Raw genomic sequence first — 230686 nt, forward strand, 5'->3', positions numbered from 1 at the left:
TGACTTTTTATGAAAATCCTTGAACCACTGGGCAAATTTCATAACCCCATCCTCAAGCGAGACGCTCGGAGTCCAGCCACATAATGCTTTCACATCCTCCAGGCTCGCCCAAGTTTTCTCCATATCCGCCACGGGGCGAGCTTGATGTTCTATGCATGCAGATCGCCCGAGATGTTTTTCCAGCAGAGCAATCAGTGTCGTCACTTTTTCCGGGCGATCTCCACCCAGATTCAAGATGCGCGCCTCACCCACTTGAGGAGGAACGTCCATGATCGAAAGAACACCCGATGTGATGTCATCTATATAGGTGAAATCCCGAGACAGTCCTTTTCCCTCGTAAAGGGTGACCGGACGGCCCTCGCAGATAGCTTTCGCGAAACCGTAATAAGCCATATCTGGCCGACCCCACGGCCCATAGACGGTAAAGAACCTCAAGCCTGTCTGTGGAATGCCGTGAAGATAAGCATATGCGGAGGCCGTGAGCTCACCCGCACGCTTTGTAACCGCATAAAGTGAGCCCGGCTCATCCACGCGATCACTCTCTTTAAAGGGCAACGACTGGTTGCGACCATAGACCGAGGAAGAAGACGCATAGACAAAATGCTTCAACCTTTTCAGGCTTCTGGATACCTCCAGCAAAACAACCTGCCCCATGACATTCGCTTGTACATACGAATATGGGTCTATGAGTGAGTATCGAACTCCCGCCTGAGCTGCCAGGTGAATGATGACTTCAATATCAGAATGGCCATCCATGACTGATCGCATAGCCTCGCGGTCAGACACGTCCTTCTGCTCGAACACAAACCCTTTTTGACACGTCAGTCTGTTCAGGCGCGCCGTTTTCAAGAGCGGGTCATAATAATCATTCAGCGTATCAACGCCGACTACCTCCATGCCTCGCGCCAGCAAGGCATGCGAGACGTGAAAACCGATAAATCCCGCTGCTCCGGTAACTAAAACCTTCACGTATCAGTGCTTCAGTGCCGGGCTACTTACGGTATCCCCTACGCGGATACCCAACTCTTCCGTAACCCCTCCAGCAAGCTCAAGCGTGTTGGCCACAACCCCGTCACTACTCAGGATTGCCTCACTCAGCGGAACCGCCTTCTCCGCAATGGCATGAACATGATTGGTGGAATCAATGAAAACGATATCGAGGGATACCAGTGTGTTTCTCATCCACATGTCCGAAACCTGCGGCTGCGGCCAAAGGAAAAGCATTCCCTTGTTTTTGGGCAGCTCCTTACGGAACATTTCGCCTACTTCCTGTTCCCTGTATGTTTTGGCCAACTCCACCGTAAACGAGTGCTTAACCCCGTCTTGCGTCGTGATTGTCAAAGGTGCTGTCGGGAGAACAGGCTGCGCCTGACGAATAGGTTCTTCTGCCGCGTAGGCGGAAGCCGTCATACCGCTCGCGAGAACACCTATCGCACCTAATATGGAACAAGCCATCACACGCATGGGAAATCCTCTTTGAAATTTATCGTTCAGAAACAAGAAATGGATTGGACCGGCGTTCTTCCCCAATGGTCGTAGGCATTCCATGCCCACACAGCACCACAGTCTCATCCGGCAAACTCATGAGATGTTGGCGAATACCTGCAATCAACGCAGGAGCATCCCCATAAGCAAAATCGGTTCGCCCTATCGTCCGGCGGAACAATGTATCGCCAACAATGGCACGACGACTGCCATGATCCACAAACACGATATGCCCTGGCGTATGTCCGGGAATATGACGCACCTCGATATCATGGCCCAGAAGTTGGAGTGTCTCACCACTTTCCAGAAAGCGGTCCGGAACAACACTCACCATCCCTGTCATACCAAAATGCGCAGCCTGTTTCTCAATACTACTCAGCAGGAACGCATCACGCCGATCTGGCCCGAGAACAGGCACAGGATCTGATTGAATCTTATTTAGGCGTTCCCGCAGTTCATCAGCGCCACCAGCATGATCAAGATGTCCATGCGTAAGAAGAATAGCCTCAACCGTCAGTCCACGGAGCTGGGAGAGCAGTTCATCCACATCCCCCCCTGGATCGACCACCACGGCATGGTTCCGTTCGTCCCAGAGGATCGTGCAATTCTGCCGGATCGGCGTCACAGGCACTCTTTTGACATTCAAAGGGACCACGGTTTTTTCTCCCGCACGGCCAGTTTAGCGATACCTCCCGGCGATACCGCGTCCCACCCCCTACGACAAGGGAGCCAAGAGGTGATTGACCGCTTCTTAAAGCCGCCTCACTCTGGGGCTTTCCAATCTCGGGATCAGGATACCCCCCATGAGCCGCATCATTCGCACAGAACCCAACGCCATTCTTTCCAAGGCTGTGGAATATCATGGCTTTGTTTTCACCCAAGGCGTTGTTGCCTCAGACCTGTCACAAGATATCGATGGCCAGACCAAAGACGTCCTGGCTCAACTCGACGCCATTCTTGAAGAACACGGCACAGACAATACCCGCATTCTTCAGGCACAGATCTGGCTTAAAGACATCGCAGACCGCAATGCTCTCAACACGCACTGGTCCGCATGGCTCCCGGAAGGACTAGCTCCTGCACGCGCCTGCGTTCAGGCTGTCATGGCTGACCCACGCATCCTCGTGGAAATCATGCTGACAACCACGAAATAAGCCACCCAACCAAATACGGCACAATTAAGGCAGAATGCGACACGAGAAAGATTTTCATTAGAAATGAAAATTTAACCCTCAGTGATGCATTCTGCCCTTGTCAGGGTTGCATGAAGATTGTTAGCTCCCTGTAACCCGAACGACACAAGCCTATTCAGGATCAAAAAGATCGTGACGCATAAAAGTTGCCGGAAAACATTTTTCTCTGCCCTGGCGCTCTCCGCTGTCATGTTCTTTGCGAGTCATGCACAGGCCAAACACCTCCGTAGTTCACACGGTGGTCATGGTGTCTTCCGCTCCCATCGCGCATCTCATGCGTACCATCATCACACCTTTTCAACTGCGCACGTCATTCAGTGCGTAGCTTATGCAAAAGAAGCATCTGCCGTCGTGTTGCACGGCAATGCACGGGATTGGTGGTACAACGCTGCAGGCCGATACGCCCGTGGTAACGCTCCGGAAGCTGGATCGGTTCTAAATTTCCGTGGCATCCGTCGTATGCCTCTGGGCCACGTCGCTGTGGTACGGGCTGTCGAGAACAACCGTACGATCTACATTGACCAGTCTCACTGGGCATCCAATGGCATTGCGCACAACGTGCGCGTCGTTGACGTATCACCCAACAATGACTGGAGCGCCGTTCGCGTTGCCCTTAACGACCGTAGCGGCCGTCTTGGTAGCATCTACCCGACATACGGCTTCATCTATGGCCGCGCAGACGATGGTCGCCAGGCTCCTCAGGTCATGGTCGCTCGCGAAAGCCATGCAACCACCTTCCGTCATCGTGCGATCTTCAGAGGATCGAATGCTCTGAGCCATCCGATGAGCAACACGGAAGTTGCAGAAGCCCCAGACGATGCATTCACATCTGATGCTCCGAACCGGTCTATCCGATAAGAAGACTTCAGATTCAAAAAGCGGGGCTTAAAGCCCCGCTTTTTTTATGCCCAATCGCTCAGAAACGGCTTAATCCGGCCTACTGTCTTTATGATAAGGATGGTTCGAATTGATAGCCTGAGCCCGAAAAACCTGCTCGGCAATCATCACACGCACAAGCATATGGGGCCAGGTCATCGCCCCTAGAGCAATAACGGCATCAGCTCTCTGGATCACTGATCCATCCAGCCCTTCTGCTCCACCAATCAAAAAATATAACGGACGGCCAGTTTCCTGCCAACGAGCAAACGTGGCTGCAAACTGCAGGCTGCTAAACGTCTTGCCCCCCTCATCAAGGGCAATGACAAAAGCATTCTCAGGACAGGCTCCCAAAAGCCCCGCAGCATCCTTGCGCTTCTGCTCCATAACGGAGCCTTTGGACGGCGCAATCTCTGTCACTGTTAGCACAGGACGAATCCGGGCAGCGTAACGGTCAAACAGTTCCCGTTCAGGCCCGGACTTCAACCGCCCAATAGCAACGAGCTTCATTCAGCCCTGCTCTTCGTCCTTACCGACAGTCACTTCGGATTCGATCGAATCCAGATCAGAGCCCCACATTTTCTCAAGAGCATAGAGCTCACGGCTCTCTGGCTTGAAGAGATGAACAACAACATCCCCTGCATCCAGAAGGACCCAGTCACTGCCATTCGCGCCTTCAACCAGAACCCGGTTGAAGCCATCTTCGCCCAGCTTTTTCTCAATATGATGCGCCATGGCTGCGATCTGACGATCTGCCAGACCCGTTGCCACAACCATACGGTCTGCAAAGTTGGCGCGGCCAACCAGATCCAGAACCACGATGTCCTCTGCCTTGTCTTCCTCAAGGCTGGCCGTGATGATGGACAGCATTTTTGTCAGAACATCAGGCTTCACAGGCTCGCGCTTGACGGCAGTCTTCTTGGGGCCAGCAGCAGCAGCCTTCTTGCGAGGGGTTCCAGGCACCTTGGCAGCCTCGGCCAGTGCCGCATCAGGGGTGCTGGTTTTCCGACGCGTGGTCTTGGCCTTCGGGTCGGTTGAGGTCGTCTTGGTGATGGCTTTTACTCCTGATCCGGTTCCAGACAGATTTGCCCGGACTCTCGCAACGCTGTAGCCGATATATCGTTCTGCGGCGCAGAAAGGAACGTCCATGCGCATCCTTTTCTTTGCGCCAGTATAGCAGCCTCCCTCGAAGGCCGTCGATTTCGCCGTAAAGCAGACGCCGCAGCGCCGTGCAAAGCAGGCGTTACACTCCCTGGCCGAGGCAGAATCGCTATAGGCACCATACGGGCCAGCATCCTCCAGTTTTTCCAGCGAGAGAATTGCGCCAGCCCATCTGCTCCCATCAACCAGACAAACTGAACATGAGGAAAGCGCTTCTGAAGCAATGCCACAGTCTTCACTGTAAAACGCTGTTTCAGCCTTGCTTCGATATCCGTAGCACAGATTCGACGGCCATCAGCGATCTTCCGGGCTGACGCAAGGCGCGCCCTGAACGATCCCATGCCCTTTCGAGGCTTGAGAGGATTCCCAGGTGAGACCATCAGCCACACCTGATCCAATCGCAGAGAGCGCAACGCCTGCTGAGCCACCTTCAGATGACCATAATGCGCCGGATTGAAAGAGCCACCCAGCAGCCCAATCCGCATACGTCGGCCATCGCCAAACGTCGGGATCGTATTCAGCCCCGCACCTGTCCGTTGCCAAGCACTTCGTAGCGATAACACGTCAACTGTTCGAGCCCCACCGGGCCTCGCGCATGCATCCGTCCCGTGGCAATGCCGATTTCAGCCCCAAAGCCAAATTCACCACCATCACAGAACTGAGTCGATGCATTCCACAGCACAACTGCACTATCGGTCCCATTCATGAACGCCGCAGCAATCTCAGGATCTTCAGCGATAATCGCTTCCGTATGAGCACTGCCATGGCGCGCGATATGGTCGAGAGCCTCTTCAACGCCATCAACAACAGCGATGGAGAGAATCGAATCCAGCCACTCCGTATCGAAATCGGCGGCACTGGCAGGAGGCAAGGTTGAAACTATAGATCTGGCAGTTTCATCCGCCCGGAATGTGCAGCCCTTGGCAGCCAGATCATCCACAATGTGCGGCAGGAGCGACGGAGCAATCGCCCGATCAATCAGAAGCGTTTCTGTGGCCCCACAGATTCCCGTACGGCGCATCTTGGCATCCAGTAGAACCCGACGCGCCATTTCAGGATCAGCACTGGCATGAACATAGGTGTGATTCAGTCCATCGGCATGGGCCAGAACAGGCACCCGCGCCTCACGCTGAACGCGTTCCACCAAAGTTTTTCCACCACGTGGAATAATGAGGTCCACGCCCTCAGCAGCCTGAAGGAGCGCACCCACAAGAGTACGATCGGCAGACGGCAAAATCTGTACACAAGCCGGATCAAGACCCGCAGCCGTCAGCCCTTCAACCATCGCCGCATGAATTGCGCGCGCCGAATTCAGGCTTTCGCCTCCACCACGTAAAATGACAGCATTGCCAGACTTGATGCAAAGAGCCGCAGCATCAGCCCCAACATTCGGCCGGCTTTCGTAAATCATGCCGATGACACCGAGCGGCACAGCAACACGACGGAACAGCAACCCGTTAGGGCGCTCCCATTCTGCGAGAATGCGTCCAAGCGGATCAGGGAGCTTTGCGACGTCTTCCAGACCCTTTGCCATGGCCTCAACGCGCCCAGGCGTTAAAGTTAGGCGGTCCCGGAATGCAGCCGTCCGATCAGCAGAAAGCCCGGCCAGATCCTGCTCGTTTGCCGCAACGATTGCTGCGCTGTTGGCACGAAGTGCCTGAGCCGCAGCATTCAGTGCCAGATTACGCGTCGCCTCATCTGCTCGCGCCAATACACGAGCAGCCTGACGGGCCTTGTCCGTCAGCCCTTTCAGAATAGCCGCAGCGTCAGACATTGAATCGGAACAGGAGAATATCTCCGTCCTGCACAACATATTCCTTGCCTTCGATCCGCAACTTCCCGGCCTCCTTAGCACCTGCTTCACCATTGCAGGCCACATAGTCGTCAAAAGCAACAGTTTCGCAGGCAATGAAGCCACGCTCGAAATCATTGTGAATGACAGCAGCAGCCTGAGGCGCCTTCACACCTGCCGTAATGGTCCAGGCACGCGCTTCCTTCGGGCCGACCGTGAAGTATGTCCGCAGACCCAGCAGGCGATAGCCCGCTGCAATCACGCGATCCAGACCACTGTCGCTCAGACCAAGCCCCTCAAGGAACTCCGTGCGATCTTCCTGCGGCAACTGGCTAACCTCAGCCTCAATCGCAGCAGACACGATCACAACGCCAGCGCCCTCTTCCTCAGCCCGCTTCCGAACTGCCTCAGAGTGAGCATTGCCGGTCGCCGCAGCAGCCTCCTCAACGTTACAAACATACAGAACCGGCTTCGTTGTCAGAAGCTGAAGACGCGCAGCCTCACCTTCCTGCCCCTTCGGCACGGCGGTGCGGGCAGGCTTGCCATCACGCAGTGCCACAATCAGCGGCTCCATAAGCTCAAGCTGCGCCTGTGCTTCGCGATCATTCCCACGCGCACGCTTCTGAAGATTGATCTGGCGCTTCTCAAGGCTTTCCAGATCCGAAAGCATCAGCTCGGTCTCAATGATGTCCGCATCCCGAACCGGATCGACCCCACCTTCAACGTGGGTGATGTCATCGTCTTCAAAGCAGCGCAGAACATGAATGATCGCATCCGTCTCGCGGATATTCGCCAGAAACTGGTTTCCCAGCCCTTCACCCTTGGACGCGCCACGGACCAGACCCGCAATATCAACAAACTCAAGGCTGGTCGGAATCTCTTTCTGGGACTTGCCAATCTTCACCAGAATATCCAGCCGAGGGTCCGGCACGGCAACACGGCCCGTATTCGGTTCAATGGTGCAGAATGGGTAGTTCGCTGCCTGCGCTGCGGCTGTTTCCGTCAGAGCATTGAACAACGTGGACTTGCCAACATTGGGCAGACCAACGATGCCGCAATTGAAACCCATTGTGCTCTCCATCTTTCAGGCCGCCACATCGGTCAGCCCAGTCTCAGAATTCAGTTGCCCTGTGTTCGCAGAATCCACGCCCACGGACAACACCTGCACCCTGCAAAACAGGCAGCAGAGTACGATTCCCGCCCGAGAACTCTCTCTGGCAACGATACCCACACGTTATAACAGTGAAAAAAGCTGACCATAAGAGACCTGAAGTCTCTTAGCACTCAGGCCGTAAGCAGCACCACTTTTGTCATGAACGCTTCGTTCTCGCCCTTGGCAAGAATAGGCGCAGCATCCGCAACCGCCTCAAGCCACCGCTCAAGCTCCGGCTCTTCCGCCTTGGCGAAATTCCCCAGAACATGCCCGTGCACCCGGTCCTTATGACCCGGATGACCAATGCCCATCCGCACACGCCAGTAATCCGGTCCGGGAAGACAGCGATCCATTGAGCGAAGGCCATTATGCCCAGCCGCTCCGCCGCCACGCTTGATACGCAGCTTGCCGAAAGCAAGATCGAGTTCATCATGGAAAACGGTGATGTCAGCCTGCGCGATTTTAAAGAACTGCGCGGCCTGCTGAACGCTGTCACCCGACAGGTTCATATAAGTCATCGGCTTGAGGAGTAGAATTTTCTGCCCCCCAAGCGTTCCTTCAGAGGTTTCCCCCCGAAAGCGCTTGCGCCACGGGGAAAACCCGTGACGCCTGGCGATTTCATCAACCGCCATGAAGCCGATGTTATGTCGATGACGGCTCATCCCCGGCTCGGGATTGCCGAGACCGGTCCAGAGCCTCATGACTTACTTCTTCTTTGCGCCCGGCTTTGCGGTAGCAGCTGCGGCAGCGGCAGCAGCCTTGGCAGCAGCTTCAGCTTCCATTTCCGCATCAATGGTCGGCGGAGCGATGGAAGCGATCACGAGATCAGAAGCCTGATGACCCGTCAGCTTTACGCCTTCCGTGCCCTTCAGGTCGGACCAGCGAACGCTGTCATGAATGTCGAGGACACTCAGATCAACAGTGAAGCTTTCCGGAATGCTGGCTGCATCAGCAGCAACGTCCACGGAATGACGGACAACGTTCAGAACGCCACCGCGCTTGATGCCAGGAGCCTTCTCTTCGCCAACGAAGATGATGGAAACCTGAACGTGCACCTTCGTGCCCGCTGCAACGCGCTGGAAGTCGATGTGAATCGGAGCATCCGTCACCGGGTGCAGCTGCACGTCACGGATCAGGGCTGCAACCGGCTCTGCGCCTTCTGCTGCCAGGTTGTACACGCGGGAGGACCAGCCACCACGGTGCAGTTCCTTCATGATCACGCGCGGATCAAGAGCAATGATGGAAGGCTCCTGCTTGCCACCATAGATTACTGCCGGAACCAGCCCGGCACGTCTCGTTGCGCGCGCTGCCCCCTTACCAGCCTTCGCGCGCGTCGAGACAGCAAGTGTCGTCAAATTAGCCACTGTTACGCTCCTGCGTATTGAATTTTGTCATCACACAGACCTCCAGGGGTGCCTGTGCGAGCGGCGAAATAGCGGAAAACTGCGCCACACACAACCTTTTTCCCAGATTTTACCTTCCTGATGGCCTACCCCAACCATGGCTGGACCCACGGCCAAACCGCCAGATAGTCTGTCACACCCCCATAGTTGCCTGCGTTACAGAGAATCCATGAGCATCGCCCAGCGCCTCGAACATCTGCCCTTCACCCCCTTCCACCGTCGGCTCCTGATCCTTGGCGGCTGTGGATACATGTTCGACGGCTTGGACTCCGCCATCGTTGCCTTCACACTTCCGGTTCTGAAAACGGAATGGCACCTGTCCGGCCCGTCTCTCGGTATTTTGGGAAGCGCCACTTATCTGGGATACGGTCTCGGCTCTCTGCTGGCAGGCTGGTGGGCCGACAGGTCTGGCCGCCGTTCCGTCATGATGAGCGCCCTCGCGCTCTACGCGATCGGCTCTCTTCTCTCGGCAGTCTCCCACACATTCGGCAGTTTCTTCAGCGCCCGTCTTCTCGCAGGACTGGGCGCCGGCGCAGAAGCCACGATCATCGCCCCCTATCTGAGCGAGTTCGTCTCATCCCGTTATCGCGGCGCGTTCACGGCCAGCCTCACGGGCTTCTATTCTTTCGGTTACGTCGCAGCAGCCATCCTCGGATTCATGATTGTCCCCTCATCACCGGATGGCTGGCGATGGGCATTGGTTGCCACAGCCCTACCCGTCCTGATGCTCCTCTGGTGGCGGCGTACCCTTCCCGAGTCCCCCAGATGGCTCGATCAGCAGGGGCGAACGCACGAAGCCTGTCGAATTGTCGGAGCCATCGAACAAAGCGCCGGACTGGCCGCCGGTCTTTCGACAACCCCCGATACAGCCGGACGAACAAACCGCCCCCTGAGCGACCTTTTCGCCCCCAGCCTCAGACGTTCCACTTTCATGAGCTGGGCCATGTGGCTGAGCATCACCTTCTGCTTCTACGCGTTCTTCACATGGATCCCGACCCTCATGATCGAGCGCGGCATGACCGTGACCCGCAGCTTCGCCTACGCCATCTCGATTTACGCCGCACAGCTCCCCGGATACCTGGCCTCAGCCTTCTGCACGGAACGTCTTGGCCGACGCGCCACAGTCGCCACCTTCATGATCGGCGGCGGGATCAGTGCCATCGGCATGGCCGCAAGCCAGACACCCACACAGGTCCTGCTTTTCGGAATCCTGCTGTCCATGTTCATGAACGGAACCTACGGCGGCATCTACGCCTACACCCCCGAACTCTTCCCGACGTCCCTGCGCGGAAGAGGCATGGGACTGGCCTCCGCAATCGCTCGTCTGGGCGCCATCTCGTCGCCCGTCCTGATTGGCTGGATCTACCCGAAAGCCGGTTTCCCCGGCGTCTTCGGCCTCACAACCTGCGTCCTCCTCATAGGGGCTAGCATCACCCTTCTCTTCGGCCCCAAAACAGAAAAACGCCCGCTCGATCAGGAGTAGGCGTTCCACTGAGATCCAGAATATCCGGCCCGATCAGAGCATCGGCATGCCACCATTAACAGGCAACAGAGCACCCGTCGTGTAACTGTTCAGCGGGTCCGCAAAATACACATAAGCCCCAGCCAGTTCCGCTGGCTGACCTGGGCGGCCCAGCGGAACATCAGACCCAATACTCTTCTGCGCTTCTTCCGGCATTCCCGTCGCAATAAACGGCGTCCAGATCGGGCCCGGCATAACTCCGTTCACCCGAATACCTCGTGACGCAAGCTGCTGCGCCATACTCACCGTAAAGTTCGCAATGGCTGCTTTCGTCATGGAATACGGTACGAGAATCTGAGGTGGCGTCTTCAGATTGACTGAAGATGTATTAATGATGGACGCTCCCGGCTTCAGATGGGGCAAAGCTGCCTTCGTGAGATAGAAAAGCGCATGCGTGTTCGTATCAAAATGACGCCGCCACTCGTCGTCACCGATATCCTCCAGATGCTCCGCCCAGTTCTGAAACGCAGCATTGTTCACAAGAATATCGAGACGACCGAATTTTTCCAGAACGCGCCCAACCAGCAACTTGCAATGCGTCGCCTCACGAATATCCCCTGGCAGCAGAAGGCAACGACGCCCCTCTGACTCGATTTGCCCGGCAATATCCTTTGCATCCTGACTTTCGGTTTCGAGATAGGAAATCGCAACCTCCGCCCCCTCCCGGGCAAAAGCCAGCGCCACAGCGCGCCCGATCCCGGAATCACCACCGGTAATCAGAGCCACCTGCCCCTTGAGTTTTCCAGAGCCCTGATAGGTCTTTTCTCCATAATCAGGCTGCGGCGTCATTTTTGATGATAGCCCCGGAAAAGGCTGACTTTGCCCTTCAAAAGGAGGCTGAGGATAACGATTGCGAGGATCAACAGGCATTCAAGCCTCCTAAACTGCATGGAAGATGCAAGTAAGGAGCCCTAACGGCCCACTCTTTCCCTCAGTTCAGAACATTTCACCAAATTATTTTCCGGAACATTTACCGGGGACTCAGACTTCTAAAGTGAAGGATTTCCCAAACCGGAAATCGACTTACCGAATTCGAAACGACGTGCCCGGCATTATTCAGTCCGGACAGTCGCGACGACAGCAGATCGGACCGGACCATGAGCGACACGGCAGACAAACGCACCACCGTGACCATCGGTGACCAGACCTTCGAGCGCGGCCCTCAGGGCGCAACACATCAGACCGCAGATGGCGACACACCGACCCTGACAACCCAGCAGGGCGTTCCCGTCGCCGATGACCAGAACTCCCTGAAGGCTGGCCCACGCGGCGGCACTCTTCTGGAAGACTTCCATTTCCGGGAAAAAATCTTCCACTTCGATCACGAACGCATTCCAGAACGCGTTGTTCATGCCCGTGGCTACGGCGCGCATGGCTTCTTCGAACTCACAGACTCATTGTCTGACTACACAACCGCAAGCGTCCTCGGAAAAACCGGCACCCGCGTCCCGGCATTCGTCCGCTTCTCAACCGTCGCAGGTGGCAAAGGATCATTCGATCTCGCCCGCGACGTCCGCGGTTTCGCCGTGAAGCTCTACACCGAGGAGGGCAACTGGGATCTCGTGGGCAACAACATGCCCGTGTTCTTTATCCAGGACGCCATCAAGTTCCCGGACATGGTACACGCCGTAAAGGAAGAGCCCGATCGCGGCTTCCCGCAGGCGCAGTCCGCCCATGACAACTTCTGGGATTTCGCATCCCTTTCGCCCGAAACCGTCCACATGCTCCTCTGGATCATGTCAGACCGGGCCATCCCCCGCTCCTTCCGCTTCATGGAAGGCTTCGGCGTGCACACCTTCCGACTCATAAACGCCGAAGGAAAATCCACCTACGTGAAGTTCCACTGGAAGCCGAAGCAGGGCCTTCAGTCAGTTGTCTGGAACGAGGCCGTCAAGATCAATGGCGCCGACCCTGACTTCCACCGCCGTGACCTCTGGCAGGCCATCGAATCCGGGGACTATCCGGAATGGGAACTGGGCGTACAGCTCTTTGACGACGCTTTCGCCGACCAATTCGACTTTGATATTCTGGATGCGACCAAACTCATCCCGGAAGAACTCATCCCCGTTCGACGGATCGGTCGCCTCGTGCTGGACCGTATGGTGGACAACTTCTTCGCCGAAACCGAACAGGTCGCCTTCTGTACCCAGAACGTCGTCCCCGGTATCGGCTTCACCAACGATCCACTCCTGCAAGGCCGGAACTTCTCGTATCTGGATACGCAGACAAAGCGTCTTGGTGGCCCGAACTTCACGCATATCCCCATTAACGCGCCCAAATGCCCGTTCCACAACTTCCAGCAGGACGGCCACGCCGCCATGCACAACCCGAAGGGTCGCGTAAACTACGAACCCAACTTCTGGGGTGCAGGTCCGCGTGAAAACCCCAAGACCGGCTACAGGCACTTCCCCGATGACAACGGTCGCACGACCCGCGAACGCGGTGAACTCTTCGCCGATCACTACAGCCAGGCACGCCAGTTCTACATCAGCCAGACAAAGCCCGAACAAACGCACATCAAGAACGCGTTTGTCTTCGAGCTTAGCAAGGTTGAAACTCCAAACATCCGGTCCCGCGTCGTCGCCCATCTTCTGAATGTGGATGAAACGCTGGCCAAGGGCGTGGCCGAAGGTCTGGGCCTGAAAGAGCTCCCCGCCCCAGCTCCAGCCGCCCGTACACCCATCACGGATCTGGCCGCCTCAACAGCGCTCAGCATCCTCAAGAACGGCCCTGACTCTTTCGCAGGCCGTAAACTGGGCGTCGTGATTACAGACGGTACGGATGCGGCCTTGCTGGATGCTCTCCAGAAAGCCGCAAAGGCGGAAGGCACACTGATTGAACTGGTCGCCCCTGTTGTCGGCGGCGTAACACTGACAGACGGCAAAACCGTCCCGGCAGGCCAGAAAATCGTTGGTGCGCCATCCGTACTCTACGACGCCGTCGTGCTGCTCTCTTCTGCGGAAGGGACAAAGCTTCTGAGCAGGGAAGCAACAGCCCGTGACTTCGTGGCAGATGCCTTCGCCCACGCCAAATTCATCGCCTACGGCCCGGACGCTGCCCCGCTTCTAGCAAAAGGCGGCATCACGCCCGACGAGATGGACGATGGTATAATCGCCATCAAAAACGATGGCGATTTTAAACCCTTCATCGCAACCTGCCGGAAGCTACGCTTCTGGGACCGTGAAGCCAAAACCCACAGCGTCTGACACAAAAAAAGCCGGGGATCACACCCCGGCTTTTTTTAATGCTGAACAGAGGCGGCAACCCGCCGATCAGCCTCCTGCCGAACATGTGCAAAATCCTGCTTCAACGGCTTGCCATGCTCAACCATCAGCACGCCCCCCACATACACCTGCTCCAGATTTTCCTGAGCCGCAGCAAAAACCAACGTGGCATACGGATCAAACACATACCCAAGATTGGTCGGATCAATCACAAGAAAATCCGCAAATTTCCCAGCTTCCAGGCTTCCAAGCCGATCCCCGACTTCCAGAACATCCGCACTCCCGCGCGTATGCAGTCGCACCACATCATAGGGACTCATGATCGCAGCACTCTGATACTTGTCCCGGATGGCATAAAGCCCGGTCCGCATGTTCTCAAACGGGTCTGCCAGATCCGCACTGGCTTCCCCATCCTCTCCCATACCAACCCGCAAACCAGCTTTCAGATAGGCCGGAATATCCGCCGTCCCTGACGCCAGACGACCATTTGAAAGCGGATTCCAGACCATGGACGCCCCAGCCTTTACGGATCGGGCAATGATCTCAGGCGTCGTATGGATGAAATGCCCGAAAATCAGATGCGGCCCGAGAATGCCTTCATCCTCAAACCAGTGGAACCGGGCCTGCTGAGCTGAAACGTTCTCAGGTGGCTCCAGATAATGACTCTGGTTGGACAGATGATACTCCCGCATCAACGTGCCTTCGATCTTCGCAACGTCTCCGGTGTCGTGAAATCCCGTCCCACCATTGATCATCACGGACAGGAATGTAGACCCCACATGCTGCCCGGCAGACCACGCCAGAAAATCCCCAACATGCTGGCGAGCCTTTGCCAGTGACACATCGGCTTTACCCGGCAATGGCTCAAGACCATGTACAAATCGAATGCCGGAAGCAGTTTCAGCCTGAAACTGCAAACGATCCGTTTGCACGACCATCTTCGGGCTCGCCCCGCCATAATTGAAATTATAGGCAGCCGTGACGCCATGAGCGAGATGATCCAGCGCGCCATCGAGAGTGAACCAATAAATATCCTCAGGTCGCGCCACACTCGCCTTCCCGGAATACAAAGCCGTAATCCATCCCATCAAAGTCTGATCCGCCGCAAGGCCACGATAGGCAGCCTGCCAGAGATGACTATGAGCGGAAATGAACCCTGGCATGACCCAATGCCCGTGCAGATCCATGTCCTGATCCGCTTGAAGATCCTTGGGAGGAGCACCGGGGCCAATATGATCGATCACGCCATCTGAACGGACAGAAAAATACCCTTTAAAAGGCGCTTTCTGCCCATCGGCCATTGAAAAGATCAGGGCGTTACGAACGAGAAGATGAGACGGTTCGGCGTAGGCTACGCCCCCGGCACAGGCGGCCACCAGCATGGAACAGAGAATCTGAGCAGGACGAAGCATTTTCATACCGGAACGATAACAGTCCCAGCGATCCGCACAAGCGCTGCGGCACTCTGCAATACTATGATGAAACGCGAGTCCGGATTGCTGAGATCTGGTGACCAATATGGCCACCGCCTGCGAGTGTCCGTCGGCGATGGCTGAAGAACCTCTGGTCCGTCAATGTATCCACACCCAGTACTTCAACCTGCTGAACACCAGCAGCTTTCAAACGCGTCGAGCAGTATTCTGGCAAATCGAACATGAAATGCCCTGCCCGTTCCGCCACGCGGAAAAACACGCCTGCGTTCCCGTCCTGAGCCAGAACGGCATCCCGCATATCCGGACCAACCTCATAACTCTCAGGCCCAATGCAAGGGCCGACTACTGCCCGGATATTCGTGGCGCCCAGAGCTTTCATTTGCGTCACAGCAGATTCGAGAACGCCGCCTACCGCTCCACGCCATCCAGCATGCGCGGCTCCCACAATCCGTCCATCCTCGGAAGCCAGAAGAACAGGCCCGCAGTCTGCCGTAATCACCCCAACACCGACGTCAGGGCGATCCGTCACCAGCGCATCGCCATCCTGCCCACGCCCCATAGCCCAGAGAACCGTCTCTCTGGTCACTGGAACCGTAATGTCACTATGCGTCTGCTTCAGACCCAGAAGCTTTTCTGGCTCAACCCCGATCTGCCGCGCAACACGCGCACGATTTTCGCTCACATTCGCCAGATCATCAGGAGACGACAGAGAGCAGTTCAGGCTGTCATAAGGTTTCGGGGACACGCCGCCGAGGCGCGTAAAAAAGCCATGTGGCACGCCAAGACCATCACTTCTGAAAACAGCCTCAGACATGTGCGCTCTCCTGCGCCGGGCGACGAAGGGCATACGTCATCAGACCCAGCCCGGCGAGCGCCATCGGAATACACAGGATCTGCCCCATCGTGACCCCACCGGCCAGAAAGCCGATATTCGCATCCGGCTCCCGAAAAAACTCACAGAAGCTCCGCGCGCAGGCATATCCAAAGAGGAACAACCCTGACAGAAATCCGAAATGTGCCCGCAATCTTGGACGGGTTGCCGCAAACAGCATGACGCATAACAGGAGAACACCTTCCGTCAACGCCTCATAAAGCTCGGAAGGATGCCGTGCCACGGGCCCACCTGTGGGGAATACCATGGCCCAAGGCAGATCAGGCGATGCTGGACGCCCCCACAGTTCCCCGTTCACAAAGTTGGCGCAACGACCTAACGCCAACCCAATCGGAACCACCGGCACGATCCGATCCGCAAAAGCCAGAAAGCTCAGACGGTTCTTCCAAGAGAAGAACGCCAGAGCCAGAATGACGCCCAAGGCCCCACCGTGAAACGACATCCCGCCGTCCCATGTCTTGATGATGTCCACGGGGTGCGCGAGATAATCCAGAGGTCGGTAGAACAACACGTACCCAAGACGACCACCCAAAAGAACACCCAAAATAGCGTAAAACAGGAAGTCATCGACCTGTTCACTGGTCGCTACTTCCGGTGCCAGCCTGTTCAATCGTCTCGCAATTGGCAGCGCGATGATGAACGAGACCATATATGCCAAGGCATACCAGCGCACCGGCAGCGGGCCGACATGAAACGCAACGGGGTCAAACCCAGGGAACATCAAGGGCTGGCTCAAAGGTTTGACTCCGCTCGGGAAAGATAATCACGCACATACTGCCGTATTCCGTCTTCAAGAGACGTAAACGGCGCATCATATCCTGCCTGACGCAAACGGCTCATATCCGCACAGGTGAAGGACTGATACTGCCCACGAAGCTTCTCAGGCATCTCGACGAATTCTACATCCCGCGCCCGATGCGCAGCGTCACAGACTGCATGCGCCAGATCCAGATAGCTCCGCGCCACACCGGTTCCGCAGTTGAAAAGACCACTGACATCCGGATGGTCGAAAAGCCATAGCATGACGTTCACAACATCCCCGACCCAGATGAAATCACGCTTCTGCTGGCCATCGGCCATTCCTGGAACGTCAGATTTGAACAGTCGTGCCGCAGCCCCACGCTGAAGATCATCATACTTGACCTTCACGACGGAGATCATGGACCCTTTGTGATACTCATTCGGGCCATAAACATTGAAAAATTTCAGTCCAGCCCACTGCGGCGGGGCCGGATGCTCAGCTTCCAGCTCACGCTTTACCCACAGATCAAAAACCTGCTTTGACCATCCGTAAAGGTTCAACGGTTTGAGATGATCAATCGCGTCCAGCCCGTCACGGAACATCTCAGACTGGTCCGCAGCGCCATATGTCGCCGCAGACGAAGCGTAAATCATCCGGACATCGTTCTTCGCGCACCAGCGCCAGAGAAACTGCGACAACGCCACGTTAGTTGACCAGACAAGGTCTCCGTCTCGTGCAGTCGTTGCGCTGATCGCGCCCATATGAAAGACCGCTTCGATCTTTGGCGCTGTCTCGAGGAAACTCGGGAGCGCCTCAGGCGTGATGATCTGATCCGGCGCATGAGACGCGAGGTTGCGCCATTTTACGCCCTCACGAAGCCGGTCCACAACAACCGTCCGCAGCCCGCGCTGACGCAGGGCGGCATGAAGGCACGATCCAATGAATCCGGCTCCGCCGGTGACGATAATCATCCTTCCTGTATAGTCTGCCCCCGAAAACGATCCAAGCGACGCGCCACACACGACACGCCGCCTCTCTGCAGGAGTTTCTCCCATGTCTGACAGACCCCGCTTCTTTGATGACCTCGCAGGTCTTGCCGGCAATGCTTTTTCGGCTGTTACCGGCGCACGCGAAGAACTTCACTCCATCATCCGCACCCGCGTTGACGAAGTCCTGAATTCGCTGGAACTGGTTCGTCGTGATGAGTTCGATGCCGTTCAGGAAATGGCGACGCGTGCGCGCATGGCACAGGACGAGGCAGAAGCACGCCTTGCTGCCATCGAATCGCGCCTCACAGCACTCGAAGACCTCGCAACTGAAGAAAAGGGTGGCCCTCAGGGCTGAAACGATCGCTTTCGTTGCGATCCGGATGCAACACATCTTCGTACGAACTGATTGAAGCTGTTCGTGATACTTGCACACATCACCAAGGCCACATAACGTGATCAACGTCAGGAGAGGTCATTCCCCTCCTGGCCGCAGACATCTGGAGCGCCGTACCGGTGCATGACCGGTTCCGGCCTCCACGGCCTTGGGAGATCCGACATGCCTGCCCTGAGCACCTCACTCACCACAGAAACAGAATCCCATCCGCTTGACCTCATGGAACAGGTCATGGGCCTCTACGAATGGGAATTCGAGCGCCTTGGCCAGTCCGAAATGGCGGCTCAGGCCCCAGGTCAATGGTGTGACTACTCTCTCTATTTCACCTGGTCAGACGAGCTTTCAGCCCTGCATCTGAACTGCACGCTGGATCTACGGTCCCCCACAGCACGTCGATCAGACGTGCATGAACTGGTCTCCCTCGCCAACAACAAGCTGTGGGTTGGTCATTTTATTATTGATCCGGAAACCGGTGTTCCATCCTTTCGCCATACGCTCCTGATGCGTGGTGTCTCAACCCCTCCAGGTGAAAGCATGGAAGACCTGATCGATATCGCAATGTCAGAATGTGAGCGCTTTTACCCCGCCTTCCAGTTCACTCTCTGGGGAGGAAAATCTCCTCAGGATGCACTGGACGCTGCCATGCTTGATTGTGTCGGAGACGCATGACCTTGCCATCAACACCTTCAATTCTGCTGGTTGGTTGTGGAAAACTGGGAGGCGCGCTTCTCGACGGGTGGCTCGCCTCTCCCACACCTCCCCATATCATTGTCGTTGATCGACACAGATCCAGTTCGGACGATACCTTTTCAGTCGTTCGAGCCGCGTCTGACATTCCATCGACCTTTACGCCGGATATTATCGTTCTGGCCGTAAAACCTGCGACAGCGGAAGACGCGATCAGCGCCCTAGGAGAGTCCTTGGGCTCTCGCATGAAGAAGGCTGCTCTGCTTTCTGTCATGGCCGGCCGAACCTGTGCCGCCCTGTCAGATGCGACATCTAAAAGCGGCGCCACTCTCCCCATTCTTCGCGCCATGCCGAACACCCCTTCAGCAATCGGCGCAGGTATCAGCGGTTTTTATGCGTCTCCTCAGGCGACAGAAGAACAGACAAGCCTCTGCCACGAACTGCTATTCGCCGTTGGCGATGTTGTCCGGGTCGATAGTGAGGAAGATCTTTTGGCAGTAACAGCCGTCTCCGGCTCGGGCCCTGCTTATGTGTTTCTTCTTGCTGAACTGCTCGAAAAAGCTGGAGAGGCACACGGCCTATCCCAAACGACAGCACGCCGTCTGGCACGGGGAACAATTTACGGCGCCGGGCGGATGTTGGATGACATGCCCGACGATGCTGCCGACCTGCGCAAAGCTGTCACCAGCCCAAACGGAACAACCGCTGCTGCCCTGAATGTTCTCATGGCACCAGACGCATGGCCGTCAAATATTTCAAAAGCCATTGACGCGGCCACAAAACGGGCCGACGAACTCGCCGGTTGATCGTTTCTCTCTGGTGGGAACTTGCTGACACTGGCAAACGCTCCCACCATTAAGAAACAAGTTTTCTACAGGAGACCGGCATGGAAGAGCGGCAGGACCCATTTGATACCGATGAGCTGGCATCAGACAGCACACCGGAACTGGACAGGGAAGCCTTCGATATTGCTCTCCTCCAGTCTGCCCTGAGCCTCGCCGGTTCAGACGGCTGGCACCGGTTTTCTCTAGTTGATGCAGCGCGCGAGGCAGGCCTGCCTGTTGATGCTGTGCGTTCCCGCTATCCAGTCAAAGCACTGTTGCTGCTGCGTCTGGGGCGTCTGGCCGATGAAAGCGCACTTCGTGACGAAGGAAATGGCGGCACACTTCGCGAATATCTTTTCGACCTGATGATGCGCCGATTCGATATTTTCGAAGAATATCGCACAGGCGTCAGGGCTGTCCTTCACGCCGTTCCCTATGACCCCGCCCTGGCCGCGCTTTTAGCCGGAGCAACTGTGGACTCCATGCGCTGGCTCGCTGATGCAGCAGGCATGGACTGTTCCGGTCTCGGCGGCCTCTGGCGCATTAATGCCCTGACCGCCGTTTGGGGACACGCGCTCCGGGCTTGGGAAAAAGACGAAAGCCAAGACCTTGGAAGCACCATGGCAGCCCTGGATCAGGCGCTCAACAAAGCTGAACGTCTCGGTATTCTGAAGGCCTCAGCCCGCCGCAAAATGGACGAAGCCATGCGCACTACAGGGCTGCCAGATCACGAACTGGAACTTGAATTCTGATATTGGGCTTTACGAGACGCATTGGTTCGGATTAAAAGCCGATCCATCGCGTTCGTAAACGCGACCTACTGGGGCGTAGCCAAGCGGTAAGGCAGCGGATTTTGATTCCGCCATGCGGAGGTTCGAATCCTCCCGCCCCAGCCAAATCTTTATAAATTCTGCTTCAGTCCAGGGCTTGCCTTGAACCGGACTGTCCGTCCCGGGGGAACTTCCACCGGTTCTCCTGTCCGCGGGTTGATCGCTTGGCGCGCTTTTGTTTCGCACACGGTAAACGTACCAAAGGAAGAGATAGTAAACCCTCCTTCACGTCTCAGTTCATCAATAATAGCATCTACAAGATCGTTAGCTGCTCGCTGTGCAGCCACGCCTGTACAGTCTATGGAGTCCTGAAGAACAGCTGCGAGAAATGCCTTACTCATAGATGCATTTTTCTCCTCTTGTGCGTCCCTGTCTCAGGATGCAGCTCCAACACCTGAACATTCATCATCTTTTACAGCATTCCTAAGTATTTCTTACAATACCATTAGGCAACGATGATATAATCGCTTCAGCAGCCCAAGCGTTCCATCGTCAGGAATTTCATGTCGCGTTCCATCTGCCTTTTCGCCTATCACGCGCCTGCACCAACACTGGCCCCACACACCCGCCATCTCCTCGATCAGATTTCGGGATGCGGGTTTGAACTGCATGTCGCCGTCTCCGGCCTGGACCCAAACGATGCGGAAGGATTAACAGTCCTTCAGAACAGTTTTACTTCTGGCCCCACACCAATCGCAGCGACCCTTTATCCCAGAGAAAACTCCGGTCTTGATTTTGGTGCCTGGCAGGACCTGCTCACCAGGAACTGCGATGCAGAAGCGACTGAAATTCTCTTTGCGAATGACAGCATTTTTGGGCCTATGACGCCCTTGCAGCCCATTGTGGACAACATGCGAGCCCATCATTCCCCTGTCTGGGGCATGGTGCGGTCAGAGGCTATTACAGCCCATCTCCAGTCATGGTTTCTCGTCATGACACGGGAAACCCTCGATCATCCCGCCATAAGGCGCGTGTTTGAGCAGCCATTCAACAGCATGAGCAAGCCGGAAATTGTCTTGCATGGTGAGTTAGGCCTTGGCTTGGCGATACAGGCAGCCGAACTGGAGATGACAGCCTCCTGGAGCAGCAAACGGGGGCTGGCACGCCTTCTTTCGTTGAACCCAATGCATACAGACTGGCGCACCGTGCTTCACTCAGGGCAAGCACCATTCATCAAGACAGAGCTTCTCCGCGACAACCCAAGTGGAGTAGCGTCAGTCCATCTCTGGCGAAGCGAAATTCCTGACAAAACCTTTTTCGACCCCGACTGGATCGCACTCTACCTGGCCAACAACCCGCCGCGCGTTCAGCACAAAAAGGCCGGTTTCCGAGCGCGACTGGTTCAGGCCTTGGCCAGTGAAGACAGACTACGTGCTTTACCAGCGCTTTTAATGGGCCACTAAATTGACTTTACGCTTCGCCACGCGCTCCAGAAAGCCAAGAAGCTCTTCTGTTTGCGCTTCGTACGTGGCCAGACTGCTCTTGAATGGATTGACGTATCCATCGAATTTTTCGGCCTGACCCAGCAAGGATTCGACGGCCGCAGCCAGTGTCTCAGGACGTCCATCAAGAGGGAGATGCGTTCCATTCACCCCGTCCACAACGTCCTCTGATTGTCCGCCGGGAGCAGTCGCAACAACCCAAACGTCACGCGCCAAAGCTTCACGAACTGTCAGGCCGTAACTCTCTTTCCACTGGGACGGAAACAGCAAGACATCAATCTGGTCATAGAAATCATCGAGTCCGGCCTGTGTGAAGGCAGGAACAATTTTCAACTCCCCTTTCACTGACCAGTCTTCAGCATGAATGGACCTGAAACCAAGATTAATCTTGTTATCGACCAGAACCAGTTCCCAGTCAGATCGCTCCAGAGACTCCATACATTTTTTGAGTTGTGGATATCCCTTTACGGCCTCTGTCCCACCGACGAATCCAAAACGGATGCGAGAACCAGGCGTTCGCTGACGACGAGATCGTTCAGGCCACCGAAAGCCATTCCGGTTCACAACAATCCGCTCAGGCTCAACACCATTGGCAAGATAAAGCTGACGATGTGCCTCAGACGGGCTTATCAATAAAGCCGCTTCAGCCAGAGCCTGATGCATGATCGTCACACGATCTCGCAAATGTCGGGCATGAGGTTGGCACATCTGGCAAACCTGCTGGTCAATACGGGTCTGGAAGCAGTAACGCCCATCCTCCCGAACCATGAACTGCCTGTCGCATAGCCACCACGCATCATGCAGTGTCAGAACATAAGGAACTCCCCGTTCCTGACAAACCCGCAGCATGGCAGTACCAAGCCCCTGAGCGGCATGCACATGCACCACATCAGGCTGGTAAGCATCGAGCCAACCGGCAAACACCTCAGCCATCTGCGGGTTGTCCAGGGCACCAATAAGGTCCGTTCCCTCCGGGATAACCGCAGACAACACGTCCGTGCCGTTGATGACGTAGCGAATACTTCCCGACAAATTCTCGTCCAGACGTGGACGGGATGTCATGATTCCGACTTCAACACCGCGCTGCGTGAGCCGGGTTGCCAGTTCCTCTGCGACGATCGTCGCGCCCCCGAATGAGCGGGGAGCGTAATAGACATTCGCCATTAGGACTCGCAGAGCTTTCCGCTCCGGTATCACGGGCGTACCAAAAACAGCCTGCCCCTGCGTGACAGCCATTGCTTCAGGCGCGTATCGCTCCATCACATCCTGACGGGCCTGAATCGCAAGACGCTGACGCAATGGCACATCTCGTGCCAAGGTCAGAAAACTCCGCTTCCAGTCATCATCGGTAACGGCCAGCAGCCCATTTTCGCCATGTCGCATGACTGAAAGAAAAGCATTCCGAGGAGAACAGATGGCCGTAACCCCAACGACTGCCGCCTCCAGAAATTTGATATTGCTCTTGCAGTCATTGAAAAGCGTGGGCTCAAGAGGCGCAATCGCAATATCCGTTCGGGAGAGTGCCGCGAGATAGTCGCGATAAGAGAGTTCTGTCAGGCGCTCCACACGGTCTCCGAACCTGTGAAAGTCATCCGAAAGTTTAAGCTGACCAATGACACGCAGACATAACCGCGGCTCATCTTCCATCGCAGCAATCAGTCCGGCCTGAGCCTGCCGAAAATCTTCATCATGCGTATTGGTTCCTGATCCATACGAAACCCACACACGCTCCACGTCCGTACCTTCATGGGTCGGAAGCGACGCCGCGATCTCAAGCGTCTCATGATCAAGAGCATTTTCCAGCACTGAAACATCAGTCAGGCCTGCATCCAACATGGCCTGCGCCAATGCCTGTGTCGAAGCGATACCTCGGCCACAGGCCAGCATGCAGCGCCGGAATAAGGTAACACCCGACATGAGCAGATCCTGCTCTGCCTGCGGCAAACTGCTGATGTTCCCATTCTGAAGATACTCTTCAGCATCAAAAATAAGATCATCCACTTCCCACCACGGCTCAAGACGCAGGCGGTGGGCCTCGGCGACCAGCTTCATGACAGTCTCGAAGCCAGGAACCCTGTAGAAAATCACACGCGTACAAAGCTGTAACCCGGACATCGCAACACCAATGTCCCGCCAGTCCACAACCTGAACAGACCATCCAAGGCGTTCCAGCAGATCCCGCTTTTGCCACACACGATACTTCGCGCACTGCCGCAAGGAGACTTCTGCGATAATCAGAATTTTTGGTGCAAGGGATGCTGCGGCCTCATCAAGCACATCACTGTAAACGGAGTGGCCAGCCACAGCTTCTTCAGACGCAACTTGCTGGGTAGCCTTTGAAAGAACGGTGTTTCTCTTCTTGCCAGAGCGAGGAAGAGCCTGGCGCGCCAGTGCACCTCCTACTGCCCGAAGACCGCCTTTGCTCCAAAGCTCAATAACGCGATCAGGAAGTTCTTTAAGGGGCCGGCCCGAGGGAAGCCGCCCAAGAGACAAGCCTCTCACCAGCCGCAGTGGAGCGGTGACCCGCCACGACAGAGAACTCTGAACAAGCGCCATCTGATCCCGCAGATGCGTGTTTTCAATTTGTAGCCCATCGGCTCTCATTCCGTTCAAACGTGCTGAGCTGCGGTAACTCTCAAGCAAAACCTTCTGCGAATCTTCTTCAGCTGTACCTGGAAGGAGGGTCACGTTGGAGCCGGGCTGCACTGTCATCAGAGAAAAGGCCAAAGTCTATGAAGGGGTGGGCACAAACAAAAAAAGCTGGGTTCTTTCGAACCCAGCTTTCTTCATGAATGCTGGCAAGCCAGCAAACAGGGTAGATTAGCTCAGATTGAAGCTGGAAGCCTTCAGATCTGTAACGCCGAGGAACGTGATCTTGGAACCGTCGGAGAGTGCAATGGTCGTGTTGCCACCGGCAACAGTTGCATTGGACAGAACGTTCTCAAGCCCACCGTTGTTCTGAAGGCCGTACTGATACAGAGCCATCAGGTTACCAGCTGCGCTGCCAAAGTCACTGATGGTGTAGTTGCCACCAGCAGCACCCTTGTTCAGAGCAAACAGGTTAGCAGAGCCGGAACCACCCTCAAGGGTAGCATTGCCCGTTCCACCAACCAGCGTATCGGCACCGGTTCCGCCAATGACGGTCGTGTTGCCGGTACCTGCGAAAGCCTGCAGGACACCATGGGAAGACGCAGCAGAAATTGCTTCGTCACCATCGTTACCTACGAACAGGCTGTAACCGGACACACCATCGAACTGAGCGTTCAGGCCGGATGCACCGAACATGGTAGCATTGCCAGCCGTGATGGTGGTGTTGCCCGTACCGTTCAGGAAGGACAGGGAACCATCGACACTGATGCTGTTGCCCGTACCACGGATCTGCTGGAAGTCACCTGCAGCAGAAATGGTATCGTTCAGACCACCAGCGACCGTAGCAGTCGTTCCAGTCGCGAAGTACGTGCTGGAGCTACCACCCGTGATGAAGCCGTTGCTACCAACCGATACGGTGTTTGCGTACGTCGTGTCATAAACCGTGGCGTTGGCGCCAAGAGTTACGACCGAGCTGCCACCCAGCAGGGTAACAGTGTCGGTGCCAGCGGAACCATCGATCGTGTCCTGACCCTCGGAACGAACAACGTTCGTACCTGAACCCAGGGTGATCAGGTTGTTGCCTGTTCCGCCATCGATGGTGTTGTTGCCATCGGTGCCAGAAATCGTGTCGTTACCGGAACCGGTAGCGATGTTCCAGTTACCAGTCTTGCCCGTGCCCGCGAAGGTGTTGTTGCCAACGCCACCGATGAACACGCCGTTCTGGTTTCCAGCCTGAACCGAAACGCCGACCCAGCTGCCTGTCAGCAGCTTGATGTTGGAAGCGGTATCATTTGAAAGATCAATTGAAACAGCGCCATTAAGCGTATCGGTCGGTGCGTATGAACCCGCAGCAACATAAGCTACATCACCGGTGATGCTGTAGCTGCCGCCTTGGGTGATAACGCCTTGGGAAACGCTTGCGTTGCTTGGGCTGCTGTTTCCGCCTGGTACCAGATCATAGCTCGTCAGACCGCTGACACCAGCGATAGCAGACGAATATTGACTGGCCAGAGCGTGGGCCTGCGCACCGTCGACCGTGACCGCAAGGATCTGGCCGGAGGCGCCAACCACGGTAGTGATTGCCATTACCATGCACTCCTAAAAAAGGTTGCCTCGCACTGGCGGCCCTCAGACCACCCAAATGATCGAGTGACGAGTCTTGCATATATCAAAGCCTCATCACCAAAAGCAATAAGGATCTGACGCACCTACACAAGAACCACCCCAACATCGGAGCAATATAAAGGTCCACTCACAGTGCAATACCCAACTGTGCTTAAAAAGACACAGACAGGCAGGGGCAGGAATGCCCCATCACAGAAGGGAGCATTTTACGAAGAGTTGCAATGACAGGTTAAACTTTACAGCAGGCAATCAATAAAAAATTAAAATACTTCACAAAAAACAAACAGAAGGAGGGATTGTGTCTCTACAATGCCTTAAGATGCTTTTCACACCATAATCCTATACGAATCTGTAAATTGCACCTGTGACAAACATATTCCCAACCTCCCTCTCCCACGCTCTGCAGGATCAGTATCTGGCTGACTTAGCCATTTTGCTTACCCAGAGGCCAACAACCGAGGCAATCTTCTGCCAGCAGGAAGATTGGGGTGACCACGCCGTCAGAACAATTACGTGGCTGGTGAACGGCTTGCAGGATAAATCTCAGCAAGCAGCCACGATCCTGCTTTCCCCAACTCTTGACGATAAGCTTGGCTCCCAGCTCAGGACCCACCTGGAGCTTGAAGGCAATCTTCCGGAAACAAGATTCACTAGCGTCTTCCAGAACACTGACGCAGGGCTAATCCTCTGTCGGCAGGCACATGAAAAACAGAATACAGTCTCCAGCATTCCAGTTGTTGTAGTCGGAAGGAATTCTCGGCCGCATTCAGAAGAAATACGCCTTTCGGATTATATTTCGCTCTGCCCAGCAGGTAATCACCCCCTTATAGAACTCCTTAAGGGTCAGTCAGACACTTCTCGCAACTTCCGTCACAGGGTTCGTCAACTCCTAGCCCATGACCTGACCATGCGTCGGGCTAACACAGAGCTTCAGCGATATAGAAAATCCGCCGAGCAAGCCGAGCGCGCGGTCCATACTCTTCGGATTGAAAGCCGATCCCTTTCGAGAGATCTTCGCAGTCGGAACGAGAAGATCACATCCCTAACGCACATTCTTGACCCCATCCGTCAGGAACGTGACGTGTTCCGCACAAAAATGATGGAAGAGAGCCAGAAGCGGGCAGAGCTTGAACATCACTACACGGAAAATCGTGCTGGTCTGGAGTCTCTGGAAGCTTTTCTCTCGCAACCTGCCCCTCTGTGGCGCCGGGTCCTACGGTCATTTCGAAAGCCGTTCATTCCCTACATTCCGACGCTTCCAGAGTTACAGCCTCAGTCGGACAAGGAAGATTTTTCATCCAGTAGTGCCGCTTCCGCCCCGAGTGAGACCACCGACAGCCCCGACACTCACGGGTCTTCACCTGATGGCATACAGCGCGTTCTTTTCATCGCAGGAGAACCCAACACTCCAGGTGTGGCTTATCGATGCACCCGGAACGCTGAAGCTGCCCAAAATGCCGGATATGAAGCGCGCATCCAGCCGTGCGCCGCAGTAGGCTACGAGGATATCCACTGGGCCGACGTTCTGATCTTCTGGCGCGTAGAATACAGCGGTCATGTCAGCACTATCCTTGATCTTGCCCAGCAGGAGGGCGTCAAAACCATTTTTGATGCTGATGATATTGTCTTCGTTCCACATTACGCCCGCGTCGATTTCATCGACGGCATTCGCTCTGTCGGGGCGACAGAAGAGCGTATCGAGCGTTGCTTTGCAGACATGCGCCGAACTCTTGTCCGCTGTGATCAGGGATCGACGACGACACGCGAACTGGCTCTTGCGATGCATGAGCTACGACCCGTCGTTCACCTTCTTCCTAATGTCTATGATCATGAAACACTGCGTCGATCGCGTCTCGGCTGTCGTCTTCGCGGAGAGCCTGGCCGTGCGACGTCCGAAGACGGACTGATCCGCATTGGATATGCTACAGGCTCGCGGACGCACCAGCGTGACTTTGCAATTGCCTATCCCGCTTTGACACATGTGCTGAAGACCCACCCCAATGCACGGCTGGTTCTATTCAGAGAGAAGGACAATCATCGACCCGTTCTCCTGATGGAAGAGTTTCCCGCACTTAAAGGCGTGGAAAACCAGATCGAATGGCGAGATATGGTCCCGCTGTCCGAACTTGGAGAAGAGTTCGCCAGATTTGATATTTCCATTGCTCCCCTGGAAGTTGGAAACGTCTTCTGCGAAGCCAAAAGCGAAATCAAATTCCTTGAAGCGTCCTTGGCAGGAAATGCCTCGATTGTTTCCCCAACAGGCCCCTTCCGGCGCATTGTAAGAGATAACGAAACCGGCCTGCTCGCTGAAACGCCCGAAGACTGGACCCGCGCCCTTCTGAAACTGGTCGACAACCCCGATCTACGCCGTACGCTGGCTCGCAACGCCTACCATGACGTTCTCTGGCCCTTCAGCCCGGAAGCTCAGGCCCGGCGCATGTCACTCGCACTCTCTTCTCTCAATGGTGATGTGGAAGCAGCTCAAGCCGCAGAGACACTTCTCGCCCGGAGCCGCCTGAAGTCCCCGGCGCTCCCGGTCATTCCGGAAAGTGAGACCCTCTTCCACCATGATATTCTGGGGGAAGCGGAGGTCACCGTCATTGTGACATCCTACAATTACGCCAATCATGTTCTGGATGCTCTGGACTCCGTTGCAGCCCAGACACTTCCCATTCTGGACCTTATCGTGGTGGACGATGGATCAACGGATGAGTCTCTTGACCTCATCAGGATCTGGATGGAACGGCACACCAGTCGTTTCAACCGCCTGATCTTCAGGCGGTCTATTCGCAATGCGGGGCTGGGTGGCGCACGAAACATCGGCATGGACGCAGCAGAAACCCCCCACACCCTGCAACTGGACGCGGATAACATCCTGCGTCCGGATGCCTGCGAAACCCTGCTGGCTGCCATGACATTTGGCATCGCCTACGCCTATCCGCTGATCCAGTGCTTCGACGAAAACGGGCCAATCGTTACGAAGAAGACCCCTGATCTAACGACACCGCCCGGCGCACCCGTTCTACTGGGGGATCTACCCTCTAATCCCCTGACACTGGTTTCAGGCAATCGCATTGATGCCATGGCCATGGTCGCCAAATGGGCGTGGGCAGCAGCCGGCGGCTACTATGTTTCACGTGAAGCAATGGGCTGGGAAGACTATGATCTCTGGTGCACTTTTGCTGAACTCGGACTACCAGGACGACAGGTTCCAGCCGTTCTGGCGGATTACAGGCAGCACAGCAGTTCCATGACCAACGCATCGACAGAGCGTGCTGCCCATAAAGCGCGCGTCGTCGCATATGTGCAGGACAGACACCCCTGGATTAATCTGACAGCAGAGAAGGCCCATCAGAGAGTCTAACCTCTCCGAGATACACCTCTCAGACGAAAAAAACCCCGGACAGTTTCCTGTCCGGGGTTTTTCATGAAAAGGCCGGATCGCAAGATCCAGCCAACTCATAATCAGAACGGTGCGTCGATATCCACGACATCAATCAGCTTGTGATTCACAAACTCCTTGATGCCCAGACCAATCAGCTCACGGCCATAACCGGAACGAGCCACACCACCGAACGGCAGATCAGCCTTCACCATCGTCGGATGGTTCACATAGACCATGCCCGTGTGGATCTTCTCGGCAACCTTCACGCCACGCGCCGTATCCTTGGTAAAGACGGAACCGCCCAGACCAAACGGCGAGTCATTGGCAACACGAATTGCCTCAGCCTCGTCCTTCACACGATAAAGCTGCGTGACGGGACCAAAGAACTCCCAGTGACGGGCTTCGTTGTCACCATGCAGGTTTGTCATCAGAAGCGGCTGGAAGAATGCGCCCTTCTCTGGAACCGGGGCGCCGATCACTTCAACAACAGCGCCATGCTTCTTGGCTTCTTCAACCTGAGCCTTCAGATCATCAGCAGCCTTCTGTGAAGACAGCGGCGCAAGCGTCGTAGCCGGATCCATCGGGTCACCAGCCTTGAACTTGAGAACCTCAGCCTTATAGATCTCAAGGAACTTGTCGTAGATGGCGTCTACAACGATCAGGCGCTTGGAAGACACGCAGACCTGGCCGGCATTCCAGTGACGCCCGAAAGCAGCCCACTTGGCAGCCTTTTCAACATCGGCATCTTCAAGCACGACAAATGCATCGGCACCGCCGAGTTCCATCGTTGCCTTCTTGAGCGCCTGACCAGCCGTGCTGGCCACAATGGCGCCCGCACCTTCAGAGCCGGTCAGCGCCACACCACAGACGCGCGGATCATTCAGGATCACGGCCGTATGATGACGGGCAGCATAAAGATTGTGGAATGCGCCCTTTGGCAGGCCGGCCTCGATCATCAGATCATCGAAGATAGCAGCACACTGCGGCACATTGGATGCATGCTTCAGCAGAACCGTATTACCGGCAGAGAGCTGCGGCGCGATGATACGAGCGATCTGGTAGTACGGGAAATTCCAAGGCTCAATCGCAAAGACAATACCTTGCGGCTGATGGATCAGGATGGCTTCGCCTTCCTTCGGATCAGCAACCGGAAGCTTTTCCGGCTTCAGAAGCTCTTCTGCGTTCTTGGCGTAATATTCAAAGATCTCAGCGGAGAGAATGGTCTCCAGCTTTGCTTCTTCATAAAGCTTGCCCATCTCAAGGGTGAGAAGCTTCGCATATTTATCGATGTCACGGCGAAGGATTGCGCCTGCCGCAGCCATAACCTTGGCGCGGTCTGCAAAGGAAACGTCGCGCCAGCTCTTAAATGCCTCATACGCGTCCGTGATCGCCTGCTGAACTTCCTGGTCAGTTGCTTCCGGGAAGGTTTTAAGCGTTTCACCCGTATATGGATTGGTCGTAGCGTAAGCCATGACGGAAAATCTCCGTTGAATAAAATGGTACCCTGCATATTGGCATGAAAGCCATGGTACGGAACCCCCAACCCCTCAAAAGTTTGAAAGTTCACATAGCCGTGTTCTGTTTAAGCTCTTCCAGCCATGCTCGTGCGTTACCATCGGACGGTGCCCTCCAGTCTCCGCGCGGAGAAAGAGAGCCGCCAGCAACGATTTTTGGCCCATTTGGCATGGCAGAGCGCTTGAACTGACTGGTGGCAAAAAACCTGTGGATAAAAATCCTTAACCAGTGACAAATTTCTTCCAGATCATAGGATTTTCGCCGGTCTTCAGGGAAATGCCTCGGCCACGAACCGGTTGTAACACGTCCCCATGCCTTTTCAGCCAAAAAGGCGATACGTGACGGGCGAAATCCATACCTGAGCACATAGAAAAGCGTGAAATCCTGCAAGGCATACGGGCCAATCATCTGCTCCGTACTCTGAATTCCCTGCCCTACATCCGGAACGAGCTCAGGAGAGATTTCAGCATTGACGATCTTTTCCAGAACGTCTGGTGCACCACCTTCCAGCCCCCCTTCCCGGACCAACCAGCGAATGACATGCTGAATCAACGTCTTCGGCATTCCAGCGTTCACATTGTAGTGAGACATCTGATCCCCGACGCCATAGGTGCACCACCCCAGCGCCAACTCGGAAAGGTCACCCGTCCCGATGACAATGCCGTTTCGATGATTGGCCAGACGGAAGAGAAAGTCCGTTCTCAGTCCTGCCTGCACATTCTCGAAGGTAATGTCATGAACCGGCTTGCCCTCTGCATAAGGATGACCAATGCCCGCCAGCATCGTCTCGGCCGCAGGCCGAATATCGAGTTCATTGGTTTCTACACCCAGCGCTGACATGAGCGCATGAGCAAGCCCACGGCTTTCACTCCCAGTGGCAAATCCGGGCATCGTGTAGGCAAGGACATGCGTCCGGGGCCAGCCAAGCTCATCAGCAGCTCTGACAGCGACCAGCAGCGCCAGCGTACTATCAAGGCCGCCGGAAACCCCAATGACAGCACGCTGCGCACCACTCGCCTGCAACCGCTGACGCAGCGCGCTCACCTGAATGGTCCAGGCTTCGTAGCAATCCCGGGCCAGTGTTTTCGGATCAGAAGGAACAAACGGGAATCTTGCAACGTCGCGCTTTAACCCCAAGTCTTCCAGTGGGGCAGACAACGCGAACTCAATGGTTCTGAAACGGTCACGCCCGACACCAAACTGACCCGTCCGCAAACGCTCCTGCCGGAGAAGATCAAGATCCACATCCGCCACCACCAGCCGCTCTCCCTGAGGAAAGCGATCTGACTGCGCGAGAAGGCGGCCATTCTCGTGAATAGAAACCTGACCATCCCATGCCAGATCAGTGGTGGATTCCCCTTCCCCAGCCGCTGCATAAGCATACGCTGTCAAAGTCCGCATAGATTGAGCCTGGCACAGCAGAGAACGGTCATCTGTACGGCCAATTGTAACTGGCGACGCAGAAGGATTGAGAACAACACTCGCCCCCGCCTGAGCCAGCATTCCGCTCGGAGGGTTGGCCACCCACAAATCCTCACAGATCTCGACGCCCAGCGTCAGACCCGGCAGATCATGCGCTTCAAACAGAAGGTCCGCGCCAAACGGAACCTCAGCGCTACCAATCCGCACCAGTCCGGACGTTCCCAAGCCAGACGTAAACTGTCTGGGCTCATAAAACTCCCGGTATCGTGGAAGATAGGATTTGGGAACGACACCCAGAATACGCCCGCGATGAATGACTGCTGCACAATTATAGAGCAGTTCCCCCCGACAAAGCGGCAGCCCGACCACAGCAACACTCATCAGGTCAGCCGTCTGCCTGGCGAGCCATTCAAGGGCAGTTCGGGCACCATCCAGCACCACATCCTGGAACCGCAAATCATCAAGCGTGTAGCCGGTCAGTCCCAGTTCCGGAAAAACAACCGTAGCAACACGCTGGCGGTCGCATTCTTTCAGGACCTCAAGAACCCTTTCCGCATTGGCGTGCGGTTCAGCCAGCGAAACGGGAAGCGTGCAGGCTGCAATCCGGGCAAAACCCTGATGATAAAGTGAGCGGAATCTGGTCATGGTGCCTCTCTCAGACCCAGGCGACGCAGAAGCGGGCGCCACGTTTCAATGTGTTCAGCGATACAGCCATTACGAAATTGAACCGGAGAGGCTCTGTGCCGTTCTGGCTTGCTCACCCCGTTTCTCCAACCGGAGGAACATTATGACCCAGGAGACTTACCAATGGATCTGCTTCGCTGGACGGTTGTCTTCCTCATCCTTGCCCTGTGCGCCGCCGTGCTCGGGTTCGGTGGGATTTCGGCAGATTTCGCCTATATCGGCAAGATCCTGTTCTTCATCTTCCTCGTACTGCTGATCATCAGCCTGATCTTCGGTCGCGGTCGCCCGAGACTCTGACAGGTCTCAGCCTCGGGAGCGCAGCATGCGCACGCTTCCGAGGCTGGCCACCACAAAAACGACTACAGCATACAAACCGCCCATTTCCGTCATGGAAATCGGAAGGCCGAATAGATAATCGGGCGAATCACAGGGCTTGTTCGGCCGGGCCGGCATCGCTGCCATCCAGTCCTTGAAGCTACCGCCATGAAAAACCGGCGCACGGCACTCGGGAGCAGGGCTTGGCCAAAACTTGTGTTCGACGCCAGCGTGCAGAACTGCCAACCCGATACTGACCGCCAGACACAGCAGACCCGCAAAGACGGGATATCGTGCGTAACGTCGCGGCAAAAGCAACGTCAAAGCGCCAATCCCGATCAGAACCCGCCAGGGCCTCCGCTCCCACAGACACAGTTCACACGGCGCCAGCAGAAGCCGGTGCTCCGCAAACCATGCCGTCCCGAGCGCCAAAACCCCGGCCAGAACGAACAGCCCTCCCAGTATCCTGGTCATATCGGGCTGCTTCGTTCCGGTCAGTGTCATGTGCGAGAGGCCTCCAGGCTGTCTAGAAACTGCTTGGCCCAGCTTCCCGCTGTGTTGCGAGAGACTTCGCCGTAAAGTGCGGACCATGCCTCATGACGGGTCTGCACGTCCATGGTGAGTGCCGCATGAAGTGCATCGGCCATCCCTTCAGCATCCAGCGGATTGACCTGAAGCGCTTCTGGCATCTCAGGTGCCGCACCAGCGAACCGTGACAGAACCAACACGCCCGGATCCTTGGAATCCTGAGCCGCGATGAACTCTTTGGCGACAAGATTCATACCATCGCGCAACGGTGTGATGTAGCCGACATCGGATACCCGATAGAGCCCTGCCAGAACATTCCGGGAAATTGGCCAAGTCGTATAACGGATCGGCACCCAGTCCGGCGTGCCATATGCCCCGTTGATCGTTCCCACCAGGCCATCAAGCTCTTCTTTCAGAAGCCGATAGCTTTCCACGCCCGTCCGGGAGACAGGCGTGATCTGTAAGAACGTCACCTTGCCGCGATATTCCGGATAGTTTTTCAGGAGCATTTCATACCCCCGCATCCGCTCCGGCAGACCTTTGGAATAATCCAGCCGATCCACACCGATGATCAGGCGCTTTCCAACCAGACTGTCCACAATCTGCTCCACGTCTTCCGTGGATGCACTTTCAATGGCCTGCTGCCTGAAACGGATCGGGTCTATCCCGATCGGAACTGCCTCTACTTCTGCCTTGAGGCCATACTCCGCGAAACATCCCCGAAGGTTCTGGGCATCTTCAGGTGTCTGCACGCCAATTCGGTCACAACCTGCAAGCCCTTTCAGAAGGCGCTGCAATTGCGGCAGGAGACGCGCCACACTCCAGGGTGGAAAAGGAATATGCAGGAAAAAGCCAATCCGGCCCTTGACCCCTCTGTCCCGCAGCATCTCAGCCAGCGGGAACAGATGATAATCATGAATCCAGATCGTATCGTCCTCTTTCAGAAGAGGAACCAGACGATCGGCAAAGACGGCATTGGCTTCGTAGTAAGCCTCGCAATCTTCACGCGTGTAACGGATCAGCTGCGTTCTGTAGTGGCATAACGGCCAGAGAACGCCATTGGAAAAGTTCAGATAGAACCTGTCATATTGCCGGGGCGTCATATCAAATGTGGCATACGTCACATTCCCAGCACGGTCCTCCATGACAGGCCGGTCCAGTGCGTCTTCGCACTGTTCCCCGGACCAGCCGAACCAGAGGCTGTCCCGTGTCTGAACAGCATCATACAACCCAACAGTCAGACCACCCGCAGGCTGCGTCCGTTCTCCGGGCGCTGGTGTACGATTGGAAACAACTATCAGGCGCCCCATCCATGCCCCTCCGATAAATCGTGCAGCCACCGGCGGAACGTGACTGCATCAGGAAAATCATCTGGAATGAGCCAGCCAGCACCGCCCATCTGGCGCGCAGCCCTCACTCCGTCCATGTCTGTAACGTCATCCCCGACAAAGAGTGGCAAGCGACCGCGAAAAGGATTTTCAGACATCAACTCCCGCACGGCTCCCCCCTTGTCCACGCCCAACGGACGAAGCTCGATAGCCATGTGAGCGTCCTGCAAACGGAAACCGCCAGCTTCTGGTGACCATTGCTCCGTCAACGCCCGAAATGCCGTTTCCGCCTCCGGCGCCTGACGATAGTGCAGGACCATTCCAGCCTTCTTGCGTTCCACGCTCGCACCGGGATGCAAAGAGACAATATCTTCCGCCTTCTGCAGCCAGTCAGCCGGCACGGACGGTAAAGTGGGGTGAGTAATGTCTTTTTCAGGTGAGGTCCGCACGGCCACTCCATGCTCCCCCGCTACGGCATGAGGAATGCCGGGCAAAAAATGGTCGATCTGGGCGATCGGTCGGCCAGTCACGATAGCCAGCGCTCCGCCGAGCATATCTTTTAGGCGGAGGAGATCGTCTGCCAGCCCCGGGGGAACAACCACACTTTCAGGAGTAGGAGCGATATCGACCAGTGTTCCGTCGAAATCCAGTAGAATTGCAGCTTTTGAAGGCGGAAAAGGAATCTGGATCATGAGTAGGCTTCTCTTTCCAGTTTCAGGGGTACCCCCGCTCCGCCCACTCCTTATTCCAGGCCGGGGTCGGCTGCGGGAGGAGGCAAGGACGGTCCGGCTGATGCCGGTGGTGCGGGAGGCACAAGAGACTGCGCACCACCAGAAGGTGGCGCGAGAGGAATCGGTGCGTGGCTGTCTGGCGCCAGCGGAACCGCTCCTCCTTCAGATGATGATGAAGAACCGGACTGGTCGGTCCCCCCTTCATCTTCCGTTGCTGTCGTACCGGCCAGTTGAGGCGCTTTTATGACGGGCAGCGGTCCAGCGTCCGGCGCAACACGATCTCCCGTGCACGCCACAACACGCACATCATAAAGCGAACTGCCATAAGTCCCGAGAGATGGCTCATTCTGCAACATCCATCCGTCGAAGGGTGGTCGAGCCGAATCTCCCGAATCACGCAGGTGCAGCAACGCACCAGAGTCAGCCGGCAATGTTTCCGGACGACTGACACACGCCTCAACAGCAACCGAAAGCGTTCGGTAGGAGGCATTTGCACCCACCGGGATCGTCAGCGTTTCAATATGGGCATCCAGCCGATCCAGAACACGAATGACAGCCTGTGTCCGCCCCTGCCAGGTATTAGCCGGGTACATCGCCGGGGGGGCAACCCCTACAGCGGCAGACGCCGATGACGTTACAGACAGAGCCAGAAGAGCCGCACCGGCAAACAGGAACCGATTGGTCATGATCAGGCGTTTCCTTGGGATTTCGGGTCCACGAGATCGGCAAGCATGGCGATGAAGGACTGGCGCATGGCATCTGGGGAAACACCCATCAGAATACCGTCCTCAAACGCATCCTGCAGGGTCTGACGCAATTCGGCATCATTTTCTCTCAGCACGCGCACTTTCTCGACGCAGGCCACTGGCTGCCCATCACGATCCAGCCAGGGAAAGTCCTCGGAACTCACGGCTCGTCTGACAGGCCACCAGCAGGCTTCTGGGGCTTTTGAGCCTTCTGAAGCGTATCCGTGACCGAAAAGATGAATTTACTCAGAAGCTGCTCAAGACTGATAGATCCCTGCGTCTCCGTCAGCGCCCCGCCAGCCTTGATAAGAGCGTCAGCGCCACCCGGTGACAGCGCAATGTACTTTCCGCCCAACAGACTGTCAGACGTGACAATAGCGGCAGAATCCGTTGGCAGCTTCACGTCCGGCGACAGTGTGAACGTCACCTGCGCCTGAAAAGTCTTCGGATCCACGACCTCAGACATCACATGGCCGACGGTAATTCCGGCCAGACGCACATCTGATCCGACATTCAGACCATCAATCTGGCTGAAAGACGCATGAACCTGGTAGCCACCATCATCATGCCGATGATGACCCAGCATCGCCAGAACCAGCATTCCGACCAGAAAGACCAGCACCAGAAACCCAGCCAGAAGCTCAAGCCGATCGTGGCGAGCTGCGGCAGGCGCTGTTCCCGTGGCTGCGCTCATGACATCACCTTCGAAAAAATCATTTTCCTGCACTAGCGGACTCCATCGCCGCAGTCCAACCCTCCCTTTGGAAACAGAGATTATCAGCCTGGGAAAATGTTATCCCCCATATCCCCATGTTCCCACCCATTAACCCGGCCAAAAGGCACGTTTTCCCGCTTCCGGGCCACCGGAACGCAGCGTAGATTCGCAGCATGACAGCCCGTCTTCATTGGACCGGCGTTCGCATGAGAACGCTTCGGGTCACCACCGATCCGGACGACAGCGCCACGCGCTCCGTCACCCTTCCGGCCGCCTGGGAGGATGATGCCGCGCAGGCGCTGGCCCAGATCACGCAAAATGGTGGCCCCATCCGCCTTTCGACGGAAGCGGCGCGTTGGGTTGACACAATTGATGCGTGTCCGCCTCTCCCCGGGACGCCAGCCAATGCACCCTCTCCTGCCCGGAGCCTGTCTTATCTTCTGCTGATGCGTCAGCTCGCCCCCAACATTGCCCTGTGGGAACGTCACCCTGACGAAATTCCAGGTTTTGTTGTGCGACTGTCTGGCTTTGTTCAGGAGGACGGTTTCGCACCAGAGCATTTCGTGGCCTGCCTGAAGCTGGCCTGCGATTCCCTGCGTCGACTTCACGCAGCAACACGCGTGGAGCGAACAGGTGAGCTGCCACTCTTTGATCTGCCCGCTGATCCGTCAGAAGAACCCGCAGGCATTATCCTGCTAACGGACCTGGACGCTTGCCTCGCATCCATGGGGCTCGACTACGACAGTGATGCAGGACGAGAAGCCGCCAGAGCCATTGCAGCACTGGCCACAAGCATAGCGCATGCAGGCACAAATCTCTCGCTCCCGACCATTCCAGCCTGCGCATCCCTACCGGGGCTACGCGCTCTCGCGGCAGAGGCCTGCGCGGCCATGGAAGGCCAGCATCTTTCCCCTGTGGAAACGGGGTTTTCCGGACCCGGGCCTGTCGACGCACTTCTAGGTGTTGAATCCTGCGGGTTGGCGCCGGTCTTTTCGCCTCTACGAAGCGATGGACATCTCCGCGCCTCGACCCTTGCCCGATTGGCTTACAGAGGCCTGACGCCCGAATCCGCCCTTGCAATGGCGCTTGCTGGTGAAGCTCCCCTTCCTCCGACAAGGCCGGAAGCCCATGCCGCCATGCATAAGGCCATGGAACGCTCCGTCGATTTTCTTCCGGAGTTGCCAGAACCCGAACTGGCGAATCTGCGGGCCAGACTGGAACGGGGCGCTCGGCGTCAGCTTCCAATGCGTCAAACCGGCTTCACTCAACGTACTGCTGTCGGCGGTCACAGTCTCTTCATGCGCACGAGCGAGTTTGAAGATGGCACCCTGGGTGAAGTCAGCATCATCCCGACCCGAGAAACGCCAATGGCCCGGGGTTTAATGGATTGTCTCGGGCAGGCTGTCAGCATTGGTCTTCAATTTGGCGCGCCGCTGGACGCTTTTGTCGAACGATTCGCTTATACCCGCTTCGGGCCTGCGGGTACGGTCGAAGGTGATCCGGGCGCAGCCTATGCATCGTCGATGCTCGATTACGCCTTCCGAACACTTTCGGAGGCTTATCTCGGGCAGCACATGCCAGACGCACCACAGATTGAACCCAACGCGGAAGATACATCTCCTATGTTGCCGTTCGATCATTCGTCGGGCGATACACCCCGCGGTCGACGCCTCAGACTGGTGAGTTGATGAAAATATGGCGTCTTCCGACGTCTACGCTGCTGGAATACATTGACAGCCTGCGGACACGTCGGTAGCTAGCGCCTGCGCTGAGAAGGAATCCGGTCATTGTGCCCGGTGGACAGGATGCGCACAGGGTAAGGGATCAGACAGCGTGGGACACGCCCCTTCCGACGAGGATGACAGCTTTGATGTGCGCCTGAAGCGCGCAAGCAAAAAGCTTGATCCCCACTCGGAAGAGTTTTCCACAAAGTCCTCCGATGAAGATGCGGGTTCTATCGCATCTTTCGGGGTTGCGATCCGGGTCGGAACGGAGCTCGTAGCCGGTCTGGCGGTTGGTGTGGCATTAGGCTACGCTCTTGACCGCTGGCTAGGTTACAGGGTTCTTTTCCTTCTGATTTTTGCCCTGCTAGGTTTTGGTGCCGGCATGATGAATGTCTGGCGGGTTTTGAATGGGCCGGGCATGGTGCCCGAGCTGAAAGATGACGGGAGAAGCCAGCGTGGCAGCCGGATCGACGATTGACGCGCTCGGACAGTTCGAGCTCCATCCGGTTCTCGGATCTCTGGGCGAAGCTCTGCGGTTCTCACAGTCTCCACTGTTCATGCTGATCGCCGTTGTGTTGGTGCTCGCATTCCTCTTCATCGGAATGCGCCCAGCCTCCGTCGTTCCTGGCCGTCTTCAGGCCGCAGCCGAAATTGGTTACGACTTCATTCATGACCTTGCCATCGGCACGATGGGTGAAGAAGGCGCTGCTTTCTTCCCGTTCGTGTTCGCTCTGTTCTTCTTCATTCTCGCCGGCAACTACCTCGGCCTGCTTCCCTTCTCCTTCACCTATACAAGCCATATCGCAGTGACACTTGCGCTGGCCGTAACGGTGTTCGTGATCTCGATCCTGGCTTCCCTGCGCTTTCAGGGTCTGGGTTTCTTCAAGCACTTCATGCCAGCCGGCGCCCCTGTGTGGCTGTCGCCGCTGCTCGTGCCGATCGAGATCCTTTCTTTTCTTTCTCGCCCCGTCAGCCTGTCGATCCGTCTGTTCGCCAACATGGTGGCCGGTCACGTTCTGCTCGAGGTGTTTGCCGGCTTCACAATCATGCTCGCCGGTCTGGGCTTCTTCGGTCATATCCTGGCCGTTGCCCCGATCGCGATCAACATTGCGCTGACGGCTCTGGAATTGCTGGTGGGTGTGCTTCAGGCATACGTTTTCGCCATTCTCACCTGCATCTATCTGCGCGAGGCCGTCGCTCACTGAGCGCGGTTTTGCACAACCCCTGTATCGACCCTAAAGGAACCTGACCATGGACGTTCAAGCCGCTCGTGACATCGGCGCCGGTATTGCAGTAATCGCCCTCGCAGGCGTCGGCATCGGCCTCGGAAACATCTTCTCGACGCTCGTGAGCTCCATCGCTCGCAACCCGGCTTCCCGCCCGCACGTTTTCGGCCTCGGCATGCTCGGCTTTGCGCTGACGGAAGCCGTTGCTCTGTTCGCGCTGCTGATCGCCTTCCTGATCCTGTTCGCCTGAGGTCGAACATGCACCGCACGCCACGTCTTTTCCTGTTCGCCGCTCCGCTGGCGGCTGTGCCGGGCCGAGCTGTGGCTGCGGGCATGCCGCAGCTGAACGTCCATGATCCGCTGCTGATCGGACAGGTCGCTTGGGGAGCCGTCATTTTTGCCGGCTTCTATGTCGTCCTCAGCCGTTCCGCTCTGCCGCGGATCGAGCGCGTGCTGTCGAACCGACGCACCCGCATCCAGAACGACCTCGATATTGCCCGCCGTGCGAAAGCCGAGTCCGACCGCGCAAGCGCCGAACTCCTGAGCACCCGCCATGAAGCGGCCGCACAGGCCCGGGCCAATGTAGAGCGCATCCAGAATGAGGCTCGCCTCAGCGCTGAAACGCATGCACGGGAAACCGCAAAGCGTCTCGAAGCTGAAGTTGCAAACGCCGAAGCCCGGATTGCCCAGTCCCGCGAGCAGGCTCTTTCCAGCCTCCCCGCGATTGCAACTGGTACCGCTCAGAACCTGGTCTCCCGTCTGATCGGGGAACAGGATGAACAGACTGTCGCCAGCGCCGTGAAACGCGTCAGCGCCTAAGGAGACGACGATGTTCCAAGAACCCCGTTTCTGGACTGCCCTGGCATTTGTCCTCTTCTTCGTGATCTTTGGTCGCAAGCTCTGGGCCGTCATCACGAGCCATCTTGATGCCCGTGCAGAAGGCGTTCGCCGCGATCTGGACGAGGCAGCCCGTCTCCGCCGTGAGGCAGAGCAGATGCTCGAAGATGCGACCCGCGAGCGTGAGAAGACGCTGGCAGAAACGCAGGCCATGATTGCCCGCTCAGAGACGGAAGCTGCTGCTCTGGCAGAACGCGCCCGTCACGAAGCAGAAGCAGCAGCCGGCCGTTACGAGAAGATGGCGCACGACCGGATTGAAGCCGCAGAGCGCGCTGCAATCCGTGAAGTTCAAGAGCGCGCAACAGCCATTGCCATCTCAGCAGCTCGCGATGTTGTGGCCTCCCGTCTTTCCGAAAGCCCGGACGTTGCTGCTCAGCTGATTGAGCAGAGCATTCAGAATCTTCCTGAAGCGCTGCGCCGTTCTGCGGCCTGAGTTTATGACATCCGTCCGCCCATCCCAGACTCCTGTGACGCTTTCCATTGTCATGGCAGTCCTGAATGAGGCGGACAATATTCTACCTGTCTGTCAGGAACTCGCTGGAGTTCTTGATGGCTTCCCGGAAAATACTGAAATTCTCGCCATCGACGATGGCAGTACAGATGCCACTGTCGAAAAGCTTCTTGAAGCACGACGTCAGTATCTTCCAAATCTCAGAATTCTTAGTCACCCACAGCGCCTTGGCAAATCTGCTGCTCTGAGAACCGGAGCAACAGCCGCTCATGGCGAATGGATGGCGACCATTGATGGCGATGGTCAAGACGATCCTTCTTCCATCATCCGCATGCTTGAGCTGGCACGTTCAGCCAATTCCAAGCCGCCGCTGGTGGTTGGTGTCCGTCGAAAAAGGAATGACCGTCTCTCCCGGCGCGTTGCGACGAAGCTGGCCAACGGCTTGCGCCGTCGCCTTCTGAATGATGGTTGCCCGGACACCGGGGCGCCTCTCAAGCTTTTCTCTCGTGAGATGTTCCTGCGTATTCCGCAGTTTGAGGGTGTACACCGCTTTCTACCGGCCCTCCTTGGACACTATGGCGCCCCGCTGATCTGCCATGAAGTTCAGCACCGTGCTCGTCTGCACGGCTCATCAAAATACACCAACTTCAATCGGGCTCTTGTTGGCATCCGTGATCTTCTGGGTGTCATGTGGCTGCAAAACCGAACCCACCTGCCCGATCGTCTGACCGAACACTGATCCATCCTTTAACAGGATGGCCTTTCAGACACTTTCCGGCCACCATTCTCTGATGGACCGGAACGGAGCCTCTGCATGAAACTGACATTCCGGCATTATGCCCTCCTCGGGCTAGTGACCTTTCTGCTTGCCTTGCCGGGACGCATGACATTGCCCCCGCTGGATCGTGACGAACCACGTTATATGGAAGCGTCAGAGCAGATGCTCACGTCCGGAAATTTCGTAGACGTCCGCTTTCAGGACAAACCACGCTATTTGCAGCCGGCTGGCATCTACTGGCTTGAAGCCTCTTCAGCAAAAATTGCGGAAGAACTCTTTGGCTCAGACGTTCTTCGAAAAACCTGGCCCTATCGCATTCCAAGCCTCATAGCCGCCGCCCTTATCATCCCCCTGACAGCCTGGATGGGAAGCGCACTTTTCGGAGCCGTTACCGGTCTGATGGCTGCGGGCCTCCTGATGGTTTCGACGCTCTTTGTTGCCGAAAGCCATATGGCAACAATCGATACAGTCCTACTCCTAGATATCCTGTGCTTTGAAGCAATGCTTCTGAGGGCATTTCTCGATCGTCAGAAGAACAGTCCGACATCCGTCTGGGTTGCCTGTGGTTACTGGCTGGCGTTGGGCGTCGGCCTAATGCTCAAGGGCCCTGTTGTTCTCATTCCAGGCTTTTGTACCCCACTGGCCCTATGGGCTGTCGAACGTGATCGAGAATGGTGGTCCAGACTGCGTCCACGCTGGGGTTGGCTGCTCATGCTTGCCGTAGTCGTTCCGTGGTGTGTCGCGATTGATGTTGTCAGTCATGGGGACTTCTTTTCACGCGCCATTGGCCGTAACTTTCTGGGGAAAGTGGCACATGGCCAGGAAGCTCACGGCCTACCACCAGGATTCCATCTTATTGTTTTTGCGCTGGCATTCTGGCCTGGATCTTTTTTTGCTGCTTTGGCAATTCCGTCAGTCTGGAAAAATCGCAAACTGCCTCAGGTCCGGTTTTTGCTGAGCTGGATTATCCCGCACTGGCTGGTCTTTGAACTAATCGCCACGAAGCTTCCGCATTACGTGCTCCCCACATATCCGGCCATTGCAATCCTGACTGCCGCGGCTCTAACGATTTGGGGTCGTCCAGCTCTTTCCAAATGGAGCAAAATCGCTCTCGGATTCTACGGCGTAATATGGGCCGCAGTTGGCTTGGCCTTCTGTTTCGCTGGCACGGTCGTGCTGTACAAAATGCAGCATATGCTTTCGATCCGCGAATGCCTGGCGCTCTGCGGAGCCCTCCCTCTCATGGGAGGAGCAATTCTTCTTTTAATCCGCAATCATCGGCAGCAGGCAGCGTTTTGCGCGATGGGTGCCGCTGTCATTGCACAAGCCGGCCTCTTCCTGGCTGTAATCCCCAACCTGCAAACCATTCGCCTGGCTCCCCGAGTGGCTGCACTCTTTGAAGACGTGAAGCCATGCGCTCAAACTGTGCTGGTTTCGACATCCTATTCAGAGCCAAGCCTGGTTTTCCTGGTGGGTGAACACACGCAGTTGATTGGCCCAGAAGCCGCGGCAGCTTATCTCTACCAGAATCCTCGCTGCACACTCGCTCTGGTAGACCGAAAGGATGAAAAGACCTTTCGGGATGCATTGAACCGAACCAACCTCAGCATCGTAGAATATGGCCGTATTCAAGGCCTGAACTACTCAAACGGTCATCGTCTTGACCTGGGCATGTTCGCCCCAGACTAAATTCCCGGAAATTGCCATGGTGGAGCTGAGGGGAATCGAACCCCTGACCTCCTCATTGCGAACGAGGCGCTCTCCCAACTGAGCTACAGCCCCATGGCACTTTTGATAGTTCCCATCAGCCCGGTTTCTGTCAAGCAATCCGGATGAGGTTGTCCTGTCTCGCCGAGGCAGATACAAAACCTGTTCCTGGCTGGCCGCTTACCCGGTCTTCCGCGTTTTCCGACGAGGTTTTCAGCATGCTTGCCCTGCACGCCATTATCCTGATGATCATTCAGGCATTCGTATGGGCTCTTCTGGCTTACTGTATTCTGTCCATGCTGCTGGGCTTTGGCGTGCTGGATATTCGTAACCGGTTTTTCTACTCGCTCTTCAACACCCTCGCGCGCGTCGTCGAACCGATTCTGGCCCCTATTCGGAATATCCTTCCCAGCACAGGCGGCATGGACTTCGCGCCGATGGTCCTGCTGCTGGCAATCCAGTTTCTGGTCTATCCCTTGGTCAACCGTGTGTTCGCCATGCTGATTTACCACCCGGCTTTCTAAGCCTCACCGGACTGCGCGCCACACTTCCTCCAGCGCATCAGCCAAGTCATTGTGCGGCTCACTCCACTGACCTGAGTGCGTCGGCGGTTGCATCCAGGTGCGCCACCCTTTTCCCGGCTCACGTTCAATGCGAACAGACCAGTCTTCAGGCAAGCGGCTTAACACACGCTCCATCCGGACCTGACTGGTCAGTGGCTTGGCGTAATTATGCCCCATGGTGGAGCTCCTTTCACAACGTGAACTCCTGAGCTGCAATATCCGAAAATGAGTTACGGCTACTTTAAGAGCCGGGAAGCCCGAGAGTTTTACTCTGTCAGGCTGTGCCACCTACCGTCAGGCCGGACAACTTCAGCGTCGGCTGCCCCACTCCGACAGGAACGCCCTGACCGGCTTTGCCGCATGTCCCAATTCCTGGATCAAGCGCCACATCTGATCCGATCATCGAAATCTGGTTCATGGCATCTGCACCGTTTCCAATGAGCGTTGCACCCTTCACCGGGCGCGTCACTTTTCCATCTTCAATCAGATAAGCTTCAGACGCCGCGAAAACGAACTTCCCAGACGTAATATCAACCTGACCACCGCCAAAATTGACGGCATACAGTCCACGCTTTGTAGAGCGGATCATCTCGTCGGTCGTCGCTGTTCCTTCAAGCATCACCGTATTCGTCATCCGTGGCATAGGAGCATGAGCGTAAGATTCCCGACGCCCATTTCCCGTGGAAGACACACCCATCAGACGGGCATTCAGGCGATCCTGCAAATAACCCGTCAGAATGCCGTCTTCGATCAGAACAGTTCGTCCTGTTGGAGTCCCTTCATCGTCGATGCTCAAAGATCCTCGACGCTCCGGCAGTGTCCCATCATCAATAACCGTCACTCCAGGAGCAGCCACCCGCTTCCCGACCATGCCGGTGAAGGAGGATGTTCCCTTCCGGTTGAAGTCCCCCTCCAGACCATGGCCAACAGCTTCATGAAGCAGAATGCCTGGCCATCCTGGCCCAAGCACCACATCCATTTCTCCTGCAGGTGCCGGCGCTGCATCAAGGTTCAGCAGAGCCTGCCTCAGAGCTTCATCAACTGCTGCTTTCCATGTTGCGCCATCCAGAAGACGATCCAGTTCATACCGTCCCCCCTGTCCATGACTACCACTCTCGCGACGACCGTCCTTTTCAACCACGACCGATACATTGAGACGGACCAGCGGACGAAGATCCGCAACGCGATCTCCGGCATCCGCACGACGCATGATCTGCACGGCCTGCCACTCGGAACTCAGACTGGCACTGACTTGAACAACGCGGGTATCCACACCACGGGCATAGGCATCTATTTCGCCCAGAACGGCCGCACGCGCTGCAAAGTCCGTTCCCTCCAGCGGTCGGGAGTCAGAATAGAGACGCTGATTGGTTGATCGCGGGCCCGGCGCCATCACGCCACTTCGTCCCTGTCGCACGGCACCGACTGTGCTAACCGCACGTGCCAGGGCGTCTTCACTCATTTCATCAGAATGGGCGAAAGCCGTTTCCGTTCCCAGAACTGCGCGCAGACCAAAACCTGAAGAGGTTGTGAAACTCGCTGATCGGATTGTCCCGTCATCCAGAGAGATCCCCTCATTTTCGCGGTATTCGAGAAACAGTTCTCCATCATCTACCCCTGCCAATCCCTGTGCAACCAGTGCTTCGGCACCCTCCCGCGTCAGTCGGGAACCGGGGCGGTCAAAAAACAGGGCATCAGTTGTGGCAAGGGCTCCCAGCGCATCTGCGGCAATGGACATCGGGGTAATCTCCTGGCTGAGAGGATGGTGAAGAACTAGAAATGGGTCATAGCACGCGAATTGAAAGAGGCCGCCTTCAGGTGAGTGCTTTTTCGAGGCGACGCAGGGCTTCGTGAAGAATTTCCGGCTTCTTGCAGAATGCAAAGCGGATCATGTTGCGTGGCGGTTCAGCGCCCTCTGGGTCATAAAAGGCAGAGACCGGAATTGTTGCCACGCCTGCGTGCTCAACCAGCCATTCGGCAAATTCCACATCCGTTCGTCCCTGAGCATGCCGTGACGTATCCGCCACGACAAAATAGCTTCCATCTGCGGGAAGTGTCTCAAAACCGAGGCGATGCAATCCTTCCACAAGAATGTCTCGGCGCAATTCCAGGTCAGCGGACAAACTTTTGTAGTAGCTGTCGTCTTTATTGAGACCATGCGCCACAGCGCGCTGAAGATTAGGTGCCGTGGCAAACACCAGCACCTGATGAGCCTTCGCAACCACAGACGCCAGAGCCGAAGGAGCCGTGACATACCCGACTTTCCACCCCGTCAGAGAGAAGCTCTTGCCTGCGCTCCCAATGCGCATGCAGCGCTCCCGCATATTAGGAAGCGTCATGAGGGGAATGTGTTTCACGTGAAACGTCAGGTGTTCGTAAACTTCGTCACAGATCACATAGGCATCATGTTCCTTCACCAATCCTGCAATCAGCTCAAGTTCAGTCTGTGAAAAGACCTTGCCCGCAGGGTTCATCGGAGAGTTCAGGATCATGGCTTTTGTTTTGGGACCAAAGGCTGCACGCAACTCTTCTTCAGGAAGCTTCCAGTGTGGCGGCTGAAGACGGACGCACTTGGGAACCGCGCCTATCATCTTGAGCATGGGAAGATAGGTGTCATAGAGAGGTTCGATCAGAACCACTTCATCACCAGCTTCCACAACAGCCATCAGGCAGGCTGCCAGAGCTTCCGTTGCTCCGGACGTCACAACGACCTCTGTCGCCGGATCAATCTCAAGCCCATAAAAACGCCGGTTTGATTCAGCGACAGCCTGCCGCAACTCCGGCAACCCCGTTAGCGGCGCATACTGGTTTCTATTATCCTTCAGCGCCTCAGCCGCGACGTTGATAATATCCGCCGGGCCTTCAGTGTCCGGAAAGCCCTGTCCCAGATTGATTGCATCATACTTGGCAGCAAGTTGAGACATAATCGTGAAAACGGTCGTGGGCAGTGAAGACAGATAGGTATTGGACGTTTTCATGGACCAGCGCTTTTAAGACATGGAACGGAAGAGAGACCTCACCATTGCAGGACCCGCTCGTCCTGAAAAGCCATTCCCTGCGCTTTGGTCCTCACCTCACGATCTCAGCTGAACAAACGTCTTTTTGGAATCAGTACCCGCACAGTAACTATGAAATTCCCGATCAATAAAATTTTCCCGATCGGACAACACCCCGGCAAGTCAGAGCTTCCCCATCCCTGATCGGCCAGAAAAACGCGTCCAATCAGGCCAAGTGCCATTTTGAGACACTTTCTTTCTTCAATTGATGATGAAATGAAGGTGTATGTCGTACTCGACAGATGGGAAATTGTCCCGTAATCGTTTTGAAGCCGTTCACACGATGCAAGGCGACAGATCGATGGCCAGAAAAGCCCCTACTTCCTCCACCGCCAAACCGAAAGCTGCAGCTCCACGCCGCGCTTCCGCCAAGGCTGCTTCCCCCAAGACAACCGCCGCAGCTGGCAAGCCACCAGCACCGAAGCCCGAGGCCGTTGCCCGCGTTTTCGAGATGATCCAGGAACATGCGGCTGAGTTCGTCGATCTGCGTTTCACCGATCCCAAGGGCAAGTGGCACCACACGACCCAGACGGTCTCCACCATTGAAGACGACACGTTCGTTGAAGGCTTCATGTTCGATGGCTCGTCCATCCAGGGCTGGAAAGCGATCAACGAGTCCGACATGGTTCTGCTGCCAGATCCGGAAACGGCCGTCATGGACCCGTTCTCCGCAAAGCCGCAGCTGATCCTGTTCTGTGACATTATTGATCCCAAGACAGGCAACTTCTACAATCGTGATCCCCGCTCGACGGCCAAGCTTGCAGAAGCCTATCTGAAGGAAGCCGGCTTCGGCGATACCGCTTTCTTCGGCCCGGAAGCTGAGTTCTTCATCTTCGACAACGTCCAGTTCGGCACTGGTCCGAACTTCGGTACGTACCAGCTCGACAGCATCGAAGGCCCAGGCGCATCTCTGAAGGCCTACCCGGAAGGCAACATGGGCCATCGCCCTGTCGTCAAGGGTGGTTACTTCCCGGTCCCGCCAGTGGACAGCGAGCATGACCTCCGCGCCGAAATGCTCTCCACGATGGGCGAAATGGGTCTTCCGATCGAGAAGCACCATCACGAAGTTGCACAGTCCCAGCACGAGCTTGGCACGAAGTTCGACACGCTCGTGAAATCTGCTGACTTCATGCAGATCTACAAGTACTGCGTGCACAACGTTGCCCACTCCTACGGCAAAACGGCCACGTTCATGCCGAAGCCGATCTCGGGCGACAACGGTTCCGGCATGCACGTTCACCAGTCCATCTGGAAAGACGGCAAGCCAACCTTCGCTGGCGACAAGTATGCGGACCTGTCCGAAGACGCACTGTTCTACATTGGCGGCATCATCAAGCACGCCAAGGCTCTGAACGCGTTCACGAACCCGTCCACCAACTCCTACAAGCGCCTGATCCCGGGCTTTGAAGCGCCCGTGCTGCTGGCTTACTCCGCTGCCAACCGTTCAGCTTCGTGTCGTATCCCGCACGCCACGAACCCGAAGGCAAAGCGCGTTGAAGTCCGCTTCCCGGACCCGATGGCAAACCCATATCTGGCGTTTGCAGCCATGCTGATGGCTGGTCTTGATGGCATCCGCAACAAGATCCACCCTGGCGACGCCATGGACAAGGATCTGTACGAACTGCCGAAGGAAGAGCTTGCTCAGATCCCGACGGTCTGCGGTTCGCTCCGTGAAGCCCTCGAAGCCCTTCAGGAAGATCACGCATTCCTTCTCGAAGGCGGCGTTTTCACCAAGGACCAGATCGAGAGCTACATCGACATCAAGTGGCCTGAAGTCTACAAGTTCGAACACACACCCCACCCGGTCGAGTTCGAGATGTACTACTCGGTCTAATCCGAGCAGACTTCTGCAAAACGGAGAAGCCCGGCCTTTGCGCCGGGCTTTTTCGTACCCGCTTTCCCTGTTACGGCACCCGTCATGATGCATCCCGCTTTCGAGGCTTTTTCAACTTCCGTCCTGCCCATTCTGGATATTGCCGGAACGGCCGTCTTTGCCGTTTCAGGAGCCCTCGCCGCTGCACGGGAACGCCTGACAATCCTGACTTTCATGTTCTTCGCCGCCATTACAGGTGTCGGCGGTGGAACCGTGCGCGATCTGTTGATCGGTGCCCCTGTCTCTTGGATGCACAACTCCACTGGCATCACTGTCTGCATGGTCTGCGCCCTGCTCGTCTGGTTCACGCCAGGTCGCCTCTGGTCCGAGCGCGCCGTAGACTGGTTCGACGGAATGGGGATTGCAGCTTATGGCGTGTATGGCGCAGCCAAAGCCATTGCTTATGGCATCCCACCTGTTCCAGCCGCTCTGATGGGAATTGTCAGTGCATGCATGGGGGGCATTTTTCGCGATGTCCTGGCTGGCGTCCCATCCATCATCATTCGTCCAGAGCTGTATGTTACTGCTGTTGCCCTCTCATCGTGCAGCTATGTGCTCCTGACAAAAGCAGGGTGTGACACCACACTGGCAGCTGCCATCGCCATTTTCGCAGGGTTTGCCCTTCGCGCACTTGCTCTTCTCAAGGGACTGTCGCTGCCGCATTATCGAAAATAGCCCTCCTCACGGAAAAGAACGTCCGCTCATGCGCATCGCCCCCGTCCTGAAGGGACTTCTAGCCGCTCTCCCTCTGCTTCTTTGTGCTTCCATAGCGCAGGCCTCAGACTTTGATATCGTCGTACTGGGAGCCGCCGGAGGCTTGGATGACGGAACGTTAAGCGCCTACTTAATCCGGCCTGAAGGTTCTGACAAAGGCGTTCTCTGCGATGCGGGAACAGTTCTGCATGGCCTGAAAGACGCCGTAAAAGCAGGGGTGTTCAAGACCCTCTCCCTCAAATCCGCAACACTGACCCCGGAAGGGGAAATTCTTCACGCGACCATTGCGGCCTATCTGATCAGCCATGCTCATCTGGATCATATTGCCGGTCTGGTCGCCATATCCCCGGATGACACACCCAAACCGATCATGGCTCTTGCGTCCGTCAACGCCATTCTCGCCGAACATATTTTCAACTGGCAGATTTGGCCCAACATGGGCGACAAAGGCGTCAAACCCCGGCTCAGCACATACCGCTATGACGATCTAACACCCGAGAAGCCCACACCCATCAGCGGGACATCTTTGCAGGTTCAGGCCTATCCATTGAACCATGGCGGTGTGGAATCAACAGCATTCCTGCTAACAAGCAGCCCAGATGCCCTGCTCTATCTCGGAGATACCGGGCCAGACGCCCCCCAGCACTCAGATCACCTGCATCGTCTCTGGCAGGCTATCGTGCCCCTTGTGCGTCAGAAACATCTCCATGCCATCATGATAGAGTGCTCTTATGACAACTCCATTTCCGATAGCCACCTGTACGGACATCTGACGCCGCACTGGGTAGAGGCAGAACTGGAAGATCTTCAGCAGATCGCAGGCGTTTCGCTCAAAAATCTGCCCGTCGTAATTACGCACGTCAAACCGACACTCAGACGCCAGCAAGATCCCGTTCTGCGCATTCATGAAGAACTGGAAGCGGGCAATACAACAGGCGTCCACTTCATTATGGCAGCCCAGAGCCTGCACCTCAGGCTCTGACCGCCAAAGGCAATCTCTCAGTCAGCCAACGACGTCAAAGCCCACGTCTTCCACTGTCTCTTTCAGCGCTGCCGTAGAAACCTTGGCATCGTCATACTGAATGACAGCCTGTGCTGGCTCCAGGGTCACATCCGCAGCAGAAACGCCAGGAACAGCTTCAAGGGCTTTCTGGAGCTTGCCTGAACACCCTGTGCAGGACATGCCTTCGACCTGAAATGTTACGGTTGCTGTCATGGGTGTCTCTCCTTCGTGCATGGTTTGCCGCCCCAACAGCGACACATCAGAAGAGACATATTCCCGCTGGAATTGAAACAGCTTTCAGATCGCGTCACTGATTTCATCAAGCGGCGTCACCTTCATCAACTGCACAGAAGCATCCAGACGATCCAGCAACGCGGCAAGAGACCTAAAATGTGGCGTCTCCAGATGCTGCTCGAAAGCCTCAGTCGAAGCCCAGCGCTCCTCGGCCGTGAAGCGTCCTCCATGGTCCTGATCGCGGCTGATTACGTAACGCTGGCAGCCTTCTTCCGCGCGTGATGCAACAATGCAGCGTACCAGTTCCAGCTCCAGCTCTCGTGCCTGGTCAGACGATACAGTCAGAATGGCGACAACACAGGCAGCATGACTCACGATGTTTTCCTCACAAAAAAAGATACAGGATCTGGTTCCCATCGGTAAACTGATGGCCCTCGCCCCTGTGCGCTGCCATTTCTACAAGATAGGTTTTCTGAAATCTCCCCCATGTTTCACATGAAACATCTTCCTGAAATTTCCGGAGGCACCTATTCATGAGTCTTGAAAGCGTAAGGATTGATCTCGCCCAGCGCGCGCCTGATCTCTCCATCATCGTGACGGAGTGTTCCACGGCTACCGTTGATGAGGCTGCTGCTACACACAATGTCGAGCCCGATCAGATTGCCAAAACACTCGGCGTGAAGGTTGGGTCAGGTCCACAGGCTAAAACTGTGCTGATCGTCATGGCAGGAACAAAACGTCTGGATAATCGTCTGACAAAAGACGTTCTGGGAGGTCGTCCCCGCTTCCTAAACGGAGACGAGGTGCTGGCACTTACAAGCCATCCGCCCGGCGGCGTTTGCCCCTTTGGACTATCAAAGCCACTTCCCGTTTATTGCGATGAGTCTCTTCGTGCATTTAACATCGTGATCCCTGCTGCAGGTGCCACCAATGCCTCCGTCATGCTCACCCCGGCGCGTCTGGCAGAACTGACGTCTGCAGAGTGGGTCACCGTCACATCCTGATGGACAATAAAAAAGGCGCCCCTTTTGAGGGCGCCTTTTTCACTCACAAAACAGACTAATATTACACGTCTGCGTAAGTCGAAATATCCGGGCACGAACACACCAGATTCCGGTCGCCCCACGCGTTATCCAGCCGTCCGACAGGCGACCAGTACTTGGACGTGTTAACCCCACCCGGGAAACAGCCCTTCTCCCGCGCATAGGGGCGACCCCACTCACCGGCCAAGTCAGCCGTCGTATGAGGCGCAAACCGTAGCGGGCTATCCTCTACGGCAACTGCCCCTGCTTCCACATCTGCAATTTCTGCCCGAATGGCGATCATCGCATCGCAGAACCGATCCAGCTCGACCTTCCCCTCGGACTCTGTCGGCTCGATCATGAACGTCCCCGCTACGGGGAAACTGACCGTCGGCGCATGGAACCCATGGTCAATCAGGCGCTTGGCAATGTCGTCCACCGTCACACCAACTGCATCCTTGATCGGCCGCAGGTCAACAATGCACTCATGCGCCGTAAAGCCGTTGCTACCCCGATACAGCACCGGGTAATGCGCTTCCAGACGCGCCGCGATGTAGTTCGCATTCAAAATGGCCACTTCCGTCGCCCGACGCAGTCCCTCATCCCCCATCATCATGATGTAGGCGGCAGAGATCGGCAGAATGGACGCTGAACCATACGGCGCAGCAGAAACGGCAACTCCGTTCTGTCCCGGCAGATACGGCGCCAGATGGCTGCCCACACCAATCGGCCCCATGCCCGGTCCACCACCGCCATGCGGAATGCAGAACGTCTTGTGCAGATTGAAATGCGAAACATCAGCCCCGTACAGGCCCGGTCGTGCCAGACCAACCTGCGCATTCAGGTTCGCACCATCCAGATAAACCTGCCCACCAGCCGCATGAACAAGATCACAGATCTCGACAATCCGTTCCTCAAACACACCATGCGTGGACGGATAGGTAATCATGATGGCCGCCACACGCCCGTCATGCTGCGCGATCTTTGCCTTCAGATCCTCCACATCAACGTTGCCATTGCTGTCACAGGCCACAACAACAACACGCATCCCCACCATGTGGGCAGACGCTGGGTTTGTCCCATGCGCGGACGCCGGAATCAGGCACACATCCCGATCCATATCTCCGCGCGCCTGATGATACCCACGGATCGCCAGAAGCCCCGCAAACTCACCCTGCGCACCAGAATTCGGCTGAAGCGACACAGCATCATACCCCGAAATCGCACACAGCGTCCGCTCCAGATACGCAAACAGTTCCGCATATCCAGCCTGCTGATCCTTCGGCGCAAACGGATGAATCCGCCCGAATTCAGGCCAGGTGATAGGAATCATTTCTGCGGTTGCATTAAGCTTCATCGTGCAGGAGCCCAGCGGAATCATCGTCCGATCCAGCGCAAGATCCTTGTCAGACAGAGACCGCATATACCGCAGCAGATCCGTCTCCGAACGATGAACATGGAACACCGGATGCGTCAGCAAAGCCGCCTGACGGGACAGCGCCTGCGGTAGAGCCTCTTCAACAGAAAGCTCCCGCTCCAGAACCGCAATACGCGCCTCATCCGCCCCAAAACACTGCCACAGCGCCCGGATGGTCGCAGGCGTCGTCGCCTCATCACAGGACAGACCAATCCGTCCTTCGCCCGCATCACGCAGATTGATCCCGGCATCCAGAGCCTTAGCAAGAATGCCCTGTGCATCGGAACCAGCCTGCACTGTCAGCGTGTCGAAGAACGTTTCCGTCTCAACCGTCACGCCAAGAGCCTTCAGACCCGCAGCCAGAATAGTCGCCAGACGATGCGTACGACCCGCAATCGCCTTCAGCCCTTCCGGCCCATGATACACCGCATACATGGACGCAATGACGGCCAGCAGAACCTGCGCCGTGCAGATGTTGGACGTCGCCTTCTCCCGGCGGATATGCTGCTCCCGGGTCTGCAACGCCAGTCGATACGCCGGGCGCCCGACGCTATCACGCGAAACACCGACCAGACGCCCCGGCATGTGCCGCTTGTAAGCATCCTTCGTCGCCATGAACCCGGCATGCGGGCCACCACCACCCATCGGCACGCCATAACGCTGCATGGACCCAATAGCGATGTCCGCGCCCAGCGCCCCCGGGCTTTCCAGCATCACAAGAGCCAGCGGATCACAGGTCACGGCAACAATACCGCCCTGCGCATGAACCGCCTCAATCACACCACGCGGGTCACGCACAGCCCCGGACGACCCCGGATAGGACAGCAGTGCACCAAACACGGACGCCGCATCCAGATCCGTCGCCGGATCACCCACCACAATCTCCCAGCCCAGCGGCTCGGCCCGCGTCTTCAGAACAGCCAGCGTCTGCGGATGCGTATCAGCATCTACGAAGAACCGGTCGGACTTGGACTTGCAGACACGCTTGGCCAGCGCCATAGCCTCCGCACAGGCCGTGCCCTCATCCAGCAAGGACGCATTGGCGATATCGAGCCCTGTCAGATCCGCCACAAGCGTCTGAAAGTTCAGAAGCGCCTCAAGGCGCCCCTGACTGATTTCCGGCTGATACGGCGTGTAAGCCGTGTACCAGGCCGGATTTTCCAGAATATTGCGCTGAATGACCGGCGGAAGAACCGTGTCGTAATATCCCTGCCCGATCATGGACGTCAGAACACGGTTCCGGGACGCAATCTCCCGCAGACGCGCCAGAGCCTGCTGTTCCGTCAGCGCCGCGCCAATCCCGTGGTCACCACGATCAAGAATGGCTTTCGGAACCGTCCGGTCAATCAGATCATCAAGGCTGGACGCCCCGATCGTCTGCAACATCTCCGCAATTTCAGAGGAGCGTGGGCCAATATGGCGGGAGCTGAAGTCTTCGGTCTGTTCAGGCCACAGGATCGTCACGGTATCGTTCTCTGGAAATCTTGATGGGCAAAGAAAGAAAAATGGGTCCAGCAGAAGCCAGACCCATCACAGAACGTCAGAGGCTCTTGTACTGCTCTGCCGTCAGAAGGGACGTCACGTCATCCGGGTTGGAAACCTTCATCTTGAAGATCCAGCCCTCACCTTCCGGGTCATTACCAACCAGCGTCGGCTCGTCGGACAGCTTCGTATTGAAGCCCGACAGCACACCGGCAACCGGAGCATAGATGTCAGACGCCGCCTTAACGGATTCCACAACCGCAGCAGCATCGCCAGCCGCTACGTCCGTACCCTCGTCCTTGGCTTCCACGAACACCAGTTCGCCCAGCTCTTCAGAAGCATGAGCCGTGATGCCCACAGTCGCCTCTTCCCCGTCCAGACGGATCCATTCATGCGATTTGGTATAATAAGTCGTCATCGCTGCTTTTCCTTGGCTTAACGCTTGAAACCGGGCGCCACGAACGGCATCGCCCGAACATGAACCGGAACGAATTTTCCACGCAGTTCGGCAAACAGCGCCGTGTCATTCCCCGCGTAGTCTGTTGCGACATATCCCATCGCCACCGGTGCCTGGACCGTCGGGCCAAACGCCCCTGACGTCACAAGACCGATCTCTTTCTGGCCATCCGCATCCGCAAAAAGCTTTGCGCCCGCACGAACAGGCGCGCGCCCCTCCGCCATCAGGCCAACACGTTTGCGGCTGACACCCTCACGAGCCTGACGCAGAACGATCTCCGCGCCCGGATAGCCTCCTTCACGAGAGCCCCCTTCGCGCCGGGCTTTCTGAATAGCCCAGGCCAGAGACGCTTCAATCGGCGTAGTCGTCGTATCGATATCATTGCCATACAGGCAAAGCCCCGCTTCCAGACGAAGCGAATCCCGGGCTCCAAGCCCAATGGGAAGAACCTGTGGCTGAGCCAGCAACGCCCGTGCAACAGTTTCCGCATCAGCGGCTGCACACCCAATCTCGTACCCGTCTTCACCCGTGTAACCCGAACGCGACAGCGTCACCGGAACACCAGAAAGCTTCGTCTCGATCACGTCCATAAAACGCATATCGACCGCTGCCGGACAAAGAGGTGCGATAGCCTCCTGAGCCTGCGGCCCCTGCAACGCCATCAGCGCGCGATCAAACTGCCGCGTCACAACACAACGGTCAGAAAGAGCCGCTTCAATCAGCGCCGCATCCTGCTCCTTGCAAGACGCATTCACCACAACGAACAGATCATCACCCATGTTGGCGACCATCAGATCATCAAGAATGCCTGCGGTATCATTGGTCAGAAATCCGTAGCGCTGCCGCCCCTTCGCAAGCCCCGCATAATCGGCTGGGATCAGGCTTTCGAGCGCCAGAGCGGCATCACGCACATCGCCACTGCGAGCAGCAATCCGGATCTGCCCCATATGGGAGACGTCAAAAAGCCCAGTCTGGCTACGCGTGTGCAAATGCTCGGCCATCAGCCCTGCGGGATACTGAAGCGGCATCTCATAACCCGCAAACGGCACCATTTTGGCGCCAAGTTCCAGATTAAGAGCATGGAGAGGGGTACGCTGGAGAGAGTCGGTCATGGGGTAGGTCCGGCCCGGTCAGAACGTGAAGGTGCAGACGCGCCCGGAGTTTCCGGAAAACGCCGCCCCTTCTGTCCTTTTGCCTGAGATCGCTATCCCGTCGGCGGGTACGTCAGGCGCACCTCTCTCCAGAATTTACCGACCAACTCGGTCCTTTGGCCTGAGAGTTTCCGGGGCGGTTGCTCCTTCGGCGCCAGCCCTGAAGGCCAGTCTCTCCCGTATTGGTCGGACTCGATCCTGCCAGTTTCCTGATCTCTTCGCAATCGTTACGGTTAGTTCTGCGTTACGATTGCCGCATACCTTTGTAACCAGAACGGGAGAACTTTCATGGCTGGCGAACTGACTGTCATTGCAGAATTGTCCATTCCCCCCGAAAATCGGGAAAAATTCCTTGAAATGTGTGCTTATGACAGCAAGCATTCCAACGCGGACGAGCCCGACTGCCATAGCTTCGACGTGATGACATCCAATGAAGATCCGAATCTCATTGTGCTTGTCGAAACCTATCGCGATCAGGCTGCCTTTGATGTGCACCTGAAAACGCCGCACTTCCAGAAATTCGCAGAGGCTGTAAAAACCCTTGGCTCCAAGGAAAGCAACGTCCGCTTCTTTACAAGGACGGCACCCTGATATGCGCTTCTCGCTCAAAAACAGCATCTGTGGTGCCACTCTTCTCCTATTGGCTGCATGCAACGCGGAACAACCGCAGAAGCCGCATCTCATAGGTCTGGCAAACCCCGCCAGCGTCTCCTGCACAAAGCAGGGAGGAACTCTGGAAATTGTTAGTCAGCCGTCTGGACAGGTTGGTATGTGCCACCTGCCCTCCGGCCAGACCTGTGAAGAATGGAGCCTGTACCGCGACCATCAGTGCAAATCGTTGCCACCCACCTCCAAACCGTAAGTGCTTCCTCTCGTTTTCCTGATTTCCAAAGAGATCAGGAAAACCGCTTTACGATGTGAGCAGTCTTCTTAAAATAAGTACATAACATGTTATGTATGTTATCCACACTATCCACCTGAAGGCAGTTCCCCATGCAGAATCAGGCCCCTTGCCTCTCCATAGGCTCATTAACAAGTAAGACCGGGCGCCTTTTCACGCGCCTGATGGAACAGAAACTGAAACCCGCCGGAATGCGCGCAGGACAGATTCCAGTTTTCCTTGCCCTCGGAAAAGGCGAAGTCCGCACTCAAAAGGTGCTTGCTGAACTCGCAGGGATTGAGCAACCAGGCATGGCAACACTGCTGGCCCGCATGGAGCGGGACGGCCTGATCGAACGCGAACCCGACCCGGACGACAAACGCGTCAGTCAGATCCGGCTTTCGCCAGTTGGCTTCACTAAAAGCCAGCAGGTTATTCCAATTATGGAAGGGGCCAGCGAGGAAGCCTTCAAAGGCTTCACTCCGCTGGAAAGAGACATTCTCATTACGCTTCTGGAACGCATGAGCAGCAGCCTCGAAAGCTGTCTTTAAAATCCTTCACTCCTAAAAGAGCGAAGGATCAGGCCTTACTTCTCCGTCTTAGGAAGATGCTCGGCAATATACGGCGGCAGATTGAAAGAGCCGACGTGAATTTCAGGCGTCCAATAGCGTGTCGTGCCAAGGATCTTGGCAGCGTCTGCACGTCCGCGAATCTGCTCCAGCGTCTGCGTGTTCGGAGCCTGGCCTTTGGAAGCCATACCCAGCGTCATGAAACCGCCGACATAAGTCGGGACAGCGGCAACATAAGCTGAAACATGCGGGAAGAATTTCGCACGACGCAGGCTCGTCTCATACAGTTCATCAGACTGCATGAACGGAACACCGCACTGATTCACGATCAGACCTTCATCCGACAGGATACGTGCGCAGTTGCTGTAAAATTCGTCCGTAAACAGAACTTCACCAACGCCGATCGGGTCCGTGCTGTCCACGATGATGACGTCAAAAGAACCGTCAGCAGCCTTGGCAACATAGTCGATACCATCACCGACAATCACTTCAGCGCGCGGGTCATTCCAGGCATCGCCCGCAATGTTCGGCAGATGCTGCTTGGAGAGTTCAATTACCGCACCATCGATTTCCACCATGACGGCTTTTTCGACGGTCTTGTGCTCAAGAACGCGACGCAGAACGCCACCGTCACCCGCACCAATGATCAGAACGCGCTTCGCACACGGATGCGCCAGCATCGGAACATGCGTCAGCATTTCCTGATAAACGAACTCATCGCGTTCCGTGATCTGAATGACGCCATCCAGAACCAGCACACGGCCATGGCTGGAGCTTTCAAAGACAACAATGTCCTGGAAATCAGATTTTACGCGCGCGAACTCACGCGTTACGAGAAAACGCTGTCCCCAGTCCGGGTACAGGGTCTCGTTGATCCATGTTTCAGCCATGGTCATCGGTTCCTTGTCGGGATTTAATAGCAGAGTAAAGACCAGCCGGTTCGGCTGGCCCCTATCCGAGAATCAGGCCGCGCTAGCGTTCCTGTCCTGCACGCGTCCACGGCGTACGGCATCAACTTCGATGCGGCCAGCCTGGAACAAGCGCTGCATGACCGGAATCGAAAGATTCGGATCACAGGCGCCGCACATGAACACATCTACCGCAGCGTAATTACGCTCTGGCCATGTGTGGATCGAGATGTGACTTTCTGCCAGCACCAGAACACCAGACACACCACCATTCGGCGTGAAGTGGTGGAAATGGCTGTGCAGAATCGTTGCACCGGCTGCAATAGCACCCTCGCGCAGCGTCTCATCAATCCGTGCTGGATCATCTAGATTCCGGGCATCCCAGAAATCGATCAGCAAATGATTACCGGCATAGCGTTCGCCATCCCGTTCAATAAAATAGTCTTTGCGCTCCTCTTCAACAGAGTGAGCAGCGCTGTTCTGGATATCTCTCGGGAGTTCCGATACCATCCCCAGTTGAGCAAGTGCGTTCATCACGTACCCCCAAACCAGTAGACAGCCTGTTGGGCGAAATCGCCCCCTTGGGCCAAGAAGCGCGGTAGTTAGAGCCCCCTTCCTGCGGATGCAAGGGTTTTCTGGCCTGATTCGCTAATATGTCACATTCCCTGAAGAAGCCGGGCCGACATTACAGATCATCCCACTGCCGTTAGACGCTCCCAATAAGAACAACCGTTTGGGAATTCAGAGTAAAACACCCTCTAAAAACTCAAAAAACCGGCAATTTTTTGGGATCACCCTTCACTTCAGGGTCTTTCTGACTCAGCAACCGATACACTCCGTCATAACCAACGATTCATCCTATGCGTCATCTGCGGCGTAGATAGGCAGGCTCCTGCACAGCGCATAAAAAAACACGCACTCCAAGGCTGAAATATCTCAGCCTCGCAATGCGTGCTCTTCATACCCCCTAGCCTATAGCGACTAAGGGGCCCTAATCCGTAAAGATCAGTTCTTGGCCTTGTCGACCAGCTTGCCCTTGGCAATCCACGGCATCATCGCACGCAGCTTCTCACCGGTCTTCTCGATCTGATGAGCGTCATTGCGAGCGCGGATAGCCTTGAAGCCAACGCCACCAGACTGGTTCTCAAGGATGAAGTTACGAACGAACGTCCCATCCTGAATGTCCGTCAGAACGCGCTTCATCTCAGCCTTCGTTTCCGGCGTAATGATGCGCGGACCCGTCACGTACTCACCATACTCCGCAGTGTTGGAGATGGAGTAGTTCATGTTGGAAATGCCGCCTTCGTAGATCAGATCCACGATCAGCTTCATTTCATGCAGGCACTCGAAGTAAGCCATTTCCGGGGCATAGCCACCTTCAACCAGCGTCTCGAAGCCAGCGCGGATCAGGTCAACGACACCGCCACACAGAACAGCCTGCTCACCGAACAGATCGGTTTCGACTTCTTCCTTGAAGCTCGTCTCGATGATGCCTGCACGGCCGCCGCCATTTGCGGAAGCGTAGGACAGAGCGATGTCCAGAGCCTTACCAGAAGCATTCTGAGCCACAGCAACGAGGGACGGCACGCCACCGCCACGCTGGTATTCGGAACGAACCGTGTGACCCGGGCCCTTCGGCGCGATCAGGAACACGTCCAGATCCGGACGGGCTTCAATGATGCGGAAGTGGATGGACAGACCATGCGCGAAGGCAAGAGCTGCACCCTGCTTCAGGTTCTTTTCAAGGCTGTCCTTGTACAGGGCGCCCTGGCCTTCATCCGGCGTCAGAACCATGACCACATCGGCCCAGGCAGCAGCCTCGTCCGGGGACATGACCTTGAAACCAGCCTCTTCTGCCTTCTTGACGGCAGAGGACGTCGGACGCAGGCCAATGACAATGTCGGTTAGGCCGCTGTCACGCAGGTTGTTGGCATGAGCGTGACCCTGGCTGCCGTAGCCAATGATCGCGACTTTCTTGCTCTTGATCAGATTCAGATCGGCATCGCGATCGTAATACACCCGCATCAGACATGTTCCTCGTTAACGTGAAAGACAGAAGGGCCACGACCAATGGCCGCAATCCCCGTGCGCGAAACCTCAGCCAGGCCAAGGGGGCGCATCAACTCGATAAAAGCGTCGATCTTGGAGGGAGACCCCGTCAGTTCGAACACGAAGCTGGTGGCCGTCGTATCAACCGGGCGGGCCCGGAAAGAATCTGCAATCCGCAGACCCTCCGTCCGGCTCTCCCCACGGGACACAACCTTCACCAAAGCAAGCTCACGGCCCACATACGGGCCTTCTTCCGTCAGATCACACACAGCATGAACAGGGATCAGACGCTTGAGCTGCGCCTTGATCTGCTCGATGACCTGCGGCGTCCCCGACGTCAGAACCGTGATGCGTGACAGGCTGCGCTCGGCATCCACCAGCGCCACCGTCAGACTCTCGATATTGTAGCCACGGCCGGAAAACAGACCCACCACACGGGCCAGCGCGCCACTCTCGTTCTCAATCAGAACCGAGATGACCGAATTCTGGATTGTCTCCGTCATCAGACCAACATCATCCCTTCTTCGGTCAGACCTGCGGCTGCGGAATCCTGATCCGGGCCAAGCAGCATCTGGTTGTGAGCCGCACCCGATGGAATCATCGGATAGCAGTTTTCATTTTCCGCCACGCAGATATCCGCGATGACAGGGCCGTCATGCTCCAGCATCCGACGGATGACATCGTCCAGCTCACCCACGCAGGTCGCACGCATCCCGGTTGCCTGGAACGCTTCCGCCAGCTTCACAAAGTCTGGCAGCGCCTCGCTGTAAGACTGGGAATAGCGTGACCCATGCAGCAGCTCCTGCCACTGGCGCACCATGCCCATATACTGGTTGTTCAGGATGAAGATCTTCACCGGCAGACGATACTGCGCGATCGTCCCCAGTTCCTGAATGTTCATCAGGGTCGAGGCTTCACCCGCGATATCAATCACCAGCGCATCCGGATGCGCAACCTGTGCGCCCACAGCAGCTGGCAAACCATAACCCATCGTACCCAGACCACCAGACGTCAGCCAGCGGTTCGGCTTGGCGAACTGGAAGTGCTGGGCCGCCCACATCTGATGCTGCCCCACCTCGGTGGACACAAACGTGTCGCGCCCGGTTTCCATCGCCATTTCATACAGGCGACGAACGGCATGCTGCGGACGGATCACCGCAGACGGCGTCATGTCCTGCGTGAAGCCGAAGCCATCCACGCTGCGCCAGGACGCAATCTGGTTCCACCATGTGCTCAGATCCGGTGCCGGCGTATCGTCCCATGCGTCCAGCAGCGCCTGAAGCGTATCGCGAACATCACCTTCCAGACGCACATCCACGCGGATGATCTTGTTGATCTGGCTCGGATCAATATCCGCATGAACCTTGAACGAATTCGGCGAAAACGCGTCTACACGGCCCGTCACGCGATCATCAAAACGCGCACCCAGAGCGATCAGCAGATCACAGCCATGCGTGGCCATGTTCGCCTCAACAGACCCGTGCATGCCGAGCATACCAAGGAACTGCGGATCAGGAGACGGAAACGCACCCAGCCCCATCAGCGTAGACGTGACCGGAAAACCCGTCTTGCGCGCCAGACGACGCAGCAGTTCAGACGCTTCCGGACCAGAGTTGATGATGCCGCCACCCGTGTAGAACAGCGGGCGCTTGGCCGTCTTCATAGCCTGGACCGTGCGGGCAATCGCCTCGGCATCCGGCCCACCCTGACGACGGAAACGCTTCAGCCGGGACATGGCAGGCGCCGTCAGCGGAGCCTGACCAACCGTGATGTCCTTGGGCAGATCAACCAGCACAGGCCCCGGACGACCGGAACGCGCCACCTCGAAAGCTTCACGCACCGTTTGCGCCAGAGCGCCCGGCGTCCGCACCAGATAGTTGTGCTTCGTGGCCGGGCGGGTAATGCCCGTCGTGTCCGCTTCCTGGAACGCATCATTGCCGATCAGCTTCGTCGGCACCTGACCGGTCAGGCAGACCAGCGGAATCGAATCCATCAGCGCATCGACAAGGCCGGTCACGGCATTGGTTGCGCCCGGGCCGGACGTCACCAGAACAACGCCAACTTTGCCGGTCGAACGCGCATAAGCCTCAGCCGCATGAACGGCAGCCTGCTCATGACGGACAAGAATATGGCGGATACGGTCCTGCTTGAAGAGCGCATCGTAGATTGGAAGGACAGCGCCCCCCGGATAGCCAAAGACTACCTCTACGCCCTGTTCATCGAGAACGCGCAGAAGCACCTCCGCGCCATTCAGCGCCTCGTTGCCTGTTGTTGCGTCTCTTTCAGCAGAAGCCGTCACCGTATCCTCCTAAGGGGTATGAGGCGCGGGATTTAGGACAGTTCTGTAGGATTCGTCAACTCGCTCAGATATAAAATTCTCAATTTTTTCGTGTTCTGTTTTCGATTCTTGCGCAAATGGGGTGTATCTACGAAACGAAACCATCGAATTGCCATCTAATCCCAAGGCATGATGCCGAAACCACGTCGCCTGTCGGCGCGTATATCGTCCGGTCGCCAGAACAGCAGCCTGTCGCGCAGCCTCGATCGTCACGTCACCCTGCAACACCGCAGCAAGCTCAGGAACCCCATGCGCGCGCATGGCTGGCAATACAGAATCCAGACCCCGTGCAACAAGTTGACGCACTTCATCCAGTGCCCCCGCCTCCAGCATCTGGCTGAAGCGGGCATCAAGAGACGCCCGCAATTCCTCCCGTGGCGGATCAAGAAGAACAGAAACAAATCGGCAGGGAGCCGCTGGCAGACCGGGTTGAGCCCGCCACCAGACAAGACCATGCCCCGTCCCACGCCAGACTTCCCATGCTCTGGAGATACGCTGCGTATCATTCGGGCGCAGCTTGGAGGCAGTTTCCGGGTCTACCTCCAACAGCTTCTCATGCAGAGCTGCCGGGCCAATGTCCTGCGCCAGTGTTCGGGCTTCCTGTCGCGCACTATCCCCCGGGTCAGGCACTTCCACGAGACCATCTGTAAGAGCGCGGAGATACATGCCCGTACCGCCACACAGAATTGGCAGACGCCCAGCCCTCCAGGCCGCATCCATTTCGGTCAGAGCCTGCTCGCGCCACCAGGCCACACTTCCCGGCGTCGCTGCATCCAGAACGCCATACAGCCGGTGCGGAACAGTCGCCTCATCCGCGGCATCGGGGCGCGCTGTGAGAATATGAAGATCGCGGTAAACCTGCATGGAATCAGCATTGATCACTGTTCCATTGAAGGTCCGCGCAAGATCAAGAGCCAGAGCAGACTTGCCGGAGCACGTCGGGCCAGCCACAATGATTGCTGTCTTTGGGGCGTTCATTCCCCTGTTCCTGCCACACGCGCTGGATCGTTACGAGAGCTTATGTCCCTTCCTTCCGTTCTGACACTCATTGCCGACCGCAAGGCTGGCCCCCTCAAACCAGAAGCCATCGACGTCGCCCGCTCTCTGGTGAAAGGCAAAGCCCCTATCGTTCTGTCTGAAGGGGAAGCCGTCGATATTCCATGCCCTACACCTGGGCCCGGCGCCGCAAGCGCCGCAACAATCCGCGCAACGCTGGCCCCCTATCAGGTCGACACACTGCTGCTAAAAACCCGTGGCCGCCGCAAAGCTGTTCTCGTTGCAGACATGGACAGCACTATCGTGACGGGAGAAACGCTGGATGAAATGGCGGCAGCTCTTGGTGTAGGCGAGCAGGTTGCAGCCATCACCCGAGCCTCCATGAATGGAGAGATCGACTTCGAAACGTCCATTGAACAACGCGTTGCTCTGCTCGCAGGAAAATCAGCATCTGTTCTGGAAGATGTCTGGCAGAATGTAACCCTGACGGATGGCGCAAAAGAGCTCGTGCAGACCATGCGCAAGCACAACGCACGCACGGCTCTGGTGTCAGGTGGCTTCACATGGTTCACACAACGTGTGGCAGAGCTATGTGGCTTCGACGAAAATTACGGAAACATTCTTGAAATCACCGATGGCAAGATGACCGGAAAGCTAGGCGGCCCGGTTCTGGGGCCCGATGCAAAGCTGACTCATCTGGAAGCCCTGACAACTGAGCGGGGTGTTCAGCTTCGTGCTGCGCTCACAACCGGTGACGGTGCGAACGATATTCCAATGCTGGCCAGCGCCGGGCTAGGCCTAGCCTTCCACGCAAAACCGAACGTGAAGAAGGTGATTGGCACGCAGATCAATTTTTCAGGTCTGCGTGCACATCTATTCGCTCAGGGATACCGCGCCGCCGATTTCGTCACTGACTGACGAAAAGGCCGCGCCCTTATACTCCCGCCTCAGTACCCCCAGGTATAAGGCGGGACACCACCGTAATAAGCTGGCGCTCCATAATATCCCTGCGGAACGGCATACCCGCCAGCAGGAACACCCCCCTGATATCCACCAGGGTAGTATCCGCCGGGATAGGAATTGGCCGCACCTTCGATCGCCATGCCGGCTGCGACACCAAGGGCAGCACCAACGCCCCAGCCGCCCCAGCCCCAGCCGCCGCCCCAGCCCGGCGTACCCCAGCCGTAACCGAACCAACCCGGGCCGCCCCAGCCATTCCATCCACCCCAACCGGGCGTGCCCCAACCTACGAAGCGCGGGCCACCCCATCCACCGCCCCAGCCACCATAGCCAGGACGGAAGCCCCAACCGGGGCCTCCACGATAGCCGTAACCACCACCCGGACCACCGCGGAAGCCACCCATGCCAGGCCCGCCACGGAATCCACCTCCTGGGCCACCACCGTAACCGCCACCACCACGAAATCCGCCCATCCCGCCACCTCCGGGACCACCGCGGCCTCCACCTCCACCATGGAAGCCACCGCCACCACCGCCCGGACCGCCGCCACGCTGCGCCATGGCCGAGAACGGTGCAGAACCAATCAATGCGGCCAGCACCAAGGCTCCAGCAGATTTTTTCGTGATGTTCATGGCTTGTCTCCTTGGAAATAGCCGCTTTTCAACTTTCCATATCGTCAGAACTCTGGTCCCTGAAAAGGGCTCTTTCAGGGCATGAAACAAGTCGTTTCACGTGAAACACTTCTGTCACCGACGCCTGCGGCCACCCCGTGCTCCGATATGGCCACCAAGGCGTTGCAGGGCATCCCGCAACTCGTCATCCTCAATCTCAGGAACATCAACCTGAACGGGCTTGGGCCTTGGTGGCTTGGGCCTCTCAAATGCTGTCATGTCCTGAACAATCTTCAACCGAAGAATGAGATGCTCGCCCCGCAGACCACAGGCTGTATTGATCCGTTCAATGATCTGAGGTGCGAGATGCTGCAATTCCATGGCAATCGGCCCCGAACACGCCAGCGTCAGAGACCCTGCCGACAGTCGGCGCGGCTCGGTCACACGAGACAGACGTGGACCAATAAAATCTTCCCAGTCCATGGAAAGCCGAACCAAAAGCGGAGACTTCTTCTTGAACGCCGACTTGGTAATTCCCGGCACCAGAGCGCCGATCTGCCGCGCTCCTCCACGCTTGGGAATCCATGCGGGCTTTTGGTCCATTCCCGCTGCCCGACCACGAAGGTTCTTGTCCGGACCGTGATCCTTCGTCATATCCCTCTCCGTGACTCCTGATGCTTCCGACCTGCTCCGCTGGTACGACACTCACCGCCGCACCCTTCCCTGGCGCAGCCTCCCGGGGCAGCGGCCTAACCCCTATGCCGTCTGGCTGAGCGAAATCATGCTTCAGCAGACGACCGTAAAGGCTGTCATAGCCTATTACGAACGCTTTCTCACGCATTACCCGACCGTGCAGGATCTGGCCGCAGCCCCACAGGAAGACGTTCTCTATCTTTGGGCCGGGCTCGGCTACTACGCCCGCGCTCGTAATCTCCACGCCTGCGCCAAACGCGTTGCAGAACTCGGGCAATTCCCGGACACAGTCGAAGACCTCCTGAAGCTTCCAGGCATCGGCGCTTATACCGCGCGCGCCATCGCCGCAATTGCCTTCGGCCGCCCCGTCGTACCGGTCGATGGAAATGTCGAGCGCGTGACATCACGCCTTTTTGCCATAGAAAACCCTCTCCCCGCCTCGCGCCTGCTTTTGGCCAAACAGGCAGCGCTCCTCAACCAGTCCGCAGAAGCACAGGATCATCCATCAGACTTTGCCCAAGCCCTGTTCGATCTTGGGGCCACAATCTGCACACCCCGCAACCCATCTTGTCTGACATGCCCCTGGCGTCCATCCTGCCTTGGCCATGCCAGAGGAATAGCGTCCACACTTCCTCGCAAAGCGCCCAAACAGGCACGTCCCACGCGTTACGGCGTGCACTTTATCCTTCTGGATACAAGCGAAAGGGTTTTGATGAGAACCCGGCCTGAAAAAGGTCTTCTCGGCGGCATGGACGAATTTCCGGGGACAGAGTGGCACGAGGCCCCCTGGACTGAAGCTGATGCCATGCACCATGCCCCGACACTTGGGCCATGGTCTTTACGGGGAGACGTCACTCATGTCTTTACCCATTTCACACTTAAGCTCATGGTTTACGCAAAGACCCTCCCTGCGGGACATAATGCAGGGATCGACCCATCCTTTGGCGCGTTTCGGTCAACAACACGCGCAGCATTGCCAGGCGTTATGAAGAAATGCCTGGCCCTTGCAGTTACTGATATGGAGAAAAAATGAGCCAGACTTTTCCCAAAACCCAGTTGTGGTTCATGGACTGGCACAGCCGCGTTCTGGATCATGACCCGATCAGCGACTATTTTTCTCCGACTCCCTTCCAGCCTGGCGTCTATCCTGGCATGTCGGCCCTGATTGCGCTTCCCCTCAACCTTCCTTGTGACATTACGTTTACCAAGCGCGTTTCAATGCCCCGCCCGCTGCCCGTATTTGAAGCCCATGATGCTGAAAACGGGCTGCTATTTTTTCAGTTAAAAGGGCACGACAAATTTCTGAAAAGCGCCCCCGTACCGGGAAAGGGCGAGATCACCACCGACGCCTCTATTCCAAAAAACTGGGAGCGCTTTCTCCCCATGACGGAAGACTTCATGCGTGGCCTGTCCACTCTTCTAACCCCTCAATCTGCCAGCCTGATTGATGTAGCCACCGGGAAAGTACTTCCGCCCATCAAACCCGGCACAGGGTTTCTGTGGTCCTTGGGAGAAACGCCTCTTCCCCTCGCTGGCAACATCCAGAATATTGAACAGATCGGACGGCTCCCCGCACGACACGAAGCCGAAATTTCGTTTATTCGAAACGATGATCAGCCTCCCGTCCGAGTTCATGTCAGACGACCCAGCTGACACATCAGGACACGGAATTCACGATTGTCGTGAAGGCAGTTGATTTCCAGACCTTTCATGCCTGAACCTGCGTTGCTTTTCCTGAAAACCTCTCAGGGAAAGCTGCGACAATGCCTCAAACACCGTCCTCTGACCTCAAACATCTTCTCCCCTCCGAATTGGATACGGGAACAGTCAAACAGGGTCAGATTACTTTTGGAAACTGGCGCGGAGACGCTGACGTTCCTGAAGCACAGCCTCCACACGTTCTCCCACCATCCGAGCGTATCGGGTTCGCAGTCATGGGACTGGGACGGCTGACCCTCGGGGAAATTCTTCCTGCCTTCCTTCAAGGTCGGCTGGCCAAACCTGTAGCGCTCATTTCCGGTCGCAGGGAAAAAGCCAGATCCGCAGGACATGCTTACGGGATCGGGGAAGATTCACTTTTCACCTATGATGAAATTCACAAACTGGCAGACAGGCCCGACATTCAGGCCGTGTATGTCGTAACCCCCAACGCATTGCATGCCGGTCAAGTGGAAGCACTTGCCGCCGCGGGCAAACACGTCCTGTGCGAGAAACCCATGGCCAACTCAAGCGCAGACGCCAAACGCATGATTGAAGCCTGCCATGCTGCAGGCGTTAAGCTCATGGTTGCCTATCGCTGCCAGTATGAACCCTTCAATCAGCTTGTCAGAAAACTGGTTCAAAGCGGCGAATTGGGACGACCCAAACTTGTAGAAGCCATCAATACCCAGATGCAGGGAAACGCCGATCAATGGCGCCTCAAACCCGAACTCGCTGGCGGAGGAGCCCTTCCGGATATCGGTCTCTATTGTCTCAACGGGACACGCTCTGTGCTTGGAGAAGAGCCTGAAAGTCTGTTCGCACAGATGGTCAGCCCTCCTGATGATCCACGCTACAAAAATTTGGACGAAACATTTTCATTCATGCTCCGCTTCCCGTCCGGTGTAATTGCCAACTGCGCCACCAGCTACGGTGCACACGAAAGCAAAGACCTGCGCATCCACCTGGAAAAAGGATGGATTTCTTTGGAAAACGCATTTGCCTATACGGGGCATCGCCTGCGCATTGGACGACGTCAGGGTGACCATAAAATCGTCAGCGAATGGCACATCCCGGCCGAGAACCAGTTTACTCTGGAAATCGACCATTTTGCCGAATGCATTCTCCAGAACCAGCCTCCCCGAACGTCTGGCGAAGAGGGGCTGCGAGATCAGAAACTGATGGAAGCGCTCTATCAGTCCGCCAGAACAGGTCAGATGATCCACCTGCCTAAAGACGCGTTGTAAACGCCCTCCTCAACCTATCTCGTGCAGGCCACACTTCGCATGCAATGGAACCCCACACCGCCCAGACAGTTAGGATCTTTGCTATGCTTAAACTCTCTTCTCCCCTCTCCGTACCAGCCGCCCTTTTCCTCGCAGCATTCAGCCTTGCAGGCTGCGTGTCCGAACCTCTGAGCCCGCAGGAGCAGCAACTCGCTTCAGCAGGGTTTGTCAGGCATCCGGCCAATTCCCCGTCCCGCCGGGCCGAACTTCAACTCATGCCCCAGCATGTCTTCCTGACCCGCACCACACCAGAAGGCCTGCGCTATATCTACGCAGACCGTGACATCTGCGACTGCGCCTATATCGGCACGCAGGAAGCCTTCGAAAAATATGCGGCACAGCAACCCCATGGCGTACCAACCCTCGGTAACGCTACCCCGCCGACGGCAAACCCACCGGCACCAAACCTGCCCGCAACAGGCAAATAACTGACCTCGTCCCCGAGGCGCGTGCACCATGACCTTCACCGTCGGGCACTATCTTGCTGAACGCCTTACCCAGATTGGGCTGAAGCACCATTTCGCAGTGACGGGCGACGACAATCTCGTTTTGCTGGATCAAATGCTGGCTCATGGCGGCATGAAGCAGATTTACAGCTGCAATGAGCTGAATTGCAGCTTGTCCGCAGAAGGCTATGCCCGTGTTAATGGTGCAGCTGCGGCGATCATGACGCTCGGGGTTGGAGCAACTTCCGCCCTGAACGTCATAGGCGAAGCCTACGCTGAAAGCCTGCCTGTCATCCTGATTTCAGGAATATCAAACACAAATGACGAAGGGGCGGATCGCGTTTTACCCAGTCAGATTGCCATAATCGGCCGCATCACCGTAGCCGCAGAGAAACTCACTTCGGCTGAAACAGCCCCGGGGCAAATAGATCACGTTCTCCGAGCAGCTCTACGCGAGAAAAAACCAGCCTATCTGGAAATTCCATGTCATATCGCAGGCCAGCCCTGCGTGAGACCCAGTCCGGTTTCCGCCGTGACATCAGATTGTTATCAGTCTGGAATACCTGAACGCTGCAACAGAGGAACGTCTCTGCCGTCTTAGAGCGCCCCCTGAAAATTATCATTCCTGTTGGCAGCAAGCTTCAAACAAGCGAAGCGCTCCAAGAAACAGTCGACAGCACAACCAAAGACATGTTGTTTCTGGGCCGAGTATCGCTCCAAACGGGGTCTCAACGCGTGAGTAACCCTTGACCCCATCGGGAAGAGCTAATCTGCCTCCCCATTCAAAACGACACCCGATAGAGCTGTTTTCAGAGCGTCCGGGCATTCGGCATTTAATCTGAAGGCAGGATCTTTATGTCTTCAACGCCACCAATAAACACCTGTGTCTGGTAGTAAGTGCTGCCAATCGTGCCATCTGCCTTTAGCCGGCCGATTAAAACCCTTTTGGCCAGACCTGAAGCCTGAACATGACGATGCATGAAATATTGCTCTGCGGTCTGGGATGTTCCCTGTAGCAGGTCGTTTACCGTGCTTTCGTGAATGGCGATGATAAGCGTCTTCGGATCCCGATAGTTATCAGCGGAATCCAGATAGACCATATTATTCTGCCGCCCGACGCGCTGGACAGTCATCTCGAATTTTCCAACAACGCCCGTCGGGTCTGCCGCTGCCGCTGCGATCGCTTTTTCGGGCGTATACGCTTCGGGTGAACATGCAGCCAGACTGATACCCACGACACCAAGAGCAATGGTCTTTTGAAAAAGCGCTATCACTGTCCACTCTCCATCATCAAGCACAGTCAAAATAACCGTATCTTTTCGTAACAGAACGTAGACTAACCGCTCCGGTGATTAGGCCAAGGCCTTATCCAACGAAATTTCTACGGCTTCTAACCTGCCAAGCTTTTAGAGAAGACGTGCGAATTTCATGAACAGAAACGTCACACTCATGAAAACGAAGCAGACAAAACCAGCTTCAATGGTCCCCCAGGCTCCCTGAGCCAGAAACATTCCGCCGGTATTCATTCCGAAGAATCCCGTTACGAACGTAGCAGGAAGCATCAAGGTTGTGCCGACCGACACGATATAAAGCCGTCGGTTGGTTTCTTCCGCCTGATTTGACCCCAGTTCGTCCTGCAAAGACCGGGCACGATCTTGAAGCGCGATAAGGTCGTCCAAGGCTGCATGCACCTGGCGCTCTGCCCGATCCCGGAGTTCATCCTCTGCCCAATCCGGAAGATCCAGATCTTCGTCTTTCAGCACGCGATCAATTGGGGTCACAACACGACGCAGCTCCGTCGCCCGACGCCGCACTTTACCAACAATACCACCCAGATGACCCAGATCGGAACGATGCTCGATCAGTAGAAGAGCATCTTCCGCGCGATCCAGGTCGTCATCAAGCTGGCCGAGCTGACGCCGCACTGTCCCTGTGAACTCCCGAAGGGCACGATCAATAATTCCTGCCGGCGTCGGAGGAATATGGTCGGCTTTCAAAGACCGGTAAGCGGCTCCAAGAACCGGGATCGGATTGCGCCGGGTTGTAATCAGAAGATCGGGTCGCATTGCAAAGCGCCATGCACAGATCTCCCGGTCATCTTCAGACAAGGCATCATCAAAAGCAGGTAGCGCGCCCCAGATCAGATCATCGGCCGCTTCAAGTGCGATCCCGTATTCCGTTTCTGCCAGCATCCCGCACACATCTTCAGGCAAATCGGGTAAATGCGCGACGAAAGACCGTGCGGAGCTGTGGACCGTATCGAAATGAAGCCAGAACCAACCCTGGGACGTTAGTTCATGGCCCGGCGTCAGAAGGTCTTCAACCTCTTCCTGACCCAAAGGTCGCAGGTCTTGTCCGGGTACAGCATGAACAGCCCAGACCAGCCCGTTCGCGAACGCAGGCTTCCCCGTCTCCTGATACGCAGGATCGATCACCGTGAAAGGAAAATTGTAGGTGGAGTTCTCTGACACGGCATCCTCCTGTTCTTCAGGGGGTATTCTGGACCTTCGTCGGCACTCAACAGCACGACAGAGGGTGATCTGCCGTTCTCTGACATGGCCGCACAGCAGACGCAATATGCTCTTTATGGCAACTGTTACGCTGGCCGGGAGTTAACAGATTATTCCTGGAAGAGCCAGCTCTTCACCATCAAAGGAAATATAATCATGTCCATTCGCCTCAAAGCTTCCCTGCTTGCCACCGCTGTTCTGATGGCTGCCCCTGCGGTCTCGTCAACAGCATTCGCGCAGGCCATCAGCAGCCCCAGCAACGACCAGACGCAGACGGCCAATACCGCCGCGCAGAAGGCCCAGAACTCCACCATTGATCAGCCGGCGAACCACCTTCCGACCAATCCCCGGACCATTACGGAACAGCCGGACCAGCCAGCTCCTGCGGCTCCACACGCCATGTCCAACACGTCCAAGCAAGGCAAGACAGAATACAAGAGCCATCTGAAGCGGACGAAGCAGTCTCACCTGACGGTCAAGACGAAGCCTGACACCGCACAGCCGAACTGACACAGACCAGATGCGACGGAGCCACACTTTGCGTGGCTCCGCCAAATCTCTATACCTGCTGCCATCCAAGACGGGCAGTAAGGGCCAATCATGACCACGCAGGACTACAAGGTACACGACATCTCCCTGGCAGACTGGGGCCGCAAGGAAATTTCCATCGCTGAAGGCGAAATGCCCGGCCTGATGGCTCTCCGCGAAGAGTACAAGGACACCCAGCCGCTCAAGGGCGCCCGTATCGCTGGCTGCCTCCACATGACCATCCAGACCGCCGTGCTGATCGAGACGCTGACGGCTCTCGGCGCAACGGTCCGCTGGTCGTCCTGCAACATCTTCTCCACGCAGGATCACGCAGCAGCTGCCATCGCTGCAGCTGGTATTCCCGTCTTCGCCTGGAAGGGCCTGACGGAAGAAGAATTCAACTGGTGCATCGAGCAGACCATCACGGGTCCGGACGGCTGGACGCCGAACATGATCCTCGATGACGGCGGCGACCTCACGGTCATGATGCACGAGCAGTTCCCGGAACTCCTGAAGGACGTCCGCGGCCTGTCCGAAGAAACGACGACGGGTGTCCATCGTCTCTGGCAGATGGCCAAGGCTGGCACGCTGAAGGTTCCGGCCATCAACGTGAACGACAGCGTCACGAAGTCCAAGTTCGACAACCTGTATGGCTGCCGCGAGAGCCTGGTGGACGCTATCCGCCGTGGCACAGACGTCATGATGGCCGGCAAGGTTGCCGTGGTTGCCGGTTATGGCGACGTGGGCAAGGGTTCCGCTGCTTCCCTGCGTAACGCAGGCTGCCGCGTTCTCGTGACCGAAGTCGACCCGATCTGCGCCCTTCAGGCCGCCATGGAAGGCTATGAAGTCGTCACCATGGAAAACGCGGCCCCGCGCGGCGACATCTTCGTCACCTGCACGGGCAATGTGGACATCATCACGATCGACCACATGCGCGAAATGAAGGACCGTGCGATCGTCTGCAACATCGGTCACTTCGACAGCGAAATCCAGGTTGAAGCCCTGCGCAACTATCGCTGGAACAACATCAAGCCGCAGGTTGACGAAGTCGAGCTGGCCGAAGGCCGCCGCATCATCCTGCTCTCCGAAGGCCGTCTCGTGAACCTTGGCAACGCCACGGGTCACCCGTCCTTCGTGATGTCCGCTTCCTTCACCAACCAGACGCTGGCCCAGATCGAACTCTGGACCGCCAAGCCGGGCCAGTACGAGGTGAAGGTTTACACCCTGCCAAAGGCTCTGGACGAAAAGGTCGCTGCCCTGCACCTCGCAAAGGTCGGCGCCGAACTCTCCAAGATGTCCACGAAGCAGGCTGATTACATTGGCGTTCCGGTTGCCGGTCCGTTCAAGCACGAAGAATATCGTTACTGAGCGGAACAGGTGACATGGGGTAGGCGTTGTCTACCCCGACACCTTTTTTCAAACCGTCAGGAGTATTTCCTATGGGTCTTTTCAGCACGATCATGTCCAAGATTTTCGGGCATGCAGAAGCAGCCACGCCAACCTCCGGCACGGCTGATGCACAGGCTTCCGCTGGCGCTCCGGCTGCCGCAGCCCCAGCGACGCCTGCAACTCCAGCCGCACCAGTAGATGTGGATGCCGTTCTTTCGGATCTGGCATCCAAGGCTGGCCAGCCGCTGAACTACAAGACCTCGATTGTGGATCTTCTGAAGCTGCTCGGCCTCGACAGTTCCCTGGAATCACGCAAGCAGCTTGCAGGCGAACTGCACTACACGGGCAGCACGGATGACTCAGCAACGATGAACGTCTGGCTCATCAAGCAGGTCTATGCCGAGCTGGCCAAGAACGGTGGTAAGGTTCCTGAAGGCTGGGCTCACTAAGCCTTTCCAACAGGATCAGTTACGAAAAAGCCTGGATGTTCTCATCCGGGCTTTTTTTATTTTTCACTGCGTAGAAAAAAGAATGGGCCGCGAAGGGGACAGTGTTAAGGCAGACGTCTCAATATCAGGCGCCCTCCCCTGACGCAGCTCTGCCAGAGACTGGTGGAAAACCCTGATCCTGACATCCCGTGAGCCATCTGCGTGACGCCAGCGTTCGAACGCCAGAACGGTATTTGGGGCCGTAGAATCCGGTTGATCGGGGAAAGACCAGTCGAGCCCGAACAGGGCCATCATCGCAGCCAGATTGGTATCGTGGCCGGCCAGAACAAGCACCTTCGTGGAAGACGATATCCCGGGGATAGACCGAACTGGGCGATCAGACAAAAACGCACGAATACTCTCCGCCATCACCCCGTTTCTGGCGCGGGCATATTCGGGCAGACGCCTCAGAAGATGATTTTCCGCTTCATGGGCGGGCATAACAGCTTCCAGAACGTGCGGCGCATCTTTGTCAGCCACCTTGAAGTCAGCCAGAGACAAACCTTCTGCATAAGTCAGCAACAGACTTTCTGCAGCCATGCCTCCCGTTACGAAGCCGCCCTGAAGATGTGGCGCTCCTTTTTTCCACTCTATCTTCGTCGCGCCTAAAAAGCATTGAGGCGACGAATTACTCTCCGAGCATGCATCCGGCGCCATGAGCGATTGAACGGCTTTCAGAGCGTTATGAGAGGCCGGTTCAGACAATGTCTTCGTGGCGGCTGCAAATTCTTGCTCCAAAACTCCACGATCAATCTGGCTGGCCTGACTTCCAAGCGCATTAAAAACCGGATCGACACCTGTCGTCGCCCAATGGGCCTTTATGGCGCATTCTGGGGCTATTTCTTTGGCCCAGACGTCCCCCGTCTGTCGCGTCCGATGATCAGCCGTATCAGCCCAGACAACAGTCTCCTTCTCCAGGATCTGACACGTCTTGGCGCCCTGAAACAGAGCGCTTGCGCTATAGTTTCTCTGAACAGCCTGCACCATCGCTGCCAACGCTGCGGCACCGTGCTGTGTCATTTCTCCAGGCGCTACAGACCATACCTGCCAGGTATGACCCGTCCGATGCTGCATTTCCTGCGGTGAAAGTGTCGGACTGCGGATCCCGTGTCGGCCGAGAAAAACGATTTTTTCGAGAACATCTGGCTGCGCCTGAGAGGCACAGCCCCCCAAGGCAAACAGAATAGCAAGCGAAGACAGTCCCCGCATCATGGCATCGTTGCAGTCATGTTAAAGAACACACTCCGGCCAGCAATACGCCAGAACAGTGGGGCATCGCCATAAGACTGATTACCCGCAAAGTCGCTGATGGCGCGGTTGTTGAACAGGTTGGCAATTTTGATGCTTGGGGTCACGTTACTGAAAAATGAGCCAATATGATGAATGCGCCAGCCCATGGCGAGATCCGCCGTCACCGTGCTTCCAATTTTGTACTGATTTTTGAAGACCGTATTGTCTGCATCATCAGTCGTGCTGTCCAAGCCCCAATGCGTTCCGGCATATTTCCCCATGATTGAGAAATAGGGCCCGTGCTCACTCTCATAGAGCAGCCCGAAAGACGCCAAAGCGTTTGGACTTTTAGCAACGCGAACATTGCTGTGCTTATATTTTGCGTCATTGACGCTGTAATTCCCATAAAGGGAAAAACCGTAACCAATGACATATTGCCCTTCGAGTTCAATTCCTCGGTAAACTGCACCACCGCTATTCACATATGTCGATGTCGTACCGATATTGGGAACCTGAATCTGCGCAGAGGCAATATAATTCGAGAAATTGATGTAATATCCATCCAGAGAAAGCATCCAGTTGCGGCCATGATATACCGATCCCACCTGATAATTCATGGTGGTTTCAGGCTTTACATTTCCAACGGAACTAACCTGAAAAACAGACAGTGGTGGCGCGAGAAAGCCGCGTGCGACCTGAGCATAAGCACTCCAGTTTTTCATAATACGTTGATTAATCGCAATGGATGGCTGCCATGATCCATAGCTTTGCGTGTCTTTCAGTGGGAGCTTTGTCCCCTTATTAATGCCTGCATCATAATCTCTTTTGAATATGGAATATTTTACACCCGGCTTAATTGTTGCTCCTGCCCACGGATGAAAATTAAGCTCCAGATAAGGTTGAATTGTCGTGTTCAGGTCTGAAATATCATAGCTATATGCTGAACCATTTTTACCAAGAACCGGAACAGAATTCTGGCTTAGATCAATGGCATATGTGTAGCGGCGATCTTTCTGAACATCAGCCCAAACCCCCAAAAGAATATCACCGTAAGACGTATGCCCCTTCAGACGAAGGGTATCGCCATATGTCCGGTAAGCTGCATCTGCATATTTTCCAGGAATATCGTTTTTATAAGTCGCCACCTTTTTCCCGGCGGCATTATAAAATGTCACACCGTTTGCTGCGGTATCACCCTGACTTGCGTCTGTGCTTTCAGAATAATCATGCTCAAAACCACTGGTGTAAATCTGATTTTCTAATGTGAGCCAGGACAGAAGCTTTGTTTTAAGGGAGATATAATCAAAATCAGATGTATAAACGCTTGGTTGATATCCATAATAACACTGCTTCGACGGGTCATTGCATAACCCGTAGTTCTTTCCATATTTTTTATAATCGTCCAGCGTGGCGCCTTGGGTCGTGTACTGCCATTCCTTGTTATACGTCGTTTCAATCGTAAGTGTTGTTTCTGGCGCCAGATCGATAACATCCTTGAACATCAGGTTGCTGCGACGCTCAGAAGAATTGGTCAGATAACCATTGGTTTCCTCGTGCTGCATATCGATAAAAGCACGGCCCATTCTGGTTTTGCCTGTATCGAATTCAATACCACCTGCGCGAGTATTGAAACTACCGTATGTCCCATAAAGCGTTGTCCCCATCCGTGCTGCTGGGTTTTTAGACGTAAATCCCATGGTTCCGCCGAACGTCGCATTTCCTATCGTTGACGCTGTGCCAGGCCCACGATCAATCTGCGCCTCCCCCAGAAAGTGAGAGATAAACAGTGAGGACGTCGTATGGCCCATATCGGAAGCATTTCCGAAAGGAATGCCGTCGAATGTCATATTATATTGGCCGTCCTGAAAACCACGCAGACTCATGGTTTCAGCTTTTCCCATTCCCGGCCCATTCGGGTTCTGAGAAAATACGCTTGGTTGGAATTGAATAATATCATCAACGCTGGCGAGCGGAATAATATTATTTGCCAAAAAACCCGACTGAATTTTTGATGTCGGCTGCGTAATGTCTAGTGGTACCGTTGCGGGAGCGATACGTGCAGCATGACCAAGAACTGTGAGCTTTTCGATCTTCGGCTTTTCTTTGGATGCATCCTTTTCGGTGTCAGCCTGCTTGAGCTCTGCCGCGTTGGTCGTTGAACCAAAAAATATCGCCGCAGCCATAACGCCTGTCTGCAGGACGATTTTTTTTCTGGTACTGATCATTGGAATTGCGCGCTCCCGTGGAATAGAGAACGCTCATTACTGTTACTACCCAGCGCTGAGAACAGGAATTACCATCCTGTAATATAAACTTCATACGGAATACCAAAATCTGTCATAAATATTATGAAACATTTTGGTATTGGAATGTATCAGGGTAACGGCCGCTTGTCCGCGATGGGATCAATCTTCGGCTCCGTCAATGGGCCGGAATCCACTACAACAACCAGATCTCCTGCGATCGGGGTCGCCTCCCGGTCCTTGGGCAGGAGTGCCGCAAAGCGTGGATCATAGCTGGCCGCCTGTTCGTAAAGCGCATCTATTAGACCATAATGATCCATGAAGCGGTTCATCGTCGCTGGAATTCGGATACACCCTTCAGACGCAGAGTGACCAAGTCTCCACTCGAGAAACTGTGGGTCCGTAGCGTGAATTTCCAGCCGGATCTGCCCGGTTTCATGTTTTGGGAGCCAGCCCTTCATTGCCGTCTGCCATCCCATATCCCAAACACGAGATCCTTTGGCACCAATCCCGCGGATACCATATTTGTTTTTTGTGCCTTCAGCGCGATAGCCCAAGCGGTCGGCTGAATTTTGGAAAACGCCTGTCGGAGTAATGTAATAGTATTTCCGGCCTGTTGTTCCTGTTGAAACAGGAGTGCCTCCCAGCGATACCCAAGGTTCGTCTGGTAACGCCAGAACAAAATCAAGATGTTGGATACGCTCATTCCGATCCACAACCATAATCAGTTGAGGCCGTGACACAGGCTGATTGGCCTTTGCAACTTCAGCCTGAGCAAGAGAAACAAAAGCCTCCCGACGGTCCTGCTTATAAGTCGTAAAACCCTTCACGGTCTTTGCCATCATTTTCACGAGGCGCGCAGCTTCCTTGTGGGCCTCTGCATTGCTGACGACAGGAAGTGGCGGAATCTGAACCGCAGGAACCACCGGCGTAGCATCTGTCACGGGATTACTGGCGGGCGGAGGAACAGAAACGTCTCCACCTGGTGCACTCGATGCCGGAGGAGTTGGATCCGCATGTGCGCACGCCGACAACAAAGGACCGCCACCACATAATGCGGTTGTCACGACAAAAAGTCTGGCAGAGCGATACAATGTGGAAACAGGCCGCATGGACAGGATTACCCTCGGTTCATAATGGTTCAATGAACGCGGGGGATCGGCAGAACCGTCCAGCGTTCAGCGGGAGACGCGACGCCTTAACGCGCCATCTCCCCAAAAAGTCACAGGTCGAGCAACAGGCGTCTTGGATCTTCAACAAGCTGCTTCACTCTAACAAGAAAACTGACCGCTTCCCGACCATCAACAATTCGATGATCGTAGGAAAGTGCGACATACATCATCGGTCTGACAACAATCTGACCATCCCGCACAACGGGTCGATCCTGAATGGCATGCATCCCCAGAATACCCGATTGCGGAGTATTCAGAATCGGCGTGGACAGAAGTGAGCCGAAAATGCCTCCGTTCGTTATGGAAAACGTTCCAGAAGAAAGCTCATCAAGCTTGAGAGACCCAACTCTCGCACGCTTTCCATAATCAGCAATCCGACGCTCCAATTCGGCGAAGCTCATCTGATCGGCTTCATGCAGAACCGGGACAACAAGCCCCCGTTCCGTGCCAACAGCAATGCCCAGATTGACGAAATCGCGATAGACAATCTCGTCGCCCTCGATCTGAGCATTAAGTGCCGGGTAATCCTTCAGCGCTCCAACAACAGCCCGGGCGAAAAATGACATAAAGCCCAACCGGGCACCGTCATGCTTTTTTTCAAACTCATCACGATATTCTGCCCGCAAGGCTTTTGCCGCTGACATATCGATTTCATTGAACGTCGTGAGAATGGCAGCCGTATTCTGAGCTACTTTTAGATTCCGTGCGATAGTCTGACGAAGGCGTGACATGGGAACACGACGCTCGCGACCATCATCCTGCCTTTGCGCTGAAGGAATTGGTGCTTTGGCCGGTGCAGCAACGGGTTCCGGCTTCGGAGCAGCAGCAGGCAAAGGTTCGGGGGCAGGCGTGGAAACAGGCTCAGGCTTTACTGCTTCGACAGGAGCAACGGGAGCGACAGTCGGCGCTTCAGCCGTTTCGTCCACTTCTCCCAGAAGCCCCCCTATTTCCACCTCTGTGCCAACCGCGATGCAATTCTCAAGACGCCCGGCGGACGGGGCCGTCACCTCAACGCTGACCTTGTCTGTCTCAAGTTCGAGAATTGTTTCATCGTGCTGAACATAGTCGCCAGACTGCTTCAGCCACCGCGCGACGATTGCGGTCGTCAGGCTTTCCCCTAGCGCCGGTACCCGGATTTCGACCGCCATCGTCACTCCTTACTTGCACAAACATCCCGATCAAGGGATGGATCTCTATAAAATTCCCGTTCCGTCGGACATACGACAGGATCACAAAAACAGGATAGTGCATCTTGCGGCCAAACGGGAGTCAGGAACTATCCCTATGCCGGGACTTTGAAAAGAAGAGCAAAGGACACCGTCATGCCCCTTCCCTCGGATTATCCCGAATTTCTTGCATCCGATCATCTTTCTGGAAGGACGCGCGACATTCTCGTCACGCGCCTTGAGGACGACCGGTTACAGGCGCCACGCGTCCTTTCCCCAAAAGCCTTTGCAGTTCTTGAGGCCATCCTCCCGGTTCTGCTTCCTCAGGAAGATATTCTGGGAAACAGTCCCCTTAATCTGGCCGTCCGCATAGATACCGCCCTTGCCGGACCACGCGACGGCTGGCGGTTTGCAGAACTTCCTCCAGACGTCACGGCATGGGAGCAGGCATTACTGACTCTGGATGATCTCGCCCAAGCTCAGCACAGCATGCCGTTCCCGGCGCTTAATGCTTCAGAGATTGGTCAGACGCTCGACGAACTCGCGGAAGGACGCCACGGCATAAACGCGGCTAACCGCCTGACGCCTGAGCAGATGCAAAAGTGGTCATTCGATCTCCGGGCAGACGCGATTGAATGCTTCCTCGCCGATGCTCGTGTTCAGGATGCGCTGGGAATTTCCGCCAACCTCAACGGTGGGGATGGTGTGTTCCAAGGGTTTCAGACTGTTGATGCCAATGAGCGGGAATCCTTCGAACCTTCACCCAAATTCCCTTCAGCCAAACCGAGAGACAAGACCTTTCCATGAAGACCTATGCCGAAACAGAGATTCTGGACGTCATTGTCATCGGGAGTGGCGCAGGTGGCGCTCCTCTTGCCGCTCGTCTGGCCCAGGCCGGAAAAAGTGTCCTGGTCCTAGAAGCGGGCCCGAGCTTTTCACCCTCCCGTTATACATCTGACGAGATCGAGGCGCGCGAAATCTACTGGCTGCATGAACGTCTGTCTGGTGGCCGCAATCCTCAACCTTTCGGTGGAAATAATAGTGGCACTGGCGTGGGCGGCTCCCTGCTGCATTATGGTGCTTTTCTACCCCGCCCTCATGCTGGCGATTTTCGGCTTCATACTGAAACCGGCCGCAGTGTGGATTGGCCCTTTTCTTATGAAGAACTCCTCCCCTACATAGAAGAGGTTGAAGCCTTCATTGGTGTCTCGGGTCCATCCAACTATCCATGGGATCCTACCCGGCGTTATGCCTACGCCCCTCCACCAGCCAATCCGGCTGCGATGAAGATGCGGGAAGCTTGCGACGCCGTTGGTATTCGTCATGCTGATGGACCAACGGCTCTCATTACGCGCGATTTCAACCAGCCTCATTTTGGAACTCGTAAAGCGTGTGCAAATTGCGGCGCATGTCATCAGGGCTGCCGCAACGGGGCCAAGTCGGGCGCAGACAATACGTGGCTTCCCCTTGCTGTCGCGCATGGTGCTGAAATTCGCTCTGGATGCCACGTCCATACAATCGAGACGAACCAGGCTGGGCGCGTCACCGGCGTCGTCTATACCCGAAACGGTGAAAACGTCCGCCAACGCTGTGAGCGCCTTGTTCTGTCTGCTGGTGCTGTCGAAACGGCAAGACTGCTGCTTCACAACGAACTGGCAAACAGCTCCGGACAGGTCGGTGAAAACTACATGACCCATATCTCGACGCAGATCTGGGGAGAAATTGATGAGGAAGTACGCCCAAACCGGGGTTATCCGTCCCTCACAATCACAGAAGACATGATGCGCCCCAAAGATGCTGATTTTGCGGGGGGCTATCTGATCCAGTCTCTCGGAATGATGCCGATCACCTGGGCCTCCAACATTGCACGCGGGTCAAAGCGTCGTGGAGCAGATCTCGTAAGAACATTAGCCGGGTACAACCGCAGTATCGGCATGGGGATCCATGGTGACTGCATGCCCAGCCCCGAAAACCGGGTCGTTCTGTCAGATGAAAAAGATGCTCTAGGTCTGCCAAAGCCACTCATTACCCACAGCTACGGCCCGAACGAACTGGCAATGCACGCTCATGCATCGCGTCTGTTAACGCGCATGTGGGAAGCCATCGGAGCCAAGGATCTACGTCTTCTTGATCGGGCAGCCCATATGATGGGAACGGCACGGATGGGGACGGAGTCCGGCTCTGCTGTCGTCACCCCATACGGCCAGAGTTTTGATATCGACAACCTCTGGATCAGTGATCATTCAACCTTTCCCAGTGCCACGGCAGCCAATCCGGCCCTGACCATTATGGCCCTGTCCTTGCGCACCGCAGATGCCATGCTGAAAAACTGATTTATATCAAAGTGCCACCCCGGAACGCACGAGGCTTGACACCCCTTTGTGCGCTCCGGTAATTCGAGCGTGACTTCTTGGTGGCTATCAGCTGCCCGGTCTCCTTTCCTAACCGGATGATGCCCGTTTGCGATGCCCGGCCCTTCATGGGTGCCAGACATCCCGAACCACTGCTTCCGATCCAGTTCTTGCATCAGGCAGGCACATCCTCCCCCATTAAGGTCTGCCCAAAGGGCACATAAGGCGCGTCTTTCATGCATCTCGCCGAACTCAAGAAAAAATCTCCGGCCGATCTGCTGGCTTATGCAGAGGAACTGGAGATCGAGAACGTCTCGTCCATGCGCAAGCAGGACATCATGTTTGCCATCCTCAAGACCCTTGCCGAGCGCGATCAGGCGATCTACGGCGAAGGAACGCTGGAAATCCTGCCAGACGGTTTTGGATTCCTGCGCAGCCCGGAAGCAAATTACCTTCCTGGCCCTGACGACATCTATATTTCCCCAACTCAGGTTCGTCGCTTCGGCCTCCGCCCTGGCGATACCGTCGAAGGTCAGATCCGTGCGCCTCGCGACGGAGAGCGTTACTTCGCTCTGCTGAAGGTCAACACCATCAACTTCGAAGACCCGGACGTTGTCCGGACTCGTATCAACTTTGACAATCTGACGCCGCTCTACCCTGAGCGCCGCCTGAAGATGGAAGTTGAGCAGTCCGAGCCAGCCGCCAGCGAGTCTTCTCCGCGTAGCAAGGGCAAAAAGGACCAGCGCGACTACACCCCGCGTGTAATCGATCTGGTGACGCCAATCGGCATGGGCCAGCGCGCCCTGATCGTTGCTCCGCCCCGTACGGGTAAGACCGTGATGCTCCAGAGCATCGCTGCGTCCATTTCGGCTAACCACCCTGAAGTCTTCCTGATCGTTCTTCTGATTGATGAGCGTCCGGAAGAAGTGACGGACATGGCGCGCTCGGTGCGTGGTGAAGTCGTGTCTTCCACCTTCGACGAACCGGCAACACGCCACGTTCAGGTGACGGAAATGGTTCTCGAAAAGGCCAAGCGCCTTGTCGAGCACAAGCGCGACGTGGTCATCCTGCTGGATTCCATTACGCGTCTTGCCCGCGCCTACAACACCGTCGTTCCTTCATCGGGTAAGGTGCTGACAGGTGGTGTGGACGCAAACGCCCTGCAGCGCCCCAAGCGCTTCTTCGGTGCGGCCCGTAACATTGAAGAAGGTGGATCACTCACCATCATCGCAACAGCCCTGATCGATACGGGCTCGCGCATGGACGAAGTGATCTTCGAAGAGTTCAAGGGCACTGGTAACGCCGAACTCATCCTGGATCGCAAGCTTGCAGACAAGCGTACCTTCCCGGCCATCGACATCACCAAGTCTGGCACACGTAAGGAAGAGCTTCTTGTTGAGCGCGGTGAGCTTTCCAAGATGTGGGTCCTGCGTCGCATCCTTGCTCCGATGGGCACGATGGATGCCATGGACTTCCTGCTGGACAAGCTCAAGTACAGCAAGTCCAATCAGGACTTCTTCGATGCGATGAACAACTGATCCTGTTGTTTACGTCACAAAAAAGGGGAGCCATGGCTCCCCTTTTTTATTGGGCTTTCTCACTCACCCTTTTCGAGATTGAGGAGAATTCTCTTGTCTACAACACCATTCAGGCCCGAATAACCTCCTAGACCCTTCGTTCCCACAACACGATGACACGGGATCAGAACAGGGATCGGATTCGCGCCCATTGCTCCCCCTATGGACCGGGCTGATCCACCCGCCTGAGCCGCAATCTGGGCGTATGTCCGGGTCTCTCCGTAGGGGATTTCAAGGATTGCCTGCCAGACCTTCTGGCGATACGGCGTGCCATATGGAGAAAATGGCAGACTGGAAAAATCTACCTTTTCGCCATCGAAATACTGTTCGAGCAGATCCCGAACTTTTACGAGGAGCGGAGTTTCCTCCTGATCGCGTCCCCATCCCCAGTCGAGAGCGACAATACGCCCTTCGTCTTCACTGATGGTGAGGGCTCCAAGAGGAGAATAACAGGATAGCTGTGGCATACAGCTAGGCTGCCTGATGCCTTGGAAAGCGTCAATCATGCTTCCCTAAAAGAGTCCCGATCAAAAAAACGTATGCATGCTCTGCATATTCCGGGAAGCCGATATTCTCAAATAACATATGGAACTATTTTCGTATTCTTTCCTGAAATACTCTGCAATCTGTTGGGAAATAGCCATTCGTGTGTCAAAACTGCGACAGGATCGCTCAGATACAGGTCATTAGTTTTTGAGAACAATTCTCATCTAGTTGTTTTTCGATTTTTGTCAGCATAACGCTCACGGAAACGTCAGAAGCTCAGTTTTCTATAAACAATAAGATAAGGAGTAGTAAGTTCTCGTGATGCTGGTTTTCCAGGCAACTTCAAAAACTGATGATTCCTTACCTGTAAGGCATCCATCAGGACTTGAGCGGTCCGGAATATCAGCAGTAAGAACAGTCTTTGCAAAAAGGACAGTCGGATCATGGTTTCTGGTCTACTGACGCCGATCAACGTTACGAAGAAGCGCCTTCTGGGCTGCGCGGCCGCACTGGCATTCTGCGCAGCTTCCCCTCTTGCCCTCGCTGAGGACACCGGTACCGCCATCACCAACGCCGACCAGCATCCAGGAGACTGGATGAGCTATGGTCGGACCTACTCCGAGCAGCGCTATAGCCCCCTGGACCAGATCACCAAGGACAATGCCGGCAATCTGAAGCTGGCATGGCACTATGACCTGGATACCAACCGTGGGCAGGAAGGTACGCCGCTGATCATCGATGGCGTCATGTATGCCACGACCAACTGGAGCAAGATGAAAGCTCTGGATGCAGCAACAGGCAAGCTGCTCTGGTCCTATGATCCAAAAGTTCCCGGCAACATTGCTGACCGTGGCTGCTGCGATACGGTCAACCGTGGCGCGGCTTACTGGAACGGCAAGGTCTATTTTGGCACGTTCGACGGTCGTCTGATCGCTCTGGACGCCAAGACTGGCAAGCTGGTCTGGAGCGTTTATACCGTTCCCAAGGAAGCACAGCTCGGTCATCAGCGCTCTTACACGCTTGATGGCGCGCCGCGTATTGCCAAGGGCAAGGTCATCGTCGGTAACGGTGGCGCAGAATTTGGCGCCCGTGGCTTCGTGACAGCGTATGATGCTGAAACGGGTAAGGTGGACTGGCGCTTCTTCACTGTTCCAAACCCCGACAACAAGCCGGACGGCGCAGCTTCTGACGATGTGCTGATGTCCAAGGCTTACCCGACATGGGGCAAGGGCGGCGCATGGAAGCAGCAGGGCGGCGGCGGTACCGTCTGGGATTCGCTGATCTATGACCCGGTCACAGATCTCGTTTACCTGGGCGTCGGTAACGGCTCACCATGGAACTACAAGTTCCGGTCTGAAGGAAAAGGAAACAACCTCTTCCTCGGCAGCATCGTGGCCATCAATCCTGATACCGGCAAATACGTCTGGCATTTCCAGGAAACGCCGATGGACCAGTGGGATTACACCTCGGTTCAGCAGATCATGGCGCTCGACATGCCGATCAATGGCGAAATGCGCCATGTGCTCGTTCATGCGCCAAAGAACGGCTTTTTCTATATCCTCGATGCCAAGACCGGTAAGTTCATTTCCGGCAAGCCTTACACCTACGAGAACTGGGCCAATGGTCTGGACCCTGTAACGGGCCGTCCGAACTATAACCCCGACGCTCTGTGGACGCTGAACGGCAAGCCCTGGTACGGCATTCCGGGCGATCTGGGTGGCCATAACTTTGCTGCCATGGCTTACAGCCCGCAGACGAAGCTGGTTTACATCCCGGCTCAGCAGGTTCCGTTCGTCTATGACCCGCAGAAGGGTGGCTTCAAGGCTCACCACGATAGCTGGAACCTTGGTCTGGACATGAACAAGATCGGCCTGCTGGATGACAACGATCCGCAGCACAAGGCTGACAAAGCCCAGTTCCTGAAAGATCTGAAGGGCTGGATCGTGGCCTGGGATCCGCAGAAGCAGCAGGCAGCGTTCACGGTTGACCACAAGGGTCCGTGGAATGGTGGCCTTCTCGCCACAGCTGGCGGCGTTCTGTTCCAGGGTCTCGCGACCGGTGAATTCCATGCTTACGACGCTACGACAGGCAAGGATCTGTTCAAGTTCCCAGCCCAGAGCGCCATCATTGCTCCTCCGGTGACCTACACGGCTCACGGCAAGCAGTATGTTGCAGTTGAAGTGGGTTGGGGCGGTATCTATCCGTTCTTCCTCGGTGGCGTAGCTCGCACCTCCGGCTGGACCGTCAACCACTCACGGATCATCGCCTTCGCTCTTGATGGCAACGACAAGCTGCCTGCCAAGAACGAGCTTGGATTTGTTCCGGTGAAGCCGCCTGAGAAGTGGGATGAAGCCAAGACCAAGGACGGCTACTTCCAGTTCCAGACCTATTGCGCAGCCTGCCACGGCGACAACAGCATCTCTGGCGGCGTTCTGCCTGACCTGCGTTGGTCCGGTGCGATCCGCGGGCCTGAGAAGTTCTACAAGCTCGTCGGCAAGGGTGCTCTGACGGCCTACGGTATGGATCGTTTCGACACGTCCATGTCTCCGGCTGAAATCGAAGACATCCGCAACTTCATCGTAAAGCGCGCCAACGAGTCCTACGCAGACGAAGTCAAGGCCCGAGAGAATGAGGCAGGCGTCCCGAACGGCGAATTCCTCAACGTCCCTCAGGGTCCGGTTGCGCCTGCAACGCCGGACCATCCGTGACGGGAAACCGTCACGCTGAAAGGAATGACGTGACATGCTCAAGGCATTAACTCGGGACAGACTGGTATCTGAGATGAAACAGGGATGGAAATTCGCGGCCGCAGTCGGCCTTATGGCAGTGTCTTTTGGCGCTGCCCAAGCCCAGGACGCTGATGACGCCCTGATTCAGCGCGGTGCCTACGTGGCCCGCCTGTCTGACTGCGTTGCCTGTCATACAAGCCTGCACGGTCAGCCTTTTGCTGGTGGTCTGGAGATCAAGAGCCCGATCGGGACGATCTACTCCACCAACATCACGCCTGACCCGACATACGGTATTGGCAGCTACACACTGGAAGACTTCACCAAGGCGATCCGCAAGGGTATCCGCAAGGACGGCGCGACGGTTTATCCGGCCATGCCGTATCCTGAGTTTGCCCGCCTGTCTGACGACGACATCAAGGCCATGTATGCCTTCTTCATGCATGGCGTGAAGCCGGTCGCCCTTCAGAACAAGCAGCCGGACATCTCTTGGCCGATGAACATGCGCTGGCCGCTGGCCATCTGGCGCGCCATGTTCGTGCCGACCGTTACACCGGGTCTGGACAAGAGCATCTCCGATCCGGAAGTGGCTCGCGGCGAGTATCTGGTGAACGGCCCGGGCCATTGCGGCGAGTGTCATACACCTCGTGGCATGGCCATGCAGGTTAAGGGTTACACGGCCAAGGACGGCAATGCTTACCTGTCCGGTGGTGCCCCCATCGACAACTGGATTGCACCAAGCCTGCGCAGCAACAGCGACACAGGTCTGGGCCGCTGGTCTGAAGACGATATTGCTGAATTCCTGAAGAGCGGCCGTATCGACCATTCCGCCGTCTTCGGTGGCATGGCTGACGTGGTGGCCTACAGCACGCAGCATTGGACTGATGACGATCTGCACGCCACAGCCAAGTACCTGAAGAGCATGCCTGCCGTGCCTGAAGGTAAGAACCTTGGTCAGGACGATGGCAAGGCAACAGCCCTGCTGGAAGCTGGTGGCAAGGGTGATGCGGGCGCAGAGGTTTATCTGCATAACTGCGCCATCTGCCATATGAATGACGGTACAGGCGTCAACCGTATGTTCCCGCCTCTGGCTGGCAATCCGGTTGTCATCACCGACAATGCAACGTCGATGGCTAACATCGTGACCTTCGGCGGCATTCTGCCTCCGACGAACACAGCACCATCTGCTGTTGCCATGCCGGGCTTCCGCGATCATCTGTCTGACCAGCAGATCGCTGATGCCGTTAACTTCATGCGCAAGAGCTGGGGCAACCAGGCTCCAGGCACACTGTCTGCTGCAGACATCCGCAAGCTGCGTACAACAGGTGCTCCGGTTTCCACAGCAGGCTGGAACGTGTCATCCAGAGGCTGGATGGCTTACATGCCACAGCCTTACGGCGAAGGCTGGACCTTCTCCCCGCAGACGCATACGGGTGTGGACGAGGCTCAATAAGCCTCTTCTGACCCTGTCGGTCTGACAGAAACGGGCGGTCCGGAAACGGACCGCCCGTTTTCTTTTGTGCAGGCCGATTTCACATGACGACGTCCTGCATTACATAAAGGGGCATGAACCCCTTTTCCTCCTCGGACCCCCAGGTCATTTTTGCTCTGGCCACAGGCGCAGGTCGCGCAGCGATCGCCATCATGCGCGCCAGCGGACCGGGAAGCGCCTCTGTTCTCCAAAGCCTGTGCGGGTCCCTGCCCGAACCTCGGCGTGCCAGCCTCCGAAGCCTTCGCCATCAGGGCGAGGTGATGGATCATGCTGTAGTGCTTTGGCTGCCAGGGCCAAAATCGTACACCGGAGAAGATGGGTTCGAGCTACACCTGCATGCAGGTCCGGCCGTTATTGCGTGTGTCGCTGACGCCCTGACGGATCTAGGCGCCCGCCCTGCAGAGCCGGGAGAATTCACAAAGCGCGCCGTGCAGAAGGGCCGACTGGATCTCCTGCAAGCAGAAGCCATCGCAGACCTCGTCGATTCCGAGACTGAAAGCCAGCGCAAACAGGCCCTACAACAAGCCGATGGGGCGCTAAGCCGCCTTTATGATGGATGGGCTCAACGATTAAGGCTTGTTCTGGCCCATCAGGAAGCTCTGATCGACTTTCCCGATGAAGACCTTCCCCCCGAGGTGGAACACACTCTTCTGGCCGAGATGTTAGCTCTACATAACGAGATGTCCGCTCATCTTCAGGACAACCGTGGAGAACTGATGCGTCAGGGTCTGACGGTCGTGATCGCAGGCTCGCCAAACGTCGGAAAATCAAGCCTTCTCAATGTGTTATCTGGATATGACGCAGCTATTGTCACTCACCGCGCAGGAACAACACGGGATGCCATTGCGGTAGACTGGGTTCTGGATGGCGTTCGTCTTCGTCTGATCGACACCGCCGGGCTGCGGGAAACTGAAGATGAGATTGAGGCGGAAGGTATTCGCCGGGCACTGTTTCACGTGAAACAGGCAGACGTTATTCTGCACCTCATTGGGCCGGATGAAGCAGCCGATGCTTTGTCTTCCGATGAAATTGCAGTCCGAGCAAAAATCGACATCGCGCCAGCGCCCCCGAACATGCTAGGCATCAGCACCCAGACGGGTGAAGGTTTGTCAGAACTGCGAGCCTTCCTGACCCAACGGGTCTCAGCGATGACGGCCAATGCCGGAGCGCCACCTTTGACCCGTGCTCGCCACCGTGCAGGCATTCAGGAAGCTGTTACGCACCTGGATCTCGCCCGAGGTGCCACGTGGCCCGAGTTGCGCGGAGAAGAGTTACGCCTGTCCATGCAGGCTCTGGGACGTCTGACAGGACGTGTTGATGTTGAATCCCTGCTCGATGCAATTTTCGGGCAGTTCTGTATCGGGAAGTAAGTTTTGAGCGATTTCGATGTCATCGTGATCGGCGGCGGCCATGCTGGTTGTGAAGCAGCCGCAGCGTCAGCACGCTTTGGGGCCAAGACGCTCCTGCTGACGCACAAGCTCGAAACCATCGGGGCTATGTCTTGCAACCCTGCCATCGGCGGCATCGGCAAGGGACATCTCGTGCGTGAGATTGATGCACTGGATGGACTGATGGGCAAAGCCGCTGATCGCGCTGGCATCCATTTCAAGCTGCTCAATCGCTCCAAAGGACCGGCTGTGCATGGTCCTCGCGCGCAGGCAGATCGCTCCCTTTACAGAACGGCAATTCAAACCCTTCTGGCAGAAACACCCAACCTGACCATCGTGGCAGGTGCGGTTGGAGATCTGATTGAAGAGAACGGAAATATTCGTGGTGTGATCTGCGAAGACGGTCGGTCCTTCCGGTGTGGCGCCGTGGTGCTCACGACAGGCACGTTCCTGCGCGGGGTCATCCACGTCGGCCATGAACAGCAGCTTGCGGGGCGCATCGGTGAAGCGCCCGCCACCAAGCTGGGAGAACGACTGGAAGCTCTAAAGCTTCGTATGGGGCGCCTCAAGACTGGCACACCACCACGCATTGCCCGCAACAGCATTGACTGGGAGAGCCTGCCTGAAGATCGGGGTGATGAAGTTCCAGAGCCGTTCAGCCCTCTAACGAGCAGCATCACGAACGCCCAGGTCTCATGCCGGATCAGCCAGACCACACCGGAAACGCACCGGATCATCAACGAAAACCTGCACCGTTCAGCCATGTATGGTGGCGCGATTGCAGGCCGTGGCCCACGATATTGCCCATCGATTGAGGACAAGGTTGTCCGTTTCGCAGAGCGGTCTTCCCATCAGGTTTTTCTTGAGCCCGAAGCGCTCCCTGGAAATCCCGGGGGTGACCTTGTTTACCCGAACGGGATCAGCACCAGCCTTCCCGCTGATGTTCAGGCCCTCATGATCGCATCGATGCCGGGGCTGGAAAAAGCGCGGATCGTCACAGCCGGATACGCTGTGGAGTATGATTACGTCGATCCGCGAGAACTGATGCCCTCACTTCAGTTGCGCAGCCTGCCTGGCCTTTACCTTGCGGGGCAGATCAACGGCACAACAGGCTATGAAGAAGCCGGCGCTCAGGGCCTTCTCGCTGGCCTGAATGCCGCCCGCGCGACCGCCGGAAACGATCCGCTCATTCTGGATCGGAGCGATGCTTATCTGGGTGTCATGATCGACGACCTGACATTGCACGGCATCAGCGAGCCCTACCGCATGTTCACGTCCCGGGCCGAGTATCGCCTAAGCCTTCGGGCTGACAATGCAGACCTGAGACTTACGCCAAAAGGCATGGACGCTGGCTGCGTTCTCTCTGAACGCGCTGAAGCCTTTACCGACATGAAAACCCAGATTGACGCAGCCATGGCACTGGCAGCATCGACGACCTTCCTGCCCCAAGCCCTCAAGGACGTGGGGTTTGAGGTCTCTCTAGATGGGCGACGTCGGAGCGTTCTGGACGTTCTTGCCAGCAACGGCGACCATTCGAAGGTGTTGGATCTGGCGCCATGGTTTGGTGCCCTGCCTCTCCGTATCCGCCGCCATGTGGAAACGGAAGCTCGCTACGGCGGCTATCTCCAGCGGCAGGATCGCGAGATCAAGCAGCTCGCATCCGAAAGCGCCATCGCCCTTCCGGACAATCTGGACTACAACGCTATCGGCGGTCTGAGCAGTGAGATGCGTGAGCGTTTTACTCAGGCACGACCAACCAGCTTTGCAGCTGCGCAACGTGTGCGAGGTGTAACCCCCGCTGCGCTGGTTGCCCTGCTGGCCCATGTAAGGACCCTGTCATGACCACCGTTTCACGTGAAACGCAGGAGAAACTGGAACGCTTCGCAGACCTACTCGTGCAATGGAATGCGAAGATCAATCTGGTCAGCCCAAAAGATCTAGGCCAATTGTGGCCACGCCATATCCAGGACAGTCTGCAACTTGCAGACATGATTCCTGCTGGTGCAACCATTACTGATCTGGGCTCAGGCGGAGGCTTTCCTGGCCTTATTCTGGCAATCGCAACAGATAATCCTGTGACGTTGATTGAGTCCGATCAGCGGAAATGTGCCTTCCTCCGAGAAGCTGCTCGCATCTGCGGAGCCAAAGTCACGGTCATTCCAAAGCGAATTGAAGCGGCAACCCCGCCAGAAGCCGACATCATTACCGCCCGTGCGCTGGCCCCGCTGGTCAAACTGCTCGGATGGGCGCGTCCTTTGCTGAAAGAAAACGGATTTTGTCTGTTTCTCAAAGGCATAAAGGCGCAGGATGAGTTGACCGAGGCAAGCCGTGACTGGCACATGACATCTACCATTCTTCCCAGCCGCACCGACCCCGGCGGAGCCATTATCAAGGTCAGTGATTTCAAGCGTGTCGTCTAATTCCGTATCCCCCACCACCCGCATCATTGCCGTCACCAACCAGAAGGGCGGTGTTGGCAAAACCACGACCACAATCAACCTAGCTGCTGCGCTGGCACGGAAACAGCGCGTCCTGCTCGTTGATCTGGACCCTCAAGGCAATGCCTCGACCGGGTTGGGCATTGAGTATGATCAGCGGAATATTGGCACGTATGCCGCCCTGATGCAGGAAGCGGAGCCTCAGGCTCTCGCACAGCCGACAGAATTCGAAAATCTTTCGATTATCACCGCCAATAATGAGCTGGCTGGTGCTGAACTTGAGATGATCGCAGATGAGCGTCGTGAATATCGTCTAAGGGATGCTCTGCGCTCCCTTGAAGGCGACTACGATACCATCCTGATCGATTGCCCGCCCAGCCTTGGCCTTCTCACGCTCAATGCCCTCGTCGCTGCAGACAGCGTTCTCGTGCCGCTACAGTGTGAGTTCTTTGCGCTGGAAGGGATCAGTCAGCTCGTTCGAACCATTGACCGTGTGCGGCGCGCTTTCAATGCAGATCTGCATCTCGAAGGCATTGTGCTGACCATGTACGATCGGCGGAACAACCTTTCAGAACTCGTCGCACAAGATGCGCGGGGTTTCTTCGGTGAGCAGGTTCTTGAAACGCTGATTCCCAGAAATATTCGTATTTCCGAAGCCCAAAGCCATGGCAGCCCCGTGCTGAATTATGATGCACGCTCCACAGGTGCAGTCGCCTATGTGGCACTGGCGGACGAACTTCTGAAGCGAACCGAGAACAGGACAAAGGCGTAAGCTGCGATGGCCAAAAAGGACACTTCTCCGCGCCTCGGTCGTGGTCTTGCCGCCCTTCTGGGCGATCAGGCTCCCCAACTGGCCCGTGCTACGCGCGCCAATGCGCCTGTTCAGCAGCATACGTCCCTGCCCGTTGACGTGCTGGAGCCCAGCCCCTTTCAGCCCCGTCAGGACATGAACCCTGAGCGACTGGAAGAACTGGCCAATTCCATTCGGTCCCGCGGCGTTCTGCAGCCCCTCCTCGTTCGACCAGACCCGACCAACCCTGAGCGATACCAGATCATCGCTGGCGAGCGACGGTGGCGCGCCTCTCAGCTTGCTGGGCTGCATAGTGTCCCAGTGCATGTACGCCAACTGGATGACACGGATGCCATGGCAGCCGCGCTTGTGGAAAACCTTCAGCGCGCCGACCTGAACCCGATTGAAGAAGCTGAAGGCCTTCAGCGGCTCATCACAGATTATACCCTGACGCAGGAAGAACTGGCCGGCGCCGTCGGAAAATCCCGACCTCATATCACCAATACCATGCGCTTGCTGAACCTGCCGCCAGAGATCCGGGCCCATGTTCGCCGCGGTGAACTCTCCGCCGGACATGCCCGTGCCCTTCTGAGCCATCCGGACCCGCTAGCTGCGGCCAAAACTGTTTTGGAAAAAGGGCTGAATGTCCGCCAGACAGAAGCTCTTGTTGCTGAAAAATCAGAGAAGAAAGCCGTTCAGAAAAAGCGCCGGGACGCAGAAATTGTCCAGATTGAAGAAGATCTGGCTCTTCGGCTGGGACTTAAAGTCCACATCGATTACGATGGAAAAAAGGGCGGCTCGCTAAAGATCGATTACCGATCTCTTGAACAGTTTGAGAGCCTCATGCGCCTTCTCAACCGGGAATAAGAGGCGGTTATCAAAGGGGGCCATCATTTTTTTTGGATTTTATTCATTATAATCTGAAAAACCCCTTGCAAGCATTCCCGCTTCCCCTTTATAAGGCGCCTCACCGGAAACGGAGCGACGGGCACATAGCTCAGTTGGTAGAGCAGCTGACTCTTAATCAGCGGGTCCAAGGTTCGAGCCCTTGTGTGCCCACCAAGCTCCGTTTCCGGTCTTACCCTTGAAAATATAATTTTCTAAATTCGGTTGCTTTCGCTTTTAAAAAGCATTCGCTCGAGCATTTTCACAAAAATTAAAAACAATAGTACCTAAAAGAGCGTTCTTTGGTGCTAATGAAATCTTCCTATCGCCATTTTTGACGACAAAAAGATCTCATGGAAAAAGCTTTAAAGAATTTTTGCTCGGCGCTGTTTGCAGTTTTGTTATACAAGCTTCTGCAAGAGTACCATCACGCATCCTATATTCTGGCTGCACTCGGCGGTTGCCTGATGCAATGGATTGTTGATGTGACAAGTGCTCGCTTAAAGAAAAAGAATACCTGACCAAGACCTCTTCAGAGGCATCCCCGGTTTATCCCCGAAAATCTGGCAGTTCATTAACAGCCACAACACGCCACAGCCCATTGATACGCTCGATAATCGAAATCGATAGATTTTGAATAGTGAAGCGCAGAGCAATATCAGGGTGAATGGCCAGAGCATGTGAAAGTGCCGCCCGGATCGCGCCACCGTGGCTCACAACAACCATATCCTGACCAGCATTTGCGTTAGCAAGATCTTCCAGCCCATGGGAGACGCGCGCACAAACATCCAGCATGCTTTCTCCGCCCGGCGGAAGCTCACTGGCTGACAAAGACCAGAATGGATTGGGCGGCAGCCTCAGCAGAGAGAGAAACTGATCGTGCGGCGTTCCGTGCCACTCTCCGATAGATTGCTCAATAAATCTTGGATCAACAGTGACGTCAGCATGTGTAAACGCTCCTGCACAGCGTATCTGTGCAGCAGTGTCACGTGCTCTTTGCAGCGGTGAGGTATACCAGACAGCATCGGACGGCAGACGTCGAGCCAAAGCAGCGTATCCACCCTGCTGGCTTGCCATCGCATCCCTGCAAAGCGGAACGTCCATCGCGCCATACATGGTCTTTCGCGCGCTCGCCTCTACAACGGCATGTCTGATCAGCCAGAAGCGGGTAATACCGCGCGGCAGTTCAGGCGTATCAAGAAAGTGTCCATGAGGGACGGCTTGGTCTGTCTGTGTCATGAGAGAGGCGCGTAACGGGGAACAGGGTTGGCGTCCAGAAGAACGTCCCAGTTTTCCAAAATGAGCTCAAGTTTGGCAAGCACCCGCTTCGCGTCTGCGCATTCGCGCTGCAAGCGCTGCTTTTCGTCCAGGCCTTCGTGCGATGGCTCTCCTGAGACCAGACGCGCGCCGCCACACAATCTCAAAGCTCCGGCATGGCCATTCACCAAGGGATGTGGAACCGGAACGGGTTGGCCAAGAACACAGAGAAGTGCTGCCTCGCCCTCCCCTACCCATGGTGAAAGGTCTGCGTTGAGCCACCGGTGCAACTTACGCGCATCTTCCAGTCCGAGAGGCACATCCGGATTTTTGGGGTCTTCCACCAGAAATGACAGAATGGTCGGCACAGCGTCCCACCGACCGTCATCAATAGGCTTCCCGACGGGCAGTAACGTGCAGGTAGGACTGGCCTCTACCAGCTTAACAGCCTCAGTCATGAAATCATTGAGTCTTTGACGGATCAGGGAATCAGAAAGCGAAAAGAGCGCATCCATTTCAGCGAGAGCGGCATGCCAGCGTAGGGCCAGACCAATATTATGACCATTATTCAACGCGTGCCTGTCAGCCTGCTCAGGCCACTCGTCTCGATTTCCATAAGACTTTAGGCCTTTTGGAAGCGAAAACGCTGGAATCTTTTCCAGGATCACATTCGGCAGCAGAAGAGCCCCACAGAATGGCGGTCCCGTAAAGAATTTGGACCCTGTGATCATAACCAGCAGACCATCCCTGACCCATTCGGAAACACGCGACGGGCTGAGGCGAGCCTGACAGGCATCTACCACCACACTCAGATGCTCTCCCAACTCAGCCTGCAACTCTGCAACCGTTTCCATATCAGGCGCAGCAAGACCCGTTTTTGACTGATCCAGACGATGCAGCAAAACATGTCGGCCAGCTTTCACTTCTCGTCTGGCCAGCTCGCTGCATTCGGCATTGATGTCTTCAAGCGGACGCGAAGTTCCATCCTCATTCCGGATGGTAACCCCGAACAGTTGTGTGTCTTCAGGGAATCCCTCAATCAGTTCTCCCTTCCCGACTGTCGTGGAGCATGCGCTGTCACCCGCGAAATGACGGCCACGCGCAGCAAGGGGCACGCCGCTTCCTGTCTCGTCGGGCGCCAGAAGAATGGAACTGACTGGTCGATCTGTTCCAGCGGCTACAAGGGCAAGAACAGCAAGTTCGCAATCCGTGCCAGACGCCGACAGAAGAACAGCATCTTCAGGCAAACCGTAGTGGCGCCCGATACCCGCGCGCGCGCTTCTGACGATGCCTTCCTGCACAAGATCCGGGTCCTGCTTGGACAGAAGCGCGTTCATCATCATGCAACGCGCGAACTCTGCTCCCCCGAACCCCCGCTCTGACAAAGAGGAGGCTGTGGAAGAACCGAACGTCACGGCCCAGGGGCGTGGACGATGAGAGCAGGAATACTTGTTCAGGCCAGTTTCGGGATCAACGGCCAGCCGGGAATCCCCGCCACCACTCATCAATGTCTCTGCCGGCGCCATAACGTGCCACAGACGCACCAGAACGGGTCTGAGGCGCTTTGCGTCATCTTCGGTGAACTCAGGCGTATTCGACAGGTGTTTCTTCAGAGCTCCCCAGAGGGACAGAAGCGTTGTGCTGTCCGGAACGTCTCCCGCACAGAGAGCCAGTTCCTGCGGAAGGGGATTGACCGCGTTCGTATCAAGCGCATGAAAGAGAGCGGCAACACGAGCAGCCGCAAAACTCGCAAGCCGGGCGTCTGCTCCGTTGTGAAGAAGCCGGAAAAGCTCAACAGCCTGACGAAGGAATGTCGGAGACAGACCCGGCATTCGCAAACAGGGTTCACCCAGCTTCAAACATGCGCGGCCTGTAACCGAATGCGGTTCAGACAGAAGATTCTCACCGAGTTGAAAAGACTGCTCCAGCGAAATATCAAGCTCGGGCATCAGCCCTGCAGCAACGACCCTCAGATCCGGACGCTCCAAAACGTCTACAAGCGATCGGGTCAGTATATCAGCCAGCATACCTCTAATCTCCTGCCTAACAGGAATGTCTGGGTAGCTCATTAAGGAACTCGGGGCGAGGCCTTAATGGTTACGGGAATTGGTTTCATTAATATTACCATGATCAAAGTTTGCGCCTCTTGTACAACACTGTAAGATACTTCTTCGTGACGGGGCTGGAGCTCCTACCGTGATGTTAAGAGGTTGAAATGCGGATATTGTTGACAGGCGGTTGCGGCTTCATAGGTTCAGCCGTGGTGCGTCATATTATCAGAAACACCGAACACAGCGTGCTGAATGTAGACTGCATGACGTATGCAGCTTCTGAAGATACCGTAGCCGAAGTCGCTTCTGATCCGCGTTATTCCCACGCACGGGCGAACATCGTAAACGGCGTTGAAATGCAGCGCCTCTTTGAGGAATATCGCCCGGATGCCGTCATGCATCTGGCTGCTGAAAGCCATGTAGACCGTTCGATTGATGGTCCTGGCGTTTTCATCCAGACAAATATTGTTGGCACTTATTCTCTTCTTGAAGCTGCCCGGAAATACTGGAGCAGCCTTGGGAATGATGAGAAAGCGGCTTTCCGTTTCCACCATATTTCAACGGATGAAGTGTTTGGCCACCTTGAGCCAAATGATCCGCCATTTACTGAAACAACCCCTTACGACCCTCGCAGCCCTTACTCCGCTTCAAAAGCCTCTTCCGATCATCTGGTTCGCGCCTGGTATCACACCTATGGCCTGCCAACTTTCGTCACCAACACAACCAACAACTATGGCATCTGGCACTTCCCGGAAAAGCTCATTCCGCTCGTGACCATCAACGCCATTGAAGGTCGCGAATTGCCGGTTTACGGCAAAGGTGAAAACATCCGCGACTGGCTGTTTGTTGAAGACCACGCTGAAGCCCTCGTCCGCGCTGTCGAAATCGGCGAGCCGGGAGAGACTTACGCTATTGGTGCCCGTCAGCCCCGGACGAACCTGGAAGTCGTCAAGAAAATCTGCGCTGTTCTGGACGAACTTCTTCCTGACCCGGAAGGCCCGCGTGAACGTCTGATCCGCTATGTGACAGATCGCCCCGGCCATGACTTCCGTTATGAGATTGATCCGTCCCACGCCGAGAAAGAGCTGGACTGGAAAGCCAAGAACGACTTCGAAACCGGCATCCGCAAAACGGTTCAGTGGTATCTCGACAACCGTGACTGGTGGGAAGGAATCCGCTCCAAGCGTTACACGGGACAGCGACTGGGAACACGCTCATGAGCACGATCGAGACGAAGCCCATGAAGGGCATTATTCTGGCTGGTGGTTCAGGCACACGCCTGTATCCCATGACGCTTGCTTCCTCAAAGCAGCTCCTGCCGGTCTATGACAAGCCGATGATCTATTATCCTCTTTCCACGCTGATGCTGGCGGGAATCCGGGATATCATGATCATCACGACCCCGCATGACATGCCACAGTTTCAGCGCCTTCTAGGCGATGGTTCACAGTTCGGCGTCAACTTTGAATACCGCATCCAGCCTTCCCCGGACGGTCTGGCCCAGGCATTCCTGATCGCGGAAGACTGGATCCAGGGAGCGCCTTGCGCACTCGCTCTTGGCGACAACCTGATCTTCTCCGAACATCTTGGTGTTCTGCTCCGTGCGGCATCGAACCGTCCGGAAGGGGCAACCGTGTTCGCCTATCAGGTCCGCGATCCAGAACGTTATGGTGTGGTGTCGTTTGATGAAAGCGGTCGGGCCCTGAAGGTTGAGGAAAAGCCGTCCGAGCCAGAGTCTCACTGGGCCATCACAGGTCTGTATTTCTATGATCACCGCGTTGTGGATTTTGCCAAAAAGGTAAAGCCTAGCCCTCGTGGGGAACTGGAAATCACTGACCTTAACCGGATGTATCTTGAAGAGGGAACGTTGCAGGTCGATCGCCTTGGGCGCGGCTGTGCCTGGCTTGACGCCGGCATGCCGGACAGCCTGATGCAGGCTGGAACCTTTGTTCAGACCATTCAGTCCCGTCAGGGTATGCTGGTTGGCTCACCTGCTGAAGTCGCGTTCCGCAACAAGTTCATCAACGCTGACCAGCTTCGTGCCCATGCGAAGAAAATGGGCAAGACAGAGCTCGGGCGTCTTCTACTTGAACTCGCGGACCACGCTTCCTGAAATAAAAACCCCAAACGCTGTCTGATTTTTCAGACAGCGTTTTTTCGGAGGCAATCTCTATTTGGCCTCCAGTTCTCAAACGTCATTTATAAAAAGGAATTTGTTATGAAGGTTGAACGTCTCGCCATTCCCGACGTCATTCTTGTCACGCCGCCGCGTTTTAGTGACAACCGGGGTTTCTTTTCAGAAACTTACAATTTCGATCGTATGACGGAAGCGGGCATCAACCTTCCTTTTGTTCAGGACAATCAGAGCCTGTCCTGCGAGAAAGGCGTTGTGCGCGGGCTTCACTGCCAGCTTGCCCCCTATGAGCAGGGAAAGCTGGTTCGTGTAACGCGCGGCGCAATCTGGGATGTTGCTGTAGATGCCCGCACAGGCTCCCCGACCTACGGTCAGTGGGTAGCTGCAGAGCTGTCTGCTGAAAATTGGTCTCAGCTCTGGGTTCCGCCGGGCTTTCTGCATGGTTTCGTGACTCTCGAAGAGAACACGGAAGTTCAGTACAAATGCACATCGCTTTACAGCAAGGTTTCCGAGCGCGCCGTCATCTGGAACTGCCCGGACCTGAACATCGATTGGCCCATCGCCGAAGAAGAGGCTATCCTTTCCGACAAGGATAAGATCGCTCCGCACTTCTCCGCAGCCAAGGGCTGGTTCTCTTACGAAAAGTGAGTCGCATTATGTCCAGCACAGGTCCTATCCTCGTCACGGGCGGCAATGGCCAGCTTGCGACGTCTCTTGCGAACATCGGGGGTGATCAGATCATCCGTGTTGGGCGCCCTGAATTCGACTTCGACAAGCCGGAAACCATTTCCGCAGCTATCGAAAAATACCGCCCTGAAGCTGTCGTGAATGCAGCTGCCTGGACGGCCGTTGATCTGGCAGAAACGGAAAAAGCTGGAGCCGAACGCGCCAACTGCTCCGGCCCCAAGGCGCTCGCGGAAGCCTGCGCAAAGGCCGACATTCCGTTCATCCACGTTTCAACGGACTATGTTTTCTCAGGTGACAAGGGATCTCCTTACACGGAAGAGGATCCTACCAGCCCTGAAACAGTCTATGGCAGCACAAAGGCTGACGGCGAACAGGCTGTTCTGGCGGCAAACCCAAAGAGCATCATCCTTCGGACCTCTTGGGTTTACTCCGCGCACGGCAAAAATTTCGTCAAGACCATGATCAATGCTGGCGCCAAAAATCCGGCGCTCAAGGTTGTTGGCGACCAAAGCGGCAACCCCACCAGTTCTGACGATCTGGCTGACGCTATTCTCGCTATTCTGGCCCTCATCGAGAAAGATGGCTGGAAGCCGGAATTTGCTGGCATCTATCATGCCAGCGGCACAGGCGAGACGACGTGGCACGGTCTGGCTGTCGCTGCACTGGAAGAAGCAGAAAAGCATGGTCAATCCATGCCAACAGTCAGTGCAATCCGGACTGAAGACTGGCCGACCCCGGCCAAGCGTCCACAGGATTCACGGCTGGACTGTTCAAAACTTCATCGTGTGTTTGGCGTTCGGTTGCCTGAATGGCGTGAAAGCGTCGCACGGACAGTCCACCGCCTTTTCGCTGCGATCTGAAAAAATGGGTCATCCAGCAATTACGCAGGATGACCCTCCTGCCCTGCTTCCCTGACCCGTCTTAACCAAGGATATTATGTCTTCTCCCCACTCCGGCATTCGCCGCTGGAACCCACAAATGATACGGGGAGGAGCAAGCCAGACCGCCGACAGGACAGACCGTGTCGCCATTCTACTGTCCTTGCATAACGGCGAAACCTATCTCAACGCACAACTCGACAGCATTCTCGCCCAGACCCATACCGATTGGGTCCTTTACTGGCGTGATGACGGATCAACTGATGCATCCCGTGTGATCATGCTCTCATTTGAAGAGCATCGCGGACACGGGCGTTGCGTCGAAATTACATCCGTCATGGGCAATATGGGCGTGACGGGGTCTTATCTGCATCTTCTGGATTCCATTCCTCCAACGCCATTCGTAGCGTTCGCGGACCAGGATGACGTCTGGCAGCCTCAAAAGCTGGAATGGGCGCTGGAATGGCTCCAGAAACAGCCGCTCGACGTGCCAGCATTATACTGTGCCCGTCAGTATCTGACAGATTCTTCGCTCAACGTGTTCAGTAAGTCGGCGTCCCTCAGCAGAGCCCCTGACTTTGCATCCGCTCTGACGCAAAACATCGCAACCGGGCATACGGTTGTTATCAACGCGGCGACATATGAGCTTTTATATGAGCGACTGCCTCCGCCCTTCATCCTGCATGACTGGTGGGCTTATCTCGTTACGATGGCCTCTGGCGGTAAAGTCTTTTTTGATGAGCGGTGTGTCAGCTACTATCGCCAGCACGCGCGCAATACCGTCGGGGCAAAACGCTCGCTTCTCAGCCGCGGCTTAAGTGCTCTCAGACGCGGACCCGGCGTCTTCATGACGATCTTTGAGTCCAATGTTCAGCATCTGCTCCATGAGCCAGATATCCTGACAGAAGACGCACAGACCCTTCTGTCAGAACTGGCCGGAGCCCGGACGTTAAGAGCCAGAATCAAAATCCTCTGGAAGCGAAGAGAGCTTCAACGCCAGACACGTTGTGAGACCGCTATTTTCCGTCTCTGGTTTCTTCTCGCGGTCCGACAGCCGTCTCAAGGCTGAATATGTAGCTCGCGCCGCATGGCGTCTATGAAGGCCCCGTCATGCTCAAGACTGAATGGGCGTGCAGACGCATAATCATAAGCGATACTGGCTGCCTTGATGCGTAGGTCCTCAGGTTCTGAGGCATACCGCGGAACTATATGCGTATGAAGAGACGGTGCCAGATTACACCATGTTTCGTAATTGATGCGATTTGAGGCGGTAAGAGCCAGAAGAGCATCCCCGACAGCGGCGACATCCAGAAGATATTGAATCCGCTCCTCACCTTTCAGGTCATTCAGGGAAGGCACAACAGGATCGGCGAGGAGTTGGCAATATCCTGCAAGAGGCTGCGTCTCACCAATAACAAGCCAGCCAGATTTCATACGCCCAATGACAAACGGGTTGCTGCCACTTCGCGCGGCAACAACCCGTTTTGCAATAACATCCAACATGCATGTTTCCCTTCAAAAAGGGAAAGCTATCATGCCGCGGAACGTGCGTCCTCTTCATCCTCTTCCGGCACAATACGCTTGTTGTCGCGAGTGGGCCGGAAACGGTTTTCCACCAGAGCGTCTTCAATATCTTCGAGAGAGGCACCGGATGTTTCTGGGACGAAGAAAAAGACAAAAATGACCGAAGCCAGATTGACGAGGGCATAAAACCACATCGTCCATGTCAGACCAATTCCCTCTGCCATCGTAAGAGCCGTGCTGGTGACGAGCAGGTCAGCCCCCCACAGGGTAGCGGCATGCAGGGAGGTCGCCTGTCCGCGCATGGACAGCGGGAACATTTCAGCACCCAGCAGCCAGCCACAGACCTGAATGCCACCCGAGTTGAACATCATGAACAGCAGCAGGAACGCGACGATCAGATATGATCCTGCACTACCTGCGGCAGGGTGCAGCATGAACATGATACCCAGACCAACCAGCGAGAGTGCTGCCCCTGGCCCCATGATCAACATCAAACGACGCCGGCCAATCCTGTCCACAAAGAGACAGCCCAGAATGGTCATGATGCAATAAACGATCGCAACACCAAGCGATGCCCAGAGCGCTGACGAAGCTCCGAAACCAGCATCATTCAAAAATGTCGGGGCGTAGTAGATCATCATCTCCAGGCCACCACACTGGGTAAAGAATGCTACACCCAGTGCTGCGACGAGAGCCGGTCGAACCCAAGGCTGGAAAAGACCATGCCACCCCCGGTTCTCCTGCTTGATGCCCTCTGCATTCTCACGAATGGCCTCAACTTCTTTGCGAACTGCCCTTTTTGTGGTGCGGATACGGCTAAGGTGAAGAATGGCATTCTTCATGCCTTCATTCTCAGCAGACCAGCGCGGGCTTTTTGGCATGAAGAACATGGATACAAAGACAAGGAAAGCCGGTATCGCGGCAATCCCCACCATAGGGCGCCAGCCCCAGTTCGTGCGCTGTGTAAGACCGATGATATTGGCAATCAGAATACCGAGGCCGATCGCCACGTTGAACATCGTCACAAGGCTTCCCCGCCGTTCCTGGGGGGCCAGCTCCGAAATATACATCGGCACAACCTGTGTGGAACCACCGACGGCAAGTCCAAGCACAAATCGTGCAGCAATGAGGCTCCATACATCCGGAGAGAAAGCGCACGCTGTCGCGCCAAGAACAAAGACACCACTCACGAGACACGTTGTGGTGCGCCGTCCGAATTTTTCTGAGAGAGACCCGGCCACGAAGGCGCCGAATACTGCTCCAAGAAGAATAGCAGAAGCGACACTTTCTTTCATTGTAGAGTTCAGATGAAAATCATCGCCAATCAAAGGCAATGTGCCGGAGATGATGCCTGTGTCGTAGCCGTAGAGGCCACCGCAGATTGCAGCAACCATGGCTGCAAGCATCAGGATCAATTTCGCGTTCGGGGAGACCTCAACCTGTGAGAGGTCTATCTTTTCACGAGCAGGTCGAGATGTTTTTGTATCATTTGGCATAATGACATTAACATATCGCAATCTATTCAGTTTTTCCGCATTTTTCTATTTTTTTGAAAATTAAGTGAACTTCCACTTATTGTGGCCACGAAAATCAGAATTCTATATGAATATCAGGACTGCTCCGGAGACCTTCTATGCTGACGCCCACACCCGATACCACCCGTGATGTGCCCTATATTTCTGGTAGAATCCTGATCATCATGCACATCTGTATCGTTGCTTTCATCGTGTTCGTGCACTGGTTCGCCGGATCCCTTAATTAGTCCGCAGCCTCGTCCAGAGGTTCGCCAATCCATAAAAAATCCCTGCTCCCAACCCAATCCAGAATGGAATGGGGATATCCGTTATCCAGGACAGCATCAGACCACCCCAGGACAGGACAAGAGCGAGCAATACGGAAACCAGTAGTCCCATCGCCGGGCATAGCCCTAGCCTCAATGCCGTAGCCGCCGGGCCAATCATGAGACTGAAGGCCAGCAATGCTCCGGAGACTTCGGCACATGCTGAACAGGCCAAAGCTGCTACAGCCATAAATCCAAGGGACGTCAGGCGCACAGGAACACCACGTGCACGCGCCACTTCTGGCGTCAGGCTCGAAAACAGAAGCGGCCGTCCAAGAAAAACCAGCCCCAACAGACAGAGGGCCGTCACTCCAGCCAGAATGAACAGCGTTGGAGTGTCAATTCCGAGCACATCCCCAAATAGCAGTGTCGTCGCCATGCTGGAGGCTCCGTTGGCCTCATGCAGGAACCAGGTGCCCAGGCCAAGGCTGGCAGCAAGCACAAGGCCGATCGTACTGTCTCTCTGAGGGGGAATTTTACCGCGTCCCTCACCTTCGCTTCCTATGGCAAGGCCTGCCAGAAGGCTGAAAGCAATCATTCCAAAGAGAGGCGAAACGCCAAGCCAGACTGCCCCTGCGGCTCCACTGAAGCCAATGTGGGACAGTGCATGGGCTGCAAAAGCCTGTCGCCGCAGGCTCAGAAACCATCCCACAGTTCCTGCGAGAACAGAGACGAGCGTGCATCCCAGAAATGCATGCCGCATGAATTCAAATTCGAACATGCAACTCGCCATTTTCCAGAGCCAGAACGCGCGTTACTTTTCCTTCCAGCGCAGCAGTTTCATGAGATGTCATAAGGATTGAAACGCCAAGGGTCTGGGTGAGTGATACCAGCAGGGCAACAATCTGCTGCTGTGCGTCGTGATCCAGAGCGGCAAGGGGTTCGTCCAGAAGGAGCAGACCCGGTTGACCGGCAAGTGCCTGTGCCAGACAGACACGCTGTCGCTCTCCCCCTGACAGATGTCCCAGAGGCCGTTTTGAGAAAGAGAGTGCTCCAGTCAGGGCAAGAAGCCTCTCGGCCTCCCTTTTTCTTTGACCAAAACGAACAGGCACACCCCAGCGCGCACCGTCCATGGCAGCCATCACATGACTGATCGCCGGGATCATGAGAGCCGCATCGCTCAAACCCTGCGGCATATATCCAATGCGTTCACAGGCCATTCCGGGTGGGAGACCGTCAATCAGGATCTGTCCTTTCTCAGGCCTTACAAGATCCAGACAAGCCCGCAGAACAGTCGATTTTCCTGCACCATTTCGTCCTGACAGAAGCGTAATGCCTTCAAGAGGCACGGTCAGGGAAACCTGATTTAAAACACGTGTCTGGCCTGCACAGAGGGTAATATTCTCAAGAACAAGGTTATCGGGACTGGCCATCAAGTGCCTGCTGAACGGACTGAAGGATCGACGAGACCCAGTCTTGCCATTGCTGGCTGACAGGGAGCGTCTCTCCTATCATAACCAGCGGCAGACCGCTGCCCCTGGCCCGCTCTACCATACGGTCAATCTGTGGAGACCTGACGGCAGGATTGACGATCAGAAATCTGATCTGTCTGCTGTCGATTGCAGTTTCCAGTTGGGCCACATCACGCGGCGACGGTTCGCTATGATGCATGACCGACAGGGCGAACCCGGGGTCAATGATCCTGAGTCCCATCGTCTGGATCAGATCAGCTCCCACCGGTTCCATGACACCGATAATAGTCCCGTCGTGTTTCTGCCTGATGGCTGCTGTCTGGCCAGACAGAGCATCAACCTGAGTCAGAAAGCTCGTTAGGCGGCTACGAATATCCGTCTGATCCAAGCCCCGCGCTATAAACGCGTCCGCCACGGCTGAGGCCACTTTACGCACGGCGTTCAGATCGAGGAACAGATGCGGATTATCCCCTGCGCGCCATCCCGCTTCTTCTGCTGCAATAATCCGTGTTGCTGATGAAGGAGAAAAATGGACTGCCCAGTCATCGTAGGTCGCGCCATTCAAAACGATGACGCTGGCATGAGCCATGTTCCGCGCCATGGATGGCGTTGGCGTCAATTCATGGGGATCGATGCCCGGAGTTGAAATTAAAGACTGTGTCTGGACGGCCGGTCCACCAATCTGCGCTGCAATATTACACCAGGCTGCCTCGACGCAGACCACAGGCAGTGGAGCAGCATACGCAAAAGGCGCAGTCAGAAGCGAACCAGCCAGAAACAGGGTTCGGACACAGCGCATGAGTTTCCCCGGACGGATGGAAAGGAAAAACGTTATAAGATAACATTCTTCCTTTGGCTATCCTCGGGACGGCGGCCTTACGTAAAGTTCGGTTGCTGCGGCAAGAACCTTACGCTGATACGCCATATTCAATGGCACGGTCCGTGAATGGTAATCTCCAATGGCGCGCATGAGATTCCCGTGTTCATTATCCAGAGCGGTGCGAAGGATCATCGCAGCGGCAGCAACATTGAAACAAGGCTCAAGGGCCAGTCGCGTTGCAATCTGGGCAGGGCTTTGGTGCAGCATGGATGAAATAGGAAGGATCCACCGCGAATTGATCTGCATGAGACCAATATCCACTGATCCATCCTTATTCTGGCTAACCTTGCCCATCACTCCACCTTCAACCCGCTGAATGGCAGGAAGAACACGGGGAGGAATACGATAATGCAAAGCCGAAGCAAGCATACAGGCTAGGAAACCAGCGGCCATGAAACCCTGTCATCTTTATTAAAGAAGCTCATAGTCTAGCATCCCCTGACCCTACCTGCCATCCTGACACAACAAGCCGAAAGAATAAGAGCAACAGGAATGAATACACAGGACACTTCCGCAACCCTGACCTTGGATGCTCTGTCCATACCCTATCAGCGTCGCATTTATGACTATGATCCATCCGCTGGGAAACTAGGTATCGCCGCCGCCAAAGCTCTGGGTCTTTCCCCAGATCATGTTCTCAAGACCCTGATGGTGCAGATTGACGGGCGCCCTGCCTGTGTTGTCCTGCCTGCCGATCGCGAGTTGGATTTCACACGGGTCGCAGCAGCATTTGGGGGAAGAAAAGCCAAAATGCTCTCTCGCCCGGAGGCAGAACAGCGGACAGGGTACAAGATTGGCGGTGTCAGCCCATTCGGCCAGCGCAGTATTGTACCAACAGCTTTTGATCAGAGTGCAATGGATGGCCCCCCTGTCGTCATCAATGGTGGCGACCGAGGCCTTCTTCTGGAACTTGGACCTCAGGATGCTCTCATAGCGACGAACGGTCTGGTCGCAGACCTCGTTCGCCCGTTGCCCTGAATTTGGACACAGACCTGACCCTTCATATTGAAAGGACAAGGTCTGGGCCAGCGACACGGGCTTCGTGTGTAAAGACACAAAAATCGTAGAGCAGAAGTTTCAGATTTTTTGGGAGAAACTGGTGGAGCCAATCGGGATCGAACCGACGACCTCCTGAATGCCATTCAGGCGCTCTCCCAACTGAGCTATGGCCCCACGTGTTTCATCTACAGCCCCTTTGGGGTGGAGCCGGATGAGCGCGGTATATAAGGATGTTTTCATCGTGACAAGCCATAAAAACACTTTTTCAGGCTAGAATCACGTTCTCCTGACGCAGCTTCTCAAGAAGCGAAAGCCGTGGAAGTCCAAGGATAGCATCCTGATCGCCCGAAATTTTGGAAAACAGCTGAATACCCAAGCCTTCCAGCCGATAAGCCCCTACGCAGGACAGTATCCTGTCCCCCTCTTCTCTTAGATAGAGCTCCAGAAATTCATCGGAAAAGGGGCGCATCGTCATTTGAGGAATAGCGAGTGTCTCCCAGATTTTCTGTGTGCCCCGATACAGAACGACAGCCGTCTGAAGGATATGCGTGCGGTTTCGAAGGCATTTAAGATGCGTCTTCGCCTCATTGAGATCCTGCGGCTTCGCAAAGGCTGTTCCGTCCAGATCGAGGATCTGGTCAGCCGCGATAATCAGACTGGTGTCCGGCGATACGTCGGCCGCAAGCCTCGCTTTGGCATCCGCGAGAGCCAAAGCCGTGTCTCCCAGAGATTTTCCTTCACTTTCACACTGCTGGCGCAAGGCCTCTTCATCCAGATCTACCGGTCGAACCTGAATGATCAGACCACTCTCTTCCAGAAGTACTCGCCGGGCACTCGAGCCACTTGCGAGGATTATGGAATTATTGAGCAAGGTCATAAGATGCGACTCCAAACTATCGACGGCGAGCACGAGTACCAGTACTGCGTATGACCCGGTGAAAAGATTGTGTCAGTACTGGGGTACATGGGGACAGTACTTGAAGTTTGCGGGAAGGTACCGAGTACCGTGGATTGTTGGGTACGCCCCCAAATTTTGGGGGTTGTACACAGGGGGTCTGTGAGCAAATCGGGATAGAATCCTGCACCCCCTTGTCCACTGCGGGTTTTGCAGTTGTACACAGTGTGAGTAAGACGGGGTACATTTTTAGAGAGCCGGGTACCCCGGTATCCACAGGGATCATCCTATCCTCCAGGATTTCTTTCTTATTTCTTTCATGGTTAGTGAGCGGCATGAATTCGGAAAACGCACCCCTCTCCCCATCCTCGAAACCGCTCCTGAGAGCTCTCAAGGGTGAAGCTGTCTGGCCCCCGCCGGTCTGGCTCATGCGGCAGGCAGGGCGTTACCTTCCCGAATTTCGTGCCATGCGTGACAAAGCTGACTTCCTGACGCGCTGCATGACTCCGGACATGGCTGAAGAACTCACCCTTCAGCCGATCCGCAGGTATGGAATGGACGGAGCAATCCTGTTCTCGGACATTCTCATCCTGCCCTGGGCAATGGGTCAGTCCCTTGAATTCATTGATGGTCGGGGCCCGGTTCTTGGCGCCATCCGTTCTCAGGCAGATCTGGAAAAACTTGATCCCAAGCGTGTACAGGACGCCACGGCACCTGTTCGGGAAACACTCTCGCGACTGAGTAAATCACTCCCAGATGTCACGACATTGCTCGGCTTTGCCGGCAGCCCATTTACGGTCGCCTGTTACATGGTTGAGGGCGGTGGATCGCGGGATTTCGCCAATACCCGCAAAATGATGCAAACTGATCCAGCGCTGTTTGATCGTCTGATTGAAACCCTGACGATCAGCACAGCGGAGATGCTTTGCGGTCAAATTGAAGCGGGCGGTGAAGCTGTCATGCTCTTTGATTCCTGGGCTGGAATTCTCCCTCCCAACGCATTTCGTCGCTATGTGATTGAACCTACCCGGCAGATCGTGCGTCATATCCAGGAGAAGCATCCGAATACGCCGATTATCGGTTTCCCGCGCCTGGGAGGAATCATGATACGCGAATACGCAGAAAAGACGGGGGTCAATACGCTGGCGCTCGATACAGTGGCCGATCCGGCGCAGATTGCGGAGCTGGTACCAAACGTGACGCTGCAAGGGAATATGGACCCGATGGTCCTGTTTTCTGGCGGTGAGGCCATGGTGCGTGAAGCTCAGGGGATCCGGGACGCGCTTCGTGGGCGTTCGCATGTTTTCAACCTGGGACACGGCGTTATGCAGCACACACCGCCTGAAAACGTCGGTGCCCTCGTTGAGGCGGTGCGCGCGATATGACCACGGCTCTGGATGCAGCAGGCCAGCTGAAACTGGTCATCTTCGACTGTGACGGTGTACTCGTGGACAGTGAGCGTGCGTCCTGCCGGGCCACAGCAGAGTTCGCTCGGTCCCTGGGTCTTAAGATTTCAGACGATGAGGCTCATGACCGGTTTTCAGGTAAGGCACTCTCTCAGGTCGTAAAGGAACTGGAGCACGAAACAGGACGTGCTCTACCTGAAAATACGGCACTCAAAATGAGGGAAAATCTTGTACGTCTGATGCAGAAAATGGCAGAACCTGTAGAGGGTGCGCCAGAAATGCTGCATGGAATACGTGGTTTACAACTGCCGTTTCGTGTTGGTTCGAACTCGTCTGTCGTTGAGATGGATGCCAAGTTTGAACGGACACAGATGACTATATTTTTCCCGGAAAACCGGGTCCATTCAGCGAATGACATGGATGAACCGAAGCCATCTCCTGGGGTTTATCTGTACGCTGCAAAAGCAGAAGGTGTTCTGCCAGAAAACTGTGTTGTGATTGAGGATAGTGACACGGGTGCTGAAGCCGCCCGGCGTGCTGGTATGAGTTGTGTGCTTCTTCGTTCGGAAGACCTTCCTCTTCCGGCATTTTGGCCAACGCCAGGCTTCGTCAGGATCGGTCATCTCTCCGAACTGGTACCGCTGCTTCGCAAGACACTTCAAAGCCAGAAAGACAACTGATGGACTTTGTTGTTGATCACCTGAGCTGGTTCCTGTCCCTCCATATCATGGCCTTCACGGCCTGGATGGCGGGGACATTCTATCTGCCACGCCTCTACGTGTACCATACCCAGACAACGCCTGGTACTGCGGAGAGCGAACGTTTCAAAATCATGGAACGCAAGCTTCTCCGTCAGATCATGACGCCTGCGATGATTGTTACCGTGCTCGTGGGGGGTATGATGTCGTCGGTGCCGGGTCTGGTGGACTGGAACAGCGGCTGGTGGTGGACAAAAGTGATCTGCGTTCTCGGCCTCATGGGGTTTCATGGGGCGTGCAGCAAATGGCGTCGTCTGTTCGCAGAAGACCGTAATCCGCATTCCGAGAAATATTACCGGATCGCAAACGAGGTACCGACCATTCTCATGGTGATCATTGTCATCATGATCATGGTTCGGCCCTGAGGACGTCGCCTGTAAAAATACGGCCTTAGAGAAGGCCGTATTTGACGCCAGTCATTTCTTCAGAAATTGCCCAGAGGCGTTTTGCGAGCGTATGGTCTGACGCAGCCTCTGGCAGCCCGGCGTCACCAGGGAGACCGGTTCTTTCTCCCTTGCCCAGAGGCCCATAATAACCTCCGTCCTGCGCTTCAGGAGACGCCAGAGCATAGAGAAGCGGCCAAGCCCCCTCTTCCACTGTCTGTCCCATCATATGAAACACAGGGCCGGCGAAGCTTCGGGCAATTTTACGACCCCAGCGACCAACCGGGGTACCATTCCGATCAAGCGAGCCGTTATTGGAGACAATATCGCTTGCCGCCCAGCCTGGATGAGCAGCCCGTGAATGAATGGGCCAGGGAGCTTTCTTGGCCCGACGGTCTAGTTCCAGAGCAAAGAGCAGATTTGAAAGTTTACTCTGCCGGTAACGTGCCACCGGATTGTAGCGGTGCCGCGCATTCAGATCACCAAACGGAATTTTACCCTTCAGGGCAGCAAGGGACGCGACAGTCATGATTGTCGCATTGCCCGCGGCTAATAGAGGGAGCAGCCGTCCGGTCAGAGCAAAATGACCAAGGTGGTTGGTACCAAACTGAAGTTCAAACCCGTCTTTTGTGGTGAGCCGGGATGCAGGGCCCATGATGCCAGCATTATTGGCAAGAAGCTGAATGGGGCGTCCCTGCTCGCGCAAAGCGGTGGCAAAAGCTGAAATAGAGGCCAGTGAGGCAAGATCCAGCACTTCAAAGCGGCCCTGCACACTTGGAACACGTTCATACAGACGGTTAAGAGCCGCCCTGCCCTTCTCCAGGTTACGCCCACTCAAAATGATGGAAGCGCCACGCTCAGCCAGCCCACAGGCAATTTCGAAACCCAGGCCGCCTGTGGAGCCCGTAATGAGCGCAGTCTGACCATCCAGACGATTCAGATTATCAAGAGACCAGCTGGTCTGGGAAAGACGGGTCATCAGTGTTGTCCTTTTTCGTGGGCTCCGGCGGCTGAGCGCTTTTCATCTTCTTCAGCCTGTTTCATGGCTTCTTCAGTCAGTCGTTTCTCGTTCTTTTTGAGAAAGAGAAACGCTCCTCCCAGACAACAGGCTCCTACGACGGCCAGAGCAATTCCAACCGGCCCAGTGATCTTTTCGATCTGCTTACCGAGTTCGTAAGTGATGAAGGCATAGCCCCCAGCCCAGAAGAGACCGCCCAGCGCGTTGAAAAAAAGAAACGAATGCCAGGGCATTCGGTTTGCTCCAGCCAGAAGAGCAACGAACACACGCAGAACAGCGACAAAGCGTCCAAGGAAGACAACAACCCCGCCGTGTTTGCGAAAAAGATAGCGGCCGAGCATCAGGCGCTCGTCAGTCAAGCCGACCTTCTTGCCGTGTTTCTTCAGGATGCTGTAGCCAAAATGGTGGCCAAGCAGATACCCGAAATTATCGCCCATGATGGCGCCTGTCACAGCGGCAAGGGCAATCCATCGAATCTCGAGATGATGCGTACTTCCTGCATAGAGGGACGCAGCGATGATGATGCTTTCCGCTGGCAGTGGCAGGCCCATGCTTTCCAGCATGACTGTCACGCCGATAACGCCGTAGCCATATTCCTGGAGCAGGTGATCGAGAAATTGCGTGAGATGAAACAGTGTCGTGATCCTGTGCGAATATGGCGGAAGGCAAAACCGCCAGCTACGATATTAGGACATCAGACACGGGATGAAAAATGACTGAGCTTTGCCCTCCTCACGTAGCCGGAAACTGGCCCTCCTGGGTTGGCCCTGAACTCGTGGCTGGCCGCACTCTTTCTTTCTCTGAACTCAGAACGGTTGAAGACTGGGTATTCTGGCAGGAGACCCGACCAGAAGAGCAAGGCCGCACGGTGATCGTCGGACGACGTCACGATAGAACACTCGTAGATCTGATCCCGCCAGAGAGAACTGTCGGAACCCGTGTTCACGAATATGGTGGAGGAGCGTGGGATGTCCGCCTGAAAAACGGATATCCGGAAGTTGTTTTCAGTGACCGAAAGGTCGGCGGCCTGTGGTTCAGCAACAGAGAAGGCACGTTTCAGGCGTTATCTGGCGATCGTGCACCGGAAATGCGTTATGCTGATCTGACATGGGATACAGCCGGAGACGGTGTTTTCTGCGTTCGTGAAACGCATGACGAAGGTCTGCCAACAGCGGCGCTTGTCCATGTATCACACTCGGGCCAGGAAACGGTTCTGTTAGAAGGGGCTGATTTCTATGCAGCCCCTCGCCCCTCGTTGGATGGTGCCTCTCTGGCCTGGTTCTCCTGGCAGAATCCGGAAATGCCGTGGACAGTCACCCGACTATTTGTGGCACCTATTGACCGAACCGGCCTCAAGCTTGGACGAGCCACAGATCTGAGTGGTCAGACACCCTGCAGCATTATTGAACCGCGTTGGGGGGTAGATGGTAGCCTCTATGCGACATCAGATGCTCAGGGCTGCTGGACGCCTGTTAAATTCGTGCATGATCAAACGGGATGGAAAGAGCAGTTTTTCCCAGAGGCTGGAGCTGAGATTGGTCTGCCGCATTGGGTCTTCGGACAAAGAACACTCACGCCACTGCCTGACGGTCAGCTTCTCGCATTAGGAATTCGGAAAGGCCTCACTGGCGTTCTGCTCTTTGCAGATGGACATTGGAAAACTGTTCAGATGGGAGCGCCCGTCAACGTTCCCGAACGTCTGTCGAATGGACAGTTTGCCTGGATTGATGCCCCCGAAAACGCTCCACCTGCTTTGGCTATTGGTGACATTGATGGGAATTTCGAGCGTTTTCGTCCAAGTGTTGTGCTGCCTGATACGATTACGTCTGACGACATTGCCAAGCCTTCTTTGTTCTCTTTTCCAACCGCGGATGGATCGAAGGCATATGCGCTCTTCTATAAACCTGCGAGCAGCACGTCGCATCTAGAAGAAAGTGAAAAACCGCCTTTGGTTGTTATGGCTCATGGCGGTCCAACAGGGCGTGCCAATTCAGGCTTTGCTTTCAAAGTGCAATGGTGGACCTCCCGCGGTTTCGCTGTTCTTGATGTCAATTACCGCGGTTCAACAGGGTTTGGTCGCAAATATCGGGAGGCCCTAAACGAACAATGGGGTGTTGCAGATGTTGAGGATTGCCTGGCTGGTGTTCAGTCTCTGACTGAACAAGGGCTAGTTGATCCAGCGCGCTGCGTTATTCGCGGAAGCAGTGCGGGAGGCCTGACTGTTCTGTCAGCGCTGGCACAGTCTGATCTCTTTGCGGCAGGCGCCTCTCTTTATGGCGTTACCGATCTAAGGGCCTTGGCAGCAGAGACGCATAAATTCGAAGCACGCTATCTGGATGGTTTGATTGGGCCTTATCCCGAAAAGGAAGCTGTGTATCTGGAACGTTCTCCTCTCACACATGCGGAGAAAATTTCCGTTCCTGTCCTGTTCCTGCATGGCGGTGCTGACAAGGTAGTGCCTCTCGCACAGGCTGAAGCCATGAGAACAAAACTGGCACAGTCTGATCTCCATGTTTACCCGGACGAAGGTCATGGTTTTAGAGCCCGTGAAGTTGTCGAAGATGCTCTTGAGAGAGAGCTGAGATTTTACCGAACTGTTTTTGCCACATCCGCTGATCCGGCCATATGAGTAAAGAAATCAAAATAGAAGACTTTATAAAAATTCGATTTTATTCCGGAATGGTATGTTTGAATGTTTTGAATAAGAAATATTCAATTGGAACAAATGAAATTGTTTGGTCGAGGGCAGCGCAAATATGCATGCCCTGCCCTTGCGTTTGATCCCGGCACAGGAGAGACTCAGCTTAACCGGTTGCGCATTTATCTGTTGGATGCGCAACCTGACATCCAAGAAATCATCTCATCGGACCTTCTATGAAACATCGAAAACTTGGACGCACCGGTCTTCAGGTCAGTGAAATCTGCCTGGGCACAATGACTTTCGGTCAGCAGAATACGGAAGCCGAAGGGCATGCGCAGCTCGATATGGCGCTCGATCAGGGGATCAATTTTATTGATACTGCTGAACTTTATTCAATTCCCCCGCGTGCTGAGACCTATGGCGCGACTGAGACCATTGTCGGAAGTTGGCTAAAAGCTCGCGGCGGCCGTGACAAACTTGTCATTGCGAGCAAAGTTGTTGGACGCAGTTCTTCACCGTGGTTTCGGCCCGGCGGTGAGGAAGCCCGTTTGACGCCAAAGCAGATTCATTATGCAGTTGAAGGCTCTTTGCGACGTCTGCAGACGGACTATCTTGATATTTATCAGCTTCACTGGCCAGACCGTAAAATCGGGTTGTTTGGTGAAGGCGGCACGACATTTCGGGATGTGTCGGCAGCCAATGAAGTTCCGATTGCTGAAACTCTTGGCGCATTAGGTGATCTGGTCGCACAAGGTAAGATCCGTCATGTCGGTGTTTCAAATGAAACAGCGTGGGGTGTCTCACAATTCCTTGCGGCTTCGCAGAATGGCCTTCCGCGCTTGGCATCCATTCAGAACGCCTACAATCTCATTAACCGGACGTTCGAAATCGGTCTGGCAGAGATGTGCCTGCGGGAAGATGTCGGGCTTCTGGCCTACTCTCCGCTGGCTCAGGGATATTTGACAGGGAAATACCTGAACGGAGCGCGCCCTGCGGGCGCACGCACTACGCTCTTTAACCGTGGTCAGCGTTACGAGAAGCCCGGTGTGGATGTTGCCATTGAGGCCTATCACGCATTGGCCCGTGAGGAAGGACTGGATCCAGTTCAGTTGGCTGTGGCTTTTGTGACGTCGCGTCCGTTCGTGACATCCAATATCATTGGGGCCACCAGCACGGATCAGCTTCAGACAATTCTGGGTTCAACCCGTCTACAGATCACGCCTGAACTGGAAGCCAAGATCAACGCCATTCACCAGGTGCATTCAAACCCCGCTCCCTGAGTTTCAACGATGCAGGCATGATCTCATGCCTGCGTCTGTCAGGGGGCTGTGTGCGGTCCGAGCCGTCCAATGACGCGGAAAGCTGTCAGAACTGCAAACGTGCCAAAAATAACGACACCCAGAGACTGCCCAACGAGAATACCAATCGGGCCATAAGCTGACCCGAACCACACAAATGGGATGGTTCCCAGTGTGGCGCGTCCCCAGTTGAAGCCGGTTGAGTAGAAAGGGTGCCCAAGGTTGTTGAACGCCGTATTGGCGACAAATAGCAGCCCGACGAACATATAACTCAGGACCAGCCAGCAACAGAACAGGCGTACGATTTCCGCCCCAATGCCCTGAACGTTGAAAAGCTGGAGAATGACATTGTGCCCGGCAGCAAGAACAAACCAGGTGGTTCCCACACAGAGCGCTGTCAGCTTCAGCGCGGCCATCAGGGCTTCACGCACCCGATCAAATTGTTGGGCACCAAGGTTCTGCGCCATGATGGGGCCGACAGAACCTGTCAAAGCAAAAACCAATGAAAACGCAACGGGCACAATGCGGTCGATAGTGGCCTGCCCTGAAACAGCATCCAGTCCAAACTGTGCCATGGCGTGAGTTACGAACAGTGCGCCTGTTGGTGTGGCGAGATTGGTTGCAATCGCCGGGACGGCAATGCCGCCAATTTTTCGCATGGCAGGCTCAAAGGCTTCTTTCTTTGGCCATTCCAGCATGGCGTGCCCCCGAAGGTTCAGGAAGCCGCTTGCTGTGATGGCACATCGCGCCAGAATGGTGCTGATGGCTGCACCTTCCAGACCGAGATGCAGCACAAAGATCATCAAGGGGTCCAGCAGAGCTGAAACAAGCGCACCTGTCAGGGTAATGCGCATGGACCGTTTGGCATCACCAACTGCGCGCAACAGAGCTGACAGAGCCATTCCCAGGCACACTAATGGAAGAGCTGGCGATACTATGTGCAGGAAGGTCGCCGCGTTTTCCAAAGCTGCTCCCTGAGCTCCAAGCAGCCTGAGAAGTGGCGTGGCAAATACCGCCGTGAGCGTGCCCAGAACGGCCGCGATGCCAACCATGACAGCAATGAAAGCAGATGCGAGACTTCGGGCCTCCGCATGCTGGCGCGCGCCGATCAGACGACCAATGCAGGCGCCAAGTCCAATGGTCATGCCAATGGAGACTGAAATCTGCAGAAAGCTTAGAGACGTCGCAAAAGCGATGGCGGCCGTCAGGGCAGAATCATGCAGGTGGGAGATGTAGAAGTAGTTCAGAAGATCGACAGCAAAAACTGCCATGAGGCCAATGGCCCCGGTTCCAGCCATGGTGATGACATGACGCATGATGCTGCCATGCACGAATCTCGCCGGCTTTATGGGAGAATCGTCAGGAATTCTGGGCTTGGATGGGTCATCTGATGGTACTGGCATGTCGGCATATACTGCCTCGTCCCGTGACAAAGAACCAGTGCCTGAAGTGCTTTGTTGGGAAGGTTTTCTGTCTGCCAGAAAGGAAAGGGAGCGTGGGAGGAAGGAGGTTTTCTGCGAGTGTAAGGGTTTCGTTAACGCATGGTGTGGAACTGTCAGGTCAGATAACACCCGGGCGTGAGGCCCGAAGCCCAGTTTCTGCCGGAGTCCGCCATGTCGATCATCAATTCTCTCAACACGGCTGTCAGTGGCCTCAATTCCCAGTCACATGCTTTCAGCGATCTCTCCAACAACATCGCGAACAGTCAGACGACAGGATATAAAGCTGCAACAACAAGCTTTGCCGATTATGTGACGAGCAATGATCTGGCAAGCGACGGGGAGTCACTGAGCGACAGTGTGGCTGCGACAACCAGGCAGCATACTGACAATCAGGGTATGGTTGTTTCTTCCACAAATACGCTGGCGCTCGCAATTTCAGGCAACGGATTCTTCAACGTTGTCCAACCCACGGGAAGCACGACATCCAGCACAGCGCCGACGTTCAGCAGCCAGCAGTTTTATACGCGAAATGGTGACTTCTCACAAAATAACCAGGGATATCTGGTCAACACCTCGGGTTATTATCTGGAAGGGTATCAGGTGGGTTCAGAGGGTGCTTTGAGTAGCACTCTATCACCTATCAAAATCTCTGATTCTGTCGCATTTCAGCCGACCAAGAGCACAATTGTTTCTCTGTCTGCTGCAATTGGCAGCACCTCTGGGGCAGAAGGTACCAATACATCTACGGCAACAGCCTATGACAGTAAGGGAAATGCTCAGGAGGTGAGCCTGAACTGGAAACAGTCTTCCACGGATCCTTTGGTTTGGACTGTCAGTAATTCAGCAGATTCGAGCAATTCAGCCACAGTGAAATTTAACAGTGATGGTTCTCTGGCATCTGTAAATGGAGCGTCCCAGTCTACGGGTTCAGCGGCAACCTTTTCATATACGGGGCTGCCGCAGGATATGACCGTCAACCTGGGAACCATCGGGAGCACGTCCGGTGTGAGCCTGGCAACAGACAGCAGTAATTATAGCACCAATCCCACAATGACGACGGACAGCGTCACAAGCGGCACCTTCACGGGTCTGTCTATGCAAAGCGACGGGTCTGTGATGGCGACATTTGATAATGGGCTTTCTCAGCTCCTTGCAAAAATACCACTCTCGACGTTCGCAGACCCTAATGGGCTCTCTGCCCAAAACGGACAGGCATATACGGCAACGGCATCATCTGGTGCACCGACAGTCAATGCAGTAAACACGAATGGGGCAGGGACGCTCAGCACCAGTTCTACTGAAAGCTCAACGACGGATCTGACCAGCGATCTTACCAAACTTATTGTCGCGCAGCAGGCTTATGGAGCGAATACAAAAATCGTGACCACTGCAAATCAGCTTTTGCAGACCACTTTGGCGATGATTCAGTAAGGCCGGGTGAGGGGAACTCTATATCATGGGGCTGACTGATTCACTTTCGATCGCCGTCTCTGGCTTGCAGGCCGTCCAGTATGGCATGTCTACGGCTTCCCAGAACGTCGCCAATGCGTCTACTGCAGGTTACATCAAAGAAGTCGCAAACGTTCAGTCTGTCGTAAATGACGGGACGGGTGGCGGCGTAAGACGCGCAACGACCAGTCTGGCTACAAACGCACATATCCAGACTGCTTTATATTCCCAGAATTCAGATGTTTCCCAATATACGACAACAAGCAACGCGCTCTCTGTCGTCACGGCTCTACAAGGTTCAACCTCTGCAGATTCTGGTAGCAGCGGGACACTTTCTGACCAGTTGGGAAATCTTCAGTCAGCCCTTATTTCTTTGACCAGCTCCGCGTCGAGTTCGACCACCCAAAGCACAGTTCTTTCGGCGGCCAATAGCTTTACCCAGTCGTTGAACACTCTTGCAGACACTGTGCAGGAGCAACGTCAGAACGCACAGGATGGTGTTGTCTCGTCAGTTTCGGATATCAATACCAACCTGACGACTATTGGCTCTTTGTCTACCAAGATCATGGCTCTTAAAGGGCAAGGGCTCGATACTGCGGACATTGAAAATCAGCGCTTTACGGCCTTATCATCGCTCTCCAGTGAATTGGGTGTGAGTTGGAAGGTTTCCTCCAATGGAGACATGTCCATTACCACGCAAGACGGTGTCACGCTCCCTACACACAATACGTCTTCGGGTTCAGCAGATACCATTTCCAGCACCTGGCCTTTGACGACAGCCTCAGCGCAAATTTCAACCAGTATGAGCTATCCGGGTAACTCAGACGCTAATGCGATTCCGGCAATTACGCTGAACGGAAAAGATATTACTGGTCATCTGACCGGTGGAAGCCTCGGAGCCGATATAACGCTGCGAGATACCACGCTCCCAACGATGCAGGCCCAATTTGACTCTCTAGCCTATACTGTAGCCAGCCGCTTCGATGCGCAGGGCATGTCTTTATTTACAACATCCAGTGGCAATATTCCCGATGCGTCCCAGACGTCCATTGTGCCTCAGGGAAGCGCTGGTTTTGCCCAGAATATTCAGGTTTCCCAGTCCTATCAGGACGATCCATCGCTTCTTGTATCTGGTGAGACCGCAAGTAGTAGTGTTGTCCAGAACATTCTGTCTTATGCGTTTGGAACCACTCAATCAGATGGCACAGGACAGGTAGCCGCCCCTACCAATAATTTAGGTGTGATGGGGAAATTGTCTACCGGCTATAGTGGAAGTCAAAGTCTTGTGGCTCTTGCGACGTCTTTGACAGCCAACCAGGCTGCGACAGCTAATAACGCAAGTAGCAGTCTGTCTCTTGCACAAACAACGCAGACCAATCTCTCTTCAAGCCTGGCAGGAACATCAACTGTCTCTGTCGACACTGAAATGGCAAATATCGTTACATTACAGAACGCCTATTCAGCCAATGCGAAAGTTATTTCGTCCGTACAGTCCATGTTCACCGCACTTTTAAACGCTGTTGGAAGCTGATTATGACTGGAATTACGGCATCGTTTGGTTATGGCGGATTATCGAATCAACAGACGCTAAACTTGGCTTCGTTATCCCAGATAAAAGATAATCTTCAGGAACAAGCTTCTACGGGCGTGAAATCCAGCAACTACGCCCAGCTTGGAGAAACACGTGCTCAGGCGCTAGCGCTCCAGCCTGCAATCACTCAGGTTTCGTCCTGGAACTCCAACGTGACGATGGCACAAAACAGATTAACGGTCACACAGAGTACAGTCAGCCAAATTGCGACAATGGCAGATAATCTGAATGACACTCTTTCAACTCTTGTCGGGAATGTTTCCCCAACGGCTATAAGTTCTGCCTCCGAACAGGCTAAATCATATTTATCGTCTTTAGGTAATTTGTTGAACACGCAGGAGGGCGGGAGCTATATTTTTTCAGGGCTGCAGTCTTCCACTGCTCCCGTAAGCACCAGCTTAAGCAGTTCCAGTCTCGCATCTTCTATACAGGAGACTGTAAAAAGCATGGGGAATGGTAGTGCGTCAGATGTTCTGTCAGAGACGCTTTCTCTTGCAAAAGACACCAGCCAGAATCAGCCATTTTCCGCTGCACTTTCGACTGACCCGGTTACTGCTGCACAGCAGAAATTAAAAATCACCGTTGGGACTAATCAAACAGTTTCTGCAGGCATCGTGGCGACAGAGGGAAGTACATCGTCAGAAACGTCAACGGGCTCTCCGATCCGAGATCTCATGCGAAACCTGATGGTTGTTGCTTCTCTAAGTTCTGATGACGCAGGGACCGCAGATTACACACAGTTGGTTCAAGGATTACAGACGACGAATACCGGTGTGACAGAAGGGCTATCCGATATCAGTGGTTCACTTGGAATACAGCAGAACAGCTTGACCAGTCAGAGTGCGATGTTGGCACAAATGAAAGCCGCTCTTACGACCCAGCTTGGAACGGCGAAGGATGCAGATCTTGCGCAGGTTTCCGTCCAATTGAATGATACCAGCAATCAACTCCAGGCATCATATTCCATTATCGCAAATATGAAGGGTATGACCCTTGCAAGTTATCTCTGACGTCTGTTGAAAAATTGACCCTGACGTCGCATATCTTCGTTACTTTCCTAAGAGGAGATTGATGACGATGAGTGCAACGCAAGGCCAGCCGGAACAGCATGAATTCAGTGCAGAGGTGGGGCGTCTGCTCGATCTTGTCGTGCATGCGCTTTATTCAGATCGAGAAATTTTTCTGCGTGAACTTGTTGCGAACGCAGCCGACGCAACAGACAAGCGCCGCTTTGAAGGGCTGACGAACTCTGCTCTTGCTCTTCCCGAAAATGCGTCAATTCGTATTGCCCCGGAAAAAGACAAGAAAGAGTTGGTCATTTCTGACGACGGCGTGGGAATGACACATGATGAACTGGCTCAAAATCTAGGTACAATTGCCCGTTCAGGCACACGCGCTTTTGGTGAAAAACTGAATGCTGCCAAAGCTGAAGATCGCCCAAGTCTGATTGGTCAGTTTGGTGTTGGGTTCTACGCGGCGTTCATGGTTGCCGACAGGGTGGATGTGACGTCCCGCAAGGCTGGGGCAGACGAGGCCTGGACTTGGTCTTCAGACGGGAAGGGCGCTTTTACCCTCACGCCTTCCACTCGCTCTACGCCTGGCACTGACATTGTTCTGCACATGAAAAGTGATGCGGAAGACTTCCTGGACAGCTGGCGTCTTCGATCAATTATTCGCAAATGGGCTGACCATATTTCCTGGCCAATCACTCTGCGTGAGGTCAATGAGGATGGAACAGTCGAAGAGAAAGCTGCCAACGAAGGAACAGCTTTGTGGCGCAAGCCTAAGGCCGAAATTACCCCTGAACAGTACACGGAATTCTACAGGCACATTGCGCGTGCTTTTGATGAACCTTATGCAACAATGCATTGGCATGCAGAAGGTACGACAGAATTCACAGCCCTTCTGTTTTTACCCAACGCCCGACCATTTGATTTCATGGAGCAGTCTCGGGAAAGCAAGATCCACCTTCATGTTCGCCGCATGTTCATCACAGATGAGGCAGATTTGCTTCCCAACTGGATGCGCTTTGTTCAGGGTGTAGTGGATACAGAAGATCTGCCGCTTAATGTGTCTCGTGAGATGTTACAGGCGACACCAGTTCTTGCTCGTATCCGCAAGGCGGTCACGAAACGCGTTCTGACGGAGATTAAAACCCGAGCCAAGGACGCAGATGCTGGATTTAATGCATTCTGGGAAAACTTTGGGGCGGTTCTCAAGGAAGGTTTGTGGGAAGATAGCGAGCACCGTCAGGAAATTGCCGGTTTCGCCCGTTTCCATACAACCCATGGTGACGATCTAACGACGCTTGATGACTATATCTCGCGTATGAAGGACGGACAGGACGTTATCTACTTCCTCACAGGTGACAACCTTGACGCTCTGAAGGCATCTGCACAGCTGGAAGGCTTCCATGCCCGGGGCTTGGAGGTTCTTCTTCTCTCTGATCCAGTAGATGCTTTCTGGCCAGAGCGGCTTCATTCATACAACGACAAAACTTTGCGGTCAGTCGTCTACTCTCATGGAGATCTTGAGAAGTTCTCGACAGACAATGAGGAAACAGTCGAGGCAGCTAACGTAGACACCTTGGTTCCTGCGTTGAAAGAGGCTTTGGGCGATGCAGTGAAAGATGTCCGGAGTACGGTTCGCCTGACAAATAGTGCGGTCGTGATTACGTCTGAGGGAGGCCCGGACTTGGCCATGCAGCGGCTGATGCGCCGATCAGGACAGGCTCTTCCGGAAACGCTCCCAATTCTGGAAATTAACCCTCGTCATCCGTTGATTAAAGCCTTGGCTCAGCGCGTTGAAAAGAAGGAAAGCATTCAAGATCTTGCACGCGTGCTGTTGGATCTCGCGCGTGTTCAGGAGGGCGAGCCCCTACCAGATCCGACTGGGTTTGCTCGGTTGCTTGCAGGTTTGCTTGCCGGAGCTGCTACTATCTAATAAATCGCTTTTCGGCGATTTAGGAAGAATAGGAAAAAGCGGAAGATTACTCTTCCGCTTTTTTTGGATCTTGAGGGAACGAACGAAACTCTAGCCAGTCAATTTTCTCTGACGGAGTTCTCTGGGCGAAAGACCGAATTTTTGACGGAAGCGCCTTGAAAAATGAGCCGCATTTCTAAAGCCATGTTTTGTAGCGATTTCGGCAATGGCCATAGATGTGTATTCAGCCGATTGCAGGTCCTTATAAATTCTCTCCAGCCTCTTGTTTAAAATCCAACCTGAGACAGCACCTGGTTCTCCATCAAAAAGCAAATAAAGCGCTCTGGATGATATACCGTAGGCACTGGCAATGCTTTTTGGCGTTAAATCAGGCTCTTGTAATCTGCTTTCAATATAAGACCGAATATGTTTTTGACGGTGTTTGCGTCGACCAGCAACGCTTAACTCCAGATCGAGAGAATCCAGAAGTGTTGTGATCAGAAGGTCTGTCAGGTGTTTGAACAAACGCGTCTGCGTTTGAGAGGGGCTGGCTTCCAAGGCACCATCGAGAATTAATTCACAGCAGGTGAGAAGAAAGCGACCGGGGCCTGACTGGATTTCAAAATGGACCACAGGAAGGCCGGATAGGACAGGAAGGTGATTGAGCAGACCGCCCTTTGTCACAGATATAAGAATGCTGTCATTAGTCAGAAGATTTTCGTGATCTAAAGCAGGCTTTTCAGAGTGATGGGTTCTGATGAGCTGTTCACGGTCAATATACAGGTTTCCACCAGCATGTCGTGAGATTGTGAAGAGAGCTCTGTCTTCATTGAAATAGGGGGAAAGGCTCTCAATCGTTTCATGAGAGGCGCCTTGTCGTCTTTGAACGACGGGCTGCAGCCCTTGGGACGGAGTAGCAAGCGTCGCAAGCGGAATAATGCGAGCGGGCAGCTCTGGCGAAGGCCCTTTTTGGGTCATGGCAGAAACTCTATGGAGCCTCCAGAAGAAAACAGGAATGGTCTGCTATAACGAAATTACTCAGTCATAGAAATGAAAATATAGAATTTCGTTATGTGTCTGAGGAATGCCTCTAAAGCATAAAAATTAAAATATCCTTTAAATTTTATATTTCAAAGACGGGTAATATGACCAAAATTCTTTGCAATATCTGCAATATGTGCGTGGTGTGTGAAAAATAATATCTGAGTTCGTTTTGATATTGAAGAAAGAAGTTTAAGTCCCGAAAGAGATCTTTCTTCATCGAATGTTATAAAAAGATCATCTGCGATAAAGGGAAGTTGGATTCCACGGTCGAGAGATTGTTCTACCGAGGCAAGTCGTAATGCCAGATAAAGTTGATCTCTAGTCCCTTCACTCATGGAGTGTACAGGAACAAGAGAGGACTTATCTGGAAGAAGGCCGGACAAAGTCAGATTGTCCGTTCCTGTGTCCTCTAAGGCAATTCCTGCATATCGATGTCGAGTGAGGTGCGAAAACATGCTCCCTGCTTTCTCCAGCAAAGGACCATGAGTTTCCTGGCGCTGTTTTTCAACGAGACGACGTAACATCAGGCTTTGAAGGCGAAGCGAAACATATCGCGCTGCACGATCATTCAGCTCTGCCTCTACTTCCTGTATCCGCTCGGCAGTTTCGTGCGCGCCGCCTTTATTTTCCAGAGATGTCAAAATTTGCCGAGCATCCCAGAGCCTCTTTTCAATTTCCGAGTATTTTTGCTTTAGCATAAGACTTTGCTGCTCAAGTTCGTCAGATTCCCTTTCAAGGGTCTCAGGATCAGACTTCTTTGCTTCTAACAGAAGGGCCTCAAGAGCCCGGCCGTTACCCGCAGAAAGAATAATAGTGTTCAGCTCATCACGGCGTTGAAGCAGAGTGGCGCGATGCCTAAGTTCCGCAGCGACATTATGGAGACCGTCACTGTATGAAATGCCAAGCTTCATTAATATGGGAGATAGGCTTTGCCGCAATGAGGCGAGCCTTATAGATGTGGCTTCGAGAGTTTCCTGGAGTGTTGCTCTTTGGGTTATGAATTCTTGACGTTTGTGTTCAGCCTCTTCGGACTGTTGAAGTGAGATACATAAATTTTCCAACGAGGTCTTGTTATGCTTTTCAAGCATGGAATTGAGAGAATTTTTAAATTCCAGAATATCCACGTAATTTTTATGGTGCTCTTTCTTTTCGCTTTCCAAACGGATTTGAATTGATCGCGCTTCTTGCACATCAACAAGATCAACATGCCGGGCCCCAGCAGGATAATGGCAAGAGGTACAAGCTGTTTCCCATGAAACCTGCCATGCGGCCAAATTATGCTTGAGCGTCTCAAGTTGACGCTCTTCAGCTGCGATAGCAGTTTGCAGTCTTTCTTGGGCCTGTTTTTTATCCAGTGCACTCCTTAAATGAGCCTCATATTCATCCTGAATATTTTGAGCATGCTGGAGGCAGAGAACAAAATTATCCGTCTGAGCCTCCTGTAGGTAAGGTGATAACTGTTCTAGTGCAGAACGTTTTTGCTGCTGTTTTTTCTGAAAAGATTCTGCAATTTGTTCCTGATGCTTTGATTTGGAAAGAGCATCAATTCTAGCGTCACACCAGCTCAGAAACTCTTTAGGTGGAAGTGCGGGCAGTCCAAGATATTTTAACTTTTCAAACCAAGTGTTTTGGCGAGAAATTTGTTGTGATTTAACAAAGAGGATATTTTGCTCAGCCTGAGCAGCTTCAATTTTAATGCTGCTAATATGATGGCTAAGATCGTTCAGTCGAGCCGATTGCTCAGCATGAGCATGGCGCCGATCTGCAAGAATATCTGTGTTTTTTAGCAGAATGAAAAATGCATTTAAAACAGAGGGATCCGGATATTTCTCTGCTTGTAAAATACCCTGAATGTTGCACCAGGTCGTATCGCGGAGATCTCGTGCATTCGAAAGAGCTTCTGTGGAAACAGCATCTCCAGATTTTTCCAAAACATCACGATCAAAGATTTTCTTGGAAAGCGCCTCTTGGAGTTTTAGGAGAAGGCCATTTTCCTGAAGAGACTTCTCCTCAAGGTCACGCCATTTAAGGTATTCTTCGTCAATGATCTCTTTTTCCAGAACAGGAAGACCATCCAGCGCCGACCAACGATTTTCAGTAATTGCTGACCAAGGAAGCAGACGATCAAATGCTGCATTAGTGTCGTGAATGGCTGTTTTCAGATCCTTTTTTAATTTTTCAATTTCATCATCAATTCCACCTAGGCTTCTTGCATAGTTCAAATTGGTTTTTAAGTGCTCGAAATCGGCTGTAGAAACGGTTTTCCGCTCGTCAGAAGAAAAATTAGAAGATCGTATTAGATCAAACTCTTGGCGTAATTTTTCTAAGCGATCTTTTATTTCATGCTCAAGCGTAAGATAATTTTCTCGCTCTTGAAGCTTTTTATTTAAGGCGTCCAGCGCGCCTGCGTCAGGAAGGCGATTGGGCGTTGCGCGATGTCGTGCCCAAAATTGCTCCATCCAGATTTCGTCATTGCGAATTCGGTCTAACCTTAAATTTGTATCGATATCGATTTTATTGATAAAATCATTTCTATTAATTAATGATATTATCCGGTTTGCATCATCTAAAATTTTGCCTCTTGGCGTGGACTTATTTATACGTTCTGATATCGACTCTAATTTTAATTTTGTTGCAGATTCGATGGTTGTTTCTGTTTTTATTTCTGAAAGAATAACTTCAAAATTGTCGCATTCAGAGAAAGAAAATTCAGGAAGTCCTGATTGCGAAAGTTGTAATTGCAGATCCATAAGCTGAAGATAGGGAATGCTGATGTTTCTGGCCCGAGAGTTTTCTCTCTGCCGCACGACAAGGCGTTGGTGTTCAGCATTACATTCAGAAAGGGCTTTCTCTTCTTTTTCCTGCGTTTCGCGGGCGACAGTTAAATCGTGAGGGAGGACTGCGGTATTTCTCAGGGTTTTATTCAGATCTGAAAGGTCACGCTTTGCTTTCAGAATGGCAGATGTACTGCTTCCCTTTCGCCATTGAGAGTTCATTTCTTTTTCGAGAGAAGTTATCAGTCCGCCCAAACCGCCGACGCCCAGACCTGCGGAAAGAATTTGCAGGCCTGCATCGTCCTTAAGGCGGCGCATTTCCTCACCGCCGTCACGAAGGCGACGATGGTCAAGAGCCCATCCGGTTTCGAAGCTTTTAGCGTCCAGGTCTCCCATCCATTGTCTCAGCAACTCGTCACTTTTGGGGGTGGCGTCATCGGAGGCGTAGAAGGTCTGTGTGCGGGCTCTACGTCGTATGCCCTCCAGTACTGCTCCATTGTGACTTACCTGTCCGCCAACTCGCAGAAGGGGGGCTGCACTTATCCAGTCTGCACTGATGTGATGCGGGAACTGAAAGAGAAAATCCCTGATAGCTGCAAGCATCGTGGATTTTCCAGCTTCATTGTGTCCATGAATGACGTGAAAATCCCCTTCCGATTTTGGAAAGGTAATAGTGCGGTCTTGAAAGCCGCCATATCTGAACAGGTCAAGACGATCAAACCGCATCAGCTTGCGCTCCCCATCAGTCGTGCGCGCAAGGCAGAACTTGCTTCTTCCAGCGGCCAACTATTTTCATCAGCCATCAAAGAACTTCTCTCGACACATCCAGGAAGTGCGGAGAAGAACATTTCAAAGTCATCAGAAAGCGTTGCTATAAACTCGGGATCGCTCATGAGCTTCGACAAAGCCGTATCCAGGTCATGGAGTGTATTTGTAGTGGGCGGAGAGGTAGTCTTGTTCCGGAGCTTCTCCAAGGCGATTGGGTTCTGACCAGTATCCAGGGAGACAGCAACACTCCTTAAATCGTCTTGCCAGCAGGTGGATGCACAGAGGCTGTCATGCAGAGTGGTTGTTCCCGTTAGCGTCACACGTGCGATAACAGTGCGTCCGTCGGCCTGAGCCAGAGCGTGCTCCATACGGAGCCTCGCGGCATGCATGACGTCATCCAGGTCATGCAGGTCCGCTATATCTATGACGATATGGCTCCAGCGTATGACATCACAGGCAACTGGTGTGACAGACTGAACGGTGTTGTTTTCGACACTGACGAGCATTGCCCCACAAGTGCCTGTCTCCCGGATGTGGCGCCCTTGAAGCACCCCAGGAAACACAATCCATGGATGATGACAAACAATCTGCCGGGCATGAACATGCCCTAGAGCCCAATAGTCATAGTGCTTTGACGCAAGTGTTTCGACGGAGCAGGGCGCATAGGTTTCATGTTCGCCGTAGCCGGAAAGAGAGGTATGGAGAACACCAATATTGAACCATCCGGAAACAGGCTCAGGGTATGTTGGCGTCATGTCTTTTCGAACATGTCTTTCACGAAAGCTCTGACCATGCAGGGCGACCTGGATGTCTTCCAGTCGTATGGTTTCAGGAGCATCATAACTGAAGTGATCGATACCAGCCGGTCGAGGAAGCTCACGTGCGATGACGGACTGAGCGTCATGATTGCCCGAAAGAGTAATCACTCGAATTCCAGCATGCACGAGGCGACTAAGAGATTTCATCATGTAGAGGCCGGTACTGGCGTCCTGCCAGCTCCCATCATACAAATCGCCTGCGAGGATCAGAAAACTGACCTTTTCCTCGATGGCAATAGCGATGAGACGATCCAGAGCTCGCCGGGTTGCATTCCGGATTTCTTCCAGTGGAAGACCCTCATAACGGCTTAGTCCTCTAAGGGGGCTATCGAGATGAATGTCGGCGGCGTGAAGGAAGCGGAAACTGGACATAGCGACACTCTAACGCGAGAGCAGAAACGAGCGAAGAGTGTTTTGGAAGATGGCCTTGACGAAGCAAGACAACCCACCCTATGCCGGATCAATGGATAGTGGGACAGCCTACGGTAATGCACCTCGTGAAGTGATTGCTGGAGGAGGACAACGGCCCACTCCCAAGCATCAGTTTTCTCTCGTGACCACGGTACGGTGGGAAACACCCTATATTTTAGAGTGGCTTACCTATCATTTTTCGATAGGGTTCGAGCACGTCTACATATATTGCAATGATGACGACCCAAGCGAACTTTATGATGAAGTTCTTCCTTTAACTGTCGGCCCTAATCCTAAAGTGACATTTGTTCACTATGGGGTTGTCGGTGCCCAGTTTCAGATGTTTGTTCATTATTTACGCCACTATTCGACTGAAACAGAGTGGCATATGTTTCTAGATGTCGATGAGTTTTTGTGTCTGAGAGATTGCGACAACATCGAAAAATTTCTTGGAAAATTCCCGCAGAATGATGCTATTTATTTTAACTGGTCATTTTTTGGCAATAACGGTCATAAAATTCGACCTAAAGGTTCTATTCTGACCAATTATACGCGCCGCGAGAACGGAGCGACGCCGTTTACGAAAATCCTCGTAAGGTCAGCGGCTGTTCCTTATCAGGTTATCTTTGAAAACCCGCATGAAGCAATTCACCATAATCTTCTCACGGTAGCACCGCATCTCAGGGCCACGAATGTTTTGGGAGAGACGATGCTTGGCTACTATGAAAATTTTCCTGAAAACGCGTGGGCGTACCTTAAAGAAAACGAGCGAAATCACAGTATAATGGATATCGCTTTTATTTCTCATTATAATATAAAATCCGATAAAGACTTTGAAATCCGTGCAAAGCGGAGCGTTGTTGGGAATTTTAGTGGTCAAAACACTTGGAAGTTAATGACGCAGTTAGAGCGCGAAAACTTCTTTTCGATGACAAATGCTGTTCACGACACTTATCTGGCCGATTACTGGAAAAAATTGTCTGATGCGCGTGTAATCTGTGTTTTTCCAATTTCAATGTGGCCGCTTTTGTCGGAGGGATGCACCGCTACCCAGTCTTTAGCACTTTTGGACATCTCTCCAGAAGATGACGCTGAGGGCCCACTTTCAGGACAAATCGGTAATTTCCCTGCGCACCATACTACTGAAGAAAAAGACCCGTGGTGGCAGGTCGATCTTCAGGAGGAAGTAAGCGTTCATGAAGTGCGGTTGTTTAATCGACTTGATACTGCATTAGAGCGTGCAAACAATCTGGCAATCTCTGTTTCAGTTGATGGAGAGGCTTGGGCCGAAGTCCATCGTAAGGAAGACGGACAGATTTTCGGTGGTGCCGACGGGAGCCCCTACATTTGGGTGACCCCAGAAGGTATCCGAGCGAGATTTGTAAGGATTACAATCCTAGGTGAAAGAACATACCTGCATTTCAGTCAGATTCAGGTTTACGGCCTGCCTGACTGAAGAGGGCGACTATGTTTTTAGTGATTGGCGAGATACTGCGTCACGATAACGGGCAAATTCTGTTGTAGCTTGTCAGTCGAAGCTGTTTCCTCATTGCGAAGCCGCTCCAGAAGAGACAGGTCGCTGCTGAAACCCAAGCGGTCTGCAAGGATCGCCAGCATATTCAAAGATGCGATCTGATGAGCGCGGTAACTGACGTCGGTGAGTACGTTTTTGAGGAGATTACTTTCCTCTCCAGTGCTCAACAAACTGGAAACAGTGCTGAGAATAGAAGAGACGGTCTCATGCGCTGCGGGTGTTTGCCGACCATGTCGGCTCAGAAGGGCCGTGATGTCGCTGACATGTTTTCGACGCAGGATAAGGTCCTGTTCCATCTGGGCGCTCACACTTCCATAGCGCTCGCAGAATGGAAGCTCTGAAAGAACGGTCTCGATAGCTTTGGTCTCGATTGCCAGATGGTCCTGCAACCGCTCCAGATAAATATCCAGTGCTGTTGTTTCTGCGGACTTTGTTCTGCCAGCCATGGGTTTCCTCTAGCGTCAAGACGACGGGGTCTTGGCTTATATCTGTGCATGACGCCTAAACTGTCAACGTCATGATGAAAATTCGGCGTAGGGTACAAAAAAAGTCCTCATACCAGAGGCTGGTATGAGGACTGTACGAAGCGATATCTGGTCGGAAGATCAGAAACCGGCGCTGACGCTCGCAATAGCAGAGAACGGAGCTGCGATGGCGTAGGTCGGAGTAGATCCGCTGATTTTCTTACCGAAAATACCGGTCTGCTGAGTCGCGTTGGTCTGAATGCCCTTCACGAAGCCCAGATAAGCGTGGTCCGACAGATTGGAGAAGTTGATCCGAACGTTTGGAGCCTGAAGAAAACCAAGGTTCTGGAAGCGGTAACCAATGTTGGCGTTCATAAGAACATAGCCAGGAATGGACTGGTCATTCATGAACGTGGAATATTGGCGGGAAACATATTTCAGGTTGTAGCCACCGAACAGATGACCATCGTCGTAGTCGAGATTAAAGCCAACCTGGAACTTCGGCGTTTCAGGGGCAAATTTACCCTTGGTGTGTAGATAATCAATTCCGGTGCCGCTGCCTGCCTGGAGATTGCTACCAAGACGGGCATCAACGTATTCAAACGAGACGTATGGGCGGAAATAACGGAAGACGGGACGAGTTCCGATTTCAGCATCTACGCCGTTTGTCGTCTGACCGCCCGCATTGATATTAGTTGTGTAATAATTGTTACAAGCAGCGTCCATGCACTGGCTGGTGGACATCAGGCGGTTCGTGAAGTCGTAGTGGAAATAAGTGATCGAACCCATGATGGTCTTACCGGTATAACGGTAACCAACTTCTTCAGAAATGGAGATTTCCGGGTTCTGATTTGTGTTGGCATGCGTCGCGTAACCGGAACCCGTGTAATAAGCACCCGCATCGTACAGGGAGTAGTTGGTCGGCATGCGGAAGTTCGTGGCGCCGGAAACGAAGATCTGGTTTTCCGGGTTGATCTGATAGCGGATCGCTACAGTTGGCAACGGCTCAGCATAGGTCTTGCTGGTGTTTCGGCCAGTGGAGGTGTCCGGCAGCATATTGGTGCCGCTACGCAGAACAATGGCGTATTTGAATCCAGCATCAATTGTTAGCTTGTTGTTCAGCAACGACAATGTGTCACCAATAAACATGGTGTGCACGCGTGTCTGCGTGAGGGTATTGCGGTACATGTAAGTCTGCCCGTTACCCAGAACGACGTTTGCTGAACTACCCCAGATATCCCACGGATTTCCATCGGCACCGACGCCAGTGTAGGGGCCTTGCTGAGCCTGCTTGGCGTATTCAAACCAGTAACCAACCATCAGGCGGTTTTGGCCGGTGGTCAGTGTCAGCTTCGTAACTGCACCCGGACGATAGGTTTTCGTAATGGACGGATTGTAAAGAACGCGCTTGCTGGTCACGCCGTTCAGGCTGCCCGTTGTAGCCTGCGATCCGTAAGACAGTTTGTTCATGTCCGTCAGATATGCGCTACCACCGCTACCATCACCGTACCAGAAATATGGTGTTTCCGTCAGAACAAGGTTGTCTGCCAGTTTGAAGGTAGATGGGGCACTGGCATAAATGTTGGTGAACGGGTTCTGGTGCAGCTTGTAATATGATGTGCCGCTGTCAGAAGCATTAGGATTGTAGGTGGAATTCCACACCGTATTGGAGATGCTCTGGCCGGCTGCATTCTTGCCAGGAGCGACGTAACGGTCCTTGACCCCGCGGCCGTAGGCATCCCAGGATGCTTTGCTCACGCTAGGCGTCAGATAGTTGTATAGACGGTTGCCAACGATTGCGAGAGAGACGCGGTTACCGTCGCCCCAGTCATTCACAATCTTGGTTTCTGCGTGCAGCTTGCGGTTTGTTGCGTCGCTGTTGTTGACGCCTTCCGTGGCATAAGAGCCGGAGAAGTAGGCACGCAGATTGGTGTTACCAATCTTGCCCGTGTCGAGACGCAGGAAGCCACGGGTATAATCGTAGGAACCATAGCTGACGCCCAGACGGCCGCCTGCTTTCATCTGAGGATCGATCATGTACATGTCGACCACACCGCCCGTTGAGCTGATATGCGGGCTGTCGAGATCTGCCGAACCCTGTGCGACGCGAACCGTACGCAGGTTTTCGGAGTCCACGATTTCCTGAGAATAGACTGCGAAATTTCCGATATCGTTGATCGGGAAGCCTTCAAGTGTGAAACCGATCTGTGACTGGTCCAGACCACGCATGCTCATGGAGCTGCCTGTCAGACCTGCAGGATCAGTCGAAGAAACGTTTGCACCTGGCAGCAGGGCAATCAGCTGCATCGGGTCAGCACCCGGAACCTGCTTTTCGATGAAGTCACGTGAGACAGCCGACACAGACTTTGCGCTGTCCTGCTTCTCCATCAGGCCGCCGCCAACGGCACGACGTGTTACGCCGTCGAAAGAATGCCGACCGCTGACGGAGACATGCTCTTCATGCACGTCTGTCGGAGCCGTATTACCCATCATGGATGGGGCGGCTATTTCCGTCTTCGGATGAGCCTTTTGATTTGGATGTTTCGTATCTGAAACAGGCGCTGCAAATGCTGGCAGTGTGCCAAATGCGATCAGCGCTGAGGTCGAGAGGAGGCGTGTAAGGCGCATCGTCTGTGGGGTCTTTCTCGGCCAGGTGGGTTTGGTTCGGCCGAGAAAGACCATGGTTTGCAGTGATCTTCAATCAGATCATGTAAGTCACACTATGACATTTAGGGTGTATGGTAATTTCGCAACAACACAGTCTTTCCGGGGCTATTTATAGAGCGATAGCTGTATGCTTTGTGACAGTTTAGAGAAAAGGGTCCTATTTTTCCCTCTGTCTATTCTTGGCGTTACGGGCGCAGCGCTTCATCCTGCTGGTAGAGCTTGCGGATTCTGCGAGCTTGTAGTGCCGTAACTTCGATTGTGTGCGGGTTCTGATTCAGGTGTGGGATGACGTGGCCCCGCATAGCTGGAACGAGTTCGGGGAGTTGCGCAATTTGTTCCATAGGAAACAGGTTATCCACCTCAAGCTGTCCGTCCTTTCCGCAAATGTACCAGGCCTGCGGGCGGAAGACGTGGTCTACGTCATATGGGGATGACTGGCTTTCCACGTGTGTGATGGCATCGTCCAGCGTGTGGAATGAGCGGTAAAGTGCATTTACAGAAGGGTGGATCTTGACTGTCGAAGTACCGCCTTTTCTTGCGAAAGCCCATGCGGAAACAAATCGCTCTACCGGATCGCGCCAAATGGCAAAGCTCGGCAACTCCTTGGAAAGCTCCGGTGTGACGTGGCGATAGTATCGAAACGTCTGATGCATCATGGAACAGCCGTAAAGCTGGTTACAGATTGATGTTCCGCCATTTTTGGGAACATGAATAAACAGTGCACCAGCACTTCGAATACATTCCAGACGTTTCAAGCGCTTTTTGCCCAAGGGCAGGTGCAGATGCAGTTCAGCAGCTCGTTCGTGAATGTCATTGAATTGCTGAACGCGGAAAAGTCGGCAGAGAAGGGATTGTGGAATGCCGTCTGGTACAGGCCTGAGTACCGACGATTCAGGAATTTTTTCCTGAACCAGGGTCGAGTATGACGGCATATTCTGTAGCTCCGGTTTTCAAACTGGGGCCACACTGGTCTACGAACCCAAGGGGGTCAAAGACCACCTCGTGACAAAAAGAAACCTCTTTAACAGCTTTGTCATGAAGCTCAGGAATGGGGCTTCGAATGCGTTTCTAGGCCTATGCGTTTTCCATAATGACGGGCCAGAAGCGTGCAGGTGAAAAGCTGGATCTGGTGATAGATCATAAGGGGTAGAACAATGATGCCTACCGAGGCAGAGGGGAAGATAACGCTCGCCATCGGAACGCCAGAGGCCAGCGATTTTTTTGAACCACAGAACTGAAGCGCGATGCTGTTTTCCGTGGACTGGTTCATGCCCTTGCCCATGAAATGCGAGGCTACCAGCACCAGCGCAAGCATGAAGCTGTCCAGCAGCGCCACCTCAAGCAAATGAAGCGGTGAAACGCGGTGCCAGATGCCTTCGACAACGGCTGAACTGAACGCGGTGTAGACGACCACGACGATGGAGCCACGATCTGTGAACGAAATCAGGAATTTGTGGCGTTTGACAATCGGGCCAATCCATTTCTGAAGGATCTGCCCGAGAATGAACGGAAGAAGCAGTTCCTTGGCAACGTCCAGAACGCTCTCAAGGGGGGAATGACCTGCACCAACGTGACCAAGGACAATGCCTGTCAGAAGCGGGGTCAATGCAATGCCTGCAATATTCGACACAGTGGCTGCGCAGATGGCCGCAGGGACATTACCGCGTGCAATAGAAGTCAGGGCAATCGAGGACTGAACGGTTGAAGGCAGGCAGCACAGGAAAAGAATGCCAGCCCACAGATCTTCCCCGAACAGTGCATTTGGGAACAAATTGCGGAAGAGCAGATGCAGCCCGATGCCAAGAAGCGGGAAGAGAGCAAATGTGCAGAGCAGCACTGTTCCCTGAAGACGCCAGTCGCGCACGCTTTCGATAATGGCATGGCGCTCAAGTTTGGCCCCCTGGAAGAAGAACATCAGGGTGATGAGAACCGTGACGACCTGCTGCAAGATATGTTGCATTTCCCCGCGGCAGGGCAGGACGGAGGCCAGGACGATCGCGCAGATCAGGGCCATCAGGAAAGGGTCTAAGCGCTTCATGACGTCCTTATGTGCGTATTCGCAACGGACATGCAATGTCCTTCCTCTTTTTGAAGACGGGCGCTTTCCTGAAAGGCTTCCGGGTTAAGGATCCTCCTGTATGGTGGAGGTATGACAGATCGAAACGACAGGCCCGAACTCGGGCGCCGCACGGCTCTGGCCAGCATTCTAGCCGCAGGAGCTGCTGTTGGCAGTAGCCGGATTGCCAGAGCCGCCGAGGAAACGCCGATGTCTGCAATGACTCCTCATCACGATGAACCCAGCAATTCCCATCAGGAGCCGGGCAATCATCCGGGGATAGCAAGCCAGCCCGTTGTCAGAACGCAGAGTGACTATCTCTATCGCCCCACGGTTCATTTCTCGCCACAGACCGGCTTCATGAATGATCCCAATGGTCTGATTTTCGACGGGCAGACGTATCATCTCTATTACCAGTACGACCCTTTTGCACCCTATGCGGGTCAGGTGCACTGGGGGCATGCAACCAGTACGGACTTATACACGTGGCAAGATCAACCTATCGCGATTGATCAGACAGCCGCTGGCGAGGCGTATTCAGGGTGCGTGGTTCTGGACCGCAATAATGATTCTGGTCTTTTCCCTCCGAAGGCCCCCCCCCCTACGCAAGGGGACACTCCACCCGCTCCCAAGACGGCAACGCAGGCGGCAGTTGAGGCCTTGGCTCCCGGCTTGACCAAGGCCACGTCAGATGTGCCATTTTCGCCGGAAAACATGGATGTTCTTGGTCCGGGGACGAACGCTCCCTTCGGGCATGTCTTTGATCCACCGACAACAGCTGAACTTCCGCCAGCGGCTCCTTCGGTTCCTCCGTTACCATCCATGCCGGGTGGTCTGGTCGCTCTTTACACGCGCGCTACACCCCAGAAGCAGACGCAGTATCTGGCATGGAGTCCGGATGGCGGTAAGCGCTTTATCGACTACGAGCACAACCCTGTTCTGGATATCGGGCTGAACTCTTTCCGAGATCCGAAAGTGTTCTGGCACCAACCCAGTGGAAAGTGGGTCATGGTCGTCGTGAAGGCTCGGGCTCACAGGGTGGCCTTCTACGGATCAATTGATTTGAAGCACTGGATGCATCTCAGTGATTTCGGGCCAGCAGGTCTGTTCGGCGTGGATTATGAATGTCCCAATCTTATTGAATTGCAGGTTGAGGATGAGGGGAAGACGTCCCGTTGGGTTCTGTTCGTTTCAGTCAATCCCGGTGGACCTCAGGGCGGCAGTGTCACGCAGTATTTTGTAGGTGACTTCGACGGTGAGCGCTTTATCCCCGAAAATACGGTCATAGGTCTGACGGACTTCGCCAAAGACAGCTACGCCATGCAGGTTTATGAAAACATGCCGGGCAAAGAGGCCGTCTATTTCGCCTGGTTTGGGAACTGGCAGTATTGCGAAGAGGTTCCGAACAGAAGCTGGCGCGGTCTTATGACCCTTCCGCGAACCTTGTCGCTCAGGCGGGACGATATGAACTGGCTACGGTTGGTGCAGCGTCCTCGAGGACTGGAAACGCTGAGAGGCGAGCAGATTCCCTTTCGGGTTGAGCGTATTGCTGCTCAGAGCGGCGTTCAGGTCTCCATCCCCACAGGGCAGGCCATTGAACTTTCTCTGACGGTAACCGTGGATGAGCGCAGAAACCCGCAACCTGATGGCAACAAGGGACGAGCGGGTCGCTTCCTGATTGTCTTCTCCAACGGTCAGGGAGAGTCTCTCTCTATCGGGTTTGACGCATTTTCAGCTCAGCTCTGGCTGGATCGCGGAGATCTGCATGGCTTTTCGCAGCCATTTTTCACGGAGAGGTTCTCCACGCCACTGACGGCAAACAGCCGACGTTTCTCGTTGAAACTGGTTCTGGACGCGTGTGCGCTCGAAATCTTCATCAATGATGGCTTGTCGGTCGGGACAGCTCTGGTGTTTCCTGCAAGTCCCTTGGATACACTCAGTCTTCAGGCGACAAACGCTGGTGCAACCATCGAAAATCTCAGTCTGTATCCTCTGCGGAAAACCATGGATCGTCCGACCGCCGTATGATCGCAAACAGCCAAGGCTTCTGAACCGCGATACACGGCAGGCAGCGAAAGAGTAATAATGCATTTTACCCAGACCTTTGATGCGCACTCCTTTCTGGATACGTTCGGAAGCTATCTGGCTGCTTTTGTATTTGGGACGCTGATCGGGGCGGAACGTCAGTTCCGCCAACGGACCGCCGGATTGCGCACCAATGCGCTGGTCGCGATTGGTGCGTCTGCTTTCGTAGATCTTGCGGAGCGTATTGGCGGCGATGTCTCGGCCATTCGCGTGATTGCCTACGTGGTATCAGGTGTCGGATTTCTTGGCGCCGGCGTCATCATGAAAGATGGCCCTAATGTGCGGGGCCTGAACACTGCGGCAACACTCTGGTGCTCAGCCGCTATCGGTGCGTGCACAGGGTGTGACATGATTGCAGAGGCAGCTCTGCTGACCGTCTTTATTCTCGGTGCCAATACGGTGTTGAGAGTTTTGGTGAAATGGATTGATCGGCGCCTGCCACCCCAGATTGATGCGGTGGATCAGGAATGACGGCTCTGTTCATGAGCCTCGTCGCAGCTCAGGCGTGCTAGGCTTTAACGCTTAGCGCAAACAGATTATTTTTTATTTTCTGGAAAAAATGGTGCCCAAGACCGGGATCGAACCAGTGACACTGCGATTTTCAGTCGCATGCTCTACCAACTGAGCTACTTGGGCACCGGGCTTAAGGTGAGACACCCGCTGCGGAAACGGGGTTTAGCTGATGATTCGCTCGGGATCAACCCTCAGTATGAGGATATTCTTCAGAGTCTTCTTCATTATCTTGCCTGAAGGATGGAACGCGGTAGTTACCGTTGAACCAGCGCCCCAGATCAATGTCTGCACAGTGCTGTGAGCAGAAGGGCCGAAAAGCCGTTTCCGTTGGGCGATTGCAGATAGGGCAGGTGGCACTCATGAAAGGCTCCAGCTTGCGGGGGATACGTTTGGATCCATGACCAGCTCCAGAGGAGCGGCCCGGCGGGAAGTAAAGTCACTCAGGGCTTCCGGATCGTTCTCCAGAGCCCTGATGAGAGAAATGGATGCTGTCAGAGTGCGACCCTTGCGGTCTTCTCGTAAAATGGTGCGGAGCACTGACAGCGCCCTCCCATGTGGGGAGGACAAAAGTTCGTGCAAGGGAGGTCTGCGCCGCGGGCGAGTGATTTCCAGAAGACCGGAAGGCGTGGCTCCGAGCACTTGCGACTTCAAGGGATCATCCAACAGGGCATCGCGCAGGAAGCTGACGAGGGCAGGTCTCTTGCGGGTTTTAACGCCTGCGGGATCGACCAGCAGAGTGCCTGACAGATTGCGGAGGCGGATCTGTCGCGCCAGGGCCGGAAAACTTGCAACGTTTCCCTTGAAGTCAGGAGCGCTGGCGCTGTCCAGGTCTATGGCGATCAGGGCTGGGGTGGGAAAGATACTGGCCGTCAGTTGGCCAAGATCTGCAAATTCGGAGCCAAGTTCGTCAAAGTCACTTTCCAGCGTGTCGTCAAAAGCCTGCTGGCATCGCTGGAACCGGGGGCGCAGTCGGGCCGGAAGGCGCGCGGCAACACCTGGCGCATCCACGTAAAGAGGGGCGTCAGGATAGCGGTCTGCCAGCTCTTCCAGTGGTGAAGGGCCGCATGCCAGAAGCGTCGGTGCAACAGGCATATCCGGCACAGGCTCTGCCTTACGCAGGCGCAGGCCCTTGCCATTCTGTGCGGAGCGGCTGACGCGGACGGAGATCAGTTCTCCTTGAACCAGCGCATCCCGGCAGGACAGAAAGCCATTATCTCCGTTGTGGAGTGTGACAAAGGCCCCACCCAGTGCAGGAGCTACCGTTTGGATGCGCGCAATATGCCAGTCGTCAAACCCATCCGGAAGGCCGGGACGCCAAATGGCCGCATCCAGAAGGGTCTCATAGTCCGTAACCGCAATCCGCACATCGCCCGGAGAGCAGGCGGCGCGGATTTCGATCACGCGATCCACCCACCCTGACGACGGGGCTGCCCGCGCAGAAGCTGTGCAGTTTCGAACAACGGAAGACCCACAACAGCAGAATAGCTGCCGCCAATCTGCCGGATATGAGCTGCGGCAGCCCCTTGGATGGCGTAGCCGCCAGCCTTGCCCTGCCAGTCTCCGTTGGCGATCAGTGCGTCGATCTGGCTGTCAGTCAGCCGGTGGAACGTGACGGCCGTTTCCACAAGGCGCTCATTGGCCACACCGTCTGGCCAGGCAGAGGTGGGACGCAGAGCCACTGCGGTCAGCACTTTGTGGTTTCGGCCTGAAAGCAGCCGCAGACACGCGCGCGCAGTCTGTTCATCCTCCGCCTTGGGGAGAATGCGTCGTCCAACTGCAACGACAGTATCCGCACCGATCACCAGAGCTGCATCCTGACGCTGTGCGGCTGCATGGTCAGCTTTCGCTCGGGCAAGACGCTGGACCAGCGCGCGGGGAAGTTCACCGGGGCGCGGTTCCTCATCCACATCTGTGCCGATGACGTCATCAGGCACGATCCCAATCTGCTTCAGAAGAGCCAGACGTCGGGGAGAGGCAGACGCCAGAACGAGCGCCGGGCGATCTGTCATGCCGTTTTCAGGCACGGGAGACTGGGAAAGGGGCATACGCCGCAGTCTCTTACTTGAAGCGGAACGTGATCCGGCCCTTGGACAGGTCGTATGGGGTCATTTCAACGTTTACGCGGTCACCAGCGAGAACGCGGATACGGTTCTTGCGCATCTTGCCGCTCGTATGGGCGAGAATGGTGTGCTCGTTGTCGAGCGTGACACGGAACATGGCGTTGGGCAGCAGTTCCATGACGGTGCCGGTGAACTCGATAAGGTCTTCTTTGGACATGGGAATCCTTGCTTCAGGGACAGGGTAAAGGTCTGCGGATGGCAGTGGCCCCGATCGGAGCCTGAAAATCCAGTTCCGCTATGTGCGGACTGTCCGGCAAAAGGTCAAGCTTAACGCGGTTTTTCTGATGTTTTTGGCCGAAGACATACCGATTGTCCATGGCACCGGGTATGAAAATGGCAGAAATGGGCTGGTGCCTCGGTAATATGAAACAAAAGCGGGACGGCTTCTGACAGCTCTGCCCCGCAGGCGAGGACGTTCGTGGCGAAAAGGTATGAATGGGTGCGAGTGGTGCCTTCGATTGTCTGGGCTTTGGTCCTTGCCGTGCTCATGGGGCTGGGTGTGGGCGTGCACCTTGTCCCGCTGGACAGTCTAAGCCGTTTTCCAGTTTTCCAGGACGGAATCCAGGCCGTCGCTGGGCAGCGGTATTTCCTGGGCGATGCGTGGCAGTGGCCTTTGCTGGACACACACTCGCTTCTGGCCCCTCAGGGTGCCAGCGTAGCAATGACAGACAGTACACCGTTACTGTTGTTGCTGTTCAAACCGTTCGTGGCTCTGCTTCCTGCCGGATTTGTACCTTACAGGCTCTGGCTGGTGTTCTGTTTCCTTATGCAGCCGGTCTCTATGGTTCTGGCACTATCCGCTGCGGGTGAACGGCGTTTTACGGCGTTGATGTCCGGAGCAATCCTGGCTCTCTGCATGCCATTTTTTCTGGGACGTATCATTCATCTCAGTCTGATGGGGCAATTCCTTCTTTTGTTGGCATTTGCGTTTTATTTCTCCCTTGTGCGGGGGAAGAAGTGGGCTTTAGGGCTGACGCCGATCTTTCTTGTGATCTGCCTGCTCATTCATCCGATCCTGATGCTGTTGGCCTCTGGGACCATTGCGGCAGTAGCTCTGACGCTTCTGTGTCGGAGGGCTAAGGCGTGGCGTGAGGTAGCCTGTTCATGCGGGGCTGGAATTGCATTGGTCCTGATCGTCAGCGAGGTGCTGGGATATTTCCGGTATGCTCAAGGCGCTGGCGGGTATGGCCTGTTCTCCATGAACCTGCTGTCACCCTTCTGGCCCATGCATTCTGATCTGCTGGCGTTTATTCCTGCGCTGCATTACGGCATGGAGACCCAGTCTTTTGAGGGCTATTCCTATCTCGGTGCAGGGCTTCTTTTGCTTTTGCTCTGTGATGTGGTCTTTTGCAGGCGCGAACTTCTGAGCGTGATGTGGCGGCATGCCGGACTGTCGATTTTCCTTGGAATTATGGCGCTCTACGCTGTTTCCAACACGGGATATGCAGGGCCATACCAGCTTTGGCATATAGCCCTGTCGCCCCCTTTGGCAGACGTTTTTCGAGCGAGTGGACGATGCTTCTGGCCTGTAGGATATGGTCTGCTGATCGCGGCAATCCGTTTATCCCGCTTTATACCGAGAAGGGTGGGAGGCAGCCTGCTGATTATCTGTGCCTTGCTGCAATTCCTGGACACCCGTTCGTTACGCGCGCAGGCACATGACCTGTGGAAGGCCGATTTTCCTGTTACGGGCGTTACCAGGTCTTTGACAGGTTTGATTGGGGACGCGCAGCAGGTAGCGCTCTACCCGGTTGCAGGCTGTGGATTGGATCTCTACGGCCCGGATGCCGATCGGATTATGACTGTTTTTCGGCTCTCTGCCGAACAAAACCGGCCGATCAATACGTTCTACCTGTCCCGCCCGCCCAAAGATTTTGCATGTGGCAGAGAAAAGCCCCAAGCCGACCAGGCGGAGGGAACGCTCGAAATTTATGTGGGCGGATTGCAGCCTGCTGCCAATCGGCACTGTCAGGATTTAGACGGCCTTAAGATTTGCCCGCCCTCGTAAGGGCGGGCGAACACTTAGTTTTTGATCTGGCCCAGACGTAGCGAAAGACTCAGAGCATGAGCATCCAGCCCTTCCGCCTGTGCGAGAGCAACACCAGCGGGGCCGATCTTTTCAAGTCCGGCTTCATCCGCCTCGATGGTCGTTGTGCGTTTGATGAAGTCGAACACAGAAAGCCCTGATGCGAAACGGGCCGTGCGGCTTGTGGGCAGAACGTGGTTGGGGCCGCCAACGTAATCGCCTACCGCTTCCGGGCAGTAGCGGCCCATGAAAATGGCCCCCGCATGGCGGACTTTTGCACTGAAGGCACGCGGTTCGTCGAGCAGCACTTCAAGATGTTCAGGAGCAAGCTGGTTCACAATCCGGGCGGCTTCATCCAGATCCCGAACGATAATGACTGCACCATGGTCTTCCCAGCTTTTGGCCGCGATAGCGGTACGGGGAAGGGTTTCCAGTTCTGTCTGGACAGCCGCTGTTACTGCATCTGCAAACGCGGCATCCGAGGTGATGAGAATGGCCTGTGCCTGTTCATCATGTTCAGCCTGCGCCAGTAGATCGACTGCTGCCAGACGGGGATCATTATTCCCATCTGCCACAACGACAACTTCCGAAGGCCCGGCGATGCTGTCGATGCCAACATGACCAAAGACCTGGCGCTTGGCCTCCGCCACGAACGCATTGCCGGGGCCGACGATCCGGTCCACCGGAGCAATCAGTTCTGTTCCATACGCCATGGCGCCCACAGCCTGTGCGCCGCCGATCCGGTAAATTTCTTCCACGCCGCAGAGACGGGCCGCTGCCAGAACAAGTGGGTTCAGCACACCGTCAGGAGATGGAACACACATGGCCACGCGCTGCACTCCGGCGACGCGCGCGGGAAGGGCATTCATCAGAACCGAGGAGGGATAAGCGGCTTTTCCGCCGGGCACATAAAGACCCACGGCATCCAGAGCCGTCCAGCGCATGCCAAGCCGGATTCCTTCGTTGTCCGTGAAATCCAGATCCTTCGGCATCTGTGCAGCATGGAAGGCTTCAATGCGCCGGGCAGCGGTTTTGAGAGCATCCATCAGGTCTGACGGGACAAGATCTGCCTGCGTGGCAATTTCTTCCGCGCTGATGCGTAGGTTTTCAGCAGGCAGAGTCAGGCGGTCAAAGCGGGCTGTATAGTCACAGAGCGCCTCATCTCCACGCTGACGAACATCAGCCAGGATGGCCCGGACAGGCTCCGCAACGCTGCGTTCTTCGCTGCTGCGATCTGCCAGAAGGTTCGCAAGATCCTGTTCAAAACTGGCGCTCAGGGTGTCGAGACGTTTCATTTTGACGCTCCCTCAGTGTTGAGGGCTGCACGGAATCGCTCGATCAATGCGCCAATCTCTTCAGGGCGCGTCTTGAGCGCGACGCGATTGACGATCAGGCGGCTTGTGACGTGCGCAATGGTTTCGGTTTCCATAAGGCCGTTGGCGCGGAGAGTGGATCCCGTATCCACCAGATCTACAATCACGCTCGCCAGATCCAGGGTCGGCGCAAGCTCCATGGCACCATTCAGGTGCACGATTTCTGCATTCACGGCGCGGGACGCAAAGTGACGGCGTGCAATGGTCGGATACTTCGTGGCGACACGCAGGCGTGACTGAGAGGCTGCCGGATCTTCAGTGACGGTTTTGGGGCGCGCCACGGAAATTCGGCAGCCACCAATCCCGAGATCAAGCGGTGCGTAAATGTCCGGATAGTCGAATTCCATCAGGACATCTGCGCCACAGACACCGATATGCGCTCCACCATACGCTACGAAAGTTGCGACGTCGAAAGAACGGACGCGCACAACATCCAGATTTGGATAAGAGGTGCCAAATCGCAGCCGACGGCTGCTTTCCTGAAGGCAGTCCGCATCGGGTTCGATGCCTGTTCGTGTCAGAACGGGGGCTAACGCCTTGAGAATCCGCCCTTTTGGAAGGGCAAGGATCAGCGGAGAACCGCTTCGGTCAGAAGTGTCCGTTCCGGTCTGAGGCGCTGTCATGGGGCGTCTGTCCTTGCTGTCCGCAGCCAATGAAAAGAGAACAGCAGCGCATATCACGAAGCGGCGGTCTTCCAAAATTTCTTGACAGGGAGGGTGCATATCGGTGCATCTTGTATGCATGTCTGCAAACATAGAGACATTGCTGTTTCCGACCCCCCTTTCTGCTGCAAGTGGCCTGCCCCTGCGCGCACAGATGCGAGAGCGTATCCTGACAGCGATAGGGTCTGGTCTGCTCTCTCCGGGAGACCAGCTTCCCACGATGCGGGCGTTGTCAGTTCATCTTCGGGTTGATCTCAACACTGTGCAGCGCGCTTACGCGGAACTGGAACGGCTGGGTGCCATCGAGACATATCGGGCGCGAGGCAGTTTTGTGAGCCAGCATCCTCCATCGGCCGATATTGATCGAAAGAAGGGAGAGCTCATGGATCTCGCTGCGGCAACAATCGCCCGGAGTCATGCCTTGGGGCTCGATCCAGACGCGCTCCTCCGCGCCATGCAGCACCTTCTTGAAGCGTCTTCGCCCACAATCGCGCCAGAGACCGGCGCCGGAAAGGCATAGTCATGATTTCGTATCCAACACTTCCGTCGTCCGTGTCGCGGCGCAGCAATGGCCTTCCTGTCAATTCGGTGTCTATTGCACTGGCTCTCGGGTGTATTCTGGCCGGCGGAGGCTTACAGGCTCTGACCTTTAACCTCGCCTTCTCGATCATCGGCGTGGTGCTGGGCGTTCTCGTCCTTCTGTCCCTGAAGATGTGCAATTCCTGGCAGCGTGCTCTGGTCTTGCGCGCCGGTAAAATTCAGGGTTTGCGGGGACCTGGGCTGTTTCTCATCATCCCTTTCGTAGATCAGGTCACCGAAGTGGTTGATCAGCGGATCAGGACAGTTCCGGTGCATACGCGGCAAACCCTGACGCGTGATACGACGCCGGTGGATGTGGATGCTGTTGTTTTCTGGATGGTTCATGATCCACTCCGCGCCATCACGGAGCTGGATGACTACGAGGGGTCCGTGTCCATGGTGGCACTGACGACCCTGCGTGAGGTGGTCAGCAGCTCCGACCTTGCCGTGTTGCTGGAGGATCGTCGCAGAATTGATGACCAGCTTCGGGACCTGATTGAGGTCAAGACACGCGAATGGGGTGTCACGGTGCAGGCTGTTGAAATCCGTGATGTTCAGCTGCCAGATAATTTACAGGATGCGATGAGCCGTCAGGCGCAGGCAGAACGGGAACGCGCAGCGCGTGTTACGCTCGCCAGTGCCGAACGTGCTGTTGCTGTGGAACTGGCGGCTGCAGCCAAAACGTATGAAGCCTCACCGATTGCCCTGCAGATTCTTCAGATCAACCGCGTTTTTGAGATGAACAAAAACCGTGGAACGACCATCCTGATGCCGACCACCATGGCCGATGCGATGGGGAGTGCGACCGCCTTTGCTGCGGCCGTGCAGGCCGCAACACAAACGGATTCTGAAGCACCATCAGTCTGAATCACGTCAGAACGTGGCTTTTGATGAGAGGCTCCAGCCAGTCCACGAATGTTGTCACACGATCGCCAGCGGAGTGCCTGTGTGGATATAGAATGGTCATGGGCAGAGCCTCTGCGCACCATTCAGGCATAACGCTGACGAGCTCTCCAGCCTGGATGTGCTGCTGCACGTCGTAGGCCGGAATCTGGATCAGACCCAGCCCGGCCAGGCAGCAGGCAATGAGGGCTTCAGCGTTATCCACCGTCACACGACTGGGCGGCGAAGCGGTTTTGGTCTCTCCATCCTCCTGCCATTCCCAGTCTTCCGGTCGGCCAGTGACGGGGGATGCATATCGCACCACGTAATGATCGTTCAGGGCATCTGGGTGGGCAGGGCAGCCAAACTGGTCAAGGTAGGCCGCACTCGCGACGTTGATCAGATTGAGTTCTCCGATCCTGCGACTGATGAGACCGGAATCCTGCAACGGCCCTACACGCAGAACGCAATCCGCTCTGTCTTCCACCAGATTGATGGCTCTGTCCGTGACGCCAAGATCGACGGACAAACCAGGGTGACGGGATAAAAAATCGGGTAAAGCCGGGGCAACAATGAGACGCCCGATTCTGCCCGGCATGTTGACCCTTACAATACCACTGAGGCCGTCACGGTCTTTCCGGAACAGCGTTTCAATGTCCTCCACCTCTCCGATGACGCGCAGGCACCGCTTGTAAAAAGCCAGTCCGTCCTGAGTGGGAGAGACCGCGCGCGTGGTTCTGGCGAGCAAGCGTGTTCCTGCGCGCGTTTCCAGATCACGAATGGCTGTGGAGATGGTCGAACGTGGCATGTTCAGCATGTCAGCCGTGCGTGTGAAACTGGAGGTTTCAACGACTCTGGTGAAAATGCGGAAGAGGTCGATCCGGTCCAAAAAAATCTCCGTAGAGCAGGGCCCCGAGTTTGTTCGTGATTCCTGACAGGTGTCGTCAGGAATACAGCCTTTGTTGTGTTCCGTCAGACGGTAGCCTGCGCGTTCCATTTCAAAAAGGCGGAGACCGGATCATGCCAGATCACAGTATCAAAGGAAAAACGGTTCTTATTGCTGGGGGCGCCAAGAACCTTGGCGGCCTGATCGCTCGGGATCTTGCGGCTCATGGGGCTCGCGCCATCGCCATTCACTACAACAGTGCAGCGACAAAACCCGCTGCGGACGAAACGGTCGCGGCTCTCAAAGCTCAGGGCGTGGAGGTCGTCGCCTTTCAGCAGGACCTGAGAACCGCGGGTGGGAACACCAAGCTGTTTGCTGACACTGTGGCTGCGATTGGTCGGCCGGATATTGCGATCAATACGGTTGGCAAGGTGCTCAAGAAGCCGATGGCGGAGACGTCTGAGCAGGAGTTCGACGAGATGTTCGACGTGAACACGAAGTCGGCTTTTTTCTTCATCAAAGAATCCGGAGAACATCTCAACGACAACGGCAAGATTCTGACGCTCGTTACGTCACTTCTGGGAGCTTACACGCCATTCTACGCCACCTATGCAGGAAGCAAGGCGGCCGTCGAGCATTTCACACGGGCTGCTTCCAAAGAGTACGGCGCACGGGGCATTTCCGTGAATGCGATTGGTCCCGGGCCAATGGATACGCCCTTCTTCTATGGGCAGGAAGGTGCGGATGCCGTCGCATATCACAAGACGGCGGCTGCCCTGTCCGCTCTAAGCAAGACCGGCCTGACCGATATTGAGGATGTTGTCCCCTTTGTCCGGACGCTCGTGTCTGATGGCTGGTGGATGACGGGTCAGACCATTCTTGTGAATGGTGGATACACGACGAAGTAAGAAGAAAGGGCTGCCAGGGGTTTTCTCCCCGGCAGCCCTTCGCAGGCTCAGAATGTCGCGTTGATACGGCCGTAGTAGTAGCCGCCGTTGATCGGCACCTGTGCAGAGTTGGAGTCATAGACAGCGGCACCGTAGGAGCTCAGCTCTTCCGGAAGCTTGCGGGGACGAACGTTGAAGACGTTGTTACCGCCAACAGCCACATGCCAGTGCTCGTTGAAGCGATAGCCGACTTCAAGATCGGTCAGCCAGCGCGGAGTGTTCTTGAACTGGCCAAAGCAGGTGTTGGAGTAACGAAGGGCGGCCCCGCCGGCAGCAGCGCAGGTGGCAGAGGTTGGCGTCCAGTCCTGATAGGTCATCATGCTGGTGGTCTCGCCGTAACGCGTCTGTCGCACGTTGATGTCCCATTTCCCAACCGTGTAGTACGCGTTGAGGATGATCTTGCTCCGCGGGTAGCCCGTCGTGAGATACCCAATTGTCTGCGCATTGAGCAGCGGGTTGCCATTTGTATCGCTGGCAACATGATGCATGCGGGTACGGTTCAGATCCAGCGCCATGCTGAGAGCGAGATTACCGTAACGATGGAGGTGGAAAGTGTAGTCAGCCTTGATGTCCAGGCCCTGTGTCCGCGTACTGGCAACGTTGGCAAAGTAATAGGCTGAGACGTTGCTGATATCGAAGGAGTTGACTGGCAGCGCGTAACCCATGGCCTGAATGGCGTCGACAGCCGCCTGACCCTTCGTGGTTCCACCTTGCGAAATGCGGTTGCGCAGATTGATCTGATAGACGTCGGCCTCCACGTGGAAGCCCTTGACCGGTTCCACGACGACGCCGCCACTGGAGCTTACGGAATATTCGGGCTTGAGCGGGCTGGCACCCAGGATCTGTGCTGCTGCGGAGCTGACAGGCAGAAGGCCGCTGGCGCTGGTCGGGCTCACACTCATCGTGCTGTAGTGCTGCTCGGCGAGGGTCGGGGCACGGAAGCCTGTGCTGATCGTTCCGCGGAAGGCCAGCCATGGCGTTGCGTCGTAGCGTGTGGAGACCTTGCCGTTCTGGGCATTGCCAACATCTGTATAATGCTCGAAGCGGCCTGCGAAATCCAGATCCCAGTGCTTCAGCGGGTGGAAATCGCCGTCGATATATGCGGCCCAGATGTTTCGGCTCCAGGAGCCTGCATTCTGTGGTCGCAGGCCAGCATAACCCTGTGTGCCACCAACCTCGTAAGAAGCGGGTTCACCAGCGACGATGTCATACATTTCGAGGCGATGTTCACCCCCAAACGCAAGCACCATCGGGACGGTGTTGAAGATGTTGATTTTCCGGCGGAAATCCAGGTTGTTGGTCCACTGGGCATTACGGTAGTTCAGCGCACGCACAGTCGTGGGAGACCAGCCACACCCGGTGGAGGAATAATTGGCGACGTTGCCGTTGTTGCAGGTAGAGCCCAGCATACCGGTGTTGGCCGTGTTCTTGTTGCTGATCTTGTCCTGATCCGCACCGTAAACCGTGCTCAGATCCCAGTCGAAGCCATAGAAATCATGCCCTTTGAGGCCGAGTTCACCGGCGTAGTCGTCTTCATCAATGACTTCGAGAGGAGAGAAGCCGGAAGGATAAAGCGTCGGAGCAATGCTGGGAACGCGGTAGTTCTGAATGGCTTCGGCATGACGATGGGCGTAGGTCACCTGCCCATACAAATCGATTTTTTCAGTAATCGGCTTCCCGAAATCAATTCCTAGATTTTCGCGGGTTTCTTCGGGGGTGCTCATGATTTTGTTGGAGTTTTTCGGCACGTTTACAGCGTTGGCAACAACACCCGTGTAGTAGCCATTGGTGTTCGCGCCAGTGGGCCAGCTTCCAAGAAGGCGATGGTCATTCGCGCCAGCGACAAAGTGATCCGTGTGATAAACCTGTCCGCTGATGTGCATATAGCCATCATGTCCAAGTTTCAGGCCGCCATCAGCGTTGAGCTGGTACTGCCAGCCATCGCCATTATAGGCGTTTGCGCCGGTCTGGGCTGACATGTTCAGGCCGTGATTCTGCTTTTTGGTGATGATGTTCACCACACCGGCAATCGCATCCGAGCCATACATGGCTGCTGCGCCATCTTCCAGAACTTCGATGTGGTCGATCATGTTCGCCGGGATCATGTTCAGATCGACTGGCGTTGAACCGAACTGCGGCCCGGCGTTCTGAACAATGTTGGCCGTGACGTGGCGGCGCTTACCATCAATCAGGATCAGCACCTGGTTCGGGTTCAGGCCACGCATCCGGATTGAGGATGTGAGAGCAGCGGTATCGCTTCCCTTTGCAGAAACGTTGATCGAAGCATAGGTGCGGGTCAGGGCATCTGCCAGATTCATCTGGCCGGACCGTCGCAATGTTGCGGCCGACACGACTGTTACCGGGCTTGAGCTGTCACGAGCCCTTTTGTTACTGGCGTGTGTGCCTGTAACAATCATGCTCTCATTGCCACCTTCAGCAGCGCGATGCTGCACAGCCTGACGCTTTACGGTCGTGGGTGTGGTCGCTGCCTGCGCAGGCGTATGGTGATGTACTACCTTGTGATGAGTATCCGTTGCTGCCGTTGGAGTTGCGGCCAAAGCATGGGTTTCAACAGAGGACGCCAGGAGAGACGTGGTTGCGAGGAAAAAAAGACGCCTTGATGACATACCGTCGACTCCCAATAAGCTACGGCCTTCTGCAGCACCAATGCTGCTGTCATTATTCATAACGAACTCGTTACGTCTGGCTACGCAAATTCTGATACCGAAATGTTTTGTCATTCTGGAAAAGAAATGAAGGCTGCAATCAGGAAATTGCGGCCTTCCGGAAACTCAGTTTTTGAAGATGTCAGGCGGTCTTGTTGAAAGCCGCTACAATATTGGAGAGATTTCTCTGCCGTCTGGTTGCCAACCGAGCAGCCGTCAGGACTGATCTGGCTTGAGAAATAGCTGTGTCCAGATCAGAATTAATGATCGTATGATCGAATTCCGCCCAGTGAGAGATTTCATCCAGCGCGGCTTTCATGCGCTTTGCAATCTCTGCAGGATCATCAGAGGCCCGTTTGTGAAGCCTGCGTTCCAGCTCTTCGAGTGATGGTGGCAGAACAAACAGGCTCACCACGTCTGCGGGGAGGGCGGCCCTCAATTGGCGATGGCCCTGCCAGTCAATGTCAAAGACCATGTCATGACCGGCTTCCAGCGCTTCTTCAACAGGCGCACGCGGAGTGCCATAGCCACGGCCGAAAACTTCTGCCCACTCCAGAAGCTCGCCGGCCTCTGCCATCGTGCGAAAGGCCTCGATATCTCGGAAGTGATAATGAACACCTTCAACTTCACCAGGGCGGGGCCCACGGGTCGTCACGGAAACAGAGTGCTTCAACGATGGCTCTGACGCACGCAGAGCGTTTGCAATCGTGGATTTACCCGCACCGGAGGGGGCTGAAATCACCAGGCAGACACCGCGTCGGGGCTGTTGGATCATGAGGGTCTCCTTGATGTTTCCTGAGGCAGGACAATGTCGCTGCCTCTAGCCTGAAAACCCCTAGTCTGACCAGATGTTCCTCAGGTTTCCGACTGAAGCTGTGCTGTTATTGCGCTGCTGAGAGACCGCCTGCGAGATCCGCCAAGGATGTGGCCGAGGGGGGCCAGAACCTCGATATGGTCACAGATGATCTTAAAAACGGCGAGCATCGGGACAGACAGGAACGCACCGGAAATGCCCCACATCCAGTCCCAGAACAGAAGAGAACCCATGACGAAAACCGGGTTCAGCGTGAAGCGCCGGGCCAGGAGCATAGGGGTGATGGTTTCTCCTTCCAGCACATGAATCAGCAGGTAAATGGAAGGTGGAACCAGCGCATAAAGCAGGGACGGGAAGGTAAAGAGCCCCACAACGAAATAGACCACCATTCCGGTCAGGGGGCCGATGATCGGGATGTAGTTGAGCAGAAAAGCCAGAACCCCCCAAAGCAGGGGATTGGGCATGCCCGTTGCCCAGCACTGGATCATGTTCGCAAGCCCGACCAGCAGGTTCATCATCGTGATGGTTGCGAGGTAAAGCGAGACATTCCGTTCAATCTGGGTCGTGATCTGAACCAGTCGGCGCTTCTTTCGGAATGTCGGCATGATTTCCACAATCCGACGCAGCAGTGTGTCTCCTTCCGTCATAAGGAAGAAGAGCATCAGCAGCATGGAGAAGAAGCCGCCTGCAATTTCTCTGGTGCCTGCGAGAACGGACGTCCCAAGGCGGCTCAGGGCATTCTCTCCCCCGATTGGCGCCGCTACAGCGTGCGAGCCAGAGGGTTTGTAGCCGCCGAACATGCCGGACAGCCGCATGTAATCCCGTTCCATGACTTCAATCGGTCCGCGCATGACGGCCAGTTTGCTTTGAAGAGCAGGCAGTGTCTGCGGAGCACGGGAAATCCATCCTGCCGCCGGGACAGAAATTGTTGTCGCAATTCCGCCAACCACACCGAACATGGCAACGATGAGCAACAGCGCAGCCAGATGTTTGGGCAGATGCAGTTTCTGCCGAAGAAAGCGCATCGGCGAGATCATCATCAGGTTGACGACCAGTGCGAACACAAAGGGCAAAAGGATGGGAGCGGTGAAATACAGCGAGTAAAACACAGCCAGAATCGTCAGGATCAGGACGCAGATGTCCCTGACGTTCAGGTGCTGACGTAATATGTTACGGTCGAGCGTCGGATCTGGCAGCTCATCTCCTGCCCGCTGACTGGGTCGACTTGGGCCGGATGCATCCTCTTCCGGCGGAAGAGAGCCTTTCTGGCTGGAAACTGCGGAAGGCTCTGTCGGACAGCCGGACATGTTTGACGCCTGAAGCGGGGAGGGGTGACATCAGGGTAAAAGCCCTGACAGAGGACACAGTTGCGTGTTCTGCCCAAAAACCCTCTTGAACTCCAGTGGGAAGAGGTAACTAAATAATGATCAGAGCTGGTAGGGGTCTGCCCTGCTGGCGAACCTGGAGCTAGGAGAACAGCCATGGCTTGGAACACGCCGAAAGTTACCGAAATTCCGCTAGGCGCAGAAATCAACTCGTACGTCTGCGGCGAGAAGAAGTAATCATCTTTTCCCTTTCGGGGAAAAATGGCGGCCGCCTCCCACAGGGGCGGCCGTTTTCTGTTCATGCTTCCCAGACGGTTTTCTGAAAAATGATTGATGTCATCGTGCTCGGCTCCGCGGCCGGCGGTGGTTTCCCCCAATGGAACTCCGCAGCGCCGGGTTGTGTAGCCGCCCGCACGCGACAGGGCGCACGCCCTCGCACTCAGGCCTCCATTGCCGTGAGTGCTGATGGAGAACACTGGTTTGTTCTCAACGCTTCCCCTGATCTCCGGCAGCAGATTATCGAGACTTCGGCCCTTCACCATCAGGGTAGTCTGCGCGGAACGCCGATCCAGAGCGTCATTCTCACCTGTGGTGAAATCGACGCCATTACGGGTCTGCTGACCCTGCGGGAACGTGAGCCTTTCACGCTCATGGGGAGTGACTCCACACTGGAGCAACTGGCGGCTAATCCGATCTTCGGTGCGCTCGATCCTGCAATTGTCCCGCGCGTTCCTCTGACGCTTGATGCACCTACCGCTTTGAAGCTGAAGGATGGCAGCCAATCCGGCTTGACGCTGACTGCCTTCGCGGTTCCGGGGAAAGCCCCGCTTTACGCTGAGGCTGAAGGGTCGCGGCCTGATGAAACTTTGGGTGTTTCGATCACAGATGGGACTCAGACGGTTCTGTTCGTCCCCGGTTGCGCCCACATCACCCCAGAAATCATTAAACGTGCCTCTCAAGCGGATCTGCTGTTTTTTGACGGTACTTTGTGGCGCGATGATGAAATGATCCGAGCGGGACTGAGCCCCAAGACAGGTCAGCGTATGGGGCACGTCTCTGTCCGGGATAGTGGTGGGCCGGTGGAGTGCTTCGCCTCCTGCTCAAAACCGCGTAAAGTCTTGATTCACATCAACAACTCGAACCCGGTTCTGATGGAAGACAGTCCGGAACGCAAAGACGTCGAGAACGCGGGGTGGACCGTGTCCGAAGACGGCATGACTTTCAGACTGGAAACACCATGACACTCCTGACCCCTGACCAGCTCGAAGCTCGCCTCCGCCAGATTGGTGCTGAGCGCTATCACAACCGTCATCCGTTCCACCGCAAGCTGCATGATGGTCTGCTGACGAAGCAGCAGGTGCAGGCCTGGGCCCTGAACCGCTACTATTATCAGGCTAAGATCCCGGCCAAGGACGCCACGCTCCTCGCTCGCCTCCCGACCGCCGAGCTGCGCCGCGAATGGCGTCGCCGCATCGAGGATCATGATGGTACGGAGCCGGGAACAGGCGGTGTCGCGCGCTGGCTCGTACTCACGGATGGTCTGGGTCTTGATCGGGACTATGTGGAGAGCACGGACGGCCTGTTGCCCGCGACGCGCTTTGCCGTGGATGCGTATGTGAATTTCGTGCGAGATCAGTCCATTCTAGCAGCTATCGCATCCTCCCTGACCGAGCTGTTCTCTCCGACGATCATCAGCGAACGTGTCTCAGGGATGCTGCGGCACTACGACTTCATTTCTGAAGAAACACTGGCCTATTTCACACCTCGTCTGACGCAGGCTCCTCGGGATTCGGACTTTGCGCTGGCCTATGTCCGGGAAAATGCCCGTACACCGGAACAACAGCGCGAAGTTCTGGGTGCTCTGGAGTTCAAGTGCTCCGTTCTGTGGTCCATGCTGGATGCGTTGGATTACGCGTATGTTGAAGGGCATATCCCGCCGGGCGCTTTCGTCCCATGAGTGTGACGGAAGAGACCGTCCTGTCTTTTGCGCGTGGTCATCGGTTGCAACATGACCGTGTTCGGGATGTCTGGCTTGTCCAGGCTCCCGAAAAGGCTTTCATTATCGAAGGCGCCGCCCCACATATCCTGGGTCTTGTGGACGGGGAGCTGCCTGTTGGCTCTATTGTAGAGAAGCTGACGGAACAGTTCTCCGCCCCGCGCGAAGTCATCTCCACAGATGTTCTCGCGCTTCTTTCTGATCTGACGGAAAAGGGCGTTCTGCGCGCATGACCTTGCCCCAGCCACCGATGAGCCTTCTGGCTGAACTGACCCATCGTTGTCCGCTTGCCTGCCCATACTGCTCCAATCCGCTGGATCTGGAACGTAAGGCGGCAGAGCTGGATACAGCTGGATGGAGACGGGTGCTTGAACAGGCGGCGGAGATGGGCGTCCTGCAGGTTCACTTCTCGGGCGGTGAGCCAATGGCCCGGCCAGATCTGGTCGAACTGGTGACGCTGGCACGAAAGCTGAATCTTTATACAAACCTCATTACGTCCGGCGTCCTGCTGGATGAAGCTAAACTTGATGCGCTGGATAAGGCCGGGCTAGATCATATCCAGCTTTCTTTCCAGGATGTGACGGAAGAGGGCGCCGAACGCATTGGCGGCCTGAAAGGCGCGCAGCCTCGCAAGCTTAAAGCCGCCCGGCTTATTCAGGCGTCCGGGATTCCCATGACGTTGAACTTTGTTGTCCATCGGGAAAATGTCGCGCGCATTCCGCAAATGTTTGAGTTGGCACGTCAGCTTGGGGCTGGCCGAGTCGAAATTGCTCATACCCAGTATTATGGCTGGGGCCTCAAAAACCGCGATGCTCTGCTTCCCAGCAGAGAACAGCTCGAAGAGTCCACGCGTGCTGTAGAAGCCGAGCGTGAGAAGGGAGGTCTGGCCATTGATTACGTCACGCCAGATTATCATGCAGACCGTCCCAAGCCCTGCATGGGCGGCTGGGGGCAGCGGTTCGTGAACATCTCCCCCTCTGGTCGTGTTCTTCCCTGCCATGCTGCGGAAATCATTCCAAATGTGACCTTCCCGAACGTGCGGGATGAATCGCTGGCCGAGATCTGGAACAATTCCCACCTGTTCAACATGTTCCGTGGAACGGAGTGGATGCCGGAAGCCTGCCGGGCCTGTGACCGCAAGGAGATCGACTGGGGAGGCTGTCGTTGTCAGGCGCTGGCTCTGACAGGGAATGCCGCCAACATGGACCCGGTTTGCAGCCGCTCACCATTTCATGACATCGTCGAGAAGGCGGTGGAGCAGGCAGAAACGCCTGAACTGGTTTACCGTCGCTTCTGAAGTTTTGTACCGAGTTTCTCATGCCCGTTCCGGACATTGACCAGTTTCACGCCATCTCCATTAGTGCGCTTGCTCACAAGCTTGCGGCGGAGGGGCGCAGCATCATTCATATGGAATTTGGTCAGCCCTCAACTGGTGCGCCGAAGGAAGCCATTGAACGGGCACAGCATATTCTGGCGACAGATCCCATGGGATACTGGGAAAGCCAGCCGCTCAAGGAGCGTATTGCCCGGCATTACCGGGAGACATATGGCGTCACGGTTCAGTCAGAGCAGGTGATCCTGACCTGCGGCGCCTCCCCGGCGCTTGTCTTGGCTTTGACGAGTTGTTTTGTGCCTGGGCAGCGTATTGCGCTCGCACGACCGGGTTATGTTGCTTACCGCAATACGCTCCGCACACTTCATATGGTGCCGGTAGAAATTCCTTGCGGAGAAGCTGAACGCTTCCAGTTGACGGCAAAAGCCGTGGCCGAGCTGGAGCCTGCTCCAGACGGTCTTATTATTGCCAGCCCTGCCAATCCAACGGGAACAATTCTGCCAGACAGTGAATTGCAGGCTATCATTGATGTCTGCAAGGCCCGTGGGATCCGGATTGTATCAGACGAGATTTATCATGGTCTGAGCTACGGGGAGCCCGCCCATAGTGTTCTGGAACATGACCCGCACGCGCTGGTGGTCAACAGCTTTTCAAAATACTTCAGTATGGCTCCGTGGCGTCTGGGGTGGCTGATTGTGCCATCCGACAAGATAGATGCTGCCCGGGCGCGCATGGGAAATCTTTTCCTCACACCATCGGCGCTGAGTCAGCATGCAGGACTGGTCGCTTTTGACTGTCGGCAGGAGCTCAATAGCCATATTGAGACGTATCGGCGAAACCGCGATCTGCTTCTTGAAGCCTTGCCCGCGCTTGGCTTGACGCATATCGCACCACCGGATGGTGCATTCTATATTTACGCGGATATTGGGCATCTCACAGAAGATAGCCTGTCGTTCTGTCGTAAGCTTCTTCTGGAGACGGGGGTCACGACGGCGCCCGGTGTAGACTTCGACCCTCTGCATGGGAACCGTTTCATACGTTTCAGTTTTGCGCTCTCAACTGATTTGATTGAAGAGGCAATTCGCAGGTTGAAAACCTGGTTTAACGTACAGAACGCTTAAGGTAGGTGCTCGATCTGGTACTAATTGAGCATTTATTAATAATTAATTTTGCAGGTCTTGAAAATACTTAAGCCTGGGTTAAAATTGGCGAGACAGTAAGAAACCCTTCATGCTGTCGTCTGTCTAAGTGGGAGTATGAGACATGAAGGTTGCAGTATGTCTGGTTGTAAAAAATGAACAAACGGAAATTATTTATTGGGCAGCGTGGTATAAGGCGTTAGGTTTCGATACTCTAATTATTTATGACGATTTCTCCGATGATGCAACGGAAGAAGTAATTCTTTCCATGCAGGGCGGAATTGATATTCGTTATATGAGAAACGCCGTTAACCGCGACATTCATAATGTGCGTCAGGTGCGTGCTTATAATGATGCCGTCATTCGATATGGTCATGAGTTTGACTGGATTGCGTTTTTCGATGCAGACGAATATCTCGATCTGTATGGGAAAAATATAAAATCTTATCTGTCAGAACAAGGCGATGCATCGCTCGTTGCGTTTAATTGGTGCTGTGTTGGCACAAACGGGTATGTTAGCCGTCCAGAAGGCGTTCCATTTCTGAATTACACCCGAATGGGCAGTAATGAGCTTTTCTGGAACCGACATACCAAAGTTATATTCCGTCCTGATCGGTTGTCGAGGTCGGTTTACCAGGTCCATAATGTCGATGTTCACGGCACCAGTGTAGACAGTGAAGGTCTGCCTGTTGAGTGGGAATCTCCGAGCGGTGGTTTCACCCGGAATATTCCGACGTGGAAGGGCGCACGCCTTATTCACTACCAATCCAGATCTCTGGAACATTATATTAACCGGGATCGCCATCTGGAAGACGTCCGCAGAGATGTGAACGACCCGCTTCATACTGTCGTGAATAATCCAGAATATAATGCTATCGAGAGCACTATATCTGCCGATTACATCCGTGATTTTTATAAGTGGATGGATCATATTGTCTCGCAGCAGACACATACGATTGCACGTGTTCTACGCTCTACCTCATCCTGTTTTATAAATCAGCTTGAGAGCATCCTTGCACCACCCAATGTTCCTGTGTTCCAGCCTGCCTATAAGGCAGAAGCTCACGAAATCGCGCATAACTGGATTTCATTTCATACAACTCCAGGAAAAATACTGAGCGAACATTTCGATGGTCGAAGCTCTTTTGTCGCCTTTCATATTGAAAACCATTTTGGCCACAGGCTGACATCTGTCGACGGTAAGCTGTCTACAGATTCTGAAAATGGAATTCCGTTAATTGGAATCTACTGTGAAGGAAGTGAATATGTTCACGTATTCACGTCTAGTGGAGAAGCGCTAAGGGTCAATGGGGACTCTCGCGTCACCAAAGTTTTGACTTATAAGGTATGGAATAACGAAGATGGGTCCATTTCTATTTCTCATCCAAGAACCCATAGATATTTAGGTTTTGCCCCGGACGGAACATATAATATTCGCAAGATCCGTGCGCTTGCATGGGAAAGCTTCAATTTGAAGCTTGTGGACATCGCTGAGTGCCCACAGTTTGTGCGTGATGCAGGTGTTTACCTTGGACGTATCACCAGTCTTGAAGACTTAAAGCGTTCCTGCGAAACCGCAGAGCAAGTTGATGGCTTGGTTATCAATGCTCTTACAGCGCTTGATGACGTCTCCAAGTCAGCAGTTTCTTTCTTGAGCCGCGGCATCCTTGGCGAACATATTCTCTGACCTGCCTCACAGCACCCGTCTTCAGAGCTTTCTGAGGACGGGACAACCTTTCCAGAGCCCCCTTCGCTGGGAACTCTGAAAAGGTCTTTCATGCTGTAAATCGGGGCAGCTTAAAGGGGAGCGTAGATCGCGCTCAGATAGTCAGGTGTGCCACTCACACGATCCAGATGCGGGTAACGCAGGCCATCATGATATGGGATGGAAATCGTGCTGATATGCTCGCCAGATTTCACCACAAGTCTGATCGGCTGCTTCGGGTCTTTCTGCGCATCCGCGATGGCATGACGCAAACGATCCCCAGTGTAGGCCATGTCATTGACAGCCAGGATTGTCTCCCCTGACGCCAGGCCGGCCTTGTATGCCGGACTCATCCAGTGAACGCGTGCTGTTTTGCCATCACGTGTGACACTCATACCGAGCGAGAACGTCAGATCCACACTATGGCGAACGGCCTCCGATGCTTTGATGAAGGATGTTGGTTTGTCTGTGTAGACAAGCTTGTAGCCACCGTTTGTCAGGCCATCCAGCGGAGCATGCGGCCGGATGGTGTCCAGACGATCATGCAGGAATTTGGCCCAGTCATATGGCTGGATACTGTTCAGGGTCGAAGCCACTTCATCGAACTGATAGGGGCTGACAATAAAGCTCCCATTATTCGTGCCGAAAAAGGCCTTCGCGAAATCGTTCAGAGATTTCTGCCCGTTGGAAAGCTTGCGGATCAGCGTATCTGCGTCGAGCCAGACAAGCTGCCCTTCCACATAGTAGTCTTCCGAACGCTGCCAGTCGCGCCATGACAGAGGGGCACGCTGAGCAATAACGGGGTCATTGGTGGTGTCTTCCAGCGGGCGCCACAGACGGCCTGTCTGGTTTTCGTAGGTCGCTGCCATATAGGCCAGCGCCTCGAAGCCCTGATCCTGCGTCACAAGTCCTGAACGTGCTGCAAGAACATTTCCCCAATACTGGGTCTGGCCTTCATACACCCAGAGCAGGGAGCCGCGTTGTGGAACATTGAAGTTTGGAGCCCACATATCAGCCGGGCGACGATACTTTCCGTTCCAGGAATGCGTGTACTCATGCGCAAGAAGATCACGTTCAGGGAACGTCTTGTCCCATTCCGTGAAATATCCCGGAGCAGCAGCATTTTCGCTGGATTGATGATGCTCCAGCCCGATCATGCCCAACTCTTCCGTCAGGGCGAGCAGGAAGTCGTAATGGTCATAATGATGGGAGCCGAAAAGAGCCGTAGCCTGTTTGACGAGGTTCTTATGGGCTTCAATCTGCTGCGGCGTTGCATTCAGGGAGTCTGCATCGTCTGCAACAACATTGAGTGCGACAGGGACATGATCCGGCCCGGTCAGATCAAACTTACGGAAATACCGACCCGCATAAATCGGGGAGTCGACCAGCGTATTATAGGTCGTTGCATTGAAGTGGGTTTCATCGCCATAGGCAGAGGCACGCAGAGCAGAGCCAATCTGCCATCCATGCGGCACCAGAACGCTTGGTTTGACCGTAATATCCCGGGTGAAATACCCAGCCGGATATAGAGAAACCTGATCCCACTGAACATTGACGATGGATGGCGTCATGATGACACGGCCCTGACCCGGCGTAACCGGAGACAGAAGCTGGAAATGAACGTCGAGTGTGGGGGTCGTGGCTGAAACGGGAATATGAAACGCAGCTATATTGACCGTGTCGCGCTTCCAGGGAATCGTCTTGCCACCTGATTGGATTTTCAGGCTGGCAAGCTGCTCAATGACGCCTGTCGGGGAATGATCACCCGGAATCCACATGGGATACAGCAGGATCAGTTCGCCTTTCTCTACAGCCTCTTTCGGAACGGGAACCGTTTCATGGATGGACATGACGTGATGGGCCGTGTCTGTCGCATCAACAGCAACCGTCAGAGCGCCGGGAAAGGGCTTGTCCTGCGGGTCTGGGATGGCGGCAGGCAGAGGGAGCGGCTCTGGCTGAGGCTGGGCAAAGGCTGGGGCAACCAGGCTGCTGAATGCAGTCAATGCCACCAGAAAGCGCATACGCATCATAAGAAAGGTTCCGATTTGTAAATCAAAGTCCTTCCTGCCCTAATTGTCCCTGCGCCTCTGCACAAGGGGCAATAACCTTGCCCGCGTCAGATCCGCAGAAAGACTATTGAGCTATTTCCGGCAGACATGCGCGGATTGTCCATCCTGTGACCTCTGGTGTCAGATGCAGAGGAACGGCATTTGGCAAACGGACATTGACTGGCAGGCTCATTCCTGCGCGAAGGCTTCTAAACAATGCGCCATGCGCGACAAAGAGAGGGGTTCCGTCAGCTTGCAGCGCTCGGTTAACAGCCCCTACAGCGCGTGCCTGGAGTGTAGCGAAGCTTTCAGCACCTTCGGGCGTATAGCCGTCTTCGATCCATGGATCGTACCATTCCCCCATGGGCTGCCCTTCCTGCACTCCGAAGCAGACTTCCTTGAGCTCCGGATCGATAATCAAAGGAAGGTCAGGACCTCCACTGTCTCGAATGGCATCGCGCGTGTGCTCCGCCGTGACAAGAGCTCGAGATAAGGGAGACGCGATAATCCGATCGAAGGGATTTTCTCCCTTCCGGAACAGATCCGCGAAAATCTGGCCTGCTCGGACGGCCTGTGCGAGCCCCGTAGAATTCAGGGGGATGTCCGTTCGGCCCTGGGAGAGACCTCTGAGGTTCCAATCCGTTTCACCGTGCCGGAGATACCAGTAAGGCTTGGTCAGGATCTTCGGCATGGATGAAACCTCCAGAGATGGGAAAGCTTAGTCGAAGAGAGAGGAAACCGAGCTTTCGTCTGCAACAGCGCTCATGGCGCGAGCCAGAAGATTAGCAGTCGTAATCTGGCGAATGTTTGGCGTATCGAGCAGCGCCTGGGTAGCAGGGATGCTGTCCGTCAGGGTCAGCATGTTCAAGGGACTGTTTTTCACGCGCTCGCAGGCATTACCAGTCAGAACGCCGTGAGTGACATAAGCTTCCACGCCTTCTGCGCCCCGGCTCATGAGAGCATTGGCCGCGTTACAGAGCGATCCACCGCTGTCCACAATGTCGTCTACCAGCACACAATACCGTCCCGAGACATCGCCAATCACGTTCATGACTTCTGACACGCCGGCGCGCTCACGGCGCTTGTCGATGATGGCCAGGTCAACGTTCAGACGCTGTGCAAGCTGACGTGCGCGGACAACACCGCCAACATCAGGAGACACAATCATGAGTTCCCGGTCCGGAAGGCGTGTTTTGAGGTCCCGCACGAAGAGCGGAGCCGCGTACAGGTTGTCCGTCGGAATATCGAAGAACCCCTGGATCTGCATGGCGTGCAGATCCATCGTCAGGATACGGTTGGCGCCCGCTTCCGTCAGAAGGTTGGCGACCAGCTTCGCGCTGATCGGTGTACGCGGGCCGGATTTACGATCCTGACGGGCATATCCGAAATACGGCATGACAGCCGTCACCCGGCGCGCAGATCCACGACGCAGCGCGTCCAGCATCACCAGCAGTTCCATCAGGTGATCGTTTGTCGGCATGCAGGTGCTCTGCACCACGAAAACGTCCTCACCGCGGACGTTCTCCTGAATTTCGACAAAGACTTCGCCATCCGCGAAGCGCTTGACCACGGTTTTGCACACGGGCAGCCGTAGTTCACTCGCCACCGCACGAGCCAGCGGCAGATTACTGTTGCAGGCAACGATCTTCATGAAACGGCCTCGTCTGGTATCCGTCAGGGGGAGAATTGCGCGCTTTCTAACAGCGCACCCCCCTGCTGTCATCAGTTCTGAGCCATTCTTTGCACGGAAGTTGGGCTTGATGTGCTGACCGATGCAAGCGAAACACATTCAAGAACTGTCTGCGCGGCCTGCTGGAGGCTGCTTCAAGCTTCAGGAAAGGTCGGAATATGGCCCTGAAAGACTGTACGGGTTTCGTTGGCCGGAGACTTCTGATTCAGGACCTCCCAAGCAAGCGGGACGTCAGGAATGCTGTCTTTGTCCCGCCTGGAACGGCCCCGCAGTGGGGACTTTTTGAACCTTCGGGCCGAAGCGTTCCTGAGGCGATGCTCTATACGGGCGCGGGCTCACTCCACACACCTCTCTGCTCCCGGGACTACCCTGATCTCGCGGATTGCCCAGTTTTGAGCGACAAGTTCGATTATTTTTTCCTTGGAAACATTAATCCGTCCTACCTCTATTTTTTTGCCAACGTATTGTCTCGCCTGTGGAGTCTTCCTCCCTACGCACGCTCACGGCTGAAGCTCGTTTTCAGCAGCCCGCAGCCTCTCGCTCAACTGATGGCACAAAGCTATTTTCGGACGGTCGTGACAGCGCTTGATCTGACTGAAGATCACTTCATGCAGGTTCTGTCACCTGCGCGCTTTCCACGGATCACGGTTGCAGCGGCTGCATTTGAAGAGCTGTCACTCGTTCATGATGTCTTCGCAGATCTTGCTCACAGCATCGGGCGAAAGATTTTACCCGAAGGTGCGCAGGATCACCCGGGACGCGTTCTCTTTTTCTCGCAGGAAAAACTCTCTCAGGGCAACGTCAGGGTAGAAAATGAGTCCGTTTTGACGGCGGCATTGAGAGCAAAAGGGATAGGGACTGTTTATCCCAGCCAAATGACTTTCCGGGATCAGCTCAAGCTCTGGGCCTCAAATCCCTTGGTGATTGGTTATAATGATGCCTGTCTTCATACGAGCATCTTCTTCCCTCAGCGAAGGGTTGTGACGCTGGTACATAGCCCGGATATGTGGGCGAACCAGTGTCTGGTCGATAAGGCGAACAACAATCATGCTCGCTATCTGTACGATAGTTCTGGCCTGGAGCCTGTCGGGGCTGGAGGTGGTTTCCAAATGAACTACCGTATCCCTGACCCGGAGAAACTTGCAGACGAACTGGCGGATTTCACCTTGGGCTAACCGGAACGAGACGCTGGAAAGATGCGGTCGAGCGCTGTTTCATTTTGAAACAATCGGGCCATACAAACGTCTTCTCGCGGATGAACTTTCCTCCGCGAATAGCGTTTCGATATCGAACGCTTCTTCAAGGAGTTATACCCAATGTCCATCAAGTCCGTCGCCCGTGTTGCACTTTCCCTGACGCTACTGTCTGGTGCCGCCGTCTCTCTCTCGGCCTGCAACACTGTTCGGGGTGCTGGTCAGGACGTCAGCTCCGTGGGCCACAATGTGTCTCGCGGTGCGAACGCAACGCAGGATGCCATTCAGCGTCACACGGATGCTTCCACGCACTGATTGCTGTCTCTCACTCAAAGAGAACAGTAAAAAAAGCCGTCAGAGTTCTCTCTGGCGGCTTTTTCTATGGGGCTTAAGAAAACCTACAAGATCACGAAATATGACACATAAGCAGTTTTCACGTCTCTTTGTGTTCGATTCCACTTGTAATCTGTGATTTCCCGGTCTCATATTCCTGACTGAACAGACGTTCTCGGGGCGGGGTGAAACTCCCCACCGGCGGTATTGAAGGGATTTCGGTCCCTCCTAAGCCCGCGAGCGCCTTCTTATCCACGGATAGGAAGGGTCAAGCAGATCCGGTGAGACTCCGGAGCCGACGGTCATAGTCCGGATGAGAGAGAACGCAGCACTTGCCCGATTGCTCGGGTGGAAGGAGCGTGCATCTTCGCACTTTCCTACCGCGAGCATCGGCTGAGGGCGGCGTGCGCCCTGCGAACGTCCCGAATAATGGGACCGTGACCGCAGCCTTGTTGAAACAAACCACCTTTTCCAGCGCAGTGAGCGCAAGCCAGATCCGAGCAGGATTTCGCTTGGCCCTTGACCATGCGGCCGACACGTTGGGAGCAACCTCTCCCAATCCGTCTGTCGGATGCGCACTGCTCGATGCAGAAGGTCGTGTTCTCACCGTCGGCGTTCATCCGAGGGTCGGGCAGCCTCATGCAGAAGCCATGGCTCTTGCACAGGCTCGTGATGCCGGCGTCCTGGGCGATGTGCGCACCGCAATTGTGACGCTTGAGCCCTGCAATCACACGGGGCGTACACCTCCCTGCAGCGAAGCGCTGCGCAATAGTCCCGTCGAACATGTCTGGATCGGCGTTGCTGATCCTAATCCGCAGGCTGCGGGCGGCGCAGAGCGGCTGCGGGAGATGCCGAACGGGCGCCGCGTCACATTCCTTTCGGATGTCACGGAAATGGCCGATCTTGAACGCGATTGCCGTGCCGTGCTGGCGCCTTTCCTGAGTCGCGTCGTTCGTCATCGTCCGTGGATCAGCGTCAAGCAGGCTCTGGATTCAAATGGTACGATGATTCCGCCGATGGGACGGACGACGTTCACGTCCGAAGCCTCACTGACGCTGGCTCATCGTCTCCGCCGTGCTACCGATGCCATCATCACGGGCGTCGGGACCGTGCTAGCTGACAAGCCGCGCTTTACAGTGCGTCGGGTAGCCGATCACGCGGATCGAGGTCCACGCCTTCTTGTGGTGTGTGACCGGCAGGGGCGCCTCCCGGCAGACTGGAAAAGCGGGATGGAACAGGCCGGGTTCACGGTTCTGGTCAGTCCTGACCTTCTCTCCGTACCCGCCATGCTGGCCGAGCGCGGCGTGAACTGGGCCATGGTGGAAGCCGGTCCATCTCTTCTGAAAACAGTGTCCGACGCTGGTCTATGGGACGACTGGCTGACCATCCGCAAAGACGGCGACACAGATCACATCGAACTTCAATCGCGGGACGAGAGCCCGCTACGACTGCTGAGGGAAAGCGCATGTTCTCTGGAATCATAGAGCGTTTGGGTACTGTCAAAGCTGTATCCCTCCGTGACAAGGCCATGGACCTGACCGTCGAGACGGGCTTTCCTGATCTTGAGCTAGGCGAAAGCGTCGCAGTGAATGGCGTCTGCCTGACGGTTGAGACGTTCGATGCGGCTGGCGTGGCAACATTCCACCTGAGCGGCGAAACTCTCTCTCGGACGCCTCTGGAGCAGCTCAAAGCCGGTTCCCGCGTTAATCTGGAACGTGCGGTCGCAGCCAATACCCGATTGTCGGGGCATATCGTGCAGGGACATGTCGATAATGTTGCGACGTTTGCCGGTGTCGAAAAATCCGGAGACTCTTACGCCCTCCGCATTTTCGTCCCACAGGCCCTGCGCCAGTATGTCGTGGAAAAAGGCTCCATCACGTTCGATGGGATCAGCCTGACGGTTAACGAACTGCATGATGATGTTGTTCGGGGAAACCAGTCCGGATTTGAGGTTGGTCTGACAATCATTCCTCATACCTGGGACCATACGAACCTCTCGTCCCTTACAGTCGGAACACGTATGAACGTGGAGGTCGATGTACTCTCCAAGTACGTCGAAAACCTGCTGCGCTTCTCGCCTATACTTGGAAAGGTTGCGTCATGAAGCCATCCCTGAAAGCTGCCATTGAAGCCATTCGCGCAGGTGGCATGGTCGTCATGGTTGATGACGAGAACCGTGAAAATGAGGGCGATCTGGTTATGGCGGCGCAGTTCGCTACTCCCGAAGCCATCAATTTCATGGTGCGTGAAGCGCGGGGTCTGGTCTGCCTTCCTTTGGAAGCTGAGCAGGTGGACCGTCTTGGTCTACCCCCCATGGTCAGCCGCAACCGTGACCCGCGCGGCACGGCTTTCACGGTCTCCATTGAGGCGGCTACAGGCGTAACCACTGGCATTTCGGCCGCAGACCGTGCCCGGACAATCGTTGTTGCTGCCAGCCCTGACGCAACAGCAGCCGATGTCATCTCGCCGGGCCACATCTTTCCTCTGCGCGCTCATCCAGAGGGTGTAATTGCCCGTAACGGCCACACGGAAGGGTCGATCGATATTGCGCGCCTCGCTGGCCTCGAGCCTGCGGGCGTGATCTGCGAAATCATGGCGGACGACGGGAGCATGATGCGCCTGCCCGAATTACGCCGCTTCGCCGCAAAGCATGGAATGCCAGTCGTCAGTATTGCGGACTTGCAGGAGTGGTGCCGCGAGCACGGGCGTGGCTCCGTGGATGATGCTCAACTGATCAGCACACCAGTACCTGCTACCGGTGAAATGGTGGCTGTGTCTGCTCTTCCCAGCATTTTCGGTGGCCATGATCTGAAGATCCATGCTTTCCGGGCCGTAGACGGTGTCGAACACGTAGCCCTCGTGAAGGGAGATCCGTCTCAGGGAACCCCGCTGATTCGACTGCACTCAGAATGTGTCACGGGTGACGCGTTGGGTTCTTTGCGGTGCGATTGCGGCGCTCAGCTTCGGGAAGCTCTTGAGCGGATCTCGGCCTCTGAATGTGGCGTGCTGGTTTATATGCGCGGTCATGAAGGCCGGGGCATTGGCCTTGCCAACAAGATCCGGGCCTATGAGCTTCAGGATGGCGGCATGGACACCGTAGAGGCAAACGAGGCTCTGGGCCTGCCGGCGGATGCCCGTGAATGGGATGCAGCCGCTGACCTGCTCCGGCATCTGGGCGTCACGTCCCTTCGCCTTCTGACGAACAATCCGGACAAGGAATCCAATCTTGTTCGCTTCGGTTTTGATGTGCAGTCCCGCGAGCGACTGGAAATTGAAGCCAACCCTTTTAACCGGGCCTATCTTGCCACCAAGCGGACGCGGATGGGCCATTTTCTCCAGGAACAGCCCGCATGAGCAAGCATATCCCTGTCGCCCCTGACCTGCGCCTTTCTCCAGCCCCCAAAATGGCGATCATCGTCAGCCGTTTTAACACTGGCATTACAGGCGGCCTGAAGAATGGGGCGCTCGAATGGATGGAAGAGCGCGGCATCACGGATGTGGACGTCTATGATGCTCCTGGTGCATTTGAGCTGCCGCTTCTTGCTCAGAGACTGGCCAAATCAGGTAAATATGAGGGTGTGATTTGCCTCGGCTGCGTCATCAAGGGAGACACAGCCCACTTCGAGTTTATCTCGCTGGGTGCGACCATCGGTATCATGCAGGCTCAGCTCGCAACGGAAGTGCCGGTCGCGTTTGGTATTCTGACAACGTACACCGAAGCACAGGCTGTTGCCCGTTCACGGGAAGACGCTGAGAACAAAGGCCGTGAAGCTGCTGCGGCCTGTGTGGAAAGCGTAGCTTTCCTTCGGAACGTGCCGGTTTCAGCCTAAAACCAGCTTTTTATATCCCGGGCCTTGGGTGAGTGATCCCTTGGCCCGGTATTTTCAATTTCAAATAAATCCCCAGAGAAGTCCGGGGACATGTCTATGAAGTTTCTCGCGATCACTGGGTGATAGAAGAGCGATCATCTTCAGGAAAAGATAGATGCTTGGAGCATCTTTTTCATTCCGAAGCCAGGTGATTAAAGAATCAAACGTCATCTTTCCAGATGTTGGTAAAGGTGCCGTCATCCTCTGCCAGCTATAAGTGACATTAAACTCGGGCCTGAGTGACGCTTCTTCCCAGTCCTTGGCCTGTCTGCGATTAGCTTCTACCTGTCCGATACCATCATGAGGAAGAATGAAGCAGAGGTATTCTCCGGAGAGAGTTGTTCTCAGCGCTGTCCCTTCAGGCTTGTCCTGTATGGTTTTCGCAATCTGATAAGTCAGTTCACTGAAAACTCTGTCGTCTCCAAAAACCTTTAGCGCACGATTGTGCTCGACATGCACACCGTCGCGCACGAAGAACGTAATCAAATCGGGCGTATCAGCGAAAACGGCACCATACACGGGTAACAAGCTACGTTCGGACATCACCGCAAGCGAAGCGTGGCAGACATCTCCCGTAATGGCATCAACACAGAGCTGTGTCTCAAAATATGCAGAGTGAATGCTGAAGACACGGGATTCCAGTATTTCACCCTCGTAATCTGAAATCGCTACTGTGGGAGGATATTGCTTTCTTAAATCCTCAATAGCCCGCGCGACCATATTTCGATTAATACTGACCTGGATCGGGCGAATTTTCGGAATGAACCGAAGTGGCTCAAAGTCCTCGACATCATTGCGATCAAAATGGTCCCAATAGCCGAGACTGTCACTGAGATCGGCATTCAGGCGGCGTTTGATGCGCTGGATGTAGTGCTCCATGCTGCGGCAGATGTAATGCAGGACAAAAGCATCTTCCCAGTCAATTTCCTGCACGGCATTTGCTGAAGGAACATACTGCCCATTGGGTCTGACATAGCGTTCTGCCGGGACATCAAACCAGTGTGGGTTATGATACGTGTCGCCCATGCATTCCGGTCTGACAAAGCTCTTGACGAGAACATTGTCGCCCAACTCCGGTGTCGAATGCTGAGTGAAGGCTTCGACTGTCATTTTACGGGGGCGAACGACCCGTCCGGAGCTCCCTTGAATACGCCAGCTTAACGCGAGCCCATCGGCATGGGGGAAGCGTTCAAGGAATTCTGGAAGGCTGTTTGCATGACGAAAGTAAACATATTCATCGCCGTCCAGAAATCCGAGCCAAGCATAATGACCTTTGGCCATTTCAGCAGCCTGCATAAAGCAGTTTCGCTGACGCCAGTAGAAATCGGGTTCTGCTACCGGGTCGGTTTGAAAAGCACGAATATTAAAAGACTTGGCCGCAGCCTGAATGATTTCCCATGTTCCGTCTGTGGAGTGATCATCAAAAATGAAAAGGGTTTTCACTCCCAGCCCGAGGTGCCAGGCAATCCATCCTGCAATGTCAGAAAATTCATTCTTGACGAATAGGGCGATAGCTACAGATGACGGCACCATGGGGGAAAGCACTCCTCAGCTTGAGAGACCCGGCGCTACAAAAACAAGGCAACCAGATGCTGTCTGCCTGCATACCCGAGACTCTCCTCGTAGGGGAAGCCCTGTTGGGATGTCTTTATCCAGTAGAAAACAGGAGGATAAAGACACATGACCCAAGAAAATTAAGAGATTTTTTGTGTGTGCGAATAAAAAAGTAAATTAAACCCGCACAAAACATAAATATTAAAAAATTAAAATGAACTTAAAGCAACTCGTTTCCAGGAATTGTCTGCAACACAGACATAATGGTAGTTTTCATCATCAGTAAATTCTCCGGCCTGACAGGGCGCAGAGCTGGAAGCAGGTGTTTTCAACGCTTCCTTGTAAGACGTAGCTACTACGTCTTTGAGTGTTGTCGTGCCACTGCTCACAGTCAAACCATTCCCTGCTGCCAAGGAACCTGTCGTCGACGTATTACCCCAGCTATCGACTGTGAGGCACGCCGCCCCTGAAGACGTCATATCAAACGATGCTGCATTAGACCCGCACAAAGCCAAACCATTTTTGGCCCAGCCAGGATTGAAGGCAATCGCTGCTTCAAATGTACCGTCTACGTTAAATGATGAAGATGACTGGCGTGGACCAAACCAATAGGAAACATCCATACCATTCGCGGCTGCTCCCCCCGTATTAGCATTATTGGTCTCTGAGAGAGTATCAGTTTGAGACCAAAGTTTGACGCTCTCCAGGTACCCAATGTTTGCTGTTGGCTCCTGCCAGTACTCAGCAATCATTTTTTTCGTGCCTACAACAGCGGCTGAACCGATCCGGGAGCCAACTTTATAAGCGTCTCCATCAAAATCTATTCCGTCGGAGCCCAGCCACGCCCGAATGCCTTCCGGCCAGAGGCCCGCGACTGAAAGACCATAGCTATCCTGGCTGACCTTATTGTCGAACCCTGCCCCGATGGTCAAACCATGCATGGTCGCGCCGTAGTCTGGGCCATGATACCAGTTGTCGAGTTCTTCATCGCATTTGCGAGAAAGACCCAACCGTTTCATGGCTTCGCCATCTGTTCCGGATTTGATGATGACTTCACAGCTGGTGTTACGTGTGAAGTGTTTGATGTACGTCCCAAACTCAATGAAAGGATGCGTGAATTCGGCATACTGGGTTTGATCCAGCGCATCTACTCGATCGGCGGCTGACGCTGTGTTTTGAGTGCCAACCTGTGGCACGTGTCCACTATCAACGGCAGAGCCACTGATAGGCTGCCATTGTCCGGTCATCGTAAACTGCGTGAATGTTCCAGTACTGTCAGAATCATTTTTCCATGATTCCAGCATGCCTCCGTAGAACTGTTGGTCCTGATTGCGATGTCCCTGCACACCATCCAGCGACAGACCTGAATAAAGCGTTGGTCCGGCTACAATATTGGTCATGACATTCATGTGGTAGTGCATGTAGTCAGTGTAGCTTGCGGGCAGAGCTGGTCGAATAATTGCGCCAGACGTTGTAAACGTCACACTATGGGACGTCCCATTTTCATCTGGAAAATCTGCACCAGCAATATACCAAGGCGGATTGTTGGTTGCGAGTTCGTATTCCGTGACGGCGTCCCAACCCCCTGCACCACAGTTAGCGCCTGTTCCCGGGGCATAGGTCATGACTGAAGAATGGACACATCCTCCATTATCTCCAACACCATATGGAAGGGCATAGAACTTGCTGAAAACGCTATCGTACAGGCGATGTCCACCAAACATGGCCATTTGATCGGCCATATTGTTCATGGAAACACCAACAGTAATTCGTGGCCCTGCGAGATGGGATGGAGCATCGCCCTGCCAGCCATTACTCGTCAGATTTAGGGGAATACTCCCCTGATTCCCTTCAGATAAACCTGTTTGTGTCAAAATTTGTGAAGCTGTGTTGACCCCAGCCGTAACCTGAGCCTGATCATTCAGGCCAGCAATGCCTGACTGTACGTTGATTTTTGCTGTAGTCAGGACACTGGAGGGGAGTTGGTCTGCTATATTGCATGCAACAGGAGTGCCATCGGCATTTGTTCCGCAGACTTGGGCAATAACAGTTGTGGAATGCCACGCCCCGTCTTTGCCTTTATAAGTGGGAACAACGGGATAGCCCTGCGAATTTATACCTGTCCCCACGGTAACAGGGGCAATAGAGCCTGTAGGTGTCTTGTAATAAAGTGGAATATCCCCGGCAAAAGAAGGGGAATATCCGATCACTCCAGAAAGAAGTGACAAAACAGCAATAAGGAAACCCGGTTTCCTTGGAAAATTTAAATCCATATTGAAACCATTTATTTTAAGGGAAATATTATACAGGAATACACTATTCCTATAATGCCGTAATTAATGCATTTTTTATTCAAAAAGTCAATTAGAAGCTGATGTCAGCACATTAGAGGTTCCTGTGCCTCTCGCGCGTCAAACTTTTTCCTGATCGGAAAACGGGGGCATTCCTGAAACAAAGGTTGTGGAGATGCAGTAAGACGTCATGCTGCGTGACCCGGCATCTCTTCTGAAATTTATGACGGCAGGACGAGAGAGGCCAAGAAAAATATGTTGGCGAAACAATGCCGTACTAGCTCTGAGTTTCGTCAATACAATATGAGAGCGTCTCAGACTCAAAAGTCAAAAACGCTCTCATGGTAAAAGATGATTTTTGGTGCAAAAATTACCAGGGAAGCAGAGACTTTCCGAGAGCTTTCTGTGCTTGAGGAGTCATCCCCAGGTCATTACGGTTCCACCAGCCGCCGCCAAGGGACTGGAACAGACCCACACTATCAGAGAACCTTGCGCCCTGTGCCTGAACATAGGCCAATCGCGCCTGAGCATGAGACTGCTGGGCTTGGAGCACCATCAGCTCACTGACATCTCCCAAGCGAAGCTGAGCCTGAGCAATCTTCAGACTCTTCCCCGTAGCAGTATAGGCACTCTCATTCGCCATCAGCGCATCAGCATCAAAGTCCAGTGCATGAAGGCTGTCCGCGACGTCCTGAATGGCACTGAGGACTGTGGCCTTATAGGTCTCGTTGGCCTGTAGCAGGTTGTCGCGTGCCTGCCGCTCGGCATGCAGGAGGGAGCCGCCCTGGAAAATTGGCTGCATGACAGTTGCAGCGATCGTCCAGTTTCCATATCCCGGCTTGAAGAAGTCGCTCATGGTTCCGACGGCCTGCCCTGGGAGGGCACTAAGCTGCACGTTGGGCAGACGGTTGGCGATCGCCACACCAATCTGCGCGCTTGCAGATTGAATCTGTGCCTGTGCCGCCCGAATATCCGGACGTTGGTTCAAAAGATCTGAGGGCAGGGAGACCGGCAATGTCTGCGGAAGTGTAAACTGTTCCAGCGTGAAGGTTGGCAGCGGAGTATTGGGTGCCACCCCAACCAGAACAGCTAACTGATCCCGGGTTTGAGCCAACTGAAGATTCAGAGAGGGAAGGGTAGCTTCAAGCTGCGCCACCGAAGCAAGCTGCGCCACCATGTCCTGCTCGGACGCGTCTCCGAATTTTTGCCGGGCCGTAATCAGCTTGAGAGCCGATGTCTGGCTGGCAATCAGATCGTGTGTCGCTTCGATCTGCGCACGAAGCGTGGCCTCGTCAATTGTAGCGCTCACCAGATCGGAGATCAGAGTAAGAGCGGTAGCTTCAAGCTGAAATTTCTGAATTTCGGCCTGCGCGCCCGCCGCCTCAATTGCGCGCCGCGTTCCGCCCCAGAGATCCGGAACATATCCGATCGTCAACTGAGCGGTATGAACATTATACAGCCAGGTGTTGTTGTTCGGAACCGGAGAGTAGACGCGTGAGGTCTTATTGCGTGTTGGGTTGAAAGAGGCCGAGATCGTCGGATACAGACCCGCCCCTTCAATCCGCCGTTGCTCCCATGCAGACTTCAACCCTGTCTGCATGGCTTTCATGGACTGGTTGTTGGCCAGCGCCTGCTCAACAAGCGCATTGAGCTGCGGGTTGCGGAAGACTTCCCACCACTTTCCAGGAATGTCCACGCCACTCTGGAAGTGTTGAGCCACTCCTGTCCCGCTTTGGGCATTACCAGCCGTCCCGGCGAGCGGCGTAGCTTGATAGTTCACATCCTTTGGAAGGTCCGGACGGTGAAAGTCCGGACCGACGGCGCAGGCTGATATCAGAACCGACCCTAGAAGGGCGGTCGTATTTTTAAGAACCCGCTTCATGTCGGGGCTCCATTCTCTTCAGACGGGCGCGGACGACGGGCATCCCGACGCTCCACCCACATTTCAAGCTCGCTGAAATAGACGGGCAATGCAAAGAGGGTCAGCAGTGTAGCAATCCCAAGCCCACCTACGACGACTGTTGCAAGCCCACGCTGCACGTCCGTGCCAACGCCGGTTGCCAGTGCCGCCGGAAGCATCCCGGCGCTTGCAACGGTTGCCGTCATCAGAACCGGACGGAAACGCTCACCTGCACCAATGATTGTGGCATCCCGTACAGAACGGCCTTCGGAGCGATGTCGGTTGATGCTTGAGATCATGATGATGCCGTTCTGCACCGCCACACCGAAAAGGGCGATAAAGCCCACAGCTGTAGCGATATTCAGGGTCTCTCCACGCACATGCAGCGCAATCAGGCCACCCAGCGTCGCGAGCGGAACAACGCTTAGAATGAGCAGTGCCTGGCGAATTTTACCGAACTCGATGAACAGCAGCACCAGCATCATGGCAAACATGACGGCCAGAGCAACGGCAAGACGCTTCTGTGCGCGTTCCTGCTGCTGGAATGTGCCTGCCCACTCCAAAGTGTACTTCTGCTTGTCATAATGGACGGACTGTTCAATGCGGGCCTGCGCATCGGCAAGGTACTGTGACAGCGGGCGTTCGCCATTATCGACACGGATAGTGATCTGACGATGGCTCAGCTCATGGGCAATATTGCTTTCACCCATGCGCAGGTTCACTCGGGCCACCTGAGACAGTGGAACGTAAGCCCCCTGCGCCGTCAGGAGAGGAAACTGCGACAGGCTTTGCAGGTCCTGTGCATCCTTGCGAGGGATACGCAGTGTAGCATTGTAGAAGCGGTCATCCTCATACACCGTGGAAATTGGTGCATCACCGATCGCATAGGACACAGCATCTGAAATGTCAGAAATGTTGATGCCATAGCGCGCTGCCGCCAGACGGTCAGCCGTGACATCAATCTGCGGGATGCGCGGTTCCTGGAAAATGGAAGCTTCCGTCGTTCCTGGAACCTGATGCAGCACATCGACAATCTGCTGGCCAACACGGCGCAGCTCTTCGAAGTCATTTCCATAAACGCGAAGCACGAGCGGGCTATGTGCACCACCCACCAGATCGCTCATGTTGTCTTCGATCGGCTGGCTGATGCCAAATTCGATGCCCGGAATTTTCAACAACCGTGCATGCAGACGCTGAACGAACTGGGCTTTTGTCTCACCCGATGGCCACTGATCATAGGATTTCAGGCCAACCGGCATCTCGATATGAGACGGCGTCCAAGGATCAGTCCCATCGTCGGATCGACCAAGCTGTGTGATGGCGTAGGAGGTTTCCGGAAATTCCCTAACGGCGCTTCGAAGTTCGTTGGCGATCTGCTCGCCTTTTTCCATCGAAATTCCGGTCGGCATCTGCACCTGCAACCACAGGGCGCCTTCATCGAGATCGGGAAGGAACTCTCTGCCAATGCTGATTCCCAGAAACACGACGGCCACGAGGGCACCAAGGCCAGCGCCATAAGCAATCAGCGGGCGATCGATGAAATGGCCAAGCCAGTGGATGTAGCGCCCATGCAGCCACTCCAGCGGGCGATTATGCCAGATATGCCGTGGCTTGCGCAGCGCCAGAAAGCTGAGAGACGGAATCAGCGCCAGAGCACACAGCAGCGCGCCCAGCAGAGCGAAACTGACAGTATAAGCCATCGGCCGAAACAGCTTCCCTTCACTTCCTTCAAAAGCAAAGAGCGGGCTGTAAGCGAGAATAATGACGAGTGTTGAGGAGAAGATGGCATGACCTGCCCGTTTCGCGACGGTCAGTACTTCCTGGGCATTCAGAGCTTCGGTCGGTCGTTCTTCTCTAACACGCAGGATCGTCTCGGTAATGACGATGGCACCATCGACAATCACACCGAAATCGACAGCACCCAGCGAGAATAAATTCGCCGACATGCCGAGGAAATGCATCAGGGTGAAGACAACTGAGAGTGCCAGCGGAATGGTAATGGCCGTGACAATGGCACTGCGGGGGCTTCCCAGAAATAGTGTCAGGATTACGCCTACAAGGAGAATACCCTCAATCATGGTCTCCGTGACCTTGTGGGTCGTGGAGAGAACCAGATTGTCGCGATCGATATAGGGAACGACGCGGATGTGCTGAGGAGCGAGCTGTGTCTGAAGCTTCGCAACCGTCTGGTGCAGGTTTTCCAGCACTACAGACGGATTCTCACCACTGAGCATGGTGACCACGCCCTCGATGGTATCGGGGTTATGGTCCTTGCCCAGAATGCCTTCGCGCACCTGATGCCCGAACTGGATGGTCCCCAGATCACGCACCAGAACAGGCACGCCATCACGCTGGGCAACCACAATATTCCCCATGTCCTCAAGGGAGTGAATCATGCCTACACCGCGGACGATATAGGACTGCTCGCCTCGCGTGACCCGACCACCACCTGCGTTGATATTGTTGTTCCGGATCGCGGACAGAATATCTTCCAGGCCGATGTGATAGCGGAACAGGGAGGAAGGCTTGAGAACGAGCTGATATTCTCGCGTAAAGCCGCCAAAATTATTGACGCTCACAACACCAGGAACGTGCAAAATTGCCGGGATAACCGTCCATTTCTGGACGTCCGACAGTTGCATCAGGTTCTTGTCGTCTGATTCCAGCGTATAGCGATAGATCTCGCCTGTCGGGCCGGAGATCGGCCCGAGAGAGGGCTGCGCACCATTGGAAAGCGGGTTGCTGGCAAGAATGGTTTCAACCTGCTGCCGGGCCCAGAACACATCCGTCCCATCCCGGAAAATCAGCGTGATGAGGGAGAGCCCAAATGTGCTGGTGGAGCGGCTGTCCGAAACACCGGGAACGCTGGCAAGCATGCGCTCCAGTGGAATCGTGACCTGCTGCTCCATTTCCTCCGCAGCCAGACCGGACTGCTGGGTCGTCACAAGAACGCTGACAGACCCAAGGTCCGGATAGGCTTCAACAGGCAGGATACGCCACGCAATGCTTCCCATGACGGCAAGCAGAACGGCAGCAAAGAAGACGATGTTCCGGCGCACGAAGCACCAGGAGATAAAACGTTCGATCATGATGGCTGGCCCGTCCGGTCAGTCGTCGTTCAGCAGGATGGCGCCGCTGGTCACAACACGCTCACCCGCTGACAAGCCGGAGAGAACAAGCACATCGTCACCTTCATCATAATTGATGGTGACTTCACGCCTACGAAAAGTGCCCGGGGCAACCTCAACGAAAACTGAAACCTGATCGTTGTTCATCAGCAGCGCGGATTTCGGCACCCGAACAACATCGTTTTCCGAAACCCCCAGATTTGCCGAAGCGAACATGCCGGGACGCAGTAAGCCTTCTGTATTCGGGCAGACAACATAAACGTTGAGCCGCCGTGTATCAGGCTTCAATGCAGGGTCTCGTGTTGCAACTGGACCGGAACATGTCTGGCCGGGAAGGGCAGGGAACGTGACATCCAGCGTTGCGCCACCCATGATGTCAGACATGCGGCTTTCCGGAACTGCAGCAGCGACCCACACGGAAGAGAGATCCAGCAGCGTCATCTGAATGGCCGTTGAGTCCGTGATGTTTTGTCCCACAGCCATGTTGGTTGTGGAGACGACACCATCCACGGGCGAAACCAGCGGTACCTGCCCCTGCGCAGCGTAATCAGAGCGTGCACCCAGAACCTGCAGGCGCTGATGTGTTCTCAGAGCTTCCGCTTCTGCCTGAGCCAGATCATTGCGTGCAGATTCAAGATCTTTAACGGCATTTCCGCCCGCAGCCAGAACGCCGCGTGCACGGTCATAGGCACGCTTGGAGAAATCCAGTGCAGCACGCGCACGACGATCGTCAGCCCAGGCCTGATCCAGATCGCTGGCTGCAATTGTCGCCAGCACCTGCCCACGTGAAACATGCTGGCCGAGCTGAACGGCGACACTCATGATCCGGCCAGTTGCTGGCGCCAGCACGTTGACCTGATGATCAGGCAGAGCAACGACCTGCGCCGGCAGGGCCACTCCAGCCGTATCATGCGACAGGGAAACCGGAGCGACCACAAGGCGTTTCTGCAAAGGGCTGCCATCCCGCAAGACGAGACTACCATTCTGCCGTGCAAACATCGGTTGCTCGGGGGTAGCCGCGTGAGGCGGAGCGAAGAAATAGGTTCTCAAGAAAAGAACAAGGAAAACCAGACCCAGCAGGCCGAGAGCCAGAGCGCTGGCGCGCGCAACACGCATACTTTTTGAAAACCCCGTATCTGCCAGACGACCAATGCCGCAAATGCGGCAGAAGCATAAACCGCCCTGCTATTCCTGAACCCCGACGATTTCATGGCAATCGCTACGTGACATAATCATCGGTCAGCATCACTAGAAGCTGAAAACTCGGATTTTCTAAAGGCTTCCCGCAACATATTGCAAAAATTTTATCGTTTTGACCCAAAAATTACATAAAAAAAGCAGCTCACCCCGTGAAGGATGAACTGCTTTTTTGATCTTGAACCGCAGGAACGGATCAGAAGCGGTATTCGATACCAGCTGCAACCGTGGTCGGGTTCAGGCTGTCACGCGCGTGAATGTATGGGCCAGAAGCGCCACCACGTTCGTTGACGAATGCCGGAACGGACAGCCACATCTGCTTGGCGTCAAAGTTAAAGAACCAGTTGCCTACGAGCTGGTAATCGAAACCAACGTTGGCTGCCGGACCAACCGTGGTGCGCAGATCAAGCTTCTGAACTGCTCCGCCTGCCGGGCTGATGTTGTGGAAGAATGCCAGTGTCAGACCCACACCTGCATAAGGGTTGAAGCGCTTGTGTGGGCGGAAGTGCCAGGCCAGCGTAAGCGTCGGCGGCAGGACCCACGTGCTACCCAGATCAACCTTGCCGAGAGCCGTGTCTTCAGCGGCAAGCTCATGACGTGTGCTGGCTGCGATCAGATCCAGAGAGATATGATCCGTAAAGAAATATTCGAACGTGAATTCAGGAGCGACCTGGTTGGTTGCCTTGACGCGACCACCGATCACCTTCACGCGGGACGATGTATCCTGCGGAAGAACACCAAGAGCAGACAGACGGATCAGGAAATCGCCTTTGCCCAGGCCGATCTTTGTGTTCGCACAGGTCTCGAACAGGCCGCAGTGCCCGGATGACGGCGGTGCAATGTTGACCTGGGGCACAGGAGCTGCCGTCATGGGAGCGGAAACAGTGGCCTGAGGAGCAACGACAGGAGCTGTCGTCTGAGCGAAGGCAGGAGATGCCACCAGGCCTAGGGCAGCGACCAGCGCAAGAGCTGAAGTCTTCATATTAAAGGGTTTCCATCAACAATAGTTGACCTCACAAAGCACTCCTCCCCATGCCTCACCTTGACCTGGATCAAGTCTGGGGAATTATGTGCTATGGGTGTGGCGGCACAGCAAATGTTACAGGCCGGGAGAGTTCCAATCATCATGACATCAACGCGTATCCCGGACGAAATCCACGATCGCTGTGCTCATTGCATTGGTCGCGAACACAGTATCTGTAATGCGATTGACGATTGTGATCTTGCGATACTTGCCAGTGAGTCTTCAAAAATGACTGTTCCGGATGGAAGGTCATTTATAGAGGAGGGTGAGCCAGCCCACGATTTTTTCGTTGTGACTGGTGGCCGCGTCAAACTGTTCACACTTCTTCCAGACGGGCGTCGTCAGATTACCGGTTTTGCTGAAGGTGGAGATTTCCTGGGGCTTGCGGCGTCCACGAGCTATGCATTTGGTGCAGAGGCGCTCGGCACTGCGGTTCTGTGTCGTTTTCCCCATGCGTCCATGCAGCGACTCACAAGTCGCTTTCCCAATCTGGAGCATCGATTGCGTCAGGAAGCGTCGCGTGAACTGACTTTGATGCAGGCACGCATGACATTGCTGGGCCGAAAGACGGCACGCGAGCGTCTTGCCACATTCCTGATGGAACGTGCGCGCCTGCTCTCCGCGCCAGTGCCGGAGCCTCATGCGCCGATTGAGCTTGATCTGCCCATGCCGCGAACCGATATCGCTGATTATCTCGGATTGACTATTGAAACAGTCAGCCGTGTTCTGAGTGCCTTTAAACGGGAAGGTCTCATAAGCATTCGTGGCATCACTCACATTACAATCATGCAACCTGACCGCATTGCAGCAATTGCGGAAGGCCTCGAATAAAGACTGATTTGTCGGGAAGCCACATTCCCGCCATGAAATGCTGATGTCTTCCCGCAAGACGACTACAGGAGATTTCATGACAAACCGTATTTTCTTTCGTTCGCTTCTCGCTGTCAGCCTGCTGACCGGTTCTGTTTCAGTGGCTTCCAGCGCGTATGCTGCTGACCCGGCTGCTGCCACGCAAAGCACACAGAACGATTTTCTCGGTAACCTTTCCCAGAAAGAAGACAATCTTAACAACCGCGTAAAGAATTACCAGACGCAGTCGGCTGCTTCCCAGGCTGAGCGCACACAGAAGATTCAGGCTCTCAAGAGCCAGTACACGAATGCTCCGGCTAACGAAAAAGCCAACATTCAGAACAAGATCAACAACGAGCGTGACAAGCTGAACACGGCTCGTACCGCCCAGACGGAAAAGGTTCAGAAGCTGCGTAATGCGCCGCAGGAGCAGAAGAACCGTCTGAATGCGCTGGGCAAGAAGAGCCGTAGCGATGCGACGAACTTCCTGAATGGCGGTCTCTGAGACAGCCTTGCCAGCCGGAGTAATCCGGCTGGTATCTTGTTGGGTTACAGAGAGCGAAACGCTTTCATAGCGCGGTCCCGACCGTCCTGAAGCTCGACGATCGGACGTGGGTACGTCTTTCCCAGAACGACGCCGGCGTGGCGCAGTTCATCTTCCCGCGCGCTCCAGGGCTCGAGCAGTGCCTTTCCTGAGAGCTTCTTCAGCTCCGGCACCCATTGACGGATATAATCGCCGTCAGGATCAAATTTCACACCCTGTCTGGTCGGATTAAAAATCCGGAAGAACGGCGCGGCATCAATGCCCGTTCCCGCAACCCACTGCCAGTTCATGGCATTGCTTGCCCAATCTGCGTCCACCAAAGTGTCACGGAACCAGGCTTCCCCTTCACGCCAGTCAATCAGCAGATGCTTCGTCAAAAATGATCCGACGATCATTCTCGCCCGATTGTGCATCCATCCTGTCACCCAGAGCTGCCGCATGCCAGCATCCACAACAGGAATGCCGGTACGTCCCTGTTGCCACGCTTCCAAATCTGTCTGACTCGTGCGCCAAGACATGGATGAAAATTTCTGATTCAGGCTGGTCTCAGGCAGAAGAGGTTGATGGAAAAGGGTGTATTTCGCGAACTCTCGCCACCCGATTTCGGAGAGAAAAATCCTCGCGCCTTCTTCGGAAGCCCCTTTACGCTGAATCGCGTCCCAAACCTGCCGCGGAGAGACTGCTCCTGACGCCAGATAAGGGGACAGGCGCGAGGTTCCTTCGCGCCCTAACTCGTCCCGGCCGGTTCCATAACGGGTACAGTCATGCTTCAGGAAGTCCTCCAGATGCTCCTGTCCTTCCGTTTCTCCCGGCTCCCAGTGAGACCGTAGCCCGGCGGCCCAGTCAGGCTGGGTGGGAAGGAGAGCCTGCTCATCAAGACGATGATCGGAAAGCAATTCGCTCTCAACAGGGTAGAACGACAGGTGGGACGGCGCATCTACAGGATCGGGAACATCCTGAAGCTGAAACGCTTTCCAGAAAGCTGTGAAAACACGGTAGAATTTTTCTTCTTTGGTGCGAACCCGCTCAGGATCCAGCAGGACAGTTCCCCATTCTGCCGTCACGGAGGCACCGTTTTTACTGAGCGCATCAGCAATACGGTCGTCCTGCTCCCGCTCTTTGGCATGGAAACGGTGATGCCAGAAAACGCAGTTAGACCCAGTTTCTTTCGCAAGCGCAGGAATCAGCGTCTCTGCGGAGCCATGAAGCATCAGGAGCGCTCCATGGTGTTGAGCCAGAGATTTCCTCAGCTCAGCCAGTGCGCCGTGTAGCCACCACCGGGATGCCGCTCCCAGACGGTGGAGTGCAGGTGTCTCATCATCAAGAACGTAAACGCAGATCAGCGGTCGCCCGGTTTCCACAGCAGCCTGTAGGGCGGGGTGATCTGCTAGGCGAAGGTCATCCCTGAACCAGACGATGACAGGGGATTCTTTAGTCTGTGACGCGCGGGCAAGCATTCGGCTCTCTTTCCGAGGGCATGAAGGGCAGAGGATGAAAACCTCGAAAACAGGGCTCACAGAATGCGTGAGCTGAAATTAAGCGTGCTTTGCGTCAGATGGTTTCACAGTTTGTGTCGACGCGGGCAGCGGCTTGTGCTCCCGGCCAGAATAATTGGTGATGATGGTCCGTACAGCGCCTGCGGCTTCTTCAGCAGCCATGATCGCTGTATCACCCCACGCATTATCCAGGGAATGAGCCGGAACATCGTGAAGCTGTGTTGCTGCCCCGGCTTCCTTGCCGTCTGGCGTGATGACATGCCAGACGATCTCGATGTGCTGCATCAAAGTTTTATCGACTGTCCCCGCAGTTGTGACCTTCACGATGCCCTGAACCGTAAAATCCGCGTTCTTGGCGTTGGTCTGCACAGAGTTTGTTTTGTCAGGCAGCGAGGCATAGAACGCCCGGGCTAGAGAGGTATTTCCATCGCCGGGCGCTCCTTTAACGCCTTCAAAATAGATATGAGCAGCACGGCGCATGAGGCTGTGAGGATCCTGTTGCATCATATCTGCCTGGATACCGGTCAGGAGATTGGCCAGTTCCGGAGCCTCCTGCATGGCGGCGCCCTTAATGGCCAACGGATCTCCCGCACTCCAGCCTGCCATATCAACCGGTGCGCCATCGCCTTCGGCGCGGGCTTTCCCCTCGGGCGTCATGATGACGTAGTGCGGTACAACGGCTCCGTTGCGTGTGCTGGCGCTCAGTTTCAGCCACCAGTCCCCGGGCTTTTTCGGCTGGGCAATAGCCGGCACCGACTGTGCCACCATGGCTTCCGCAACGTCATGAGCCCACAGCTTCGCAGCATCATCGGACAACAGGGACTCAGAAGATGTCGGAACGGCCAGTCGAGCAGGAGGTAGGTTTGCCGTTGCGAGCTGTCGGGCCTGTTGTCCTGGGTCCGAGAAAGGGCGGGGCATGCTGAAGCAGCCAGCCAGACAGAGGGGCAGCAGAACAGGCAGGAAACGGCGCATCAGGGCTCCGGAACAGTGATAAAGAGATCGGCGAAGTGTAAGGGATCACTTCGCCGATGTCGAAACTGCGGATCAGCGGCGGATCAGAATGTAATTGATCGTCACATCGATATCGAAGTGATCGCCCTTCATGTCCGGCGGCACTGGCGGCAGTTTGGCCCCCTGGAACATACCTGTCGTGGCAGCATCCAGTGAGTAGGAGCCGGACTGGCCCGTCAGCCGGACTGTTTTGACGTGCCCGAATCTGTCCAGAACAACATGGACAGAAGACGGACCATCCTCTCCGGCGCGGGCGGCATCTTCCGGATAATACATGTGAGACCGGATCCAACGATCAATCTCGCTGCCGTAATCTTCACTGACGCCCTTCACGCTGGTGCGTGTCTGATAAGGCGCGTTAATGGCGCCATTCATGCTGAGCGGCCCCAGCGACATGTCAATCGGTCCGCCCGATCCCGCTGCGCGTCCACGGCGATGGCGATAGGGCGATGGCTGTTCACCAAAGGACAGATCCATCGGATGGGCGAACGGATTGTTGTTCTGTGACCGGTTCGAGCGATGGGCACGATGACTGTGCGACGTCGTCTGTGTGCTTCTCTGGCTGGGGGCGGCGCCCGGCGTAACCTGCTGAGACGGCGTGGTCTTGGGAAGCTCGGATGACGATTCTTCGGGCACGGGTGGGGCCGATGGCGTTTCAGGCGTCGGCACGGCAGGTGTAGGTGCAGATTGCTGCTGCTCTGGCTGCTGCTGTTCCTGCTGGGTTTCTTCCTGGCTCTGGGCAGGCGGTGGTGGCGGAGCGCCCCCCTGATCATTGGCGCGCGGTCCCTGCATGCTGCTTTTTGAGGGAGGCTGGTCAAAGACCATCTCAACCTGCGGCTGCTCACTTCCTGCAGGTGAACCATGCACGCCCTGATGCTGCGTAAGCAGCAGGGCGAGGACTGCCGCATGAAGGCCAGCAGAAATGCAGAACGGAACAATAGGCCCCGGTTCCACAATGGTCTGTGGGCGCATCATGGGCGTCAGGACGGGACGAACCGGGCTTTTCGCAGGTGGGACATAATCCTTCAGTCGGGACCGGAATCCCTTCGGTGACTGAAGATGTGCATTCACAGGGCGTAAGGACGCAGCGAACAGCTTTGGCTCGCGACGCTCCACCTTGCCATTGGCAGACGGCATTTTCCCGCTCATACGTTGCGGGCCTGCTCAAAAGAGGAAAGGTGGCGGCAAGTCATCGCCAGGCTTTATGCACCAGGGCGGGCGGGTTCGTCATCCGGCAGGCTGGTATCCGGTCTGGGGGTGGGCATTGCGTCTGTCACTATCATGGCAGTAATGGGCAGTTCACGAAAGAGACAAAGCGCCATGTTCCTGGCAGGAAAGACAGCTTCATGACAGACAGTCTCATATCGTGTCTTTCCGTTGATCCGGATGTTGCAGCCGCAGTCCACAGGATTGGTCCATGTCGCCTTCAGGGAAGAGGCGATCAGGAGCCATACGACGCCCTCCTCCGTGCCATCGCCGGACAGCAGCTCCATGGTGTGGCTGCGCGCCGTATCTTCGGGCGGCTATGCCTTCTTGGCCCTGAGGCGTCCGAGGATGGCACGCCTCCAGCACCTGATGCCCTTCTTGCTTTGTCCGAAGATGCTCTGCGTGCCTGCGGCCTGTCTGCCAGCAAGCAGAGTGCCATGCGGGGCGTTGCGCAGGCTCGGTTGGACGGGCTTGTGCCCAGCCGACAAGACGCTGAGGCGCTGGAAGACGAGGACTTGATCCAGCGGCTCATACCCCTTCGTGGTGTCGGACGATGGACCGTTGAGATGCTGCTGATGCTGACGTTGAACCGGCCCGATGTGATGCCGGTGGATGACTTTGGTGTCCGGGAAGGTTGGCGCCGGATTAAAGGGCTGGACATTGCGCCGAAGCCCAAAGCTCTGACAATTGAAACGCTTCCTTTTTCCCCATATCGCTCCGCGCTGGCCTGGTATTGCTGGCGCGTGGCGGAAGAAAGGCGAAAAACTGCTCCCAACGTGTTGACGGGTTAGTCTGGGGAGTTGGCCGGTTCGTTGAGGAACGCCATCATTTCAGCAATGAAAGGGCGGGGCTGCTCCGCATGCAGCCAGTGACCTGCGCCATCCAGAGTTTGTATCCGGGCATGAGGAAACAGTGCCATGATCAGGGGATGGTGCTCCGGCCTGACATAATCGGAATTGCCACCGCGAAGGAACAGAGCAGGCCCTTCATAAGGAATAGCCTGAATTTCAGGCCAGTCTTCGATCAGACGTATTCCGTGCGTAATGTCATCAAATCCAATGGCCCAGCCCGGCGTGTCGTCGAGGCGAACATTCTGAGCCATCAGTTCCGCGACGGCTCTGCTGCCTGTGACGGGTTCCAGCAAGTCCAGCGCGCCACTCCGGGTCAGGTCTGGCGGAAACGTGATGGCATCCAGCCGGGCAATCATGTCACCATGGCCCTGCTGGGTCCGCGCGGGGGCCATATCAGCGACCATCAGGCGGACTACACGGTCTGGCTCTGCCAGAGCGAGCATCATTGCAACCTTTCCACCCATGGAATGTCCGACGACCGAAAAAGAATCGATCCTGAGATCATCAAGGGTTTCCAGCACATCCTGCGCCATCGCAACGTAGCTAACGGGGCCATGCGGACTGTCTCCGTGATTGCGAAGGTCCAGGGCAATCGTCCGAAATGTCTGGGCTGCCTCACGCTGAAGAAAACCAAGATTCCGGGCGCGTCCAAACAGTCCATGCAGGAAAACGACCGTTTCCTGTCCGTCCCCGCGTTCGATGGCGTTGAGTTTCATGCATGATCCTTCCATGACAGCGGTTGATCGCAAGCAGCGTTCCAGCCAAACAGAACTACACCTGCCGCCGGGGAGACCTCTTGTCCACCAGTCCCACCCGTAACGAATTGCGTTTTCGCGTGAGTCGCCATCTGCGCGAGCTCCTTCGTCACCCCACCCAGGCTCCCGTGACGCTGCGTGCGATGGTGCGCGCTGACGAGATCTGGCTGACTGTTCTGGCTGCCGTGGTTGGGGGACTGTCCGGGCTGTGTGTTGTGATTGTTACAACCGTCACCCTGTTTCTTCACAGCGCGCTATTCGGTCGCGGGAACACTGTGGACGGTCACCTTTCCGGCCTGACATGGCTCCCCCCATGGCGTCTTCTCCTTGTCCTGACACTGGGCGGCCTTGTCCTTGGAATATTCGGTGCGGTGGTTGCAAAAGTTATGCCACGCCGTCCGGTCGATCCCATTGAAGCCAATGCTCTGCATGGTGGTCGCATGTCTGTGCGAGACAGCACGATCGTTGCGCTTCAAACGATCCTGTCCAATGGCATAGGGGGCTCCATCGGCCTCGAAGCAGGCTTTACACAGATTGCCTCTGCTCTTGGGTCCCGCATTGGCCAGTCTTTCCGGGTCCGTCGTGAAGATTTACGCGTTCTGGTGGGCGCGGCTGCTGGCGCGGCGATCGGTGCGGCATTCAACGCGCCCGTGGCGGGAGCCTTTTACGCCTTTGAACTCGTGATCGGCTCTTACTCTCTCGTCAGTCTGTCACCCGTCGCTGTTGCCGCTCTTGCCGGTGTGGGGGTGGCGCATCTGTTTGGTCACATGCCTGCCGCGGTTGTGATTGCAGATCCGGGGACTCTGACGTGGGATGGGAGTGTCGGTGTTGTTGTCATCAGCATTCTGTCTGCTCTAACCGCCATCGGCGTCATGTATTGTGTGACCCAGACCGAGGTTCTGTTTCGCAAGCTCCCTGGCCCCGTGTGGCTGAAGCCTGCTGTCGGCGGACTGATGGTTGGTGGGTTAGCAGTCATTCACCCATCAGTCCTGTCGGCGGGACATGACGCCATGCGAGTGGTTTTTGCGGGATGGATTACGCCCCGTCTGGCCCTTGGCCTGCTGATATTGAAAGCGCTGGCCTCCTGCATTTCCATCGGCTCCGGATTTCGCGGGGGGCTGTTCTTTGCATCTCTGTACCTCGGTAGCCTTGCCGGGACAGTGTATGGCGCACTGCTTGAGTGGATCGGCTTGGCGCCAGTGTCCTTGACGGCTTGTGCTCTGATTGGAATGAGCGCCATGGCCGTGGCCATCATCGGTAGCCCTATGACCATGGTGTGCCTGCTTCTGGAACTGACAGGCAGTATTTCCATGAGCGGTGCAACATTCGTAGCCGCTGTTTTGTCGCTCCTCACTGTGAGACGTCTGTTCGGCTACAGTTTCGCCACATGGCGTTTTCATCTGCGTGGTGAATCCATTCGCTCTGCCGTGGATATCGGGTGGATGCGCTCTCTGAACGTTCGGCGCATGATGCGCGGACAGGTGCGAACCATCTCGTCTGACACCCCCCTGAACCGGGCACAGGCTCTTTTTCCTTTGGGCTCCGCGCAGAGAATTGTCCTGCTGGATCGGGACAGCCGCTATGTGGGAATGGTTAATGTGGCAGAGCTCCAGGCCGTTCCTGCGGCCTTAACGCCCGTGCAGAGCCTCGCCCATTTCGAAAACGCCATGTTGACGCCTCTGCTGACAGTTCGGGAAGCCGTGGAACTGTTCGAACGTGCAGAAGCCGATGCCCTCGTTGTCGTGGAAGATCTTCAGTCCCGTCAGGTGGTTGGTATCCTGACGGAACAGCACGCTCTGCGTCGCTATGCCGAAGAGCTTGAGCGAAGTCGCCGAACACTGGCCGGCGAAGAGGGATCAGCCGTGTGACGGTTCACCCTTGGCATCGACGTCTATGCGTTTCAACATGACAGTCCATTCACAGGAGAACACTCATGTCCAACACCCCTGAAGATCGTCTCGCCGCCCTTGAAATCACACTGCCGGAAGCTGCTGCACCGGTTGCCAATTACGTCACGACTGTCCTGACAGGCAATCTGCTGGTCGTTTCGGGTCAGCTTCCTCTCGTGGATGGTAAGCTGCTCATTACCGGCAAGCTGGGCGACGAAGTCTCCAATCATGCAGGTGTAGCCTGTGCACGCGCATGCCTCATCAACGTCATTTCCCAAGCCAAGGCCGCTCTGGGCGGTGATCTGTCCCGCATCAAGCGGGTTGTGCGTCTCGGTGGTTTCATTGCCTGCACACCGGAATTCACGGAACATGCTGTTGTCATGAACGGTGCGTCCGATCTCGCGGTTGAAGTCTTCGGAGATGCAGGTCGTCACGCCCGCTCCACAATCGGCGTTCCAAGCCTGCCAGTGAATGCACCGGTTGAAGTGGAAGCCCTGTTCGAAGTCGTCTGATTTCACCGGACTGGATGGGCTTCTTGCCCATCTAACTCTATGGAAAAGACAGTAAGACGTTGTCTTTTCCATGCCTGATCAACACGTTTGCCCTATGGGTTATGTACGTTTGCAGGATCAGCCGTCATGAGCGCCTCTACTCCCCCGCCATCAGAAGCGACTGACTGGACGCTGACGCTTCATGCGTCCATCCATGAAATCGGCCCGGCTGAATGGGATGCCTGCGCCGGCGACGAAAATCCGTTTGTGTCCTTCGGATTTCTTTCGGCTCTGGAAGACAGTGGATCCGTCGCGGATCGAACCGGATGGCTTGTCCGGCACGCTGCACTACGCGCTCCCAATGGAACGATCGCAGCGCTCGCTCCTCTTTATGGAAAAGCCCATTCCATGGGCGAATATGTCTTCGATCAGTCTTGGGCGCGGGCCTATGAGGCTGCTGGAGGGCACTATTATCCCAAGTTCCAGTGTGCGGTTCCGTTTTCCCCAGTCCCCGGTCCGCGCCTTCTTGTCCGGCCTGATCAGGTGGAACCACAGGCCGTCGCACGCGCGCTGGCATCGGCTTTAATGCAAGCAGCCGGGCAGCTAGGTCTGTCTTCCGTACATGCGACATTTTGTGATGATGCCTCGATGGAGGCATTTGAAAGCGCCGGATACCTCAAGCGCCTAGGCATTCAGTATCACTGGCAAAATCAGGGATACGCGTCTTTCGAGGATTTCCTGAATGCCCTGTCATCCCGTAAGCGCAAGGCCATTCGCAAGGAACGCAAAACAGCCCAGACCGCTGGCCTTACATTCGTGACAAGGCAAGGCGCGGACATTACCGCTGCGGACTGGAAAGCCTTTTATCGATTCTATCAGTCTACGGTCGATCGAAAATGGGGGAGTGCTTATCTGTCTGAAAGCTTCTTCCCGATGCTTTCAGAGCGCTTGGGCAACAGCGTCGTTCTGATGCTTGCGGAGCATGAAGGTCGCCCTGTGGCGGGGGCCCTGAATCTGATGGGAAAAGATACTCTCTTCGGGCGGAACTGGGGATGTGACGGTGAGTGGCCCTTCCTCCATTTTGAGTTGTGCTACTATCAGGCCATCGATTTTGCCATTGCCCATGGGTTGACCCGTGTGGAAGCTGGCGCGCAGGGGGAACACAAGATCCAGCGCGGTTATCTGCCAGCTCTTACGCGCTCGGCGCACGCCTTTTTGGATCCGGGACTGGGGAGAGCTGTTGCGGCTTTTCTGGAGGAAGAGCGGAGCGCTCTTCTGGATGAAGCCGAGGCCCTGGCAGCAGGCTCTCCATACCGTCAGGACGACTCGTCCTGACGGGTGCAGTTAACGATTGGGAAAGGGTCTGACAGTTAAGCTTCCTCCATGACAGTGGAATGCCGGAGCTTCAGCCGTGGAGAACAGCACCTATATTGCCCTTTCGCGCATGGATGCCCAGCAACGCGCCATGTCGGTGGTGGCAGACAACATGTCCAATGCTTCCACGGTTGGTTACAAACGCGAAAACGTTTTGTTCAGTGATTATCTCTCCCGCCAGCACGGAAGTACCCAGCCCACGGGCGCTGAGACCCAAGCCTATACTCAGGATCGCGCGACCTATCGTGACTTTCAACAGGGCGACATGCAGCAGACGGGAAACCCGCTCGATCTTGCATTGGGTGGAGAGGGGTATTTCCAGGTGCAGACCGCTAACGGTGTGCGACTGACACGCGCTGGCCGTTTTGAGAAGCAGCAGGACGGAACGGTAGTTGACGAAAGTGGTAACGCCCTTCTGGACCGGGAAGGGCAGCCCATCGTGCTGCCAGCAACGGATCATCAACTCACCATTTCTTCGGACGGTGTCATAACCACTGAAACCGGTGAAGCCGGGCAGATCGGTATCGTGACTGCACGGGACAATAACACTCTCCAGGCTGAGGGCAGTCATCTTCTCCGATCAGACCAGCCAACTGATGCCGTGGACAGGCCTTCGATCCTGCAAGGCATGGTCGAGGGCAGTAATGTGCAGATGATGTCCGAGGTCACGAAGATGATGGATATCCAGCGCAATTTCGATTTCATGGCGCAGTTCGTCAACGCCGAGGCGACACGTCAGCAGAACGCCATCGATAAAATCGTTCAGGTCTCCGCCTGACAGACGTCCTGACGGGACAAGGATTAAAGCCACATGCGCGCACTCGATATTGCTGGAACGGGCATGCAGGCCCAACAGACCAACGTTGAGACCATTTCGAACAACATCGCGAACATGAGTACGACCGGATACAAACGGTCTCGTGCTGAGTTCCAGGATCTCATCTACCAGAATATTCGCCGGGTCGGCACGAGTTCGTCTGATACAGGTACGACTGTGCCTGCCGGAGCGCAGGTTGGTCTGGGTGTAAAAACAGCCGCTATTTATCGCATCAATGATCAAGGTAGTCTTGAACAAACCAGTAACTCTCTGGATCTAGCCGTGCAGGGCAAGGGATACTTTCAGATCCAGCTCCCCTCCGGACAGTTGGCTTACACGCGAGATGGTACCTTCTCGATGGACAATACGGGATCGCTTGTCACAGCAGATGGCTACCAGCTAAGCCCGACCATCACGATCCCCAATAATGCCCAGAGTGTCAGTATTGATCAGTCCGGGCAGGTCAGCGTAACCGTCGCCGGGCAGAACAATTCAACTGTTGTCGGTCAGCTCCAGCTTGCAACCTTCACGAATGAAAATGGCCTGGACGCGATGGGCCAGAACCTGTTCACGCCCACCACGGCCTCTGGCGATGCAATGCTCGGAACCCCGAACACAACGGGTTATGGCAGTGTCATGCAAGGCTATGTTGAGAACTCGAACGTCAATGTTGTGACGGAAATTACAGATCTCATTACGGCGCAGCGTGCATACGAAATGAACAGCAAGGTCATTACGTCAGCAGACGACATGATGCAGACGCTCAACAACCTTGGCGGCCGCTGAACGTGAAAGGAGGGTGGTGGCAAGTCGGACTGCTGGTGTTTTCAGCTGTAGCAACGGGTTCCGTCCATGCGGCCACGCTCCGCACGAATATCAGTATCGATCATGCTCGTGTTCATCTTTCCGATCTGTTTTCAGGCCTGACGTCAGCGCAGGACGCCGATATCGGAGACGCTCCTGCACTTGGCGCGAATTATGTTGTAGGTGGCCCGCAATTGACAGCGATTGCTGCACAGTTTGGTGTGGACTGGCCAGATGCATCCCCTTTGGTCTCCACGACGGTGGCGCGGGCCACACGTTTAATCGGGGAAGATGATATTCTACCGGTTTTGCACCAGGGGCTGGATTTGCCTCAGGACGCTCATGTTGAAATTACCCTGAGTGGTTTTCGGTCAGTGCCAGTTCCTGCGCAGGATCAGGCGGCTCCAGTTCTTCTGCATCTGGAGCGTCCACCACGAGGGGGTGGCCATTTCAATGCCCGAATGGAGGTTCCAGCCACATCGGGTGGGAAAGCAACATCCTTTTTGGTGAATGGCTCCGTGACCATGGAGGTCCGGGCCGTGACGCTTCGTCATGGGCTTCATCCTGGGCAGCCTGTGTTGCCGGAAGATGTGAGTGTTACTTTGGTCCGGTCATCCGATGTGCCTGAAGACGCGTTGCAGACTGTTGATGATGCAGTAGGTCTGGAAGCAAGAGGCAGTCTGTCTGCGGGACAGGTTCTGGCATCCTCGCAACTTGTGCACCCTCAATTAGTGCGGCGCGGATCACCCGTGGTTTTGTCCTACACCTTGCCGGGAGTTCGCCTGACAGTGTCAGGAAACGTTCTGGAGGCAGGTGGCAAAGGCGATACTGTTCATATTTATAATGCCAACAGCCACATGGTTCTGACGGGGCGGGTCATGGGACGAACCGAAGTCGAGGTCATCCCGGACATTGCTCCTCTTTCAGCGGACAGCCGAAACCGTCCTGCAGCAGTGAACTTGCCGACGTTATAAAAAAGCCTGAAACGCAGTGGCATTTCAGGCTTCAAAATGAAAAGCAGTCCGCTCGTCTGGCCTAACTCTGGTTCTGCATACTGCCGGGCATAGCGCGGTGCTGGAAGAGCTTTCCAATGCGGAGCATCATTCGCCGGACCCATTTTCCAATCGCATCCATCCAGAGATAGACGATCGGAGTCGTATAAAGCGTGAGCAACTGACTTACGATCATGCCTCCGAGCACAGAGACGCCCAGCGGGGCCCGCATCTCGCTCCCGTAACCATGTCCGATGATAAGCGGTACGGCACCGAGGGCCGCAGCGAGAGAGGTCATGAGAATTGGGCGGAAACGCGTAATGGACGCCTTGAAAATGGCATCCTTGGGCGACAATCCATCATGGCGCTCTGCATGAATGGCAAAGTCGATCACCAGAATAGCGTTCTTTTTCACAATGCCTGTCAGCAGGATGATGCCGATAACAGCAACAACGCTGAAGGGCATTCCAAAGCACCATAGCCCTATGATGGCGCCAATGCCGGCAGAGGGCAGCGTGGAGAGAATGGTAATGGGATGAATTAGGCTCTCATACAGAATGCCAAGCACAATATACATGACGGCAATGGCTGCTGCGAACGCCAGCAGTGCATTGATCATGACTTTGGTTGTATCGCCCGCTGTCCCCGTGAACTCGCCCAGAACACCTTCTGGAGCATGGGTGTTTTTCAGCGTGTCCTGAATGAGCTGCACGCCCTGAGCATAGGTCACGCCGGGCGCCAGATCGAAGGAAATAGCGGTCGAATAGTATCCCGAACGATGGGTGACATCGAGCGGCTGCTGTTTCCAGAGAATTGAAGCCACGTTTTCAAGTGGGATCATCTTTTCTGTCGAAGACGATACAGCGGCACCACTGGAACTGTTGCCGGAAATCTGGTTGGCCAGTGAGTTCTGAATAGATGCCGTTGCAAGAGATGCAAATGTGCTTTCAGTCCCGCTAGTGGAGGCCTTGGCTCTAATCAGGTTGGACGCCACACCACCTGCCGCTGTGCCAGCAGAAGTTGAAATCCAGACCTGATGCAGCATGTTGGGATCAGTTCGATACTGCGGTCCCAGAACCATGACGACCCGGTGTGTCGTCAGGGGAAGGTGGATCGTGGAGACGATGGTCTGGCCGTAGGAATCATACAGAACATTCTGGATGAGCTGCGGTGTGATGCCATACCGTGCTTCCGTATCGCGATGGACCGTGACGTAGGCCGCGATGGACTGGCTTTCCGTTGCTGAAGAAAGGTTGACCAACTGCCCGGATGCACGCAGCGCTCCCAGCATTTTAGGGAGATAGCCTGTCAGGCTGGCAATATCTTCGCTGCGGAGAACATATCGATAAGCACCCGTATTTTTCTGGCTGCTTCCCCCTTGGCTATTGCCGCCGACATTCCAGAACATCACGTCTGCTCCCGGTTCAACGGGAACAGCCTTGCGAATACGGGCCAGCACTGTCGCTACCGGAGCACGCTCGCTTTTCTCTTTCAAATGCAGGTAGAGCTGGCCGGAGTTTTTATCGTTACTGAAAATGGTCGTGGATGTTACGTCCGGGTCCCGCTGCACGATTGCACCAACAGCACGCAGCCTGCGGTCAATTTCATCAAAGGACATGGTCGCATCGCCCTGGATGCGACTGCCAATCAGGGAAATATCCTGCTCGGGGATAAATTCCTTGGGCATGACGATGACTGAACCCACGAGCAGGATAAAGCTCAATGGAAGGGTCAGACCCATAAGGATCGTGTGCCGCAGGCACCAGTGCATGGAACGGGCGTAAAGACGCACGAGGCCATCCAGCCCCGCTTCAGTAAAGCGCACGATTGCCCCTGTAAGACCCTTACGGGGACCGGTCCCATGATCAATCTCAAGCATGCGAGCGCACATCATGGGTGTCAGGGTGAGGGACAGCCACATTGAAATCACGATGGCGGAAATCATCGTCATGCAGAACTCGAACATGATCGAGCCCGCAGTTCCCGGCAAAAACAGCAAAGGAATAAACACCGCAACAAGCGAGGCGCTGATGGACAGGACCGTGAAACCGATTTCCGACGAGCCAACAATGCTGGCTTCGTAATGATCCATCCCATCTTCAATGTGCCGCGCAATGTTCTCAAGCACCACAATGGCATCATCAACAACGAACCCGACAGCGATCGTCAGGGACATCAGAGATAGAACGTCCAGAGTAAAGTTGAAGTAGGCCATTGCGGCCAGCGTGCCGGACAGGGCAATCGGCACAGTGACGGCCGGAATGACAGTGGTCATGACCCTGCGGAAGAAAAGCAGGATGACCAGCACCACCAGAATGACGGAAATGATGAGGGCGTCTCTCGCATCATCAAGGGCCGCCCGAACGGAGCGGGATGTATCGAGGCCAACAGTTAATTTGACGCTACCCGGCAGACCCTCTCGCAGTTTGTCCAGATTAGCATTGATCCCATCAACGATCGCCACGGTGTTGGCGTGGGGCTGACCGGAAACGATGAGCGTAATGGCCCGGTGACCATTGATGTAGCTCGTTTGATAAACGTCCTGCACACCATCATAGACGTTTGCGACGTCCTTGAGGCGGACGGGATACAGTCCGTTCCGGTAGCCGACAATCAGATCCCTGTATTCGCTCGCTTTGACGGCCTGATCGTTGGTCGACAGCAGCATGCGTGTGCCATGACTGTCGATGAAACCCTTTGGAGTGAAGGCATTGGCAGAGGCGAGGGCCGAGCGGATATTTTCAAGCCCGATGCCCCATTTATACAGAGGTCCCGGATTAAGCTCCACACGAACGGCCGGGTTCGATGAACCAACGACCTCCACGCGACCTACCCCTTTGACCTTGGCCAGATAAGGTTTGACCTGAATGTTGGCCACATCATAAAGCTCGGCCTGTGTCAGCTGGTCTGTCGTGACACTGAGCAGGTAAACCGGGAAACCACTGCCATCCAGTTTGAAGGCCTGCGGATCATCGTCGAGCGTGCCGGTGGGAAGATCGCTGCGGGCAGCCCGAAGAGCGGCCTGTACGTCTCGCAGGGCACCGTCGATGTTCCGGGAAGACGAGAACTCAATGAAAATCTGCGCCTGACCCTGACTGGTATCAGACTCAATGCTCTTCACATCGGCAATGGAGCCAAGACGCCGCTCCAGCGGGGTCGTAACAGATGTTGCCATCTGCTGTGGGTCCGCACCCGGCTGTGATGCCACGACCATGATGTTGGTTGTGGTGGCATCAGGCATCGTCGCAACAGGCAGAAGAGGATAGCAGATGACGCCGGCCATGAAGATGGCAAGAGACATCAGGATTGTTGCGACGGGGCGGTCAATGAAAAAGCGGCAGAAATTCATGCCGACAGCTTATCCCCGATTATGGTCTTTTGGTCATTACTATTAGGACACGAAAAGTCATTTTCGTACCGTGAGACTGGTCAGTAATCGGGCATTCCGCCCGGTTGGGCAGAGGGCTGCCTGCAATAGTAACGTTCAGCCAGACGCGGCGGCAAAAGGTCTGTCAGACGTGCACCTAACCCAAGCCAGAATGGAAACATGATTCGTCTTTGTCCCCGTAGCGTTCCACGCAGAATGCGGCGTACTGCCTCTTCTGTGGAGACCAGACCTGGCATGGGAAAACGATTGGCCCGCACCATCGGAGTTTTTACAAACCCGCAACAAACGCTTGTGAGGGAAATTCCCTGTTTTTCCAGGCTCGGAGCACTGGCAACGACAAACCGATCAATTGCAGCCTTGGAGGCTGAATAAGATGGGGTCCCCGGGTAAGAGACGAAGCTCGCGACTGAAGACATGACGCAGATACGGCCTCTGTGACCGTTTTTATCCGGCTTTTGCTGACGCATCTGTTCGATAGCTGGGAAAAGGGTGTTGAGGGCACCCGTCAGATTGGTCTCAAAAATGGCTCTCGCATGTTCTTCCCGCTCCATGACCGAAGGGTGTCCGTGGGAGGGTGGAAGGCCTCCAGTCAGGCCCGCGCATACAAATACCATTTCCAGTCTGGAGCGAGCGGATTCGCTTATCCACTCAGCCATTTCTGCTCGGTCGCGCACGTCTATGCAGCGAGTATGAACGACTGCCCCCAAAGACGAGCATTGCGCTTGAGTCAGGTTCAGGCTGTCCGAATGCAGATCTCCCAAAAACAGGGTCTGGTATGGCCTGGAAAGGCGGTGTGCCAATCCTTGACCGATTCCAGAACCAGCCCCTGTAATGAGGATCGTCATTGTGCAGGGCAGTTGTTCGTAGGCTTCTGCCCTGCAAGGAGGGTTCGTGCGAAACCATGAGCATCTGTGGTGACCGCAGCAAGAGTGCCACTATGGCTGGCACCGCCATAGGTCGTGTGGCTGACGGAAGTCCCTGCAGCACATAGTGCATTTACCAAACGATGCTGCTCGGTTGGGGAGGAGTGCAGATCCTGCGCCCCCGTTGCAATCATGACAGGCGTTGAGAGCGACAGGGACGGATATTCAGCCCATTTCAGTGCCGGCGCCAATACGGCATCGGCGCCGGACTTGAGTGTCGTAGCAGGTGTCAGGCCTGAACGGTGGGCCATCGGAAAGAAATCCGAACTGCATGTGCTTCCGGCGTCATGCATCAAAGCCAGAGCCCGGTTTGTGAAGACAGCGTTGGCGTCAAAGGAGGGGTCAGCCTGAGCCAGAGACGCGCCAAGAGACAGGAGTTCCGGAACGACTGGTGAGAAGTTGTGCGGATTACGAGGGTGCAGAAGATCCTGAACGCCCTGCGCATCCAGATAGGGCGGGGCAACAGCGATCGTTCCCAGAATATGCAATTGGGGAGCATAGGACGCCGCCATTGCGGAGGCTGCCAGAGCCGCCTGAGCGCCTTGCGAATGGCCACTGAGAAGTACTGTCGTGGAGATCGAAGGAAGGCGTTCGTGAGCGGCTCGAACGGAATCCAGGACGCTCATCCCTTCTGAACGGGCATTGAGAAGCAATGCCTCGCCGGGCTCCCCAAGACCCGGATAGTCTGTGGCGACAATCGCAAAGCCCTGTCGCAGCCAGGGACCATAAAAGCGTTCCTGAACAGTCCCGAGGCCCATGACAGAAGGCGCACATGTCAGATGCAGGCCACTTTCTCCATGAGCCCAGGCCAAGACAGGCCACCCACCAGCGGGCGGCTTGCCCGCGGGAACCAGAACTTCCGCTGACACCCGAACAAGCTGCTTCGGATTACGGGCATCTGCGCTGCGATAAGTGAGACGCCACGCCTGGCCTGGAACATGGGAAATCATGTGATCAAGACGCATCGCCTGACCCGCTGCCACCGGGACGCTGACGGAATAGGAGTCTCCGTCATCCTGCGATGCACAACCGGACAGGGCGGCACCAAGAGAGGTAAGGCTGAGAAGTGTAGCGCCCATCGTTCGGCGGAAGCGAATGAATGTCATGGTAACTCATGGTCTCCTGAGGAGGAAAACGCATCATAGCAGCGCCGGTTGTCTCCGGGGAGCCATCCTGACTTGGAGGTGAGGCCATCCGGCGCTACAGAAGATGCCACAGAAGACAGAAAGGAACCGATTATGAGCGATACCCCTCCCGACCGCCTGTGCGCCAGCCCGGACAGCCCATACTACAATGAAGACGTGCTGAACCGCGGCGTTGGTGTTCGCCTCAAGGGCGAAGAGAAGACCAATGTTGAGGAATACTGCATCAGCGAAGGCTGGGCACGTCTGTCTGTTGGCAAGGCCGTGGACCGCAAAGGCCGTCCGATGACGCTGAAGGTCACGGGGACGGTTGAAGCCTGGTTCAAGGACGACGAAAAGGACGCATGATGACGCAGGTCAGCCCCCGCCGGATTATTATCGACACGGATCCCGGTCAGGACGATGCCGTGGCAATCCTGCTGGCGCTGGCCTCGCCAGAACTGCAGGTCGAAGCGATCATGACCGTTGCTGGCAACGTGTCGCTCGCTCAGACCACGAAAAACGCATGCGCCCTGCTCGAACTGGCAGGGCGTGAGGATGTACCGGTTTTTGCCGGTGCCGCACGGCCTCTTCATAAGGCGCCGATCAGTGCGGAATACGTGCATGGTGAAACCGGAATGGGGGGCGCTAACCTGCCAACCCCTCGTCTCCGTGAGCAGCCGATGGACGCCGCTACCCATCTGATCGATGTGCTGCGGAAGGAGCCGAAAGGCGCCATTACGCTGGTTTGCCTGGGTCCTCTGACCAATCTGGCGCACGCCTTGACGCACGCCCCGGATATTGCGCCCAAAATTTCCCGGATTGTCGCAATGGGTGGCGCGCAGCGCGAAGGTGGAAACATCACGCCGACTGCGGAATTCAACTTCTTCGTTGATCCCCACGCTGCGAAAATCGTGATGGGTGCAGGTATTCCTGTCACGCTGCTCCCCCTCGATGTGACCCATCGCGCCATTGCGACTCCTGCGCGGCTGGCACCTATTGCTGCGCTTGGAACACCTGTGGGCGATATGGTTGTCCGGATGCTGGGTGCTGAAGACCGCTTTGAGAAGCTAAAATATGGATGGGAAGGCGGTGCACTCCATGACCCGCTGACGATTGGCTGGCTGCTGCGCCCAGACCTGTTCTCCGGACGGGAGTGTAACGTCGAGATCGAGATTGAAGCACCGCTTTGTCTGGGACAGAGCGTTGTCGATCTTTGGAAGGTAACCGATCGCCTCCCTAATGCGTTATGGATTGATCACATTGATTCAGACGCGTTCTACACTCTTCTTACCGAAAGACTGGCCCGTCTGGTTTAGGGTCTTCTTTTGTCAGCCCATGACTCTGGAGCATCGAACATGACAGATTCCAACCCGCAGGATCGCTTCTCCGTCGTCATCGTTGGTGGGGGTGCTGCAGGCATCACCATTGCAGCGCAGCTTCGACATCAGCGACCCAACCTGTCGATTGCCATCATCGAACCATCTACGACGCATGCCTATCAGCCGGGCTGGACGCTGGTTGGAGCCGGCGTGATGACGCTGGCGGAAACGCTCCGTCAGGAAGGTGGCCTGATTCCGAAAGACGTGACCTGGCTGCGAGACAGTGTGGTGTCTTTCGATCCTGACGCGAACACGGTGACGCTCGAAAGTGGTCGTGTGGTGGAATATCGTCGGCTGGTTGTATGCCCTGGGCTTCAGTTGGACTGGGATAAAATCGAGGGACTACCCGAGACGCTGGGCCGTAATGGTGTGACGTCCAACTATTCCCGTGAAACGGCTGCCTACACGTGGGAATGCATTCGTCATCTTGATGGTGGAAAGGCGCTCTTTACACAGCCTCCTATGCCCATCAAGTGTGCTGGCGCACCGCAGAAGATTGTCTATCTGGCGAGCGATCACTGGCGCAAGGAAGGGTCGCTTCACCGCACGGAAGTCGATTTTTGCATGGCGGGCGACGCGCTGTTTGGCGTGGCATACTATGTGCCTTCCCTCCAGAAGCAGATCGATTTTTATGGGGTCAATCTTCATAAAAAGGAGAACCTCATCAAGGTCGATGGGGAGAAACGTGAAGCGACCTTCCAGATTGTTGGCACAGACGAAACTGTTGTTCGGTCGTTCGACATGCTGCACGTTGTTCCGCCACAGTCCGCTCCGGATTTCGTCAAGAAAAGCCCCCTTGCCAATGCCGGTGGCTGGCTGGATGTGGACCCTACAAGCCTGCGTCATGTGAAGTACGATACCGTTTTCGGCGCTGGAGATGTTCTGGGCACCAGTAATGCCAAGACAGCTGCGGCCGCGCGCGAGCAGGCTCCCGTTGTGGTCTCGAACCTGCTGGCCTCTCTCGACGGTCGCCCTCAAACGGGGGCGTATGATGGATATGGTGCCTGCCCACTGACAGTGTCTTACGGCAAAGTCGTGCTGGCAGAGTTCCTGTATGGCGGGAAGGTTGCTCCGAGTTTCCCGTATGATCAGCGGAAACCCAGCCGCTTCGCTTGGCTCCTGAAAACCGAAGTTTTCCCTCGGCTGTACTGGCATGGAATGCTCAAGGGGCACGACGTCAAGGTCAAGCACAAGGTCAAAGAAAGCGCCTGATCATAGGTATTCCACGAGAAGAAGCTGGGGGAAACCCCGGCTTTTTTTATGATTTTTCAGGGTGTGTTCAGAACCGGCAGAAATGTCTTGAGTGTGCCGTCATTGGGTTGTGCGGGAATATCCAGCAAATGCGTCATCAAAGAGTAGACATCGACATTGTCAAAGGGCGGTAGCACCTTACCGGCTTTGAAGTCGGGGCCATTCGCAACGAAAACGGCGCTCATTTGCGGTGCTGCGGGATCATAGCCGTGAGCGCCCTTATACGGGTTCTGAGATTTGTCTGGAGTAGTGGCCTGAATCATCCAGCCGACATCAGCAAGACAGATATAGGCAGGGACACGGGGATTCTTTCCATAGTGAAATCGTTCCGGAATTTCAGCTTTGCGCCAGCATGTCATATGCGAGTGCGACTGAAGGAGCGCTTTCTCCAGAACTGCCGTTTTTCCCGGCACAGCATTTACCCCGGCGTAAGCGCCTCCCGTGATCCAATGATATGAGGAGGCTGGCGCGATCTGATCCATGGGAATGATATGATTTTCCCCAACGGACGCCATACCGTGATCTGCGACGACTATAATATCAGCGGGGATATGACGTTTTTTCAGCCCCTCGATCAGTTGCCCGATGCCATCGTCAACATCTTCCAGGGCAGCCTTAACTTCAACCGAGTCAGGCCCAAAATGGTGGCCCTGTGTGTCAACGATATTGAAATAGAGTGTACTGAAGTCAGGGCGCTTTGCAGGTTGCGCGTCATACCAGGATAGCAGTGTGTGCACGCGTTCGCTGTCAGACATCTGCGAACGGAAAGGCAGCCATTCGTCTGGCCGCATATTATGAATAATAGCTTCTGATCCAGGCCAGAACAGCGTGCCAACATTCAGTCCATGCTGTTTCGCGGTGACCCAGATTGGCTCAGCTTCATTCCACCAATAGGAGTCCTTGCTCTGCATGGTGAATTTTATTCCGGGATGGTCCGGATCATACATTGTATTCCCGACAATCCCATGGTGGTCGGGTCTGAGGCCAGTCACCAACGTGTAGTGGTTAGGGAATGTAATGGATGGAAAAGAAGGCCGCATACCCTCAGCAGAAACGCCATTCCGAGCCAGCTCTAATAGGTGAGGTGTCAGCCCTCTGGAAAGATATTCTGTTCGAAAACCATCCAGAGAAATCAGAATGACAGTTGGCTTCCCGATCCATGGCGTCGGCTGAAGTGGCGTTGAAGCACAACCGCTGATAAGGGTCAGAAGGGTCGCGCTAAACGCCTTGGCAAGAAGCTTTTTCATGCTTCCAGTTAAGCGGAATTTTCAGAACGAAAACAGAGCATCTCTCCCACGCGAGTGCGAAGTTTTCGTGACGTCTCCGGTGCTGAGCACAAAAAAAAGAGGGGCCAGAAGCCCCTCTTTCTCGTGTCATATCTAAATCGAAAAGATCAGAAATGAGCACCGATGTTTAGCTGGAACGACCGTCCCATGATGGCATCGTAATAGCGCGTCATATCGACTGTACCGGGGTACTTGGGGAGTGCACCGGTAATGTTGTTGATCATGAAGTTGGCATCAATGTTCTTGGTGATCTGATATCCAAACGTCGTGTTGAAATACGCAAAGCCCGGGCGGTTGTTATGCTCGTACGTATAGTCTGAAACCTGCAGGGCATACTTGGATTTGCCATAGTAAATAGTCTGCCACTGGAAGAAAATCGGGCCACGCGTATAGTTAAAGTCCAGCGTGAACAGATTGTTCGGAGACTGCGTATCACCATTCAGGAGATATGTGTTGCCAAGATATGTCTGCTGATTGCGCAGGTAGTGAGAGTAGTTTCCACGAAGTTCGATGTTGCCAGCAGACTGCGGCAAGCCGAGGCGCTGCAGCGGAACATAGTAGTCGATGTTCGCTTGCAGGATCTGCATATGCTGGTTGGCAATGTTGAAATAGCCGGACGTGAAGCTCTCAACCTGGTGGTCCGAATCACGCTTGAAGGAGTTGCAGTATGCGTTGTTCGGGTAAGAGCCTGAATCATAGCAGGCATTCATCAGATCGCCGACACTCAGAGATGTGATCTCATTGTTGACTTTGACATCAACAAAAGAGGCCGTCATGTCGAGGCCACGGACGAAGTGCGGATGGAAATCCAGCGTGCCTGTGTAGCTGTGAGACGTCTCGTTCTGCAGCTTTGCGTTGCCGCCTGATTTGCCCTGCGCTGTGTAATAATTGATGTTCGAGCTGAAACCGCCCTTGGGAATTCCTTCCTTTGCGCAATTGGCCGCTCTCGTTGCAGGAGCAGGACCAGAGGTGATGTACTCGATGGAGCAGGGATCTTCTGCTGTATTGTAGGTCGTGCTCTGGGGTGCAAAAAGCTCAGTCACGGACGGATTACGAACGGACTGGGCATAGTTCCCGGACAGGCCGAAATCCTGCGTTGGCCACCACGCACCACCAAACATGTACGTCCAGTAGTTGCCGGTCATGCTGTTGTTAATAAAGCGGCCGTTTGCTGTTGCGGACAGGCTGTAAACGCCCGGGACATGCATGTTCGGGGAAACAAGCGGAATATCCAGCTCACCAAAGACTTCATGCGTGTGATAGGCGCCCGACGTAATGGGGATGGCGGTTGAGTTGCCGTACTGCTTGTAGGTTCCGTCCGCCTGCTGCTCACCCTGGAAGAAGCTGCCTGGGTTGAAGTTGTAGCCTTCACGACGATGCTCGTAGCCAAGATCCCAGCGGATATCACCAGCCGGCAGGTGGGCAACCGTGCTGTGAATTTCTGCCTGAAGATCGCGCTGCGCGTTTGTGTTTTTGCTGTGCGCATCCGAAATGACGTAGTCGCGGGCGGCTGGCGTCATCTGGTTGTAACCAAACGGGTTCAACGGCGAGCAGGTGGAGCTCCGTGTGACGGCCGTAGAGTTTGTATAGCCTGGAGAGCAGACGATATTGCCGCTGGCGTCCGTCGTGGCGTTCAGCGCATTGGTCAGGTTCTGGGTGGCAATAGACGGTTCCCAGGTGTCGTTCATGTACTTGCCGTACACACCCTTCACAGACCACTCGAAATGACGGCCAACTGTGTCGAAATCACCGTTCAGGCCGCCCTGGAAGCGGAACATCTGCATGGTGGTACGATACATGCCTGCGTCAAGATCCTGGTTCAGGCGTGACAGATAGAACGTATCTGTCGGCTTTCCTGCTGCCTGAAGAGCATTGACAATCTGTGCACGTACGGCGGGCGTCAGGTAGGGATTGTTCGTGCTGAGTTTGTACGCACCATTGACGACCGTGTTCGTCTGATAGCTTTGCAGGCTCAGTGGGTCATCGAACTGAGGCGTGTTCCAGGTACCCTGACCAACCAGGCTGGAGGCTGTTCCGCGGGCATACCATCCCTGCCATGTTGCATGCAGGTGATCGGTGAAATCATAGTGGCCAAGCGTGGTCAGGTTCAGCTTGTCGGATGGCGCATAAAGCTGGTTGTAATCCTGCAGCGCGATGCCGTTCCCGCCTGAAGCGCGAAGTCCGTCCTGCACAGCAGAGTTATACGTGATAGGCACGAGAGACTGGCCGTTAGGGCTGAACATCAGCGCCTGTCCGGCAGCGTTAGGAATAGCGTATCCGGCTTTACCTGCCTTGACTGGAAGCTGACCGTAAACTGCGCTTGTGGTCGGCAGACCAGTGACTGAGTTCTGCAGGAAACGAACGCCTGGCGTCAGTACGCGGGCATATGGCGTGGTCGAGCCATAAGCAGGTCGAGCGTAGGTGGTGGACAGGCTGCCTCTTGTATAGGGGCGGTCATTCGCGACCATGCCGCCAGCATTGCGATATTCCACGTCGAAAACGACGCCGCCCTTGCCGTGGTCAAAGTCTGTGCCAGCCTTGAACGTAATCTTTTCCTGCGGCGCATCCAGCTTCTGCGTCCAGTTACCCTGTGCGTTGAAATCAACACCCTTGAAATGATCATCGAGCTGATAGTTCACGACACCCGCAACAGCATCAGCACCATAAGCCGCGCCTGCGCCACCGAGACGGGTATCAACCTTCTTGATCAGGGATGTCGGAATGGCACTGACATCAACCTGCGAGCCTGAGCCTGCACCATAGTTGGAAGCGGTTGATCCACCCACCATGCGCATGCCGTCAACGAGGGTGAGGGTCCGCTGTGAGCCAAGGCCCAGAAGAGAAACGAACGACTGGCCAGCACCGAAGCTGCCCTGTGAACCGATAGGGGAGTTGTCACCCACCGTGAAGGCGGTGTTCTCACGCATCAGGGCAATGCCCATGTCCGTGTAGCCACGGGCACGAAGCTGCGCAGCATCGACGGTTGAGCCAGCCATAACGTTCGTCAGGCGCGTTTGGGAAAGACGCGTTCCTGTAACGGTAACGACTTCAGCGGCAGGTGATGTGCCTGGCTGCAGGTTGGCATTCGTAATTGTCTGAACGGGCGCAGACACAGGCGCAACTGTAACGGGCTTGGCTTGAACCGATGTCTGAGGACGGGCGGACTGCACTGTTGCACGGGGGGCAGCCGCTTTTTTCGCAGAAGACTTGTGAGCGGCAGAAAGATGCTTCGTCGTCGTCTCTGCACAGGCTTCAGGAACAGGAAGCGCTGTGTAGGAAATACCAGCCAGCAAGGCAATTTTCAAAAAAGTCCGGGAGGGTTTCAGTGAAAAACCCGGACGGGCCAACGTTGGAAAAGAGGTGTTCATTGCTGGCAGATATCCCTTCATTTCATGTCTCAATGTATCTTCGATTACAAAACTGAAAGGAAATGTCTCCTGTGCGCAATGGTAACAATGCGATTTTGGAGTGAGATTTTCTTGGTGTGTCCATTACAACACATTTATTTCAAATTATGTATTTAACGAAAATTGGTCTTATCTGTTATCGGATACCGAACACTTTAAAAAAACCGATTTTGTCTACGGTATTTTCCTTTCATTTTTTAAAAGTGACGATTGAGAAAAATTCAATACCGATCGAATAGGAAAAGACGGTACAGTTGGCAGGAGGTTTTATTTGAACCGGCATGGCTGATCTGTGGTCGGCTGTTCATTAGTCTGAATGACCATGAGTGTCACAGCATCATCGCCGACATTTCCTGCAAAATGTCCGATGTGACCTTGTGAGTCCTTACGGCTCATTTGGTCTTCACCCAAGGAAACATCCCCCGGTCCCATCTCGACACGTGTTCCGTCCATTGCGGTGACGTACCATGTGCCTTTGAGGGGAATGATCCACTGGACTTTCGGGTCAGGGTGCCAGCTTCCATCCCAATGTGGGGGTTGCACGGTGGAGATGATTTGAGCCTGTCCGCTCTTGAGGCGGTCCTGCCATTGCGGGCCTGCCGGCTTGGACATGGTTTTCAGAATGTAATTGTGAAACGGACAGCGCGTCATATGGCTGACGCCATTATGGTCCGTCCAGTTGTGCCAGTAATATGCTCTGGGAGGTGCAGGATCTGCAGCTTCAGCCGCGTGATAAAATGCGGTAACGCCAAGAGCGAAAGCAAAAAGCAGAGAGATAGGGCGCATGGCTTATTGTTCCTCATGTCGTGCTGGGGGCTGATAGCGAGGCTTTGGGGCGATATCGTCAAAGCGGCTGCGTGAGGGTGTGGACAGAAGCTCGATAATCATGCCCCAAGGCGCACGGCCGTAGCAGAACATGTTACCAGGGCCAGCTTCGAGAGAAGGCTGCCCCTGTGGCTCTGTCAGAAGCACGCCACCCGCTTTGGTGAAGCGGGTGCAGGCCGCATGAATATCGTCAACATAGACGGCAAAGTGCTGTACGCCGAAGTCACAGGCGCGTACGGCAGGTCTCTGGTCTGGGCCATGAATTTCAAAGAGTTCGAGCCCGGGCCCATGCCCCAGAGACATCATACACATCTCCCAGACCACACTGCCGGTTGGCAGCCCGAGTATCTTCTCTGTCTGCGGACCCTGTTGGGGTTGGGTGTGGGTAACGTTGCGGTATAGCGCAACAGCACCCAGTGCGGCTTCGAGAAAGCGGATGGCAAGGTTGATGTCGGGTACAGTCATACCGACATGGTCGATACCTCGCGGAAGTCCTGAATGGTCTGCACTCACGGAGAGATCCTTCATGGTTATGAAGGTCTCAACCTGTGAGTGGAGAAACGGTTGCGGTCAGTCGTTCACATTAGTGACGAACTATGTCTACTTAGGCTTCGTCGATCGGACGTTTCGGGAGAAGCGCCGGTACGAAGAAGAGTGTGCAGATCAGTGTGCAGCCCAAAGACATGAGAAGCAGACGGCCCATGCTCGCAGTGCCCGGATGAGCGGATGTTGCCAGCGATCCAAAGGCCGTTGCTGTCGTCAGGGCAGAAAATAGAACAGCGCGCGCGGTCGGAGAGGTTAGCGGCCCCTTGATGCCTTCGCGCCAGTTCATCACGAAATAGATATTGAAAGACACGCCAACCCCGAGAAGCAGGGGAAGAGCAATGATGTTAGCGTAGTTCAGTGTTTCTGGAACCGTGACAATCAGGATGACAGTCAGGAGAGCCGACAGCAGGAGCGGCGCCATAACAAGAGCTGCATCCAGAATGCGGCGAAGCACCACCAGAAGAATGATGCCGATCATAATCAGAGCCGAAATGGCGGCAATCGTGAAAGCATGAACGATGGTGTTCGCGCTTTCGGTGATCTCCATGGCTGGCCCACTGATATCCGGATTGACCGAACGCAACTGGGACACAAACCGGTGCATGACGGGCGTCTCGGAAATCTGTCCCTTGGGATGGATCGTCAGGCGCTGGCGACCATCAGGAAGTGCATAATCCTTCCGGATGTCATCTGGGATATTGTCGATCGTGATGGGCTTCGGCTGAAGCGCCGTGCGGAGCATGGAGAGCTGATCCGGCAAAAAGCGTGTCAGGGCATGGCTGGCATTGACCAGTGTTGCGTCAGGGGCTGTCGAGAGCGTGTTGAGAGCCTGGCGGATTTTCTCAAGTGGTGCAGGAAGCTGATCTTTCACGCTGTCCAGTTTGGCTGCTGCTGCGAGTGCGGATGCACGAATGGCCGCTGCGTCTGGTGCAGGCGAGGGGGTCTGAACAGTAATCGTCGGGAGAAGGATGGAAGCCGTGTCCTCGATCATAGCCAGTTTGTCGGTCTGATCGTCCGGGACGAGCGCTCCCAGCCACAGCACATCATGGACGCTCGACAGCTTGGAGAAAGCCGCTGCGTTCTTTGCCGCATCCTGAACATTCGGGACCAGAAGCTGAGCAAAATATGGTGTGGTAAGAGGGTTATCTTCCAGAAGGTGGAGAGCGTGCATGCCCTCTGTATTTGGGTTCTTCGTATGAAGAGGATCTGCATCGAACTTCAGCAGCGGCATCAGGGCAACGCCCACGACACCGAGAAGGGCGAACACGCCCACGACCTTTCTGCGCTTGTGACGCAGCATGTGATCGACTGGCGCCATGAACGTGAAGCCCGGTTCCCCTTTCCCAAGCTTCGCCCGGAAGAGCGTCAGCAGGGCCGGGAGCAGTGTCATGGTGCACAGGAAGGCAATCAGCATCCCGAAGCCAGCAATCAGGCCTAACTGAGCAACACCGATGAAGCTTGTCGGGGTGAAGGCCAGAAAGCCCGCAGCCGTTGCAAGCGACGCGACCAGAATCTGGGCACCGCTTTCCTGTCCGGTAAGAACGAGGGCGTCATGCAGAGACGGCATGGAACCATCTTCGTTGCGCTGTCCCCGGAAGCGTACGCTGTACTGAATGGCAAAATCCACCGCGATGCCCACGAACAGGATCGCGAACGCCACCGAGATGAGATTGAGTTCCTTCACGCTAAGCGCAGCAAAGCCGGTCGTCAGCAGAAGGCCTGAAATCAGTGTCAGCAGAATGGGGACAATGACACGGATCGAATGCACGGCCAGAATCAGCCAGAGTGCGACCAGAACCAGCGAAACGACCAGACCGAGCACCATGCCGTGCGCAACGGTCGAAAACTCTTCGTCGTTCAGCTTGACCTCACCGGTGATGCTGCCCGTGGCCTGCCCGGATTTTACGAACTCAAGGTTATCGATAGCCTTGCGCATCGCCGTCGTGGCGCCTTCGCCAGGCTGAAGAGAGCTGTAATCCAGCTTGGGCTTCGTGACGACAAATTCGTAACGGCTACCCAGTTCGGCCAGACGACCAACGAGAAGATTTTGCCAGGACAAATCCTGAGGGTGGCCAGCTGCGGCTTTGGTCAAAGAGTCCGCAAAGCCGTCCAGAGCACCGTTGAAGCCACTGGGAATGCCTTGTCCTGCTTGAATGCCGTCTCCGATCAGGCCAAGAGCCCCGAATAGACCTCGGGCAGAAGGATCTGCTGCCAGGGTTCCAAGAAAGGGCTGAGCAGAGACAATGGAATCCAGAAGGGGTTCGAGGTCCTTCTTGTCCAAAAACAGGAAGCCGTGACTGTTGTAGAAGGGGTTGTCGCCGGGCAGGCTGACCATTTCGAAGTGCTCATGGTCTTTGCTGAGTTCGGCAGCAAGTGCCCGTGCCGTGGCTCGACCCTGTTCCGGGATGCGGCTGTCGATGATGGCAACGAGCTGATTGTCATCCTGCGGGAAGAGACGGTTCATCTCGTCCGTCCGCTGTTTCCACGGCAAGTCGCTGGCAAACATCTTGCCGGTATCAGTTGTCACACTGAGGCGCGTGATACTCAGTGCGACACATCCCGCACAGAGGAGCGCAAACAGAACCACCACCAGTGGCGCACGACGTGCACAGGCGGCATTCAGCCGGCCGATCAGATCCGAAAACATGGGGCCTACCCTTAACAGAACGGGCAGCATTTCCCTACCCCAACCTGACATTTCCGCCATCATGGGGCACAATGGAAGCCATGACGTGGACTCTCGATGGCTTGGCTGAACATGAAAGTGTGATCAAGGGCAGCACTTTCCTTGCGCGCGCGGCCCCTGTTGCAGATGAAGCCGCAGCACTGGCGTTCTTTGCTGAGGTTGCTGTCCCGGACGCGACTCATAATTGCTGGGCCTTCCGGACGGGTCAAAGATACCGTGCCAGCGATGATGGAGAACCCTCCGGAACAGCAGGGCGCCCGATCCTTTCTGCGATTGAGGGGCAGGATTTCGACAATGTGATGGTTGTCGTCACCCGGTGGTTCGGTGGTGTAAAATTGGGGGCCGGTGGGCTTGTTCGGGCATATGGCGGTGCGGCTGCGGCCTGTCTGCGAGAGGCGGCCAAAATCGAGCGGATCGAAACCCTGCCCCTGCGGTTTCATTGCCCATTCTCGGTTTATGCGCAGGTTGAAGCCAAACTTCCGGGGTGGCGGGCAGAAAAGACACTGTGTGACTTTGATGCAGAAGGTGCGTGGTTGACGGTCGCTGTGCCTGTTGAAGAGGCAGACATGATCACGGAATACCTGCGAGACCTGACACGTGGTCAGATGGCCATCTCTCGCCCGGATCTATAAACAACTAAATAAAAAAGTTATAAATAAAATCTCTCTTTACATACTGTGTAATATGAGGCTCACTCGTTTTCGTTGCCTCTTCATGTCAAATTGTGGTTCTCGATGCTTCTTTCTGTCGTCTCTTTCCGTCATGAAAGAAGCCTCATTGCCGGAGTGCTTCTTTTGACGGTCAACCTGGGTCATCACGCAGGTGCCCAGACCGTTCCTTTGAAAGCCAGTCCGATTGAGTCCCCTCCAACAGAGGAGGAGTGGATCAAGGTTCCTTCCACCGAGCGACCGATCATCCAGGATTATCCCCATGCCGGCGTGGTCGGCCAGCCACGGCGAATCACTGCCAAGCAGAACCGTGCACCGAATGGTCATCAGGGGCCGTGGGGTGATTTCAACTACGGAAACGGCGAAGCGGCGGGGTTTGGCCCCGTGGGTCGCTACGGCGCAGCGGCCTGGGCGGAGGACTGGAGCTATCTGCGAGACAAAAGCAAGCGTACGGACTTTTTTGATCCACTCAAATTCATCGCCCTGAACAATAGCCGCACGATCTGGCTGACCCTGTCGGGAGAATCGCGGTTACGAAACTGGTATGAGGAAGCGCCATTTCTGGGGCGCAGTGGAAAAGCCCAGTCAGGCCGCTTCGGCATCCGAAATCTGATCGGGGCAGACTTGCATCTGGGTGAGCACGTGCGTTTTTTCGGTCAGCTCATCAATGCGGATGCAGGCGGTTGGAAGGGGTTCGGGTATGGGTCGACATATCGCAAGAGGCTGGACCTGCAACAGGGTTTCGTCGAACTGAAGGCCAAAGTCGCCGGCGCACAAACAGGCTTTATGTTTGGACGCCAGCAGTTCCTCGATGCTCCGTCCTACATGTTGTACAATCGTGAAACTCCAAACGTTCCCCTGTCTTGGAATGGTGGCCGGTTTTACGCCCTCTGGCCCCGGATCCGAGTGGACGCATACGATTTCGTTCAGACGAAAACAGACAGTCCTCTCATGTTCCACAACACCGAGGATTATGGGACGCGCCTTTATGGTGGAAACACCACGATGATCGTTCCAGCATTTTCCGTTGGTGGCGAGCGCGTTCACTCGTTTCTGGACCTGTTTTATATCCGATACAGATACAGCAGCGGCCTGTCTGCCGTTCCGACAGCAGCGCGCGTTCTTAAAGGGACATCCTCCCGCGGTAATCTGGGGTTTCGCTGGTATGGAACATCCGCCTCCGTCGAATACTCGGTGGGGGCACTCTACCAGAACGGAACATTCCAATACGCCGGGACAGAGCGGAAAAGCAGCGTTCGTGCCTGGGCCGTCAACACGATCATAGGTTACAGGCATACACCTTCTCCCTTGCATCCCTTCTTGGGTGTGCAGGCAGATATTTATTCCGGTGGGTCGGATGGTCAGAATGGAACGGTGCGCACTTACATGGCGCCGTTTAATCCACAGACCAACTATCTGGATACGACGACCTATATTTCACCGTCCAATCTGGTGAGCCTGTCGCCGGTTGTCAGCATCACACCCTGGAAGGGCTTTGCGTCCCTGCGTCTGAAGGCACCGTTTATGTGGCGGGAAAACGCAAACGGAGCGATCTGGAGTTCATCCGGCCCATACACATTCGCTCATGCTTATCGGGGAGGATATGTGGGCGTCGTACCGCAGGCTTCGCTGACGCTTCAGATCAACCATCATCTGACCTGGCAGATCTATGGAGCGCGGTTCATGGCGTCACAGAGTTTGCGCAAAGCGGGCGCGCAAAGTGGCAGCTATGCGCAGTCAAACGTGACATTCAGGTTCTAGAAAATTATCAGTTCAGGACGGGTTCTGACCTGTCCTCGGGCAGTGGCAGTGTTTCAATCATCACGGGCGGAAGAATGTCTTCCAGACTGGCTTGTATAGCCTTCTCGGAAAAACGCTCTTTCAGTAGCTTCCTTGCGGCCGCTATCTGAGCCTTTGCCGCAGATGGTACCAGAAGAGCAGCTGTTTTTTCCGCAAAATCTTCCGCACTGTCAGCGATGGATTTTGCCCATATCGGGCTGGACGCATCTACGAGCCCCTCCGCTGCGACGGACGTCATGACAATCGGCAGTCCAACAGACCATGCATCCAAAACCTTGCCCTTGATCCCTGCACCATAACGGAGCGGAGCGACACAAAGCGATACGTCGGACAGGGTATCTTCTAGGTTGGCGACATGCCCCGTAACTTCTACGTCTTCGTCTGCAAGTATGTGAACTGCGTGCGGCATGGCGCTCCCGATCAGGCGACAAACAAGATTGGGAATGCGTTTCTTAAGGCGCGGTAGAATATCCAGAATGAGCCATTTTGCAGCGTCTGTGTTTGGGGCATGTGCAAAGTGAGCGACAAACGCAATGACGGGCTTCTCTTGGCGTTGCCGGGAGCGGGTTTTAACGGGAACCGCCCAAGGGACAACGTGAATATTTGCTGTAGGCACCACGCGCTCGAGACGTTCGGCTTCGATTGCAGAATGGGTCAGAACGCTATCTGCCAGCCAGGCACACATGTTTTCCCGCACTTCAATACGCGTTGATGTTCGCGCAAGTTCAGGTCGATTTTCTATCCCTGCCTGACGCTGCAGGCGAAGTGATGCGAGATCGGCAACGCTCCAGATCAGTGTCGCTGTTGGGGCGAAGGCGCGGGATAAGGCGGAATAGCTTTCAGCATTATTCAACCGGTGAAGATAGATAACATCCAGCCCTGGTCCGAGGCGTTTGAGAGCTTCTTCCGGGCCAGTGAAGACTGGTGGCATCAGGCAGTCGATGCCCAGCGAGGCAAGGCGGAGATAATCCTGCTCTGAAGGTGCCTGACGGGACGCTATGAAGCAGCAATTATACCCAATCGCCTGTGTCGCACGAATATGAGACAGCAGCGCTACGGATCCAGCATCCACTGTAGGGTCGGGAACGCGGTCGTCCACGAAAAGGGCGCAGGGCATGACTGATGTGACATCGTCGTGGCGTCGGTTGGCCCGGTAAGCAAAAGCACGATCATCGATACTGGCAATATCCGAACCAGTCTGCTGTCGCAGAGTCTCCGCCGCTTTAGTCAGGAACGTCAGAGCCTCTGATCTCGCCGCTGGGGTATTCAATCCTTGGAGCAGTGCGCTGAAATAATGCTTGAGAGGTTTATCCAGATGCTCGGCGGTCGGAAGGTGACAGGGCTCACCAAACCGCTCCTGACCATGGAATAGTTGAATAACGTGGTCTTGTTGCGGATCCAACGCGGCGTCAAATACATAGTCAAAACCGTATCGGCCGGAATTCAGACCAGCGTCCCTCAGGTCTCGGCGAAACTGGTTTGCAGGAAAACGTACAGTTTGTGCGCCATCAATTACGGCTGTCAGCCAGACTGTTCTGTCTGGATTAAGCTCATCAATGATCCAGCCTGCAATATGTAGACGGTCCGCGATGTCTATCGTTCCGACAAGACGGCTGGGCTGCGGATCAATATGAAAAGGAGAACCCTGAAAAGCACGATCCTGCAGGCTGTCACGAACGTCTATCAGGCACCCTTCATGCGGTGGCGGCTCGTGCCAGGCCCAGTCAAAAGCACAGCATCCGTCTCGGGCTACATTTCTCAGGTCTGCGCGAAATGCTGTAGCCGCAATTTCTTGAACCAACTGGCCGTTTTGGAAAATGCGCAGGCGGACAGGTCGATCTGGATTTTTCAGATCAACCGCCCACCCAGCAATGCGATCATGGTTACAAATATCGATATAACCAGCCAGAAACTGTGGCACAGGGAAGACTTATCCTTGCAGATCAGGCTGCTTTATTCGGAAAGAGACATTTTGCATGCTCTTTCAAGCGGCTGTGAATTTGGGCGAGTTCAGGCCCATCTTCGAGACGTGGCGCGCAGTATCTGGGATGCTGTCGGGGGGCATCAGGATACAGGGCTTCATATTCATGTGCGTTGTGGAACATCCCTCGGGATCTGTCATCCAGAAAGCTTTCTGAGGGTGCGCCTTCCGCAAGCAGAATGTCATGGCTGTGGAGCTCGATGTGAATATATCGGATCGTCTCCGGTTTCTGAATCTGAAGAATGGAATGATCATTGACCAGATGTAGGGCAGGAATGAGATAGCCGTCGATCAGCATGGCGTGTAGCGGAGAAACAGTCAGATCCCGCTTTGGAAGGTTATTTCCCAAGGATCCCTTGTGAAACAGGATCGGTAAGACGTCCCGGTTGCCGTAGGCAAAAAGTGGGTCATAGGCGCGACGTCCGATCCACCGGATAGGGCGAGCATCCCCTGACGCTGTTAAAATTAAATCACCAATAACCAGATCTTCTACAGGCCGCTCACCCTGAGGAGTCTGAATTAACGTTCCCGGACAATAGCAGGGGGTACCGTAAAGCAATTCTGTCCCCCCGCCCGAAGGAGCATTCCGAAAATAGATCGGGGATGAGAACGCGCTTGTGACAGCAATCTCTTTCACAACGGTTCCACTGGACATGACGTCCAGAAAAACCGCTGGTGTTGCGGCTTCAGAAGACGCCTGAACCGTCGCGCCGCTTGTGACATTCTGGACCGACGGAGTAGAAACAAAAACCGCGCTTAACCCGTTTGTCGAAGAAATATCCGAAAAAACAATTCCACCCCCTCGCTCGATTGTCAGTGGATCTGTCAGAACTGTACTGGCGCCGAGGCTAACGGTGCCACCACTGCTGACTGTGAGGTGCGACAACGTGGCGCCGTTTAGTGCGGTGAGGCTTCCGCCGGAAAAGACGGTGGTATGATCGGCCGTACCACCGACTGTCATGATCGCTTCGTTGTAAACGGACGTTTTGTCTGCGTAGCCTGAAACATCCAGAGTAGCGTAGACGTGGGACGTCACATTTACACCTTGCCCCGTCTGAAAATTCCACCCGTTCCAGCTACTGGAGAAGCCAGAAAGGGTCGTGTCAACAGAGCTGCCTCCAGCCTCAATTGTGGACGCTCCGCCAAATCCGATCCGGTTGCCCGAGACTGTGCCGCCACTTTCGACAGTCTGGAATGTCTTGATGTAGCTGAAGGACTGGGTGAGGCCTGTATAACGCTGCGCTTCTCCGGTTTTTCCAGAAAAAACAGTATCGATAGCGATGCCACCGCTTTCGATGACCTGAAAAGAACTCGTGTTCTGCAGCGCATAGGGTGGGAGATATCCGCTCAAGACTGTCCCTGAAGCGACGCCCCCATTTAGAACGGTTTGGATGGCGAGGTCTTTCACAATTGTGGAGACTGCTGCGCCACCGGCAATAATATCCCGCCGAGCAAACTGGGTTGTCATGCCGGCGCCAGTGCTGCCAGCGGAAAAAACCGAGCTCCCCTGAAGCAGCATGCCATTTGCCGTTCCTCCTGAAACAACCTGTGTTGCATCAGGAGAAATGGTGCCACCGTTGACCACCTGGCCTGAGCTTACGGTCGTAACGGGGCCATTTCCTGAAGGAAGTGGGGTTGAGGAGGATGTCTGCTGGCTCGCCATCTCAATACTCGCTTTCGAAGGGACAGCACCCGACAACAGAACATTCAATGGACGTTCAGTAGTCTGAAAAGAATCAGGCCGTCATGGTTCGTAAAGCTTAGACAGAGAAGGAAATAATATGTCGCAAATAAATCGTTAATTCACGATTTATTTTCTATGTGCCTGCAGGATTTATTCAGCCTGCACTGGTTTCGGTGAAAAGACCCACGAGATCTGTAAGGTGCCCTATCTCGCGTAATTTGAGGCCTGCGGGCGGCTTGACGCGAGCGGAAGCAGCAGAAACCCGTCTGGGAAGAATAGCCTCAACAAATCCCAGCTTCGCAACCTCCTTAAGCCGAAGATCAGCCTGGCTAACTTGTCGAATTTCGCCAGAAAGGCCGACTTCCCCAAAATAAGCCGCGGTTGAAGATGCAGGCTGACCTGTCGCCGCGGAGATCAGAGCTGCGGCCACGGCCATGTCTGCGGCAGGCTCATTGACCCTTAACCCACCAGCCACGTTCAGGTGAACGTCCATGTTCGCGAGTTTCAAACCGCATCTTGCATCCAGCACGGCCAGCAGCATGTTCAGGCGAGACGTATCCCATCCGACAACGGCGCGACGTGGCGCCCCGTCGCCAGCTTTTGGGGACAGAAGGGCCTGAACTTCCAGAAGAACGGGGCGTGTGCCTTCAAGGCCAGCAAAGACAGCCGATCCAGCAATGTTGCCGCGTCTCTCGGCGAGGAACAGGGCGGAAGGATTGGGCACCTCCGTCAGCCCCGTATCAGTCATGGCAAAGACGCCGATTTCGTCGGTTGCGCCAAAGCGGTTTTTGGCTGCGCGCAGGATGCGGAACTGATGACCGCGATCACCTTCAAAATACATGACAGCATCAACCATGTGTTCCAGCACACGTGGCCCTGCCAGAGACCCTTCCTTCGTAACGTGGCCGATCAGGATCAGGGCGAAGCCAAGCGTTTTGGCCAGACGGATGAGTTCAAAAGCACTCGCCCGGACCTGCGCTACGGACCCTGGAGAGCTTTCCACGCTTTCCAGCCACATGGTCTGAATGGAATCAATGACCACGACAGTATGGGACCGATCGTTTTCCAGCGATCCCACGATGTCCCCAACATTGATGGAGGCAGCCAGATCCAGGGAATCCAGTGTCTTGCTGTCCCGGTCCAGCTCCAGTCTCTGCGCGCGAATGCGGATCTGATCGACGGATTCTTCGCCCGAGACATACAGAACCTTGTGACCACTCCGAGCCAGCGCACAGGTTGTCTGGAGCATCAGGGTGGACTTACCAATACCTGGATCACCGCCAACCAAAACAACGGATGCAGGCACAAGGCCGCCGCCAAGAACGCGATCCAGCTCTGCAATGCTTGTCGTGATGCGTGGGGGCGGCTTGGCCTCACCATCAAGGCGAACGGTCTGAAGACGCCCGGTGCTCAGCTTGCCCGTTTTGCGGGCTGTGGGTTCGGAAGTTTCCTCAACCAGCGTGTTCCATTCCCCGCAAGCTTCGCATTTGCCCACCCATTTGGAATAGACAGCCCCACAGGACTGGCAGACAAAGCGTGCGGTTGGTTTCTTGGCCAAGGGAATCTCTCTTCACATGGACTCTGGATGCTCCCGATATAGGGAGCGTTCACGTTATGATCCAGTCAGAGAAGGCGTTAATCGTCTGTCCGGATGATGATGCGTGCCATGATGCGGGCAGCCGTTACGATCATAAGCAGGATCAGTGCCTGAATAAGGATATTCTGGCTTTTGGGCGGGTGCATGAACAGAATGAACACCATCGGCAGCGCGATGAGATACGTCAGACCAAGACGCTGCCAGACTCTGCGGGAAATGGGAGGGCGTCGGAACGGCTTCATTTGCGAAGTTCCATGGTGATCGGGCCTTCCCGGCGTCCATGCGTGAACTGGTCCACCATTGCGTTGCCTGAGTTCATCAGGTCTGCGGCCAGCCCCTGCCAGACCAGTTTGCCCTGGTAAAGCATGGCAGCCTGATTGCCGATCCGCTGCGCTGAAGCCATGTCATGCGTAATGGCGATCGCCGTTGAGCCCAGCTTCTGAACACAATCCACGATAAGTCCGTCAATGACGGCCCCCATGATGGGATCAAGGCCTGTAGTCGGTTCATCGAAGAACAGGATGTTGGGCTGTCCGGCAATGGCACGAGCCAGTCCGACGCGCTTTTGCATGCCGCCTGACAGCTCAGACGGGCTGAGCTGTCCAACGGAGGGGTCCAATCCAACCTGCTGGAGGATTCCGCCTGCCAGTTCACGCGCCTTGGATCGGGACGGAACTGGGCCGTCACGGTCCGAGTGCTTGGCCCGAAGCCCGAAGGCAATATTGTCCGCGACGCTCATGCTGTCGAACAGAGCGGCGTTCTGGAACAGCATGCCAATCTGTCGACGCAGGATTTCCTGTCGCCCACGCGGAGCCGTGAGAACGTTTTCGCCGTCAATTTCGATAGTGCCAGCATCGGGCTCGATCAGGCCGAGGATACACCGCAAAAGAACGGATTTTCCTGAGCCGGAGCCACCAATGATGACCATTGAGGTGCCGGTCTCGACATCAAGGTCGATCCCGTCGAGCACGACCTTGGAGCCGAACGCCTTCGAAAGGCCGCGGATGCGGATTTTGGGTGTACTCATTGGGAGAAGAACAGATCTGTGAGGAGGTAATCAAACAGCAGAAGCAGAATGGAGGCGCCCACGACGGCCGCTGTCGTGGCTGACCCCACGCCTTCCGCACCGCCCCGACTGTTATAGCCGTGGTAGCAACCCAGAAGAGCAATGAGGAAGCCGAAAGCCGCTGCTTTAACCAGACCGACCACCACGTCCATGGTCTTCAGCGAATCCAGCGTGGCCGTGATGTAGGTGGACGGTGAAAAACCCAGCTTCGCGACCGATACGGTAAAACCGCCAAGAACACCTAGAACGTCCGCCACGATGACGAGACAGGGCAGGGCGATGGTTCCCGCCAGAAGACGTGGCGTTACCAGATATTTCATCGGGTTGGTCGAAAGTGTCGTCAGGGCATCGATCTGATCGGTGACGCGCATGGTACCGATCTGGGCAGACATTGCGGCACCGACACGCCCGGCAACCATCAGTCCTGCCAGAACCGGCCCCAGTTCGCGGGTGACAGCCAGAACCACAATCCCGGCGATAGCGCTCTGGACGTGATACTGCCCAAACCCGACATAGGACTGCAAAGCGATGACGGCTCCGGAGAATAGGGCTGTCAGGGCCACAACCGGAAGGGAGAAGAACCCCGTTTCGATCAGCGTGGACAGGAAGATGCGCCAGTAGAACGGTGGCCGCACGAGATGCGACAGCCCTTCCAGCGCAAACATGGCGAGAGCACCCGACTGGCGGACGAGTCCGAGGACGGCACGGCCAAGGGCCGCTATGGGATCAAGAACGGCATTCACCCTTCAGCCCCTACCCTGCGCGCCCGGCTACGTCAAAGTCTGTCTTGCTCAGGCGGAGCGTTCCAGGTCCCGGAACTGGCGCTCCAGAGCAAAATCCGGGGAGGTTACGAACTGTTCCATGCGCGCCAACCTTGGCTCCATACGAGCCAGGCGGTCGTTCAGGCGCGACAGAGTATGGTTTGAACTGAAAGATGTCGTCTCCGGGGCGTGGCGTTGTTTGTGACGCGCGCTCTGATCCTTGGCTGTGTGAATAACCTCTTCATACAGATCGACAGCACGGCGTGTGTAATAGACATGGGGGGCGTCACCTGCAGATGATTGTCCTCCCATGCGACGGTCAGCCATGCGTGTTTGCCAGTTTCGCGTGAAAGCGGAGAGGCCTTCAGCAATATCCGCCCAGAGAGCACCAAAAAAGGACTCCCCGGTCCGTTTGCGATAACGTCTGGCGTGACGCAGGACCAGCCAGACGCAGACTACGATCAGAACAAGACGCAGACCGCCCAGATGGTGGCCGTTGCTATGTTTGCCGAAAGAGCCAAGAGCCTCCCAGCCTTGCTGCGTGCCAGAATCGAAATTCACGGACTGACCAAGGCTGGCTAAAATGTCTTTCGTGATCGCCTGCCCATCAATCGGTGCGGCTGCGGTGACATGTACGCCGGGGCCTGTGGTATGAACTGTCAGGTCTCCCGAGCCGTAGTGACTGCGGGATAATGTTCCTGAAACACTATCGACCAGAACGTTCCCAGAGCCATAAAGTGACAGGCTGGCTGAGATGGTACTGACGTGTGCTGTGATGTCGGACGCACCGAGATCCCGAATGGAGAGGTTCTCTACTGAGCCACTCCTAAGCAGCATGTTTCCTGACGATGTCGCGGACAGCTCAACACGAGGTGCTGTTACGAGCCCGACAAGCAGGTCTCCGCTTGAGAAATTGAGAACGTGTACATCGCCTGTCACCGTAGCGATGGAAACATTGCCGGATCCGGTCATCCGCAGATCCACGCCCGTTGCGCTGTTGACGCGTACGTCACCGCTTCCGGAAAAGCCACTGAGATGGCCGGATGGTCCAGTGACAGTGATGTCGGTCTTGTTGCCGCGGAGATGGATATTCGTCCCGGCTGGAACCTGAATTGTCGAGCTGGCTTCGGTGCTGCAGGATGGGTCACTCAGAGCAAGTTTGAGTGTCTTGTCCCCGGCGGCTGTCAGGTTGCCATTGCCCTGAACAACCTTCGCTATATCACCCTCAACAATATGAAGGTCTGTCAGGCAGGTCGGTGCCAGTTCCAGCGTGGCTCCCGTGACGGAGCTTACCCTTTCTGAAATTGGAAACGCTGGTGGCGCCGGTGGAGCGGGAATGGCAGGGGCTGCGTCCTGAGAGAAGGCCGGGCTGATCGTTCCTGTAGCAAGCAGGAGGCCGAGGACGCCCCCTGCGAAACGTACCAGATCGTGGGATGTCTTCATCATCAGCCTCCCTGTTTTGGTGTATCGCCCTGAGGCGGCATGACCGGAGCTGTTGGCGTCGAAGGAGCAGGTGGCGGTGCCACAGTGTCCGGAAGGGGAGTCTGTGGCAGCTTCTGAGGAGCTTCCGACGGCGCCGTGGGGACACTGACTGAGGGTGTCTGCTGCGTCTGGGTGGGAGTACTTGGTGCGACGGCAGCCGGGGGTGGTGCGGCGACAACAGGAGGTTGAACGGCTTCCTGTTCCTGCTGGGCCGGTTTCTGAGGCACTGGTGTTGGTGGTGCAGATGTTGATGGAGCCGGAACAGAAGGCTGGCTGATCTGCGGAGATGTTTCTGTTGAGGCTGGCGGCTGAGGAGCCGGCACCGAAGCTTTGGGAACGGGCGGCGGAGCGACTGGCAACGTCGTCGTAACTTGTGGTGTGGCCGGTGTCACGACAGCCGGCGGCGGAGTAACGGCCGCCGGGGTTCCGACATTTACTGCGCCACTGCCAGACCGAACGATCGGGCCGGAGACGCGCTCAATATTGACGGCGCCTGTGCCGTTGGCTGTCACCGTTGCAACGGAAGCGTTGCCATGAACGGTGGCGGTCGCATTGTCTGACGTCACGATCGTCAGGGCTTCGATACTGCCCTGTGACACCATGAAAGAGGCATCGTTCGACAGTTGTGCAGATAGAGCGGTCAGTTGTGCAGAGTCGGCGATCAGCGTTGATGTGCCGGAAGCCACGATCTGGGCCGCCCGTTCGAGAGAGCCGATATGCACACTGGAGGCACCATGCATGCTCAGATCAAGGGACTGCGTATTCTCGATATCCATCGTCGCGGAGTCGAGGCTGGCATCAAGGGACGCCAGTTTTCCTTTGATGATGAAATGCGTGTCATGGCTGTCATGGATCGAGACGCCAGTATAAGGCGACACACTGATCGTGACCTTACCATTGGGTGCGCAACTTTTCGTGGCGATGGAGATGCGGCTGTCCGACTCTTCTTTGCCGCTGCGCATCGTCACCTGCGTTGCATTGCTGCTGTCTAAAGTAGCGCCGTCTTTCATGCTTGGGTCTACGACGATCCGCACCTGACCTGTGCAGGGAATCGCCATATCCAGATCAGATCCGGACATGGTGACGCGCGCGGCCTGAGCCGGGTAGGCAGAAACTGCCCCTGTCAGCATGGACAGCAGCAGCATGCGCAGGGCGGTGCGGGATGTCATCGTGAACTCCTAGCTCTCCAGCCCGGGATATCCTCGTCGAGGATGCGTTCGAGCTGGTCGATCCTTTCTTCCAGACGCGTAGCATGGGCCTCGGCCTGTGTCAGGGCAGCCTGCAGATGTGGGTCTGAGATGCCTTGATTGGCAAGGTTGCCCGTTCGGGCACGCAACAGGCGCGGGCCCAGGACGAGCGCGGGGATGAAGCCAAAAAGCAGGACAAGAGCGACGATATCCTCATTCATGACTCAGACTTTCTTGCAGCAGTCATCAGGCTTCGCGCTTCTTTTCCGCAATCCGGCGTTTCAGAGTCTCGAACTCATCTTCTACAACCGCATCCGTCTCCAGAGCGGCCAACTCTTCGTGCAGGGAGGGGCGACCAGACCGACGTCCCAGATCATAGGCCTCGGCTTTGCCTTCCAGTTCATCCAGAGCGCGCTCGACCTGTTCGAAACGGTTCAGCGTGTCGTCAATGCGGGTATCGTAGAGCTTTTCACGCGTCTTGAGGCGTCCTTCTGCCGTGCGGGCACGCATGGTCAGGGTTTTCTCACGGGATTTCGCATCCGCCAGTTTGGCCTGAAGCTTGGTGATGTCGTCGTTTTGCTGCTCAAGACCTTCCGTGACCTGTGCAATCTGGCGTTCAAGCCCTTCGCGGGACTGTTCGACCGTGTGACGTGCTGAGAGCGCCGCCTTGGCCAGATCGTCCCGGTTGCGTTCGATGGCAAGTGTGGCTTTGCGGTGCCATTCGTCTTCTTCGTGCATCATGGTGCGCACGCGGCGTTCAAGCTGCTTGCGTTCTGCGATGGTGCGGACGGCCTGACTGCGCACTTCAACGAGCGTGTCTTCCATCTCCTGAATGACAAGGCGGATCATCTTCTGCGGATCTTCTGCCGTGGCCAGAATCGCATTGAGATTGGAGTTCACGATATCGGCGAGCCGAGAAAAAATACCCATGACGCTTTCCTTCCTGAGAACTGGATTAGAGCACAATGACCTGTCTTGTCAGCGGGCTCGTTTTGGGGATGTTATGGTTGTGACAATCTGAAGTGGCGAACGAGGCTCAGAAATGGCGAGATCCACCCAAGCGGACGAGGTTCTGACACCCATCGGGCGGGCTCCGGCATTTCTGGCGATGCTGGACCAGATCTCCTGTCTTGCTCCCCTGAAGCGCCCCGTTCTGGTGATCGGAGAGCGCGGGACGGGGAAGGAGCTGGTTGCGGCGCGGCTTGCGTTGCTGTCGGATCGTTGGGACGCACCTTTGGTCAAGCTGAACTGCGCGGCCCTTCCGGAAGCGCTGTTGGACAGCGAGTTGTTCGGACATGAGGCTGGCGCGTTTACGGGTGCGCAGAAGCGCCGCCTGTCGCGGTTTGAGCGCGCAGATGGTGGAACGCTGTTTCTGGATGAAATCGGCACAGCTTCTCTGGCGGTTCAGGAAAAGCTGCTCCGCGTTATCGAGTACGGCAGTTTTGAGCGTGTTGGCGGCAGTGAGACAATTCGCGTGGATGTGCGTTTGATTGGTGCCACCAACGCGGATCTTCCGGCCATGGCGCGGGACGGAACATTCCGCCCGGACCTGCTCGACCGACTGGCATTCGATGTGGTCAATGTCCCGCCTCTGCGAGCCCGGCAGGACGATATTCCCCTGCTGGCCGACCATTTTGCGACGCGGATGAGCGCGGAACTTGGCCGAAAGCTTTTTGCGGGGTTTTCCCAGAAGGCTTTGCAGCGCCTGATTGACTACGACTGGCCCGGCAACGTCCGTGAGCTTCGGAATGTGGTGGAGCGCAGCGTGTACCGTATGGATCAGCCTGAGCGCCGTCTGGATGAGATTGTGCTTGATCCGTTCGTCACGCCTGACTGGAGCAGCGTTGTGGCTCCAGCCTCGACCGGGGAAGGTCATGTTCAGGGAGACGTTCCCCAAACCTTCCCGCTGGATTTTGCTGAGACAGTTAAAGGTCATGAACGTGCGTTGCTGGAAGCGGCCCTCAAGGAGGCGCAGTTTAGCCAGCGGCAGGCCGCAGATCTTCTGGGGCTGACCTATTATCAGTTCCGCCACCACCTGCGGCTGCACGGTCTGGCCGACAAGGAAGCGCGGAAGGCCCTGACCAAAAAAGAATGAACGCAGTTTCATACCTGGGTTCATGCATGAAGTGTGCCAGATTTTGTGGTGTGGGGATTTTTAGGAATGACACCGTTTGTGGGGTGAGTCGTTTGCGGGAAATTTGACCATTAATTGGTAAATCAGGCCAAAAATTCTGCCGCGCTTCAATCGATGAGAAATACTCAATTAAACCATTTAATATGGTTATACAAAATAAAATAGTTGAATAATGGGTGAAGCGCGCCTATGTCTCCTTCACGTCGTGATTCTGGCGCGTGTGAACAGGGATATGGGTGCAGTAAATGCCTCTCTCACAATCCGAACTTCAACATCTTTTGGATACGCCGGAGAGTCACGCACTTGAAAAGGCGCTCGTGAGCCTGAAAGGCCGTGTCGCTGTTATTTCCTCATTTGGAGCTGAGTCGGCCATTCTCCTGGATGAGATTGCCCGGATAGACCCGTCTGTGCCGGTTTTCTTTCTGGATACGCGGCGCCATTTTCCGGAAACGCTCTCCTATCGTGATGAGCTTTCCGATGCGCTCGGCCTTCAGGACGTCCGGACTATTTCTCCCTTGGCTCGGGAGCTTGAGAACAGAGATCCACAGGATCAGCTCGCGGCATTCGATCCGGATGCCTGCTGCGCCCTGCGTAAAGTGGAGCCTTTGGAGTTGGTGCTTCCGGAATTTGATGTCTGGCTGACCGGGCGCAAGCGCAGTCAGGCCTCAACACGGGCAGCTCTTCCCATTGTGGAACCACAGCCGGATGGCACCGTGAAGCTCAACCCGCTTGCGGGGTGGGGCATGGAGAAAATCGAAGCAGAAATGCGTCGTCGGAACCTGCCGCGGCATCCTCTGGTTTCAAAAGGATACACTTCGATTGGCTGTGCGCCTTGCACACGGCCGGTTGGAGACGGAGAAGACGGGCGGGCAGGTCGTTGGGCCGGTCTGACCAAGACAGAATGCGGCATTCATCGGCCAGCATGAACATGGAGCGGACAATGACGCGGACACAAACTCTGGCGGAACCGCGCGTCATGGATGATCTTGACCAGCTCGAAGCTCAGAGCATTTTCATCCTGCGTGAAGCCTATCGGAAACTGAAGCCCCTCTCGCTGCTGTGGTCCCTCGGGAAAGACAGCAACGCCATGGTCTGGCTGGCGCGCAAGGCGTTCATGGGGCGCGTGCCGTTCCCGGTCATGCATGTGGATACCGAGAAGAAATTCCCGGAAATGTATGCCTTTCGGGATGAGTACACCAAGAAGTGGGATCTGGACCTCCTTCTGGGATACTGCCCCCCAGTCGAAGAAATCGATCCGTCCCTGCCGCCCGCTGCACGTTCCGCAGCGCGCAAGACGGCGGGTCTGGCGGCTATGATCGACAAGCATAAGCTGCGCGGTGTGATTGCTGGTATCCGCCGTGACGAGCAGGCCACACGTGCCAAGGAGCGCGTGTTCAGCCCGCGTGGCGCCGGTCATCGCTGGGATGTTCGCAATCAGCCGCCCGAATTCTGGGACCAGTATGCCACGCCGTATGAAGATGGCATGCATATTCGCGTCCATCCGTTGCTGGCTTGGCGGGAAATCGACATCTGGCGGTACATCGAACGCGAAGGCATCCCCCTCGTGGATCTGTATTTTGCCAAGGACGGTAAGCGTTATCGCTCTCTGGGTGACCAGGACATCACAAGCCCGATCGAGAGCAATGCCACGACCGTAGCCGAAGTGATTGCCGAGCTGGAAAGCAGCAAGACATCCGAGCGCGCCGGGCGTGCCATGGATCATGAATCAGAAGACGCATTCGAGCGTCTGCGCGTGGCGGGGTATCTGTAAGATGGGTGACATTATCGCAACCCAGGAACTCTCTGGAGCGTATCGCGCGGCCGCCACGCCGATCGTGATCGTCGGGCACGTCGATCACGGTAAATCCACTCTGATTGGACGTCTGCTTTACGATACGGACAGCCTTCAGGACGGCAAGCTGGCGCAGATCGTTGAGAGCAGCCGTAAGCGTGGTCTGGCGGTGGAGTGGAGCTTCCTGCTCGATTCCCTTCAGATCGAGCGTGATCAGGGCGTGACGGTTGATTCCACGCGTATTCCGTTCCGTCTGGGCTCCCGTGAGTTCGTGATTGTGGATGCGCCGGGCCATCGCCAGTTCCTGCGCAACATGATTACGGGTGCTGCCGATGCCGAGGCGGCCGTTCTGGTTGTGGATGCTCAGGAGGGTGCGCAGGAGCAGACGCGGCGTCATGCCATGCTGCTGCGTCTGATCGGGATCCGGCACGTCATTGTGCTGCTGAACAAGTCCGACGTTCTGGGCTTCGACGAGGCCAAGATCGTTCAGGCCGAGTCTGATGTCCGGCAGCTTCTTGGTCGTCTGGAAATCGAAGTTGAAGCCGTTGTTCCGGCGTCTGCGCGTGATGGTGACAATATTGCCAGCCGTTCCGAGCGGTCTGCCTGGTACAAGGGGCCGACACTGATCGAGGCTCTGGCCAATGTGCCTCCGCCGACGTCCCGTCTGTCTCTGCCGTTCAGGATGCCGGTGCAGGACGTTTATCGCTTTGATGGCGTGCGTTACGTTGCCGGCCGGATCGAGCGTGGCACTGTCCGTGCGGGCGATCGTCTGGCAATTGGTGCCCAGGGCCAGATCGCAACCGTTGCAGAAGTTTGCCGCTGGCATGCGCCGGAACTGCCGGTTGCTGGTGCGGGTGAATCCATTGCGCTGCGCCTGGAGCCGGATCTCGTGCCGGATCGTGGGGACCTGCTGTTCCCGGCAGATGATAAAGCGTCAGCACCAGAGCGCTCTGCCCGTATTCGCACGCGTCTGTTCTGGCTGCGGGGTGAGCCTCTTCGTGTTGGGGAAAGCTTCACGCTTCGTCTGACGACAGCAGAGCATGATGTGACGGTGGCGTCCATTGATGCGGTTGTCGATCTGGATGACCTGACATTGCGTCAGGGCGATGAGGTTCCGCCAGACGGATTTGCTGAAATCACGCTCGCTGCTTCTCACGCCGTGCTGTTTGACCCGTTCTCTCCAGGAATGGGCGATGGACGTGGCGTTCTGGTCGATCGTCATCAGCGGATTGTTGGCGGCGCACCGCTGATTGGTCCTGCTGAACTCGAAGATGGTGTTCATGCGATCCACCCGACGGCCAGCCGTATCTCTGCTGTACAGCAAGCTCAGACGCGTGGTCATAAGAGTGGCGTGTTCTGGCTGACGGGCCTCCCGGGCTCCGGCAAGAGCACTGTGGCTCGTGCCGCAGAAGTATCTCTGGCAGGGCAGGGTGTGAAAGCCACCGTTCTGGATGGAGATACGTTACGGGCCGGACTGTGCAGCGATCTGGGCTTCTCGCCGGAAGACCGTCGCGAGAACATTCGTCGTGCGGCGCATGTCGCGAAAATTTTGTCTGAGAGCGGCCAGGCTGTCGTTGTCGCACTGGTCTCGCCCCTTCAGGCAGACCGCGATCTGGCGCGCCAGATTGTAGGTGAGGGCTTCCACGAGATTTTTGTGGATACACCCCTGGAAACCTGCGAACAGCGTGACCCCAAAGGGCTTTATGCTGCGGCACGTTCGGGAAAAATTCCAGAGTTCACAGGTGTTTCAGCGCCTTACGAAGCGCCATTATCTCCGGAGCTGCGCTTGGGAGCTGACCGGACGGAAGCAGAGACTGTCAGTGAATTGACGGGCTTTGTGCTTCGGGTTGTTCAGCCCTGATTGCAGATAAATAAAGTGAATTGAGAAACGGCGGGCTTTGTCCCGCCGTTTTTTTTGCTCAAAAGCCTCTACCTCACGGTGCGCGTGTCACGCGATCCCGATCGCACAGTTTGTCCCGTTCTCGAAGGAGAGGGTGAATTGCCTCATTCTGTGTTGATCGTTTTTAGGCCAAAATCTGGCTGCGTAAGTAGGCGATGAATACGTCTTCTGACCCGTAACTCCACATAGATATCACATAAAAAGTAACATTTATCACGTATTTATGTGATGAAAATCTGTAGAGCAATCGGCGTCGTTTATCACGAATAATACCCAATTATATCAGATAATTAGGCATTAACGGCCTTTGCTATATCCGTAAAACATCATTCTGAATCCCGGTGGTAACAGTCTTTTTGTGACGAAATTATCATTGATGAAGTTATTTATAACAGTATAGTTGTTACGAATCGGGTGCTCGAATCGGAGATGGACGATGGAGCGTGACGCTATCTGGGTTGGTACAAGCTGGAAGATGAACAAGGGGCCTGCGGCATCTGTCGCGGCCGCGAACGAGCTTGCACGGATGTCTTTCCCGGCAGCTATCCAGCCGTTCGTCATCCCACCATTTACGTCTCTAAAGGATGTCTGTGACAGGCTCTCAGGAAGCCGTGTGGCAGTAGGTGCACAGAACATGCACTGGCAGGACGAGGGCGCGTGGACCGGAGAAATTTCACCGACCATGATTTCGGAATGTGGTGCGGAACTGGTGGAAATTGGTCATTCAGAACGCCGGACCTATTTCGGAGAAACGGATCACACCGTTAATCTCAAGGTTCATGCGGCTCTACGGCATGGATTGAGGCCACTCGTCTGTATCGGTGATACAGCTGATGAATATTCTTATAGCGTAACAAACGAAACTTTGGCACGCCAATTGAAGGTCGCCCTTCACGGGGTGTCTGAAGACGATGTTCCACAGGTTCTCATTGCATATGAACCTGTCTGGGCAATTGGTGCGTCAGGGCGCCCTGCAGATGCGGCTTTTGTTGAGAGAACGCATAATTATCTGCGTAAGGTCCTGATTAACATTGCCGGATCCAGTGCAGGGTCTGCGATCAAGCTTCTCTATGGCGGAAGTGTCACGCAGGACAATGCGGCTGGCTATGTCGCTCTGCCTCATGTGAATGGAGTGTTCGTTGGGCGGGCTGCCTGGAATGTGGAGCATTTTCAGGCGTTGGCTGAGGGGGTCATCGCATGATGCCCCAGGCAACCTTTGAAACGCGCTCTGCCTCTGCGCGCCGTCAGAACATTTTGGACTATGTCCGGGATCGTGGTGGCGCACAAATTGACGAGTTGGCCGGACGTTTTGTCACCAGCCGCATGACCATTCACCGGGATCTTCAGGTCCTTTCGGAACGCGGAGTTTTACGTCGTGTGCATGGGGGGGTGACTACGCCTCCAAAAGCATTTTCAGAGGGCAGTATTTCCCAGCGGAGCCATCGTGCGATGGAGGCCAAGCAGGCTATCGCGGCTGTGGCGGCGGCCCTTGTTGAAGAAGGTGAAATCATTGCACTGGATGATTCAACAACATCCCGCGTTCTGGCTGAGCGTCTGACTGACAGTGCCTCTCTTACAGTTGTCACGAACAGCATGGGTACCGCGAACCTGTTCACCAGCAAGCCCAATGTGAATCTTCTGCTGCTTGGCGGTCGCTATAACATGGATTTTGACGCGTTCTTCGGAACACTGTGTGAGCAGGCCGCGGCATCGCTGCGCGTCAATACGCTGTTCCTGTCCGTCGCAGCAATTCGCGGAATGACGGCGTATCATCAGGAGCAGGATAT

210 protein-coding genes, 5 tRNA genes, 1 pseudogene and 3 riboswitches (1 of these 219 cut by a window edge) are annotated in these 230686 nt (G+C 55.3%); of the genes and pseudogenes, 104 read left to right on the forward strand and 112 right to left on the reverse strand.

Translation table 11 applies throughout. The features are described 5' to 3' along the window. From GCE01_RS03945 to GCE01_RS03955, 3 genes are all read right to left on the reverse strand, one after another. Window positions 1-969: NAD-dependent epimerase/dehydratase family protein (locus GCE01_RS03945; protein WP_099211159.1), on the reverse strand; the 969-nt coding region annotated here is incomplete at its 3' end. 3 nt (window positions 970-972) lie between these two features. Beyond that, on the reverse strand, window positions 973-1464 hold the full coding sequence (locus GCE01_RS03950; protein WP_046900316.1) for a DUF192 domain-containing protein: 492 nt from the start codon (window positions 1462-1464) through the stop codon (window positions 973-975). Between the two features lie 19 nt (window positions 1465-1483). Next, window positions 1484-2140: an MBL fold metallo-hydrolase gene (locus GCE01_RS03955; protein WP_244591077.1), complete on the reverse strand. Its 657-nt coding sequence runs from the start codon at window positions 2138-2140 to the stop codon at window positions 1484-1486. Between the two features lie 148 nt (window positions 2141-2288). Between GCE01_RS03955 and GCE01_RS03960 the strand changes: the two genes are divergently transcribed. After that, window positions 2289-2639, forward strand: a complete 351-nt coding sequence (locus tag GCE01_RS03960; RefSeq protein ID WP_046900317.1) for a RidA family protein — start codon at window positions 2289-2291, stop codon at window positions 2637-2639. Between the two features lie 171 nt (window positions 2640-2810). Then, on the forward strand, window positions 2811-3536 hold the full coding sequence (locus GCE01_RS03965) for a CHAP domain-containing protein (RefSeq protein WP_046900318.1): 726 nt from the start codon (window positions 2811-2813) through the stop codon (window positions 3534-3536). A gap of 69 nt (window positions 3537-3605) precedes the next feature. Here the strand turns inward: GCE01_RS03965 and GCE01_RS03970 are convergent, their stop codons facing one another. The 7 genes from GCE01_RS03970 to GCE01_RS04005 all read right to left on the reverse strand — a co-directional run bounded on the left by GCE01_RS03970 (window position 3606) and on the right by GCE01_RS04005 (window position 9024). Then, window positions 3606-4064 (reverse strand): 23S rRNA (pseudouridine(1915)-N(3))-methyltransferase RlmH, encoded by a 459-nt coding sequence (locus GCE01_RS03970; protein WP_099211161.1) that lies wholly within the window; start codon window positions 4062-4064, stop codon window positions 3606-3608. After that, entirely contained in the window at window positions 4065-4517 is a 453-nt protein-coding gene (gene rsfS, locus GCE01_RS03975) for a ribosome silencing factor (RefSeq protein ID WP_099211163.1), read from the reverse strand. It abuts the gene before it with no gap. Between the two features lie 95 nt (window positions 4518-4612). Next, window positions 4613-5200, reverse strand: coding sequence for a nicotinate-nucleotide adenylyltransferase (locus GCE01_RS03980; RefSeq protein ID WP_244591078.1), 588 nt, complete (start codon window positions 5198-5200; stop codon window positions 4613-4615). Window positions 5201-5232: 32 nt separating this feature from the next. Continuing rightward, complete coding sequence (locus GCE01_RS03985; RefSeq protein ID WP_099211165.1) at window positions 5233-6489, reverse strand: glutamate-5-semialdehyde dehydrogenase; 1257 nt, start codon at window positions 6487-6489, stop codon at window positions 5233-5235. Then, window positions 6482-7576 (reverse strand): redox-regulated ATPase YchF, encoded by a 1095-nt coding sequence (gene ychF / locus GCE01_RS03990; protein ID WP_099211167.1) that lies wholly within the window; start codon window positions 7574-7576, stop codon window positions 6482-6484. The genes GCE01_RS03985 and ychF overlap by 8 nt, the downstream gene beginning before the upstream one ends. Before the next feature lie 215 nt (window positions 7577-7791). Continuing rightward, window positions 7792-8361, reverse strand: coding sequence for an aminoacyl-tRNA hydrolase (gene pth / locus GCE01_RS04000; RefSeq protein WP_099211171.1), 570 nt, complete (start codon window positions 8359-8361; stop codon window positions 7792-7794). Between the two features lie 3 nt (window positions 8362-8364). Further along, on the reverse strand, window positions 8365-9024 hold the full coding sequence (locus GCE01_RS04005) for a 50S ribosomal protein L25/general stress protein Ctc (RefSeq protein WP_099211173.1): 660 nt from the start codon (window positions 9022-9024) through the stop codon (window positions 8365-8367). Window positions 9025-9232: 208 nt separating this feature from the next. Here GCE01_RS04005 and GCE01_RS04010 point away from each other — a divergent pair, with 208 nt between their 5' ends. After that, the gene (locus tag GCE01_RS04010) at window positions 9233-10546 is read left to right on the forward strand and encodes an MFS transporter (protein ID WP_099211175.1); all 1314 of its coding nucleotides are present in this window, start codon (window positions 9233-9235) and stop codon (window positions 10544-10546) included. Window positions 10547-10579: 33 nt separating this feature from the next. Here GCE01_RS04010 and GCE01_RS04015 read toward each other — a convergent pair whose 3' ends face one another. Next, complete coding sequence (locus GCE01_RS04015; protein WP_099211177.1) at window positions 10580-11455, reverse strand: SDR family oxidoreductase; 876 nt, start codon at window positions 11453-11455, stop codon at window positions 10580-10582. 227 nt (window positions 11456-11682) lie between these two features. On the opposite strand from GCE01_RS04015, the gene GCE01_RS04020 reads away from it, so the two are divergent. Beyond that, the gene (locus GCE01_RS04020) at window positions 11683-13791 is read left to right on the forward strand and encodes a catalase (protein ID WP_099211179.1); all 2109 of its coding nucleotides are present in this window, start codon (window positions 11683-11685) and stop codon (window positions 13789-13791) included. A gap of 35 nt (window positions 13792-13826) precedes the next feature. On the opposite strand, the gene GCE01_RS04025 is transcribed toward GCE01_RS04020, so the two are convergent. The 4 genes from GCE01_RS04025 to rfaD are packed head-to-tail and all read right to left on the reverse strand — an operon-like array spanning window position 13827 to window position 17847. Next, window positions 13827-15227 (reverse strand): amidohydrolase family protein, encoded by a 1401-nt coding sequence (locus GCE01_RS04025; protein ID WP_099211181.1) that lies wholly within the window; start codon window positions 15225-15227, stop codon window positions 13827-13829. A gap of 55 nt (window positions 15228-15282) precedes the next feature. Continuing rightward, on the reverse strand, window positions 15283-16056 hold the full coding sequence (pgeF, locus tag GCE01_RS04030; RefSeq protein WP_099211183.1) for a peptidoglycan editing factor PgeF: 774 nt from the start codon (window positions 16054-16056) through the stop codon (window positions 15283-15285). Further along, window positions 16049-16855 carry a prolipoprotein diacylglyceryl transferase gene (gene lgt / locus GCE01_RS04035; protein ID WP_099211185.1) on the reverse strand — a complete coding sequence of 269 codons (807 nt, stop codon included), beginning with the start codon at window positions 16853-16855 and terminating at the stop codon, window positions 16049-16051. The genes pgeF and lgt overlap by 8 nt, the downstream gene beginning before the upstream one ends. A gap of 11 nt (window positions 16856-16866) precedes the next feature. Next, a complete protein-coding gene (gene rfaD / locus GCE01_RS04040) occupies window positions 16867-17847 on the reverse strand; it encodes an ADP-glyceromanno-heptose 6-epimerase (RefSeq protein WP_099211187.1) in 981 nt (326 codons plus the stop codon). Window positions 17848-17929: 82 nt separating this feature from the next. Here rfaD and GCE01_RS04045 point away from each other — a divergent pair, with 82 nt between their 5' ends. From GCE01_RS04045 to GCE01_RS04065, 5 genes are all read left to right on the forward strand, one after another. Then, a complete protein-coding gene (locus tag GCE01_RS04045) occupies window positions 17930-18220 on the forward strand; it encodes an accessory factor UbiK family protein (protein WP_099211189.1) in 291 nt (96 codons plus the stop codon). Between the two features lie 201 nt (window positions 18221-18421). Next, window positions 18422-18928, forward strand: coding sequence for a type III secretion system chaperone family protein (locus GCE01_RS04050; RefSeq protein ID WP_086634776.1), 507 nt, complete (start codon window positions 18422-18424; stop codon window positions 18926-18928). Continuing rightward, the gene (gene proC, locus GCE01_RS04055; RefSeq protein WP_167386114.1) at window positions 18925-19752 is read left to right on the forward strand and encodes a pyrroline-5-carboxylate reductase; all 828 of its coding nucleotides are present in this window, start codon (window positions 18925-18927) and stop codon (window positions 19750-19752) included. Before GCE01_RS04050 ends, proC begins: the two co-directional genes overlap by 4 nt. 80 nt (window positions 19753-19832) lie before the next feature. After that, window positions 19833-20522: a hypothetical protein gene (locus GCE01_RS04060; RefSeq protein WP_046900333.1), complete on the forward strand. Its 690-nt coding sequence runs from the start codon at window positions 19833-19835 to the stop codon at window positions 20520-20522. A 69-nt stretch (window positions 20523-20591) separates the two neighbouring features. After that, a tRNA-Gln gene (locus GCE01_RS04065) sits at window positions 20592-20666 on the forward strand. A 5-nt stretch (window positions 20667-20671) separates the two neighbouring features. On the opposite strand, the gene GCE01_RS04070 is transcribed toward GCE01_RS04065, so the two are convergent. Then, window positions 20672-20941: an HU family DNA-binding protein gene (locus GCE01_RS04070; RefSeq protein WP_046900345.1), complete on the reverse strand. Its 270-nt coding sequence runs from the start codon at window positions 20939-20941 to the stop codon at window positions 20672-20674. Window positions 20942-21103: 162 nt separating this feature from the next. Between GCE01_RS04070 and GCE01_RS04075 the strand changes: the two genes are divergently transcribed. Further along, window positions 21104-22003, forward strand: coding sequence for a rhamnan synthesis F family protein (locus GCE01_RS04075; protein WP_099211191.1), 900 nt, complete (start codon window positions 21104-21106; stop codon window positions 22001-22003). Here GCE01_RS04075 and GCE01_RS04080 read toward each other — a convergent pair. Both GCE01_RS04080 and GCE01_RS04085 read right to left on the reverse strand, forming a co-directional pair. Beyond that, window positions 21989-24754 (reverse strand): glycosyltransferase, encoded by a 2766-nt coding sequence (locus GCE01_RS04080; protein WP_099211193.1) that lies wholly within the window; start codon window positions 24752-24754, stop codon window positions 21989-21991. The genes GCE01_RS04075 and GCE01_RS04080 overlap by 15 nt on opposite strands. Before the next feature lie 108 nt (window positions 24755-24862). After that, window positions 24863-26218 carry a beta strand repeat-containing protein gene (locus GCE01_RS04085; protein WP_099211195.1) on the reverse strand — a complete coding sequence of 452 codons (1356 nt, stop codon included), beginning with the start codon at window positions 26216-26218 and terminating at the stop codon, window positions 24863-24865. Between the two features lie 946 nt (window positions 26219-27164). Here GCE01_RS04085 and GCE01_RS04090 point away from each other — a divergent pair. After that, window positions 27165-29621: a glycosyltransferase gene (locus GCE01_RS04090; RefSeq protein ID WP_244591080.1), complete on the forward strand. Its 2457-nt coding sequence runs from the start codon at window positions 27165-27167 to the stop codon at window positions 29619-29621. A 101-nt stretch (window positions 29622-29722) separates the two neighbouring features. Here the strand turns inward: GCE01_RS04090 and GCE01_RS04095 are convergent, their stop codons facing one another. Together GCE01_RS04095 and GCE01_RS04100 are read right to left on the reverse strand one after the other, a co-directional pair. Further along, window positions 29723-31114, reverse strand: a complete 1392-nt coding sequence (locus GCE01_RS04095) for an NAD-dependent succinate-semialdehyde dehydrogenase (protein ID WP_046900348.1) — start codon at window positions 31112-31114, stop codon at window positions 29723-29725. A 91-nt stretch (window positions 31115-31205) separates the two neighbouring features. Beyond that, window positions 31206-33224, reverse strand: coding sequence for an NAD(+) synthase (locus GCE01_RS04100; protein ID WP_099211197.1), 2019 nt, complete (start codon window positions 33222-33224; stop codon window positions 31206-31208). 162 nt (window positions 33225-33386) lie between these two features. On the opposite strand from GCE01_RS04100, the gene GCE01_RS04105 reads away from it, so the two are divergent. Then, window positions 33387-33560 (forward strand): DUF1328 domain-containing protein, encoded by a 174-nt coding sequence (locus GCE01_RS04105; protein ID WP_046900350.1) that lies wholly within the window; start codon window positions 33387-33389, stop codon window positions 33558-33560. A gap of 6 nt (window positions 33561-33566) precedes the next feature. Here the strand turns inward: GCE01_RS04105 and GCE01_RS04110 are convergent, their stop codons facing one another. From GCE01_RS04110 to mlaD, 6 genes are read right to left on the reverse strand one after another with little or no spacing between them, the layout of a single operon-like run. Then, window positions 33567-34082 (reverse strand): disulfide bond formation protein B, encoded by a 516-nt coding sequence (locus tag GCE01_RS04110; protein WP_099211199.1) that lies wholly within the window; start codon window positions 34080-34082, stop codon window positions 33567-33569. Continuing rightward, complete coding sequence (locus GCE01_RS04115) at window positions 34079-35416, reverse strand: alpha,alpha-trehalose-phosphate synthase (UDP-forming) (protein ID WP_064275514.1); 1338 nt, start codon at window positions 35414-35416, stop codon at window positions 34079-34081. Before GCE01_RS04115 ends, GCE01_RS04110 begins: the two co-directional genes overlap by 4 nt. Next, window positions 35404-36126 carry a trehalose-phosphatase gene (otsB, locus tag GCE01_RS04120; RefSeq protein WP_099211201.1) on the reverse strand — a complete coding sequence of 241 codons (723 nt, stop codon included), beginning with the start codon at window positions 36124-36126 and terminating at the stop codon, window positions 35404-35406. The genes GCE01_RS04115 and otsB overlap by 13 nt, the downstream gene beginning before the upstream one ends. A 50-nt stretch (window positions 36127-36176) precedes the next feature. After that, on the reverse strand, window positions 36177-36851 hold the full coding sequence (locus tag GCE01_RS04125; protein WP_099211203.1) for a DUF2155 domain-containing protein: 675 nt from the start codon (window positions 36849-36851) through the stop codon (window positions 36177-36179). 2 nt (window positions 36852-36853) lie between these two features. Next, window positions 36854-37075, reverse strand: coding sequence for a hypothetical protein (locus tag GCE01_RS04130; RefSeq protein WP_046900355.1), 222 nt, complete (start codon window positions 37073-37075; stop codon window positions 36854-36856). Further along, window positions 37072-37605, reverse strand: a complete 534-nt coding sequence (mlaD, locus tag GCE01_RS04135; RefSeq protein ID WP_207204216.1) for an outer membrane lipid asymmetry maintenance protein MlaD — start codon at window positions 37603-37605, stop codon at window positions 37072-37074. Before mlaD ends, GCE01_RS04130 begins: the two co-directional genes overlap by 4 nt. Window positions 37606-37799: 194 nt before the next feature. Between mlaD and GCE01_RS04140 the strand changes: the two genes are divergently transcribed. The 8 genes from GCE01_RS04140 to GCE01_RS04175 all read left to right on the forward strand — a co-directional run bounded on the left by GCE01_RS04140 (window position 37800) and on the right by GCE01_RS04175 (window position 44391). After that, window positions 37800-39314, forward strand: a complete 1515-nt coding sequence (locus GCE01_RS04140; protein WP_099211205.1) for a TSCPD domain-containing protein — start codon at window positions 37800-37802, stop codon at window positions 39312-39314. Between the two features lie 145 nt (window positions 39315-39459). Continuing rightward, window positions 39460-39828 carry an AtpZ/AtpI family protein gene (locus GCE01_RS04145; protein WP_064275510.1) on the forward strand — a complete coding sequence of 123 codons (369 nt, stop codon included), beginning with the start codon at window positions 39460-39462 and terminating at the stop codon, window positions 39826-39828. Further along, window positions 39806-40555, forward strand: a complete 750-nt coding sequence (locus GCE01_RS04150) for a F0F1 ATP synthase subunit A (protein ID WP_046900946.1) — start codon at window positions 39806-39808, stop codon at window positions 40553-40555. Before GCE01_RS04145 ends, GCE01_RS04150 begins: the two co-directional genes overlap by 23 nt. Window positions 40556-40601: 46 nt before the next feature. Then, window positions 40602-40826 carry an ATP synthase subunit C family protein gene (locus GCE01_RS04155; protein ID WP_007284348.1) on the forward strand — a complete coding sequence of 75 codons (225 nt, stop codon included), beginning with the start codon at window positions 40602-40604 and terminating at the stop codon, window positions 40824-40826. 8 nt (window positions 40827-40834) lie between these two features. Continuing rightward, window positions 40835-41395 carry a F0F1 ATP synthase subunit B family protein gene (locus GCE01_RS04160; protein WP_046900359.1) on the forward strand — a complete coding sequence of 187 codons (561 nt, stop codon included), beginning with the start codon at window positions 40835-40837 and terminating at the stop codon, window positions 41393-41395. A 10-nt stretch (window positions 41396-41405) separates the two neighbouring features. Continuing rightward, complete coding sequence (locus tag GCE01_RS04165; protein WP_064275509.1) at window positions 41406-41906, forward strand: F0F1 ATP synthase subunit B family protein; 501 nt, start codon at window positions 41406-41408, stop codon at window positions 41904-41906. Window positions 41907-41910: 4 nt separating this feature from the next. Continuing rightward, window positions 41911-42663, forward strand: coding sequence for a glycosyltransferase family 2 protein (locus GCE01_RS04170; RefSeq protein ID WP_099211207.1), 753 nt, complete (start codon window positions 41911-41913; stop codon window positions 42661-42663). Window positions 42664-42738: 75 nt separating this feature from the next. After that, window positions 42739-44391 carry an ArnT family glycosyltransferase gene (locus GCE01_RS04175; RefSeq protein ID WP_099211209.1) on the forward strand — a complete coding sequence of 551 codons (1653 nt, stop codon included), beginning with the start codon at window positions 42739-42741 and terminating at the stop codon, window positions 44389-44391. Window positions 44392-44408: 17 nt separating this feature from the next. Here GCE01_RS04175 and GCE01_RS04180 read toward each other — a convergent pair. Beyond that, window positions 44409-44484 (reverse strand) — tRNA-Ala (locus GCE01_RS04180). A gap of 143 nt (window positions 44485-44627) precedes the next feature. Here GCE01_RS04180 and GCE01_RS04185 point away from each other — a divergent pair. Continuing rightward, window positions 44628-44933, forward strand: coding sequence for a YggT family protein (locus GCE01_RS04185; protein WP_046900947.1), 306 nt, complete (start codon window positions 44628-44630; stop codon window positions 44931-44933). 3 nt (window positions 44934-44936) lie between these two features. On the opposite strand, the gene GCE01_RS04190 is transcribed toward GCE01_RS04185, so the two are convergent. The 3 genes from GCE01_RS04190 to GCE01_RS04200 all read right to left on the reverse strand — a co-directional run bounded on the left by GCE01_RS04190 (window position 44937) and on the right by GCE01_RS04200 (window position 47950). Beyond that, entirely contained in the window at window positions 44937-45149 is a 213-nt protein-coding gene (locus tag GCE01_RS04190) for a hypothetical protein (protein ID WP_099211211.1), read from the reverse strand. Window positions 45150-45246: 97 nt separating this feature from the next. Beyond that, window positions 45247-46710: a metalloprotease TldD gene (gene tldD, locus GCE01_RS04195; RefSeq protein ID WP_086634741.1), complete on the reverse strand. Its 1464-nt coding sequence runs from the start codon at window positions 46708-46710 to the stop codon at window positions 45247-45249. A 76-nt stretch (window positions 46711-46786) separates the two neighbouring features. Beyond that, window positions 46787-47950, reverse strand: coding sequence for an aminotransferase (locus GCE01_RS04200; RefSeq protein WP_099211213.1), 1164 nt, complete (start codon window positions 47948-47950; stop codon window positions 46787-46789). 529 nt (window positions 47951-48479) lie between these two features. On the opposite strand from GCE01_RS04200, the gene glnA reads away from it, so the two are divergent. The 3 genes from glnA (at window position 48480) to GCE01_RS04215 (ending at window position 51597) form a co-directional block, all read left to right on the forward strand. Next, window positions 48480-49862, forward strand: coding sequence for a type I glutamate--ammonia ligase (gene glnA / locus GCE01_RS04205; RefSeq protein ID WP_046900948.1), 1383 nt, complete (start codon window positions 48480-48482; stop codon window positions 49860-49862). 84 nt (window positions 49863-49946) lie between these two features. Then, on the forward strand, window positions 49947-50576 hold the full coding sequence (locus GCE01_RS04210; RefSeq protein ID WP_064275503.1) for a trimeric intracellular cation channel family protein: 630 nt from the start codon (window positions 49947-49949) through the stop codon (window positions 50574-50576). A 28-nt stretch (window positions 50577-50604) separates the two neighbouring features. Continuing rightward, window positions 50605-51597, forward strand: coding sequence for an MBL fold metallo-hydrolase (locus GCE01_RS04215; protein ID WP_099211215.1), 993 nt, complete (start codon window positions 50605-50607; stop codon window positions 51595-51597). A 21-nt stretch (window positions 51598-51618) separates the two neighbouring features. Here the strand turns inward: GCE01_RS04215 and GCE01_RS04220 are convergent, their stop codons facing one another. Then, complete coding sequence (locus tag GCE01_RS04220) at window positions 51619-51831, reverse strand: heavy-metal-associated domain-containing protein (protein ID WP_046900368.1); 213 nt, start codon at window positions 51829-51831, stop codon at window positions 51619-51621. An 84-nt stretch (window positions 51832-51915) separates the two neighbouring features. After that, the gene (locus GCE01_RS04225; protein WP_244591081.1) at window positions 51916-52227 is read right to left on the reverse strand and encodes a putative quinol monooxygenase; all 312 of its coding nucleotides are present in this window, start codon (window positions 52225-52227) and stop codon (window positions 51916-51918) included. A gap of 158 nt (window positions 52228-52385) precedes the next feature. On the opposite strand from GCE01_RS04225, the gene GCE01_RS04230 reads away from it, so the two are divergent. Then, window positions 52386-52856, forward strand: a complete 471-nt coding sequence (locus GCE01_RS04230; RefSeq protein WP_099211219.1) for a YbaK/EbsC family protein — start codon at window positions 52386-52388, stop codon at window positions 52854-52856. Between the two features lie 61 nt (window positions 52857-52917). Here the strand turns inward: GCE01_RS04230 and gcvP are convergent, their stop codons facing one another. The 3 genes from gcvP to gcvT form a co-directional block, all read right to left on the reverse strand. After that, window positions 52918-55755, reverse strand: a complete 2838-nt coding sequence (gcvP, locus tag GCE01_RS04235) for an aminomethyl-transferring glycine dehydrogenase (protein ID WP_167386115.1) — start codon at window positions 55753-55755, stop codon at window positions 52918-52920. A gap of 76 nt (window positions 55756-55831) precedes the next feature. Next, window positions 55832-56191, reverse strand: coding sequence for a glycine cleavage system protein GcvH (gene gcvH, locus GCE01_RS04240; protein WP_048842819.1), 360 nt, complete (start codon window positions 56189-56191; stop codon window positions 55832-55834). A gap of 17 nt (window positions 56192-56208) precedes the next feature. Continuing rightward, the gene (gcvT, locus tag GCE01_RS04245) at window positions 56209-57342 is read right to left on the reverse strand and encodes a glycine cleavage system aminomethyltransferase GcvT (RefSeq protein ID WP_099211223.1); all 1134 of its coding nucleotides are present in this window, start codon (window positions 57340-57342) and stop codon (window positions 56209-56211) included. A gap of 61 nt (window positions 57343-57403) precedes the next feature. Continuing rightward, window positions 57404-57480, reverse strand: a riboswitch (glycine riboswitch). After that, window positions 57481-57571: riboswitch (glycine riboswitch) on the reverse strand. Window positions 57572-57669: 98 nt separating this feature from the next. Between gcvT and GCE01_RS04250 the strand changes: the two genes are divergently transcribed. The 3 genes from GCE01_RS04250 to GCE01_RS04260 all read left to right on the forward strand — a co-directional run bounded on the left by GCE01_RS04250 (window position 57670) and on the right by GCE01_RS04260 (window position 58812). Next, complete coding sequence (locus GCE01_RS04250) at window positions 57670-57972, forward strand: putative quinol monooxygenase (RefSeq protein ID WP_099211225.1); 303 nt, start codon at window positions 57670-57672, stop codon at window positions 57970-57972. 1 nt (window position 57973) lies between these two features. Beyond that, window positions 57974-58243, forward strand: coding sequence for a putative hemolysin (locus tag GCE01_RS04255; protein WP_099211227.1), 270 nt, complete (start codon window positions 57974-57976; stop codon window positions 58241-58243). Window positions 58244-58473: 230 nt separating this feature from the next. After that, window positions 58474-58812, forward strand: coding sequence for a MarR family winged helix-turn-helix transcriptional regulator (locus GCE01_RS04260; RefSeq protein ID WP_244591082.1), 339 nt, complete (start codon window positions 58474-58476; stop codon window positions 58810-58812). Between the two features lie 35 nt (window positions 58813-58847). Here the strand turns inward: GCE01_RS04260 and speE are convergent, their stop codons facing one another. The 6 genes from speE to miaA all read right to left on the reverse strand — a co-directional run bounded on the left by speE (window position 58848) and on the right by miaA (window position 65103). Next, window positions 58848-59720, reverse strand: coding sequence for a polyamine aminopropyltransferase (gene speE / locus GCE01_RS04265; RefSeq protein WP_099211231.1), 873 nt, complete (start codon window positions 59718-59720; stop codon window positions 58848-58850). Window positions 59721-59792: 72 nt separating this feature from the next. After that, window positions 59793-60272 (reverse strand): adenosylmethionine decarboxylase, encoded by a 480-nt coding sequence (gene speD, locus GCE01_RS04270; RefSeq protein ID WP_046900378.1) that lies wholly within the window; start codon window positions 60270-60272, stop codon window positions 59793-59795. Window positions 60273-60743: 471 nt separating this feature from the next. After that, on the reverse strand, window positions 60744-61763 hold the full coding sequence (gene ilvC / locus GCE01_RS04275) for a ketol-acid reductoisomerase (RefSeq protein WP_046900379.1): 1020 nt from the start codon (window positions 61761-61763) through the stop codon (window positions 60744-60746). After that, window positions 61763-62290: an acetolactate synthase small subunit gene (ilvN, locus tag GCE01_RS04280; protein WP_007283005.1), complete on the reverse strand. Its 528-nt coding sequence runs from the start codon at window positions 62288-62290 to the stop codon at window positions 61763-61765. Before ilvN ends, ilvC begins: the two co-directional genes overlap by 1 nt. Beyond that, entirely contained in the window at window positions 62290-64086 is a 1797-nt protein-coding gene (gene ilvB, locus GCE01_RS04285) for a biosynthetic-type acetolactate synthase large subunit (RefSeq protein WP_099211233.1), read from the reverse strand. The genes ilvN and ilvB overlap by 1 nt, the downstream gene beginning before the upstream one ends. A 9-nt stretch (window positions 64087-64095) precedes the next feature. Further along, on the reverse strand, window positions 64096-65103 hold the full coding sequence (miaA, locus tag GCE01_RS04290; RefSeq protein ID WP_099211235.1) for a tRNA (adenosine(37)-N6)-dimethylallyltransferase MiaA: 1008 nt from the start codon (window positions 65101-65103) through the stop codon (window positions 64096-64098). 42 nt (window positions 65104-65145) lie between these two features. On the opposite strand from miaA, the gene serB reads away from it, so the two are divergent. Then, window positions 65146-66039 carry a phosphoserine phosphatase SerB gene (serB, locus tag GCE01_RS04295; protein WP_099211237.1) on the forward strand — a complete coding sequence of 298 codons (894 nt, stop codon included), beginning with the start codon at window positions 65146-65148 and terminating at the stop codon, window positions 66037-66039. Between the two features lie 29 nt (window positions 66040-66068). Here serB and GCE01_RS16995 read toward each other — a convergent pair whose 3' ends face one another. Next, a complete protein-coding gene (locus GCE01_RS16995) occupies window positions 66069-66713 on the reverse strand; it encodes a hypothetical protein (RefSeq protein WP_099211239.1) in 645 nt (214 codons plus the stop codon). Between the two features lie 114 nt (window positions 66714-66827). Continuing rightward, window positions 66828-67346 (reverse strand): DciA family protein, encoded by a 519-nt coding sequence (locus GCE01_RS04305; RefSeq protein WP_099211241.1) that lies wholly within the window; start codon window positions 67344-67346, stop codon window positions 66828-66830. Window positions 67347-67356: 10 nt separating this feature from the next. Here GCE01_RS04305 and mutY point away from each other — a divergent pair, with 10 nt between their 5' ends. The 5 genes and pseudogenes from mutY to GCE01_RS04330 all read left to right on the forward strand — a co-directional run. Beyond that, window positions 67357-68418 carry an A/G-specific adenine glycosylase gene (mutY, locus tag GCE01_RS04310; RefSeq protein ID WP_099211243.1) on the forward strand — a complete coding sequence of 354 codons (1062 nt, stop codon included), beginning with the start codon at window positions 67357-67359 and terminating at the stop codon, window positions 68416-68418. After that, a complete protein-coding gene (locus tag GCE01_RS04315; RefSeq protein ID WP_099211245.1) occupies window positions 68415-69038 on the forward strand; it encodes a hypothetical protein in 624 nt (207 codons plus the stop codon). The genes mutY and GCE01_RS04315 overlap by 4 nt, the downstream gene beginning before the upstream one ends. Window positions 69039-69148: 110 nt before the next feature. Beyond that, window positions 69149-70330 (forward strand): Gfo/Idh/MocA family protein, encoded by a 1182-nt coding sequence (locus tag GCE01_RS04320; protein WP_099211247.1) that lies wholly within the window; start codon window positions 69149-69151, stop codon window positions 70328-70330. 83 nt (window positions 70331-70413) lie between these two features. Next, the gene (locus GCE01_RS04325) at window positions 70414-70797 is read left to right on the forward strand and encodes a hypothetical protein (RefSeq protein ID WP_233126259.1); all 384 of its coding nucleotides are present in this window, start codon (window positions 70414-70416) and stop codon (window positions 70795-70797) included. A gap of 28 nt (window positions 70798-70825) precedes the next feature. Next, window positions 70826-71359 (forward strand): annotated as a pseudogene (locus tag GCE01_RS04330) (thiamine pyrophosphate-binding protein); the annotation flags it as partial. 289 nt (window positions 71360-71648) lie between these two features. Here the strand turns inward: GCE01_RS04330 and GCE01_RS04335 are convergent. Then, complete coding sequence (locus GCE01_RS04335) at window positions 71649-72089, reverse strand: hypothetical protein (RefSeq protein ID WP_167386113.1); 441 nt, start codon at window positions 72087-72089, stop codon at window positions 71649-71651. A 132-nt stretch (window positions 72090-72221) separates the two neighbouring features. Further along, window positions 72222-73286, reverse strand: a complete 1065-nt coding sequence (locus tag GCE01_RS04340; RefSeq protein ID WP_086634723.1) for a transporter — start codon at window positions 73284-73286, stop codon at window positions 72222-72224. Window positions 73287-73481: 195 nt separating this feature from the next. Between GCE01_RS04340 and GCE01_RS04345 the strand changes: the two genes are divergently transcribed. The 3 genes from GCE01_RS04345 (at window position 73482) to GCE01_RS04355 (ending at window position 75691) form a co-directional block, all read left to right on the forward strand. Then, window positions 73482-73835, forward strand: coding sequence for a hypothetical protein (locus GCE01_RS04345; RefSeq protein ID WP_099211936.1), 354 nt, complete (start codon window positions 73482-73484; stop codon window positions 73833-73835). Between the two features lie 90 nt (window positions 73836-73925). Beyond that, window positions 73926-75221 carry an adenosylhomocysteinase gene (gene ahcY / locus GCE01_RS04350; protein WP_099211254.1) on the forward strand — a complete coding sequence of 432 codons (1296 nt, stop codon included), beginning with the start codon at window positions 73926-73928 and terminating at the stop codon, window positions 75219-75221. A 71-nt stretch (window positions 75222-75292) separates the two neighbouring features. Next, entirely contained in the window at window positions 75293-75691 is a 399-nt protein-coding gene (locus GCE01_RS04355) for a DUF3597 domain-containing protein (protein ID WP_099211256.1), read from the forward strand. Window positions 75692-75754: 63 nt separating this feature from the next. On the opposite strand, the gene GCE01_RS04360 is transcribed toward GCE01_RS04355, so the two are convergent. From GCE01_RS04360 to sucB, 4 genes are all read right to left on the reverse strand, one after another. Further along, window positions 75755-76942 (reverse strand): histidine-type phosphatase, encoded by a 1188-nt coding sequence (locus GCE01_RS04360; protein WP_099211258.1) that lies wholly within the window; start codon window positions 76940-76942, stop codon window positions 75755-75757. Next, a complete protein-coding gene (locus tag GCE01_RS04365; RefSeq protein WP_099211260.1) occupies window positions 76939-79185 on the reverse strand; it encodes a TonB-dependent receptor in 2247 nt (748 codons plus the stop codon). The genes GCE01_RS04360 and GCE01_RS04365 overlap by 4 nt, the downstream gene beginning before the upstream one ends. Window positions 79186-79334: 149 nt before the next feature. Then, window positions 79335-80315 (reverse strand): L,D-transpeptidase, encoded by a 981-nt coding sequence (locus GCE01_RS04370; protein ID WP_099211262.1) that lies wholly within the window; start codon window positions 80313-80315, stop codon window positions 79335-79337. Window positions 80316-80425: 110 nt separating this feature from the next. Next, window positions 80426-81523: a dihydrolipoyllysine-residue succinyltransferase gene (gene sucB / locus GCE01_RS04375; RefSeq protein ID WP_099211264.1), complete on the reverse strand. Its 1098-nt coding sequence runs from the start codon at window positions 81521-81523 to the stop codon at window positions 80426-80428. Window positions 81524-81697: 174 nt separating this feature from the next. Between sucB and GCE01_RS04380 the strand changes: the two genes are divergently transcribed. From GCE01_RS04380 to rho, 3 genes are all read left to right on the forward strand, one after another. Continuing rightward, on the forward strand, window positions 81698-82348 hold the full coding sequence (locus GCE01_RS04380; RefSeq protein ID WP_244591083.1) for a gluconate 2-dehydrogenase subunit 3 family protein: 651 nt from the start codon (window positions 81698-81700) through the stop codon (window positions 82346-82348). Continuing rightward, window positions 82345-83874 (forward strand): GMC family oxidoreductase, encoded by a 1530-nt coding sequence (locus GCE01_RS04385; RefSeq protein WP_099211268.1) that lies wholly within the window; start codon window positions 82345-82347, stop codon window positions 83872-83874. Before GCE01_RS04380 ends, GCE01_RS04385 begins: the two co-directional genes overlap by 4 nt. A 254-nt stretch (window positions 83875-84128) precedes the next feature. Further along, the gene (gene rho, locus GCE01_RS04390) at window positions 84129-85430 is read left to right on the forward strand and encodes a transcription termination factor Rho (protein WP_046900397.1); all 1302 of its coding nucleotides are present in this window, start codon (window positions 84129-84131) and stop codon (window positions 85428-85430) included. Window positions 85431-85489: 59 nt separating this feature from the next. On the opposite strand, the gene GCE01_RS04395 is transcribed toward rho, so the two are convergent. After that, window positions 85490-85975, reverse strand: coding sequence for a methylated-DNA--[protein]-cysteine S-methyltransferase (locus GCE01_RS04395; RefSeq protein ID WP_099211270.1), 486 nt, complete (start codon window positions 85973-85975; stop codon window positions 85490-85492). Window positions 85976-86398: 423 nt separating this feature from the next. Between GCE01_RS04395 and GCE01_RS04400 the strand changes: the two genes are divergently transcribed. From GCE01_RS04400 to GCE01_RS16795, 9 genes are all read left to right on the forward strand, one after another. Further along, a complete protein-coding gene (locus GCE01_RS04400) occupies window positions 86399-88663 on the forward strand; it encodes a PQQ-dependent dehydrogenase, methanol/ethanol family (protein WP_099211272.1) in 2265 nt (754 codons plus the stop codon). 34 nt (window positions 88664-88697) lie between these two features. Next, complete coding sequence (locus GCE01_RS04405) at window positions 88698-90134, forward strand: cytochrome c (protein WP_046900400.1); 1437 nt, start codon at window positions 88698-88700, stop codon at window positions 90132-90134. A gap of 113 nt (window positions 90135-90247) precedes the next feature. Next, on the forward strand, window positions 90248-91543 hold the full coding sequence (gene mnmE, locus GCE01_RS04410; protein ID WP_099211274.1) for a tRNA uridine-5-carboxymethylaminomethyl(34) synthesis GTPase MnmE: 1296 nt from the start codon (window positions 90248-90250) through the stop codon (window positions 91541-91543). Window positions 91544-91546: 3 nt separating this feature from the next. Then, window positions 91547-93403, forward strand: a complete 1857-nt coding sequence (mnmG, locus tag GCE01_RS04415) for a tRNA uridine-5-carboxymethylaminomethyl(34) synthesis enzyme MnmG (protein WP_099211276.1) — start codon at window positions 91547-91549, stop codon at window positions 93401-93403. Next, the gene (gene rsmG / locus GCE01_RS04420) at window positions 93400-93981 is read left to right on the forward strand and encodes a 16S rRNA (guanine(527)-N(7))-methyltransferase RsmG (RefSeq protein ID WP_099211278.1); all 582 of its coding nucleotides are present in this window, start codon (window positions 93400-93402) and stop codon (window positions 93979-93981) included. The genes mnmG and rsmG overlap by 4 nt, the downstream gene beginning before the upstream one ends. Next, window positions 93971-94771 (forward strand): ParA family protein, encoded by an 801-nt coding sequence (locus tag GCE01_RS04425; protein ID WP_099211280.1) that lies wholly within the window; start codon window positions 93971-93973, stop codon window positions 94769-94771. Before rsmG ends, GCE01_RS04425 begins: the two co-directional genes overlap by 11 nt. Before the next feature lie 6 nt (window positions 94772-94777). Continuing rightward, on the forward strand, window positions 94778-95656 hold the full coding sequence (locus tag GCE01_RS04430; RefSeq protein ID WP_099211282.1) for a ParB/RepB/Spo0J family partition protein: 879 nt from the start codon (window positions 94778-94780) through the stop codon (window positions 95654-95656). A 119-nt stretch (window positions 95657-95775) separates the two neighbouring features. Beyond that, a tRNA-Lys gene (locus tag GCE01_RS04435) sits at window positions 95776-95851 on the forward strand. A gap of 176 nt (window positions 95852-96027) precedes the next feature. Beyond that, on the forward strand, window positions 96028-96195 hold the full coding sequence (locus tag GCE01_RS16795) for a hypothetical protein (protein ID WP_167386116.1): 168 nt from the start codon (window positions 96028-96030) through the stop codon (window positions 96193-96195). A 28-nt stretch (window positions 96196-96223) separates the two neighbouring features. On the opposite strand, the gene GCE01_RS04440 is transcribed toward GCE01_RS16795, so the two are convergent. Together GCE01_RS04440 and GCE01_RS04445 are read right to left on the reverse strand one after the other, a co-directional pair. Beyond that, window positions 96224-96913, reverse strand: coding sequence for a histidine phosphatase family protein (locus GCE01_RS04440; RefSeq protein ID WP_086634871.1), 690 nt, complete (start codon window positions 96911-96913; stop codon window positions 96224-96226). Next, on the reverse strand, window positions 96910-98958 hold the full coding sequence (locus GCE01_RS04445) for a hypothetical protein (protein ID WP_099211284.1): 2049 nt from the start codon (window positions 98956-98958) through the stop codon (window positions 96910-96912). Before GCE01_RS04445 ends, GCE01_RS04440 begins: the two co-directional genes overlap by 4 nt. Window positions 98959-99146: 188 nt before the next feature. On the opposite strand from GCE01_RS04445, the gene rfbB reads away from it, so the two are divergent. The 5 genes from rfbB (at window position 99147) to GCE01_RS04470 (ending at window position 103750) form a co-directional block, all read left to right on the forward strand. Then, window positions 99147-100202, forward strand: a complete 1056-nt coding sequence (gene rfbB / locus GCE01_RS04450; RefSeq protein ID WP_099211286.1) for a dTDP-glucose 4,6-dehydratase — start codon at window positions 99147-99149, stop codon at window positions 100200-100202. Between the two features lie 20 nt (window positions 100203-100222). Beyond that, complete coding sequence (gene rfbA / locus GCE01_RS04455) at window positions 100223-101095, forward strand: glucose-1-phosphate thymidylyltransferase RfbA (protein ID WP_174694806.1); 873 nt, start codon at window positions 100223-100225, stop codon at window positions 101093-101095. Between the two features lie 105 nt (window positions 101096-101200). After that, window positions 101201-101764, forward strand: a complete 564-nt coding sequence (rfbC, locus tag GCE01_RS04460) for a dTDP-4-dehydrorhamnose 3,5-epimerase (protein ID WP_064275177.1) — start codon at window positions 101201-101203, stop codon at window positions 101762-101764. A gap of 8 nt (window positions 101765-101772) precedes the next feature. Next, window positions 101773-102663, forward strand: a complete 891-nt coding sequence (rfbD, locus tag GCE01_RS04465; RefSeq protein ID WP_244591084.1) for a dTDP-4-dehydrorhamnose reductase — start codon at window positions 101773-101775, stop codon at window positions 102661-102663. Window positions 102664-102739: 76 nt separating this feature from the next. Further along, the gene (locus GCE01_RS04470) at window positions 102740-103750 is read left to right on the forward strand and encodes a glycosyltransferase family 2 protein (RefSeq protein ID WP_244591085.1); all 1011 of its coding nucleotides are present in this window, start codon (window positions 102740-102742) and stop codon (window positions 103748-103750) included. Here GCE01_RS04470 and GCE01_RS04475 read toward each other — a convergent pair. The 6 genes from GCE01_RS04475 to GCE01_RS04500 form a co-directional block, all read right to left on the reverse strand. After that, window positions 103741-104184: an HIT family protein gene (locus GCE01_RS04475; protein WP_174694789.1), complete on the reverse strand. Its 444-nt coding sequence runs from the start codon at window positions 104182-104184 to the stop codon at window positions 103741-103743. The two genes, GCE01_RS04470 and GCE01_RS04475, sit on opposite strands and share 10 nt — an antisense overlap. 29 nt (window positions 104185-104213) lie before the next feature. Further along, window positions 104214-105701, reverse strand: coding sequence for a sugar porter family MFS transporter (locus GCE01_RS04480; protein ID WP_086633309.1), 1488 nt, complete (start codon window positions 105699-105701; stop codon window positions 104214-104216). Window positions 105702-105959: 258 nt separating this feature from the next. Continuing rightward, on the reverse strand, window positions 105960-106766 hold the full coding sequence (locus GCE01_RS04485; RefSeq protein WP_099211294.1) for a metal ABC transporter permease: 807 nt from the start codon (window positions 106764-106766) through the stop codon (window positions 105960-105962). Continuing rightward, window positions 106753-107418, reverse strand: coding sequence for a metal ABC transporter ATP-binding protein (locus GCE01_RS04490; protein ID WP_099211296.1), 666 nt, complete (start codon window positions 107416-107418; stop codon window positions 106753-106755). Before GCE01_RS04490 ends, GCE01_RS04485 begins: the two co-directional genes overlap by 14 nt. Further along, a complete protein-coding gene (locus GCE01_RS04495; protein WP_099211298.1) occupies window positions 107402-108256 on the reverse strand; it encodes a metal ABC transporter solute-binding protein, Zn/Mn family in 855 nt (284 codons plus the stop codon). The genes GCE01_RS04490 and GCE01_RS04495 overlap by 17 nt, the downstream gene beginning before the upstream one ends. 57 nt (window positions 108257-108313) lie before the next feature. After that, window positions 108314-108730 (reverse strand): lytic transglycosylase domain-containing protein, encoded by a 417-nt coding sequence (locus GCE01_RS04500; protein WP_086633305.1) that lies wholly within the window; start codon window positions 108728-108730, stop codon window positions 108314-108316. Window positions 108731-108829: 99 nt separating this feature from the next. Here GCE01_RS04500 and GCE01_RS04505 point away from each other — a divergent pair, with 99 nt between their 5' ends. Further along, window positions 108830-109315: an aminoacyl-tRNA deacylase gene (locus tag GCE01_RS04505; protein WP_099211300.1), complete on the forward strand. Its 486-nt coding sequence runs from the start codon at window positions 108830-108832 to the stop codon at window positions 109313-109315. 119 nt (window positions 109316-109434) lie between these two features. Here GCE01_RS04505 and GCE01_RS04510 read toward each other — a convergent pair. Both GCE01_RS04510 and GCE01_RS04515 read right to left on the reverse strand, forming a co-directional pair. After that, window positions 109435-109510, reverse strand: a tRNA-Ala gene (locus tag GCE01_RS04510). A gap of 91 nt (window positions 109511-109601) precedes the next feature. Continuing rightward, window positions 109602-110213, reverse strand: a complete 612-nt coding sequence (locus GCE01_RS04515; RefSeq protein WP_099211302.1) for a Maf family protein — start codon at window positions 110211-110213, stop codon at window positions 109602-109604. A gap of 353 nt (window positions 110214-110566) precedes the next feature. Here GCE01_RS04515 and hemE point away from each other — a divergent pair, with 353 nt between their 5' ends. The 3 genes from hemE to hemJ are packed head-to-tail and all read left to right on the forward strand — an operon-like array spanning window position 110567 to window position 112760. After that, complete coding sequence (gene hemE / locus GCE01_RS04520) at window positions 110567-111616, forward strand: uroporphyrinogen decarboxylase (RefSeq protein WP_167386117.1); 1050 nt, start codon at window positions 110567-110569, stop codon at window positions 111614-111616. Next, window positions 111613-112317 carry an HAD family hydrolase gene (locus GCE01_RS04525; RefSeq protein WP_099211306.1) on the forward strand — a complete coding sequence of 235 codons (705 nt, stop codon included), beginning with the start codon at window positions 111613-111615 and terminating at the stop codon, window positions 112315-112317. The genes hemE and GCE01_RS04525 overlap by 4 nt, the downstream gene beginning before the upstream one ends. Next, the gene (gene hemJ, locus GCE01_RS04530; protein WP_369826506.1) at window positions 112317-112760 is read left to right on the forward strand and encodes a protoporphyrinogen oxidase HemJ; all 444 of its coding nucleotides are present in this window, start codon (window positions 112317-112319) and stop codon (window positions 112758-112760) included. The genes GCE01_RS04525 and hemJ overlap by 1 nt, the downstream gene beginning before the upstream one ends. 25 nt (window positions 112761-112785) lie before the next feature. Here hemJ and GCE01_RS04535 read toward each other — a convergent pair whose 3' ends face one another. Next, a complete protein-coding gene (locus GCE01_RS04535) occupies window positions 112786-113757 on the reverse strand; it encodes an SDR family oxidoreductase (RefSeq protein ID WP_099211308.1) in 972 nt (323 codons plus the stop codon). Then, a complete protein-coding gene (locus tag GCE01_RS04540) occupies window positions 113757-114359 on the reverse strand; it encodes a DedA family protein (protein ID WP_174694807.1) in 603 nt (200 codons plus the stop codon). The genes GCE01_RS04535 and GCE01_RS04540 overlap by 1 nt, the downstream gene beginning before the upstream one ends. 149 nt (window positions 114360-114508) lie before the next feature. On the opposite strand from GCE01_RS04540, the gene GCE01_RS04545 reads away from it, so the two are divergent. Beyond that, window positions 114509-116425, forward strand: a complete 1917-nt coding sequence (locus tag GCE01_RS04545) for an alpha/beta hydrolase family protein (RefSeq protein ID WP_099211311.1) — start codon at window positions 114509-114511, stop codon at window positions 116423-116425. A gap of 245 nt (window positions 116426-116670) precedes the next feature. Further along, window positions 116671-117717 carry an aldo/keto reductase gene (locus GCE01_RS04550; RefSeq protein WP_099211313.1) on the forward strand — a complete coding sequence of 349 codons (1047 nt, stop codon included), beginning with the start codon at window positions 116671-116673 and terminating at the stop codon, window positions 117715-117717. Window positions 117718-117755: 38 nt separating this feature from the next. Here GCE01_RS04550 and GCE01_RS04555 read toward each other — a convergent pair whose 3' ends face one another. Beyond that, window positions 117756-119051, reverse strand: coding sequence for an MATE family efflux transporter (locus GCE01_RS04555; protein ID WP_202206887.1), 1296 nt, complete (start codon window positions 119049-119051; stop codon window positions 117756-117758). Between the two features lie 297 nt (window positions 119052-119348). On the opposite strand from GCE01_RS04555, the gene flgE reads away from it, so the two are divergent. From flgE to htpG, 4 genes are all read left to right on the forward strand, one after another. Then, window positions 119349-120608, forward strand: a complete 1260-nt coding sequence (gene flgE, locus GCE01_RS04560; protein ID WP_099211315.1) for a flagellar hook protein FlgE — start codon at window positions 119349-119351, stop codon at window positions 120606-120608. Between the two features lie 25 nt (window positions 120609-120633). Beyond that, entirely contained in the window at window positions 120634-122157 is a 1524-nt protein-coding gene (flgK, locus tag GCE01_RS04565; protein ID WP_099211316.1) for a flagellar hook-associated protein FlgK, read from the forward strand. Between the two features lie 2 nt (window positions 122158-122159). Continuing rightward, window positions 122160-123227 (forward strand): flagellin, encoded by a 1068-nt coding sequence (locus GCE01_RS04570; protein WP_099211318.1) that lies wholly within the window; start codon window positions 122160-122162, stop codon window positions 123225-123227. A gap of 67 nt (window positions 123228-123294) precedes the next feature. Then, a complete protein-coding gene (gene htpG, locus GCE01_RS04575; RefSeq protein WP_099211940.1) occupies window positions 123295-125160 on the forward strand; it encodes a molecular chaperone HtpG in 1866 nt (621 codons plus the stop codon). A gap of 90 nt (window positions 125161-125250) precedes the next feature. On the opposite strand, the gene GCE01_RS04580 is transcribed toward htpG, so the two are convergent. The 3 genes from GCE01_RS04580 to GCE01_RS04590 all read right to left on the reverse strand — a co-directional run bounded on the left by GCE01_RS04580 (window position 125251) and on the right by GCE01_RS04590 (window position 130915). Beyond that, the gene (locus tag GCE01_RS04580; RefSeq protein ID WP_099211320.1) at window positions 125251-126117 is read right to left on the reverse strand and encodes a helix-turn-helix domain-containing protein; all 867 of its coding nucleotides are present in this window, start codon (window positions 126115-126117) and stop codon (window positions 125251-125253) included. A 152-nt stretch (window positions 126118-126269) separates the two neighbouring features. Then, window positions 126270-129683, reverse strand: coding sequence for an AAA family ATPase (locus tag GCE01_RS04585; RefSeq protein ID WP_099211322.1), 3414 nt, complete (start codon window positions 129681-129683; stop codon window positions 126270-126272). Further along, window positions 129683-130915, reverse strand: a complete 1233-nt coding sequence (locus GCE01_RS04590) for a metallophosphoesterase family protein (protein WP_099211324.1) — start codon at window positions 130913-130915, stop codon at window positions 129683-129685. Before GCE01_RS04590 ends, GCE01_RS04585 begins: the two co-directional genes overlap by 1 nt. A 55-nt stretch (window positions 130916-130970) precedes the next feature. Between GCE01_RS04590 and GCE01_RS04595 the strand changes: the two genes are divergently transcribed. Then, a complete protein-coding gene (locus tag GCE01_RS04595; RefSeq protein WP_244591086.1) occupies window positions 130971-132410 on the forward strand; it encodes a glycosyltransferase family 2 protein in 1440 nt (479 codons plus the stop codon). A gap of 17 nt (window positions 132411-132427) precedes the next feature. Here the strand turns inward: GCE01_RS04595 and GCE01_RS04600 are convergent, their stop codons facing one another. The 4 genes from GCE01_RS04600 to GCE01_RS04615 form a co-directional block, all read right to left on the reverse strand. Continuing rightward, window positions 132428-132934: a DUF892 family protein gene (locus GCE01_RS04600; protein ID WP_099211326.1), complete on the reverse strand. Its 507-nt coding sequence runs from the start codon at window positions 132932-132934 to the stop codon at window positions 132428-132430. Window positions 132935-133093: 159 nt separating this feature from the next. Further along, window positions 133094-135580 (reverse strand): TonB-dependent receptor, encoded by a 2487-nt coding sequence (locus GCE01_RS04605; RefSeq protein ID WP_064275197.1) that lies wholly within the window; start codon window positions 135578-135580, stop codon window positions 133094-133096. A 224-nt stretch (window positions 135581-135804) separates the two neighbouring features. Beyond that, window positions 135805-136551 (reverse strand): sulfotransferase family 2 domain-containing protein, encoded by a 747-nt coding sequence (locus GCE01_RS04610; protein WP_145995773.1) that lies wholly within the window; start codon window positions 136549-136551, stop codon window positions 135805-135807. A 110-nt stretch (window positions 136552-136661) separates the two neighbouring features. Continuing rightward, on the reverse strand, window positions 136662-137657 hold the full coding sequence (locus GCE01_RS04615; protein WP_086633289.1) for a bile acid:sodium symporter family protein: 996 nt from the start codon (window positions 137655-137657) through the stop codon (window positions 136662-136664). Between the two features lie 111 nt (window positions 137658-137768). On the opposite strand from GCE01_RS04615, the gene GCE01_RS04620 reads away from it, so the two are divergent. Together GCE01_RS04620 and GCE01_RS04625 are read left to right on the forward strand one after the other, a co-directional pair. Continuing rightward, window positions 137769-139703 carry a glycoside hydrolase family 32 protein gene (locus GCE01_RS04620; protein ID WP_099211328.1) on the forward strand — a complete coding sequence of 645 codons (1935 nt, stop codon included), beginning with the start codon at window positions 137769-137771 and terminating at the stop codon, window positions 139701-139703. A 57-nt stretch (window positions 139704-139760) separates the two neighbouring features. Continuing rightward, window positions 139761-140231 carry an MgtC/SapB family protein gene (locus GCE01_RS04625; RefSeq protein WP_046900439.1) on the forward strand — a complete coding sequence of 157 codons (471 nt, stop codon included), beginning with the start codon at window positions 139761-139763 and terminating at the stop codon, window positions 140229-140231. Between the two features lie 89 nt (window positions 140232-140320). Here the strand turns inward: GCE01_RS04625 and GCE01_RS04630 are convergent. From GCE01_RS04630 to infA, 5 genes are all read right to left on the reverse strand, one after another. Further along, window positions 140321-140396: transfer RNA gene (locus GCE01_RS04630), tRNA-Phe, on the reverse strand. A 61-nt stretch (window positions 140397-140457) separates the two neighbouring features. Beyond that, window positions 140458-140634 (reverse strand): DNA gyrase inhibitor YacG, encoded by a 177-nt coding sequence (locus GCE01_RS04635; RefSeq protein ID WP_099211330.1) that lies wholly within the window; start codon window positions 140632-140634, stop codon window positions 140458-140460. After that, window positions 140631-141674 carry a ribonuclease E/G gene (locus GCE01_RS04640; protein WP_099211332.1) on the reverse strand — a complete coding sequence of 348 codons (1044 nt, stop codon included), beginning with the start codon at window positions 141672-141674 and terminating at the stop codon, window positions 140631-140633. The genes GCE01_RS04635 and GCE01_RS04640 overlap by 4 nt, the downstream gene beginning before the upstream one ends. Then, window positions 141671-142318 carry a Maf family protein gene (locus GCE01_RS04645; protein WP_086633285.1) on the reverse strand — a complete coding sequence of 216 codons (648 nt, stop codon included), beginning with the start codon at window positions 142316-142318 and terminating at the stop codon, window positions 141671-141673. Before GCE01_RS04645 ends, GCE01_RS04640 begins: the two co-directional genes overlap by 4 nt. A 13-nt stretch (window positions 142319-142331) precedes the next feature. After that, window positions 142332-142550 carry a translation initiation factor IF-1 gene (gene infA, locus GCE01_RS04650; protein WP_007282896.1) on the reverse strand — a complete coding sequence of 73 codons (219 nt, stop codon included), beginning with the start codon at window positions 142548-142550 and terminating at the stop codon, window positions 142332-142334. 261 nt (window positions 142551-142811) lie between these two features. Here infA and GCE01_RS04655 point away from each other — a divergent pair, with 261 nt between their 5' ends. Next, window positions 142812-144401, forward strand: coding sequence for a DUF6311 domain-containing protein (locus tag GCE01_RS04655; RefSeq protein WP_145995774.1), 1590 nt, complete (start codon window positions 142812-142814; stop codon window positions 144399-144401). A 14-nt stretch (window positions 144402-144415) separates the two neighbouring features. Here the strand turns inward: GCE01_RS04655 and hisD are convergent, their stop codons facing one another. Beyond that, complete coding sequence (gene hisD / locus GCE01_RS04660) at window positions 144416-145714, reverse strand: histidinol dehydrogenase (protein ID WP_099211336.1); 1299 nt, start codon at window positions 145712-145714, stop codon at window positions 144416-144418. Then, entirely contained in the window at window positions 145711-146415 is a 705-nt protein-coding gene (gene hisG / locus GCE01_RS04665; protein WP_235271746.1) for an ATP phosphoribosyltransferase, read from the reverse strand. Before hisG ends, hisD begins: the two co-directional genes overlap by 4 nt. 118 nt (window positions 146416-146533) lie before the next feature. On the opposite strand from hisG, the gene GCE01_RS04670 reads away from it, so the two are divergent. Both GCE01_RS04670 and GCE01_RS04675 read left to right on the forward strand, forming a co-directional pair. Further along, window positions 146534-146974 carry a GntR family transcriptional regulator gene (locus GCE01_RS04670; protein WP_099211338.1) on the forward strand — a complete coding sequence of 147 codons (441 nt, stop codon included), beginning with the start codon at window positions 146534-146536 and terminating at the stop codon, window positions 146972-146974. A 2-nt stretch (window positions 146975-146976) separates the two neighbouring features. Then, on the forward strand, window positions 146977-147900 hold the full coding sequence (locus GCE01_RS04675; protein ID WP_099211340.1) for a slipin family protein: 924 nt from the start codon (window positions 146977-146979) through the stop codon (window positions 147898-147900). A gap of 1 nt (window position 147901) precedes the next feature. Here GCE01_RS04675 and GCE01_RS04680 read toward each other — a convergent pair whose 3' ends face one another. After that, window positions 147902-148804, reverse strand: coding sequence for a LysR family transcriptional regulator (locus tag GCE01_RS04680; RefSeq protein WP_099211946.1), 903 nt, complete (start codon window positions 148802-148804; stop codon window positions 147902-147904). A 131-nt stretch (window positions 148805-148935) separates the two neighbouring features. On the opposite strand from GCE01_RS04680, the gene GCE01_RS04685 reads away from it, so the two are divergent. Beyond that, entirely contained in the window at window positions 148936-149709 is a 774-nt protein-coding gene (locus tag GCE01_RS04685; protein WP_099211342.1) for an SDR family oxidoreductase, read from the forward strand. A gap of 47 nt (window positions 149710-149756) precedes the next feature. Here GCE01_RS04685 and GCE01_RS04690 read toward each other — a convergent pair whose 3' ends face one another. The 3 genes from GCE01_RS04690 to GCE01_RS04700 form a co-directional block, all read right to left on the reverse strand. Further along, window positions 149757-152375, reverse strand: coding sequence for a TonB-dependent receptor plug domain-containing protein (locus GCE01_RS04690; RefSeq protein ID WP_099211948.1), 2619 nt, complete (start codon window positions 152373-152375; stop codon window positions 149757-149759). A 181-nt stretch (window positions 152376-152556) separates the two neighbouring features. After that, the gene (gene gmk / locus GCE01_RS04695) at window positions 152557-153189 is read right to left on the reverse strand and encodes a guanylate kinase (RefSeq protein WP_099211344.1); all 633 of its coding nucleotides are present in this window, start codon (window positions 153187-153189) and stop codon (window positions 152557-152559) included. A gap of 80 nt (window positions 153190-153269) precedes the next feature. Beyond that, a complete protein-coding gene (locus GCE01_RS04700) occupies window positions 153270-154535 on the reverse strand; it encodes an AI-2E family transporter (RefSeq protein ID WP_099211346.1) in 1266 nt (421 codons plus the stop codon). Window positions 154536-154709: 174 nt separating this feature from the next. Here GCE01_RS04700 and pqqA point away from each other — a divergent pair, with 174 nt between their 5' ends. From pqqA to GCE01_RS04735, 7 genes are all read left to right on the forward strand, one after another. Next, window positions 154710-154790 (forward strand): pyrroloquinoline quinone precursor peptide PqqA, encoded by an 81-nt coding sequence (gene pqqA, locus GCE01_RS04705; protein ID WP_010502998.1) that lies wholly within the window; start codon window positions 154710-154712, stop codon window positions 154788-154790. An 89-nt stretch (window positions 154791-154879) separates the two neighbouring features. Beyond that, on the forward strand, window positions 154880-155794 hold the full coding sequence (pqqB, locus tag GCE01_RS04710; protein WP_099211348.1) for a pyrroloquinoline quinone biosynthesis protein PqqB: 915 nt from the start codon (window positions 154880-154882) through the stop codon (window positions 155792-155794). Then, a complete protein-coding gene (pqqC, locus tag GCE01_RS04715; protein ID WP_064275209.1) occupies window positions 155791-156510 on the forward strand; it encodes a pyrroloquinoline-quinone synthase PqqC in 720 nt (239 codons plus the stop codon). Before pqqB ends, pqqC begins: the two co-directional genes overlap by 4 nt. Beyond that, a complete protein-coding gene (gene pqqD, locus GCE01_RS04720; protein ID WP_099211350.1) occupies window positions 156507-156782 on the forward strand; it encodes a pyrroloquinoline quinone biosynthesis peptide chaperone PqqD in 276 nt (91 codons plus the stop codon). The genes pqqC and pqqD overlap by 4 nt, the downstream gene beginning before the upstream one ends. Then, window positions 156779-157846 carry a pyrroloquinoline quinone biosynthesis protein PqqE gene (pqqE, locus tag GCE01_RS04725; protein WP_099211352.1) on the forward strand — a complete coding sequence of 356 codons (1068 nt, stop codon included), beginning with the start codon at window positions 156779-156781 and terminating at the stop codon, window positions 157844-157846. The genes pqqD and pqqE overlap by 4 nt, the downstream gene beginning before the upstream one ends. A gap of 20 nt (window positions 157847-157866) precedes the next feature. Then, a complete protein-coding gene (locus tag GCE01_RS04730; protein ID WP_099211354.1) occupies window positions 157867-159003 on the forward strand; it encodes a pyridoxal phosphate-dependent aminotransferase in 1137 nt (378 codons plus the stop codon). A 142-nt stretch (window positions 159004-159145) separates the two neighbouring features. After that, on the forward strand, window positions 159146-160708 hold the full coding sequence (locus GCE01_RS04735) for a glycosyltransferase family 2 protein (protein WP_099211356.1): 1563 nt from the start codon (window positions 159146-159148) through the stop codon (window positions 160706-160708). A gap of 110 nt (window positions 160709-160818) precedes the next feature. Here GCE01_RS04735 and GCE01_RS04740 read toward each other — a convergent pair whose 3' ends face one another. The 3 genes from GCE01_RS04740 to GCE01_RS04750 all read right to left on the reverse strand — a co-directional run bounded on the left by GCE01_RS04740 (window position 160819) and on the right by GCE01_RS04750 (window position 164425). Further along, window positions 160819-162756: a M61 family metallopeptidase gene (locus tag GCE01_RS04740; RefSeq protein ID WP_099211358.1), complete on the reverse strand. Its 1938-nt coding sequence runs from the start codon at window positions 162754-162756 to the stop codon at window positions 160819-160821. 103 nt (window positions 162757-162859) lie between these two features. Then, the gene (locus tag GCE01_RS04745) at window positions 162860-163465 is read right to left on the reverse strand and encodes a histidine phosphatase family protein (RefSeq protein WP_046900456.1); all 606 of its coding nucleotides are present in this window, start codon (window positions 163463-163465) and stop codon (window positions 162860-162862) included. 27 nt (window positions 163466-163492) lie between these two features. Beyond that, a complete protein-coding gene (locus GCE01_RS04750; protein WP_046900960.1) occupies window positions 163493-164425 on the reverse strand; it encodes a ribose-phosphate pyrophosphokinase in 933 nt (310 codons plus the stop codon). A 197-nt stretch (window positions 164426-164622) separates the two neighbouring features. On the opposite strand from GCE01_RS04750, the gene GCE01_RS04755 reads away from it, so the two are divergent. The 6 genes from GCE01_RS04755 (at window position 164623) to ribH (ending at window position 169820) form a co-directional block, all read left to right on the forward strand. Beyond that, a complete protein-coding gene (locus GCE01_RS04755) occupies window positions 164623-165639 on the forward strand; it encodes a glycosyltransferase family 61 protein (RefSeq protein WP_099211360.1) in 1017 nt (338 codons plus the stop codon). Window positions 165640-165780: 141 nt separating this feature from the next. Beyond that, a complete protein-coding gene (locus tag GCE01_RS04760) occupies window positions 165781-165972 on the forward strand; it encodes an entericidin A/B family lipoprotein (RefSeq protein WP_046900458.1) in 192 nt (63 codons plus the stop codon). Between the two features lie 185 nt (window positions 165973-166157). Beyond that, window positions 166158-166319: riboswitch (FMN riboswitch) on the forward strand. Between the two features lie 120 nt (window positions 166320-166439). Next, window positions 166440-167474 (forward strand): bifunctional diaminohydroxyphosphoribosylaminopyrimidine deaminase/5-amino-6-(5-phosphoribosylamino)uracil reductase RibD, encoded by a 1035-nt coding sequence (gene ribD / locus GCE01_RS04765; protein WP_099211950.1) that lies wholly within the window; start codon window positions 166440-166442, stop codon window positions 167472-167474. After that, the gene (locus tag GCE01_RS04770) at window positions 167456-168094 is read left to right on the forward strand and encodes a riboflavin synthase (protein WP_099211362.1); all 639 of its coding nucleotides are present in this window, start codon (window positions 167456-167458) and stop codon (window positions 168092-168094) included. The genes ribD and GCE01_RS04770 overlap by 19 nt, the downstream gene beginning before the upstream one ends. After that, entirely contained in the window at window positions 168091-169344 is a 1254-nt protein-coding gene (gene ribB / locus GCE01_RS04775; protein ID WP_099211364.1) for a 3,4-dihydroxy-2-butanone-4-phosphate synthase, read from the forward strand. Before GCE01_RS04770 ends, ribB begins: the two co-directional genes overlap by 4 nt. Next, entirely contained in the window at window positions 169341-169820 is a 480-nt protein-coding gene (gene ribH / locus GCE01_RS04780) for a 6,7-dimethyl-8-ribityllumazine synthase (RefSeq protein ID WP_086633270.1), read from the forward strand. The genes ribB and ribH overlap by 4 nt, the downstream gene beginning before the upstream one ends. Before the next feature lie 60 nt (window positions 169821-169880). Here the strand turns inward: ribH and GCE01_RS04785 are convergent, their stop codons facing one another. The 6 genes from GCE01_RS04785 to GCE01_RS04810 form a co-directional block, all read right to left on the reverse strand. Continuing rightward, window positions 169881-171392, reverse strand: coding sequence for a glycosyltransferase family 2 protein (locus GCE01_RS04785; protein ID WP_099211366.1), 1512 nt, complete (start codon window positions 171390-171392; stop codon window positions 169881-169883). A gap of 230 nt (window positions 171393-171622) precedes the next feature. Continuing rightward, window positions 171623-173641 (reverse strand): hypothetical protein, encoded by a 2019-nt coding sequence (locus GCE01_RS04790; protein WP_099211368.1) that lies wholly within the window; start codon window positions 173639-173641, stop codon window positions 171623-171625. A 433-nt stretch (window positions 173642-174074) separates the two neighbouring features. Then, entirely contained in the window at window positions 174075-175586 is a 1512-nt protein-coding gene (locus GCE01_RS04795; RefSeq protein WP_099211370.1) for an efflux transporter outer membrane subunit, read from the reverse strand. Then, a complete protein-coding gene (locus GCE01_RS04800; protein WP_099211372.1) occupies window positions 175583-178693 on the reverse strand; it encodes an efflux RND transporter permease subunit in 3111 nt (1036 codons plus the stop codon). The genes GCE01_RS04795 and GCE01_RS04800 overlap by 4 nt, the downstream gene beginning before the upstream one ends. Before the next feature lie 18 nt (window positions 178694-178711). Continuing rightward, window positions 178712-179848 (reverse strand): efflux RND transporter periplasmic adaptor subunit, encoded by a 1137-nt coding sequence (locus GCE01_RS04805; protein WP_099211374.1) that lies wholly within the window; start codon window positions 179846-179848, stop codon window positions 178712-178714. A 277-nt stretch (window positions 179849-180125) separates the two neighbouring features. Further along, on the reverse strand, window positions 180126-180911 hold the full coding sequence (locus tag GCE01_RS04810) for an OmpW/AlkL family protein (protein ID WP_086633264.1): 786 nt from the start codon (window positions 180909-180911) through the stop codon (window positions 180126-180128). 270 nt (window positions 180912-181181) lie between these two features. On the opposite strand from GCE01_RS04810, the gene GCE01_RS04815 reads away from it, so the two are divergent. Both GCE01_RS04815 and GCE01_RS04820 read left to right on the forward strand, forming a co-directional pair. Beyond that, on the forward strand, window positions 181182-181784 hold the full coding sequence (locus GCE01_RS04815) for a Crp/Fnr family transcriptional regulator (RefSeq protein WP_235271778.1): 603 nt from the start codon (window positions 181182-181184) through the stop codon (window positions 181782-181784). A 76-nt stretch (window positions 181785-181860) separates the two neighbouring features. Then, a complete protein-coding gene (locus GCE01_RS04820; protein WP_099211952.1) occupies window positions 181861-182307 on the forward strand; it encodes a hypothetical protein in 447 nt (148 codons plus the stop codon). A gap of 44 nt (window positions 182308-182351) precedes the next feature. Here the strand turns inward: GCE01_RS04820 and GCE01_RS04825 are convergent, their stop codons facing one another. The 3 genes from GCE01_RS04825 to GCE01_RS04835 all read right to left on the reverse strand — a co-directional run bounded on the left by GCE01_RS04825 (window position 182352) and on the right by GCE01_RS04835 (window position 186002). Beyond that, window positions 182352-183803, reverse strand: coding sequence for a cryptochrome/photolyase family protein (locus GCE01_RS04825; protein WP_099211376.1), 1452 nt, complete (start codon window positions 183801-183803; stop codon window positions 182352-182354). Window positions 183804-183881: 78 nt separating this feature from the next. Next, complete coding sequence (locus tag GCE01_RS04830) at window positions 183882-184814, reverse strand: hypothetical protein (protein WP_099211378.1); 933 nt, start codon at window positions 184812-184814, stop codon at window positions 183882-183884. 72 nt (window positions 184815-184886) lie between these two features. Further along, on the reverse strand, window positions 184887-186002 hold the full coding sequence (locus GCE01_RS04835) for an energy transducer TonB (protein WP_064275226.1): 1116 nt from the start codon (window positions 186000-186002) through the stop codon (window positions 184887-184889). A 197-nt stretch (window positions 186003-186199) separates the two neighbouring features. On the opposite strand from GCE01_RS04835, the gene GCE01_RS04840 reads away from it, so the two are divergent. Further along, window positions 186200-186850, forward strand: a complete 651-nt coding sequence (locus GCE01_RS04840) for a DNA-3-methyladenine glycosylase family protein (RefSeq protein ID WP_099211380.1) — start codon at window positions 186200-186202, stop codon at window positions 186848-186850. On the opposite strand, the gene GCE01_RS04845 is transcribed toward GCE01_RS04840, so the two are convergent. Next, window positions 186847-187626: an alpha/beta fold hydrolase gene (locus GCE01_RS04845; protein WP_099211382.1), complete on the reverse strand. Its 780-nt coding sequence runs from the start codon at window positions 187624-187626 to the stop codon at window positions 186847-186849. The two genes, GCE01_RS04840 and GCE01_RS04845, sit on opposite strands and share 4 nt — an antisense overlap. A 131-nt stretch (window positions 187627-187757) precedes the next feature. On the opposite strand from GCE01_RS04845, the gene GCE01_RS04850 reads away from it, so the two are divergent. From GCE01_RS04850 to flgA, 6 genes are all read left to right on the forward strand, one after another. Further along, window positions 187758-189533: a chloride channel protein gene (locus GCE01_RS04850; RefSeq protein ID WP_099211954.1), complete on the forward strand. Its 1776-nt coding sequence runs from the start codon at window positions 187758-187760 to the stop codon at window positions 189531-189533. 65 nt (window positions 189534-189598) lie between these two features. Then, window positions 189599-190066 carry a RidA family protein gene (locus GCE01_RS04855; RefSeq protein WP_010503058.1) on the forward strand — a complete coding sequence of 156 codons (468 nt, stop codon included), beginning with the start codon at window positions 189599-189601 and terminating at the stop codon, window positions 190064-190066. Between the two features lie 126 nt (window positions 190067-190192). After that, window positions 190193-191380: a GNAT family N-acetyltransferase gene (locus GCE01_RS04860; RefSeq protein WP_099211384.1), complete on the forward strand. Its 1188-nt coding sequence runs from the start codon at window positions 190193-190195 to the stop codon at window positions 191378-191380. A gap of 76 nt (window positions 191381-191456) precedes the next feature. Continuing rightward, a complete protein-coding gene (gene flgF / locus GCE01_RS04865) occupies window positions 191457-192197 on the forward strand; it encodes a flagellar basal-body rod protein FlgF (RefSeq protein ID WP_086633257.1) in 741 nt (246 codons plus the stop codon). Between the two features lie 33 nt (window positions 192198-192230). Then, window positions 192231-193022 (forward strand): flagellar basal-body rod protein FlgG, encoded by a 792-nt coding sequence (gene flgG / locus GCE01_RS04870; protein ID WP_046900475.1) that lies wholly within the window; start codon window positions 192231-192233, stop codon window positions 193020-193022. Window positions 193023-193057: 35 nt separating this feature from the next. Then, the gene (gene flgA, locus GCE01_RS04875) at window positions 193058-194014 is read left to right on the forward strand and encodes a flagellar basal body P-ring formation chaperone FlgA (RefSeq protein WP_244591088.1); all 957 of its coding nucleotides are present in this window, start codon (window positions 193058-193060) and stop codon (window positions 194012-194014) included. Window positions 194015-194075: 61 nt separating this feature from the next. Here the strand turns inward: flgA and GCE01_RS04880 are convergent, their stop codons facing one another. From GCE01_RS04880 to GCE01_RS04890, 3 genes are all read right to left on the reverse strand, one after another. Then, window positions 194076-197381: an efflux RND transporter permease subunit gene (locus GCE01_RS04880; protein ID WP_244591089.1), complete on the reverse strand. Its 3306-nt coding sequence runs from the start codon at window positions 197379-197381 to the stop codon at window positions 194076-194078. An 80-nt stretch (window positions 197382-197461) separates the two neighbouring features. After that, entirely contained in the window at window positions 197462-198265 is an 804-nt protein-coding gene (locus GCE01_RS04885) for an SDR family NAD(P)-dependent oxidoreductase (RefSeq protein ID WP_099211386.1), read from the reverse strand. Beyond that, window positions 198262-199449, reverse strand: coding sequence for a lipase family protein (locus GCE01_RS04890; protein ID WP_099211388.1), 1188 nt, complete (start codon window positions 199447-199449; stop codon window positions 198262-198264). Before GCE01_RS04890 ends, GCE01_RS04885 begins: the two co-directional genes overlap by 4 nt. Before the next feature lie 132 nt (window positions 199450-199581). On the opposite strand from GCE01_RS04890, the gene GCE01_RS04895 reads away from it, so the two are divergent. The 3 genes from GCE01_RS04895 to GCE01_RS04905 are packed head-to-tail and all read left to right on the forward strand — an operon-like array spanning window position 199582 to window position 202058. Continuing rightward, the gene (locus GCE01_RS04895) at window positions 199582-199833 is read left to right on the forward strand and encodes a DUF3297 family protein (protein WP_046900479.1); all 252 of its coding nucleotides are present in this window, start codon (window positions 199582-199584) and stop codon (window positions 199831-199833) included. Beyond that, on the forward strand, window positions 199830-200783 hold the full coding sequence (locus GCE01_RS04900) for a nucleoside hydrolase (protein WP_099211390.1): 954 nt from the start codon (window positions 199830-199832) through the stop codon (window positions 200781-200783). Before GCE01_RS04895 ends, GCE01_RS04900 begins: the two co-directional genes overlap by 4 nt. A 39-nt stretch (window positions 200784-200822) precedes the next feature. After that, window positions 200823-202058, forward strand: coding sequence for an NAD(P)/FAD-dependent oxidoreductase (locus tag GCE01_RS04905; protein WP_086633253.1), 1236 nt, complete (start codon window positions 200823-200825; stop codon window positions 202056-202058). Window positions 202059-202114: 56 nt separating this feature from the next. Here GCE01_RS04905 and GCE01_RS04910 read toward each other — a convergent pair whose 3' ends face one another. The 5 genes from GCE01_RS04910 to GCE01_RS04930 form a co-directional block, all read right to left on the reverse strand. Then, the gene (locus tag GCE01_RS04910) at window positions 202115-203344 is read right to left on the reverse strand and encodes an alkaline phosphatase family protein (RefSeq protein WP_099211392.1); all 1230 of its coding nucleotides are present in this window, start codon (window positions 203342-203344) and stop codon (window positions 202115-202117) included. 146 nt (window positions 203345-203490) lie between these two features. Then, window positions 203491-206751: a TonB-dependent receptor gene (locus tag GCE01_RS04915; RefSeq protein ID WP_244591090.1), complete on the reverse strand. Its 3261-nt coding sequence runs from the start codon at window positions 206749-206751 to the stop codon at window positions 203491-203493. Between the two features lie 306 nt (window positions 206752-207057). Beyond that, window positions 207058-207576: a cupin domain-containing protein gene (locus GCE01_RS04920; RefSeq protein ID WP_099211394.1), complete on the reverse strand. Its 519-nt coding sequence runs from the start codon at window positions 207574-207576 to the stop codon at window positions 207058-207060. Window positions 207577-207579: 3 nt separating this feature from the next. Beyond that, window positions 207580-208143, reverse strand: a complete 564-nt coding sequence (locus GCE01_RS04925) for a VOC family protein (RefSeq protein ID WP_099211396.1) — start codon at window positions 208141-208143, stop codon at window positions 207580-207582. A 76-nt stretch (window positions 208144-208219) separates the two neighbouring features. Further along, the gene (locus GCE01_RS04930) at window positions 208220-210808 is read right to left on the reverse strand and encodes an MMPL family transporter (RefSeq protein ID WP_099211398.1); all 2589 of its coding nucleotides are present in this window, start codon (window positions 210806-210808) and stop codon (window positions 208220-208222) included. Window positions 210809-210879: 71 nt separating this feature from the next. Between GCE01_RS04930 and GCE01_RS04935 the strand changes: the two genes are divergently transcribed. Together GCE01_RS04935 and GCE01_RS04940 are read left to right on the forward strand one after the other, a co-directional pair. Beyond that, window positions 210880-211479: an IMPACT family protein gene (locus GCE01_RS04935; protein WP_046900485.1), complete on the forward strand. Its 600-nt coding sequence runs from the start codon at window positions 210880-210882 to the stop codon at window positions 211477-211479. 102 nt (window positions 211480-211581) lie between these two features. Then, complete coding sequence (locus tag GCE01_RS04940; protein ID WP_099211400.1) at window positions 211582-213276, forward strand: alginate export family protein; 1695 nt, start codon at window positions 211582-211584, stop codon at window positions 213274-213276. Window positions 213277-213283: 7 nt separating this feature from the next. Here the strand turns inward: GCE01_RS04940 and GCE01_RS04945 are convergent, their stop codons facing one another. The 10 genes from GCE01_RS04945 to pspA all read right to left on the reverse strand — a co-directional run bounded on the left by GCE01_RS04945 (window position 213284) and on the right by pspA (window position 224003). Next, a complete protein-coding gene (locus tag GCE01_RS04945) occupies window positions 213284-215236 on the reverse strand; it encodes a glycosyltransferase family 4 protein (RefSeq protein WP_099211402.1) in 1953 nt (650 codons plus the stop codon). 22 nt (window positions 215237-215258) lie between these two features. Then, window positions 215259-216959, reverse strand: a complete 1701-nt coding sequence (locus GCE01_RS04950) for a Hint domain-containing protein (RefSeq protein ID WP_244591091.1) — start codon at window positions 216957-216959, stop codon at window positions 215259-215261. Between the two features lie 175 nt (window positions 216960-217134). Then, window positions 217135-218538 (reverse strand): DNA repair protein RadA, encoded by a 1404-nt coding sequence (gene radA / locus GCE01_RS04955; RefSeq protein ID WP_064275239.1) that lies wholly within the window; start codon window positions 218536-218538, stop codon window positions 217135-217137. Window positions 218539-218615: 77 nt separating this feature from the next. Continuing rightward, complete coding sequence (locus tag GCE01_RS04960) at window positions 218616-218819, reverse strand: hypothetical protein (protein WP_064275240.1); 204 nt, start codon at window positions 218817-218819, stop codon at window positions 218616-218618. Next, entirely contained in the window at window positions 218816-219604 is a 789-nt protein-coding gene (locus tag GCE01_RS04965) for an ABC transporter ATP-binding protein (RefSeq protein WP_064275241.1), read from the reverse strand. The genes GCE01_RS04960 and GCE01_RS04965 overlap by 4 nt, the downstream gene beginning before the upstream one ends. Beyond that, the gene (locus GCE01_RS04970) at window positions 219601-220386 is read right to left on the reverse strand and encodes an MlaE family ABC transporter permease (RefSeq protein WP_046900490.1); all 786 of its coding nucleotides are present in this window, start codon (window positions 220384-220386) and stop codon (window positions 219601-219603) included. Before GCE01_RS04970 ends, GCE01_RS04965 begins: the two co-directional genes overlap by 4 nt. Before the next feature lie 48 nt (window positions 220387-220434). Continuing rightward, window positions 220435-221850 (reverse strand): GIN domain-containing protein, encoded by a 1416-nt coding sequence (locus tag GCE01_RS04975; RefSeq protein WP_244591092.1) that lies wholly within the window; start codon window positions 221848-221850, stop codon window positions 220435-220437. Beyond that, window positions 221850-223055: a hypothetical protein gene (locus tag GCE01_RS04980; RefSeq protein ID WP_244591093.1), complete on the reverse strand. Its 1206-nt coding sequence runs from the start codon at window positions 223053-223055 to the stop codon at window positions 221850-221852. Before GCE01_RS04980 ends, GCE01_RS04975 begins: the two co-directional genes overlap by 1 nt. Continuing rightward, window positions 223052-223294 (reverse strand): envelope stress response membrane protein PspB, encoded by a 243-nt coding sequence (pspB, locus tag GCE01_RS04985; RefSeq protein ID WP_099211404.1) that lies wholly within the window; start codon window positions 223292-223294, stop codon window positions 223052-223054. The genes GCE01_RS04980 and pspB overlap by 4 nt, the downstream gene beginning before the upstream one ends. Before the next feature lie 25 nt (window positions 223295-223319). After that, a complete protein-coding gene (gene pspA / locus GCE01_RS04990; RefSeq protein ID WP_099211406.1) occupies window positions 223320-224003 on the reverse strand; it encodes a phage shock protein PspA in 684 nt (227 codons plus the stop codon). 112 nt (window positions 224004-224115) lie between these two features. On the opposite strand from pspA, the gene pspF reads away from it, so the two are divergent. The 6 genes from pspF to GCE01_RS05020 form a co-directional block, all read left to right on the forward strand. Beyond that, window positions 224116-225168 carry a phage shock protein operon transcriptional activator gene (pspF, locus tag GCE01_RS04995; protein WP_099211408.1) on the forward strand — a complete coding sequence of 351 codons (1053 nt, stop codon included), beginning with the start codon at window positions 224116-224118 and terminating at the stop codon, window positions 225166-225168. Window positions 225169-225452: 284 nt separating this feature from the next. Beyond that, window positions 225453-226133, forward strand: coding sequence for a phosphoadenylyl-sulfate reductase (locus tag GCE01_RS05000; protein ID WP_099211410.1), 681 nt, complete (start codon window positions 225453-225455; stop codon window positions 226131-226133). Between the two features lie 50 nt (window positions 226134-226183). Beyond that, entirely contained in the window at window positions 226184-226978 is a 795-nt protein-coding gene (cysD, locus tag GCE01_RS05005) for a sulfate adenylyltransferase subunit CysD (protein WP_099211964.1), read from the forward strand. 1 nt (window position 226979) lies between these two features. Next, a complete protein-coding gene (gene cysC, locus GCE01_RS05010; protein ID WP_064275244.1) occupies window positions 226980-228860 on the forward strand; it encodes an adenylyl-sulfate kinase in 1881 nt (626 codons plus the stop codon). Between the two features lie 475 nt (window positions 228861-229335). Beyond that, complete coding sequence (locus GCE01_RS05015; RefSeq protein WP_099211412.1) at window positions 229336-230100, forward strand: triose-phosphate isomerase; 765 nt, start codon at window positions 229336-229338, stop codon at window positions 230098-230100. After that, on the forward strand, window positions 230097-230686 hold the 5' portion of the coding sequence (locus tag GCE01_RS05020) for a DeoR/GlpR family DNA-binding transcription regulator (protein ID WP_099211414.1). The gene runs 250 nt beyond the window's last position; 590 of the gene's 840 nt are visible here — the first part of the coding sequence; it begins with the start codon at window positions 230097-230099; the stop codon falls past the right edge of the window. The genes GCE01_RS05015 and GCE01_RS05020 overlap by 4 nt, the downstream gene beginning before the upstream one ends.

The organism is Gluconobacter cerinus, from assembly GCF_002723935.1.
GTDB lineage: Bacteria > Pseudomonadota > Alphaproteobacteria > Acetobacterales > Acetobacteraceae > Gluconobacter > Gluconobacter cerinus.

What these genes read in the sequence shown, in the direction of transcription:
- GCE01_RS04370 (WP_099211262.1), bottom strand. Translation starts at nt 80,315, where the DNA reads ATGCGGCCTGTTTCCACATTGTATCGCTCTGCCAGACTTTTTGTCGTG.
- pqqA (WP_010502998.1), top strand. Translation starts at nt 154,710, where the DNA reads ATGGCTTGGAACACGCCGAAAGTTACCGAAATTCCGCTAGGCGCAGAA.
- ilvC (WP_046900379.1), bottom strand. Translation starts at nt 61,763, where the DNA reads ATGCGGGTGTATTACGATCGCGATGCCGATCTGAATCTGATCAAGAGC.
- GCE01_RS04320 (WP_099211247.1), top strand. Translation starts at nt 69,149, where the DNA reads ATGCCTCAAACACCGTCCTCTGACCTCAAACATCTTCTCCCCTCCGAA.
- GCE01_RS04515 (WP_099211302.1), bottom strand. Translation starts at nt 110,213, where the DNA reads ATGACCTTGCTCAATAATTCCATAATCCTCGCAAGTGGCTCGAGTGCC.
- GCE01_RS04735 (WP_099211356.1), top strand. Translation starts at nt 159,146, where the DNA reads ATGAAGGTTGCAGTATGTCTGGTTGTAAAAAATGAACAAACGGAAATT.
- GCE01_RS04085 (WP_099211195.1), bottom strand. Translation starts at nt 26,218, where the DNA reads ATGGCAATCACTACCGTGGTTGGCGCCTCCGGCCAGATCCTTGCGGTC.
- GCE01_RS04975 (WP_244591092.1), bottom strand. Translation starts at nt 221,850, where the DNA reads ATGATGAAGACATCCCACGATCTGGTACGTTTCGCAGGGGGCGTCCTC.
- serB (WP_099211237.1), top strand. Translation starts at nt 65,146, where the DNA reads ATGTCCCTTCCTTCCGTTCTGACACTCATTGCCGACCGCAAGGCTGGC.
- GCE01_RS04545 (WP_099211311.1), top strand. Translation starts at nt 114,509, where the DNA reads ATGACTGAGCTTTGCCCTCCTCACGTAGCCGGAAACTGGCCCTCCTGG.
- GCE01_RS04570 (WP_099211318.1), top strand. Translation starts at nt 122,160, where the DNA reads ATGACTGGAATTACGGCATCGTTTGGTTATGGCGGATTATCGAATCAA.
- GCE01_RS04175 (WP_099211209.1), top strand. Translation starts at nt 42,739, where the DNA reads ATGAAACTGACATTCCGGCATTATGCCCTCCTCGGGCTAGTGACCTTT.
- GCE01_RS04950 (WP_244591091.1), bottom strand. Translation starts at nt 216,959, where the DNA reads ATGGCGAGCCAGCAGACATCCTCCTCAACCCCACTTCCTTCAGGAAAT.
- GCE01_RS04855 (WP_010503058.1), top strand. Translation starts at nt 189,599, where the DNA reads ATGTCCAACACCCCTGAAGATCGTCTCGCCGCCCTTGAAATCACACTG.
- GCE01_RS03960 (WP_046900317.1), top strand. Translation starts at nt 2,289, where the DNA reads ATGAGCCGCATCATTCGCACAGAACCCAACGCCATTCTTTCCAAGGCT.
- GCE01_RS04900 (WP_099211390.1), top strand. Translation starts at nt 199,830, where the DNA reads ATGATGACGCAGGTCAGCCCCCGCCGGATTATTATCGACACGGATCCC.
- mnmE (WP_099211274.1), top strand. Translation starts at nt 90,248, where the DNA reads ATGAACCCCTTTTCCTCCTCGGACCCCCAGGTCATTTTTGCTCTGGCC.
- GCE01_RS05000 (WP_099211410.1), top strand. Translation starts at nt 225,453, where the DNA reads ATGCCTCTCTCACAATCCGAACTTCAACATCTTTTGGATACGCCGGAG.
- GCE01_RS04475 (WP_174694789.1), bottom strand. Translation starts at nt 104,184, where the DNA reads ATGTTGGATGTTATTGCAAAACGGGTTGTTGCCGCGCGAAGTGGCAGC.
- GCE01_RS04440 (WP_086634871.1), bottom strand. Translation starts at nt 96,913, where the DNA reads ATGACACAGACAGACCAAGCCGTCCCTCATGGACACTTTCTTGATACG.
- ilvN (WP_007283005.1), bottom strand. Translation starts at nt 62,290, where the DNA reads ATGACGGAGACAATCCAGAATTCGGTCATCTCGGTTCTGATTGAGAAC.
- GCE01_RS04020 (WP_099211179.1), top strand. Translation starts at nt 11,683, where the DNA reads ATGAGCGACACGGCAGACAAACGCACCACCGTGACCATCGGTGACCAG.
- GCE01_RS04140 (WP_099211205.1), top strand. Translation starts at nt 37,800, where the DNA reads ATGACAGCCCGTCTTCATTGGACCGGCGTTCGCATGAGAACGCTTCGG.
- GCE01_RS04015 (WP_099211177.1), bottom strand. Translation starts at nt 11,455, where the DNA reads ATGCCTGTTGATCCTCGCAATCGTTATCCTCAGCCTCCTTTTGAAGGG.
- rsmG (WP_099211278.1), top strand. Translation starts at nt 93,400, where the DNA reads ATGACCACCGTTTCACGTGAAACGCAGGAGAAACTGGAACGCTTCGCA.
- GCE01_RS04445 (WP_099211284.1), bottom strand. Translation starts at nt 98,958, where the DNA reads ATGCTGGCTGATATACTGACCCGATCGCTTGTAGACGTTTTGGAGCGT.
- proC (WP_167386114.1), top strand. Translation starts at nt 18,925, where the DNA reads ATGACCTTGCCATCAACACCTTCAATTCTGCTGGTTGGTTGTGGAAAA.
- GCE01_RS04600 (WP_099211326.1), bottom strand. Translation starts at nt 132,934, where the DNA reads ATGGCTGGCAGAACAAAGTCCGCAGAAACAACAGCACTGGATATTTAT.
- GCE01_RS04010 (WP_099211175.1), top strand. Translation starts at nt 9,233, where the DNA reads ATGAGCATCGCCCAGCGCCTCGAACATCTGCCCTTCACCCCCTTCCAC.
- GCE01_RS04980 (WP_244591093.1), bottom strand. Translation starts at nt 223,055, where the DNA reads ATGACATCCCGCACCGCCCTGCGCATGCTGCTGCTGTCCATGCTGACA.
- sucB (WP_099211264.1), bottom strand. Translation starts at nt 81,523, where the DNA reads ATGGCGGTCGAAATCCGGGTACCGGCGCTAGGGGAAAGCCTGACGACC.
- hisG (WP_235271746.1), bottom strand. Translation starts at nt 146,415, where the DNA reads ATGACAGCGCCTCAGACCGGAACGGACACTTCTGACCGAAGCGGTTCT.
- GCE01_RS04185 (WP_046900947.1), top strand. Translation starts at nt 44,628, where the DNA reads ATGCTTGCCCTGCACGCCATTATCCTGATGATCATTCAGGCATTCGTA.
- GCE01_RS04155 (WP_007284348.1), top strand. Translation starts at nt 40,602, where the DNA reads ATGGACGTTCAAGCCGCTCGTGACATCGGCGCCGGTATTGCAGTAATC.
- GCE01_RS04210 (WP_064275503.1), top strand. Translation starts at nt 49,947, where the DNA reads ATGATGCATCCCGCTTTCGAGGCTTTTTCAACTTCCGTCCTGCCCATT.
- ribH (WP_086633270.1), top strand. Translation starts at nt 169,341, where the DNA reads ATGAGCAAGCATATCCCTGTCGCCCCTGACCTGCGCCTTTCTCCAGCC.
- glnA (WP_046900948.1), top strand. Translation starts at nt 48,480, where the DNA reads ATGATCCAGGAACATGCGGCTGAGTTCGTCGATCTGCGTTTCACCGAT.
- GCE01_RS04470 (WP_244591085.1), top strand. Translation starts at nt 102,740, where the DNA reads ATGTCTTCTCCCCACTCCGGCATTCGCCGCTGGAACCCACAAATGATA.
- GCE01_RS04095 (WP_046900348.1), bottom strand. Translation starts at nt 31,114, where the DNA reads ATGGCTTACGCTACGACCAATCCATATACGGGTGAAACGCTTAAAACC.
- GCE01_RS04250 (WP_099211225.1), top strand. Translation starts at nt 57,670, where the DNA reads ATGGCTGGCGAACTGACTGTCATTGCAGAATTGTCCATTCCCCCCGAA.
- GCE01_RS04215 (WP_099211215.1), top strand. Translation starts at nt 50,605, where the DNA reads ATGCGCATCGCCCCCGTCCTGAAGGGACTTCTAGCCGCTCTCCCTCTG.
- GCE01_RS04620 (WP_099211328.1), top strand. Translation starts at nt 137,769, where the DNA reads ATGACAGATCGAAACGACAGGCCCGAACTCGGGCGCCGCACGGCTCTG.
- GCE01_RS04935 (WP_046900485.1), top strand. Translation starts at nt 210,880, where the DNA reads ATGGAAGCCATGACGTGGACTCTCGATGGCTTGGCTGAACATGAAAGT.
- GCE01_RS16795 (WP_167386116.1), top strand. Translation starts at nt 96,028, where the DNA reads ATGGAAAAAGCTTTAAAGAATTTTTGCTCGGCGCTGTTTGCAGTTTTG.
- GCE01_RS04740 (WP_099211358.1), bottom strand. Translation starts at nt 162,756, where the DNA reads ATGATGCGTATGCGCTTTCTGGTGGCATTGACTGCATTCAGCAGCCTG.
- GCE01_RS04505 (WP_099211300.1), top strand. Translation starts at nt 108,830, where the DNA reads ATGAATACACAGGACACTTCCGCAACCCTGACCTTGGATGCTCTGTCC.
- GCE01_RS04905 (WP_086633253.1), top strand. Translation starts at nt 200,823, where the DNA reads ATGACAGATTCCAACCCGCAGGATCGCTTCTCCGTCGTCATCGTTGGT.
- GCE01_RS04360 (WP_099211258.1), bottom strand. Translation starts at nt 76,942, where the DNA reads ATGATGCGGGGACTGTCTTCGCTTGCTATTCTGTTTGCCTTGGGGGGC.
- GCE01_RS04200 (WP_099211213.1), bottom strand. Translation starts at nt 47,950, where the DNA reads ATGAAAACGTCCAATACCTATCTGTCTTCACTGCCCACGACCGTTTTC.
- GCE01_RS04635 (WP_099211330.1), bottom strand. Translation starts at nt 140,634, where the DNA reads ATGAGTGCCACCTGCCCTATCTGCAATCGCCCAACGGAAACGGCTTTT.
- GCE01_RS04490 (WP_099211296.1), bottom strand. Translation starts at nt 107,418, where the DNA reads ATGGCCAGTCCCGATAACCTTGTTCTTGAGAATATTACCCTCTGTGCA.
- GCE01_RS16995 (WP_099211239.1), bottom strand. Translation starts at nt 66,713, where the DNA reads ATGAACATCACGAAAAAATCTGCTGGAGCCTTGGTGCTGGCCGCATTG.
- GCE01_RS04915 (WP_244591090.1), bottom strand. Translation starts at nt 206,751, where the DNA reads ATGAACACCTCTTTTCCAACGTTGGCCCGTCCGGGTTTTTCACTGAAA.
- GCE01_RS04585 (WP_099211322.1), bottom strand. Translation starts at nt 129,683, where the DNA reads ATGCGGTTTGATCGTCTTGACCTGTTCAGATATGGCGGCTTTCAAGAC.
- GCE01_RS04190 (WP_099211211.1), bottom strand. Translation starts at nt 45,149, where the DNA reads ATGGGGCATAATTACGCCAAGCCACTGACCAGTCAGGTCCGGATGGAG.
- GCE01_RS04050 (WP_086634776.1), top strand. Translation starts at nt 18,422, where the DNA reads ATGCCTGCCCTGAGCACCTCACTCACCACAGAAACAGAATCCCATCCG.
- GCE01_RS04075 (WP_099211191.1), top strand. Translation starts at nt 21,104, where the DNA reads ATGTCGCGTTCCATCTGCCTTTTCGCCTATCACGCGCCTGCACCAACA.
- GCE01_RS04315 (WP_099211245.1), top strand. Translation starts at nt 68,415, where the DNA reads ATGAGCCAGACTTTTCCCAAAACCCAGTTGTGGTTCATGGACTGGCAC.
- flgE (WP_099211315.1), top strand. Translation starts at nt 119,349, where the DNA reads ATGTCGATCATCAATTCTCTCAACACGGCTGTCAGTGGCCTCAATTCC.
- GCE01_RS04165 (WP_064275509.1), top strand. Translation starts at nt 41,406, where the DNA reads ATGTTCCAAGAACCCCGTTTCTGGACTGCCCTGGCATTTGTCCTCTTC.
- GCE01_RS04555 (WP_202206887.1), bottom strand. Translation starts at nt 119,051, where the DNA reads ATGCGTCATGTCATCACCATGGCTGGAACCGGGGCCATTGGCCTCATG.
- GCE01_RS04345 (WP_099211936.1), top strand. Translation starts at nt 73,482, where the DNA reads ATGTCCATTCGCCTCAAAGCTTCCCTGCTTGCCACCGCTGTTCTGATG.
- GCE01_RS04615 (WP_086633289.1), bottom strand. Translation starts at nt 137,657, where the DNA reads ATGAAGCGCTTAGACCCTTTCCTGATGGCCCTGATCTGCGCGATCGTC.
- pqqD (WP_099211350.1), top strand. Translation starts at nt 156,507, where the DNA reads ATGAGTGTGACGGAAGAGACCGTCCTGTCTTTTGCGCGTGGTCATCGG.
- flgG (WP_046900475.1), top strand. Translation starts at nt 192,231, where the DNA reads ATGCGCGCACTCGATATTGCTGGAACGGGCATGCAGGCCCAACAGACC.
- flgK (WP_099211316.1), top strand. Translation starts at nt 120,634, where the DNA reads ATGGGGCTGACTGATTCACTTTCGATCGCCGTCTCTGGCTTGCAGGCC.
- GCE01_RS04960 (WP_064275240.1), bottom strand. Translation starts at nt 218,819, where the DNA reads ATGAAGCCGTTCCGACGCCCTCCCATTTCCCGCAGAGTCTGGCAGCGT.
- GCE01_RS04590 (WP_099211324.1), bottom strand. Translation starts at nt 130,915, where the DNA reads ATGTCCAGTTTCCGCTTCCTTCACGCCGCCGACATTCATCTCGATAGC.
- GCE01_RS04170 (WP_099211207.1), top strand. Translation starts at nt 41,911, where the DNA reads ATGACATCCGTCCGCCCATCCCAGACTCCTGTGACGCTTTCCATTGTC.
- cysD (WP_099211964.1), top strand. Translation starts at nt 226,184, where the DNA reads ATGGATGATCTTGACCAGCTCGAAGCTCAGAGCATTTTCATCCTGCGT.
- GCE01_RS04480 (WP_086633309.1), bottom strand. Translation starts at nt 105,701, where the DNA reads ATGCCAAATGATACAAAAACATCTCGACCTGCTCGTGAAAAGATAGAC.
- cysC (WP_064275244.1), top strand. Translation starts at nt 226,980, where the DNA reads ATGGGTGACATTATCGCAACCCAGGAACTCTCTGGAGCGTATCGCGCG.
- GCE01_RS04745 (WP_046900456.1), bottom strand. Translation starts at nt 163,465, where the DNA reads ATGCCGAAGATCCTGACCAAGCCTTACTGGTATCTCCGGCACGGTGAA.
- rfbB (WP_099211286.1), top strand. Translation starts at nt 99,147, where the DNA reads ATGCGGATATTGTTGACAGGCGGTTGCGGCTTCATAGGTTCAGCCGTG.
- GCE01_RS04500 (WP_086633305.1), bottom strand. Translation starts at nt 108,730, where the DNA reads ATGGCCGCTGGTTTCCTAGCCTGTATGCTTGCTTCGGCTTTGCATTAT.
- GCE01_RS04685 (WP_099211342.1), top strand. Translation starts at nt 148,936, where the DNA reads ATGCCAGATCACAGTATCAAAGGAAAAACGGTTCTTATTGCTGGGGGC.
- GCE01_RS03970 (WP_099211161.1), bottom strand. Translation starts at nt 4,064, where the DNA reads ATGAAGCTCGTTGCTATTGGGCGGTTGAAGTCCGGGCCTGAACGGGAA.
- mlaD (WP_207204216.1), bottom strand. Translation starts at nt 37,605, where the DNA reads ATGAGCGCAGCCACGGGAACAGCGCCTGCCGCAGCTCGCCACGATCGG.
- tldD (WP_086634741.1), bottom strand. Translation starts at nt 46,710, where the DNA reads ATGTCCATTGCCGCAGATGCGCTGGGAGCCCTTGCCACAACTGATGCC.
- GCE01_RS04325 (WP_233126259.1), top strand. Translation starts at nt 70,414, where the DNA reads ATGCTTAAACTCTCTTCTCCCCTCTCCGTACCAGCCGCCCTTTTCCTC.
- GCE01_RS04535 (WP_099211308.1), bottom strand. Translation starts at nt 113,757, where the DNA reads ATGACCCGTCTTTCCCAGACCAGCTGGTCTCTTGATAATCTGAATCGT.
- speE (WP_099211231.1), bottom strand. Translation starts at nt 59,720, where the DNA reads ATGGCTGAAACATGGATCAACGAGACCCTGTACCCGGACTGGGGACAG.
- GCE01_RS04965 (WP_064275241.1), bottom strand. Translation starts at nt 219,604, where the DNA reads ATGAGTACACCCAAAATCCGCATCCGCGGCCTTTCGAAGGCGTTCGGC.
- GCE01_RS04890 (WP_099211388.1), bottom strand. Translation starts at nt 199,449, where the DNA reads ATGACATTCATTCGCTTCCGCCGAACGATGGGCGCTACACTTCTCAGC.
- rfbC (WP_064275177.1), top strand. Translation starts at nt 101,201, where the DNA reads ATGAAGGTTGAACGTCTCGCCATTCCCGACGTCATTCTTGTCACGCCG.
- GCE01_RS04625 (WP_046900439.1), top strand. Translation starts at nt 139,761, where the DNA reads ATGCATTTTACCCAGACCTTTGATGCGCACTCCTTTCTGGATACGTTC.
- GCE01_RS04060 (WP_046900333.1), top strand. Translation starts at nt 19,833, where the DNA reads ATGGAAGAGCGGCAGGACCCATTTGATACCGATGAGCTGGCATCAGAC.
- GCE01_RS04540 (WP_174694807.1), bottom strand. Translation starts at nt 114,359, where the DNA reads ATGCTGGAAAGCATGGGCCTGCCACTGCCAGCGGAAAGCATCATCATC.
- GCE01_RS04670 (WP_099211338.1), top strand. Translation starts at nt 146,534, where the DNA reads ATGTCTGCAAACATAGAGACATTGCTGTTTCCGACCCCCCTTTCTGCT.
- pth (WP_099211171.1), bottom strand. Translation starts at nt 8,361, where the DNA reads ATGAGGCTCTGGACCGGTCTCGGCAATCCCGAGCCGGGGATGAGCCGT.
- rho (WP_046900397.1), top strand. Translation starts at nt 84,129, where the DNA reads ATGCATCTCGCCGAACTCAAGAAAAAATCTCCGGCCGATCTGCTGGCT.
- GCE01_RS04730 (WP_099211354.1), top strand. Translation starts at nt 157,867, where the DNA reads ATGCCCGTTCCGGACATTGACCAGTTTCACGCCATCTCCATTAGTGCG.
- GCE01_RS04110 (WP_099211199.1), bottom strand. Translation starts at nt 34,082, where the DNA reads ATGACACTGACCGGAACGAAGCAGCCCGATATGACCAGGATACTGGGA.
- GCE01_RS04385 (WP_099211268.1), top strand. Translation starts at nt 82,345, where the DNA reads ATGAAGACCTATGCCGAAACAGAGATTCTGGACGTCATTGTCATCGGG.
- GCE01_RS04380 (WP_244591083.1), top strand. Translation starts at nt 81,698, where the DNA reads ATGCCCCTTCCCTCGGATTATCCCGAATTTCTTGCATCCGATCATCTT.
- hemJ (WP_369826506.1), top strand. Translation starts at nt 112,317, where the DNA reads ATGGACTTTGTTGTTGATCACCTGAGCTGGTTCCTGTCCCTCCATATC.
- rfbD (WP_244591084.1), top strand. Translation starts at nt 101,773, where the DNA reads ATGTCCAGCACAGGTCCTATCCTCGTCACGGGCGGCAATGGCCAGCTT.
- GCE01_RS04525 (WP_099211306.1), top strand. Translation starts at nt 111,613, where the DNA reads ATGACCACGGCTCTGGATGCAGCAGGCCAGCTGAAACTGGTCATCTTC.
- GCE01_RS04750 (WP_046900960.1), bottom strand. Translation starts at nt 164,425, where the DNA reads ATGAAGATCGTTGCCTGCAACAGTAATCTGCCGCTGGCTCGTGCGGTG.
- GCE01_RS04115 (WP_064275514.1), bottom strand. Translation starts at nt 35,416, where the DNA reads ATGGGGCGCCTGATAGTTGTTTCCAATCGTACACCAGCGCCCGGAGAA.
- rfbA (WP_174694806.1), top strand. Translation starts at nt 100,223, where the DNA reads ATGAAGGGCATTATTCTGGCTGGTGGTTCAGGCACACGCCTGTATCCC.
- GCE01_RS04045 (WP_099211189.1), top strand. Translation starts at nt 17,930, where the DNA reads ATGTCTGACAGACCCCGCTTCTTTGATGACCTCGCAGGTCTTGCCGGC.
- GCE01_RS04495 (WP_099211298.1), bottom strand. Translation starts at nt 108,256, where the DNA reads ATGCGCTGTGTCCGAACCCTGTTTCTGGCTGGTTCGCTTCTGACTGCG.
- pspB (WP_099211404.1), bottom strand. Translation starts at nt 223,294, where the DNA reads ATGAATGAGGATATCGTCGCTCTTGTCCTGCTTTTTGGCTTCATCCCC.
- GCE01_RS04925 (WP_099211396.1), bottom strand. Translation starts at nt 208,143, where the DNA reads ATGAAGGATCTCTCCGTGAGTGCAGACCATTCAGGACTTCCGCGAGGT.
- GCE01_RS04830 (WP_099211378.1), bottom strand. Translation starts at nt 184,814, where the DNA reads ATGCGCCGTTTCCTGCCTGTTCTGCTGCCCCTCTGTCTGGCTGGCTGC.
- GCE01_RS04825 (WP_099211376.1), bottom strand. Translation starts at nt 183,803, where the DNA reads ATGCTTGCCCGCGCGTCACAGACTAAAGAATCCCCTGTCATCGTCTGG.
- GCE01_RS04835 (WP_064275226.1), bottom strand. Translation starts at nt 186,002, where the DNA reads ATGAGCGGGAAAATGCCGTCTGCCAATGGCAAGGTGGAGCGTCGCGAG.
- GCE01_RS04700 (WP_099211346.1), bottom strand. Translation starts at nt 154,535, where the DNA reads ATGTCCGGCTGTCCGACAGAGCCTTCCGCAGTTTCCAGCCAGAAAGGC.
- gmk (WP_099211344.1), bottom strand. Translation starts at nt 153,189, where the DNA reads ATGATCCAACAGCCCCGACGCGGTGTCTGCCTGGTGATTTCAGCCCCC.
- GCE01_RS04910 (WP_099211392.1), bottom strand. Translation starts at nt 203,344, where the DNA reads ATGAAAAAGCTTCTTGCCAAGGCGTTTAGCGCGACCCTTCTGACCCTT.
- pspF (WP_099211408.1), top strand. Translation starts at nt 224,116, where the DNA reads ATGGCGAGATCCACCCAAGCGGACGAGGTTCTGACACCCATCGGGCGG.
- GCE01_RS04125 (WP_099211203.1), bottom strand. Translation starts at nt 36,851, where the DNA reads ATGACCAATCGGTTCCTGTTTGCCGGTGCGGCTCTTCTGGCTCTGTCT.
- GCE01_RS04025 (WP_099211181.1), bottom strand. Translation starts at nt 15,227, where the DNA reads ATGAAAATGCTTCGTCCTGCTCAGATTCTCTGTTCCATGCTGGTGGCC.
- GCE01_RS04885 (WP_099211386.1), bottom strand. Translation starts at nt 198,265, where the DNA reads ATGACGATCCTCATTACAGGGGCTGGTTCTGGAATCGGTCAAGGATTG.
- GCE01_RS04080 (WP_099211193.1), bottom strand. Translation starts at nt 24,754, where the DNA reads ATGACAGTGCAGCCCGGCTCCAACGTGACCCTCCTTCCAGGTACAGCT.
- GCE01_RS04485 (WP_099211294.1), bottom strand. Translation starts at nt 106,766, where the DNA reads ATGTTCGAATTTGAATTCATGCGGCATGCATTTCTGGGATGCACGCTC.
- GCE01_RS04930 (WP_099211398.1), bottom strand. Translation starts at nt 210,808, where the DNA reads ATGTTTTCGGATCTGATCGGCCGGCTGAATGCCGCCTGTGCACGTCGT.
- GCE01_RS04770 (WP_099211362.1), top strand. Translation starts at nt 167,456, where the DNA reads ATGTTCTCTGGAATCATAGAGCGTTTGGGTACTGTCAAAGCTGTATCC.
- hemE (WP_167386117.1), top strand. Translation starts at nt 110,567, where the DNA reads ATGAATTCGGAAAACGCACCCCTCTCCCCATCCTCGAAACCGCTCCTG.
- GCE01_RS04230 (WP_099211219.1), top strand. Translation starts at nt 52,386, where the DNA reads ATGAGTCTTGAAAGCGTAAGGATTGATCTCGCCCAGCGCGCGCCTGAT.
- GCE01_RS04605 (WP_064275197.1), bottom strand. Translation starts at nt 135,580, where the DNA reads ATGCGCCTTACACGCCTCCTCTCGACCTCAGCGCTGATCGCATTTGGC.
- GCE01_RS04105 (WP_046900350.1), top strand. Translation starts at nt 33,387, where the DNA reads ATGGATCTGCTTCGCTGGACGGTTGTCTTCCTCATCCTTGCCCTGTGC.
- gcvH (WP_048842819.1), bottom strand. Translation starts at nt 56,191, where the DNA reads ATGACGACTTATTATACCAAATCGCATGAATGGATCCGTCTGGACGGG.
- GCE01_RS04760 (WP_046900458.1), top strand. Translation starts at nt 165,781, where the DNA reads ATGTCCATCAAGTCCGTCGCCCGTGTTGCACTTTCCCTGACGCTACTG.
- GCE01_RS03980 (WP_244591078.1), bottom strand. Translation starts at nt 5,200, where the DNA reads ATGCGGATTGGGCTGCTGGGTGGCTCTTTCAATCCGGCGCATTATGGT.
- GCE01_RS05015 (WP_099211412.1), top strand. Translation starts at nt 229,336, where the DNA reads ATGGAGCGTGACGCTATCTGGGTTGGTACAAGCTGGAAGATGAACAAG.
- hisD (WP_099211336.1), bottom strand. Translation starts at nt 145,714, where the DNA reads ATGAAACGTCTCGACACCCTGAGCGCCAGTTTTGAACAGGATCTTGCG.
- GCE01_RS04940 (WP_099211400.1), top strand. Translation starts at nt 211,582, where the DNA reads ATGCTTCTTTCTGTCGTCTCTTTCCGTCATGAAAGAAGCCTCATTGCC.
- GCE01_RS04220 (WP_046900368.1), bottom strand. Translation starts at nt 51,831, where the DNA reads ATGACAGCAACCGTAACATTTCAGGTCGAAGGCATGTCCTGCACAGGG.
- GCE01_RS03985 (WP_099211165.1), bottom strand. Translation starts at nt 6,489, where the DNA reads ATGTCTGACGCTGCGGCTATTCTGAAAGGGCTGACGGACAAGGCCCGT.
- GCE01_RS04815 (WP_235271778.1), top strand. Translation starts at nt 181,182, where the DNA reads ATGACTGTTCCGGATGGAAGGTCATTTATAGAGGAGGGTGAGCCAGCC.
- GCE01_RS04860 (WP_099211384.1), top strand. Translation starts at nt 190,193, where the DNA reads ATGAGCGCCTCTACTCCCCCGCCATCAGAAGCGACTGACTGGACGCTG.
- speD (WP_046900378.1), bottom strand. Translation starts at nt 60,272, where the DNA reads ATGAACGCACTTGCTCAACTGGGGATGGTATCGGAACTCCCGAGAGAT.
- GCE01_RS04365 (WP_099211260.1), bottom strand. Translation starts at nt 79,185, where the DNA reads ATGATCAGTACCAGAAAAAAAATCGTCCTGCAGACAGGCGTTATGGCT.
- GCE01_RS04070 (WP_046900345.1), bottom strand. Translation starts at nt 20,941, where the DNA reads ATGAGTAAGGCATTTCTCGCAGCTGTTCTTCAGGACTCCATAGACTGT.
- pspA (WP_099211406.1), bottom strand. Translation starts at nt 224,003, where the DNA reads ATGGGTATTTTTTCTCGGCTCGCCGATATCGTGAACTCCAATCTCAAT.
- pqqE (WP_099211352.1), top strand. Translation starts at nt 156,779, where the DNA reads ATGACCTTGCCCCAGCCACCGATGAGCCTTCTGGCTGAACTGACCCAT.
- rfaD (WP_099211187.1), bottom strand. Translation starts at nt 17,847, where the DNA reads ATGATTATCGTCACCGGCGGAGCCGGATTCATTGGATCGTGCCTTCAT.
- GCE01_RS04895 (WP_046900479.1), top strand. Translation starts at nt 199,582, where the DNA reads ATGAGCGATACCCCTCCCGACCGCCTGTGCGCCAGCCCGGACAGCCCA.
- infA (WP_007282896.1), bottom strand. Translation starts at nt 142,550, where the DNA reads ATGTCCAAAGAAGACCTTATCGAGTTCACCGGCACCGTCATGGAACTG.
- GCE01_RS04795 (WP_099211370.1), bottom strand. Translation starts at nt 175,586, where the DNA reads ATGAAGCGGGTTCTTAAAAATACGACCGCCCTTCTAGGGTCGGTTCTG.
- gcvT (WP_099211223.1), bottom strand. Translation starts at nt 57,342, where the DNA reads ATGACCGACTCTCTCCAGCGTACCCCTCTCCATGCTCTTAATCTGGAA.
- GCE01_RS04820 (WP_099211952.1), top strand. Translation starts at nt 181,861, where the DNA reads ATGACAAACCGTATTTTCTTTCGTTCGCTTCTCGCTGTCAGCCTGCTG.
- GCE01_RS04090 (WP_244591080.1), top strand. Translation starts at nt 27,165, where the DNA reads ATGCGTCGGGCTAACACAGAGCTTCAGCGATATAGAAAATCCGCCGAG.
- GCE01_RS04755 (WP_099211360.1), top strand. Translation starts at nt 164,623, where the DNA reads ATGGCCCTGAAAGACTGTACGGGTTTCGTTGGCCGGAGACTTCTGATT.
- GCE01_RS03950 (WP_046900316.1), bottom strand. Translation starts at nt 1,464, where the DNA reads ATGCGTGTGATGGCTTGTTCCATATTAGGTGCGATAGGTGTTCTCGCG.
- GCE01_RS04430 (WP_099211282.1), top strand. Translation starts at nt 94,778, where the DNA reads ATGGCCAAAAAGGACACTTCTCCGCGCCTCGGTCGTGGTCTTGCCGCC.
- GCE01_RS04800 (WP_099211372.1), bottom strand. Translation starts at nt 178,693, where the DNA reads ATGATCGAACGTTTTATCTCCTGGTGCTTCGTGCGCCGGAACATCGTC.
- GCE01_RS04880 (WP_244591089.1), bottom strand. Translation starts at nt 197,381, where the DNA reads ATGAATTTCTGCCGCTTTTTCATTGACCGCCCCGTCGCAACAATCCTG.
- GCE01_RS04395 (WP_099211270.1), bottom strand. Translation starts at nt 85,975, where the DNA reads ATGATTGACGCTTTCCAAGGCATCAGGCAGCCTAGCTGTATGCCACAG.
- GCE01_RS04580 (WP_099211320.1), bottom strand. Translation starts at nt 126,117, where the DNA reads ATGACCCAAAAAGGGCCTTCGCCAGAGCTGCCCGCTCGCATTATTCCG.
- GCE01_RS04550 (WP_099211313.1), top strand. Translation starts at nt 116,671, where the DNA reads ATGAAACATCGAAAACTTGGACGCACCGGTCTTCAGGTCAGTGAAATC.
- GCE01_RS04260 (WP_244591082.1), top strand. Translation starts at nt 58,474, where the DNA reads ATGCGCGCAGGACAGATTCCAGTTTTCCTTGCCCTCGGAAAAGGCGAA.
- GCE01_RS04405 (WP_046900400.1), top strand. Translation starts at nt 88,698, where the DNA reads ATGCTCAAGGCATTAACTCGGGACAGACTGGTATCTGAGATGAAACAG.
- pqqC (WP_064275209.1), top strand. Translation starts at nt 155,791, where the DNA reads ATGACACTCCTGACCCCTGACCAGCTCGAAGCTCGCCTCCGCCAGATT.
- GCE01_RS04255 (WP_099211227.1), top strand. Translation starts at nt 57,974, where the DNA reads ATGCGCTTCTCGCTCAAAAACAGCATCTGTGGTGCCACTCTTCTCCTA.
- GCE01_RS04100 (WP_099211197.1), bottom strand. Translation starts at nt 33,224, where the DNA reads ATGACCAGATTCCGCTCACTTTATCATCAGGGTTTTGCCCGGATTGCA.
- htpG (WP_099211940.1), top strand. Translation starts at nt 123,295, where the DNA reads ATGAGTGCAACGCAAGGCCAGCCGGAACAGCATGAATTCAGTGCAGAG.
- ychF (WP_099211167.1), bottom strand. Translation starts at nt 7,576, where the DNA reads ATGGGTTTCAATTGCGGCATCGTTGGTCTGCCCAATGTTGGCAAGTCC.
- GCE01_RS04920 (WP_099211394.1), bottom strand. Translation starts at nt 207,576, where the DNA reads ATGCGCCCTATCTCTCTGCTTTTTGCTTTCGCTCTTGGCGTTACCGCA.
- GCE01_RS04805 (WP_099211374.1), bottom strand. Translation starts at nt 179,848, where the DNA reads ATGCGTGTTGCGCGCGCCAGCGCTCTGGCTCTCGGCCTGCTGGGTCTG.
- GCE01_RS04675 (WP_099211340.1), top strand. Translation starts at nt 146,977, where the DNA reads ATGATTTCGTATCCAACACTTCCGTCGTCCGTGTCGCGGCGCAGCAAT.
- GCE01_RS04690 (WP_099211948.1), bottom strand. Translation starts at nt 152,375, where the DNA reads ATGTCATCAAGGCGTCTTTTTTTCCTCGCAACCACGTCTCTCCTGGCG.
- GCE01_RS04355 (WP_099211256.1), top strand. Translation starts at nt 75,293, where the DNA reads ATGGGTCTTTTCAGCACGATCATGTCCAAGATTTTCGGGCATGCAGAA.
- GCE01_RS04785 (WP_099211366.1), bottom strand. Translation starts at nt 171,392, where the DNA reads ATGGTGCCGTCATCTGTAGCTATCGCCCTATTCGTCAAGAATGAATTT.
- pqqB (WP_099211348.1), top strand. Translation starts at nt 154,880, where the DNA reads ATGATTGATGTCATCGTGCTCGGCTCCGCGGCCGGCGGTGGTTTCCCC.
- GCE01_RS04400 (WP_099211272.1), top strand. Translation starts at nt 86,399, where the DNA reads ATGGTTTCTGGTCTACTGACGCCGATCAACGTTACGAAGAAGCGCCTT.
- GCE01_RS04305 (WP_099211241.1), bottom strand. Translation starts at nt 67,346, where the DNA reads ATGACGAAGGATCACGGTCCGGACAAGAACCTTCGTGGTCGGGCAGCG.
- GCE01_RS04160 (WP_046900359.1), top strand. Translation starts at nt 40,835, where the DNA reads ATGCACCGCACGCCACGTCTTTTCCTGTTCGCCGCTCCGCTGGCGGCT.
- pgeF (WP_099211183.1), bottom strand. Translation starts at nt 16,056, where the DNA reads ATGTCTGAGGCTGTTTTCAGAAGTGATGGTCTTGGCGTGCCACATGGC.
- ahcY (WP_099211254.1), top strand. Translation starts at nt 73,926, where the DNA reads ATGACCACGCAGGACTACAAGGTACACGACATCTCCCTGGCAGACTGG.
- miaA (WP_099211235.1), bottom strand. Translation starts at nt 65,103, where the DNA reads ATGAACGCCCCAAAGACAGCAATCATTGTGGCTGGCCCGACGTGCTCC.
- GCE01_RS04810 (WP_086633264.1), bottom strand. Translation starts at nt 180,911, where the DNA reads ATGAAGACTTCAGCTCTTGCGCTGGTCGCTGCCCTAGGCCTGGTGGCA.
- GCE01_RS04845 (WP_099211382.1), bottom strand. Translation starts at nt 187,626, where the DNA reads ATGAAACTCAACGCCATCGAACGCGGGGACGGACAGGAAACGGTCGTT.
- lgt (WP_099211185.1), bottom strand. Translation starts at nt 16,855, where the DNA reads ATGTTCCCTGGGTTTGACCCCGTTGCGTTTCATGTCGGCCCGCTGCCG.
- ribB (WP_099211364.1), top strand. Translation starts at nt 168,091, where the DNA reads ATGAAGCCATCCCTGAAAGCTGCCATTGAAGCCATTCGCGCAGGTGGC.
- otsB (WP_099211201.1), bottom strand. Translation starts at nt 36,126, where the DNA reads ATGATCCAGATTCCTTTTCCGCCTTCAAAAGCTGCAATTCTACTGGAT.
- GCE01_RS04645 (WP_086633285.1), bottom strand. Translation starts at nt 142,318, where the DNA reads ATGCCCCTTTCCCAGTCTCCCGTGCCTGAAAACGGCATGACAGATCGC.
- GCE01_RS04840 (WP_099211380.1), top strand. Translation starts at nt 186,200, where the DNA reads ATGACAGACAGTCTCATATCGTGTCTTTCCGTTGATCCGGATGTTGCA.
- GCE01_RS04610 (WP_145995773.1), bottom strand. Translation starts at nt 136,551, where the DNA reads ATGCCGTCATACTCGACCCTGGTTCAGGAAAAAATTCCTGAATCGTCG.